This is a genomic window from Vibrio sp. MA40-2 (assembly GCF_047302445.1).
In the GTDB taxonomy this organism is placed as follows: domain Bacteria; phylum Pseudomonadota; class Gammaproteobacteria; order Enterobacterales; family Vibrionaceae; genus Vibrio.
Window position 1 is genome coordinate 1,211,098 of record NZ_CP178628.1, and the last position, 230,686, is coordinate 1,441,783.

177 protein-coding genes, 8 tRNA genes, 6 rRNA genes, 1 other RNA gene, 2 pseudogenes and 1 riboswitch (2 of these 195 running past the window's edge) are annotated in these 230,686 nt (G+C 39.7%); of the genes and pseudogenes, 118 read left to right on the forward strand and 76 right to left on the reverse strand.

Going from position 1 to position 230,686, the window contains the following annotated elements; genetic code table 11:
* The 11 genes from fusA to ACLKML_RS13290 all read left to right on the forward strand — a co-directional run.
* Positions 1-1,982, forward strand: partial view of an elongation factor G gene (gene fusA, locus ACLKML_RS13240; protein WP_413285701.1) — the 3' portion only. The gene continues 115 nt to the left of window position 1, outside the view; only the last 1,982 of its 2,097 coding nucleotides appear in the window; its start codon lies off the left edge, out of view; it ends in the stop codon at positions 1,980-1,982.
* A gap of 144 nt (positions 1,983-2,126) precedes the next feature.
* Positions 2,127-3,311, forward strand: a complete 1,185-nt coding sequence (gene tuf, locus ACLKML_RS13245) for an elongation factor Tu (protein WP_413285609.1) — start codon at positions 2,127-2,129, stop codon at positions 3,309-3,311.
* 214 nt (positions 3,312-3,525) lie between these two features.
* The gene (locus tag ACLKML_RS13250) at positions 3,526-4,824 is read left to right on the forward strand and encodes an adenylosuccinate synthase (protein WP_413285702.1); all 1,299 of its coding nucleotides are present in this window, start codon (positions 3,526-3,528) and stop codon (positions 4,822-4,824) included.
* A 293-nt stretch (positions 4,825-5,117) separates the two neighbouring features.
* Positions 5,118-5,756 (forward strand): flagellar protein MotX, encoded by a 639-nt coding sequence (gene motX / locus ACLKML_RS13255; protein ID WP_413285703.1) that lies wholly within the window; start codon positions 5,118-5,120, stop codon positions 5,754-5,756.
* A 145-nt stretch (positions 5,757-5,901) separates the two neighbouring features.
* On the forward strand, positions 5,902-8,361 hold the full coding sequence (rnr, locus tag ACLKML_RS13260) for a ribonuclease R (protein ID WP_413285704.1): 2,460 nt from the start codon (positions 5,902-5,904) through the stop codon (positions 8,359-8,361).
* A 41-nt stretch (positions 8,362-8,402) separates the two neighbouring features.
* On the forward strand, positions 8,403-9,140 hold the full coding sequence (gene rlmB / locus ACLKML_RS13265; RefSeq protein ID WP_413285705.1) for a 23S rRNA (guanosine(2251)-2'-O)-methyltransferase RlmB: 738 nt from the start codon (positions 8,403-8,405) through the stop codon (positions 9,138-9,140).
* Between the two features lie 159 nt (positions 9,141-9,299).
* Positions 9,300-9,686 carry a 30S ribosomal protein S6 gene (rpsF, locus tag ACLKML_RS13270; protein ID WP_413285706.1) on the forward strand — a complete coding sequence of 129 codons (387 nt, stop codon included), beginning with the start codon at positions 9,300-9,302 and terminating at the stop codon, positions 9,684-9,686.
* Between the two features lie 69 nt (positions 9,687-9,755).
* Entirely contained in the window at positions 9,756-9,983 is a 228-nt protein-coding gene (gene rpsR / locus ACLKML_RS13275) for a 30S ribosomal protein S18 (protein ID WP_000090471.1), read from the forward strand.
* Positions 9,984-10,016: 33 nt separating this feature from the next.
* Complete coding sequence (gene rplI / locus ACLKML_RS13280) at positions 10,017-10,469, forward strand: 50S ribosomal protein L9 (RefSeq protein WP_317718634.1); 453 nt, start codon at positions 10,017-10,019, stop codon at positions 10,467-10,469.
* A gap of 298 nt (positions 10,470-10,767) precedes the next feature.
* Positions 10,768-12,162, forward strand: a complete 1,395-nt coding sequence (locus ACLKML_RS13285) for a replicative DNA helicase (RefSeq protein WP_413285707.1) — start codon at positions 10,768-10,770, stop codon at positions 12,160-12,162.
* Between the two features lie 267 nt (positions 12,163-12,429).
* Complete coding sequence (locus ACLKML_RS13290) at positions 12,430-13,536, forward strand: CdaR family transcriptional regulator (RefSeq protein WP_413285708.1); 1,107 nt, start codon at positions 12,430-12,432, stop codon at positions 13,534-13,536.
* 101 nt (positions 13,537-13,637) lie between these two features.
* Here ACLKML_RS13290 and ACLKML_RS13295 read toward each other — a convergent pair whose 3' ends face one another.
* The 6 genes from ACLKML_RS13295 to ACLKML_RS13320 form a co-directional block, all read right to left on the reverse strand.
* Positions 13,638-15,893, reverse strand: a complete 2,256-nt coding sequence (locus tag ACLKML_RS13295; RefSeq protein ID WP_413285709.1) for a heparinase II/III family protein — start codon at positions 15,891-15,893, stop codon at positions 13,638-13,640.
* 278 nt (positions 15,894-16,171) lie between these two features.
* Positions 16,172-18,031: an ABC transporter substrate-binding protein gene (locus ACLKML_RS13300; RefSeq protein WP_413285710.1), complete on the reverse strand. Its 1,860-nt coding sequence runs from the start codon at positions 18,029-18,031 to the stop codon at positions 16,172-16,174.
* Between the two features lie 12 nt (positions 18,032-18,043).
* A complete protein-coding gene (locus ACLKML_RS13305) occupies positions 18,044-19,063 on the reverse strand; it encodes an ABC transporter ATP-binding protein (RefSeq protein ID WP_413285711.1) in 1,020 nt (339 codons plus the stop codon).
* Between the two features lie 3 nt (positions 19,064-19,066).
* The gene (locus tag ACLKML_RS13310) at positions 19,067-20,047 is read right to left on the reverse strand and encodes an ABC transporter ATP-binding protein (protein WP_413285712.1); all 981 of its coding nucleotides are present in this window, start codon (positions 20,045-20,047) and stop codon (positions 19,067-19,069) included.
* A 3-nt stretch (positions 20,048-20,050) separates the two neighbouring features.
* Positions 20,051-21,220: an ABC transporter permease gene (locus tag ACLKML_RS13315; protein ID WP_413285713.1), complete on the reverse strand. Its 1,170-nt coding sequence runs from the start codon at positions 21,218-21,220 to the stop codon at positions 20,051-20,053.
* Between the two features lie 8 nt (positions 21,221-21,228).
* The gene (locus ACLKML_RS13320) at positions 21,229-22,218 is read right to left on the reverse strand and encodes an ABC transporter permease (RefSeq protein ID WP_413285714.1); all 990 of its coding nucleotides are present in this window, start codon (positions 22,216-22,218) and stop codon (positions 21,229-21,231) included.
* A 774-nt stretch (positions 22,219-22,992) separates the two neighbouring features.
* Between ACLKML_RS13320 and pgi the strand changes: the two genes are divergently transcribed.
* Positions 22,993-24,645 (forward strand): glucose-6-phosphate isomerase, encoded by a 1,653-nt coding sequence (pgi, locus tag ACLKML_RS13325; RefSeq protein ID WP_413285715.1) that lies wholly within the window; start codon positions 22,993-22,995, stop codon positions 24,643-24,645.
* Between the two features lie 152 nt (positions 24,646-24,797).
* Here pgi and ACLKML_RS13330 read toward each other — a convergent pair whose 3' ends face one another.
* Positions 24,798-25,259 carry a chemotaxis protein CheX gene (locus ACLKML_RS13330; RefSeq protein ID WP_413285716.1) on the reverse strand — a complete coding sequence of 154 codons (462 nt, stop codon included), beginning with the start codon at positions 25,257-25,259 and terminating at the stop codon, positions 24,798-24,800.
* Positions 25,260-25,270: 11 nt separating this feature from the next.
* Positions 25,271-25,771, reverse strand: a complete 501-nt coding sequence (zur, locus tag ACLKML_RS13335; RefSeq protein WP_413285717.1) for a zinc uptake transcriptional repressor Zur — start codon at positions 25,769-25,771, stop codon at positions 25,271-25,273.
* Between the two features lie 575 nt (positions 25,772-26,346).
* Between zur and ACLKML_RS13340 the strand changes: the two genes are divergently transcribed.
* Positions 26,347-28,470, forward strand: coding sequence for a methyl-accepting chemotaxis protein (locus ACLKML_RS13340; protein WP_413285718.1), 2,124 nt, complete (start codon positions 26,347-26,349; stop codon positions 28,468-28,470).
* Positions 28,471-28,494: 24 nt separating this feature from the next.
* Here ACLKML_RS13340 and ACLKML_RS13345 read toward each other — a convergent pair.
* Positions 28,495-28,605, reverse strand: a pseudogene (locus tag ACLKML_RS13345) (site-specific integrase); the annotation flags it as partial.
* A gap of 105 nt (positions 28,606-28,710) precedes the next feature.
* Here ACLKML_RS13345 and dusA point away from each other — a divergent pair.
* The 20 genes from dusA to metA all read left to right on the forward strand — a co-directional run bounded on the left by dusA (position 28,711) and on the right by metA (position 48,736).
* Positions 28,711-29,715, forward strand: coding sequence for a tRNA dihydrouridine(20/20a) synthase DusA (gene dusA, locus ACLKML_RS13350; protein WP_413285719.1), 1,005 nt, complete (start codon positions 28,711-28,713; stop codon positions 29,713-29,715).
* A gap of 171 nt (positions 29,716-29,886) precedes the next feature.
* On the forward strand, positions 29,887-30,096 hold the full coding sequence (locus ACLKML_RS13355; RefSeq protein WP_317718623.1) for an envelope stress response protein PspG: 210 nt from the start codon (positions 29,887-29,889) through the stop codon (positions 30,094-30,096).
* Positions 30,097-30,339: 243 nt separating this feature from the next.
* Positions 30,340-30,570 carry a hypothetical protein gene (locus tag ACLKML_RS13360; RefSeq protein WP_413285720.1) on the forward strand — a complete coding sequence of 77 codons (231 nt, stop codon included), beginning with the start codon at positions 30,340-30,342 and terminating at the stop codon, positions 30,568-30,570.
* A 121-nt stretch (positions 30,571-30,691) separates the two neighbouring features.
* Positions 30,692-32,506 (forward strand): assimilatory sulfite reductase (NADPH) flavoprotein subunit, encoded by a 1,815-nt coding sequence (locus ACLKML_RS13365; protein ID WP_413285721.1) that lies wholly within the window; start codon positions 30,692-30,694, stop codon positions 32,504-32,506.
* Positions 32,506-34,221, forward strand: coding sequence for an assimilatory sulfite reductase (NADPH) hemoprotein subunit (cysI, locus tag ACLKML_RS13370; protein ID WP_413285722.1), 1,716 nt, complete (start codon positions 32,506-32,508; stop codon positions 34,219-34,221). The genes ACLKML_RS13365 and cysI overlap by 1 nt, the downstream gene beginning before the upstream one ends.
* Positions 34,214-34,993 carry a phosphoadenylyl-sulfate reductase gene (locus ACLKML_RS13375; RefSeq protein WP_413285723.1) on the forward strand — a complete coding sequence of 260 codons (780 nt, stop codon included), beginning with the start codon at positions 34,214-34,216 and terminating at the stop codon, positions 34,991-34,993. The genes cysI and ACLKML_RS13375 overlap by 8 nt, the downstream gene beginning before the upstream one ends.
* 643 nt (positions 34,994-35,636) lie before the next feature.
* Positions 35,637-37,177: ribosomal RNA gene (locus tag ACLKML_RS13380) — 16S ribosomal RNA — on the forward strand.
* Positions 37,178-37,280: 103 nt separating this feature from the next.
* Positions 37,281-37,357: transfer RNA gene (locus ACLKML_RS13385), tRNA-Ile, on the forward strand.
* Between the two features lie 119 nt (positions 37,358-37,476).
* A tRNA-Ala gene (locus tag ACLKML_RS13390) sits at positions 37,477-37,552 on the forward strand.
* Positions 37,553-37,910: 358 nt separating this feature from the next.
* A 23S ribosomal RNA gene (locus ACLKML_RS13395) occupies positions 37,911-40,800 on the forward strand.
* A 295-nt stretch (positions 40,801-41,095) separates the two neighbouring features.
* Positions 41,096-41,211, forward strand: a 5S ribosomal RNA gene (gene rrf, locus ACLKML_RS13400).
* Positions 41,212-41,753: 542 nt separating this feature from the next.
* Positions 41,754-43,294: ribosomal RNA gene (locus ACLKML_RS13405) — 16S ribosomal RNA — on the forward strand.
* A 156-nt stretch (positions 43,295-43,450) separates the two neighbouring features.
* Positions 43,451-43,526: transfer RNA gene (locus ACLKML_RS13410), tRNA-Glu, on the forward strand.
* Positions 43,527-43,547: 21 nt separating this feature from the next.
* A tRNA-Lys gene (locus tag ACLKML_RS13415) sits at positions 43,548-43,623 on the forward strand.
* A 35-nt stretch (positions 43,624-43,658) separates the two neighbouring features.
* Positions 43,659-43,734 (forward strand) — tRNA-Ala (locus tag ACLKML_RS13420).
* Between the two features lie 45 nt (positions 43,735-43,779).
* Positions 43,780-43,855: transfer RNA gene (locus tag ACLKML_RS13425), tRNA-Val, on the forward strand.
* A gap of 438 nt (positions 43,856-44,293) precedes the next feature.
* Positions 44,294-47,183, forward strand: a 23S ribosomal RNA gene (locus ACLKML_RS13430).
* 141 nt (positions 47,184-47,324) lie between these two features.
* A 5S ribosomal RNA gene (gene rrf, locus ACLKML_RS13435) occupies positions 47,325-47,440 on the forward strand.
* Together the 16S, 23S and 5S rRNA genes with 7 tRNA genes alongside form the textbook arrangement of a ribosomal RNA operon.
* Before the next feature lie 92 nt (positions 47,441-47,532).
* A tRNA-Asp gene (locus ACLKML_RS13440) sits at positions 47,533-47,609 on the forward strand.
* Between the two features lie 185 nt (positions 47,610-47,794).
* Entirely contained in the window at positions 47,795-48,736 is a 942-nt protein-coding gene (metA, locus tag ACLKML_RS13445; protein WP_413285724.1) for a homoserine O-succinyltransferase MetA, read from the forward strand.
* A gap of 35 nt (positions 48,737-48,771) precedes the next feature.
* Here metA and ACLKML_RS13450 read toward each other — a convergent pair whose 3' ends face one another.
* The gene (locus tag ACLKML_RS13450) at positions 48,772-50,052 is read right to left on the reverse strand and encodes a cation:proton antiporter (RefSeq protein WP_413285725.1); all 1,281 of its coding nucleotides are present in this window, start codon (positions 50,050-50,052) and stop codon (positions 48,772-48,774) included.
* A 193-nt stretch (positions 50,053-50,245) separates the two neighbouring features.
* Between ACLKML_RS13450 and metH the strand changes: the two genes are divergently transcribed.
* On the forward strand, positions 50,246-53,926 hold the full coding sequence (metH, locus tag ACLKML_RS13455; protein ID WP_413285726.1) for a methionine synthase: 3,681 nt from the start codon (positions 50,246-50,248) through the stop codon (positions 53,924-53,926).
* A 151-nt stretch (positions 53,927-54,077) separates the two neighbouring features.
* Here metH and lysC read toward each other — a convergent pair whose 3' ends face one another.
* The 5 genes from lysC to ACLKML_RS13480 form a co-directional block, all read right to left on the reverse strand.
* A complete protein-coding gene (lysC, locus tag ACLKML_RS13460; protein ID WP_413285727.1) occupies positions 54,078-55,430 on the reverse strand; it encodes a lysine-sensitive aspartokinase 3 in 1,353 nt (450 codons plus the stop codon).
* A 96-nt stretch (positions 55,431-55,526) separates the two neighbouring features.
* Positions 55,527-55,705, reverse strand: a riboswitch (Lysine riboswitch).
* Positions 55,706-55,885: 180 nt separating this feature from the next.
* On the reverse strand, positions 55,886-57,661 hold the full coding sequence (locus ACLKML_RS13465) for a Wzy polymerase domain-containing protein (protein ID WP_413285728.1): 1,776 nt from the start codon (positions 57,659-57,661) through the stop codon (positions 55,886-55,888).
* Positions 57,662-57,846: 185 nt separating this feature from the next.
* A complete protein-coding gene (uvrA, locus tag ACLKML_RS13470) occupies positions 57,847-60,684 on the reverse strand; it encodes an excinuclease ABC subunit UvrA (RefSeq protein WP_413285729.1) in 2,838 nt (945 codons plus the stop codon).
* A gap of 155 nt (positions 60,685-60,839) precedes the next feature.
* Positions 60,840-61,715: a UTP--glucose-1-phosphate uridylyltransferase GalU gene (gene galU / locus ACLKML_RS13475; RefSeq protein ID WP_413285730.1), complete on the reverse strand. Its 876-nt coding sequence runs from the start codon at positions 61,713-61,715 to the stop codon at positions 60,840-60,842.
* A 118-nt stretch (positions 61,716-61,833) separates the two neighbouring features.
* Positions 61,834-62,472: a response regulator transcription factor gene (locus ACLKML_RS13480; RefSeq protein WP_413285731.1), complete on the reverse strand. Its 639-nt coding sequence runs from the start codon at positions 62,470-62,472 to the stop codon at positions 61,834-61,836.
* Positions 62,473-62,768: 296 nt separating this feature from the next.
* On the opposite strand from ACLKML_RS13480, the gene ACLKML_RS13485 reads away from it, so the two are divergent.
* Positions 62,769-63,323 carry a single-stranded DNA-binding protein gene (locus ACLKML_RS13485; RefSeq protein ID WP_413285732.1) on the forward strand — a complete coding sequence of 185 codons (555 nt, stop codon included), beginning with the start codon at positions 62,769-62,771 and terminating at the stop codon, positions 63,321-63,323.
* Positions 63,324-63,516: 193 nt separating this feature from the next.
* Here ACLKML_RS13485 and ACLKML_RS13490 read toward each other — a convergent pair whose 3' ends face one another.
* Positions 63,517-63,783: a LysE family translocator gene (locus ACLKML_RS13490; RefSeq protein ID WP_413285733.1), complete on the reverse strand. Its 267-nt coding sequence runs from the start codon at positions 63,781-63,783 to the stop codon at positions 63,517-63,519.
* A gap of 498 nt (positions 63,784-64,281) precedes the next feature.
* Between ACLKML_RS13490 and csrD the strand changes: the two genes are divergently transcribed.
* The 9 genes from csrD to tldD all read left to right on the forward strand — a co-directional run bounded on the left by csrD (position 64,282) and on the right by tldD (position 77,278).
* On the forward strand, positions 64,282-66,270 hold the full coding sequence (gene csrD, locus ACLKML_RS13495; protein WP_413285734.1) for an RNase E specificity factor CsrD: 1,989 nt from the start codon (positions 64,282-64,284) through the stop codon (positions 66,268-66,270).
* A 222-nt stretch (positions 66,271-66,492) separates the two neighbouring features.
* The gene (locus ACLKML_RS13500) at positions 66,493-67,536 is read left to right on the forward strand and encodes a rod shape-determining protein (RefSeq protein ID WP_413285735.1); all 1,044 of its coding nucleotides are present in this window, start codon (positions 66,493-66,495) and stop codon (positions 67,534-67,536) included.
* Between the two features lie 33 nt (positions 67,537-67,569).
* Positions 67,570-68,478 carry a rod shape-determining protein MreC gene (gene mreC / locus ACLKML_RS13505; protein WP_413285736.1) on the forward strand — a complete coding sequence of 303 codons (909 nt, stop codon included), beginning with the start codon at positions 67,570-67,572 and terminating at the stop codon, positions 68,476-68,478.
* A gap of 7 nt (positions 68,479-68,485) precedes the next feature.
* On the forward strand, positions 68,486-68,956 hold the full coding sequence (gene mreD, locus ACLKML_RS13510; protein WP_413285882.1) for a rod shape-determining protein MreD: 471 nt from the start codon (positions 68,486-68,488) through the stop codon (positions 68,954-68,956).
* Between the two features lie 23 nt (positions 68,957-68,979).
* The gene (locus tag ACLKML_RS13515) at positions 68,980-69,546 is read left to right on the forward strand and encodes a Maf family protein (RefSeq protein WP_413285737.1); all 567 of its coding nucleotides are present in this window, start codon (positions 68,980-68,982) and stop codon (positions 69,544-69,546) included.
* Positions 69,547-69,564: 18 nt separating this feature from the next.
* Complete coding sequence (rng, locus tag ACLKML_RS13520; RefSeq protein WP_413285738.1) at positions 69,565-71,034, forward strand: ribonuclease G; 1,470 nt, start codon at positions 69,565-69,567, stop codon at positions 71,032-71,034.
* A 10-nt stretch (positions 71,035-71,044) separates the two neighbouring features.
* Entirely contained in the window at positions 71,045-74,905 is a 3,861-nt protein-coding gene (locus tag ACLKML_RS13525) for a YhdP family protein (RefSeq protein WP_413285739.1), read from the forward strand.
* Positions 74,906-74,999: 94 nt separating this feature from the next.
* On the forward strand, positions 75,000-75,836 hold the full coding sequence (locus ACLKML_RS13530; protein WP_413285740.1) for a carbon-nitrogen hydrolase family protein: 837 nt from the start codon (positions 75,000-75,002) through the stop codon (positions 75,834-75,836).
* The gene (tldD, locus tag ACLKML_RS13535) at positions 75,833-77,278 is read left to right on the forward strand and encodes a metalloprotease TldD (RefSeq protein ID WP_413285741.1); all 1,446 of its coding nucleotides are present in this window, start codon (positions 75,833-75,835) and stop codon (positions 77,276-77,278) included. Before ACLKML_RS13530 ends, tldD begins: the two co-directional genes overlap by 4 nt.
* 126 nt (positions 77,279-77,404) lie before the next feature.
* Here the strand turns inward: tldD and ACLKML_RS13540 are convergent.
* Positions 77,405-78,561, reverse strand: a protein-coding gene (locus ACLKML_RS13540) for an IS3 family transposase (protein WP_413282446.1) whose coding sequence is annotated in 2 segments (ribosomal slippage) — positions 77,405-78,300 and positions 78,300-78,561 — 1,158 coding nt in all. Because the reading frame shifts where the segments join, the coding sequence is not laid out codon by codon here.
* A gap of 79 nt (positions 78,562-78,640) precedes the next feature.
* Positions 78,641-79,165: a ribosome biogenesis factor YjgA gene (yjgA, locus tag ACLKML_RS13545; RefSeq protein ID WP_413285742.1), complete on the reverse strand. Its 525-nt coding sequence runs from the start codon at positions 79,163-79,165 to the stop codon at positions 78,641-78,643.
* A gap of 116 nt (positions 79,166-79,281) precedes the next feature.
* Here yjgA and pmbA point away from each other — a divergent pair, with 116 nt between their 5' ends.
* Positions 79,282-80,625: a metalloprotease PmbA gene (gene pmbA / locus ACLKML_RS13550; RefSeq protein WP_413285743.1), complete on the forward strand. Its 1,344-nt coding sequence runs from the start codon at positions 79,282-79,284 to the stop codon at positions 80,623-80,625.
* A gap of 164 nt (positions 80,626-80,789) precedes the next feature.
* Here the strand turns inward: pmbA and mgtE are convergent, their stop codons facing one another.
* From mgtE to ACLKML_RS13610, 12 genes are all read right to left on the reverse strand, one after another.
* Positions 80,790-82,157, reverse strand: coding sequence for a magnesium transporter (gene mgtE, locus ACLKML_RS13555; RefSeq protein ID WP_317718368.1), 1,368 nt, complete (start codon positions 82,155-82,157; stop codon positions 80,790-80,792).
* A gap of 166 nt (positions 82,158-82,323) precedes the next feature.
* On the reverse strand, positions 82,324-82,605 hold the full coding sequence (locus ACLKML_RS13560) for an HPr family phosphocarrier protein (RefSeq protein WP_317718367.1): 282 nt from the start codon (positions 82,603-82,605) through the stop codon (positions 82,324-82,326).
* Between the two features lie 3 nt (positions 82,606-82,608).
* On the reverse strand, positions 82,609-83,499 hold the full coding sequence (gene rapZ, locus ACLKML_RS13565; protein ID WP_413285744.1) for an RNase adapter RapZ: 891 nt from the start codon (positions 83,497-83,499) through the stop codon (positions 82,609-82,611).
* Positions 83,500-83,501: 2 nt separating this feature from the next.
* Entirely contained in the window at positions 83,502-83,954 is a 453-nt protein-coding gene (ptsN, locus tag ACLKML_RS13570; protein ID WP_413285745.1) for a PTS IIA-like nitrogen regulatory protein PtsN, read from the reverse strand.
* 2 nt (positions 83,955-83,956) lie between these two features.
* Positions 83,957-84,244 carry a ribosome hibernation promoting factor gene (hpf, locus tag ACLKML_RS13575; RefSeq protein ID WP_317718364.1) on the reverse strand — a complete coding sequence of 96 codons (288 nt, stop codon included), beginning with the start codon at positions 84,242-84,244 and terminating at the stop codon, positions 83,957-83,959.
* 63 nt (positions 84,245-84,307) lie between these two features.
* Positions 84,308-85,780, reverse strand: a complete 1,473-nt coding sequence (locus ACLKML_RS13580; RefSeq protein WP_413285746.1) for an RNA polymerase factor sigma-54 — start codon at positions 85,778-85,780, stop codon at positions 84,308-84,310.
* Positions 85,781-85,888: 108 nt separating this feature from the next.
* Positions 85,889-86,614, reverse strand: a complete 726-nt coding sequence (gene lptB, locus ACLKML_RS13585; protein ID WP_413285747.1) for an LPS export ABC transporter ATP-binding protein — start codon at positions 86,612-86,614, stop codon at positions 85,889-85,891.
* Between the two features lies 1 nt (position 86,615).
* Entirely contained in the window at positions 86,616-87,113 is a 498-nt protein-coding gene (lptA, locus tag ACLKML_RS13590; RefSeq protein WP_413285748.1) for a lipopolysaccharide transport periplasmic protein LptA, read from the reverse strand.
* The gene (gene lptC / locus ACLKML_RS13595) at positions 87,094-87,657 is read right to left on the reverse strand and encodes an LPS export ABC transporter periplasmic protein LptC (RefSeq protein ID WP_413285749.1); all 564 of its coding nucleotides are present in this window, start codon (positions 87,655-87,657) and stop codon (positions 87,094-87,096) included. Before lptC ends, lptA begins: the two co-directional genes overlap by 20 nt.
* Positions 87,654-88,226, reverse strand: a complete 573-nt coding sequence (kdsC, locus tag ACLKML_RS13600; RefSeq protein ID WP_413285750.1) for a 3-deoxy-manno-octulosonate-8-phosphatase KdsC — start codon at positions 88,224-88,226, stop codon at positions 87,654-87,656. Before kdsC ends, lptC begins: the two co-directional genes overlap by 4 nt.
* Positions 88,226-89,194: an arabinose-5-phosphate isomerase KdsD gene (gene kdsD, locus ACLKML_RS13605; protein ID WP_413285751.1), complete on the reverse strand. Its 969-nt coding sequence runs from the start codon at positions 89,192-89,194 to the stop codon at positions 88,226-88,228. Before kdsD ends, kdsC begins: the two co-directional genes overlap by 1 nt.
* 35 nt (positions 89,195-89,229) lie before the next feature.
* Entirely contained in the window at positions 89,230-90,195 is a 966-nt protein-coding gene (locus ACLKML_RS13610; protein WP_413285752.1) for a calcium/sodium antiporter, read from the reverse strand.
* A gap of 300 nt (positions 90,196-90,495) precedes the next feature.
* Here ACLKML_RS13610 and mlaF point away from each other — a divergent pair, with 300 nt between their 5' ends.
* The 8 genes from mlaF (at position 90,496) to ACLKML_RS13650 (ending at position 95,946) form a co-directional block, all read left to right on the forward strand.
* Positions 90,496-91,299, forward strand: a complete 804-nt coding sequence (mlaF, locus tag ACLKML_RS13615; protein ID WP_413285753.1) for a phospholipid ABC transporter ATP-binding protein MlaF — start codon at positions 90,496-90,498, stop codon at positions 91,297-91,299.
* Positions 91,292-92,083: a lipid asymmetry maintenance ABC transporter permease subunit MlaE gene (gene mlaE, locus ACLKML_RS13620; protein ID WP_413285754.1), complete on the forward strand. Its 792-nt coding sequence runs from the start codon at positions 91,292-91,294 to the stop codon at positions 92,081-92,083. The genes mlaF and mlaE overlap by 8 nt, the downstream gene beginning before the upstream one ends.
* A gap of 2 nt (positions 92,084-92,085) precedes the next feature.
* A complete protein-coding gene (gene mlaD / locus ACLKML_RS13625; RefSeq protein WP_413285883.1) occupies positions 92,086-92,565 on the forward strand; it encodes an outer membrane lipid asymmetry maintenance protein MlaD in 480 nt (159 codons plus the stop codon).
* A gap of 22 nt (positions 92,566-92,587) precedes the next feature.
* The gene (locus ACLKML_RS13630; protein WP_413285884.1) at positions 92,588-93,223 is read left to right on the forward strand and encodes an ABC transporter substrate-binding protein; all 636 of its coding nucleotides are present in this window, start codon (positions 92,588-92,590) and stop codon (positions 93,221-93,223) included.
* Positions 93,220-93,525, forward strand: a complete 306-nt coding sequence (locus tag ACLKML_RS13635) for a lipid asymmetry maintenance protein MlaB (protein ID WP_413285755.1) — start codon at positions 93,220-93,222, stop codon at positions 93,523-93,525. The genes ACLKML_RS13630 and ACLKML_RS13635 overlap by 4 nt, the downstream gene beginning before the upstream one ends.
* Positions 93,526-93,536: 11 nt before the next feature.
* A complete protein-coding gene (ibaG, locus tag ACLKML_RS13640; protein ID WP_413285756.1) occupies positions 93,537-93,791 on the forward strand; it encodes a BolA family iron metabolism protein IbaG in 255 nt (84 codons plus the stop codon).
* 7 nt (positions 93,792-93,798) lie between these two features.
* Positions 93,799-95,064: a UDP-N-acetylglucosamine 1-carboxyvinyltransferase gene (gene murA, locus ACLKML_RS13645; RefSeq protein ID WP_413285757.1), complete on the forward strand. Its 1,266-nt coding sequence runs from the start codon at positions 93,799-93,801 to the stop codon at positions 95,062-95,064.
* 150 nt (positions 95,065-95,214) lie between these two features.
* A complete protein-coding gene (locus ACLKML_RS13650; protein ID WP_413285758.1) occupies positions 95,215-95,946 on the forward strand; it encodes a 1-acylglycerol-3-phosphate O-acyltransferase in 732 nt (243 codons plus the stop codon).
* 171 nt (positions 95,947-96,117) lie between these two features.
* Here ACLKML_RS13650 and ACLKML_RS13655 read toward each other — a convergent pair whose 3' ends face one another.
* The 5 genes from ACLKML_RS13655 to arcA all read right to left on the reverse strand — a co-directional run bounded on the left by ACLKML_RS13655 (position 96,118) and on the right by arcA (position 101,063).
* Entirely contained in the window at positions 96,118-96,507 is a 390-nt protein-coding gene (locus ACLKML_RS13655) for a RidA family protein (protein ID WP_413285759.1), read from the reverse strand.
* A gap of 141 nt (positions 96,508-96,648) precedes the next feature.
* Positions 96,649-97,113, reverse strand: coding sequence for an aspartate carbamoyltransferase regulatory subunit (gene pyrI / locus ACLKML_RS13660; protein ID WP_317717860.1), 465 nt, complete (start codon positions 97,111-97,113; stop codon positions 96,649-96,651).
* 14 nt (positions 97,114-97,127) lie between these two features.
* Entirely contained in the window at positions 97,128-98,057 is a 930-nt protein-coding gene (pyrB, locus tag ACLKML_RS13665) for an aspartate carbamoyltransferase (protein ID WP_413285760.1), read from the reverse strand.
* A 386-nt stretch (positions 98,058-98,443) separates the two neighbouring features.
* The gene (argF, locus tag ACLKML_RS13670; RefSeq protein WP_413285761.1) at positions 98,444-99,448 is read right to left on the reverse strand and encodes an ornithine carbamoyltransferase; all 1,005 of its coding nucleotides are present in this window, start codon (positions 99,446-99,448) and stop codon (positions 98,444-98,446) included.
* Between the two features lie 394 nt (positions 99,449-99,842).
* Positions 99,843-101,063 carry an arginine deiminase gene (arcA, locus tag ACLKML_RS13675; RefSeq protein WP_413285762.1) on the reverse strand — a complete coding sequence of 407 codons (1,221 nt, stop codon included), beginning with the start codon at positions 101,061-101,063 and terminating at the stop codon, positions 99,843-99,845.
* Between the two features lie 524 nt (positions 101,064-101,587).
* Between arcA and rraB the strand changes: the two genes are divergently transcribed.
* From rraB to ACLKML_RS13690, 3 genes are all read left to right on the forward strand, one after another.
* Positions 101,588-102,001, forward strand: coding sequence for a ribonuclease E inhibitor RraB (rraB, locus tag ACLKML_RS13680; RefSeq protein ID WP_413285763.1), 414 nt, complete (start codon positions 101,588-101,590; stop codon positions 101,999-102,001).
* Between the two features lie 281 nt (positions 102,002-102,282).
* Positions 102,283-104,283: a methyl-accepting chemotaxis protein gene (locus ACLKML_RS13685; protein WP_413285764.1), complete on the forward strand. Its 2,001-nt coding sequence runs from the start codon at positions 102,283-102,285 to the stop codon at positions 104,281-104,283.
* A gap of 140 nt (positions 104,284-104,423) precedes the next feature.
* A complete protein-coding gene (locus ACLKML_RS13690; protein WP_413285765.1) occupies positions 104,424-105,218 on the forward strand; it encodes a glycosyl hydrolase 2 galactose-binding domain-containing protein in 795 nt (264 codons plus the stop codon).
* 5 nt (positions 105,219-105,223) lie between these two features.
* Here ACLKML_RS13690 and ACLKML_RS13695 read toward each other — a convergent pair whose 3' ends face one another.
* The 5 genes from ACLKML_RS13695 to pepA all read right to left on the reverse strand — a co-directional run bounded on the left by ACLKML_RS13695 (position 105,224) and on the right by pepA (position 112,019).
* Positions 105,224-106,129, reverse strand: coding sequence for a GNAT family N-acetyltransferase (locus tag ACLKML_RS13695; protein WP_413285766.1), 906 nt, complete (start codon positions 106,127-106,129; stop codon positions 105,224-105,226).
* 108 nt (positions 106,130-106,237) lie between these two features.
* The gene (locus ACLKML_RS13700) at positions 106,238-106,639 is read right to left on the reverse strand and encodes a DUF2061 domain-containing protein (protein WP_413285767.1); all 402 of its coding nucleotides are present in this window, start codon (positions 106,637-106,639) and stop codon (positions 106,238-106,240) included.
* Between the two features lie 261 nt (positions 106,640-106,900).
* Positions 106,901-109,771 (reverse strand): valine--tRNA ligase, encoded by a 2,871-nt coding sequence (locus ACLKML_RS13705; protein ID WP_413285768.1) that lies wholly within the window; start codon positions 109,769-109,771, stop codon positions 106,901-106,903.
* Positions 109,772-109,865: 94 nt separating this feature from the next.
* Complete coding sequence (locus ACLKML_RS13710) at positions 109,866-110,318, reverse strand: DNA polymerase III subunit chi (RefSeq protein WP_413285769.1); 453 nt, start codon at positions 110,316-110,318, stop codon at positions 109,866-109,868.
* 192 nt (positions 110,319-110,510) lie between these two features.
* Positions 110,511-112,019, reverse strand: a complete 1,509-nt coding sequence (pepA, locus tag ACLKML_RS13715) for a leucyl aminopeptidase (protein ID WP_413285770.1) — start codon at positions 112,017-112,019, stop codon at positions 110,511-110,513.
* A 190-nt stretch (positions 112,020-112,209) separates the two neighbouring features.
* Between pepA and lptF the strand changes: the two genes are divergently transcribed.
* From lptF to ilvN, 8 genes are all read left to right on the forward strand, one after another.
* Positions 112,210-113,319, forward strand: coding sequence for an LPS export ABC transporter permease LptF (lptF, locus tag ACLKML_RS13720; RefSeq protein WP_413285771.1), 1,110 nt, complete (start codon positions 112,210-112,212; stop codon positions 113,317-113,319).
* The gene (gene lptG / locus ACLKML_RS13725; RefSeq protein ID WP_413285772.1) at positions 113,312-114,382 is read left to right on the forward strand and encodes an LPS export ABC transporter permease LptG; all 1,071 of its coding nucleotides are present in this window, start codon (positions 113,312-113,314) and stop codon (positions 114,380-114,382) included. Before lptF ends, lptG begins: the two co-directional genes overlap by 8 nt.
* A 151-nt stretch (positions 114,383-114,533) precedes the next feature.
* Positions 114,534-115,061, forward strand: coding sequence for a phosphatase PAP2 family protein (locus ACLKML_RS13730; RefSeq protein WP_413285773.1), 528 nt, complete (start codon positions 114,534-114,536; stop codon positions 115,059-115,061).
* A gap of 3 nt (positions 115,062-115,064) precedes the next feature.
* Positions 115,065-116,111 carry an MJ1255/VC2487 family glycosyltransferase gene (locus tag ACLKML_RS13735; RefSeq protein ID WP_413285774.1) on the forward strand — a complete coding sequence of 349 codons (1,047 nt, stop codon included), beginning with the start codon at positions 115,065-115,067 and terminating at the stop codon, positions 116,109-116,111.
* 596 nt (positions 116,112-116,707) lie between these two features.
* Positions 116,708-117,670, forward strand: coding sequence for a transcriptional regulator LeuO (leuO, locus tag ACLKML_RS13740; RefSeq protein WP_413285775.1), 963 nt, complete (start codon positions 116,708-116,710; stop codon positions 117,668-117,670).
* A gap of 287 nt (positions 117,671-117,957) precedes the next feature.
* Entirely contained in the window at positions 117,958-119,775 is a 1,818-nt protein-coding gene (locus ACLKML_RS13745) for an AMP-dependent synthetase/ligase (RefSeq protein ID WP_413285776.1), read from the forward strand.
* Positions 119,776-120,206: 431 nt separating this feature from the next.
* A complete protein-coding gene (locus ACLKML_RS13750) occupies positions 120,207-121,925 on the forward strand; it encodes an acetolactate synthase 3 large subunit (RefSeq protein ID WP_413285777.1) in 1,719 nt (572 codons plus the stop codon).
* On the forward strand, positions 121,925-122,419 hold the full coding sequence (ilvN, locus tag ACLKML_RS13755) for an acetolactate synthase small subunit (RefSeq protein ID WP_413285778.1): 495 nt from the start codon (positions 121,925-121,927) through the stop codon (positions 122,417-122,419). The genes ACLKML_RS13750 and ilvN overlap by 1 nt, the downstream gene beginning before the upstream one ends.
* Positions 122,420-122,610: 191 nt before the next feature.
* Here the strand turns inward: ilvN and pykF are convergent, their stop codons facing one another.
* Entirely contained in the window at positions 122,611-124,023 is a 1,413-nt protein-coding gene (gene pykF, locus ACLKML_RS13760; RefSeq protein WP_413285779.1) for a pyruvate kinase PykF, read from the reverse strand.
* 445 nt (positions 124,024-124,468) lie between these two features.
* Here pykF and ACLKML_RS13765 point away from each other — a divergent pair, with 445 nt between their 5' ends.
* Positions 124,469-125,233: a DeoR/GlpR family DNA-binding transcription regulator gene (locus tag ACLKML_RS13765; protein WP_413285780.1), complete on the forward strand. Its 765-nt coding sequence runs from the start codon at positions 124,469-124,471 to the stop codon at positions 125,231-125,233.
* A 72-nt stretch (positions 125,234-125,305) separates the two neighbouring features.
* Complete coding sequence (gene glmS / locus ACLKML_RS13770; RefSeq protein WP_413285781.1) at positions 125,306-127,138, forward strand: glutamine--fructose-6-phosphate transaminase (isomerizing); 1,833 nt, start codon at positions 125,306-125,308, stop codon at positions 127,136-127,138.
* Positions 127,139-127,339: 201 nt separating this feature from the next.
* Here glmS and ACLKML_RS13775 read toward each other — a convergent pair whose 3' ends face one another.
* The 4 genes from ACLKML_RS13775 to ACLKML_RS13790 are packed head-to-tail and all read right to left on the reverse strand — an operon-like array spanning position 127,340 to position 132,099.
* Positions 127,340-128,863 carry a cryptochrome/photolyase family protein gene (locus tag ACLKML_RS13775; protein WP_413285782.1) on the reverse strand — a complete coding sequence of 508 codons (1,524 nt, stop codon included), beginning with the start codon at positions 128,861-128,863 and terminating at the stop codon, positions 127,340-127,342.
* Positions 128,860-129,675, reverse strand: coding sequence for an SDR family NAD(P)-dependent oxidoreductase (locus ACLKML_RS13780; protein WP_413285783.1), 816 nt, complete (start codon positions 129,673-129,675; stop codon positions 128,860-128,862). The genes ACLKML_RS13775 and ACLKML_RS13780 overlap by 4 nt, the downstream gene beginning before the upstream one ends.
* Before the next feature lie 25 nt (positions 129,676-129,700).
* Positions 129,701-130,699 carry a cytochrome d ubiquinol oxidase subunit II gene (cydB, locus tag ACLKML_RS13785; protein ID WP_413285784.1) on the reverse strand — a complete coding sequence of 333 codons (999 nt, stop codon included), beginning with the start codon at positions 130,697-130,699 and terminating at the stop codon, positions 129,701-129,703.
* Positions 130,700-130,710: 11 nt separating this feature from the next.
* Positions 130,711-132,099 carry a cytochrome ubiquinol oxidase subunit I gene (locus ACLKML_RS13790; protein ID WP_413285785.1) on the reverse strand — a complete coding sequence of 463 codons (1,389 nt, stop codon included), beginning with the start codon at positions 132,097-132,099 and terminating at the stop codon, positions 130,711-130,713.
* Positions 132,100-132,394: 295 nt separating this feature from the next.
* Here ACLKML_RS13790 and phrB point away from each other — a divergent pair, with 295 nt between their 5' ends.
* Positions 132,395-133,855 (forward strand): deoxyribodipyrimidine photo-lyase, encoded by a 1,461-nt coding sequence (phrB, locus tag ACLKML_RS13795; RefSeq protein WP_413285786.1) that lies wholly within the window; start codon positions 132,395-132,397, stop codon positions 133,853-133,855.
* Positions 133,856-133,928: 73 nt separating this feature from the next.
* On the opposite strand, the gene ACLKML_RS13800 is transcribed toward phrB, so the two are convergent.
* Both ACLKML_RS13800 and ACLKML_RS13805 read right to left on the reverse strand, forming a co-directional pair.
* Positions 133,929-135,710, reverse strand: a complete 1,782-nt coding sequence (locus ACLKML_RS13800) for a lysophospholipid acyltransferase family protein (RefSeq protein ID WP_413285787.1) — start codon at positions 135,708-135,710, stop codon at positions 133,929-133,931.
* Between the two features lie 272 nt (positions 135,711-135,982).
* Positions 135,983-136,372 (reverse strand): PilZ domain-containing protein, encoded by a 390-nt coding sequence (locus ACLKML_RS13805; RefSeq protein WP_413285788.1) that lies wholly within the window; start codon positions 136,370-136,372, stop codon positions 135,983-135,985.
* Between the two features lie 299 nt (positions 136,373-136,671).
* On the opposite strand from ACLKML_RS13805, the gene ACLKML_RS13810 reads away from it, so the two are divergent.
* Positions 136,672-137,679: a substrate-binding domain-containing protein gene (locus ACLKML_RS13810; protein WP_413285789.1), complete on the forward strand. Its 1,008-nt coding sequence runs from the start codon at positions 136,672-136,674 to the stop codon at positions 137,677-137,679.
* A 71-nt stretch (positions 137,680-137,750) separates the two neighbouring features.
* On the opposite strand, the gene ACLKML_RS13815 is transcribed toward ACLKML_RS13810, so the two are convergent.
* The 4 genes from ACLKML_RS13815 to ACLKML_RS13830 all read right to left on the reverse strand — a co-directional run bounded on the left by ACLKML_RS13815 (position 137,751) and on the right by ACLKML_RS13830 (position 143,809).
* Positions 137,751-139,502 carry a DUF2264 domain-containing protein gene (locus ACLKML_RS13815; RefSeq protein ID WP_413285790.1) on the reverse strand — a complete coding sequence of 584 codons (1,752 nt, stop codon included), beginning with the start codon at positions 139,500-139,502 and terminating at the stop codon, positions 137,751-137,753.
* Positions 139,503-139,513: 11 nt separating this feature from the next.
* Positions 139,514-141,436: a TRAP transporter large permease subunit gene (locus ACLKML_RS13820; protein ID WP_413285791.1), complete on the reverse strand. Its 1,923-nt coding sequence runs from the start codon at positions 141,434-141,436 to the stop codon at positions 139,514-139,516.
* A 188-nt stretch (positions 141,437-141,624) separates the two neighbouring features.
* On the reverse strand, positions 141,625-142,608 hold the full coding sequence (dctP, locus tag ACLKML_RS13825; RefSeq protein ID WP_413285792.1) for a TRAP transporter substrate-binding protein DctP: 984 nt from the start codon (positions 142,606-142,608) through the stop codon (positions 141,625-141,627).
* Positions 142,609-142,639: 31 nt separating this feature from the next.
* On the reverse strand, positions 142,640-143,809 hold the full coding sequence (locus tag ACLKML_RS13830) for a hypothetical protein (protein WP_413285793.1): 1,170 nt from the start codon (positions 143,807-143,809) through the stop codon (positions 142,640-142,642).
* Positions 143,810-144,120: 311 nt separating this feature from the next.
* On the opposite strand from ACLKML_RS13830, the gene ACLKML_RS13835 reads away from it, so the two are divergent.
* On the forward strand, positions 144,121-145,209 hold the full coding sequence (locus ACLKML_RS13835; protein ID WP_413285794.1) for a LacI family DNA-binding transcriptional regulator: 1,089 nt from the start codon (positions 144,121-144,123) through the stop codon (positions 145,207-145,209).
* A gap of 207 nt (positions 145,210-145,416) precedes the next feature.
* On the opposite strand, the gene ACLKML_RS13840 is transcribed toward ACLKML_RS13835, so the two are convergent.
* The 3 genes from ACLKML_RS13840 to ACLKML_RS13850 all read right to left on the reverse strand — a co-directional run bounded on the left by ACLKML_RS13840 (position 145,417) and on the right by ACLKML_RS13850 (position 148,470).
* Positions 145,417-146,943 (reverse strand): tripartite tricarboxylate transporter permease, encoded by a 1,527-nt coding sequence (locus ACLKML_RS13840; RefSeq protein WP_413285795.1) that lies wholly within the window; start codon positions 146,941-146,943, stop codon positions 145,417-145,419.
* Positions 146,944-146,945: 2 nt separating this feature from the next.
* Positions 146,946-147,428, reverse strand: coding sequence for a tripartite tricarboxylate transporter TctB family protein (locus tag ACLKML_RS13845; protein ID WP_413285796.1), 483 nt, complete (start codon positions 147,426-147,428; stop codon positions 146,946-146,948).
* 82 nt (positions 147,429-147,510) lie between these two features.
* Positions 147,511-148,470, reverse strand: coding sequence for a Bug family tripartite tricarboxylate transporter substrate binding protein (locus tag ACLKML_RS13850; protein WP_413285797.1), 960 nt, complete (start codon positions 148,468-148,470; stop codon positions 147,511-147,513).
* A gap of 406 nt (positions 148,471-148,876) precedes the next feature.
* On the opposite strand from ACLKML_RS13850, the gene garL reads away from it, so the two are divergent.
* From garL to ACLKML_RS13875, 5 genes are all read left to right on the forward strand, one after another.
* The gene (gene garL / locus ACLKML_RS13855) at positions 148,877-149,653 is read left to right on the forward strand and encodes a 2-dehydro-3-deoxyglucarate aldolase (protein ID WP_413285798.1); all 777 of its coding nucleotides are present in this window, start codon (positions 148,877-148,879) and stop codon (positions 149,651-149,653) included.
* 51 nt (positions 149,654-149,704) lie between these two features.
* On the forward strand, positions 149,705-150,595 hold the full coding sequence (gene garR, locus ACLKML_RS13860; protein ID WP_413285799.1) for a 2-hydroxy-3-oxopropionate reductase: 891 nt from the start codon (positions 149,705-149,707) through the stop codon (positions 150,593-150,595).
* A gap of 105 nt (positions 150,596-150,700) precedes the next feature.
* Positions 150,701-151,477, forward strand: coding sequence for a hydroxypyruvate isomerase (gene hyi, locus ACLKML_RS13865; RefSeq protein WP_413285800.1), 777 nt, complete (start codon positions 150,701-150,703; stop codon positions 151,475-151,477).
* Between the two features lie 178 nt (positions 151,478-151,655).
* Positions 151,656-152,354 carry a FadR/GntR family transcriptional regulator gene (locus ACLKML_RS13870; RefSeq protein ID WP_413285801.1) on the forward strand — a complete coding sequence of 233 codons (699 nt, stop codon included), beginning with the start codon at positions 151,656-151,658 and terminating at the stop codon, positions 152,352-152,354.
* A gap of 308 nt (positions 152,355-152,662) precedes the next feature.
* On the forward strand, positions 152,663-154,309 hold the full coding sequence (locus ACLKML_RS13875; protein ID WP_413285802.1) for a GGDEF domain-containing protein: 1,647 nt from the start codon (positions 152,663-152,665) through the stop codon (positions 154,307-154,309).
* A 128-nt stretch (positions 154,310-154,437) separates the two neighbouring features.
* Here ACLKML_RS13875 and ACLKML_RS13880 read toward each other — a convergent pair.
* The 5 genes from ACLKML_RS13880 to rpsU form a co-directional block, all read right to left on the reverse strand.
* Positions 154,438-154,513 (reverse strand) — tRNA-Ile (locus ACLKML_RS13880).
* A gap of 143 nt (positions 154,514-154,656) precedes the next feature.
* A complete protein-coding gene (gene rpoD, locus ACLKML_RS13885) occupies positions 154,657-156,510 on the reverse strand; it encodes an RNA polymerase sigma factor RpoD (RefSeq protein WP_413285885.1) in 1,854 nt (617 codons plus the stop codon).
* Between the two features lie 87 nt (positions 156,511-156,597).
* Positions 156,598-158,352 (reverse strand): DNA primase, encoded by a 1,755-nt coding sequence (gene dnaG, locus ACLKML_RS13890; protein ID WP_413285803.1) that lies wholly within the window; start codon positions 158,350-158,352, stop codon positions 156,598-156,600.
* A 140-nt stretch (positions 158,353-158,492) separates the two neighbouring features.
* The gene (locus ACLKML_RS13895; RefSeq protein WP_413285804.1) at positions 158,493-158,936 is read right to left on the reverse strand and encodes a GatB/YqeY domain-containing protein; all 444 of its coding nucleotides are present in this window, start codon (positions 158,934-158,936) and stop codon (positions 158,493-158,495) included.
* 28 nt (positions 158,937-158,964) lie between these two features.
* Positions 158,965-159,180, reverse strand: a complete 216-nt coding sequence (gene rpsU / locus ACLKML_RS13900; RefSeq protein ID WP_005421025.1) for a 30S ribosomal protein S21 — start codon at positions 159,178-159,180, stop codon at positions 158,965-158,967.
* 196 nt (positions 159,181-159,376) lie between these two features.
* Here rpsU and tsaD point away from each other — a divergent pair, with 196 nt between their 5' ends.
* Positions 159,377-160,396 carry a tRNA (adenosine(37)-N6)-threonylcarbamoyltransferase complex transferase subunit TsaD gene (gene tsaD, locus ACLKML_RS13905; RefSeq protein ID WP_413285805.1) on the forward strand — a complete coding sequence of 340 codons (1,020 nt, stop codon included), beginning with the start codon at positions 159,377-159,379 and terminating at the stop codon, positions 160,394-160,396.
* A gap of 14 nt (positions 160,397-160,410) precedes the next feature.
* Here the strand turns inward: tsaD and plsY are convergent, their stop codons facing one another.
* A complete protein-coding gene (gene plsY, locus ACLKML_RS13910) occupies positions 160,411-161,001 on the reverse strand; it encodes a glycerol-3-phosphate 1-O-acyltransferase PlsY (RefSeq protein ID WP_413285806.1) in 591 nt (196 codons plus the stop codon).
* A gap of 430 nt (positions 161,002-161,431) precedes the next feature.
* Between plsY and folB the strand changes: the two genes are divergently transcribed.
* Genes folB through ACLKML_RS13925 form a run of 3 tightly spaced genes read left to right on the forward strand, consistent with a single transcriptional unit; the run spans position 161,432 to position 163,096 of the window.
* Positions 161,432-161,794 carry a dihydroneopterin aldolase gene (gene folB, locus ACLKML_RS13915; protein ID WP_413285807.1) on the forward strand — a complete coding sequence of 121 codons (363 nt, stop codon included), beginning with the start codon at positions 161,432-161,434 and terminating at the stop codon, positions 161,792-161,794.
* Entirely contained in the window at positions 161,794-162,273 is a 480-nt protein-coding gene (folK, locus tag ACLKML_RS13920; protein WP_413285808.1) for a 2-amino-4-hydroxy-6-hydroxymethyldihydropteridine diphosphokinase, read from the forward strand. The genes folB and folK overlap by 1 nt, the downstream gene beginning before the upstream one ends.
* 13 nt (positions 162,274-162,286) lie before the next feature.
* Complete coding sequence (locus ACLKML_RS13925; protein WP_413285809.1) at positions 162,287-163,096, forward strand: undecaprenyl-diphosphate phosphatase; 810 nt, start codon at positions 162,287-162,289, stop codon at positions 163,094-163,096.
* A gap of 63 nt (positions 163,097-163,159) precedes the next feature.
* Here the strand turns inward: ACLKML_RS13925 and ACLKML_RS13930 are convergent, their stop codons facing one another.
* A complete protein-coding gene (locus ACLKML_RS13930; RefSeq protein WP_413285810.1) occupies positions 163,160-164,383 on the reverse strand; it encodes a multifunctional CCA addition/repair protein in 1,224 nt (407 codons plus the stop codon).
* Positions 164,384-164,535: 152 nt separating this feature from the next.
* On the opposite strand from ACLKML_RS13930, the gene ACLKML_RS13935 reads away from it, so the two are divergent.
* Entirely contained in the window at positions 164,536-166,227 is a 1,692-nt protein-coding gene (locus tag ACLKML_RS13935; protein WP_413285811.1) for an AAA family ATPase, read from the forward strand.
* Positions 166,227-167,039, forward strand: coding sequence for a general secretion pathway protein GspB (locus ACLKML_RS13940; protein WP_413285812.1), 813 nt, complete (start codon positions 166,227-166,229; stop codon positions 167,037-167,039). The genes ACLKML_RS13935 and ACLKML_RS13940 overlap by 1 nt, the downstream gene beginning before the upstream one ends.
* A 178-nt stretch (positions 167,040-167,217) precedes the next feature.
* On the opposite strand, the gene ACLKML_RS13945 is transcribed toward ACLKML_RS13940, so the two are convergent.
* From ACLKML_RS13945 to ACLKML_RS13955, 3 genes are all read right to left on the reverse strand, one after another.
* Positions 167,218-167,829: a TIGR04211 family SH3 domain-containing protein gene (locus ACLKML_RS13945; RefSeq protein ID WP_413285813.1), complete on the reverse strand. Its 612-nt coding sequence runs from the start codon at positions 167,827-167,829 to the stop codon at positions 167,218-167,220.
* A gap of 175 nt (positions 167,830-168,004) precedes the next feature.
* Positions 168,005-169,264, reverse strand: coding sequence for an inorganic phosphate transporter (locus ACLKML_RS13950; RefSeq protein ID WP_413285814.1), 1,260 nt, complete (start codon positions 169,262-169,264; stop codon positions 168,005-168,007).
* Between the two features lie 107 nt (positions 169,265-169,371).
* On the reverse strand, positions 169,372-170,052 hold the full coding sequence (locus ACLKML_RS13955) for a TIGR00153 family protein (RefSeq protein WP_413285815.1): 681 nt from the start codon (positions 170,050-170,052) through the stop codon (positions 169,372-169,374).
* Positions 170,053-170,258: 206 nt separating this feature from the next.
* Here ACLKML_RS13955 and ACLKML_RS13960 point away from each other — a divergent pair, with 206 nt between their 5' ends.
* On the forward strand, positions 170,259-171,776 hold the full coding sequence (locus tag ACLKML_RS13960; RefSeq protein ID WP_413285816.1) for a CYTH domain-containing protein: 1,518 nt from the start codon (positions 170,259-170,261) through the stop codon (positions 171,774-171,776).
* 201 nt (positions 171,777-171,977) lie between these two features.
* Here the strand turns inward: ACLKML_RS13960 and ACLKML_RS13965 are convergent, their stop codons facing one another.
* Positions 171,978-172,727 (reverse strand): potassium channel family protein, encoded by a 750-nt coding sequence (locus ACLKML_RS13965; RefSeq protein ID WP_413285817.1) that lies wholly within the window; start codon positions 172,725-172,727, stop codon positions 171,978-171,980.
* Positions 172,728-172,844: 117 nt separating this feature from the next.
* Between ACLKML_RS13965 and ACLKML_RS13970 the strand changes: the two genes are divergently transcribed.
* Both ACLKML_RS13970 and glnE read left to right on the forward strand, forming a co-directional pair.
* Entirely contained in the window at positions 172,845-174,440 is a 1,596-nt protein-coding gene (locus ACLKML_RS13970) for a methyl-accepting chemotaxis protein (protein WP_413285818.1), read from the forward strand.
* Between the two features lie 165 nt (positions 174,441-174,605).
* Positions 174,606-177,473, forward strand: coding sequence for a bifunctional [glutamate--ammonia ligase]-adenylyl-L-tyrosine phosphorylase/[glutamate--ammonia-ligase] adenylyltransferase (gene glnE / locus ACLKML_RS13975; protein ID WP_413285819.1), 2,868 nt, complete (start codon positions 174,606-174,608; stop codon positions 177,471-177,473).
* A gap of 91 nt (positions 177,474-177,564) precedes the next feature.
* On the opposite strand, the gene tolC is transcribed toward glnE, so the two are convergent.
* Positions 177,565-178,887, reverse strand: coding sequence for an outer membrane channel protein TolC (gene tolC / locus ACLKML_RS13980; RefSeq protein ID WP_413285820.1), 1,323 nt, complete (start codon positions 178,885-178,887; stop codon positions 177,565-177,567).
* A gap of 236 nt (positions 178,888-179,123) precedes the next feature.
* On the opposite strand from tolC, the gene nudF reads away from it, so the two are divergent.
* From nudF to parC, 6 genes are all read left to right on the forward strand, one after another.
* Entirely contained in the window at positions 179,124-179,732 is a 609-nt protein-coding gene (nudF, locus tag ACLKML_RS13985; protein ID WP_413285821.1) for an ADP-ribose diphosphatase, read from the forward strand.
* Positions 179,723-180,160: a DUF1249 family protein gene (locus ACLKML_RS13990; protein ID WP_413285822.1), complete on the forward strand. Its 438-nt coding sequence runs from the start codon at positions 179,723-179,725 to the stop codon at positions 180,158-180,160. Before nudF ends, ACLKML_RS13990 begins: the two co-directional genes overlap by 10 nt.
* Before the next feature lie 116 nt (positions 180,161-180,276).
* A complete protein-coding gene (cpdA, locus tag ACLKML_RS13995) occupies positions 180,277-181,095 on the forward strand; it encodes a 3',5'-cyclic-AMP phosphodiesterase (RefSeq protein WP_413285823.1) in 819 nt (272 codons plus the stop codon).
* A complete protein-coding gene (yqiA, locus tag ACLKML_RS14000) occupies positions 181,095-181,694 on the forward strand; it encodes an esterase YqiA (protein WP_413285824.1) in 600 nt (199 codons plus the stop codon). The genes cpdA and yqiA overlap by 1 nt, the downstream gene beginning before the upstream one ends.
* Before the next feature lie 262 nt (positions 181,695-181,956).
* Complete coding sequence (gene parE, locus ACLKML_RS14005; protein ID WP_413285825.1) at positions 181,957-183,837, forward strand: DNA topoisomerase IV subunit B; 1,881 nt, start codon at positions 181,957-181,959, stop codon at positions 183,835-183,837.
* A 3-nt stretch (positions 183,838-183,840) separates the two neighbouring features.
* Positions 183,841-186,123, forward strand: a complete 2,283-nt coding sequence (gene parC / locus ACLKML_RS14010) for a DNA topoisomerase IV subunit A (RefSeq protein WP_413285826.1) — start codon at positions 183,841-183,843, stop codon at positions 186,121-186,123.
* A 72-nt stretch (positions 186,124-186,195) separates the two neighbouring features.
* Here parC and degS read toward each other — a convergent pair whose 3' ends face one another.
* The 3 genes from degS to zapG all read right to left on the reverse strand — a co-directional run bounded on the left by degS (position 186,196) and on the right by zapG (position 189,304).
* Positions 186,196-187,263, reverse strand: a complete 1,068-nt coding sequence (gene degS / locus ACLKML_RS14015; RefSeq protein WP_413285827.1) for an outer membrane-stress sensor serine endopeptidase DegS — start codon at positions 187,261-187,263, stop codon at positions 186,196-186,198.
* A 145-nt stretch (positions 187,264-187,408) separates the two neighbouring features.
* Entirely contained in the window at positions 187,409-188,776 is a 1,368-nt protein-coding gene (locus ACLKML_RS14020) for a DegQ family serine endoprotease (RefSeq protein ID WP_413285886.1), read from the reverse strand.
* A 93-nt stretch (positions 188,777-188,869) separates the two neighbouring features.
* The gene (gene zapG, locus ACLKML_RS14025; protein ID WP_413285828.1) at positions 188,870-189,304 is read right to left on the reverse strand and encodes a Z-ring associated protein ZapG; all 435 of its coding nucleotides are present in this window, start codon (positions 189,302-189,304) and stop codon (positions 188,870-188,872) included.
* Between the two features lie 166 nt (positions 189,305-189,470).
* Here zapG and zapE point away from each other — a divergent pair, with 166 nt between their 5' ends.
* From zapE to sspB, 8 genes are all read left to right on the forward strand, one after another.
* Complete coding sequence (gene zapE / locus ACLKML_RS14030) at positions 189,471-190,574, forward strand: cell division protein ZapE (protein WP_413285887.1); 1,104 nt, start codon at positions 189,471-189,473, stop codon at positions 190,572-190,574.
* Between the two features lie 232 nt (positions 190,575-190,806).
* Positions 190,807-191,235, forward strand: a complete 429-nt coding sequence (gene rplM / locus ACLKML_RS14035; protein WP_171752644.1) for a 50S ribosomal protein L13 — start codon at positions 190,807-190,809, stop codon at positions 191,233-191,235.
* Between the two features lie 15 nt (positions 191,236-191,250).
* Entirely contained in the window at positions 191,251-191,643 is a 393-nt protein-coding gene (gene rpsI / locus ACLKML_RS14040) for a 30S ribosomal protein S9 (RefSeq protein ID WP_413285829.1), read from the forward strand.
* A gap of 447 nt (positions 191,644-192,090) precedes the next feature.
* Positions 192,091-192,684 carry a ubiquinol-cytochrome c reductase iron-sulfur subunit gene (petA, locus tag ACLKML_RS14045; RefSeq protein WP_413285888.1) on the forward strand — a complete coding sequence of 198 codons (594 nt, stop codon included), beginning with the start codon at positions 192,091-192,093 and terminating at the stop codon, positions 192,682-192,684.
* Positions 192,684-193,949 (forward strand): cytochrome b, encoded by a 1,266-nt coding sequence (locus ACLKML_RS14050; protein ID WP_413285830.1) that lies wholly within the window; start codon positions 192,684-192,686, stop codon positions 193,947-193,949. Before petA ends, ACLKML_RS14050 begins: the two co-directional genes overlap by 1 nt.
* Positions 193,946-194,683, forward strand: coding sequence for a cytochrome c1 (locus ACLKML_RS14055; RefSeq protein ID WP_413285831.1), 738 nt, complete (start codon positions 193,946-193,948; stop codon positions 194,681-194,683). Before ACLKML_RS14050 ends, ACLKML_RS14055 begins: the two co-directional genes overlap by 4 nt.
* An 85-nt stretch (positions 194,684-194,768) precedes the next feature.
* Positions 194,769-195,404 carry a stringent starvation protein SspA gene (gene sspA / locus ACLKML_RS14060; protein WP_413285832.1) on the forward strand — a complete coding sequence of 212 codons (636 nt, stop codon included), beginning with the start codon at positions 194,769-194,771 and terminating at the stop codon, positions 195,402-195,404.
* 31 nt (positions 195,405-195,435) lie between these two features.
* On the forward strand, positions 195,436-195,912 hold the full coding sequence (sspB, locus tag ACLKML_RS14065; RefSeq protein ID WP_413285889.1) for a ClpXP protease specificity-enhancing factor: 477 nt from the start codon (positions 195,436-195,438) through the stop codon (positions 195,910-195,912).
* 255 nt (positions 195,913-196,167) lie between these two features.
* Here the strand turns inward: sspB and ACLKML_RS14070 are convergent.
* The 4 genes and pseudogenes from ACLKML_RS14070 to ACLKML_RS14085 all read right to left on the reverse strand — a co-directional run.
* A pseudogene (locus tag ACLKML_RS14070) lies at positions 196,168-196,737 on the reverse strand (BON domain-containing protein); the annotation flags it as partial.
* An 8-nt stretch (positions 196,738-196,745) separates the two neighbouring features.
* On the reverse strand, positions 196,746-197,336 hold the full coding sequence (locus tag ACLKML_RS14075; RefSeq protein WP_413285833.1) for a phosphoheptose isomerase: 591 nt from the start codon (positions 197,334-197,336) through the stop codon (positions 196,746-196,748).
* Positions 197,337-197,343: 7 nt separating this feature from the next.
* Complete coding sequence (locus ACLKML_RS14080; RefSeq protein ID WP_413285890.1) at positions 197,344-197,712, reverse strand: YraN family protein; 369 nt, start codon at positions 197,710-197,712, stop codon at positions 197,344-197,346.
* Positions 197,699-199,513, reverse strand: coding sequence for a penicillin-binding protein activator (locus ACLKML_RS14085; protein WP_413285834.1), 1,815 nt, complete (start codon positions 199,511-199,513; stop codon positions 197,699-197,701). The genes ACLKML_RS14080 and ACLKML_RS14085 overlap by 14 nt, the downstream gene beginning before the upstream one ends.
* A gap of 62 nt (positions 199,514-199,575) precedes the next feature.
* On the opposite strand from ACLKML_RS14085, the gene rsmI reads away from it, so the two are divergent.
* Positions 199,576-200,442 carry a 16S rRNA (cytidine(1402)-2'-O)-methyltransferase gene (gene rsmI / locus ACLKML_RS14090; RefSeq protein WP_413285835.1) on the forward strand — a complete coding sequence of 289 codons (867 nt, stop codon included), beginning with the start codon at positions 199,576-199,578 and terminating at the stop codon, positions 200,440-200,442.
* Between the two features lie 97 nt (positions 200,443-200,539).
* An RNA gene (gene rnpB, locus ACLKML_RS14095) (RNase P RNA component class A) lies at positions 200,540-200,948 on the forward strand.
* Positions 200,949-201,031: 83 nt separating this feature from the next.
* Here rnpB and ACLKML_RS14100 read toward each other — a convergent pair.
* Positions 201,032-201,850 (reverse strand): hypothetical protein, encoded by an 819-nt coding sequence (locus ACLKML_RS14100; RefSeq protein WP_413285836.1) that lies wholly within the window; start codon positions 201,848-201,850, stop codon positions 201,032-201,034.
* 50 nt (positions 201,851-201,900) lie between these two features.
* The gene (locus tag ACLKML_RS14105; protein ID WP_413285837.1) at positions 201,901-202,833 is read right to left on the reverse strand and encodes a hypothetical protein; all 933 of its coding nucleotides are present in this window, start codon (positions 202,831-202,833) and stop codon (positions 201,901-201,903) included.
* A 293-nt stretch (positions 202,834-203,126) separates the two neighbouring features.
* On the opposite strand from ACLKML_RS14105, the gene rsmH reads away from it, so the two are divergent.
* The 19 genes from rsmH (at position 203,127) to carB (ending at position 229,579) form a co-directional block, all read left to right on the forward strand.
* Positions 203,127-204,074 (forward strand): 16S rRNA (cytosine(1402)-N(4))-methyltransferase RsmH, encoded by a 948-nt coding sequence (rsmH, locus tag ACLKML_RS14110; protein WP_413285838.1) that lies wholly within the window; start codon positions 203,127-203,129, stop codon positions 204,072-204,074.
* Complete coding sequence (gene ftsL, locus ACLKML_RS14115) at positions 204,074-204,388, forward strand: cell division protein FtsL (protein ID WP_413285839.1); 315 nt, start codon at positions 204,074-204,076, stop codon at positions 204,386-204,388. Before rsmH ends, ftsL begins: the two co-directional genes overlap by 1 nt.
* The gene (locus tag ACLKML_RS14120; protein ID WP_413285840.1) at positions 204,385-206,130 is read left to right on the forward strand and encodes a penicillin-binding transpeptidase domain-containing protein; all 1,746 of its coding nucleotides are present in this window, start codon (positions 204,385-204,387) and stop codon (positions 206,128-206,130) included. The genes ftsL and ACLKML_RS14120 overlap by 4 nt, the downstream gene beginning before the upstream one ends.
* A gap of 51 nt (positions 206,131-206,181) precedes the next feature.
* A complete protein-coding gene (gene murE, locus ACLKML_RS14125; protein WP_413285841.1) occupies positions 206,182-207,681 on the forward strand; it encodes a UDP-N-acetylmuramoyl-L-alanyl-D-glutamate--2,6-diaminopimelate ligase in 1,500 nt (499 codons plus the stop codon).
* Positions 207,678-209,039: a UDP-N-acetylmuramoyl-tripeptide--D-alanyl-D-alanine ligase gene (locus ACLKML_RS14130; protein WP_413285842.1), complete on the forward strand. Its 1,362-nt coding sequence runs from the start codon at positions 207,678-207,680 to the stop codon at positions 209,037-209,039. The genes murE and ACLKML_RS14130 overlap by 4 nt, the downstream gene beginning before the upstream one ends.
* Positions 209,036-210,118 carry a phospho-N-acetylmuramoyl-pentapeptide-transferase gene (mraY, locus tag ACLKML_RS14135; protein ID WP_413285843.1) on the forward strand — a complete coding sequence of 361 codons (1,083 nt, stop codon included), beginning with the start codon at positions 209,036-209,038 and terminating at the stop codon, positions 210,116-210,118. The genes ACLKML_RS14130 and mraY overlap by 4 nt, the downstream gene beginning before the upstream one ends.
* A gap of 2 nt (positions 210,119-210,120) precedes the next feature.
* Positions 210,121-211,443 (forward strand): UDP-N-acetylmuramoyl-L-alanine--D-glutamate ligase, encoded by a 1,323-nt coding sequence (gene murD / locus ACLKML_RS14140; protein WP_413285844.1) that lies wholly within the window; start codon positions 210,121-210,123, stop codon positions 211,441-211,443.
* A gap of 21 nt (positions 211,444-211,464) precedes the next feature.
* Entirely contained in the window at positions 211,465-212,688 is a 1,224-nt protein-coding gene (gene ftsW, locus ACLKML_RS14145) for a cell division protein FtsW (protein ID WP_413285845.1), read from the forward strand.
* Positions 212,689-212,754: 66 nt separating this feature from the next.
* Positions 212,755-213,819, forward strand: a complete 1,065-nt coding sequence (murG, locus tag ACLKML_RS14150) for an undecaprenyldiphospho-muramoylpentapeptide beta-N-acetylglucosaminyltransferase (protein ID WP_413285846.1) — start codon at positions 212,755-212,757, stop codon at positions 213,817-213,819.
* Between the two features lie 10 nt (positions 213,820-213,829).
* A complete protein-coding gene (murC, locus tag ACLKML_RS14155; RefSeq protein ID WP_413285847.1) occupies positions 213,830-215,293 on the forward strand; it encodes a UDP-N-acetylmuramate--L-alanine ligase in 1,464 nt (487 codons plus the stop codon).
* Positions 215,294-215,486: 193 nt separating this feature from the next.
* On the forward strand, positions 215,487-216,260 hold the full coding sequence (locus ACLKML_RS14160) for a cell division protein FtsQ/DivIB (RefSeq protein WP_413285891.1): 774 nt from the start codon (positions 215,487-215,489) through the stop codon (positions 216,258-216,260).
* On the forward strand, positions 216,253-217,518 hold the full coding sequence (gene ftsA / locus ACLKML_RS14165; RefSeq protein WP_413285848.1) for a cell division protein FtsA: 1,266 nt from the start codon (positions 216,253-216,255) through the stop codon (positions 217,516-217,518). The genes ACLKML_RS14160 and ftsA overlap by 8 nt, the downstream gene beginning before the upstream one ends.
* Before the next feature lie 29 nt (positions 217,519-217,547).
* On the forward strand, positions 217,548-218,819 hold the full coding sequence (ftsZ, locus tag ACLKML_RS14170) for a cell division protein FtsZ (protein WP_413285849.1): 1,272 nt from the start codon (positions 217,548-217,550) through the stop codon (positions 218,817-218,819).
* Between the two features lie 100 nt (positions 218,820-218,919).
* Positions 218,920-219,837 carry a UDP-3-O-acyl-N-acetylglucosamine deacetylase gene (gene lpxC, locus ACLKML_RS14175; protein ID WP_413285850.1) on the forward strand — a complete coding sequence of 306 codons (918 nt, stop codon included), beginning with the start codon at positions 218,920-218,922 and terminating at the stop codon, positions 219,835-219,837.
* A 629-nt stretch (positions 219,838-220,466) separates the two neighbouring features.
* Positions 220,467-223,187, forward strand: a complete 2,721-nt coding sequence (secA, locus tag ACLKML_RS14180) for a preprotein translocase subunit SecA (RefSeq protein WP_413285851.1) — start codon at positions 220,467-220,469, stop codon at positions 223,185-223,187.
* Between the two features lie 170 nt (positions 223,188-223,357).
* Positions 223,358-223,756, forward strand: coding sequence for an 8-oxo-dGTP diphosphatase MutT (gene mutT / locus ACLKML_RS14185; RefSeq protein WP_413285852.1), 399 nt, complete (start codon positions 223,358-223,360; stop codon positions 223,754-223,756).
* 144 nt (positions 223,757-223,900) lie between these two features.
* A complete protein-coding gene (gene dapB / locus ACLKML_RS14190; RefSeq protein WP_413283740.1) occupies positions 223,901-224,725 on the forward strand; it encodes a 4-hydroxy-tetrahydrodipicolinate reductase in 825 nt (274 codons plus the stop codon).
* A 480-nt stretch (positions 224,726-225,205) separates the two neighbouring features.
* On the forward strand, positions 225,206-226,345 hold the full coding sequence (gene carA, locus ACLKML_RS14195; protein ID WP_413283741.1) for a glutamine-hydrolyzing carbamoyl-phosphate synthase small subunit: 1,140 nt from the start codon (positions 225,206-225,208) through the stop codon (positions 226,343-226,345).
* A gap of 15 nt (positions 226,346-226,360) precedes the next feature.
* The gene (gene carB, locus ACLKML_RS14200) at positions 226,361-229,579 is read left to right on the forward strand and encodes a carbamoyl-phosphate synthase large subunit (RefSeq protein ID WP_413283742.1); all 3,219 of its coding nucleotides are present in this window, start codon (positions 226,361-226,363) and stop codon (positions 229,577-229,579) included.
* A gap of 111 nt (positions 229,580-229,690) precedes the next feature.
* Here carB and modF read toward each other — a convergent pair whose 3' ends face one another.
* Positions 229,691-230,686, reverse strand: partial view of a molybdate ABC transporter ATP-binding protein ModF gene (gene modF / locus ACLKML_RS14205; protein WP_413283743.1) — the 3' portion only. Its footprint extends 462 nt past the window's final position; only the last 996 of its 1,458 coding nucleotides appear in the window; its start codon lies off the right edge, out of view; its stop codon occupies positions 229,691-229,693.

Here is a 230,686-nt window from a genome sequence, read left to right on the forward strand (position 1 = left end):
AAATCGGTGAAGTGCACGATGGCGCTGCGACCATGGACTGGATGGAGCAAGAGCAGGAACGTGGAATTACCATTACCTCTGCTGCAACAACAACCTTCTGGCGTGGTATGGAAGGTCAGTATGATAATCATCGCATTAATATTATCGATACCCCAGGACACGTTGATTTTACTATTGAAGTAGAACGTTCATTGCGTGTACTTGACGGCGCTGTCGTGGTTTTTTGTGGCGCATCCGGTGTTGAACCTCAATCTGAAACCGTATGGCGTCAAGCAGATAAATACCAAGTTCCTCGTCTAGTTTTTGTTAACAAAATGGACCGAGCTGGTGCTGATTTTTTACGTGTTGTTGACCAGATAAAAGATCGCTTAGGTGCGAATCCGGTTCCTATTCAACTAAATATTGGCGCTGAAGAAAATTTTAAAGGGGTGATTGACCTCATTAAAATGAAAGCGATTAATTGGAGTGAAGCGGATCAAGGCACGAGCTTTACTTACGAAGATATTCCTGCTGATATGCAAGAGCTAGCAGAAGAATGGCGAAATAATTTAATAGAAGAAGCCGCTGAAGCGACTGATGAGCTGATGGAAAAATACCTTGAAGAAGGTGAGTTAACTGAAGCTGAAATTAAACAAGCGTTGCGAATTCGAACTCTTAAGAATGAGATTGTGCTTGCTACATGTGGTAGTGCCTTTAAAAATAAAGGGGTACAAGCTGTTCTTGATGCAGTTGTTGAGTATTTACCTGCTCCTATTGATGTTCCGGCTATTACCGGTATTGATGCAGATGAGAATGAAGTTGAACGTCATGCAGATGACAATGAACCGTTTGCTGCTTTGGCCTTTAAAATAGCAACTGACCCATTCGTAGGTACGCTCACCTTTATGCGTGTGTATTCTGGCGTAGTAAACTCTGGCGATGCCGTTTACAACTCCGTTAAGCAGAAGCGTGAACGTTTTGGACGTATTGTTCAGATGCATTCAAATAAACGTGAAGAAATTAAAGAAGTACGTGCTGGTGATATTGCTGCAGCTATAGGTCTGAAAGACGTGACCACGGGTGATACGCTATGTGATCAAAATGCCAAAGTCATTTTAGAGCGCATGGAGTTCCCTGAGCCGGTTATTCAAATTGTAGTAGAACCTCGTTCGCTTGCCGACCAGGATAAGATGGGTATTGCACTAGGTAAACTAGCAGCAGAAGATCCGTCTTTCCGAGTTGAAACCGATAATGAAACAGGCCAGACATTGATTTCTGGTATGGGTGAACTTCATCTAGATATTATCGTTGATCGAATGAAGCGCGAATTCAGTGTAGATTGCAACGTAGGTAAACCTCAAGTTGCCTACCGCGAAACCATCCGTGGTAAAACGGATGTGGAAGGTAAGTTCATTCGTCAATCTGGCGGTAAAGGTCAATATGGTCACGTGTGGCTTACGATCGAACCTGCAGAGAAAGGCGAAGGCTTTGTATTTGTGGACGAAATCGTTGGTGGTACTGTTCCTAAGGAATATATCAGCTCAGTATCGAAAGGTATTGAAGAGCAGATGAATAACGGTGTTCTTGCTGGCTATCCTGTATTGGATATTAAAGCTACATTGTTTGACGGCTCATACCACGATGTCGACTCAAGTGAGATGGCGTTTAAAATCGCTGGCTCAATGGCGTTTAAGAAGGGTGCGTTGGAAGCACAACCAGTACTTCTTGAACCTATGATGAAAGTTGAAATAACGACTCCTGAAGATTGGATGGGTGACGTTGTTGGCGATATAAATCGCCGTCGCGGCATCATTGAGGGGATGGATGATGGACCAGCTGGTTTAAAAATCCTTCGTGCTCAAGTACCATTATCACAGATGTTCGGTTATGCAACCGACCTTCGTTCTGCTACTCAAGGACGTGCTTCATACTCGATGGAATTTTTTGAGTATGCTGAAATTCCGAAAGCAGTAGCGAATGCAATTATTGCTGAACGTGGTTAATAAAGAGTGACTTGTTTTATAAATGAGTGACTGTTTAATAATGAATCTATTGCGTTGACGCGCGTTGACGCATAAAATAGCAAATTCTGGCGCGCCCTGTAAAAAACGATTGGGGCGAATCATAACTAGGTAAGGAACACAATCGTGTCTAAAGAAAAATTTGAACGTACGAAACCGCACGTAAACGTTGGTACTATTGGCCACGTTGACCACGGTAAAACAACTCTAACTGCTGCTATCTGTACTACACTTTCAAAAGTGTACGGCGGTGAAGCAAAAGACTTCGCATCAATCGATAACGCTCCAGAAGAGCGTGAGCGCGGTATCACAATCGCAACGTCTCACGTTGAGTACGATACTCCATCACGTCACTACGCACACGTAGATTGCCCAGGACACGCCGATTATGTTAAAAACATGATCACTGGTGCTGCGCAAATGGACGGCGGTATCCTAGTAGTTGCTGCGACAGATGGCCCTATGCCACAAACTCGTGAGCACATCCTACTTGGTCGTCAGGTTGGTATCCCTTACATCATCGTATTCATGAACAAATGTGACATGGTTGATGATGAAGAACTACTAGAATTAGTAGAGATGGAAGTTCGAGAACTTCTTTCTGAATACGAATTCCCAGGTGATGATCTACCAGTAATCCAAGGTTCTGCTCTAGGCGCACTTAACGGTGAGAAAGAGTGGGAAGATAAGATTGTTGAACTAGCAGAAGCTCTAGACTCATACATCCCTGAGCCAGAGCGTGCAGTAGACCAACCATTCCTACTACCAATTGAAGATGTATTCTCAATTCAAGGTCGTGGTACAGTGGTAACAGGTCGTATCGAACGTGGTATCCTAAACGTAGGTGACGAAGTTGCTATCGTAGGTATCAAAGATACAACGACTACAACATGTACTGGTGTAGAAATGTTCCGTAAACTTCTAGACGAAGGTCGTGCGGGTGAAAACGTTGGTGCACTACTACGTGGTACTAAGCGTGAAGACGTAGAGCGCGGTCAAGTACTAGCGGCTCCAGGTTCAATCACTCCTCACACGAAGTTCGAGTCAGAAGTGTATGTATTGTCTAAAGATGAAGGTGGCCGTCATACTCCATTCTTCAAAGGTTACCGTCCACAGTTCTACTTCCGTACAACAGACGTAACAGGCGACATCACTCTACCAGAAGGCGTAGAGATGGTAATGCCAGGTGACAACATCCAAATGACGGTTGAGCTAATTGCTCCAATCGCAATGGATGAAGGTCTACGCTTCGCGATCCGTGAAGGTGGCCGTACAGTTGGTGCTGGTGTTGTTGCTAAAATCTTCGAATAATTTCGGATTGATTTTTCAATAGTACTTGTTCGAAAGAACAAGCATTAGAAAAAAGGAAGCCTTGGCTTCCTTTTTTTGTGGCTGAAGGAAAGTGGATATTTGTTGTGTAATTAATCCCTTATCATTTTATGCACTCTATATGCTTAAAAAATGACTGCAAGAAGTTGAGTTAGGTGCTAGAATCCATTTTTAACTAGCTATCAGAACTGGAAAGATGGGAAATAACGTAGTCGTTCTAGGCACCCAATGGGGTGACGAAGGTAAAGGAAAAATTGTAGACCTATTAACGGAAGATGCAAAGTATACCGTGCGATATCAAGGCGGACACAATGCGGGTCACACTCTAGTCATTGACGGTGAGAAAACCGTTCTCCACTTAATACCATCAGGCATTCTTCGCGATAACGTAAAATGTGTTATCGGTAATGGAGTAGTACTCTCTCCTGATGCACTTCTTAATGAAATGAAACCTCTTGAAGAGCGCGGGATTCCAGTACGTGAACGCCTATTCATTTCTGAAGCTTGTCCACTAATATTGCCTTATCATATTGCTTTAGACCAAGCGCGTGAACTTGCACGTGGTAAAAAAGCAATTGGTACCACGGGACGCGGTATTGGACCAGCTTACGAAGATAAAGTTGCACGTCGTGGTCTTCGTGTTGGTGACTTATTCGATAAAGAAGCGTTTGCTGAAAAACTAAGAGAAGTAATGGATTTCCATAACTTCCAATTGGTGCATTTCTATAAAGCAGAAGCGGTTAGCTATGACGAAGTACTCGAGCAAGCGATGGGTTATGCCGATCTTTTAACATCAATGGTAATTGATGTGACCGATGAACTGGATGCCGCTCGTAAGCGTGGCGATAAAATTATGTTTGAAGGTGCCCAAGGTACACTTCTTGACATCGACCATGGTACTTACCCATACGTAACATCATCAAATACTACGGCTGGTGGCGTTGCTGCGGGTTCTGGTTTTGGGCCTCGTTATATCGGTTATATTCTAGGTATTGCTAAAGCGTATTGTACTCGTGTTGGTTCAGGTCCATTCCCAACAGAACTTGATGACGAAATTGGTAACCATCTAGGTACGAAAGGTCAGGAGTTTGGTGCAACAACGGGTCGTAAACGCCGTTGCGGTTGGTTTGATGCCGTTGCCATGCGCCGTGCTATTCAAATCAATTCATTGTCTGGATTTTGTCTAACTAAGTTGGATGTGCTAGACGGCCTGAAGGAACTAAAAATCTGTACTGGCTATAAAATGAAAGATGGTACAGTACTGAATGTTTCTCCAATGGCAGCTGAAGCTTTTGAACAAGCAACACCAATCTATGAAACTATGCCTGGTTGGGAAGAGAACACTTATGGTGCTAAATCACTAGAAGTACTTCCTCAAGCTGCGTTAGATTACATTAAGCGTATTGAAGAGTTAACAGGTGTTCCAATCGATATTGTTTCTACCGGCCCAGATCGTAATGAAACTATTATTAAGGTTCATCCTTTTAGCGTCTAATTGATAGAGATTAATGCTAACAGGATAAATTGAATTTAAGCCGACTACCTAGTGTAATCGGCTTTTTTGTATCTGTAGCGGCGTGTTTGGTTTTGGCTGTTAGCTAATTGCGCCAGTAACCCAGCAAAGCAATGTTGATTAAGTCTAGTCACGTGTTGTATTAATGCACGGAAAAATTTTAGCTAAAAAGATCAAATATAATAAAGAAAGATCATCATTTGCGCCTATATTTGATTAAAGTGAAACCGCAAAGTGCCGATAAGGTAAGCACGGTATGATTAAAGAGTGCAGGTATGAAGCTTAAATTGATGGCTGCGTTACTGTTGTTAGCGCTGTCCCCTTTATCTCAGGTGAAGGCTGAATTAGCGGATGTGGGTGAACCAGTCCCTATATATACAGAAGCAGAATTAATAAAACTGATCGAGAGCAATAAACACTTAGAACGAGTAAAAGCGGATAAGTGTCAGTTGGTAGAAGATATTGTTGCGCGTGCAACGAGGATCAACTTGCCCGCTTACGAATTGCTGTATGGCGATATGCTGACATGGGGCGTGTGTGTGGATAAAGATGTTGAATTAGGTCTTTACTACATCGAAAATTCCGCTCATCAAGGGTTTCCTTCTGCTTTAGAGCAGTTAGGGCGTTATTATTCAAGAGGAACGATTGTCCAACAAGATAAAGAGCGAGCTATTCCGTATTTAAGAGAAGCGGCTGCTATGGGCAACTTGAGAGCAAGAATTCATTTAGCGGAATTACTTCTTCGTGATTATGGTAGCCCATTAGATTATGAAGATGCCTATCGTTGGCTATACAACTCGGTTACCGGTGACAAAACACAACATAAAAGAATTAGTATATTACGCAGTGGTTTAGAACAGCGTATGCCACAAAATATTATTGCTAAAGCGAAAAGACGTGACGTTTTTTGGTAATGTGCTGATTATCGTCAAATTGTTTAATCATACTGTATTGATAGCGCTCCATTGCAAAAGTGGGGCGTTTTTGTTTTTAATTATTTATTTTTGCTACAAGTATATATACTTAAACTAACTCCTCTTTTTCTATAGCAGGTTACCTATGTCAGACAATACCCCCAAAGATAAATTCGCCGATCGAGAAGCGGAAAAATACGATAATCCTGTACCAAGTAGAGAATTTATTACTGAGTTTCTTAAACAGGCCAATGTACCAATGAATCGTAACGATGTTTTCGAAGCGTTAGGTTTATCTGGAGAAGAACAATACGAAGGATTACGTCGTCGACTAAGAGCCATGGAGCGAGATGGCCAACTCGTTTTTACTCGTCGTCAATGTTACGCCTTGCCTGAAAAACTAGAAATGATCAAAGGGACAGTTATTGGCCATAGAGATGGTTTTGGTTGGGTTAGGCCTGAAGGCAGTGCCGGAAAAGAAAATGATGTGTTATTACCGCACCACCAAATGCGCACGATTATTCACGGAGATTATGTTCTTGTTCAGCCCACAGGTACCGATAAACGCGGCAGAAAAGAAGGTCGTTTAATTCGTGTGCTAGAGGAGCGTAAGGTTCAAATTGTTGGGCGTTTCTTTTTAGAACAAGGTTACTCTTATGTAGTGCCAGATGATTCACGTATCCATCAGGATATTTTAATTCCTGATCATGAAAAAATGAACGCGCGAATGGGCAATGTTGTTGTCATTGAGATTACCAATCGTGGTAGCCGTTCTAAAGGTATGACAGGTCGAGTAGTTGACGTTCTTGGTGAAAATATGGCGCCAGGAATGGAGACTCAAATCGCGATTCGTACCCATCAAATTCCTAATGATTGGCCTGAAGCGGTCGAAAAGCAAATACAAGGCTTGGCTGAACACGTTCCTGATGAGGCTAAAGTGGGTCGAGTCGATCTTACTGATTTACCGTTAGTGACGATTGACGGTGAAGATGCTCGTGATTTCGATGATGCTGTTTTTTGTGAGAAAAAACCTAGTGGTGGATGGCGTTTATGGGTAGCCATTGCTGATGTTAGTCATTATGTTCGACCAGGCACCGCATTAGACAAAGAAGCGATTAATCGTGGCAATTCGGTCTATTTTCCATCTCAAGTGGTGCCAATGCTTCCTGAAGTACTTTCAAATGGGTTGTGCTCACTAAACCCGCAAGTTGATCGCTTATGCATGGTGTGTGAAATGACCGTTTCCGCCACAGGTAAATTGTCGGGTTACAAGCACTATGAGGCGGTAATGAATTCTCATGCTCGTTTAACCTATAACAAAGTTGCTGATATTTTAGATGGCGATGAAGAGTTACGTGATCGTTATAAGCCTTTGGTTCCACATCTTGAAGAGCTGCATAATATGTATCAAGTGCTGAAAAGAGCACGAGATCAACGTGGAGCGATAGAATTTGAAACACTAGAAACCAAATTTGTTTTCAATGCGGATCGTAAAATAGATCGCATTGAACCAGTGGTTCGAAATGATGCACATAAACTCATCGAAGAATGCATGATTTTAGCCAACATTGCCTCAGCATCATTGGTCGAAAAATTAAAAGAACCAGCGTTATATCGGATTCATGAAACCCCAGGAGAGCAGAGATTAACAGGCTTTAGAGATTTTCTTGGAGAATTAGGTTTAAATCTAACTGGTGGTCTAGAGCCCACTCCGACGGATTACGCCGCGTTAATGAAAGCTATTGTTGAGCGACCAGATAAAGAACTGATTCAAACCATGTTGTTACGCTCGATGAAACAGGCGATTTACAGCCCCGATAATGCAGGTCATTTTGGTTTGGCTTTAAAACGTTACGCTCACTTTACGTCACCAATTCGTCGTTATCCTGATTTGTTGCTGCACCGAGCAATTAAATTCCTGAATGCTAAGCAGCAAGGTCGTAATACCGACCGCTGGACACCGACTGGTGGATATCATTATTCGTTTGATGATATGGATGTGTACGGTGAACAATGCTCAATGACAGAACGAAGAGCAGATGATGCAACTCGAGAAGTTTCTGATTGGCTTAAATGCGAATATATGCAAGATCATGTCGGAGATGAACTCGAAGGCGTGATCGCCAATGTGACCGGTTTTGGCTTTTTTGTTCGATTAAGTGAATTGCATATTGATGGATTGGTGCATATCTCATCTTTAGCTAATGATTATTATATTTTTGACGCCGTCGGTCAGCGTTTGAAAGGGGAAAGCTTCGGTAATATTTATCGTTTAGGTGATAGCGTTAAAGTAAAAGTTCGTTCAGTTAACCTCGATGATAGACAAATTGACTTTGAATTAGTTGAAACAAGTCGTAAGCTACGCGGGAAAGGAAAAACAGCTAAAAAACGTGCTGCACAAGCTGACAAAAAACCGGCTTCAAAGTCTCGCCGTGGAGGCAAAGCCAAAGCATTAGTGGAGCCAACGAAAAGACCGGACGGTACGTCTGACAAAAATGCCGAAAACAGTTCGGTTAAGAAGAAAACAAAGTCTGAAAAAGCACGTAAAAGAAAGTCTCGAGCCAAAAATAACCAAGCCCAGAGCAAACGACGTGCTTCTAAATAAGACGGTTAACTTACAATACAGAATCAATTAAAGAGTAAAAAATGAGTAATGAATTTATCTATGGCATCCATGCTGTAAAAGCGGTTTTAGAGCATGATCCAGCTCGTTTTATTGAAGCATTTGTGCTCAAAGGGCGTCAAGATGACCGTTTGATGCCACTTATAACCCAATTACAACAATTTGGTGTATCGGTGCAACAAATGGGGCGAAAAGCTTTAGATGATAAAGCCAAAGGAGCGAATCATCAGGGAATTATTGGTCGAGTAAAAGCGGCTAAAACGCTCAATGAAAATGATTTAGACAATATTCTAGCCCAGCAAAAACAACCGCTGTTTCTTATTTTAGATGGCGTGACTGACCCACATAACTTAGGGGCTTGTTTACGGAATGCTGACGCAGCAGGCGTAGCAGCTGTTATTGTACCAAAAGACCGATCCGCACCATTAAGTGCTACTGTGAGTAAAGTAGCTTGTGGTGCTGCAGAAACGGTTCCTCTCATTCGAGTAACAAACCTTGCTCGTACTATGCGTGCGATGCAAGAACACAATGTATGGATTGTTGGTACAGCAGGTGAAGCAACACATGATATCTACCAAGCGAAACTCAATGGCCCTTTAGCTATTGTTATGGGCGCGGAAGGAGATGGTATGCGACGTTTAACTCGAGAAACTTGTGATGATTTAATCAAAATACCTATGGCTGGTACTGTATCGAGTTTGAATGTTTCAGTGGCCTCTGGCATCTGTTTATTCGAATCGGTTAGACAGCGTAGCGTATAGCTTTTTGTTTCTTGCTTAACAGTGAAAATACTGCTTGTTATTGGCCTGCTTTTTCTATACTATTTGCCGTCCTTAATTCTCGGTCATTTTATACAAGTTCCTTGCTTCCCTTGGACGACCGGGCCATACGTGGAAGCTACTAATCCGTAAGGAGCAAACATGCGTCATTACGAAATCGTATTCATGGTGCACCCTGATCAAAGCGAGCAAGTTGCTGGCATGATCGAGCGTTACACTGGTTCTATCACTGAAGCTGGCGGTACTGTACACCGTCTAGAAGACTGGGGTCGTCGTCAAATGGCTTACCCAATCAACAAGCTTCACAAAGCTCATTACGTTCTTATGAACGTAGAAGCTGGTCAAGAAGTGATTGACGAGCTAGAAACTGCTTTCCGTTTTAACGATGCAGTTCTACGTAACATGATCATGCGTACTAAAGCTGCAGTTACTGAGCAATCTATTATGCTAAAACAACGTGAAGAGCGTGCTGAACGTGCTCCACGTCGTGAAGAGCGTACAGAAGCTAAGTCAGAAGCAGCTGAGTAATTATGATGACTTCGGTCATTAATACTACTCAACATACTTAATCAAAAATTTAAGATCAGGAGATAGCCCATGGCTCGTTTCTTCCGTCGTCGTAAATTCTGCCGTTTTACTGCAGAAGGCGTACAAGAGATTGACTACAAAGATGTAGCAACTCTTAAAAACTACATCACTGAAGCTGGTAAAATTGTACCTAGTCGTATCACTGGTACTAGTGCTAAATATCAGCGTCAACTCGCTCGTGCTATTAAACGTGCACGCTACCTAGCATTGCTGCCTTATACTGATAAGCATCAGTAATAGACACGTTTTATTAAGAGAGAGGATTAAATAATGCAAGTTATTCTACTTGATAAAATCGGTAACTTAGGTGGCCTAGGCGATACAGTTAATGTTAAGTCTGGTTATGCTCGTAACTTCCTTATTCCACAAAATAAGGCAGTAATGGCAACTAAAGCTAACACAGAAATGTTTGAAGCTCGTCGTGCTGAATTAGAAGCGAAAGTTGCAGAGCAACTAGCTGCTTCAGAAGCTCGTGCTGAAACTGTGAACGCACTAGAAGCTGTTGTTATCGCATCTAAAGCGGGTGATGAAGGTAAACTATTTGGCTCTATCGGTACTCGTGACATCGCTGACGCAATTACTGCGGCAGGCGTTGAAGTATCTAAGAGTGAAGTACGTCTTCCTGAAGGCGCTTTACGTAACGTTGGTGAGTACGAAATTAGCATTCAACTTCATTCAGAAGTATTTGCTAAAGTTACTCTTCAAGTTGTTGCTGCTGAGTAATTTCAGTATCCGATGACAAAAAAACATCAGCTTCGGCTGGTGTTTTTTTATGCCTAAAATCTATCGTTAAAAAATCTAGCGCGACAAAAACAACCTGAAAATTCATTCGACTGATAATATTGAGAAGTAATCCTTTATTTTTGTCTCGTTTATATTCCCTTATTTACCTGAATAATATGGTGTTCTACCCTGTATTGATTGGCCAAGATGAGCTTAATTCTGGTTTTTTTTATTTGGGGATTACAAATGGTACAATCCCGTTATAATGTGCCGCTATAACTAGTTACAGAGTATCATCATGGTCGAAATCAGAAACAAAAATACTGCCGATTCTCAAGTAGACGCAATTAAAGTTCCCCCTCACTCATTAGAAGCCGAGCAATCCGTTATCGGAGGGTTACTTTTAGATAATGAACGGTGGGATACGGTTTCTGAACGTGTTGTAGCAAAAGATTTTTATAGCCGTCCACATCGCCTGATTTTTGAAAGTGTGAAGATCATATTAGAAGAGAGTAACCCTCTTGATTTGATCACTTTATCCGAATTTTTAGAGCAAAGAGAGCAATTAGAAGAAGTTGGTGGCTTTGCTTATCTGGCGGATCTCGCAAAAAATACGCCCAGTGCAGCAAACATCAATGCCTATGCAGATATTGTTGCAGAAAGAGCTTTGGTTCGTAATCTTATCGGTGTGGCAAATGAAATAGCCGATGCAGGTTATGATCCCCAAGGTCGAACATCAGAAGATTTGCTCGATCTTGCTGAAAGTAAAGTGTTTGCTATTGCGGAAGAAAGAACAGGAGAGAATGATGGCCCACAAAGCATCGATTCTATTCTGGAGAGCACATTAGAGCGGATAGAGATATTATATAAAAGCCCTCAAGATGGGGTGACTGGTCTTACTACTGGTTTTGTCGATTTGAATGAAAAAACAGCAGGGTTACAAGGGTCGGATTTAATTATTGTTGCTGCTCGTCCTTCTATGGGTAAAACCACTTTTGCCATGAATTTATGTGAAAATGCGGCATTAGCGCAAGATAAACCAGTGTTGATTTTTTCACTTGAGATGCCATCTGAGCAACTTATGATGCGTATGCTTGCTTCATTGTCACGTGTTGATCAAACTAAAATTCGGACCGGTCAATTGGACGATGAAGATTGGGCGCGAATTTCTTCTTCTATGGGCATACTGATGGAGAAGAACAATATTCTGATAGATGATAGCTCAGGGTTAACACCAACTGAACTCCGTTCACGAGCGCGTCGTGTCGCCCGTGAACATGGTGGTATCAGTATGATCATGATCGATTATCTTCAATTGATGCGTGTTCCTTCACTAACAGAGAATAGAACGTTAGAAATTGCAGAGATATCTCGTTCACTAAAAGCGTTAGCGAAAGAACTGAATGTGCCTGTTGTGGCGTTATCGCAGCTAAACCGATCGCTAGAGCAGCGAGCAGATAAACGACCGGTAAACTCCGACCTGCGTGAATCAGGTTCTATAGAGCAGGATGCGGATTTGATCATGTTTATTTATCGTGATGAAGTTTATCACCCTGATAGTACCATGAAGGGGATCGCAGAAATTATTTTGGGCAAGCAGCGTAATGGTCCAATCGGTTCAGTTCGTTTGACTTTCCAAGGTCAATTCTCGCGGTTTGATAATTATGCAGGTCCTGCATTTGATGATGAGTAAAGTGTCCTAAATAAAGAAAAAATTTGATTTATTTGTATGCTTTATTTAGTTTCGTCAATTAATTAGTATAAAATATACTATATGTATCTTTTTGTTTTAAAATGCTTTTTTATTGCATAATAAAGAAATTATAACGCACCGTTTGTCGGCGCTGATATTGACGGTTAATCTGCTTTATTTGTACTACAAATAGTTGAGATATTACTCGCAACAATATAAACGTGGTTGTTTAAAATTACTGCATGTTTTATCAGTGATACTATAAAAGTGCATATTGAGCTTAAAGAAAGTCTGGCCCAGCGTATCGTTGAACGGACAAATCGTATCACTAATTACCCTATTGTCGTTATGGACAAAAAGGGTTACATCATTGCTTCTACTAATCCTGCTCGAATGTATCAAAAGCATGGCGGTGCAATATTAGCCATGAGCCAACTTAAGACGATAGAAATTTCCTCTAGCATGCTCACAGAGTATCCTAACATCATGTCTGGTATTAACTTACCGATAATGTATAACGATGAACCTATTGGTGTTATCGGAATTGCCGGCCCATTAGAAGACGTTCGACCTTTAGGGGAAATGATAAAAATGGCTGCAGAGTTGGTGGTTGAATATATGTCTATGATAGAAATTATTCGTCATACTGAACGTAAAGGCGAAGAATTTTTATTAGAATGCATCGACTCGGAAACACCTGCTAAACATATTATAAATAGAGCCTCAATGCTCAAGGTTGATTTTGAACAATCCTTTGCCATGGTGATAATTGAAAGTTGCTCTGACTTTGATAACAAAGAAGTTATCATTGCATTAAAATCGTGGCCTGTTAAACACATTATGGCTGAGTATTCGAGTAATATTATCGTTGTTATGATTTATATTGTCGATTGCAACCAACGTGATTATTCTCTGATGCAAGATTGGCAGAATTTTAAAACCTATTTAGTCAAAAATTTATCTCCCAATACTTTCTGTGCTATTGGCTCGGTTTACAGTGATATTATTAACTTGCCGATGGCGTTTGAAAGTGCTCAATCGGTGTTGAAATCTGGGCAACGTCTATTTCCCAAACAGCGTTTTTTTCAATACTCAGACTTAGAAATTCCAGCATTATTTAATGGGGTTTTTTCAAATTGGCAATTGGAAAAAATACATCGTTATTTAAAGGCATTAGAGCATAAAGATCCGAGTTTTATTGAGGGACTTATCTGCTGGTTTGAAAATGACTGCGATATAAAAAAAGCCGCTGAAAAATTGTTTATTCATCCTAATACTCTTCGTTATAGAATTAAAAGGGCGGAAGAAATTTGTGGGCTAAATTTATCGGAGTATAAAGATAAATGTCGACTTTATTTCAGCCTAATTTTGTAATATCAATTCTTCTCTCATACTAATGTTAATAATAATGTCATGCTCATAAAAAAGCCCACTAATGCGCCGTGGGCAGAGAAAGGTGACGATTTATTTTGTGATTAAGTCTGTCCATATAAAGGGATTGAAATGATTTTTTTTGCGATTTCTAGTTGGATTGAAATCGCTTCAGATGATTCACGAGTGACATATTTAACTTTAGGGAACGGCACATTTTCTCTAATACAGCAAGCGATTACTTTGTGTTCTCTGCTCGCGGGTAATTGCCAATCGAGATGAACAACTCTTTCACTTGCATCGGTTTCTATTTCACGAGTAGGTATGGTGAGTTCTTCAGTATAACCATGTGCTAGTGTAGATTGAACATCAGAGTGGTTTAATAATCGGCATTTGTACTGTTCAATATCTGGTCGAGAATGTGTCAGTAAAATAGTACCGTTTCCGGAGTTTAATGTAGCGTTAAGCTGGCTATGTAAACGCCAGTTTAAGATGTGTTCTTGGTCTAACTGGATAGAATCAACGATGACTAATCCATAATCCTCTATCAAGATCAGGGTCCTATAAAAACACTGTAATGGCGTGTTATATGCTTGGCTCAAATCTAAAGTAACAAACTGATGGTCCGCTTCAACATGGTGTTGTGTTACTTTACCTATTGCACTTTGGTCATCCAGTTTTTGTCCCTGTGTCTCAACTAACGGTAAGTTATGAGCAATTGTTTGTCGAGTCCAAGCATTGTGATGAGTACTACCAAATCTATACCCATAACTTCCTGTTGGTATCAATACGCCAATATCTTTATCAAAAAAGGCAATATTACCTTGATCGCCATGTCGGTGAGAACTATTACCAAATGCACTGGCTCTATAATATAGAGACATATTTTGACGCATGAGTTTACCCAGACCGGCATACGAATAATAATGATTGATTATTTGTTGCTCCTGAATTTTTTTTGCTGTCGGCTTTTTGTTTTTAACCTCAATATCAAATGCTAACTGCTGAATGGTTGGTACTACATCAAGTAAATGTAATTGATAGTCGCTTATCGATTTTTCTAATTCTACGGAGTGTTGGTAATCTATTGCATCACCAAATCTCGATGCATAAATTCTTAAGGGATTCTGGGCGAAGAACCCAGGCCATTCTTTGCCGTCTCTTCGACACCAAAAACCATCGCCGAAAGGATAAATCGCTTGCTCGGGAATAATAAAGTCACGGGCAAAATTGTGAAAATTTCTGTAAAAAGGGTGTTGATAAAATGAAAAACCAGAAATTCGCTCAACACTGAGAAAAAACGGGTGATGCCACTTAGTATAGGATGACGCATAAAATGGGCCTTCTACCCAGCTTCCGTCTATTCCTCCATAAAATGGTAGAATGCCACGATAAATCATAATGGCGTAATTAAGCCACTCTTCACATTGTTTTTTATCGTGCTCTCGATACAAAGTTAATGCAGCAATACCAAGATATCCTGACAGTCGTGAAGTATGAGAATGCCCTGGAAATTGAGCAAATTTGTCTTGCTCTAAACGCTCTTTTAATTGTTGGCCAATTCTAATCAACATTGGTCTAATAAACGCTTTTTCACCATCATTTAAAATAGGAGTTAACCAATGGTAGACGAGAAATAAGTTTCGCGATAAAGATAGCCCTACCTCATCTCCCCATGTACAAGGACGCAAAAGAGATGCTGGTCCTTCTGGGCTCCACTCTGCTAGTTGTAGTAATCTTGCTCGAGCTTCGTCCCCGTGTTTTTCTTCTCCCCATACTCTGTACAGTAATGCATTAACTACCAGATCACGATCGATCCACTTTCTAACATTTGCAATGGCTTCGCGTTTGCCTTCTTCTTCACCTCGTTGATAATGGTTAGGGTAGCTGATTTTCGATAATGGGACTCCTTTAAGAGCGGTTTGTTTAAGTTTGGGATAAATATCAAACCCTTGTGCTCTTATTGACGATATGTCTTCGTTGAAGTACATCAACCATTGTTCATGCCCATCACATTGTTCGAATAATTGTTCGGCAGTAGGAGCAATGTAATTGATAAGATCTTGATTAATATGAAAGGAGATCCATGCGGAAACCTGGTCTGGTTGCTCATCATGGGTAGTGCTAAGTCGCCAACGGTATTCTCCCAATGGCAATTCAAAAGAGAGCTGTAACGGTGAACGGATTTTATCCCAACACCAATATTCATCGGATGTGATATTTTGTAATTCTAGAGTGTATTGCTGCTCAGTATCTATATTTTCTGGCCAATTAAAGCTTGGTGGGTTAACCGTAGCTGGTTCTGTTAAGCTAGGGGATAGATTGACTTGAAAGTCATGAGTTCTTGCCAAATTAAGCATTGCTCTTTTCCTTATTACACCAAAGGTAGTTGCCTGTTTTGGGGTCAATTAATAGATTCTTTCTTATTTGGGTATTTCAATGCACGTAGTTGTATAAATGCATTGAAATAATTGGGTTAATAAAAATAAGTTATCTAAATAGAAATATACGCACTATTTTCTATTTGACTTCCTTGTGCTAGAAAATCAGCCACAGAGTACTAATTTGACTGAAAATCTTTGCGCGTTTTATATCAATCGAGGCTTATCGAAATGACCAAGATAAGCCTCGACAAGTATTATTCTTCTATGAAAATTTGTTCCTTTTTATGGAAGAATGGGCTTTTATAAACAGAGTAGAATTTATCTGATACGTTTTTCATACGGTTATGAACAACAGCAGGAGAGCCGGTGTAGCGTAAAATACCAATGGCGTATAAATTTTCAGCATGAATTTCCATTACTTCATTAACCTTACGAGCAAACACGTCTTTGTCTGTTTCGTTGAGTAATTGTTCATAGTATTCACTCAGTACCCGCATTTCCGGTGTTGGTTCTACACCGCTAGTGCCATTAGACAAATAGTAGGCAGATTGAAGAGGCGCGAAGTTATTTTCAGACATGACAGGGAAGTAGTTATTGGCACCAAATAATGGATTCAAACCAGAGGTATTGTTATGTAAGACCATCTGATAATCGCCGCCACGACGAATCTGGTTGAAATAACTTTTTTCATCTGAACGCATTACAAAGCGTAAGCCGAGGTTATCCATATCCGATTTTACGAGAATGGCGCCCTCTTCACTTATTTTTCTGCCAGCTTGGAAGTGCACTAAGAAACTTAACTGTTTGCCGTCTTTTCCTAGTCGGTAGCCATCATTATCTCGTTTATCTAATCCCAGCTCATCCAATAGTTTATTGGCTGTTTTTGGATCGAGTTGAGTATAAGCTTCAGATGTTTTTTGACTGCCACCAGGAGAGGTTGTTAACAGCACTGATTGTGCAGGTTCAGATAAGCCTACGCCTAATATTTGGTTCTGAGTATCTCGGTCTATTCCTAAAGATATAGCATGACGAAACTTCTTAGAACGCAATAGACGCATGACTTCAGCATCCCCATCATAGTCTAGGTTAGAAAACAGAACGAGCATATTTCCGTGATCGCTCAAATCCATAAGACGGGTTTTGTAATTACCTGCTTTTTCACCTTTCTTTAGCGCGGTAAAGTCACTGGTCAGCTTAGAAATACGGTCAATATCAACTTCTCCCGCGAGCGCTTTTAAAATCATGACTTGCGGTTCGGCCGTTTGTGGCCAAGACATTGCATCTATATATGGTAACTGGTTTCCTTCAGTATCAACTTTCCAATAATATGGATTACGTACTGCTCGTTGCTGAAGTTCTTGTGGATCGGTGTCATATACCCAAGTGTAAAGTACCGGAAGTTCAGGGTTTGTATTTGAACGGGTATTCCAACGATTATGGAATAGCTGACGCCAATCAGTCATACCAGCTTGTTCGATTTTTTTCGCTAGTTCTTGTTCTGAAGTGAAGTCAGGCAAATAGTTTTTTAGGTAATGTTTTGGACTTTGTGGCAGACGGAATTCAATTGTAGAACGTAAATGCATTTCAATTAAATTTGGGTTAGGTTGCTTAAACTCAAACTCAAATGTTTGTTCATCAATAACATTTAATTTGGCTGGTTCACCACCTGATAAAAATAACGATTTAACACTTGGTGATAATTTAGAGTTGAGTTCTAGGTCATTGTACCAAAAATCGACATCAGCAGTGGTAAATGGGGCACCATCCGACCATTTCATGCCTTTGCGTAAAGTAAATCGATATATGCGTTGGTCATCAGAAATAGAATAGGACTCAGCTAAATTAGGTACACGGTTTTGATTATCATCTAGCATGACTAGAGGTTCGTTACTCCATTCGTGAAATTGATAGTTGGGTATAACACGACGCCAAGTTCCGCCATATTTACCAATTTCATTGACAGGAGTGACGACCAGTGGATTTTCAGGAAGACGCTTGTCTACCGCTGGAATGGCTCCATTATTGACCATGTTAGTTAGCATGGGGGCTTCTTGATATGCCCACGAATTAAATGCTGCTAGTACTAGGGTCAGAGCTGCAATTTTAAGTTTCACGTTGATCTCCTATTATTGTTGGTATATCTCTTCAACGAAGTGGCAAGCACTTTGTCGTAGGATTTCCTTACCTTCATGTAAGACTTTAAGTTCTCTTAATTCAGGAATTTCGCTCTTACATTTGTTTTTGGCATATTTACATCGGTTGTGAAATGTACAACCAGAGGGAGGGTTTGCTGCGTCCGGTATTTCACCGCCTAAAATATCAGTTCGAATACCTCTCTCATTGATATCTGGTATGGCGTGTAATAGTGCTTCGGTATAAGGATGTAATGGTTTTTGATACAGTTCGGCGGTTGGAGAAACTTCTACTATTCTGCCCAAATACATAACACCAACGCGATCGCATAGGTATTTAACTACGCTGAGGTCATGTGAAATGAATAAGTAAGATAAATTAAATTTATCTTTTAGATTCCCGAGTATTTCTAATATTTGCGCCTGAACAGAGACATCAAGAGCACTAACGGCTTCATCTGCAACAATAAAGCGTGGTCGAGTAATTAAAGAGCGGGCAATACCGATACGCTGTCTTTGCCCTCCAGAGAAGGCATGGGGGTAACGCATTAAATGCGAACTTCTTAACCCTACCTGTTCAATCATTTCTTTAGCTTGTTCATACAGATATTTTTTGTCTTTAATACCTGCAAGCCTTAACGGTTCTTCTAAAATTTCTTGAATTGTCATTCTTGGAGAAAGAGATGAATATGGGTCTTGGAAAATCATTTGTACTTCTTGTCTAAAGGGCCGAAGCTCTTTATTTGACATAGGAACAAGATCAATTTTTTTACCACTTTTACTGTGGAATATCACTTTGCCTGAAGTAGGTTCTATTGCTTTGAGTATGGCTCGACCAACGGTTGTTTTCCCACAACCTGACTCACCAACTAATCCAAAAGTTTCATTTGGATAAATTTTAAAATTTATATCGTCAACGGCTTTAATTAAACCTGTACGCCGACTAAATGCACCGCCTTTCATACTGAAATGCATTTTCAAATTTTCGACTTCAATTAATGGGGTAGAATCCATGAGCTATGCCTCGAAACATCTGACTTTATGGTCATTTTCTTGTGAAATAAAAGGGGGAACTTCCTGCTGACATTGTCGGGTCGCTTTGTCGCAGCGCATCCAAAACGGACAACCAGTAACTTTGGCGTATGGATCGGGCACACTTCCTTTTATTGGTTTTAGTGCCTCGTTGGTACTTAGTGTTGGTATCGATTCAATTAATGCTTTGGTGTAAGGGTGTTGAGGTTTTTTTAGAATGTCATCTGTTTTGCCATATTCGACAATGTATCCAAGGTAAAATACGGCAATTTCTTCAACCATATTGGCGACAACGGCAAGATCGTGAGTGATCAGCACTAGAGCCATATTTTGCTCTCGCTGTACATCTTTGATTAGGCTTAAAATTTGAGCTTGAACGGTTACGTCTAAAGCCGTTGTTGGTTCATCTGCAAATAGTAGACGCGGATTACAACTGATTGACATTGCAATCATGACTCGTTGACGCATACCTCCTGATAGCTGAAAGGTATAGTCATCATAAACTTCGTGAGCACGAGGTACTCGGGCACGTTCTAGCATGTGAATAGCGTGCTCTTTTGCTTGATGTTTATTCATATCAGTATGTTGCATGATCAGCTCACGCATTTGACTGCCAATGGTGTGAATGGGACTTAAACTACTCATTGGTTCTTGAAATATCATCGAAATCTCTTTGCCGCGAATGCTGTTTATTTCTTTACCATTGATTTTTGTATTGAGTACATTAAAAGGCTTACCACTTTTATAGTAAGTTACCTCGCCTTTTGATACTCGAAAGGAAGGTTCGGGTAGTAAGCGAATAGGCAAGCGAGAAGTGACACTTTTACCACATCCTGATTCGCCTACAATACCAAGGCTCATACCTTCATAAATGGTTAAATCTATGTCATTTAATGTGTTGGTTACGCCTTCAATAGTATGAAATTGAGCGGCCACATTTTTATATTCAAGTAATTTATTTCGCATAATTTAAGCTCTATTCATATATGGATCAGCTGCATCACGCAGGCCGTCGCCCAAAAAGTTAAAAAATAGTACGGTAGCAATGACAAATATTGCCGGATATAGGATCCAAGGATAATTGGCTATTACTTCAATGCTCTGTGCTTCTTGGAGTAATACTCCCCAACTTACGACAGGTGGACGCAGCCCTATTCCTAAAAAGCTTAAAGATGTCTCAGCTATAATCATTGAAGGAATGCTGAGTGTTGCAGAGGCGATAACGAAACTGGTTGAGCCTGGAAGTAAATGTTTACGAATGATATAGAAATTACTTGCTCCGGATAGCACGGCGGCTTCGGTGTACTTATCTTCTTTTAGCCGCATGACAATTCCGCGGACCACACGTGCTATTCCAGTCCAACCAATAACAGATAATATTAGGGTGATCATGAAGTAAACGAATATTGGTGACCAGTATGGTGGTAGTGATGCTGCTAATGCCATCCAAAGAGGAATCGATGGAAAAGACATCAGTACTTCGATTAGTCTTTGGATCATCGTGTCGACTTTTCCTCCATAAAAGCCTGAAATACCGCCTAAAACAACACCAAAAACTAAACTAAGAAAAACACCAATTAAACCAATGGATAACGATATTCTTGCACCATGAACAACCTTGCTAAATATATCTCGTCCAAGCTTATCTGAGCCCATTAAAAATAATGCGGCACCAGAGTCTACTCCGACTAAATGAATATTTGTTTTGAATAAACCCAAGAAACTATAGGAATAACCTTGATGAAAAAAATTAATTGGATACGCTTCTTCCCCTTGAGTGTATTCATATTCAAGAGTATCCATATTTATTTTTCTAGTTAAATTATAAATAAACGGTCTTGTAAAGCTTCCTTCTTTATCTACAAAATGAATCTCGGTAGGAGGGACATATTTAAATTTAGCATTGTAAGTGTTAATATCCATAACACTAATTAAATCTGCGAATATGGCGACGCAATAAAAAATAATAATCATAATTGCACTGAATAACGCCATTTTATGCTGCTTGAATCGTAGCCACATTAAACGAGATTTTGATGCATAAAAAATATCATTCCCTTTATCTTCATGCAGTTCATCTGGCTTGGTATTTATTTCTTTATCCGAATCATTCGGCTCAAGAATAGATTGCGATGTCATAATATCTCCTAAGATAGACGAATGCGTGGATCTAATAAGGCAAGTAAAATGTCAGATATGAGGGTACCAATAATGGTTAGTACGGCGAGCATCATCAAAAAAGTGCCAGCAAGGTACATATCTTGACTTCTCAACGCTTCTAATAAATATGGTCCAGTGGTTGGTAAGCTCAATACAATTGCTACAATGGCACTTCCTGAGACAAGTTCTGGTAACATCCATCCGATGGTGGACACTAAAGGATTGACTGCGTGTCTTACTGGGTATTTTAGGACCACTTTATAAGCTGGGAGCCCTTTGGAACGAGCGGTGTCGACGTAGGGTTTATGCAATTCATCCATCATAGTTGCGCGCATAATCCGAATTTTACTAGCGGTGCCTGCTGTTCCCACAACAATGACTGGGATCCAAATATGTTGCATTGCGTCCAGAACTTTGTCGATACTCCAGGGGGCATTGATATATTCTTGTGAAAACAAACCAGAGAAAGGTGTGCCAAACCAATTCAGTGATAAGTACATCAACAGCAAGGCAAGGAGGAAATTAGGGATGGCCAAACCTAGAAAACCAAAAAAACTGACGATGTAATCAAATAAAGTGTAGGGCTTTAATGCCGTCAATATTCCAGTGAAAAATGCAGTGACTAGAGTGAATATTAACGTGATAAATGTAATTAAAAATGTTAACCCTAATTTACCCCATATTAACTCTTGAACTGGTTTTTGATGTTGGAAAGAATAGCCAAAATCTCCACGAGGGAACCCACTGACCCAGTTGAAATAATTGACGATCATACTATCACTAATACCAAGCTCTGCTTGGATACTTTCTCTTAAAGCATCAACATCATTAATTGAACCATCAATGACCATTCTTTCTGAAATATAGGCATCAACAAAATCACCTGGTGGTATTTGAATGATAATAAAAGATACAATTGATATTATAATAAGTGTTGGTATAGCGATTAAACATCGTCGGAAAATATAAGATAACATAAATCCTCTTTAAATATTATTTAAGTGTTTTTTGTGCGTTTATGCTGGTATTTCATTTGAAGCTAATGATGTTTTTTATTTAATTTTTTATATGGTATGTTCCACACTTATTTGGTTTTAACTCACTTATATATATAATTTATTAAATAACAAAATTTAGTAATTAATAACTATAATGCACTATGACATCTTGTATAACATTGGACGAAAGTTAAAATATCGGAGTAAAAGGCGTTTGATTTTTGTTCCATGGAACAAATTCATATTCAATATGTCACAAACTGTTAGCGTTAAGTTAACTGGATCACATCGAGAAAAAGTGTGCGTTTTGTTGCAAACCAATTGGTCTGTCTTTTGGCTTTGAGTTTTACAGTAATCACGCAGAGTGCAGATAAAGTCGCTAGTTTTTGAGGTGAATAATAATGTTAGATGCTTATTTTTGTAGAAAGGACTTTTTTTGCAAAAAGTCCTTTTATTTGTAATGCAGAGCAGTTAAAACTAGTGATTCAATATGATCTGATGTAACTCAATACCACTAAGAAGACGTTGCGTCATAATCGCGTTATGATTACAACGATAAAAATTACAACGATAAAAATTATAGAGGCTTTTGTTTATAAGGCCATTTTTAACTTCCATGGAGATGAAAGTGGTCCTGGGCAAGCTGCTATTTTTTATAACGAACACATTTCATTTTAAATTTGGGATTCAGTTATTGCCGACATCTGTCTACGCGTAATTGAATTTAACCTACTGTAATATTGGGACTTACACATGTTAAAAAATATCAATCCAACCACAACTCAAGCTTGGAATGCTTTAACCACTCACTTTGAATCAGCACAAGATATGGAGCTGAAAACGTTATTTGCATTAGATGAAGAGCGTTTTTCAAAATTTTCGACCACGTTTGGCGAAAATATTTTGGTAGATTATTCCAAGAACTTAGTCACTCAAGAAACAATGGACAACCTGTTTGCTCTGGCAGAAGAAACCGAACTTAAAGCAGCAATGAATGCTATGTTTTCCGGAGAGAAAATAAACCAAACAGAAAATCGTGCTGTACTGCATACTGCACTTCGTAATCGTAGCAATAAACCTGTTATGGTGGACGGCGAAGATGTAATGCCAGCGGTTAACGCGGTTTTGGATAAAATTGAAGCGTTTACTGATAGAGTTATATCGGGTGATTGGAAAGGGTACACCGGTAAAGCGATTACTGATGTTGTTAACATTGGTATAGGCGGTTCAGATCTTGGTCCTTATATGGTAACAGAAGCACTAACACCTTATAAAAACCATTTGAACATGCATTTTGTTTCCAATGTCGATGGTACACATATTGTTGAAACTTTAAAAAAGGTCAATCCTGAAACCACGCTATTTTTGGTTGCATCGAAGACATTCACCACACAAGAAACCATGACCAATGCTCATTCTGCACGTAGTTGGTTCCTTGAAACTGCAGGTGATGAGACCCATGTCGCTAAACATTTTGCTGCTCTTTCAACAAACAGTCAGGCGGTATCAGAGTTCGGTATAGATACCGAAAACATGTTTGAATTCTGGGACTGGGTAGGTGGTCGTTACTCTTTATGGTCGGCTATTGGCTTATCTATTGCTTTATCCGTTGGTTATGACAATTACGTTGAGTTGTTAGCTGGTGCTCATGAAATGGATAACCATTTTGTTGATACACCATTCGAGGACAATGTCCCAGTTATTTTGGCCTTGATAGGCCTGTGGTATAACAATTTCTATGGGGCTGAATCAGAAGCTATTCTACCTTATGACCAATATATGCATCGCTTTGCTGCCTATTTCCAACAAGGTAACATGGAATCAAATGGCAAATTTACCGATCGAAATGGCGAACCTGTAGATTATCAAACAGGCCCAATAATTTGGGGTGAACCTGGTACTAATGGACAACATGCTTTTTATCAGTTGATACATCAAGGAACCAAACTTATACCTTGTGATTTTATTGCTCCAGCCATCAGTCATAATCCAGCAGGCGATCATCACCAGAAATTAATGTCGAATTTCTTTGCCCAAACTGAAGCATTGGCTTTTGGTAAGAATAAGCAACAAGTTGAATCTGAGTTTATTGCGTTAGGAAAAACAGCGGAAGATGTTGCGGCTTTAGTTCCCTTCAAAGTGTTTGAAGGAAACAGACCAACTAACTCTATTTTAGTTAAGGAAATTACCCCTCGTACACTAGGTAATTTAATTGCGATGTATGAGCATAAGATTTTTGTCCAAGGCGTTATTTGGAACATTTTCACTTTTGATCAATGGGGCGTAGAGCTTGGTAAGCAACTCGCTAATCAAATTCTTCCTGAATTAGCTGATGAATCACCAGTTGATACACATGATAGTTCAACTAATGGTTTGATTAACGCTTTTAAAGCTTATAAAGCTTAAGCTGTTATTTTGAACATAAGTGGCATTTTTATGTAAACGCAAAAAAGGTTGATCATAGGATCAACCTTTTCATCTCAATCTCTGGAAAATTTACTTTTTAATTAAAAACGTTCATTAGCTAAAAAATCTGTATTACTTAAAAACTAAACTCGTTATTCAAAGCAAATTTCAATAAATGCATTCCCCCACTCAGAAGTGAAAGGCATAATAATAATTGCTCCATCGCACTTATGACGAATGGTATGTCCTTTTCCTGAAACCACAATAGGTGTGGCCATATCGAATTCAAAACCGCTATCGGATAAAATTCGCTTCGCTCCACCAGTCACCATATTTGTGATCTCACCAACTAAGTCAGTGACCTCTTCGTTTATTCCGTTTGGTCGTTCACCGAGCATATTCTGCATTATTTCCAATGCAAGAGCTTCATCAAAAGTAATGGACATAGAGCCTTTACTTTTATCTCCAACCATACCGATTAGGCCAGATACATCACCACGAGCAATTTCATCTTTTTTTACTCTAGGTTTTAGAGGTTTCAACTCTAAAGAAGCCATTGTTTTTAAAACATTCATTAAAGAAGCTAAAAACGGGTTTACAAATTCAGCGCGCATAACATTCTTTCTTATTGGTCAATGCCTGAAGAACACGTATTACAAACTCCGTGCGTTTCAATGACATGATTTGTTATTTTGAAACCGTGCTTTTCGGCATTGCCTGTGAGCAAGGTCAGTAGATTATCATCTTGTAATTCAACAACATTACCGCAGTTGTCGCATATAAGAAGTTGTGAGTAGTGTTTATTTTCACCACATGAACAACAGGATATAAAGCTATTATTGGACTCAACTTTATGGATGAATCCTTGTTCTAGTAAAAAATCTAAAGCTCGATATATTGTTGGTGGTTTGGCTTGAGGCTCACTTTCTTTTAATTGTTCTAAAAGATCGTAAGCACTTGAAGCACTTTGATTTGTGCATATAAGCTCAAATACTCGTTTTCTCTGAGGTGTAAATCGAACACCGCGAGCTTCACAAATGCCAGATACATGCTCAAGTAACATATTGTCCAAATTACCCACCTTTAAAACTGGACTCTTATAATAATACACTAGTTTTCCAAACATAATACTTGGAAAGCAGACTCTACCCTAAGCGAAAAGACTACTAAGGATCAAGTTAATAGAATGCTATCTATGATTTTTGAGATGAAAGTGTTGTGATTCCTTATTAATGCGGCCTATTTTTCTAGATTGTTTAAGTTTGAAGTATCAATCACTGCTAGTTTTTATTCTAAAAAATCTAATGGTTGCTTCGTTATGAATTTGAATGTAGCACGATTGGTAATAACCAATCAGTATATCAATTATGTAATAAATGATTTATTTGGTGCTATTTATATTTGATCTAACAAATTAACCACCTAATTAATGATTGGTTAAGTAGTTATAAAAACTATTAAATAGAAAAAATCAAGTTCAATAACCTGCATTTATCTTTTGTGCCGTGATTTTTTATGTTTTGCGCCTTAATTGCACCATGTTGGACCTTTCTTTGGTGCGCGCACTAATTTGGTGATAAAAAAGTGTCAGTGTCAGATGTGATTTTGAATAAAAAAACTTTAAAATCAAAACGCTACTTATAAAGGTTTGGTTTGGTATGATTTTTGTGGCCGATGATTTCTAAAAATAATAGGCTTTGTATGAATCTTTCTAATAGTGAGCAACATTGGCTGCCATGGTTTGGTGATAGTGGTAAATTGGCAATGCGCAAAGCGTGTTTTTTGAATAGAAATAGAGTAGATGAGCTTGAGCAAACTTTTGAAAATATTGCTCAAACACGAGTAAACCTTTTGCAGGATTGGGCTAACAACCAGTGGTCTTTTTTAAATAATGCGGCTCTTTATCTCTCTAGTAAGTCTTCTGAAGAACGTAATCGCACTCTGACAATTTTAAAAGAAAGAAGCAAAGATTGTTCAGAATTATTTATTGTAGATCAGAATGGAAATACTACGCATTCTTCATATTCAAGTCATATTAATAGCAAGTTAGTTGACGATGCTGCTTTGCTGAAAGGGCTTAAAAGTCCATATCTTCATGGGCCGTTTGTTGATGATAGAACTCTTGCAATTGGGCCTTCAAGCTCTAAATTTCATGATGCAGTTACACTAATGTTTTATCAGCCAATTGGAGAGGAAGGTTCAGAACAAGGTTGTTTATGTGCTCGCGTACCTAATGATGTGATTGGCGATATTATCCAGCGTGAAGCAGGGCATATTTATAGTGAATCAGGTGATAACTATATATTTATGGTTGACTCTAAACACGATTTAACTGTTAGTCCTGGAACGGCGCTTTCACGCTCAAGGTTTGAAGATGATACTTTTTCTCACGGTGAGAATCTCAAGCAAGGTATTAGCACCGATTACGGGTTGGTTAGGATTAGTAAGCACACTGAGTTTGAGATTATCTTTACTGATCCTGCAACGAATGAGCTACACCCTGGAGTTAGAGAAACTATTCGCAATGGTCAAAACCTATTCATAGAGTATCCAGGTTATTCTGATTATCGACATATTCCAGTTATCGGTAAAGGAGTCACATTTCAATTACCTGGTTCTCCGGATCGTTGGGGAATGATGTGCGAATCAGATCTGGAAGAAGTGTATCGTCACCGAAGTTTGTCGTTTAGCCAAACGAATTACTTTGCGCTGGGTGTCTTTTTGCCCGCTTTGCTTCCGTCAATATTAGCCCATTATTTTTCTTTGGCTAATTCCGTTATGTTAGCAATATCAGCGATATTGTGTTTTGTGTCTGTGTTATTGTTTCGAAATTTCAGTGCAAAACCTTTATCACGACGTTTAGAGCAGATGACACATGTGATACGTACTTTAGCTGAAGGTGATGGAAATTTAACTCAAAGATTAGATCATAGCCACCTAAAGCCAGACGAAATTGGTGGGTTAGGGCGGTGGACAAATAGCTTTATTGATAATTTAGAAGGTGTTGTTACAGAGCTCGTTTTTGCTAGTAAAGAAGTTAACCGGGTGTCTGAATCCATGTTTAAACGCAGTCAAATTCTAACAGGTGCTAGTCAAGATACCTTTTCATCTATCGACGCCATGTTGATTTTAAGTAAAGGACAACAGCTAGAAATAGAAAGCGCTAATCAGTCGGCAATAGTCATGGATACTGCGATGCAAAAGACAATTAATAATGCAGCCCAAGATTACCAACGTGCAGTGGAATCGGCTAACAGTATAAAAGGGATAGTTGAAGCGTCGGCAAACAGTGTTAATGAAGTAAATAGTGAAATGGAGAAAATCACGGATATAGTGGACATTATTACTGAGATAACAGATCAAACCAATTTATTAGCATTAAACGCTGCAATAGAAGCAGCAAGAGCTGGTGAACATGGTAGAGGTTTTTCAGTTGTTGCCGATGAAGTGCGAACACTAGCGGATAAAACCTCTCAAGCTGCCAATAATATCGGCACTATGTTGCAAAAGTTACGCAAGCAATCACAGACCGCGGTGAGTTACATGAAGCAAGGAATAGAAAATGTTGAGAACAACGCAATTATAGTTAGCGGGAGTGACAGTAATAAAGGTTTACACGATGCAGTGACTGAGCTATTTCGTATCATTAATGGTATTGCTGAAAACAGTGTTGAACATAATCGCACGGTTGACCAAGCACAGACAACGTCAGAACAACTGATTGTTTCATCGCAACAACTTACTCGCAGAACCACTTTAATGCAGAATGCATTAAGTCGTTTAGATCAACTCGTTGGTCGATTTGAAATTGCACCTGGTCGTTAATAGATTTTTTATTAAGAGCATTTTTGTTTTGTTTTCTCTGTGTATAATTTCAGAATTTATTTTAAAAATAACATCAGTAGTAAAACGATATTCACCGCTTTTTAGTTTGCGCTTCTTGATATAAAATGACGCCATAATCCTACCCCAAACATACGTACTATATGCGTACTGTAGATGGATATTCATGTTAATTCAGAGTGGTTAGAAGAAATTTCGAGCAACCACAAATATAGGTAAACCATGACAATACAAAGCTCGACCAACAAATACGCCAGTTCACGCTTTTCAGTGGCACCCATGCTCGATTGGACGGATAGACATTGTCGTTACTTTCATCGTTTGATGACCAAGGAAGCGCTGCTTTACACAGAGATGGTCACAACAGGAGCGATAATTCATGGTAAAAGCGATTTTCTTGCTTACAACCAGGAAGAACATCCAGTAGTTTTACAATTGGGTGGGTCAAACGCAAACGATTTGGCTACTTGTGCAACATTGGCCCAAGAACGTGGATATGATGAAATAAATTTAAATGTTGGTTGTCCTTCAGATCGTGTTCAAAATGGTCGTTTTGGAGCTTGTTTAATGGCAGAACCTGACCTTGTTGCAGACTGTATTAAAGCGATGAAAGATGTGGTGGATATTCCGGTTACCGTAAAAACTCGTATCGGTATTGACGATTTGGATTCTTACGAATTTCTGTGTGATTTTATCACTAAGGTAAATCAACAGGGAGGATGTGTTGATTTTACTATTCACGCTCGTAAAGCGTGGCTTAGTGGGTTAAGTCCGAAAGAAAATCGAGAAATTCCTCCTCTAGATTACGATCGTGCTTATCAATTGAAACAAGATTTTCCGCATTTAAATATTAGCTTAAATGGTGGAATCAAAACGTTACAAGATAGTGTTGAACACTTACAACATCTTGATGGTGTAATGATAGGTCGGGAAGCGTATCAAAGTCCTTATATTTTAGCGCAGGTTGATCAGCTGATTTTTGGTAGTGATGAACCCGTCAAAAAGCGTACTGATATTGTTCGAGAAATGTACCCATATATAGAAAAGCAACTAGAACAAGGTGCTTACCTTGGTCACATGACCAGACATATGCTTGGATTATTTCAAAGTATGCCAGGTGCTCGTCAATGGCGTCGTTACATTAGTGAAAATGCCCATAAAAAGGGTGCAGGTCTCGAAGTTGTAGAGACAGCACTAGCTAAAATACCTCAAGAGCTTAATGTGTAAATATCACCACTAAGTTGGTCATATTTACCAGTTTGGGATTTTTCTATATTATGGGTTGTATTACCTATTGAAAGATAAGGATTATTTTTATTGAGAGTTTGGCTCGATTCCTGCGTAATATAATTTGTGAGTATGTTTACGCTTTAAATTAACATTGAATAGGATAGAGTTATGTTTGAGATATTATTTTTTTTGATTTTTGTTGGTATTTTATTTTTCACTGGCCTGAGCATGGTGACCGTTTTTATCGCTGTTATTGTGTCTCTATTGGCGATGTTCCTTATGGGGCTAGTTGGTTTGTTATTTAAGTTATTGCCTTGGTTGATCGCCGTTGGTATTGGTATTTGGTTATATAAAAACTATATTGCTTCTGCCCGCTAGCCGTTTGTTGGTGAAACGGTTTTCTTTTTATACTCTTCAATGTTCCCACTCTACACTATGTTTAAACATGGTGTAGAAGTTGATATAAAGCTTAGTTCATCGAAAAATAAGCCTATTTGTCTATCGATTCCTTACCTCTGAGGAATAAAATTACAAAAAATATTTAACTTATACCGCCTTATGAACCATGCTTATTACGTGCTAGAAATATCACATAGCTAACGAGTAATAGGGATGATTGCTATGACGCTGACAGAATTAAAAATTTTATATAAAGAAAAACAATTGGTTGAAGCTATTATTGAACCTTCATTACCTGATGGAAGTTGGATCGTTGAGTTTAGGCATACCAAAGGAGGATTAGTATTATTGACTGATTCTCAAGGCGAGGGATGTCAATATTTTGATTTAGACATTGCATCTAGGTCTGCAATGGCCGTCGGTTTTAATCAAGTTAGAGTAGAAGAAAAGTGATAAATTGATAGGTAACCTTTCTCTTATCTCTAAAAGTTATAAAACATAAATATCCATTCTTTCTTGTTATTACTAGGAATGGTTAATCTATTGTCACAAAATTAATAGGAATGATGTGACAATGGTATCAAAGCAACTCTCTGCATTAGCAAGCCCGTTGAATGATCAACAGTCTGATCAATTAACGCAAGCTATATCTGAACTCTCTCCTCAACAACTTGCTTGGGTAAGTGGGTATTTTTGGGGAATAAGCCAGAATCAATCTGTTGGTGCAGAAGCGCCATTGAATCAAATTACAACACAAAGTAATCCGCAACCCGCTGGAAAGCTATCTATTATCTATGCATCTCAAACTGGAAATGCAAAAGGTGTTGCTGAATCATTAAAAGACTCAGCTTTAGCACAAGGTATCGATGCTGAATTATTTGATGCCAGCGATTATAAAGGCAAAAATTTAGCTAAAGAAACGCACGTTATTATTGTGGCCTCCACCAATGGAGAAGGAGAGCCACCAGATAATGCCATTGAACTGCATGAGTTTTTACAATCTAAGAAAGCACCAAAGCTGGAAGGATTACAGTATGGTGTGATTGCATTAGGTGATTCCAGCTACGAATTTTATTGTCAAACAGGTAGAGATTTCGATAGTTTCCTAAGTAAGCTTGGCGCTACACCATTTGTAGAACGTCTCGATTGCGATGTTGACTATGAAGAGTCAGCTAGAGCTTGGGTTGTCGATGCGCTAAATAATGTAAAGCAAGTTTTTGCTTCTAGCGTACCGTCAGAAACTGACGTGTTACCTGTTACTCAGACCACTCATAGTGAATACAATAAGCAGAATCCATTTAGTGCATCACTTTTAACTAATCAAAAAATCACAGGACGTGATTCTGGTAAAGACGTGCGCCATATTGAAATTGATTTAGATGGTTCAGGTATCACTTATCAACCAGGTGATGCTCTAGGAATATGGTATGAAAATAGTACTGAATTAGTGGATGCAATCCTCAATCAAGTCGGACTATCTGGTATTGAAAGTGTAGAAGTTTCAGGAGAAAGTCTTTCAATTCGCAAAGCGCTAATCAATAAGTTTGAAATTACTGCAAGTAATCCACAACTCGTTACTAAATATGCGGAGTTATCGGGTAGTAAAAAACTACAAAAATTGGTTGAAGATAAAGACAAATTGAGAAGTTACTCAGCCGACACCCAAATTATTGATGTGCTTGCAGAGAAAAAAACCAAGCTTACTGCTGATGAGTTAATTGGATTGTTGCGTAAAATAACCCCACGTCTTTATTCAATCGCATCTAGCCAAGCCGAAGTTGAAGATGAAGTCCATTTAACTGTCGGTTTAGTTGAGTATCAAAAAGGTGATGAAGCACGTTATGGTGGTGCATCAGGCTTCCTCGCTCAGAGAGTAGAAGAGGGAGGTGAAGTTAAGATTTTTATCGAAAATAACAATAATTTTAAGCTTCCAAGTGATGACTCTACGCCGGTTATAATGATTGGTCCTGGAACCGGTATCGCTCCTTTCAGAAGTTTTATTCAAGAACGCGAAAATAGAGATGCAGAAGGTAAGAACTGGCTATTCTTTGGGGATAGAACATTTACACAAGATTTTCTTTATCAAGTTGAATGGCAAAAATACCTTAAGTCAGGCGTGCTTACAAAACTCGATGTGGCATTCAGTCGCGACCAACAACAAAAAGTCTATGTACAAGACCGATTATTAGAAAATGCCTCACAAGTTTGGCAGTGGATAGAGCAAGGTGCATATATTTACGTTTGCGGCGATGCAACACGTATGGCTAAAGATGTTAACGAAGCTCTCGTTACTATCGCACAAAATCAAGGTCAACTTAGCCAAGAAAAAGCAGAAGAATTTATTAACAATCTACGCAAAGATAAGCGTTATCAGAGGGATGTATACTAATGAGTGATCAAGTTGTGTTGGGCAAAGTATTAGGTCCTCTTTCTGATAATGAGCGACTAAAAGCCGAAAGCGATTTTCTGAGAGGAACAATCGAAGCCGATTTAAATGATCGTATTACTGGCGGATTTACTGCTGATAATTTTCAACTGATTCGTTTTCACGGCATGTACCAACAAGATGATAGAGACTTTAGAGCCGAGCGAGCGAAACAAAAACTAGAACCGTTACATAATGTAATGCTTCGAGCCCGTATGCCGGGCGGAATAATTAACCCCAAGCAATGGTTGGCAATAGATAAGTTTGCAGATGAGCATACTCACTATGGCAGTATTCGACTAACGACAAGACAAACATTTCAATTTCATGGTGTATTGAAACCAAATATTAAACTGATGCATCAAACACTTAATGCCATTGGCATTGATTCGATAGCAACAGCCGGTGATGTAAACCGTAATGTATTATGTACCAGTAACCCTATCGAATCTGAATTACACCAAGAAGCTTATGAATGGGCTAAAAAAATAAGTGAGCATCTATTACCTAAAACTCGAGCTTATGCCGAGATCTGGTTAGATGGTGAAAAAGTTGAAACGACAGATGAAGAACCAATACTAGGGAGCACGTATCTTCCACGTAAATTTAAAACTACGGTAGTTACTCCACCTAATAATGACATTGATGTTCATGCCAATGACCTTAACTTTGTTGCTATAGCGCATGAAGGGAAATTAGTAGGGTTTAATGTTCTTGTTGGTGGCGGTTTAGCCATGACGCACGGTGATACTTCAACCTACCCAAGAAGAGCGGACGATTTTGGTTATATTCCTCTAGAGCACACGTTAGAAGTAGCAGCTGCTGTTGTTACGACTCAGCGTGACTGGGGAAATCGTTCTAACCGTAAAAATGCAAAAACCAAATACACATTAGATCGTGTAGGAATTGATGTTTTTAAAGCTGAAGTAGAAAAAAGAGCAGGGATTCAATTTACAGAAAGTAAACCTTATGAATTTACTACTCGAGGTGATCGCATTGGATGGCTAAAAGGGGTGGATGGAAATTACCATTTATCACTCTTCATCGAGAATGGTCGACTACTAGATTTTCCAAACAAACCTCTAAAAACAGGTGTTGCCGAAATCGCGAAAATACACAAAGGTGATTTTCGAATGACGGCTAACCAGAATTTGATCGTTGCAGGTGTGTCTGCTGATCAAAAAGAACGCATTGATGAGATAGCTCGAGCACATGGTTTGATTGATGATACTGTTTCAGTACAAAGACAAAATTCAATGGCTTGCGTAGCATTCCCAACTTGTCCACTTGCAATGGCAGAAGCAGAACGATTTTTGCCTGAGTTTGTTACTGATATCGAAGGTATATTGAAAAAACACAATTTACCCGCAGATGACAATATCATTGTGAGAGTAACAGGCTGTCCTAATGGTTGTGGTCGAGCGATGTTGGCTGAAATAGGCTTAGTTGGCAAAGCTCCAGGTCGATACAATCTGCATTTAGGTGGAAACAGAGCCGGTACTCGAGTACCTAAAATGTACAAAGAGAATATTACTGACAAACAAATACTCGAAGAGATCGATTTGTTGGTAGGTCGATGGGCAACAGAACGTAATGATGATGAATGCTTTGGCGATTTCACGATAAGAACTGGAATTATAGAAGAAGTCATTATCTCTAAGAGAGATTTTTATGCTTGATACCTCCACAGCAGTTTTGGTTTTAGATGAGCTTACTAAGCTTAATAAAGTTGAACAAAGCTTAAAGCTTGCAGAAATTAATGTTGAGTTAGAAGCGATGTCTGCTCAACAAAGAGTAGAGTGGGCAATGAACAACTTAGCCGGAAATCATGCTGTTTCATCCAGTTTTGGTATACAGGCTGCTGTGATGTTGCATCTCTCTAATGAAATTAAACCTGATATTCCAGTAATACTAACGGACACAGGGTACTTATTTGCAGAGACTTACCGCTTTATTGATGAATTAAAAGAGAAGCTCAACCTAAACTTAAAAGTTTTCCGTGCAATTGAAGGTGCAAGTTGGCAAGAAGCGAAGTATGGAAAATTATGGGAACAGGGTGTCAGCGGAATTGAAAAATACAATAAGCTTAATAAAGTTGAACCAATGCGTAGAGCATTGCAAGAATTAGAAGTGAACGTTTGGTTATCTGGTTTAAGGAGAGACCAATCTAATTCGAGAGCAAATTTACCAATACTTTCTATCCAAAATGGTGTTTTCAAATTTTTACCTATTGCTGATTGGTCAAATAAAGAAGTACACGAATATTTAATTGAAAATAATCTGCCATATCACCCGTTAAGAGAAGAGGGGTACTTATCTTTAGGTGATGTTCACACAACCAAAAAATGGCAACCGGGCATGAGTGAAGAAGAAACTCGCTTCTTTGGATTAAAAAGAGAATGTGGTTTACATGAAGATGATGACCTTCAAGAAGGCGGGTTAGGTATCTAAATCGACCAATAATTGCTCGATACATAACAAATCTGTGGATAAGTTGTTATTAACTTATGTGTAAGATGGTAGCAAAGTGCGCTTAAAATTCTAATTGAATCGGAGCGCATTTTTTTATTAAAAAACATAAAAAAAGTATTGCTAAAGTAAATGGCTTCTCTATAATGCGCCTCACTGACACGGCAGAGCCCACAAGGGTTACCGCTAAAACCAGTAAGACGAGCTGCTTGAAAAAGCCTTTCGAAATTAAATTGAAAAAGTATTTGACTCTTCACTTTAAATCGCTAGAATGCACGTCCGCTTCAAGGCAAAGCCAAGAAGCAACGCTCTTTAACAATTTAAACCTATATCAATCTGTGTGGGCACTTGTTGATGATAATCGACACGATTTTGTATCTTAGGATATACAATCACAACGGTATCAATGAACCAGTGACCTAATTTGATGACAGATACTTTAGCTTTTTAAGTTAACGTGTCTTAAGTATCAAGCACAGTTATTTATCTATCATTCTGTTGGAATGATAGGAACTTTAAATAGCATTTACTGCTTGGTTATTACCAAGAAGTAAAGGCAATTTGAAGTCAGTATTCATTGAGACCCGTTTTTCTTTCTTAGGAAAGAGAAACACATCAAAATCTTAAATTGAAGAGTTTGATCATGGCTCAGATTGAACGCTGGCGGCAGGCTTAACACATGCAAGTCGAGCGGAAACGAAAATAGCTTGCTATTTGGCGTCGAGCGGCGGACGGGTGAGTAATGCTTAGGAATTTGCCCAGTTGAGGGGGATAACCATTGGAAACGATGGCTAATACCGCATACGCCCTACGGGGGAAAGGAGGGGACCTTCGGGCCTTCCGCGATTGGATAAGCCTAAGTGAGATTAGCTAGTTGGTGGGGTAATGGCTCACCAAGGCGACGATCTCTAGCTGGTCTGAGAGGATGATCAGCCACACTGGAACTGAGACACGGTCCAGACTCCTACGGGAGGCAGCAGTGGGGAATATTGCACAATGGGCGAAAGCCTGATGCAGCCATGCCGCGTGTATGAAGAAGGCCTTCGGGTTGTAAAGTACTTTCAGTCGTGAGGAAGGTGTTGTACTTAATACGTGCAACATTTGACGTTAGCGACAGAAGAAGCACCGGCTAACTCCGTGCCAGCAGCCGCGGTAATACGGAGGGTGCGAGCGTTAATCGGAATTACTGGGCGTAAAGCGCATGCAGGTGGTTTGTTAAGTCAGATGTGAAAGCCCGGGGCTCAACCCCGGAAGGTCATTTGAAACTGGCAAACTAGAGTACTGTAGAGGGGGGTAGAATTTCAGGTGTAGCGGTGAAATGCGTAGAGATCTGAAGGAATACCAGTGGCGAAGGCGGCCCCCTGGACAGATACTGACACTCAGATGCGAAAGCGTGGGGAGCAAACAGGATTAGATACCCTGGTAGTCCACGCCGTAAACGATGTCTACTTGGAGGTTGCGGTCTTGAACTGTGGCTTTCGGAGCTAACGCGTTAAGTAGACCGCCTGGGGAGTACGGTCGCAAGATTAAAACTCAAATGAATTGACGGGGGCCCGCACAAGCGGTGGAGCATGTGGTTTAATTCGATGCAACGCGAAGAACCTTACCTACTCTTGACATCCTCAGAAGAGAAAAGAGATTTTCTTGTGCCTTCGGGAACTGAGAGACAGGTGCTGCATGGCTGTCGTCAGCTCGTGTTGTGAAATGTTGGGTTAAGTCCCGCAACGAGCGCAACCCTTATCCTTAATTGCCAGCGAGTCATGTCGGGAACTTTGGGGAGACTGCCGGTGATAAACCGGAGGAAGGTGGGGACGACGTCAAGTCATCATGGCCCTTACGAGTAGGGCTACACACGTGCTACAATGGCGCATACAGAGGGCAGCTAACTAGCAATAGTGTGCGAATCCCAAAAAGTGCGTCGTAGTCCGGATTGGAGTCTGCAACTCGACTCCATGAAGTCGGAATCGCTAGTAATCGTAGATCAGAATGCTACGGTGAATACGTTCCCGGGCCTTGTACACACCGCCCGTCACACCATGGGAGTGGGCTGCAAAAGAAGTAGGTAGTTTAACCTTCGGGGGGACGCTTACCACTTTGTGGTTCATGACTGGGGTGAAGTCGTAACAAGGTAGCCCTAGGGGAACCTGGGGCTGGATCACCTCCTTAAACGATAAGATTGTGATTGATGAGTGTTCACACAGATTGATTAGGTTTAGAAAGTAAAGAGAGATAACTCAATCTCGGTTATTGAAAAGCCCAAAGCAAGTATGGGTCTGTAGCTCAGCTGGTTAGAGCGCTCGCCTGATAAGCGGGAGGTCGGTGGTTCAAGTCCACTCAGACCCACCAAATTGCCTTTATGCTGCGTTAAGTTGCGCGTTGTGTGCTTAAAGTACACAGCCTTACAACTTGCCTTGTCTAAAGAATATTTCATCCTAAATGAGTTATCACAAGCCACACCCACTGATGGGGTTATAGCTCAGCTGGGAGAGCGCCTGCCTTGCACGCAGGAGGTCTGCGGTTCGATCCCGCATAGCTCCACCATCTTTAAGTGTTTTTACTCTGTATCAGATGAGAATATTTAAAAATGGTTTTGGCTTATTTTAAATAAGTATAAAATCTTTGCTCTTTAACAATTTGGAAAGCTGACGAATAACAACTTTGATTGGTTGTTATTCAAATAAAAGTTCTCAAATCCTATGACTCATTATGAGTGATAGGTACCAACACACATTCAAGTGTTCTTGGAAACAGCGAAAGCTGTTTATATTTGAGTCCGGCAAAATCGAACGTTGTCTCGCTCATTCAAATAATGAGACAACAATAAACACCTTGGTTGTTTGCCATACGCTTATTTATCGTCACGTAAGTGACAGTAAAAAGAAACCTCTTGGGGTTGTATGGTTAAGTGACTAAGCGTACACGGTGGATGCCTTGGCAGTCAGAGGCGATGAAAGACGTAATAACTTGCGATAAGCCCAGATTAGGTAGTAATAACCGTTTGAGTCTGGGATTTCTGAATGGGGAAACCCACTAGCATAAGCTAGTATTATTAACTGAATACATAGGTTAATAAGGCAAACCCGGGGAACTGAAACATCTAAGTACCCGGAGGAGTAGAAATCAACCGAGATTCCGAAAGTAGCGGCGAGCGAAATTGGACTAGCCCTTAAGCTTTTAATGATGCAGGTGAAGATTCTGGAAAGTATCGCGATACAGGGTGATAGCCCCGTAACCGACACATCATTTTAAGTGAAAACGAGTAAGGCGGGACACGTGATATCCTGTTTGAATATGGGGGGACCATCCTCCAAGGCTAAATACTACTGACTGACCGATAGTGAACCAGTACCGTGAGGGAAAGGCGAAAAGAACCCCTGTGAGGGGAGTGAAATAGAACCTGAAACCGTGTACGTACAAGCAGTAGGAGCACCTTTTTGGTGTGACTGCGTACCTTTTGTATAATGGGTCAGCGACTTATATTTAGTAGCAAGGTTAACCGAATAGGGGAGCCGTAGGGAAACCGAGTCTTAACTGGGCGTCGAGTTGCTAGGTATAGACCCGAAACCAGGTGATCTAGCCATGGGCAGGTTGAAGGTTGAGTAACATCAACTGGAGGACCGAACCGACTAATGTTGAAAAATTAGCGGATGACTTGTGGCTAGGGGTGAAAGGCCAATCAAACCTGGAGATAGCTGGTTCTCCCCGAAAGCTATTTAGGTAGCGCCTCGGACGAATACTACTGGGGGTAGAGCACTGTTAAGGCTAGGGGGTCATCCCGACTTACCAACCCTTTGCAAACTCCGAATACCAGTAAGTACTATCCGGGAGACACACGGCGGGTGCTAACGTCCGTCGTGGAGAGGGAAACAACCCAGACCGCCAGCTAAGGTCCCAAAGTATAGCTAAGTGGGAAACGATGTGGGAAGGCTCAGACAGCCAGGATGTTGGCTTAGAAGCAGCCATCATTTAAAGAAAGCGTAATAGCTCACTGGTCGAGTCGGCCTGCGCGGAAGATGTAACGGGGCTAAGCTATACACCGAAGCTGCGGCAATGAAGTTTACTTCATTGGGTAGGGGAGCGTTCTGTAAGCCGTTGAAGGTGAACTGTAAGGTTTGCTGGAGGTATCAGAAGTGCGAATGCTGACATGAGTAACGATAATGGGGGTGAAAAACCCCCACGCCGGAAGACCAAGGGTTCCTGTCCAACGTTAATCGGGGCAGGGTAAGTCGACCCCTAAGGCGAGGCTGAAAAGCGTAGTCGATGGGAAACGGGTTAATATTCCCGTACTTCTTATAATTGCGATGGGGGGACGGAGAAGGCTAGGTGGGCCTGGCGATGGTAGTCCAGGTTCAAGGGTGTAGGCTAATTTCTTAGGTAAATCCGGGAAATTATTAGGCTGAGACCCGATGTCGAGTCACTACGGTGATGAAGTCATTGATGCCATACTTCCAGGAAAAGCCTCTAAGCTTCAGATTATAAGGAATCGTACCCCAAACCGACACAGGTGGTCGGGTAGAGAATACCAAGGCGCTTGAGAGAACTCGGGTGAAGGAACTAGGCAAAATGGTACCGTAACTTCGGGAGAAGGTACGCTCTTGACGGTGAAATCCCTAGCGGATGGAGCTATTGGGAGTCGCAGATACCAGGTGGCTGCAACTGTTTATTAAAAACACAGCACTGTGCAAAATCGTAAGATGACGTATACGGTGTGACGCCTGCCCGGTGCCGGAAGGTTAATTGATGGGGTTAGTCTTAGGACGAAGCTCTTGATCGAAGCCCCGGTAAACGGCGGCCGTAACTATAACGGTCCTAAGGTAGCGAAATTCCTTGTCGGGTAAGTTCCGACCTGCACGAATGGCGTAATGATGGCCACGCTGTCTCCACCCGAGACTCAGTGAAATTGAAATCGCTGTGAAGATGCAGTGTACCCGCGGCTAGACGGAAAGACCCCGTGAACCTTTACTACAGCTTGGCACTGAACATTGACCCTACATGTGTAGGATAGGTGGGAGACTATGAAACTTCGTCGCTAGATGGAGTGGAGTCAACCTTGAAATACCACCCTTGTATGCTTGATGTTCTAACTTAGTCCCCTAATCGGGGATGAGGACAGTGCCTGGTGGGTAGTTTGACTGGGGCGGTCTCCTCCCAAAGAGTAACGGAGGAGCACGAAGGTGGGCTAAACACGGTTGGACATCGTGTGGTTAGTGCAATGGCATAAGCCCGCTTGACTGCGAGAATGACAATTCGAGCAGGTGCGAAAGCAGGTCATAGTGATCCGGTGGTTCTGAATGGAAGGGCCATCGCTCAACGGATAAAAGGTACTCCGGGGATAACAGGCTGATACCGCCCAAGAGTTCATATCGACGGCGGTGTTTGGCACCTCGATGTCGGCTCATCACATCCTGGGGCTGAAGTCGGTCCCAAGGGTATGGCTGTTCGCCATTTAAAGTGGTACGCGAGCTGGGTTTAGAACGTCGTGAGACAGTTCGGTCCCTATCTGCCGTGGGCGTTGGAAGATTGAAGGGGGCTGCTCCTAGTACGAGAGGACCGGAGTGGACGAACCTCTGGTGTTCGGGTTGTCATGCCAATGGCATTGCCCGGTAGCTAAGTTCGGAATCGATAAGCGCTGAAAGCATCTAAGCGCGAAGCGAGCCCTGAGATGAGTCTTCCCTGGCACTTTACGTGTCCTAAAGGGTTGTTCAAGACTAGAACGTTGATAGGCAGGGTGTGTAAGTGCTGTGAGGCATTGAGCTAACCTGTACTAATTGCCCGTGAGGCTTAACCATACAACACCCAAGGGGTTTTGGCAGAAATTGTTCCAGACAATTTACTGCACTTCCTACATCCGTGTAGGTCGTGGACTCAGATAGAGAACATTGAATGTGTAGAGACTTTTATAATTAGCTTTCCAAGTTTTTTAGACTTTCCAAGTGCTCTAGGTAGCGCAGGGATAAAGTTTGCTGGCAAGGCAACTTGAGTAACGATTGAAGGCGCTTACATTGGTAAGTAACTGAAAGAGTGAACAAGTTAACGCAGTCCAGCGAGTTTTATCACAAGCGGGAGGTTTGATACCAAATTTTGCTTGGCGACCATAGCATTGTGGACCCACCTGAACCCATGCCGAACTCAGAAGTGAAACGCAATAGCGCCGATGGTAGTGTGGGGTTTCCCCATGTGAGAGTAGGACATCGCCAGGCTTTAATTCGCTTTTATCTTTTTTAGAGAAGATGAAGGTAACCACTGATTAAAGTATCTTGTTTGCAGTGAAAAATAAGACTTCAATCAGTACCGAATTCAATTTAATGAATTCAACATGCTGTTTTTAAAAGTAATTTGAAAATAGCATCTTGACTTTATTTTAAGGAAGCGTATAATACGCGTCCTTAACTAACGAATCTTAGTTGGATTCGTTAGTTAAAATGCTCTTTAACAATTTAAACCTATATCAATCTGTGTGGGCACTTGTTAATGATAATCGACACGATTTTGTATCTTAGGATATACAATCACAACGGTATCAATGAACCAGTGACCTAATTTGATGACAGATACTTTAGCTTTTTAAGTTAATGTGTCTTAAGTATCGAGCACAGTTATTTATCTATCATTCTGTTGGAATGATAGGAACTTTAAATACCATTTACTGCTTGGTTATTACCAAGAAGTAAAGGCAATTTGAAGTCAGTATTCATTGAGGCCCGTTTTTCTTTCTTAGGAAAGAGAAACACATCAAAATCTTAAATTGAAGAGTTTGATCATGGCTCAGATTGAACGCTGGCGGCAGGCTTAACACATGCAAGTCGAGCGGAAACGAAAATAGCTTGCTATTTGGCGTCGAGCGGCGGACGGGTGAGTAATGCTTAGGAATTTGCCCAGTTGAGGGGGATAACCATTGGAAACGATGGCTAATACCGCATACGCCCTACGGGGGAAAGGAGGGGACCTTCGGGCCTTCCGCGATTGGATAAGCCTAAGTGAGATTAGCTAGTTGGTGGGGTAATGGCTCACCAAGGCGACGATCTCTAGCTGGTCTGAGAGGATGATCAGCCACACTGGAACTGAGACACGGTCCAGACTCCTACGGGAGGCAGCAGTGGGGAATATTGCACAATGGGCGAAAGCCTGATGCAGCCATGCCGCGTGTATGAAGAAGGCCTTCGGGTTGTAAAGTACTTTCAGTCGTGAGGAAGGTGTTGTACTTAATACGTGCAACATTTGACGTTAGCGACAGAAGAAGCACCGGCTAACTCCGTGCCAGCAGCCGCGGTAATACGGAGGGTGCGAGCGTTAATCGGAATTACTGGGCGTAAAGCGCATGCAGGTGGTTTGTTAAGTCAGATGTGAAAGCCCGGGGCTCAACCCCGGAAGGTCATTTGAAACTGGCAAACTAGAGTACTGTAGAGGGGGGTAGAATTTCAGGTGTAGCGGTGAAATGCGTAGAGATCTGAAGGAATACCAGTGGCGAAGGCGGCCCCCTGGACAGATACTGACACTCAGATGCGAAAGCGTGGGGAGCAAACAGGATTAGATACCCTGGTAGTCCACGCCGTAAACGATGTCTACTTGGAGGTTGCGGTCTTGAACTGTGGCTTTCGGAGCTAACGCGTTAAGTAGACCGCCTGGGGAGTACGGTCGCAAGATTAAAACTCAAATGAATTGACGGGGGCCCGCACAAGCGGTGGAGCATGTGGTTTAATTCGATGCAACGCGAAGAACCTTACCTACTCTTGACATCCTCAGAAGAGAAAAGAGATTTTCTTGTGCCTTCGGGAACTGAGAGACAGGTGCTGCATGGCTGTCGTCAGCTCGTGTTGTGAAATGTTGGGTTAAGTCCCGCAACGAGCGCAACCCTTATCCTTAATTGCCAGCGAGTTATGTCGGGAACTTTGGGGAGACTGCCGGTGATAAACCGGAGGAAGGTGGGGACGACGTCAAGTCATCATGGCCCTTACGAGTAGGGCTACACACGTGCTACAATGGCGCATACAGAGGGCAGCTAACTAGCAATAGTGTGCGAATCCCAAAAAGTGCGTCGTAGTCCGGATTGGAGTCTGCAACTCGACTCCATGAAGTCGGAATCGCTAGTAATCGTAGATCAGAATGCTACGGTGAATACGTTCCCGGGCCTTGTACACACCGCCCGTCACACCATGGGAGTGGGCTGCAAAAGAAGTAGGTAGTTTAACCTTCGGGGGGACGCTTACCACTTTGTGGTTCATGACTGGGGTGAAGTCGTAACAAGGTAGCCCTAGGGGAACCTGGGGCTGGATCACCTCCTTAAACGATAAGATTATGATTGATGAGTGTTCACACAGATTGATTAGGTTTAGAAAATAAAGAGAGCGCTTTATGTTCATTTTTTAATGAAGATAAAGCAAAGCACCTGCTTAGTTGCGGGTGTTGTTGTGAAAGTGCCCAACACTTTTACAAGCCTGTGTCCCGTTCGTCTAGAGGCCTAGGACACCGCCCTTTCACGGCGGTAACAGGGGTTCGACTCCCCTACGGGATACCACTTCCTTTTGTGAAGTATTTAGGGTCGTTAGCTCAGCTGGTAGAGCAGTTGACTTTTAATCAATTGGTCGCAGGTTCGAATCCTGCACGACCCACCATTGTCTGATTTTAAAGCAGACTTGGTAATCAAGATGGGGTTATAGCTCAGCTGGGAGAGCGCCTGCCTTGCACGCAGGAGGTCTGCGGTTCGATCCCGCATAGCTCCACCATTCTTGAATTCTGCATATATTTTTCTTATTTAAGAAAAACAATGTGGGCGATTAGCTCAGTTGGGAGAGCACCTCCCTTACAAGGAGGGGGTCACTGGTTCGAGCCCGGTATCGCCCACCATTCTCTAAGTGTTTTTGGTCTGTCTGTTAAATCAATAATTATTCATTGTTGGTTTTTTTGTAGACTCTGAAAATCTTTAGAAAATGTATCAAGCTTATTTATAAGCTCACAACATTTTGCTCTTTAACAATTTGGAAAGCTGACGAATAATTTAGTCGTTTTTACTTTTAAAAAAGTAAAACAAAACAGCTCAACGCTGACGATTGAATTATTCAAATAAAAGTTCTCAAATCCTATGACTCATTATGAGTGATAGGTACCAACACACATTCAAGTGTTCTTGGAAACAGCGAAAGCTGTTTATATTTGAGTCCGGCAAAATCGAACGTTGTCTCGCTCATTCAAATAATGAGACAACAATAAACACCTTGGTTGTTTGCCATACGCTTATTTATCGTCACGTAAGTGACAATAAAAAGAAACCTCTTCGGGTTGTATGGTTAAGTGACTAAGCGTACACGGTGGATGCCTTGGCAGTCAGAGGCGATGAAAGACGTAATAACTTGCGATAAGCCCAGATTAGGTAGTAATAACCATTTGAGTCTGGGATTTCTGAATGGGGAAACCCACTAGCATAAGCTAGTATTATTAACTGAATACATAGGTTAATAAGGCAAACCCGGGGAACTGAAACATCTAAGTACCCGGAGGAGTAGAAATCAACCGAGATTCCGAAAGTAGCGGCGAGCGAAATTGGACTAGCCCTTAAGCTTTTAATGATGCAGGTGAAGATTCTGGAAAGTATCGCGATACAGGGTGATAGCCCCGTAACCGACACGTCATTTTAAGTGAAAACGAGTAAGGCGGGACACGTGATATCCTGTTTGAATATGGGGGGACCATCCTCCAAGGCTAAATACTACTGACTGACCGATAGTGAACCAGTACCGTGAGGGAAAGGCGAAAAGAACCCCTGTGAGGGGAGTGAAATAGAACCTGAAACCGTGTACGTACAAGCAGTAGGAGCACCTTTTTGGTGTGACTGCGTACCTTTTGTATAATGGGTCAGCGACTTATATTTAGTAGCAAGGTTAACCGAATAGGGGAGCCGTAGGGAAACCGAGTCTTAACTGGGCGTCGAGTTGCTAGGTATAGACCCGAAACCAGGTGATCTAGCCATGGGCAGGTTGAAGGTTGAGTAACATCAACTGGAGGACCGAACCGACTAATGTTGAAAAATTAGCGGATGACTTGTGGCTAGGGGTGAAAGGCCAATCAAACCTGGAGATAGCTGGTTCTCCCCGAAAGCTATTTAGGTAGCGCCTCGGACGAATACTACTGGGGGTAGAGCACTGTTAAGGCTAGGGGGTCATCCCGACTTACCAACCCTTTGCAAACTCCGAATACCAGTAAGTACTATCCGGGAGACACACGGCGGGTGCTAACGTCCGTCGTGGAGAGGGAAACAACCCAGACCGCCAGCTAAGGTCCCAAAGTATAGCTAAGTGGGAAACGATGTGGGAAGGCTCAGACAGCCAGGATGTTGGCTTAGAAGCAGCCATCATTTAAAGAAAGCGTAATAGCTCACTGGTCGAGTCGGCCTGCGCGGAAGATGTAACGGGGCTAAGCTATACACCGAAGCTGCGGCAATGAAGTTTACTTCATTGGGTAGGGGAGCGTTCTGTAAGCCGTTGAAGGTGAACTGTAAGGTTTGCTGGAGGTATCAGAAGTGCGAATGCTGACATGAGTAACGATAATGGGGGTGAAAAACCCCCACGCCGGAAGACCAAGGGTTCCTGTCCAACGTTAATCGGGGCAGGGTAAGTCGACCCCTAAGGCGAGGCTGAAAAGCGTAGTCGATGGGAAACGGGTTAATATTCCCGTACTTCTTATAATTGCGATGGGGGGACGGAGAAGGCTAGGTGGGCCTGGCGATGGTAGTCCAGGTTCAAGGGTGTAGGCTAATTTCTTAGGTAAATCCGGGAAATTGTTAGGCTGAGACCCGATGTCGAGTCACTACGGTGATGAAGTCATTGATGCCATACTTCCAGGAAAAGCCTCTAAGCTTCAGATTATAAGGAATCGTACCCCAAACCGACACAGGTGGTCGGGTAGAGAATACCAAGGCGCTTGAGAGAACTCGGGTGAAGGAACTAGGCAAAATGGTACCGTAACTTCGGGAGAAGGTACGCTCTTGACGGTGAAGTCCCTAGCGGATGGAGCTGTTGGGAGTCGCAGATACCAGGTGGCTGCAACTGTTTATTAAAAACACAGCACTGTGCAAAATCGTAAGATGACGTATACGGTGTGACGCCTGCCCGGTGCCGGAAGGTTAATTGATGGGGTTAGTCTTAGGACGAAGCTCTTGATCGAAGCCCCGGTAAACGGCGGCCGTAACTATAACGGTCCTAAGGTAGCGAAATTCCTTGTCGGGTAAGTTCCGACCTGCACGAATGGCGTAATGATGGCCACGCTGTCTCCACCCGAGACTCAGTGAAATTGAAATCGCTGTGAAGATGCAGTGTACCCGCGGCTAGACGGAAAGACCCCGTGAACCTTTACTACAGCTTGGCACTGAACATTGACCCTACATGTGTAGGATAGGTGGGAGACTATGAAACTTCGTCGCTAGATGGAGTGGAGTCAACCTTGAAATACCACCCTTGTATGCTTGATGTTCTAACTTAGTCCCCTAATCGGGGATGAGGACAGTGCCTGGTGGGTAGTTTGACTGGGGCGGTCTCCTCCCAAAGAGTAACGGAGGAGCACGAAGGTGGGCTAAACACGGTTGGACATCGTGTGGTTAGTGCAATGGCATAAGCCCGCTTGACTGCGAGAATGACAATTCGAGCAGGTGCGAAAGCAGGTCATAGTGATCCGGTGGTTCTGAATGGAAGGGCCATCGCTCAACGGATAAAAGGTACTCCGGGGATAACAGGCTGATACCGCCCAAGAGTTCATATCGACGGCGGTGTTTGGCACCTCGATGTCGGCTCATCACATCCTGGGGCTGAAGTCGGTCCCAAGGGTATGGCTGTTCGCCATTTAAAGTGGTACGCGAGCTGGGTTTAGAACGTCGTGAGACAGTTCGGTCCCTATCTGCCGTGGGCGTTGGAAGATTGAAGGGGGCTGCTCCTAGTACGAGAGGACCGGAGTGGACGAACCTCTGGTGTTCGGGTTGTCATGCCAATGGCATTGCCCGGTAGCTAAGTTCGGAATCGATAAGCGCTGAAAGCATCTAAGCGCGAAGCGAGCCCTGAGATGAGTCTTCCCTGGCACTTTACGTGTCCTAAAGGGTTGTTCGAGACTAGAACGTTGATAGGCAGGGTGTGTAAGTGCTGCGAGGCATTGAGCTAACCTGTACTAATTGCCCGTGAGGCTTAACCATACAACACCCAAGGGGTTTTGGCAGAAATTGTTCCAGACAATTTACTGCACTTCCTACATCCGTGTAGGTCGTGGACTCAAATAAAGAACATTGAATGTGTATGAGACTTTTATAATTAGCTTTCCGAATTTTAAAATTTTGCTTGGCGACCATAGCATTGTGGACCCACCTGAACCCATGCCGAACTCAGAAGTGAAACGCAATAGCGCCGATGGTAGTGTGGGGTTTCCCCATGTGAGAGTAGGACATCGCCAGGCTTTAATTCGCTTTTATCTTTTTTAGAGAAGATGAAGGCAAACATTAATAAAGCGTACCAATAAGACTTTATTAAGTGTCACCAATACCATGTGGAGTGGTAGTTCAGTTGGTTAGAATACCGGCCTGTCACGCCGGGGGTCGCGGGTTCGAGTCCCGTCCACTCCGCCATTTGGTATTGAAATCTAGTAAGAATTTTAAAAAGCCTCAACAGAAATGTTGAGGCTTTTTTGCGTTTTTATAATGTACTTAATTCCAAAATTCGTATGGATTTCTTTCTTTAGTAGTACTCGACAATAGTATCAAATTCGATTAATGTGGCTGTATAGACGTCTAGATAGCTTAAGGAGAAAGTAGTGCCAATTAGGATCCCAGATAGATTGCCCGCATCTGATGTACTGAAAAACGAGAATATTTTTGTGATGCCTATGTCTCGTGCTTCGACTCAGGAAATTCGTCCTTTAAAAGTGTTAATACTGAATCTAATGCCTAAGAAAATAGAAACTGAAACTCAGTTTTTACGTTTATTATCCAATAGCCCATTGCAGATAGACGTTGAGTTATTACGTATCGATGATAGGCCAAGTAAGAACACACCCAGTGAGCATTTAGATGATTTTTATCGTCAGTTTAATACTGTAAAAGAAAAAAATTATGATGGATTAATAATAACTGGTGCACCGCTTGGATTAGTACAATTTGAGGATGTTATTTATTGGGATCATTTAGAAACTATTATGACTTGGGCAGCCGAGCATGTCACCTCTACACTATTTGTTTGTTGGGCTGCACAGGCTGGGTTAAAGTTACTATATGACTTACCTAAAAAAACCCGCAAAGAGAAGCTTTCCGGTGTCTATACCCATCAAATACAACAGAAATATCACCCAGTTTTAAGGGGCTTTGATGATACTTTTTTAGCTCCTCATTCTCGTTATGCTGATTTTTCTCCTGAGTATTTAGATTCACATACAGATTTAGATATTCTTGCCACGTCAGATATTGCAGGTGTTTATCTTGCAGCGACGAAAGACAAGCGCAATGTGTTTGTAACCGGTCACCCTGAGTATGAATCTCATACGTTGCACAATGAATATATACGCGATTTAGCAGAAGGAATGGATCCAGCTATCCCCGTTAATTATTATCCAAACGATAATCCAGATAATGTACCGATAGCAAGTTGGCGAAGTCATGGCCATTTGTTGTTTTCAAATTGGTTGAATTATTGTGTTTATCAACAAACACCTTATGACCTCGAGCATTTTTCAGAAGAATACTTCACTAAAGATGATTGAAATTAAGGGATGCTAATTTAGCATCCCTTAATTGTTTAATCTTGAGGTTCACTCTTTTTTGCTTTATTGATCATAGAAGTAATAGTTGAACCCTGGATGAGTATTGAAAATACAACGACGGAGTAGGTCATTACCAAGATAATTTCACGGACATCAATATTCTTATCAGGCACAACCAGAATTCCAGCAGGAACCGCCATAGCCATAGCAAGCGCTAAACCTCCGCGTAATCCACCCCACGTCAAAATTCTAACTGACCAAGGATTATAACTTCTAAAACGATTAAATAGCGTGTAAGACAAAGCAACACTCGTGTAACGACAAGCGAGAACTAATGGGATAGATATAACCATTAAAATCCAATCTTCAGAATGAAATTCAAAGGTTACCATTGATAAACCAATTAACAAAAATAGTAGGCCATTTAAAAACTCGTCAATCAATTCCCAAAAATGGTCAAGGTGATGTTCACTTTCTTTTGAAAAACCTTTTAATCTGGTCCAGTTGCCTATCATTATTCCTGCTATCACCATAGCTAAAGGGCCTGAAACATGAATAACGTCAGAAAATACATAACCAGCAGTCGGTATTCCAAGAGTTAATAACAGCTCCATAGAATGGTCGTCAGTAGAACTAATCAAGTAATGGAAGAGTAAGCCAAGTGCGGCTCCATAAATAATTCCCCCAATTGCTTCATGTAAAAATAATAATGTAACCGAGCCTACAGTTGGGGTTTCGTTACCAAAAGCGATGGTAAAAAGTGTTACAAAGATAACCAAACCGAATCCGTCATTAAAGAGTGACTCTCCTTCTATTTGAGTCGAAATTCTTTTTGGCGCGTTAAGTTTTTTGACTATAGCAAGAACCGCAATTGGATCTGTTGGAGAAATAAGAGCACCAAATAATAGGCAGTAAACTAAGGCAAACTCTACACCAATTAGCCAGTTAATCACTGCAAATAATATGAAGCCGATCAAAAATGTAGAGACTAATGTTGCACCTAAAGCCAGTAGTGTAATTTCCCATTTTTGATCTCTCATATTACTCAGGTTTATGCCCAAGCCTCCGGCAAAAAGTAAAAAACCTAATACCCCTTTTAATAGAAAATCTTCAAAATTAATGCTATCGATGGTCTCTTTCGCTAAATCATTTAGATCAAACCAGCCATTTTGCCCTGCAATAATCATAAGTAATGATAGAACCAACGCGCCTGCGGTGATTGCTATCGTAGTTTGAAGTTTGCCAAATTTTGAGTTGATAAACGCAATCATCATTGCTGCAGCAGCTAAAAAGCACAGTGTATTGTAGACACTCATTAAATCGTTCCAATTTTTGTATTCGATAGATGGATTCTCGTTCTAAAAGACAACTTTATCAACATAGATAATAAAAAATTGTTTTAAAGACTGATGGTTAACCATAATCCTATTTTTGTTCTGTTTAGACGTCTAGATTTCTACTCGTTGTGTGATAGGATGTCTGCAAAGTTAAAAATATTGAGGCTTAAACGTGTCTGGAAGTAATTTACGAGAAACAATAGAACAACAATTAAAACAGCGAATATTACTCATTGATGGTGGCATGGGCACCATGATTCAAAACCATAAACTCGAGGAAAAAGACTATCGAGGAGAGCGTTTTGCAGATTGGCATTCAGATTTAAAAGGTAATAATGACCTTTTAGTTTTAACTCAGCCTGAATTGATCGCAGATATCCATCGTGAGTATCTAGAAGCGGGTGCAGATATCCTAGAGACCAATACGTTCAATGCGACCAGTATTGCGATGGCCGATTATGATATGCAAAGCTTGAGTGGAGAAATCAATTTCACCGCTGCTAAATTAGCAAAAGCAGCTGCGGATGAATGGAGTGCAAAAACGCCAGAGAAGCCTCGCTATGTTGCAGGGGTGTTAGGTCCGACTAACCGTACCTGTTCTATTTCTCCTGATGTTAATGATCCTGGTTTTCGTAATGTTGATTTTGACGAATTGGTTGAAGCGTATTCAGAATCAACCAAAGCACTTATCAAAGGTGGCGTTGATTTAATACTGATTGAAACTATTTTTGATACCCTAAATGCTAAAGCCTGTGCATTTGCTGTAGAAGGTGTATTTGAAGAATTAGGTATATCGCTACCCATAATGATATCTGGAACCATTACTGACGCATCAGGTAGAACATTATCAGGTCAAACGACCGAAGCGTTTTACAATTCTCTACGCCACGTAAAGCCTATTTCATTTGGCTTAAATTGTGCGTTAGGTCCAGATGAGCTACGGCAATATGTTGTCGAAATGTCGCGTATTTCAGAATCATTTGTTTCCGTTCATCCTAATGCAGGTTTACCCAATGCTTTTGGTGAATATGATCTCTCTCCTGAAGATATGGCTGAGCATATTTCAGAATGGGCACAAAGTGGTTACGTTAATTTAGTGGGTGGCTGTTGTGGTACAACGCCGGAACATATTCGTCAAATGTCACAAGCAGTACAAGGTGTTCAACCACGTATATTACCGGACATTCCTATAGCCTGTCGTCTTTCTGGTTTAGAGCCAGTAACTATTGATAAAAATTCACTATTTATTAACGTGGGTGAGCGAACTAATGTAACTGGTTCAGCACGATTTAAACGCTTGATCAGAGAAGAATTGTACGATGAAGCGTTAGAAGTAGCTCGGCAGCAAGTTGAAAACGGCGCTCAAATTATCGATATTAATATGGATGAGGGAATGCTTGATTCAGAATCGTGTATGGTGCGTTTTTTAAATCTGTGTGCAACTGAGCCTGAAATCTCCAAAGTACCAATTATGGTCGATTCTTCTAAATGGGAAGTGATAGAAGCTGGGCTGAAATGTATCCAAGGCAAAGGCATTGTAAACTCTATCTCGCTAAAAGAAGGTAAGGAAAAGTTTGTTCAGCAAGCAAAACTAGTTCGTCGTTATGGAGCAGCTGTCATTGTTATGGCTTTCGATGAAGTCGGACAAGCAGATACACGAGAGCGTAAACTCGAAATATGTACAGAAGCTTATCGAATTCTAGTTGATGAAGTTGGTTTCCCGCCTGAAGATATTATCTTTGATCCTAATATTTTTGCTGTTGCTACCGGTATAGATGAGCACAATAATTATGCCGTTGACTTTATCAATGCCGTTGCTGATATTAAACGTGACCTTCCTTATGCGATGATATCGGGTGGGGTGTCCAATGTATCGTTTTCATTCCGAGGCAATAACTATGTGCGTGAAGCTATACATGCCGTCTTTCTTTATCACTGTTTTAAGAATGGCATGGATATGGGTATTGTTAACGCGGGTCAGCTGGAAATATACGATAATGTTCCAGAGAAACTGCGTGAAGCAGTTGAAGACGTGGTATTAAATAGAACCGATAAAGGCACTGAAAATCTGTTAGAAATAGCAGATGAATATAGAGGGAATGCGGTCGGCAAAGAAGATGACGCTTCTGCATTAGAGTGGCGCAGTTGGCCTGTAGAAAAGAGATTAGAACACGCGCTAGTCAAAGGTATCACCGAATTTATTGTAGACGATACTGAAGAAGCAAGAGTGAATACTGAGAAACCTCTGCACGTTATTGAAGGTCCGTTGATGGACGGTATGAATGTAGTGGGTGACTTGTTTGGTGAAGGGAAGATGTTCTTACCTCAAGTCGTTAAGTCTGCTCGAGTTATGAAGCAAGCCGTTGCTCATCTTGAACCTTATATCAATGCGTCTAAACAAGTGGGCAGCACTAACGGAAAGATCTTACTTGCCACAGTAAAAGGTGATGTACACGATATAGGTAAAAATATTGTCGGGGTGGTTCTACAGTGTAATAACTACGAGATTATTGATTTAGGTGTAATGGTTTCTTGCGAGCAAATACTCAAAGTCGCTAAAGAAGAAAAGGTTGATATTATTGGTCTGTCAGGCTTGATCACGCCTTCACTTGATGAAATGGTGCATGTTGCCAAGGAAATGGAACGGCAAGGATTTAACCTTCCTCTTCTGATTGGTGGTGCAACTACATCGAAAGCTCATACAGCGGTTAAGATAGAGCAAAATTATAGTTGTCCTGTGGTTTACGTTAATAATGCTTCCCGTGCAGTTGGTGTGTGTTCTTCGTTATTATCTGATGAGCTTAGACCTGCCTTTGTTGAAAAACTTCAACAAGATTACGTGACCGTTCGTGAGCAACATGCCCGTAAAAAACCAAGAACGAAGCCAGTTTCTTTACAAAGAGCAAGAGATAACAAGGTTAATATTGATTGGCAAGCTTACACTCCACCTGTTCCAGCTAAATTAGGTGTTCATGTTTTTGAAGATTTTGATGTGGCGACTTTAAGAGATTATATTGATTGGACGCCTTTCTTTATGACTTGGACGCTTATGGGTAAATATCCTAAAATTTTCGAACATGAAGAGGTAGGCGAAGAAGCGAAACGGTTATTCAATGATGCCAATGCTTGGTTGGATAAAATTGAACATGAAGGTTTGCTTAAAGCCAGCGGTATTTGTGCGCTATTGCCTGCAGCCAGTATTGGAGATGATATTGAAGTTTATACCGATGAATCTCGGACTAAAGTAGCAAAAGTCCTTCATAATTTACGCCAACAGACAGAAAAACCGAAAGGCTTTAATTACTGTTTAAGTGATTACATTGCACCTAAATCCAGTGGTAAAAAAGATTGGATTGGTGGTTTTGCTGTTACCGGTGGTATAGGTGAAAGAGAGCTTGCCGATAAGTACAAAGCCGCAGGCGATGATTACAACGCTATCATGGTTCAAGCGGTCGCCGACCGTTTAGCTGAAGCATTTGCTGAATATTTACATCAAAAAGTGCGTACAGAAATTTGGGGTTATGCACTAGATGAAAATTTATCAAATGAAGATCTTATCCGAGAAAAATACCAAGGAATAAGGCCTGCGCCTGGATATCCTGCCTGTCCTGAGCATACCGAAAAAGGCTCACTGTGGGAGCTTCTTGACGTAGAAGAAAAAATTGGTATGTCGTTGACTTCAAGTTACGCCATGTGGCCAGGTGCGTCAGTTTCAGGTTGGTATTTTTCTCACCCTGATTCTAGATTCTTTGCTATTGCTCAGATACAACCGGACCAAGTAGAAGATTATGCAGAGAGAAAAGGCTGGGATCGGTTAGAAGCAGAAAAATGGTTAGGTCCAAATATAGATTAGGTTCTTACTTAAACTAGTGCAATGATAATGAAAAGGCTTAGTGTGAAAACTAAGCCTTTTGTTTTAAAGTTATCTCACTAGAAATAAAATTTTCACGAATCTAATTTCATAATAAGTTTCTATATGAGGCTATTATTTTAAAAGCTTAGCGCTAACATTCAAAAAGTTCTTGGTGTAATTTTTGGATGACTTTTCTAGAGTCATTTGAATGAACTAAAAAACATAAGTTGTGTGGGCTTGCACCATAGCAAATCATGCGCAAGTTAAACTCTTCTAACGTACCAAATACTTTTTTTGCATAGCCTTTACATTGGCTCATATTATTACCAATGAGAGCAACCAAGCATAAATTTTGCTCAACCTCTACCACACAAAGTTGTTCTAATTCTTTTCTTACTTCTGCTGGTAGTTCAGGTGCACCACCAGAGGTATTGGTTTGGTCAAGCGTTAGTGAAACACTTACTTCTGAGGTAGTAATGAGATCGACAGAGATTTTGTATTTGGCTAAAATTTTAAAGACCTCAGCCAAAAAACCATAAGCATGAAACATATTTGGGCTACGTAGCGTAACCATTGTTTGATTACTGCGTAATGCTAAAGCTCTAAATAGAGGGGAGCTCTCTACCTCTTGTCGTATCCAGGTTCCGCCTTTTTCTGGTACTTTTGATGAACCTACAAATACAGGGATTTCATGACGAAGCGCAGGCACCAAAGTGGAAGGGTGTAGAATTTTGGCACCAAAGTTGGCCATTTCAGAGGCTTCACTAAAACTAATTTCAGCAATAGGTGAGGCTTTTTCGGCAATTCTAGGATCGGTTGTATAAATTCCAGGAACATCGGTCCATATTTCGAGCCCTTCAGCTGCTACTGCTTCTGCTATAAGTGCAGCGCTATAGTCACTTCCACCTCGACCAAATGTTGTGGTGTTTCCTTCTTTATCTGCGCCAATAAAGCCTTGAGTGACGACAACATGATTTTGACACAAAGGGACGAGTTTTTCTTTAGCGAGCTCTGAAATAGTGCCTAGTTCTGGTTCTGCTTTACCAAAAAAACTATCGGTTCTCATTATTTCGCGAATGTTAAATCGAACAGCATTTACTCCTCGTTCAACTAATATTTGAGTGAGTATGTGGGTCGACATACGCTCACCATACGCGACCATGTGATCGGTAAGTTTATCGCTGCTTTGAAACGAGGCCGCTTCTGCTGCTGACGCGACACTTTTTAATAATGAGGCGACGGCTTGTTTGGTTTTATCTGGGTCAGCAAGTTGATCTGTAATGGCATAATGAATTACTTCAAGTTGTTTGATAATAGTTTGGCGACGTTGATCGTCTTGAACACCATTAGCAAGCTCTACTAATAAATTAGTTACACCAGAACAAGCACTACTAACGAGGAGTTTGGTTTTTGGATTATTCTCGATAATTTCGGCACAACGACTCATGGCTTCGAAGTTGGCAACACTTGTTCCACCAAATTTTGCTACATTGAATGCGCTCACGGCATTTCTCCCTGTATATGGTCAAATTAACAGTTTGTTTTTGTTATATTGAAGAGAGATTTCTAGAGCAGAGGAAAAGCATTAATTATCTATGCGGACCTCAGAAGCTCTTCACCAAACGAAATTTAGTGACAATTGGTAGGATTCAGCCTACTCAACCGACAAATATTCACACTCAATGAATGTTTATCTCGGCATTGCTCCCCCTGATTGCTTTGTATTGGAGTTGAGGCTCCACAAAGCAGCTGCCTGGGCAATGCTCCTCTTCTGTTATAAAGTATAATTTTAATTGCTAGATTGTTTTATATCGCTGTGAGGCGAATGTCTAAAATCTGACATCAGAAATTAGAAGGTTTTATTGAACGATTTTGTTATGAAAAAGTCAATTGTTAAAATAGATAATTATACTAGCAGTACACAGTTTCTAATATTTAAGGTGAAAAGAGCTTAAAACGTTATTGGTCGGTGACTTCTTCCGTATTGTTTTCTTCAGGTAATGAGTTATCTATCGGATCAATATTTATTGTTGAAAAATCGTCATTCGGAAAAAGGAAATTGGCTTCGGTTCGGATTTGCTCCGCTTTACTTATTTCACCTAATCCTAAATAGGCAAGGATTAAATGTCGATAATATTGTTCTCTAGGGGTATGTTTTATCGCAATGATAGACCAGTTAATATATTGAATTATTAGATCTCTATTTTTATTTACTAAACCTTGTTTGAGCAAGTTACTATGTAGTTGCCAGTCATATTCGATTTTTTGTGATACTGGGTAAATAGCTTGGGATAGTATTGTTATATCTTTTGGGTATGATTTTTCGAATCGGTACAGAGTAAAAGTAGTCTGCAACGCTAGCATCATGTAAGTTGTTACAATTAAAGGAATAATTAAGGCGATATTTTTAATAAATATTCGGCTGATCGTAGATAGCGAAAAAACGTGATATTTTGAGGTTCTTTGATCTACCCAGTAAAGTAAAATGATTAATACTAGCCAGTGGGCGGCAGATGAGTAGAAAGGCATTCCCGTTTGGCTATGAATGATAATAGGGATAAATAAACTGAATATGGCTAATCGAGTGCCTTTTCGAGCTGAATAGATTTTAAATAAGACCATTAATGCCGCAAAAATAAGGCCAATGATAGGGACAACTCCACCCTCGATACCCCAATAAAGAGATTCGTTTTGTGGATGTTTAACAGAGGTATACCCTGGTGGGTAATTGGGATTTAATTGATGTTGTCTTGCGGTATATAATGCGTATTCTGGTTCAGTTTGACCGTAACCATAACCAGTAAACGGTTTTTCAATCAACATATCAATAGCTTGTGGGAATAGAATTGTTTTCGATATTGTTGGCGTTTTCGAGTCGGGAATTTGATGCCCGATAGTAGATAATAGAATGAGACCTAATCCTACACCAGCAATGGATAGGGATACCCAACCACCTAATCTTTGTCGAGTGGAAAATCGGTACAGATAGATGGCAACGAAAACAAAACCGATAGCGGTTCCAATCCATTCCAATTCTTGACTTAGTAATATCAGTAATGGGATGGTAAAAATCGGCATCAAATAAAGAAAGAGCGTGCGGCTGATTCGTTGACCATACTTTCGTTGCTGTCTTGCTAGTAGGTAGCCAGAGAGTATGACACCAGTTGATAGGAAACTCACCATAACACTTAGCTGTTGGAAAATGCCAAATGGAAGCTGAGTAAAGTCGTTGTAGCCAATAATGTCTTTTGGAAGTAAACCAAATAACTGCATGTAACCTAATATCGCTTGCATTGCCGTTGCAATGACGATAAACCAAAGTAACCGTTGCTTATGTTGATTACTTAGACGAAATTGTTGAAGTATGAAGAAGAAAAACCATCCAGACCAAAGGCCGATTAATCGAGGTAGCGAGCTCATCCAATTATTAGCTAAAGGATAAAAAACAGGCAGTGTTAGAAAAATACAAGTTATAAAGAGAACCATCGATAGCTTTGAGTAACGTACTTGTCGAGTTTTTGCCATATGGTATAAACCTATAGCAATAACAAAACTCAGTGCTAACCAAGTGCTGATATTAAAAGGGAGAGCTAAGCCTGTTCCGCCTAAATTAGCAATATATAAGTGCATGGCTATGAGAAAGATAAAGCCAACTGAATACATAAATTTTCGGTTCAGTGGTGCTTTAGCTTTGTTTTGAGCTAATTTTGTACCACTAAGGTGAATGATCGCCATTATTACATCCCTAAGTATAAAAACGAGCGGTGCTCGTTTTTATACTTTACCTTTTTTTCTTATTACAACCTAGAGACGATTAGTTTTAACCATATACTTGTTAGAACAATTAACTATTTTACAACTTGGTTTTGGCTTGAGTAACTAAAACGAGATTGAAAAATTAAGATTAACTATCGCTGCAATTATTTCTTGTTGGCTTTGAGCATCGGTTTTAAAAATCTAGCAGTATGTGATCTTTTTACCTTAGCAACCTCTTCTGGTGTTCCTTCTGCTATTATTTCACCGCCGCCTTGTCCGCCTTCTGGTCCAAGATCTACGACCCAATCAGCCGTTTTTACTACGTCTAAATTGTGCTCAATAACAACGACGGTGTTACCATGATCTCTTAACCTATGTAATACCGTAAGCAATTGTTGGATATCATGGAAATGAAGCCCAGTGGTTGGTTCATCTAATATATAAAGAGTCTGACCGGTATCGCGTTTAGAGAGCTCTTTGGCCAGTTTCACCCTTTGAGCCTCGCCTCCAGAAAGTGTTGTAGCCGCTTGGCCTAAACGGATATAAGACAAACCTACATCTATTAACGTTTGCAGTTTTCTAGCGATGACAGGAACAGGTGAGAAGTACTCTCTTGCATCTTCAACGGTCATTTGTAAGACCTCATCAATAGATTTGCCTTTGTACCTGACTTCTAATGTTTCACGGTTATAACGTTTGCCTTTACAGACATCACAAGGTACATACACGTCTGGAAGAAAGTGCATTTCCACTTTAATCACGCCGTCACCTTGACATGCCTCACAACGTCCTCCGCGAACATTAAAGCTAAATCGACCAGGTTTATAACCTCTTGAGCGAGCTTCTTGTGTGCCAGCAAATAATTCTCGGATAGGTGTAAAAATCCCTGTATAAGTTGCTGGGTTTGAACGAGGTGTTCGTCCAATAGGGCTCTGATTAATATCGATAACTTTATCGAAGTGTTGCAAGCCATTAATTTTTTTATAAGCGGCAGGCTCTACGGTTGTAGCACCGTTGAGATAGGTTTGTGCTATTTTATAAAAAGTATCGTTAACTAGAGTGGATTTTCCTGATCCAGATACGCCTGTGACACAAGTAAATAAACCAACAGGCAGTGAAAGAGTCACATCTTTAAGGTTGTTGCCCGATGCGCCAATAAGCTCGACGGTTTTCTTTGGATCTTTAGGTGTTCTCTTCGGAGGAATACTTATCTCTTTTACGCCACTAAGATACTGGCCAGTAAGTGATTCTGGTGTATCAATAATTTGTTGCATGGTGCCTTCTGCTACTACATGACCACCATGGATGCCGGCGCCTGGACCTATATCAATAACATGGTCTGCGGATCGCATTGCATCTTCATCATGCTCTACCACTAGTACGGTGTTGCCCAAATCTCGTAAATGAGTCAAGGTTTTCAATAAGCGTTCATTGTCTCGCTGGTGGAGCCCAATAGAAGGCTCGTCGAGTACATACATTACTCCAACTAAGCCTGCGCCAATTTGGCTAGCCAATCTAATTCGCTGTGCTTCTCCACCTGAAAGTGTTTCTGCACTTCTAGAAAGATTGAGGTAGTTAAGGCCTACATTAACGAGAAAGTTTAGCCGGTCGCCTATCTCTTTCATTACCTTTTCTGCTATTTGAGCTTTTTGTCCGGTTAAAGAGAGGTTTTCAAAAAAAGCCATTGCGTCGCTAATACTCATTTCTACAATATCGGGCAGAGGTGTGTTTTCTATAAACACATTTCTAGCCTCGGTTCTTAATCGTGTACCATTACAGCTGGTACATGACTTAGTAGAAATATATTTGGCTAAATCTTCCCGTACCGAGTTCGATTCAGTCTCGCGATATCGTCTTTCTAATGTATTTAAGATCCCTTCAAATGGATGTCGTTTTACTCGTATATCACCTCGGTCATTAATGTATTTAAATTCAATCTCAGTTTTTCCCGATCCTTTTAAAATCGTATCTTGGATTTTTTTTGGTAAAGAATTAAAAGGTACAAATAAATCAAATTTGTAATGCTCAGCTAATGAATTCAACATTTGAAAGTAGTAATAATTCTTCTGATCCCATCCTTTGATTGCACCTTCTGCAATACTGATGGTGTCGTCTAAAATTACTCGACTAGGATCAAAATATTGTTGTATTCCCAGACCATCACAAGTAGGGCATGCGCCTGCTGGGTTATTAAAAGAAAATAGTCTCGGTTCTAACTCTTGCATGCTATAGCCACAATGTGGACAAGCAAAATTAGCCGAAAAAACAATATCTTGGTTATCTTTTTCATCCATCCAACACACGATGGCAATGCCACCCGATAATTCTAATGAGGTTTCAAAGGACTCTGCTAATCTTTGCTGAAGATCACTTCTAACCTTAAAGCGATCAACGACCACTTCAATCGTATGTTTTTTGTGTAACTCTAAAGGTGGTGGATCGGATAAGTCACAAGTTTCACCATCAATACGCGCACGAATAAAGCCTTGTGCTGCTAAATTCTCTAAGGTTTTAGTGTGCTCACCTTTGCGTTCTTTGACTACTGGTGCAAGTAACATAAGTTTAGAACCTTCTGGTAGTTCTAGAACTTTATCTACCATTTGGCTAACCGTTTGAGCCGTAAGTGGAACCTCATGAACAGGGCAGCGTGGTTCACCGACCCGAGCGTAAAGAAGACGCAAATAGTCATAAACTTCGGTAATTGTTCCGACTGTTGAACGGGGATTATGAGAAGTAGACTTTTGTTCGATAGATATTGCGGGTGATAACCCTTCAATATGATCGACATCCGGTTTTTCCATCAAAGACAGGAACTGTCTCGCATAGGCTGAAAGTGATTCGACATACCTTCTCTGGCCTTCCGCATAAAGAGTATCAAAAGCTAAAGAGGATTTCCCTGAACCAGACAAACCCGTGATGACGGTAAGTTTATCTCTAGGAATAATTAAATTGATGTTCTTAAGGTTATGGGTTCTCGCCCCGCGGACTTCTATCTGATCCATTATTCTGCTCATTTTACTTGCAATTTTTCAAGTATCGCACAGTCAAATTTATCTGCAATGATTACTGTATAAAAAAACAGTTAAGGTAAATAAAAAATGCTGCCTAATTGGCAGCATTTTTTATATTTTGGCGAGTTAGCTGGTTACTTAGTTCGCTATTTGGTTTTTTCTGTTGCGTGTTTATCCAACTCTACTTTTTGTTCATTTTTTTGATATTGATTTTCGTAACAATAATTGGTTGCTTCAATATAACCATCAACGCTTCCGCAATCGAATCGGCGACCTTTAAATTTGTAAGCTAGCACACATCCCGATTTAGCTTGTTGTAAAAGCGCATCGGTGATTTGTATTTCACCACCTTTACCTGGGTTAGTATTTTCAATAATATCAAAAATGTCTGGGGTTAAAATATAACGGCCGATAATCGCTAAGTTACTTGGCTCGGTTCCTGGTTCTGGTTTTTCAACCATATCGTCAACACGGAATATGTCATCTTTAATCATTTCACCAGAAATAACACCGTATTTATGAATGTCTTCCTTTGGTACTTCTTGTACAGCAACAATAGAACAACGGAATTGTTTATAGAGGGCAACCATTTGTGACAATACCCCTTGACCTTCTTCATTAACACAAAGGTCATCAGCAAGAACGACTGCGAATGGCGCATCACCAATCAATTCTTTACCGGTTAGTATTGCATGGCCAAGGCCTCTCATCTCTCGCTGTCTGATATAAGTAAAGTTAGCTGATTCCATTATTCTACGAATATCACCAAGCAACTCTTCTTTGTTGGTACCATTAATTTGTTGTTCAAGTTCGAAGTTTTTATCAAAATGGTCGATAAGGGTATTTTTTCCGCGGCCAGTGACAATACACATGCCATCTAATCCTGCTTCAATTGCTTCATCGACACCGTATTCAATCAATGGTTTATTGACGACAGGCATCATTTCTTTGGGCATAGATTTTGTAGCAGGTAAAAAACGTGTACCGTAGCCAGCTGCCGGAAAAAGACATTTCTTGATCATAGAGAATCCTTTGCAGAATGATTTTTCGTTATTATTGGGCATAGAATAACATAGCGATATGAAATTGCGTATTGTTGGGTTAACAAGTCTTAATTATGGGAGGAACGCTAAAGGAAGTTTAAGGTAGATACCTATGAGCCCATGCAATAGCTTGAGTTCGATTCGATACACTTAACTTTTTGAAAATCTTATATAGATGTGATTTGACAGTATGCTCACTGATGAAAAGTTCATCTGCTAATTTGTTATTTGATAAGCCTGACCGCAGATATTCCAAAACAACAATTTCTCGTTGAGTCAGTTCAGTACTATATGGCTGATTAAAGCGAACTATTAGAGATTGATAGTATTCAATTAACTGAGAGGAAATGTTTTTTGGTAGTTGATTTTTCCCTGACAAAATCGCCTCTACACCACTTAAAAAATTTCGGTTTGAGACACCTAAGAGAAAGTAACCTTTAAGGCGACCTAACCTTATTAATGTCGAGGTGCTAATATTAACTGGAGCGTCATAGACAACAATAAAACATTGCTTGCTTAGGCCTGTTAATTTTTCTATTTGCTTATGCAGTATGACGGCATTATTGAAACTAATGAAGTATAAACAGTTTTCTTTAGGAATTAATGAGTGTTCAATCTCGCAACTAGAAAGGACTTTATGATGAATGCCGTTGCATTGTTTTAAATATTTTAAAAGAAATGCTGAATAAGTACTCTCATCTTTAACACATATCACGTTGATATTATTTTGCATCATACTTTCTTAACCATATGGGATTTTTTTTACCTTATCTTGCTGGTTGTTCAGTGTCATGATGTATCCGGATTATCCGATCATTAATGCGTATCACATTGATTTATTGACAAAGAATAGCTCGCGATCTTTCATTAAAATGTAGGTTCACTCGAAGTATTTAAAGGGAATTATGTAGGTTAATTTGTCTTTATTCCATACTCTAGATTGGTTTTGAGAGTAAGAAAGGTTGAGACTATCAATGTTCATGGTATTCTTGTCGCCTTATATTTTGATTGAACATTTATACGGAGCAGATCATGGCGAGCCGTGGAATAAACAAAGTAATTTTGGTTGGCAACTTGGGTGGCGATCCAGAAGTTCGATATATGCCTAGTGGTAGTGCTGTGGCAAATATTACCATTGCTACCTCAGAAAGCTGGAGAGATAAAGCGACAGGCGAGCAAAGAGAGAAAACCGAGTGGCATAGAGTTGCTCTATTTGGCAAGTTAGCAGAAGTCGCTGGTGAGTATTTACGTAAAGGTTCACAAGTGTATATTGAAGGTCAGCTTCAAACGCGTAAATGGCAAGATCAGAGTGGCCAAGATCGCTATACGACTGAAGTTGTGGTTCAAGGCTTTAATGGTGTAATGCAAATGTTAGGCGGTCGTCAAGGAGGCACTCAAGCGATGGGTGGTGGACAACCAGCTCAACAGCAAGGTAATTGGGGACAACCTCAGCAACCTGTGCAACAAGCTCAAGCGCCACAACAACCTGCTGCTCCTGCTCAACGAGCACCTCAACAATCACCTCAGCAGTCTCAACCTCAATACAACGAACCACCAATGGATTTTGATGACGATATACCGTTCTAACGAAAGACAAAGACATAAATGTTGAAAGTACATTAGAAGCCGCTATTAGCGGCTTTCTTTTGTTTGTTAAGAAAAAATGTGTATTTTTAATCAATATTTGTATTATTTATGTACAAATTATGCGGTATGCCGAAGGACCGTTTAAAAAGCAAACAGATGGCTTTGAATACTTAAATAGAAATCTATAATGGGTTTAATTGGCGATATTGGTTACTGCTAGAGCTATACCGAAAATTAAAAATGTAATGCCACTTAACTTATCAAATATTTTCCTCCCTAAATCACTGCTCGATATTTGCGTAGCATTCTCAGTAAGAAGGGCATAACCAAAATAAATAGTAAAATGAATCGAAGCACTAACAATGCATAGTATTATGATCTGTGGTGTTAGTCTTTCTGAATCAGTTATAAATTGCGGCAACAATGCAACAACAAAGACAAGTGCTTTGGGGTTTAACAAGGGTAAAAGGCCTTTGTGTAAATCTTGTCTGGATTGGAGTGAAAGAAGGAGTCATCTAGCAGGACATTTGGGACAATGGGTATTGAATAATGCACTAAAAAGAGGATGGGCTAAACAGGACCTAGATTCCAGAGCTATTCAATTTACAACACAAGGACTAAAGAAGTTTAAAAAACAATACGAATTTTGATTCTTTAGCTTTACTGGGCTTTAAACTCGGACTAAAGCATCTCACTATATCGACTGAATGCAGATAAAGTGAACTTTCTATATGCGAGTTTTTTGCCTATTATCAAAAAGAAAACAGATCATTTATTTTCTATCTATTTGTAGCCTTACGTTGCATTATCTAATTTAGGCACAGTTATTGGTTGAGTTTAAGGGTATTATTTATCTCGGGTTGAAAATGGATTCAATCCTATCCAATAGAGGCTAGTTATCAAGGAATGGCCTGATACAAGGGACTAAAATTAAATAGTTAAAAGGATTTTACTATTCATGCGTTATACCCCAACTCTTAAGTTGAGTACACGACTTACTGCTTTTGTCACTATCATCGTTATTGGGGCAATGTTTATTCTGTTTGTTGGCGGCACTCTTACTTTTAAAAATATTGGACAAGAGTACTTTAATCAACAAGTTGAAGGGATCGTGTCAGTCATTGATCAATCGTTAGACACGGATAATAGCCTCGACAACATAGAACGTTGGTTACCATTATTAGCTACAGCAAATAATATAGTTGAATTAACGTTGTTTTCTTCTGATAGTGTTATTTATAACTATGTGGATGCTTCGATTGAAGTTGATAACTTGCGTTTGTATGAAAAATCTTATTTTTTACGTAGTCACCCCGACTTTTCTATTGCCATTAGAGCTCTTTCCCCTTATTTAGAAAAAAATCATTCTTTTAGTGCCTTATCTTCGGTCTCTTTGGCGATTGCTTTAGTTTTATTTTGTCTGTTTCAAGGTGTCAGTTGGTTGAAAAAACAACTTAAAGGATCGGAGCTTCTGGAAGAGCGTGGAAGAATGATCCTTGCCGGGAGATTGTCTCAATATGCTAAAGGTGACGAACAAGAATGGCCATATACAACAAGTGAAGCGTTGGATGTTCTCATTGCAGAGTTGCGAGATGCACGGTTGGAACGAAGCCGTTTCGACACATTTATTCGTAGTCACACGTTTTTAGACCATTTAACCGGAGCCGCTAATAGAGTGCTGTTTTTCTCGAAATTGGAATCGGTGTTACAAGAAAGTGGCGCTACAGGGGCAGTATTATTACTTCGTATTTATGATTGGGACAAGATTAACGAAAAGACAGATAAACAAAGATGCGATGAATTTATCGTTGAAGTTGCTCATGTTATTTCAACAGTCGTTCAGCGGTTTCCAGACATTGTGTTTTCTAGATATGATGAATATGAATTTTCCGCTTTAATTCCTCATCAAAACAGTAAAGATATTTCAGTTCTTGCCAATCAATGCATTCGACAGCTAGAAAAAATACAAACGATAGATTCAATGGAGCCGGACAATTGGTGCCATATTGGTATCACTATGTACTCAGAAGGTGAGCGAGTAGGTAAAATAATCAATGAAGCGGAAACCGCATTGAAAAGCGCTCAGCTGCAAAGTATTAATAATTGGAGTCGCTTTGATAAAAAGCAGGTATTAGGCGATCCGCGAGGTACGGTAAGGTGGCGTACATTATTTGATAAATCTTTTGCTAATGGTAGCGTGCTGATTTTTGAACAACCATGTTATCTGTTTGATCATTCAATTAATAAAACAACCCTTTTGCATAATGAGTTATTTGCCCGAATAAATGATGGTGTTAGTGTTCTCAAAGCCTCGAGATTTATGTCGGCGATTGAGCAAGTCGGCTATCAATCTCAAATGGATCAAATTGTAGTAAAAACGATTTTAACCTATCTTAAAAGCACGGCCTTTAGTTCTCATTATTCTATTAATTTACATACTCAACCTTTTAAAGATAAGGGCAATCTTACATGGATGAGAGATGAATTATTGCAGTTGACGGCTGCGACTCGACGCAAACTAAGCTTTGAATTTGTTGAAGGTCAGTTAGTTGATAATTTAGAGTACATTCGCCCATTGATTCGAATGCTTTCGGCTTTAGAATGTGTGGTTATCGTTGAGCAAGTTGGTCGTACGATAACCAGTACACATTATATTGAAGAGCTAGAGGTCAATTACCTAAAGTTGCATCGAAGTTTAGTGAAAAATATCGACAAAAGACAAGAAAATCAGTTGTTCATAAGGAGTTTAATTGGTGCTTGTGAAGGAACCAAAACTCAGGTTATTGCTGTTGGCGTCGAACAGGTAAAAGATTGGAATTGTTTGTTAGAGTTGGGTGTTGACGGTGGACAAGGCCGAATGTTTCAGGCTGAAAAGCAGTTTATTCCTAAACCTGAAGTTCCGAAAGTGCAAATAGGTGGTAGGAACCGTTGGCGTAAGAAATATTAAAGGTTAAGACGGGAAATGGCTGAGAAGCCGTTGAGCTATTTTTAATAGTGAAAATCATTTTCTTTGCCAATTAATCTGATGAAAGTAGGGTTTAGACTCAGTGTTTGCAAGAAAAATAGATATTAATCCCATGTTTATGTCGCAATGCCTTGCTGTAATGTCAATGCATTGGTACATTTAGTGCAATTTTGTCTTCTAATGTTACGCAAATGAGCGAAGAATATGTTTAAGAAACTTCGTGGTATGTTTTCAAATGATTTATCAATTGATCTGGGTACCGCAAACACGTTAATTTATGTCAAAGGACAAGGAATTGTTCTTGATGAACCTTCAGTCGTCGCTATCAGTCAGAAACGCGCTGGTACGGCAAAAAGTGTGGCAGCCGTAGGGCATGAAGCTAAGCAAATGCTAGGGCGTACTCCTGGTTCTATTTCTGCTATTCGTCCTATGAAAGATGGTGTGATCGCCGATTTTTATGTAACAGAAAAAATGTTACAACACTTCATTAAACAAGTGCATGACAATAGCGTCCTCAAACCTAGCCCACGCGTATTGGTGTGTGTACCTTGTGGTTCAACCCAAGTTGAACGTCGAGCGATTAGAGAATCTGCTTTGGGTGCAGGGGCTCGTGAGGTTTATCTTATTGATGAACCGATGGCTGCGGCTATTGGTGCTGGTTTACGAGTATCAGAACCAACTGGTTCTATGGTTATTGATATTGGTGGTGGTACAACAGAAGTTGCGGTTATCTCGCTGAACGATGTGGTTTACTCTTCATCGGTACGTATCGGTGGTGACCGATTTGATGAGGCTATTATTAATTACGTACGTCGTAATTACGGCAGCTTGATTGGTGAAGCGACCGCAGAAAAAATTAAACATGTCATTGGCTCAGCGTATCCGGGTGATGATGTGGCGGAGATTGAAGTTCGTGGACGTAATTTAGCTGAAGGTGTGCCTCGTAGTTTTACGCTTAATTCGAATGAAATCCTAGAAGCGCTTCAAGAGCCATTGACTGGTATTGTATCCGCTGTCATGGTTGCACTTGAACAATGTCCTCCTGAGCTTGCATCTGATATCTCCGAAAATGGGATGGTATTAACAGGTGGTGGGGCATTATTAAAAGATATTGATCGATTATTGATGGAAGAAACGGGTATTCCGGTTGTTATTGCTGAAGATCCTCTCACGTGTGTTGCTCGTGGTGGTGGTAAAGCGCTTGAAATGATTGATATGCATGGCGGTGATCTGTTCAGTGAAGAATAAATCCATTTGTCCGGTACGAATGGGTGAACTGTAATGAAACCAATATTTGGCAGAGGACCTTCTCTGCAATTGCGCCTATTCTTCGCAATAATACTATCAGCCAGCTTAATGTTGGCCGATAGTCGTCTCGATACCTTTGCTCCTATTCGATACATACTCAACAGTGCTGTTGCTCCTATTCAGTATGCAGCTGATTTACCAAGATCAATGTTTGATGGACTTTACGAAAGATTCAATTCAAGGCAGCAACTTATTGTCAGTAATACTTCTTTAAAACGCGAAGTGTTACATTTAAAGAGTGATTTAGGTTTATTGAGTCAATATCAAGAAGAAAATAAGCGCTTACGTAAGTTACTTGGTTCTCCTTTTATAAGAGATGAAAAAAAAGTCGTGACTGAAGTAATGGCGGTTGATTCTTCTCATTATCGTCATCAAGTCGTGATAGATAAAGGACACACTGACGGTGTTTACGTTGGTCAGCCTGTTATCAATGAAAATGGCATTGTTGGTCAAGTAACTTTTGTTGCTGCGCACAACTCTAGAGTGCTGCTTCTTGTCGATTCTAGTAATTCAATCCCAGTACAAGTGGTTCGCAATGATATTCGAGTTATTGCCTCTGGAAGCGGAGATCTGAATGCCATTTATTTAGAACATATTTCGTTAAGTACCGATATTCAAGTCGGTGATTTATTAGTGAGTTCTGGTTTAGGTGGGTTATATCCAGAAGGTTATCCCGTGGCCTATGTCTCTTCGGTTGATAATGATAACAGCCGCCAGTTTGCCAAAATTGAAGCAAGTCCAGTTGTAGCATTTGATCGTTTACGCTACTTATTACTGGTATGGCCTAATGAAAACAGGCAGCAACAAGTCCTTTCTTCCGGCAATGATATAACGTCAAACGGTGGCCAAGAGTTTGATGGAGAAACCACCAGTGGCGAGTAATTTTTTTATGGGCAAGTCGGTTATTTGGTTCACGTTTCTTGTTGCTTTGATATTGCAGACCATTCCTTGGCCGGGTGGGTTGGATTTATTTCGACCATCTTGGTTATTGTTGGTAACGTGTTATTGGGTTCTTGCGCTTCCTCATCGAGTTAACGTTGGTACTGGATTGATCCTTGGGTTGATATGGGACCTTCTATTGGGTTCAACCTTAGGCATTCGTGGTATCGTAATGTCGTGTACTATTTTTGTCGTGGCTGCTAATTTTTTAGTTCTTCGCAATATGGCATTGTGGCAACAAGCAATTGTTATAGGTGCGGTAAGTATTTTTGCTAAATTTTTGGAGTTTGGTGGAGAATATCTTATTCAAGATGTGACGTTTAATCCTATGGTTCTTTGGGCGGGTTTAATTAATTGTATTTTGTGGCCTTGGTTGTTTTTACTGTTAAGACGAGTGCGCCGACATTGGTATATTAAATAAATGATGGATTGGATAAAAAGACAATGAAGCTTTATCTAGCATCTGGCTCTCCTCGCAGACAAGAATTATTGCAGCAAGCGGGCTATACATTTGATGTGGTTTTACCCGATATAGAAGAATGCCAGCAAAAAAATGAATCGCCGACTGATTATGTTTTAAGGTTGTCTTTCCAAAAAGCTAAAGCGGGTGCAGAGTTAACGTCTGATACAAACGGTAATGCAATCGTTTTAGGTTCAGACACGGTAGTGGTATTGGACGGTCAAGTACTAGAAAAACCGACTGATTTACAAGATTCAAAAAGAATGCTTTTAGCATTATCAGGTAAAAAGCATCAAGTTTTAACGGCTGTTACCGTATTAAATAAAAATAAAATCAGATCGAATGTAGTCGTAACGGATGTGTGGTTTAAAACATTAACCGAAGAAGAAATAAATCAATATTGGCAAACAGGTGAACCGTGCGATAAAGCTGGCAGTTATGGGATTCAAGGTTTAGGTGGGCGATTTGTCTCGCGTATAGAAGGAAGCTACTACGCTGTAGTAGGTTTACCTCTTTTTGAAACTGATCAGCTCTTGCAAGAATTTTTTTAGCTTAATAAGGGTACTCTCATGAGTGCAGAGTTGTTAATAAACGTTACACCAAGTGAAACAAGAGTAGCAATGATCGAAGGCGGTATCCTTCAAGAAGTTCATATTGAACGCGAATCTTGCCGTGGCATTGTAGGAAATATTTATAAAGGGCGTGTATCTCGTGTACTACCTGGAATGCAGGCGGCGTTTGTTGATATAGGCTTAGATAAAGCGGCGTTTTTACATGCATCAGATATTGTTCCTCATACCGAATGTGTCGCCGAAAACGAAAAACAACAATTTCAAGTCAGAGATATCTCTGAATTAGTTCGTCAAGGGCAAGATATTGTTGTCCAAGTTGTTAAAGACCCTTTAGGTACTAAAGGCGCTAGGTTAACCACCGATATTACACTTCCTTCGCGTTATCTTGTCTTTATGCCGGGGGCAAGCCATGTTGGTGTTTCTCAGCGTATTGATAGCGAAGATGAGCGAGATAGGCTTAAAAAAACCGTTATGGAATATTGTGATGAAGATGGCGGTTTTATTATTCGCACTGCAGCGGAAGGGGCGGATGAAAAAGAGCTCGCCCAAGACGCGATTTTCTTAAAGCGGTTGTGGAAAAAAGTCGGTGAACGACGGATAAAATATAAAACTCGTTCTACCTTATATGGTGAACTTGGCCTTTCGCAACGGATTTTACGTGATTTCGTTGGTACAGAGTTAACTCGAATTCAAATAGACTCCAGATTAGTATTTGAAACGCTTAAGGAATTTACCTCTGAATTTGTCCCAGAATTGACCGAGAAACTGGCTCTTTATGAAGGTGATAAACCGATTTTTGATATGTTTGACGCTGAGAACGAAATTCAACGGTCTCTTGATCGTAAAGTTGAATTAAAATCAGGTGGATACTTAATCATAGATCAGACAGAAGCGATGACCACGGTTGACATTAATACTGGTGCATTTGTCGGTCGTAGAAACTTAGAAGAAACAATATTTAATACTAATATTGAAGCGACCCAAGCAATTGCTAGGCAATTAAGGTTAAGAAACCTTGGTGGTATTATTATTATTGATTTCATCGATATGATGTCTGAAGATCACCGTTCTCGAGTTGTTGCTTCACTAGAACAAGCCCTTTCCGTTGATAGAGTTAAAACGAATATCAATGGTTTTACGAATTTGGGCTTGGTAGAAATGACAAGAAAAAGAACTCGAGAAAGTATTGAACATATTCTCTGTTCAAAATGCCCAACTTGTGAAGGACGAGGTTCGGTTAAAACTGTTGATACAGTTTGTTATGAAGTGTTGCGTGAAGTGACGAGAGTTAATCGTGCATATGAAGCAGATAAATTTGTTGTTTATGCTTCTCCTGCTGTAGCCGAAACGCTAGAGGGTGAAGAATCGCATGCTCTTGCAGAGTTAGAGGTATTTATTGGTAAGCAAGTGAAAATACAAGCCGAACCTCTCTATGTTCAAGAACAGTTTGATGTTGTCATGATGTAATGGAGTATATGTGGCTTCATTAGCAGCGAAAAGCAGTAGATTAGTATTATGGCTAATAGTGATAGTAACGGTTTTTTTTGCCGTTGCGGTCACTACGCTGCGCATTGCCCTTCCTAAGCTAGATTATTTTCAAGCGGAAATAAGCAGTTTTGTTGAAGAGGTTTCTGGATTACCATTTGAGATAGGTGAGGTGAAAGGTTATTGGCGAAATACTCATCCTTCAATATCATTAAAAAAATTGAACGTTTCGAGTGTTTTTGATCAAAATGTCACCTTTGATATTAATGAGGTCGAGTTAGAGTTTGATTTAATTAAAACTATTATCACACTCGAACCGCAAGTTGCCTCGTTAAATCTGAAAGGTCTACAACTCGATATCAGTGATATTAATTTATTTAAATCAGACCAGTCTTCTCTCCATACCCCGACAGAAAACAATTCAAATATTGCCCAAATTGAGAAATTATTTTTTCGTCAGTTGAAAGATTTCAACTTATTAGAGTCGACGATTACTTACCAAACTTATGATGGTGATATCAGGTCGTTAGATATCGAGCAATTAAAGTGGAGAAATAGAGACCAGAATCATAAATTAGAAGGTTCGATCAGTGTAGTCGGAAGCCATATTAATAGCTTAGCGGTTAAAGCGGATTTTTCGGATAATGGTTCAATTAGTAATGTATCGGGGGACTTTTTTCTTCAGGCTCGTAACATTAGAGTGACTCCTTGGTTAACCAATGACTGGATACAAGAGACGGGTATAACCAGTGGTCATATCTCTTTTAATAGCTGGTTTAGTGTAGAAAATAATAATCCTACCGATGCTTATGTAGCACTGTTGCCGTCTGAATTAAGCTGGAAAGACCAAAGTGAACACTTACTTATTGCTGAAGAGGGAATATTTAAGCTGACGCCTTCATTAAGTGATGAGGGTTGGAAAGTAAGTGGACATTCACTTCGTATTCGAACCGATGAGTATGAATGGCCTAATATGGATCTTGTGTTTGAATCGGTACCCAATCAATGGACATTTAATGCCTCTCAACTTGAGTTAGCTGCGTTGAAGCCATTGGTCACTCTGATCCCTAACTCCGATGAATTGCAACAATGGCTCACAAGACTGAAACCTAGTGCCTTAGTTGAAAATTTAAGAATATCACAGGATAAAGTTACAAAGTCTCTCTCTTATTCCGCTTCTATTGCTAATGGAGAGATACAGAATTGGGAGTTGTTACCAGAAGTTCATGATTTACAAGCAACCATTGCTGGTAATGAATCTGGATTATCAGCACATGTTACCCTTATTGACGATATTCTTCCTTATGGTGATGTTTTTCAGGCTCCCCTCAGAATTAAAAATGGTGAATTACGTATTCATTTAGCAAAAGACCAGCAAGAAGGTTGGCGTCTTTGGTCTGATAAAATATCCGTTGCGACGCCCGATATTCAAGCTCAAGGTGCATTCAGACTCGATTTTCCCCATAACTCTGCTGCTTTTCTTTCATTATACGCCGAAGCTGATGTTTATAATGCAGGTGAGACTTGGCGTTATTTACCGACTCGAGCATTGGGGCAAGATTTAACTAATTATTTATCGACGGCCATTCAAGGCGGAAAAGCGAATAACGCGAAAATAATTTGGTATGGACCGCTTAACGAATTTCCCTACCAAAAAAATGATGGCATTTTTCAGGTACATGTAGGATTAAAAGAGGCTAAATTTAGCTTTGATACTCATTGGCCAACGATTACAGATATGCAGTTGGATTTGCTGTTTGAAAATGATTCTATGTATTTATCTTCTCAATCGGCAAAACTGAACGATGTAAAAGCACAACAAATCACAGGTCAAATACAACACCTTGGCCCAAGCGGGGCGGTTGAAATAAAAGCGAAAGCTTCTGGTAAAGGCCAGGCTGTACGTAATTATATGATGGCAACACCTTTGGTTAATTCAGTTGGTGCGGCATTAACCACCATTAAAATTTCTGGTGATGTCGCTTCTGAATTTCAACTAAAAATTCCATTTGATACCAATATTCCTGCTAGAGCGTGGGGGTTCGCTGATCTCAATAAAAATTATATCCATATTGAATCTCCACCAATGGAGTTAGAGCAGGCGACAGGCAGAATTACATTTGATAACGATATTGTAAGTGCATCAGGTTTATCTGCTTACTTACTCGATCAACCTATATCATTGGACTTTAAAGGTGAGAATTTACAAGCATCATACGCTGTTGGCATTGACATAGTTGGTCACTGGGATGTAGAACCATTAACACCTTATTTAGGTTCATGGACCCAAAAAGTGCAAGGTTATGCCCCGTGGAATATGGGGGTAGATCTACAACTCAACGACGTGGGATTTACTTATCAACTCGATAGTTCGGCGAATTTAGAATTTATTTCTAGTCAGTACCCTGTTCCTTTAGAAAAAGCACTAGGTCAAAAGAGTACACTGCAATTACAAGCATCAGGTAACCAACAGAGTGTTTCTGCTCGATTACAGTTACCCGATATGAAATATCAAGCGCAGATAGACATCACCGGTAAAACACCAGTATTAGAAGCAACAAGTTTACTGATTGGTAAAGGAGGATTCAAAGTCAGTCCTATTGTAGGTCATGATATAAATATTAGGACACCTGCTTTTGATCTTGATAGTTGGCTATCTCTTATCAGCCAACACAGCTCTAGTAATCAAGAATCGCATTTAAGTAAAATGAATACACCGGAAATTCCCATTGCTCAAAGAGTTGATATTTCTACTGACAAATTAACTTTCGCTACTCTCGATTGGAACCACGTTGAATTTAGTGCAAGAAAAAAGAATTTATCTTGGTCAATTGATATAGAAAGCGCTGAAGTAAAAGGTCAAGCAAAATATTTAGCGCCTTATGACCTAACCGTAGCATTAGATACTTTGCATGTGTTTATACCTTCTCTTGATAGTGAATCACCAGAAAAATTGGTATTTCAAGCGGATGAACAAGCCCCACTTATCAGCGAATTTGATAGGAGCTTTCACCAATTGATTCCTAATTTAACATTGAATATTCAAGATTTTTGGTTGCAAGGTTATAAGGTAGGAAAGGTTGATATCGATTTGCAGCGCAAAGGAAAACGTATCAATTGGAATAACATCGCTATCAATAGCGGTAAAAGTCAGATTAACGCCAAAGGTTGGTGGGAGTTGAATGAAAACATCAGTCAATCTTCAATTGATATGTCCATGAAAGGGGAAAATAATACCGAACTATTAGAACGGTTTGGTATTCGTTCTGGTATACAGAAAGCACCTTTTGAAATGACATCTCACTTAGCATGGAATGGCGCGCCATGGTCAATGCAAATTGATACGTTAAATGGAGATATGACGGCTAAATTTGGCAAAGGTATTATTTCAGGAGCAGGAAACGCAGCTAAGTTTCTTGGTATGTTTAGCTTAGATTCTATCATAAGAAAGATGCAACTTGATTTTACCGACGTGTTTGATAAAGGTTTGGCATTTAGTCATATTACGGGCTCTGGTAAAATGGAAAAAGGCGTTTTTGTCACTAACAATTTAGAAATGGATGCCACTGCGGGTGAGATGCTTATCCGTGGTATGGCTGACTTGAATAACAATATAGTGGATGCTGAGGTTGAATTTACGCCTGATCTCACATCAGGTATTCCGGTACTCACGGCTTTTGCCGTCGCTCCACAAACTGCTATTGTTGTGTTTGCTATTTCTACTGTTATTTCTCCTGTGGTTGATGTGTTTACGAAAATTCGCTACCAAATAGTAGGAACACTGGATTCACCCGAAGTCAAAGAGCTTTCTAGAAGTAAAGGTGAATATAAATTACCTAGCGGTAGCCGTTAATTATATCATTAGTAATATACTGTGATAGTTAATAGAAATAGCAGGTAGTAAAGTCGTCATTAGTTAATCATGTTGAATAAAAACAGGAAGTACTATGAATAGTATTGGTATCATTCAGATGACATCGGGCTCTGAACCAGAAAAAAACGTGGCGTTTATTGATGTTCAACTGAAACAGCTGGCTAAAGAAGGGGCTCAGCTCGTTCTTATGCCGGAAAACTGTCTTGTTTTTGGTTCTAAGGCTGACTATAGGCTTCATGCTGAACCATTAGATACTGGAATTATTCAGCAACAATTATCGGCAATGGCGAAGCGATATAATCTTTGGTTGATCATTGGTAGTATGCCTATTATTCGAGGTAATCAAATTAGCGCAACTTGCTTAGTGATTAATAGTAACGGTGAGCGGACGGCGTATTACGATAAACTGCATATGTTTGATGCCGATGTTGAAGATAAACAAGGTCGTTATCGGGAATCAGAAATATTTCAAGCGGGCAATGACGTGGTAGTGGTGGACACACCAGTAGGAAAAGTCGGACTGGCTATTTGTTATGATATTCGCTTTCCTCAATTATTTTTAGAATTAGCAGCAAAAGGTGCACAAATTATTTCTCTGCCTGCAGCGTTTACTGTTCCTACCGGTGAAGCGCACTGGTCTGTTTTAATGAGAGCGCGAGCGATAGAGTCCCAATGTTGGATTATTGCGAGTGCGCAAACGGGCCAACACCCATGTGGAAGAGAAACGTGGGGACACTCTATGATTGTTTCCCCTTGGGGAAAAGTGACGCAGCAACTTGGTCGTGAAGTGGGCGTTTTACAAGGTCATATTGATCATCGAATTACTAATTCCGTTAGAAATAATATGCCCCTGTCTAAACATGCTCGATTTCACTCAGAATTAAAAAAACTAAATAAAGGCAACGAATGACCATTAATCGTGTTGAAAATGATTTACTCGCCCCATCTGGCTTAACAGAACAGCATATAGCCGACACCTTAGCTAGTATTGTTACTCGCCAAGTGGATTATGCTGATATTTATTTCCAATCCAGTTGGCATGAATCTTTAGTACTGGAAGACAGTATTATTAAAGATGGATCATTTAATATCGATCGTGGTGTTGGAGTGCGAGCCATTACAGGTGAAAAAACTGGGTTTGCTTATTCAGATCAAGTTCAGTTAGACAGCTTACAGCAGAGTGCCATTGCGGCTAAAGGCATTGCTCAACAAGGGCAAGCTGGTAGTGTAAAAACGTTCAGTAAATCGGCGAATAGCAATAGTTATTCGAGCGTAAACCCGTTAGAAAGCTTGGAAAAACAGCAAAAAATAGATCTTCTCAAAGAGTTAGATGCTTATATTCGCACTAAAGAGCCCTTGATTAAAGAAGTGTCGGTTAGTTTAAGTGGTGTTTATGAACAAGTGTTAGTTGCCGCGACAGATGGGACTTATGCTGCAGATATTCGACCGCTTGTGCGTCTATCTATTAGTGTTTTAGCGATGAAAGGCGATAGAAGGGAACGAGGTAGTGCTGGTGGTGGTGGCCGATATGGGTACGATCATTTTTTGACTAATGAAGGTGGCCGAAAAGTCGCGTTTTCATTCGCTGATGAAGCGATAAGACAAGCATTAGTCAATCTAGAAGCAGACGCTGCACCCGCGGGTGCGATGCCGGTTGTACTAGGTGGTGGTTGGCCAGGGGTATTATTACATGAAGCGGTTGGGCATGGCTTAGAAGGTGATTTTAATCGAAAAGGGTCATCGGTCTTCTCTGGTAAGGTTGGCGATAAAGTGACCTCCAGTCTTTGTACTATTGTCGATGATGGAACAATGCTCGATCGTCGAGGTTCATTGAATATTGACGATGAAGGTGTACAAGGGCAATACAATACTTTGATTGAAAATGGAGTATTGAAAGGTTATATCCAGGATAAGCATAATGCTCATCTAATGGGGGTTAAGCCAACAGGTAATGGACGCAGAGAATCGTACGCTCACTTACCTATGCCTCGGATGACTAATACGTATATGTTACCGGGAGAGCATAGCCCAGAAGAGATCATTTCAACGGTTAAAAAAGGACTTTACGCTCCTAATTTTGGAGGTGGTCAAGTTGATATTACCTCAGGTAAGTTTGTTTTTTCGACCTCAGAAGCTTATTTGATTGAAAATGGTAAAGTGACTCGCCCTGTAAAAGGAGCAACACTTATTGGTTCTGGTATTGAAGCAATGCAGCAAGTGTCCATGGTAGGAAATGATTTATCACTCGATAAAGGAGTAGGTGTTTGCGGCAAAGCAGGACAAAGTGTCCCTGTAGGCGTCGGCCAACCGACCTTGAAGTTAGATTCGATTACTGTTGGTGGCACAGAGTAACAAGGTAAAATAAGATAAATTTATCTTATTACTTAGGCTCTGTGATATCCGCTTATCTTACAAGCTCAGCATAATGCCGAGCTTGTAAGAACAATGTTGTAATGATCCACTAATACTGGAGAGTTCTTAAGCCGCTTTTTTCATCTGAACATATTGTTCATGCGGAGTAATATAGTTTAATCCGCTGTGTCGCCGTTTGTAATTGTAAAAAGCAATATAACTCTCTACTTCAGATATCACCGCTTGGTGATTGATAAAGCTCAGCATATTTAAATGCTCCGACTTTAATGTTCTAAAGAATCGCTCCATGATTGAATTATCCCAACAATTGCCTCTTCGACTCATACTTTGCGTTATATTTAAAGCACTTAGACGATTCCTATAAGCATGGGAACTGTAGTGGCATCCTTGATCTGAATGAGCCATTAATTGAGTTGTATTTGGCTTTTTCCTGATAATCGCCTGATCCAATGCCGCAAGAGTTAGTTTAGTATCAGGTGAGCGAGACAGCGCATGCCCCACGACTTCTTTTGTTGCTAGATCGACTACGCACGCTAGATAGCTCCATCCTTGGTGTGAGCGGATAAAAGTCACATCAGTGACCCAATGGGTATTGTAAGTATCTGGATTAAATTGACGATTTAACAGGTTTGGTGCATATCTTTTTTCTACTCCTGCATCAGGATAATAGTGTTTCTTTTTCGGATAACGAACATAAATGTTTTGCTCTTTCATTAACTTAGCAACCTTATACAGGCTTACTGTGATCCCTTTGTCTACAAGTTCTTCCCTAATTCTACGTTTACCATAGGTGTGATTTGATTCACTTGATATTACTCGGATTTGATGACGAAGTTGAATATCACTCCGTTTATTTATCTTTCTGTAATAAAAATTGCTCAATGACACCTTAAGTACTCGACACAACTCAGAGACAGTATAATTAGGATACGCTTTCTTCATTTGCCTAACGGCATCTTGTTTTAGTTGTCTCGTATGAACAAAGCGCTGGCTTTTTTTAATATATCGATGTCTCTATTCGCTCTATCTAATTGTTTTTCCAGCTCTTGTATTTTTTGTTGCTCAGGCGTTATGGCTTTCTGGTTTTGAGGGGTAATGCCTTGCTTTTCCGCTTTATATTGTCTTTTCCATCTAACCACGGCAGAAGAACATGCCCCCGATATTTCTTGTATTTGTTGATTAGAATATCCATCTTCAACCATCATTTTTGCATATTCTAGTTTTTGTTGGTCGGAAATAATTACTCGTTCTTTTCGTTTCATAATTTGGCCTCATTTATCATATGATTATAAGGCTTAATTAGTCTCCAGGATAATCGTACCATTACAATGTAGATTACTTTTAATTTAATTCGTTAAGCTCTTTGAGTATCTGAAAAATTTCACGATAAGCTTTTGGTGGTTTATTGGCTTTCTTCTCTCTATTGGCTTGTAAGTAAAGTTGACGTAAACGCTGTCTATCTGCATCAGGATACGTCGTTAAAATTTCATTTAATACAGAATCACCTTTCTCAACTAAATCATCCCGTAATTGTTCAAGTTTGTGCAGTTCAGCGGTAGCTTGTGAATGTTTATTTCGATATTTATCTAGAGCCGCTTGAATTGGTTCAATTTCAACGCTTTTCATCAATTTACCAATATATTGTAACTGACGTCGTTTGGCCTCATTTTTAAAACGTTGTGCATCGGTTATCGCGATTCTTAGTGAGTCTGGAAGTGGAAACTTCTCCAAAATAGAAGGTTTAAGCCCAACAAGCTCAACGCCTAAATCTTGCAGAGCTTGCATATCTTGTTTCATCTCAGTTTTACTTACCCAGATGATCTCTTCTTCTTCTTCCCATGGTGCTTTTTGGTTTTTTCTTGCCATTTTATTAAGTTCTCGTAGTTATCTAGAGAGATTTGACACTATTTTAGCAAGATTTATGGGGAGAAAGCGAAAACCTTGTTATTCTAAGTAAAGATATTCTCAAAAGAACTGAAATTATGGATGTTAAACAACAAATTGCCCAACAAAAAATAGATCTTGAACTTGCTGTTGAGAAAGCACTAACACTTGCTACTGGTGTTGCTGACGCAGCGGAGGTCGCTATTAATAAAACTACTGGCATTAGTGTGTCGACTCGGATGTGTGAAGTAGAGAATGTTGAGTTTAATAGTGATGGAGCGTTAGGCATCACTGTTTATCGCGGCCAATGTAAAGGTAGTGCTTCTACATCAGACTTAAGTGAAAGAGCGATTCAACAAACGGTGGAAGCGGCGTTAGATATTGCAAAATATACTTCTGAAGATCCGTTTGCAGGTCCGGCGGCAAAAGAATTAATGGTAAAAAAAATACCAGATTTAGATCTTTTTCACCCTGATGAACCTAATCCTGACCATGCAGCTAGTATCGCCATTGCTGCAGAAACAGCAGCGTTAGACTACAGTGATAAAATTAAGCAAAGTGATGGTGCTAGCTATGATAGCCATTATGGTGTAAGAGTTTATGGTAACAGTCATGGTTTACTTGCTAGCTATGCTTCTAGTCGACACAGTATGAGCTGCGTAATGATTGGTGAGGGTAGCGATGGCGGAATGGAAAGAGATTATAGCTACAGTGTCGCTCGTTGTATCGATGATTTATGGACGCCTGAAAAGGTGGGAATCAGTGCTGCAGAAAAAACCTTAGCAAGGTTAGATGCGCGAAAAATAGCAACGGGGCAATGCCCAGTATTGTTTGCCGCTGATGCAGCGACTGGCCTGATTGGCCATTTGATTATGGCGATTAGTGGTGGCAATCTTTATCGAAAATCGTCTTTCTTGCTGGATGGTTTGAATACTCAAGTTTTTCCTGATTGGTTTAATATTGAAGAAAAGCCTCATGTACTGAGAGGGCTCGCATCAAGTCCGTTTGATAGTGAAGGGGTTTATACTCAAGATAGAACCATTATCACAGATGGTATTTTATCAACCTATCTTCTTACCAGTTATTCGGCACGTAAGCTTAATATGACGCCAACAGGTCATGCAGGAGGGATCCATAACTGGTTTGTGAAACCTACGGGAGAAACGTTTGAACAGATGGTGAAAACGCTGGGTACAGGATTACTTGTTACCGAGTTGATGGGACAAGGCGTAAATATTGTCACAGGTGATTATTCTCGTGGTGCGTCTGGTTTTTGGGTTGAAAATGGTGAAGTTCAGTATCCAGTATCAGAAATCACTATTGCTGGTAACTTAAAAGAAATGTTTAAGCAAATTGTAGCAGTGGGTAGCGACATTGAAACTCGTTCACAAATTCAAACCGGTTCTATTTTAATTGAATCAATGAAAGTGGCGGGTGAGTAATCATCGCTAGTTGGTATAAACGCTAGAGAGTATTAAAGGGTTAGCGTAATGGTTAGTTAGCACCTCTTGTAGAGGTGCTTGGATTATAGAACGCCTTCTATAAGGTATTGGAGGAGATGAGGCGTATTATTAGGTTAAGAGGACTGATACCTAGAGTAATAAGATTATATTAACAAGCTTGCTAGCCCTAAAAATACAGATAGACCGATGACATCGGTAATGGTGGTTAATGCCATTCCGCCAGCTAAAGCAGGGTCAACGTTGATTTTTTTCAATAAAATTGGAATGGTCACACCTGCTATACCAGCAACGATCAAATTGGTGAGCATGGCCGCAGATATAATACCGCCTAATAACCAATCGTCTTTCCATAAAACAACGATTCCACCAATAATGCAGGCCCACAAAATACCGTTTAATAGACCAATAGCGGCTTCTTTTAGAAGTAATTCTTTCTTGTTACTGTCACCTATGTGTCCTAATGCTAACCCTCTTATCACTAGTGCGACGGTTTGATTTCCGGCTACACCTCCCATTGAAGGTACAATAGTCATTAGTACCGCAATTGCGGCCATTTGTTCGAGTGTGGCTTCAAACATGTTAGATACAGAGGCAGCGGCTAAAGCAGCAAGCACATTGGCTCCAAGCCAAACACTTCTTCTTCTGGTTGATTTAAAGACTGGAGCAAAGGTATCTTCGTCATCGTCCATACCCGCTAAGCTCATCATAGAGTGTTCTGCATCTTCGCGTATTATATCGACCACATCATCGATGGTAATACGACCAACTAAGTGTTGATTTTCATCGACGACGGGAGCTGATACCCAATTTCGACGTTCAAACAGGCTGGCAACATCAGAGTCACTGGTTTCAACTAAAATCGCTTCATCGGCGTCGTCCATGACTTCACTAACTTGAATATCAGGTTGAGTGGTGATTAATGTTGTTAATGAAAGATGGCCTATAAGCCGGCTTTCTTTATCTATGACATACAAAGCATCGGTAACATCAGGAAGTTCGCCTTTCATCCGCAAGTAACGTAATACAACATCTAGATCGACGTCACCACGAATTGTGGTAACGTCGGTATTCATCATGCCGCCAGCGGTGTCTTCGGGATAAGAGAGCGCCGTTTCGACTCGCAGTCGATCGGCAATATCCATTTGGTCGAGAATTTCTTTAGAGACATCATTTGGTAAACTACGTAAAACGTAGGCCAAATCATCGGTATCCATGCCTTCGGTCGCTTCAACGAATTTCTCAGGGGCCATTTGTGAAACAAGTGCATCTTTGACATCTTCATTCAGTTCATCAAGAATTTCACCGTAGTCTTCAGGATCGGTCAGTTGCCACAGTACATCACGAGATTTCCTAGGGGATGATTCCAGTAGATGGGCGATATCTTCAGGTTCCATATCCTGAAGTTGACGTCGGACATGAACAAAGCGACCACTATCTAGTGCGTCGCTAACTTCTTGGAGGGTTTGATGAGCTTGTTGAGCTTGATCGAGTTCTTGTTGCTGCTCTGCCATTGCCCCTCCTAGAGGATAAAATACGGAAATTTTTTAGAATAGTAACGCAATTCTACTTCTTGTTTAATAAGTTCTTATTACTAAAGCGGAATTTTTTGTTTATTACGGCTGAATTTATGGCGTTTTTTGCTCATGAATTGAGTATAGCGTCAGTCACTGGCAAGCTTTATTCGTCTTCTTCGAATTTAGCTTCTATTAATTGGCAAACGGCGGTTAAAGCTTGGTCGGCTTGTTCGCCTTCTGCGTTAACGGTGACATATTGTCCTTGAGCCGATTCTAACATTATCAAGCCCATTACACTGTCGGCGGACATTTCTTTGTTTTCTTCATTACTGACGGTAACTGTAGCGTTATAACTTTGAGATAATTCCACTAATTTTACGGCTGCTCGTGCATGTAACCCTAATCGATTTTGGATTAATACTTTTTTACTGCGTCTTAATGTCATGGTTTATAACCGCCGTTTTTCTATGCTCGTATGTCGAATCTGTACCTGTTTACCGAGAGATTTAAAATACTCACCCAATTGTTGCGTTATGTAAACAGAGCGATGTTTTCCTCCGGTGCAACCAATAGCAATAGTAAGGTAACTGCGGTTATTTTTTTCCAGATCGGGAAGCCACTTTTCCACAAATTTTTTGATGTCACTCTCTAATTCTACTACACAGGCTTGTTGTCCAAGAAAATCAGTAACGGGTTTATCTAATCCTGTGTAAGCTCTGAGATTCGGTTCCCAGTGCGGATTAGGTAAAAAGCGTACATCGAATATGTAGTCAGCATCATGAGGTAAGCCATATTTAAAACCGAATGATTCAAATACCATAACTAATTCGTTTCTTTCTCTGCCTAAGATCCTTAAACGAACTAATTCACTCAGATCATGCAGCGATTGATCACTGCTATCAATGACTAAGTCAGCTTGTTCTTTTACGTATTCTAATAAGCGTTTTTCTTTTTTAATGGCTTGTTCAAGTGATAATTTTTCACTGCCTAAAGAGAGAGGATGAATACGTCGAGTTTCACTGTATCTTTTTAGTAATGATTCTTGGCTGGCACCTAAAAAGAACACGGTAACATCGGTTGATTCTCTTAATTGCGCAATTTTTTCTACGATATCTTGAGGGTTTGTCGGTAGGTTTCGAATATCGATACTTACTGCGATATTTTGTTGGCTATGTTTTGTGGACTCTACAAATTGGTCTAACAAAGCAACGGGTAGGTTATCTACAGTGTAGTAACTGAGGTCTTCAAGTACTCGAAGAGCAACGCTTTTTCCTGCGCCAGATTGGCCACTTATGATAACAAAATGATTTTTCTTCTCACTTGAAATAGCTTCAATCATATCTATGGTTTATCTATCATTATATCAAACAGTTCTTGGTCACTTTGCGCGGCTCTAAGCTGTTTCAGAATTTGTTTATTACTCAAGCGCTCAGCCATAGAAGAGAGTGTTTTTAAATGCTCTTTACATTGTGCATCTGGAACCAATAAAGCGAATAATAGATCAACAGGACGATTATCAATTGAATCGAATTCGATTGGGTCTTTACACTGAACGAGTACAGCAACGGCTTTATCCGTTGATGTCAGCATTCTTGCATGAGGAATAGCAATACCATTACCGATACCTGTACTGCCCATTTTTTCTCTATTCAGCATACATTGGAATAGTTCGGTTGAGTTCTCTCCAGTATGTTCAGCCGCTATTTGGCTTATTAGCTCTAGCGCTCTTTTTTTACTGGTACATTGGACTGCACTTTTAGTGCAATCCAATGTAAGGACTTGATTAATTTGCATAGTTAATGGTTACTAAGTTTCTCTTTGTGTTTGTTTAACTGACGTACAAGTTTATCGACTAGAGAATCTATAGCAGCATACATGTTCTCTTCATCTGCAGTAGCATGGATATCACCTTGGCTAACATGCAGTGTCGCTTCGGCGATATGGTGCACTTTTTCTAAGCGTAATACCACATGAACATTGGTAATATTTTCAAAAAAACGCTCTAATTTCTGAAATTTTGTGTGAACGTAGTCTTGCATTGAATCGGTTAGATCAACGTGATGGCCTGTAATATTGATTTGCATAGACTTTCCTTCTTCGTTGTTTACTAGAGTAATAAACTGTTAACTAGAATAATACATCATTTACTAAAGTAGGCGTTTACGCTGACTGGAAGGGGCTATACCTAAAGATTCTCGGTATTTTGCAATTGTACGTCTTGCAACCTTAATTCCTTGGTCAGCTAACAGTGCGGCAATCTTACTATCACTTAATGGCTTAGCCGTATTTTCTGCGGCAACCAATTTCTTTATAAGCGCGCGAATTGCCGTTGATGAACATTCTCCACCATTATCAGTACTAACATGGCTAGAGAAGAAATATTTCAACTCAAATATGCCTCTTGGGGTATGCATAAATTTTTGCGTAGTTACCCTCGATATGGTTGATTCATGCATTTCTACGGCTAATGCAATATCATTAAGTACCATAGGTTTCATTGCTTCTTCTCCGAAATCGAAGAAGCCTTGTTGGTGTTCCACAATACAACGAGCGACTTTTAATAACGTCTCATTTCGGCTTTCCAGGCTTTTAATCAACCATTTTGCTTCTTGAAGATTACTACGGATAAATTGGCCGTCTGGGCTATTTCCTTTCCCGAGTGCAGCATATTGTTGATTGACTTTCAATCTTGGTACGCTGTCAGGGTTAATGGTGACAGACCACTTTCCTTTGTCTTTGAACACACTCACATCAGGAATCACGTATTCCGTTTCATCCGGTGTAATTGAACTTCCGGGTCTAGGGTCTAGTTGTTGAATAAGCAGCATAACTTCGCGAAGCTGAGTTTCTTTCAGTTTGCTTTCTTTAGAGATGAGTTTGTAATCCCTATTGCCTAATTGGTCAATATGATTGGTTAATACCAATTTTGTTTCATTTAACCATGGAGTATCAGGCGGGTATGTCGCTAATTGGAGTAACAGGCACTCTTGTAGATTTCTAGAGGCAACACCAAGCGGATCAAATTGTTGAATGCGTTTGAGTACGGCTTCTACTTCATCCAGTTCAACTTCTTCATTGTTTACACTGTCTAAAATATCTTCAACAGAGATAGTGAGGTAGCCGTATTGATCGATAGCATCGACGATTGCAGTCGCTATTGTTCTATCGGTATCAGAAAATGGCGTTAAATCAAGTTGCCATAATAAATAGTCTTGAAGGCTTTGAGTGGTCTCACCTTGATAGACAGGCATATCGTCATCGAGTGCAATTCCTGTATTTCCTGTATTAGCACTGTATACGTCATCCCAAGAGGCATCGATCTCTAAATCATCTGAAATTTCAGATTTCTCAATCGCATCAGAGCTATCTGGCATTTCAGGCTCAGCTGTTATTTCAGCTGAAGTTTCGGTCACGTTTTCTTCCTTGGTTTTTTCATTGTTGTCGGAAGAGACTGGATCATCTTGACCTTCATCGACATCGAGCAGCGGGTTTGATTCCAGCGCTTCTTGGATCTCTTGTTGGAGATCTAACGTCGATAATTGCAGCAAACGAATGGCTTGTTGCAATTGAGGTGTCATTGCCAGTTGTTGACCTAGCTTTAGTTGTAATGATGGTTTCATCCAGTATTTAAAACCTTGTTCCGTTGTCAGCGTTGCAAAATTAGCGTTCCAAATTAAACGCTAAGTAAATCCATTTATATCTAATCTATTATCCAGTATATCTATTAATCATAGACGGAATTGTTCGCCTAAATAAACTTGTTTTACTTGTTCGTTGTTCAGAACTTGTTCTGGTGTTCCTTCTGCAATGAGATGTCCTTGACTAACAATGTAAGCTTTTTCACAAACATCCAGTGTTTCTCGTACATTATGGTCGGTAATTAATACCCCTAAACCACGATCTCTTAAATGTTCAATGATTTTTTTTATATCAATAACAGATATAGGATCAACACCAGCAAAAGGTTCATCTAATAGTATGAATTCAGGGTTAGCGGCTAAAGCTCGTGCTATCTCAACCCGTCTACGTTCTCCACCAGATAAAGCCATACCTGCACTTTTTCTAATGTGTTGGATATTAAATTCATCTAACAAGTCTTCCATTCTATCTTGTTTTTCTTCACGGCTTAAATTTTTGCGAGTTTCAAGAACTGCCATTATGTTGTCTTCAACGGATAACTTTCGGAAGATAGAAGCTTCTTGAGGTAGATAACCTATACCAAGTCTTGAGCGACTGTGCATAGGTAAAATACTGATATCGTTGTCGTCAATCATTATCCTACCTTCATCACGAGCAACTAGCCCCACAATCATATAAAAGGAGGTTGTTTTGCCTGCGCCATTAGGGCCAAGTAACCCTACTATTTGACCAGATTCAACCGTTAGACTGACATCGGCAACGACTTTTCTATTTTTATAGCTCTTGGCTAAGTGTTCAGCTTTTAATATCGCCATATTATTGTTTTGTTGCTTGCGCTGGTTGAAGAACGGTTTTCACTCGCTCACCTGCACCGCTATTTGCGGTTAGTTTTTGCGACCCAATTTTATAAGTTATCTTATTTCCCTGAATGGTGCTTTCATCTTGTGAAAGGATAGCATCAGAAATCATGGTTAACTGATCTGAACTGACATTATAGTAGAGCTCTTTGGCTTGACCATTTAATGTGTTGCCATCGTCAGTCAGTTGAGAAAAAGTCGTGGGTTCACCATAACCTTCTATTTCTCTTAATGCTCCATTCTCAGGATTTCGTATAACAACCAGTTTATCGGCATTGATACTAATACTACCTTGTTTTAGTTTCACATCACCAGTAAAAGTAACGGTATTACTTTTCATATCCAAATTCTGTGTATCTGAATCTATATAGATAGGCTGATCAGAATCAGATTTAAGTGCGTATGCACTGCTTGTAGCAAATAAACAAGCAAGAAGGCTAAGGTGTAAGAGTTTCATATCTACCTTGTACGTTATTAAATAGTGTGGCGATGTTTTGTCCAAAGTTACCTTTCATCGCTTGCCCTTTATTCTCAAAAGTAGGACCGATCAATAACACAGTATTATCAGCCCAAAAATCCCTATTATCCAACTGAATGGAAAGCGTGTCAGTGGACATGGTATCAAAACTCGCCTCTGGTAATAAGTTTTTCGCTAAAACATTGTCGTATAAAGTCAGCACATGGTTTTTGTCCAATATGCCACGATCTGCGGTTACTTCCCATTCTTTCGTTTCACCTTCTTTATAAATATAAAGAATAGGGTATTCAAATTTAGTTTCACCACTAACAGCGAAATGGTCTAAACGGGACGAGGTAATATGATAACTCCTTACGCCACTATCATTGTAGTTGGTGTTATCGACGTTTTTGCCACTTAAAGCTGGTAGCTCTACATTGGGATTGGTTTGTAGTACATCGGTATCTTTGCTACCAAACAAGTAATAAGCTGATGATGCAGCGATCAGTACTAGGATGGCGTAAAAAATACGATGAATGCTCATATACTTAAACCTTTGTGTACGTCTAGTTCTGACCTTGCTTCTAGAATTAAATCACACACTTCACGTACTGCGCCATAACCCCCTTTGATATGAGTTACGTAGTTGGCTCGTTTGGCCAGTAAAGGGTGTCCATCTGCAACACATACTTTTAGACCGACTTTCTCCATTACGGGCCAATCAATGAGATCGTCACCGATATAGGCAGTCTGTTCTGCAGAAACACTAAGTTTCGAGCAGATATCATTGTAGGCTTGGACTTTATTGTCTTGCCCTTGATAAATCAGTGTTATGCCCAAGGCTTTCATGCGGTTTTCTACTATTTGGGATTTTCGACCAGTGATTATCGCGACCTCAATGCCAGCGTTCATTAGTGATTTGACACCATATCCGTCGCGAGTATGGAAGGTTTTTAGTTCTTCTCCTTGATTGCCCATATAGATTAAGCCGTCAGAGAAAACACCATCAACATCACAAATAAGCAGTTTTATGTCTTTTGCTAGTGCAAATATTTCCTGCTCAACTTGCCCATATAGGGTGTTGATAAGGTTATTTGAATCGGTATTTGGCACTACATTACTCCTGCTTTTAATAAGTCATGCATATTAAGAGCGCCGACGAGTTGATCATCTTCACATAATAATAAGCTAGTAATTTGTCGCTCTTGCATCATATTAACCCCTTCAACAGCAAGCATATTGGGGTTAGCCATTGTTGGGTGTTTAGTCATGACTTCACCAATAACAGTGGTGTAAACATCGACTTTTTGATCTAATAAACGGCGTAAATCACCGTCGGTAAAAATACCGAGTACTTGATTAGATGAGTCGATAATCGCTGTCATCCCCAATCCTTTTTGGGATATTTCAATCAAAGCATCTTTAATTAAAGCGTTTTCCATTACTTTAGGCAAACTGTCACCAGTACGCATAATATCTTTTAATTTTAGCAGTAATTTTCGACCTAATGCGCCACCAGGATGAGACAAAGCAAAATCTTCTGAGGTAAATCCTCTCGCTTGTAATAGGGAAACCGCCAGAGCATCACCCATCACTAATGTTGCGGTTGTACTGCTTGTAGGGGCTTGACCTAATGGGCAAGCCTCTTTGGCAACCGTTATTTGTAAATGAATATCAGCCAGTTTGGCCATAGTTGATGATGGGTTGCCGGTCATACTGATCAGTTTGATATTTAATCTTTTTAATACAGGAAATAAAGAGAGTATTTCCGATGACTCACCCGAATTGGATATAGCAATAACAATATCTTTCGGTTCTATCATTCCGAGGTCACCGTGTGCCGCTTCTCCGGGATGAACAAAAAAAGCAGACGTGCCGGTGCTTGCCAAGGTTGCGGCTATCTTATTGCCTATGTGCCCCGATTTACCCATTCCCATCACTACAACTTTTCCCTTATTATTCAGGATTAAGTCGCATGCAGAGCAGAAATCATCATTGAAGTATTGAGCTAATTGAATTAATCCTGCAATTTCTGTATCTAAGACCTGTTTAGCTGAACTTTTATAGTCAAAAAAAGACATAAACAATAATTCCTATGATGGTTTCAGGGGGGTGACTAAGCGGTCATATTAGCAAATAAGTAGACTTGATAACCAATGAAGAACATGAATAGAATCGAACCTTCTATTCGGTTAATTGAGCGTGACTTGCCTAAGGCAAAAAGAACCAATAGTAAAGAGACTGTCAGCATGACCCAAAAATCACGTCCCATCGCATGTTGGCTTAAAACGGAAGGATTAAGAAGACCAGGAATCCCCATAACTGCCAATATATTGAATACATTGGAGCCGATAATATTACCGACCGCCATATCGTCTTCCCCTTTCAATACACCCGCTAAAGATGCGGCTAATTCAGGTAAACTTGTTCCGATAGCAATGATAGTTAAGCCAATAACTAAATCACTCATACCAAAATATTTTGCGATAATGACGGCATTATCTACTAGGGTATCGGCAGACAGAGGCAAAATAACCAGACCGATAACAACCCACATAGTAGCTTTGAGATTACTTACACCTTCTGGAATTTCAGATTCTTGTTCCTCTATAAAAGAATCGCCATTGCTTTTTTCTTTTTGGCTTATGCGTAACATTGCGAGAATGAATACAGCAAAAAGAACAAATAACAACACACCTTCATAGAAGCCTAAATGGCTATCCCAAAGAATCACTCCGGATAATAAAGTCACAACAATCATAAGGGGTAGTTCACGGCGAATAACTCCGGAACTAATAGACAGTGGTTTTATTAGTGCTGTTATTCCTATGATTAAAGCAATATTAGCAATGTTAGATCCTAAAACATTGCCTACTGCTGTATCGGACTTTCCAGCAAGAGAAGCACTAGCAGATACCATCATTTCAGGTGCAGAGGACCCCATGGCTAGAATGGTCATCCCTATGATCAGAGGTGAAATACCAATATTTTTTGCTAGTGCAGCGGCCCCATACACTAACCTATCAGCACTCCAAACTAAAAAAACCAAACCTACTATAAGAAAAGCTACCGCTTCAAACATGATTATTCCTAACAAAATTTACTATTTAACAAGGTGGCCGCTTATTCTATATCCAGCGTTATAAAAGAGAAGTTCAATTTTGAAGAAATTTATACGGGAATATGTCCGTTTTCTTAGTTACAAGGTTAAATTTGTACATTCTTTAATTTAACTTTGAAATTATACTATTAGAAACAGTACTATTTCTAGTCGAAATAAGGTTAGAATCTGAATCTTATGTATCTTCGCTAAGTTTGTCGATAATATAGCATTTTAATTGATAGCTTTAATAGTGTTTAGCACAGTAGAAAAAGTGACCCTATGCCAGTAACGGATTTTGTAACCATAAATAATCTCACTTTTTGTCGAGGTGATCGAACCATATTTAATAAGGTGAGTTTAGTTGTACCCGAAGGTAAGATTACTGCAATTATGGGGCCTTCAGGAATCGGAAAAACAACCTTATTACGCTTAATTGGAGGGCAAATTCCTCCGGATTCTGGTGATATTTGGTTTGATAAGCAGAATATTCCCAAACTGAGTAGAAGCCAGTTGTATCATGCCCGAAAAAAAATGAGTATGTTGTTTCAGTCTGGAGCGTTGTTCACTGATTTAAATGTCTTCGACAATGTTGCTTTTCCGCTTAGAGAGCACACCCAGTTAACCGATGACTTAATACAAACGCTAGTTAAGTTAAAACTTGAAGCTGTTGGTTTACGCGGTGCTGGGCATTTAATGCCTAGTGAGCTTTCCGGAGGAATGGCTCGCAGAGCGGCGTTAGCGCGCGCAATCGCTCTAGATCCTGAGCTTATCATGTATGATGAACCCTTTGTTGGGCAAGATCCTATTACAATGGGCGTGTTGGTTGAATTAATAAAAAATTTGAACCATGCGCTAGGATTAACCTCTATTGTTGTATCTCATGATGTTCCAGAAGTGATGAGTATTGCCGATTTGGTTTATTTATTAGCCGACGGGCGAATTATTGCTTCAGGCTCGCCTGAACAACTCAGAGCGAATTCTGATCCTATGGTACAACAGTTTTTATTGGGGCATGCCGATGGGCCAGTGCCGTTTCGTTTTCCTGCAAAACCAATCGAAGAGGATCTAATCGATCATGTCTAATCCATTGGTTAATTATTTAGAAAATTTAGGGGCTGCTGGCATTAACAGCTGTCGTTCAGCAGGACGTGCGACATTAATGTTGACTGGAGCCTTGTTTAATAAACCACAGCCACTGAAAAATTTTCCGTTACTAGTAAAACAACTTTACAGTATTGGTGTCCAATCATTAGCTATTATTGTTGTTTCTGGCTTATTTATTGGCATGGTGCTGAGCTTACAAGGCTTTGTTGTCTTGGTTGATTATGGCGCTGAAGGAAGTTTGGGTCAGATGGTGACTCTTTCTCTGTTAAGGGAATTGGGCCCAGTGGTTACGGCTCTGTTGTTTGCTGGTAGAGCTGGCTCTGCTCTTACTGCTGAAATTGGCTTAATGAAAGCTACAGAGCAGCTTTCTAGTTTAGAAATGATGGCAGTCGATCCATTAAAAAGAGTTATTGCACCAAGGTTTTGGGCAGGGTTGATCTCCATGCCATTGCTTGCAATGATTTTTATTACCGTTGGTATATGGGGTGGCCAAATTGTTGGTGTTGATTGGAAAGGAGTTGACCATGGTAGCTTTTGGTCTGCAATTCAATCCTCAGTTCAACTCGGTAGAGACGTTGGAAATAGTTTAATCAAATGTATGGCATTTGCTATTACAGTTACTTGGATCGCTTTATTTAATGGTTACGATGCAATACCAACGTCAGAAGGTATTAGCAAAGCAACAACACGCACAGTAGTGCATTCTTCTTTAGCTGTATTGGGAATTGATTTTGTTCTTACAGCATTGATGTTCGGGAATTAATGATGCAACAAACACGTAAATTGGAACTATGGGTCGGTGCTTTTTTATTCGCAGGGCTAATCGCGGTACTCATTATGGTCTTTAAAGTTGCGAATGTTACCGGGTTGAGTTCTAGTAATTCATATAACCTTAAAGCCTATTTTGATAATATTGGCAGCTTAAAGGTTCGCTCACCCGTGAAAATTGGCGGTGTAGTGGTTGGACGGGTAAGCAGTATCGATTTGGATAAAGACAATTTTACACCAGTGGTGACGATGTCTATTGATGAAAAATATGGCAAATTTCCGGAATCATCTAGTGCAGAAATATTAACGTCGGGCCTCATTGGAGAACAATATATCGGCTTGGTTCCTGGGTTTGTTTTCGATGATATCGAGATGTTAGGAAATGGTGATTATATTGAAGATACTAAATCAGCTATCGTGCTAGAAGATCTTATCGGCCAAGTGTTATATAGCGTAAATGATTCAGATAAGGAGTAGTAGAATGAATTTTTTAAAGAAGATGTTTCATGTGTTCCTTTTCAGCGTCATTCTTTCAGGTGTGAGCTACGCTCAAGAAGTCGATAAGTCCGAACCTTATGACATGATAAAAGCCGTTTCTGAAAATTTGTTTGCTCGTTTAAAAGCCGAAAATAGTGCGATTAGAGAAAATCCAGAGCGATTAAAAATTGTCGTAGAAGAAGAGCTCATGCCTTATATTGATTACCGTTATGCAGCTCTGAAAGTATTAGGTTCTCATCTTAAAAAAGAAAAAAACCGAGATAATGTGATGGAATTTATTGATGCTTTTAGAGGCTATCTTGTCACCTCTTATGCTCAGGTCTTAACACTTTATTCTGATCAATTAGTTCAATTTGAACCGAAAAAACCACTCAATCCAAGTGGCAGAACCACAAGTGTAAAAGTGGATGTTATTGACAACCCAAGGCCTGATATTAAACTCGAATTTAAATTAAGGCTTAATAAAAAAACACAACAATGGTCAGCATTTGACATGGTGGCCGAAGGGATTAGTTTATTATCCACTAAACAGTCTGAATGGAGCTCTACGCTTAGAAAAGACGGTATTCCTGCTGTATCTGAAGAGCTTATTCGACTATCTGCTCAACCTATTCGTTTCGAAGGTGAAGACAAATGAGTAAAAACCAGTGGCAACAAAGTGCCGATGGTTATGCTCTTACCGGAGAACTTACAAGAGAAACAGTGCCTGAGTTGTGGGCACTTCTGCAGCATTGGATACCTAGTCAAACCGAATTAGATGTTTCGCTTCAACAAGTGAAACGAGTTGATTCTGCCGGAATGGTGATGTTGATTCATTTAATTCAACATGCAAAAAAATCAAATTGTCATATAATGCTCTGTTTTGTGCCAGATCAGCTAAAAACATTATTCCAATTAAGCAACATCGAAAGTATGTTGCTTGAACATATTAAAAGATAAGTGGATCTATTGTGGAAAGTATAGAAGTAAAAAAAATCTTAGATGACGCGCTTGAAATTCAAGAGATTCATGTCAAAGGTGATGGTAGTCAATTTGAAGTCATTGCTATTGATTCGTGTTTTGAAACTCTGAATCGAGTAAAAAAACAACAATTAATTTACACGCCTCTGATGGAATATATTCAGAGAAATGATATTCATGCTGTTACGATTAAAACGTTTACTCCAGAAGAATGGGAACGTGATAAGAAATTGATGTCGCTATAAGGTTACTATGGAAAAGTTTAGAGTTACTGGCTCTCATCAACCGCTTTGCGGTGAAGTTGAAATTAGCGGAGCTAAAAATGCGGCATTGCCTATTTTATTTGCAGCCATTTTGGCCGAAGATCCAGTTGAAGTAACCAATGTTCCTAAATTGAAGGACATTGATACAACGATGGAGCTTCTTACTCGTTTAGGGGCAAAAGTTACAAGAAATGGTTCTGTTCATGTTGATAGCAGTTCAATCGATGAATTCTGTGCGCCATACGATTTAGTAAAAACAATGCGAGCCTCTATTTGGGCGTTAGGGCCGTTAGTTGCTCGTTTTGGTCAAGGTCAAGTTTCGCTTCCGGGTGGGTGTGCAATTGGTGCTCGACCTGTTGATTTGCATATTCATGGCCTAGAGCAACTTGGCGCGACGATTACGCTTGATGAAGGTTATGTCAAAGCGGAAGTTGATGGTCGCTTAAAAGGCGCTCATATTGTCATGGACAAAGTGAGTGTTGGAGCAACCATTACCATCATGTGTGCTGCCACGCTTGCGGAAGGTAAAACCATCTTAGACAACGCTGCGCGTGAGCCTGAAATAGAAGATACCGCCAATTTTCTGAATACTTTAGGTGCTAAAATTTCAGGTGCTGGAACAGATACTATTATCATTGAAGGTGTTGAACGCTTAAGTGGTGGTAAACATTCGGTTGTTCCGGATCGTATTGAAACAGGAACTTTTTTAGTTGCCGCAGCGGTTTCTGGTGGCAAAGTATTATGTAAAAAAACCAAATCATCTCTTCTTGAAGCGGTGTTAGCAAAGCTTGAAGAAGCTGGCGCTGACATTAAAACAGGAGAGGATTGGATTAGTCTTGATATGACAGGACGTGAATTAAACGCTGTTTCTATTCGAACGGCTCCGCATCCTGGTTTTCCAACCGATATGCAAGCACAGTTTACATTGCTCAATATGATGGCAAAAGGTGGTGGTGTTATCACTGAAACTATCTTTGAAAATCGTTTTATGCATGTTCCAGAGTTACAACGTATGGGAGCAAAAGCGGAAGTTGAAGGTAACACGGTTATTTGTGGCGACGTAGAAGAATTGAGTGCCGCTCAAGTTATGGCGACAGATTTACGTGCGTCAGCCAGCTTGGTTATTGCAGGATGTATTGCCAAAGGCGAGACGATTGTTGATCGTATTTATCATATCGATCGTGGTTATGAAAAAATAGAAAATAAGTTAAAAAAACTAGGGGCCAACATAGAACGCTTTAGTGGCTCTAGCTAACAATAATCTATGAACAACCGAAATCTGTAAGGTTTCGGTTGTTCATTGGTTACAACTTGATTTTATCGTCAGTTCTATCATGGACTGATTTTTTATACTTACTGATTTTTATAAATAGATAGATACTTCTATTTATAACGGAGAAGCTTAATGGTGGCGTTATTACGTGTTATTGCCGTGCTGATATTTGCAATAGTCATGTTTGTGTTTGGTTGTGGTTATAGTTTACTTACGCCACGAGATCCTAAGCTGGTTTACATTATTGGTGGTAAATTTTGTAAGATGGCAAGGTTTTTTGGATTCAAATTAGAATTAAGATTTCCTGATGATGCCTATAATAGAGGCCAACATCTCTACATCGCTAATCACCAAAATAATTGGGACCTCTTTACGGTTTCTTCAGCTGTTACACCAAAAGTTGTCACAGTTGGTAAAAAAAGTTTAGTTTGGATCCCACTTTTTGGACAGCTATATTGGATCACTGGTAATATTCTTATCGATCGTTTTAATCGTTCGAGAGCCAAAGGCACTATTGATCAAGTGGTAGATAAATTGAAGTCGAGTGATATTTCTGTTTGGATGTTTCCCGAAGGAACACGTTCGCGCGGCCGTGGGTTACTTCCCTTTAAAACTGGCGCTTTTCATGCTGCTATAGGAGCAGGAATACCTGTTATTCCTATTGTATGCAGTACAACTCAGGATAAAATTAAATTTAACCGTTGGAATAATGGCCACGTTATTGTTGAGATGTTGCCACCCATCAGTACCGAAGGGTATAAAAAAGAAAACGTGCGTGAGTTAGCTAATTTATGTCGTGAACAGATGAAAGCGAAGCTAGAAGAGCTTGATGCAGAAGTCGAACGTCGGAATGCACAAAAATAGCACTAGACTGCTTCTTAACTTGGGGTATTAAATTAACTTAAGATATTAAATAGTCAATTAACGAATAAATTAAGTAAAAAATAAAGAGTGCATTTAGCACTCTTTATTTTTTATTGGCACTTTAATTCTATCCAAGCGTTATGTTTTAGCGAGCCATTACAGTGTTGGATCTTAACGTACCGCAATAGCTTCGATTTCGATTTTGACATCTTTAGGCAGACGAGCGACTTCCACACAAGAGCGAGCAGGATAGTTGGCCACTTTATGTTCATCAAAAAACTGCCCATAAACTTCATTAACTGCAGCAAAATCATTGAGATCTTTAACAAAAACGGTCATTTTAACAATGTTAGAGACCGATAAACCAGAAGACTCAACAACGGCTTTCACATTATCTAAGGATTGGCGAGCTTGCTTGGCAATATCATCTGAAACGATCTCTCCGGTAGCCGGTATCACTGGAATTTGCCCTGAAGTCATTACCATATTACCGAGATCGACACCTTGAACATAAGGACCAATAGCGGCAGGTGCTTGTTCAGTATGAAGTACTTTAGTCATTTTATATCCTTTATATTTCTTATATTGTTGTTCTATGTGAAGGCATTAGTCTGCAATAATCGGTTAGGCTTCGTCAAAGCTTTTGTTGCTAGGAATAATTCTATAGCGTTACTGTGCCCTATTTTAAACCATTCTTAGTTGTTAGCTTCTCTCTGTGACGATTTCACGAGAGAATACTTTCTCGCAATATTTGCATCTCAACTGAATTTTTTCGGCTTTCTTAATGACATTAAAGCTACTGTCAACGGGTTCGCCATGACTGATACAGTTACTGTTTGGACAAGAGAATATAGCTTCTATTTTATCAGGAAGAGAGAGGGTTAATTTTTTAATGACCTCGTAGTCTTCAATTTGATTTACCGTTGCTTGCGGTGCGTACAATGCGAGTTGATTTGCTTGCTCTTCCGAAATATAAACATTTTCAACTTTAATCAGATCTTTGGCGCCTAATGCCGATGATGGTAGGTTTAGTCCCATAGTAATGCGTTGTTCGCTTTTATGCATCTGAAATAATTTGAGAACTTTAATGCCTACATGAGCAGGAATATGGTCGATAACGGAACCATTTTTAATTGCTTCTACTTGCAGTTGTGCTTTGTTTACCATTTTTTATGCCTCGCTTAAAGATCGTTATTCAGAACTAATGCTAGTAGGGCTTGACGCGCATAAACACCATTTTCAGCTTGTTGAAAATAGTAAGCGTGTTTGGTTGCGTCAACGTCGGTGGTTATTTCATCTACTCGTGGTAATGGGTGCAGAACTTTCATATTGTCTCGTGCTGTAGAAAGTTGGTTAGCTGAAAGAATAAATGCTGATTTTATATGTACGTATTCAGATTCATCAAATCGCTCTTTTTGAACTCGAGTCATGTAAAGAATGTCGAGTTCCGGTATGACTTGATCCATCTCGATATGCAAGCTATAGGGTATTTTGGCTTCGTCCAACTCTTCACAGATATAATCTGGCATAGCGAGTGCGTCGGGAGCGATAAAAAAGAATCGATTATTATCAAACTTAGCCAATGCTTGAGTAAGCGAATGTACAGTACGACCATATTTTAAGTCACCGACAAAGGCGACATTAAGGTTGTCTAATCTACCTTGAGTCTCATAGATTGAGAATAGGTCAAGTAGGGTTTGTGTGGGGTGTTGGTTAGCGCCATCGCCGCCATTGATAACTGGAATATCGTTGGAGAACTCAGAAGCGAGTCTAGCCGCACCTTCTTGAGGGTGGCGCATAACAAAGGCATCAACATAAGATGAAATGACTTGTACAGAATCAGCCAATGTTTCGCCTTTTTTTGCCAATGATGTATTACCTGCATTATCAAAACCAACAACGGTTCCACCTAAACGTTGAACCGCAGTTTCAAATGAAAGGCGAGTACGGGTAGAGGGTTCAAAAAAACAGCTTGCGACGATCTTATTTTTTAGTAACTCTGGATTCGGTTGAGATTTTAATTGGCCTGCTGTTTTTACAATGAGTTCAAGTTCATTCCGTTCAAGCTCTGGGATGGAAATAATGTGTTTATTAAACAGCGAATTCGCCATGATGCTCTTCCCTCTAAAGTTGGTATAAATCTTTTTTGACTTTTTTTATGCAAAAAAAAGCCCCCTTAATTAAGGAGGCTAATTCAAAAATAGTAGAAATAGAAAAAAATATAGCACCGAAACAAGTCGGTTTATTACCTGATATTTAGCAGCAATAGTGGCCATTTTCTATCTCTATTTTGATAAATTGCGGCAATTATACTCGGCTTTTATGTGAACGCAAGCGATTACGTAGAATGTTTGTGAAATGCATTACATTGGTGTTTTGGATGGGTTTTATGCTTGTTATTTCTTTTAATATCATAAGGTTGAAGTTATTTGTTTGCTACTCAATAAGCGTGAGCTGATGGCTTTCGGCTTATTGAGCAGGAATACAACAGGGCTGTTTATTGGCCGAGAGTCGCTACCATTACTGCCTTGATTGTATGCATACGGTTTTCTGCTTCATCAAAGACAATAGAGTAGTCGGATTCAAATACATCTTCAGTGACTTCTAGTCCTGACATACCATACTTTTCAGCAATTTCTTTACCAACAGTGGTTTCGTCATTATGGAAGGCAGGGAGGCAATGCATAAATTTAACCTGTGGATTACCCGTTGCTTTGATTGTGTCCATATTGATTTGATAAGGTGTCATTAACTTTACACGATCTTCCCAAGCTTGTTCTGATTCTCCCATCGAAACCCAAACATCGGTATATAGATAATCACAATCTTTAACACCTTGTTGAACATTTTCGGTTAAGGTTATTGATGCTCCGGTTTGGAGAGCGATCTCTTTACATTGTTCTACAAGTAGCTGTTCAGGCCAGAATTGTTTTGGTGCTACCAGTCTAATATCCATACCCATTTTTGCCGCACCAACTAAAAGAGAGTTACCCATATTATTACGAGCATCGCCTAGGTAGGCAAAAGTCATTTCATGCAATTTTTTACCACGGCCATGTTCTAACATCGTTAAAAAATCGGCAAGAATCTGAGTTGGGTGGAACTCGTCAGTCAGTCCGTTCCAAACCGGTACGCCAGCATATTCACCAAGTACTTCAACAATTTCTTGACCAAAACCACGGTATTCAATGCCATCGTACATGCGACCCAATACCCGAGCCGTATCTTTCATGGATTCTTTGTGGCCAATTTGTGAGCCAGATGGACCAATATAGGAGACTTGTGCGCCTTGATCATAAGCGGCTACTTCAAATGCACATCGAGTACGAGTAGATGATTTCTCAAAAATTAGCGCAATATTTTTACCAGTTAAGCGGGGTTGTTCGTAGCCACTATATTTAGCTTTCTTTAGATCGGCAGACAATTCTAAAAGATATTGAATTTCTCTTGGTGTAAAGTCCAATAATTTTAGAAAGTTACGGTTGCGAAGATTAAAAGCCATTATAGTTCCCCCTTAAAAATTTGAATGGAAGTGGCTTAGCTAAGATGATTGTAGATAGGTAGACCACTTCAATTGCTTATATGTAACGTATTACGAAGCAAAAGTGAATAAATATTCTTAAATTTTGCAATAATATATGCTTTTGACGAGGTTTTTAGCGTTGAAATACAAGTAAGGAATAGTGTACATAAAAAATTGTGTGTATCGCGATGGTATGAATTACTCTTACAGAGGCGCTCTCTATTAAGCAAGAGGGTGATGCGAAATACCACCCTTTTGATTAATAGATAGCGATAGAGAGTTTCATAAGTAACAGTCTATTGCTTGATGGGTAGAACAAATCACTTCGTGGGTAGAAACCAATTGCTTAATAGTGAGAAATGATTATAAACAGTTAAATACTGTCTCTTTCTATTGGGCAACTCATACAGCGAGCGCCTCCACGACCTCGGCCTAACTCATTGCCAGGGATACTCAGTACGTTGATACCCGCTTTGTCATATTTTTCATTGGTATAAACATTTCGCTCATAGCCAATGACCACGCCTGGTTTAACGGTAAGCACATTGTTAGCGTCATTCCATTGCTCTCGCTCTGCTTCGTAATTATCGCCACCTGTTGTGATTAGTTTGAGTTGATCAACCTCTAACGCCGATTCTAGTGCGGTAATATAATTAGGTAGCTGACGAACATGCATTTCATCATCATTTTTGGCTGTGAGTGACCATGTTTCTAAACTCTCATTAATAATTTCTGGATAAACGGAAAATGTATCCACATCTATATGAGTCATTACCGTATCTAGATGCATACACGATCGATGTTTGGGTAAATTTAGTGCAATAACCTGCTTAGCTTGACCTGATTTAAACAGATTGGCCGCTAAATTTTCTACCCCTTGTACCGTGGTTCGCTCTGACATGCCGATAAGTACTGAGCCTTTGCCTATAACCAGTACATCACCCCCTTCTATATTGGCGTTATCGTAATGTAGATCCTGGTCGCCAAAATAGTTAATAAAATCACTGCCAGCAAAAGTGGGATGCCAACGATATATTGCTCTTAAATGGTTCGTCTCTCTTTGACGAGCGGCTTTCATCATTGGGTTGAGTGAGACACCACCGTAGATCCAACAGGATGTATCACGAGTAAATAAATGGTTCGGTAAAGGTTCAATAACAAAATCAAGTGCCTTGTTCATCTTGGGTAAAATGGAAGAGGACTGAATCGGTAATTCAGAATAAGCCAACCCACCTAGCAGAATGGTAGCCAAGTGCTCATTATCCATTTCCGCTAGATAGTTTCTTAGATCTCTGGCGAATGTTGGTCCATATCTGAAATCAGAAATTTGATTAAGTAAAAGCCAAGTTTTGGCTTGCTCAATTGCGAGAGTGTCGACTAAAAGATCATGCAGAAGCAGCACTTCAACATCTTGATCTCGTAGTGTTTTTGCAAAAACATCATGTTCTTCGCCTGCTGCCTCAACAGCAAGAACATCATCGAATAGTAGATCCTGACAGTTCGATGGCGTTAGGTGGGTAAGTGCTCTTTCTGGTCGGTTTAATAGCACTCTACGTAGCTGACCTACTTCTGATCCCACGTATAATTGGTTCATTTTGTGTCCTTACAACAATTATTATCCCGCCTTTATGACAAGCTTCTACACAAGTTGCAAATTAAATTGCCACCAATAACAATATAAAAAACTAATTTATTTTTATTTTTTGAATTTATATTTTATTTAATAAATATATATCGATGTATTATTCTTTTTGATGTTGCGATTTAATTTGATTTATTATGCTAAATAAAAACAAGACTCACGGAGTTTTTATCGATTAATTTAACTTTAACAAGTTGATTTTAAATGAAAAAAATCAATATTCTTCAAAAGGAAGGTATTATAGAGAGCTGTTTTTCTTAACCATATTAACGCAGTTTTTTTTCATTAGTATTAAATAGCATAAACATGATTTTGTTCTGAATATTGATACCAGAAGTGAAAATTGCTTTTATCTAGTAAACAGATCATCATCAAGCTACGATTCAAGGTGGCATTTAACCTCGATCCATGACATATTTCACCGCAACTTAACGACCTCATTTTTAACTAGCTCATTTACTATCTGGAGTACACATATGTCTCACGAAGATGAATACCTATCTGTTGAAGCACTCATTGACATTCAAAAAGAAGATACAAGGCAGATTATTGATGCTCTTTTGCAAGATGGAAGTGATCCGGATGCACTATATGATATCGAACATCATCTATTTGCTGAGAATTTCGAAACATTAGAAAAAGCCGTTGTTGAAGCTTTTAAAATGGGGTTTGAAGTTTTAGAAGCAGAAGAAACAGAAGACGAAGATGGCAATCGCTTACTTTGTTGTGATGCTACGATGGAGTCAGCGCTAAACGCTGAAGCAATAGATGAACAAGTTGCTAAATTAGTCGAACTAGCTGAAAAATATGACATTATTTATGATGGCTGGGGTACCTTCTATGAAGGCGACGATGCCGAATATGATGATGAAGAAGAAGAAGAGCAGTAATAATTAATTTTCCTGTTTTTTAAAGGGTGCTTTAGCGCCCTTTTTTATTGCTTACTTTTAATGCATTTACAGCTGATCTCCGTATATTTACTGCTTTTTTAATGCATTTATGGTTGTTTTCAATGTATTTAGTGTTATAAATAATTAGGAGTATTATCTTGGTTTACAAATAACCTTTAATTTGTAAACTTTATTAAACTATCTTTCATGTATGCCGATATAAGTTATCAGATAACAATGGATTGTTATTGTTTACTGCTTTTATCGCGACGAGGTTTTTCATGCACTTATCTTTAATCCAGCGAATCAGGCTGGGATTCATCACTATCACACTTTTTGCGCTAGCAATCAGTACGTCTGCCTATTTCTCCCAAGTAAACATGTCACAACAGTTGAAACTAACGGCTTCGACATTAACTGGATTGCTTGATCGTTCAAATGTTCTTGGCCAGCATCTGCAAAACGTCAATCGTTCCATGCTTGTGCATGCGAATAATGATCAAGAAGAGCAAAGAGCAGTATTGCGAACGGAATTAGATGCGGCAAAACAGTCTTATTTTGAAACCGCGACACTGTTTGAATCTGAACTTAGTGGTTACCCAAATCTAGTTAATCAGCTAACGGAGTTAAATAATAAGGTAAATACATTCCTAAATGACGCTTCTGAGCATTTAAGTTTGCATGATAGAAGAGTCTTATCTCGAACTGTTTCTACTAATGAGCTTGCAAAATTTAGCGATGAGTGGTTATTTTTTGAATCGGATATCAATGATCTGATCAGTAGTGCAAAATCAGACGAAAATCAACAAACTGCTTGGGATCTTGAGTACTTATTTATTCAAGGAAAAGGTGCAGCGGATTATTTGCAAAAAGTATTAACAGTTGACAGTGAAGAAGATATCCAAGGACCTAAAACTGAGTTAACTGCTTACTTGAAAGGCTTCAATTCTAAAGTGGAGCCGATTGTAAAAGAACTTCCAAATTCTGAAAGTACGATTTTGTTGTATCGCGATTTACTCGAATACAATATCGCGAACGAAAATGGCCTATTACAGCAGCACATTAAATATATCGAGCTAAATGAAACCAGCATTGCGTTATTGGCCAAAATTGCTCAAGAAGTAGATGAATTGGTTTATGAGTCTAGTGATATGAGTGCCAAGATTCGTTCCATATCGGAAGCCGCACTGAAAAATGCCCAACAGGAATCATCAGACTTATTTATTTTTAATATCGCGCTCACTATTATTTCAATTATTTTAGCCGTCGTGATTACGATTACGGTTGTCCGTTCAATTAAAAAACCTTTGTCAGATATTATGCTAGCGATTGATAAGCTAGCGAATGGAGATTTAACTCATAAAATAACCCAAAACTATCAGTCTGAATTGGGACTGATTGCCGAAAATGTCAATAGTTTAGGAGACAGATTGAGTGGTTTGATTTCACAGATTCAATCTTCAGCAAAAACAGTAAGTGGTGTTGCTGATGAAAGCCATGCTATGAGTCAAAAGACCAATCAAAGAGTGTCGGAGCAGAGCAAACAAACCGATTCAATAGCCGCTGCTGTAACAGAAATGGAGCAAGCCATTAATGAAGTTGCTTCTCATGCGGCACAGTCGAGTAATGAAGTTGATCAAGTAACCTTACAAGCGCATTCCAATATGGATAACATGCAGAAAAATTTGCGTTTTGTCGGCCGTCTACAAGATTCACTTGACGAAGCTACTCAGGTTATAGGGCAGTTATCTAGTCAAAGTCAGCAAATAGGCGCAATACTAACGGTTATACAGTCTATTTCTGAACAAACTAACCTGTTGGCTTTAAATGCGGCGATCGAAGCTGCTCGTGCCGGAGAACATGGACGAGGATTCGCTGTCGTTGCAGATGAAGTACGTTCGCTCGCAACCAGAACTCAACAGTCAGCCAATGAAATTGGTGTAATGATTGATAGCTTGCAAGAGAAAGCGAATCAAGCTGTTGGTATTGTAGAAAATAACTTAGTACATGCAGAGCAATCGGTGAAGCAAACCAATGAAACCAACGAGTCTTTAGAGAGTATGCTTGCTCGACTGACCCACATTAATGAGATGAGTCGCTCTATTGCCACCGCATCTGAACAACAGACTGCAGTTGCACAAGACGTGGCAAAAAATATCGTACAGATCTCTGATATGACACTGAGTATTGCAGATGATGCAAAAGAAGCGGCGCATAATAGTGAGTCACTTAATCAGTTGTCTTCTGCACAAAGCAAGTTAATTGCTCAGTTTAAGTTATAATCTTAGTCTAACGGTTTAACGGAGTTTTGGAATAGAGATCAAAGTTTTAGAGGTGTCTATTCCAGGATTCTAAACAGAAAATATGTTGTTTGATAATTTATTACGTATACTGTAATAAATTGATCTAGCGCAAGTATATTATGCAATTACCTCTTTCAGGACATTGGCAATTATCACCTTTAACCGATCTTGCTTTACCGCAAGATGATCTTTCTTTTCCTGCTCCTTTTAGTCAAATTTTACCTAGCCACTTGACCGAATCTCAGATCCTGCAACAAGAGTGGCATTTAATGCATGATATTGAAGTTACTGAAAATATGCTTATATTTCCTGTGGTTGACCTCGTTATTGGAGGGATAGACTATTATGCGGAGGTAAGGGTTAATGGCGAGGCAGTGTTTGATTGTGACGGCAGTGAGATGTGTTACCGCAAAGATATTCAGCAACATTTACGTTTAGGTCGAAATCGGATTGAAATCTTATTTTTAGATCAAGATGATGACTGGTTACTAGAGGGGGATGAGGTATGCACCTTGGGTGGGAAGTTACCACGTAAACGTGATAATCGACTAGGCATTTGGGAAACACCTTATTTAGATTTTATCAGTAATGTTCGCTTAGATTATGTTACTACAGAGCAGATTTGGCACCATGGTGGTGGCTGTGAATTTAAGGTGATACTTTTTTATAAGGTGTATGCGGTTGGTTTGGTTTCTGCGTCAGTCAAGTTTGCTGGTGTTACTTATCAAATTCCACTTGATGTTCGGGTTAATCATGTCACTGCATTGTTCCAGATTGATGCTCCCAAACTGGTTAAAGAGAATTTTTGGTATTTATTAGAAGTTGAACTTGATGAGCAAAAGCATACTCATCAAGTAGGATTACATCCTAGTCGCAATGCAGAGCACTTTCCTATTTATAGTGAAAAAATTTGAATGACCTACAAGGTTTTTAGCATTCTAATTTCACAATCGGTGTGACCGGTATTCCCTATTGGCTCATCTATAACCTTAAAACCAAGTGATTGGTATAAAGCAACGGCTTCTACTAAGGTATTTGTGGTTTCGAGGTAGATCTTCGAATATCCCATTTTTCTTGCTTGTTTAAAACATGTCACAGCGATCGTTCTTGCTAGCCCTTTACCTCTTGCTTCGGGAAGAAAGTACATCTTTTGTAATTCGCAAATATCACTTTCACCAGTAACTGGTGCGATACCTGCTCCGCCATAGATTTCACCTTGTTTTTCTAACACCCAATACTGGCTTTTTTCCGCTTCATATACCTGAGAAAGAGAATCAAGAGTCGGATCGGCGACACTAAATCCTTTGTCTTCAGATAGACCATATTCAGAAGATACTTCTCGTATAATTGTCGCAATTTTAGCGTTATCGCTTGGTGTAATAGGACGAATATTGTAATTACATTGAATATTTGAAAGGGAGAGGGCTTTAATGTACTTGGCTAAACTCGATTCAATCAGTTTGAGTTCATCTTCGTCAAATTGATCGATAACTGCTTGAACTTGTTTGTTTCTAGAGCTTTCTATGCTGTCTAAAATCTGCTGACCTTTTTCCGTTAAGCGATACAATTGACATTGTGCATTATCCGGATTGGTAATAGATTCAATGAGCAACTGTTTGGCTAAAGAAGTAAGGGTACGCTGAGCATTAGAACGGTCTATTTTAAGCTTAGTGGCGATTTGGCTGATGGTTAATCTTTCTTGGCCTAACTCTACCAGAGTATGAACTTGAACAGGTGGTAAACTAAAATTTCCATAGTGTGTTTCTAAAGCCCCTAAGCTACGAACAAGATCTCTTGAAGCTTTTCTAAGTTGTAATTTTTTCATTGTAATTATTAAACTTTTATAGGATATAAAGCCAATATGATTTCATATCCTAATAAAGTCAATAGAGAGGAAAGCGAATCATGAGTGGTAGTATCAGTAATGACTAATCTACGCTGTTTTTGCCGTTATTGTTCCACTAGCCGCTAGTAATGTATGTCTACGAAGCCAGATTTTTTCATGGAAATAGTAGGCTACTGTATTGATACTTGGCTCAATTGTTGCCATTACTCCTCCAATAAATGCATCGCCTGTTAGAAGGTAAGTCACAAGAAAGGCAACGTTAAAGTGGATAAATGCAAAACTAGCTGTTTTAACTCGAGTTTGGTTTTCATTTCTTTTTAAGAAAGGCAGAGTCGCCCATAATTTTTCATGAAAATAGAAAGCGACCGTATTTACGCTTGGTTCTATCATTGCGATCAAGCTACCAAGTAGAAAGTCGCCAGTTAAAATATAAGCAACCGTTAAGGCGATAGTGAAATGTAAGCTGGCAAATGTCATTGTTTTAATCATGGTTGTATCCTCTCAAATAGATTAATTCTTAGCTCCTAAATAGTATTGATAATTATTATCATTTAGGCAAGATAAATATAATAATTAATTTGATAGGTTTTAACGATGAATAAGGTTTATTGATTAGTTAAAACAACAACGCTCGATGAATTTCATCGAGCGTTGTTGTTTTTGCTTGCTAGTGACGTTTAAATACTACTTTCTAAACGATAGCGAATGATTAAAAGGTCACTATTGTTGTTTAAAATTCAGCAATTGTGTTTAAAGTGCCGCTATTGTTGTTTTTTGTTCTTCCAATTTCACTAACGTCTCTTTATAGCCTTCGAGTTTTTCACGCTCTTTAGCCACAACGGCTTCGGGTGCTTTGGCAACAAAACCTTGGTTACTAAGTTTACCGCTGATACGTTTTATTTCACCTTCAATTTTCTTCACTTCAGCATCTAATCGAGCCAGTTCTGCATCCTTATCGATAAGGCCTGCCATTGGTATAAGTAGCTCAGATTTAGCTACAAGTGCAGTTGCACAAGCAGGTGTTTCCTCATCTTGGCTAAGAACGTGAACGCTCTCTAATTTTGCCAGTGATAGGATAACGGTGAGGTTATCTTGTAAACGATTCGTATCGATATCATCTGCTGGCTTAAGCATGACCTCTAATGGCTTACTTGGCGCAATATCATATTCTGCACGTAGATTACGGATAGAAGAAATAAAGCTTTTAACCCATTCAATATCAGTAACAGTTTTTTCATCATAACTATTGGCGTCAAATTGAGGTAGAGCTTGAGTCATGATAGTTTCACCATCAACATTGGCAATAGGTTTAACGCTCTGCCAAATAGACTCGGTAATATATGGAATAATAGGGTGAGCAAGACGCAACGTTTTCTCAAGTACAGTAATTAACGTATAGCGAGTCGCCATTTGTTGCGCTTCAGAACCTTTCCATAGAACAGGTTTAGTTAATTCTAAATACCAATCACAGAACTGATTCCAAATAAATTCATAGATGGTGTTCGCTGCCATATCTAAACGGTAGTTTTCGATATGAGTATTAAAATCTTTGGCAGCAAGTTGGAATTGAGATTCAATCCATTTATCAGCCAGTGAGAAATCAAGATTAGTGATTTCTTGTTCCGATAATTGCGTCGCACAATTTTGTTGCTCGGTATTCATTAATACGTAACGACTTGCATTCCATAATTTATTACAGAAGTTACGATAACCCTCTAGACGTTTCATATCCCAGTTGATATCACGTCCAGTCGATGCCATTGCAGCAAGAGTGAAACGAAGTGCATCGGTTCCGTATGGTTCGATACCGCCTTCAAAGGTCTTACGAGTATTTTTTTCTATTTTAGCCGCAAGCTTTGGTTGCATCATATTGCCACAACGCTTTTCTACTAACTCTTCAAGGCCAATACCATCAATCATATCGATGGGATCAAGTACGTTACCTTTAGACTTTGACATCTTATCGCCATTTTCATCGCGGATAAGGCCAGTCATGTAAACCGTTTTGAATGGAACTTGTGGCTGTCCGTTATCATCTTTGACAAAGTGCATGGTCATCATGATCATACGAGCAACCCAGAAGAAGATAATATCGAAACCCGATACCAATACTTCTGATGGATGGAAAGTTTTCAGTGCCTCAGTGTTTTCAGGCCAACCCTGAGTACCGAAGGTCCAAAGAGCGGATGAAAACCAAGTATCTAAGACGTCATCATCTTGACGAAGCACAACGACTGGAGCAAGGTTATGTTTTTCGCGAACCTCTTCTTCCGTTCGGCCTACGTACACTTTCCCTTCATTGTCATACCAAGCAGGGATTCTGTGTCCCCACCAAAGCTGACGAGAAATACACCAATCTTGTACATCTCGCATCCAAGCAAAATACATATTTTCGTACTGTTTTGGTACGAATTGGATTTGACCATCTTCAACCGCTTTTACGGCCGGTTCGGCAAGTGGTGCGGTGCGAACATACCATTGATCAGTAAGCATTGGTTCTATAACGACACCACCGCGATCACCATAAGGTATAGTGAGATCATGATCTTTAATTTCGCCTAGCAGCCCAAGTTGCTCAAATTCGGCAACGATGGCTTTACGTGCAGCAAAACGTTCCATACCGTGGTATTTTTCAGGGAGCTCACTGCTGAATAGGTCACTTTCTTCACCGTTAGCGGTGAAAACTTCTGCTTGATCGCGAATTTCAGCATTAAAGGTGAAAATGTTGATCATAGCTAGATTGTTGCGCTTACCAACTTCGTAATCGTTAAAGTCATGAGCTGGGGTAATTTTTACACAACCTGTGCCTTTTTCCATATCGGCATGTTCGTCACCTACAATTGGAATTAAGCGCCCGACGATAGGAAGCTCAACAAATTGGCCAATGAGATCTTTATAACGAGGATCTTCAGGGTTAACGGCAACACCAGTATCACCAAGCATGGTTTCAGGACGAGTAGTCGCTACAACAATATAATCTTTACCATCCGCAGTTTTGGCTCCGTTGGCGAGTGGATAACGAAAATGCCACATGAAGCCTTTTTTATCTTTGTTTTCTACTTCAAGATCAGAAATTGCGGTGTGCAATTTCGGGTCCCAGTTCACTAGACGTTTACCACGATAGATTAGATCTTCTTGGTATAAACGCACAAAGACTTCTTGAGTGGCTGCAGACAAACCATCATCCATAGTGAAACGTTCACGTTCCCAATCTACAGAAGCACCTAAGCGGCGCAATTGTTGAGTTATTGTGCCACCAGATTCTGCTTTCCATTGCCAAATTTTATCGATAAACGCATCGCGACCGTAGTCGTGTTTGGTTTTGTCTTCTTCGGCGGCAATCTTACGTTCTACAACCATCTGGGTTGCAATACCAGCATGGTCGGTACCAACTTGCCATAACGTATTTTTACCTTTCATACGTTCACAACGGATTAAGGTATCCATGATAGTATCTTGGAAGGCGTGTCCCATGTGCAGGCTACCGGTTACATTCGGCGGCGGGATCATAATGCTATAAGCTTCTTTAGATGTATCACCGTGTGGCTTGAAATAGCCTTTCTCTTCCCAAGTTTGGTATAGAGACTGCTCAATTGATTGTGGGTTGTATGTCTTTTCCATAGCGTCGTTAACTGGGTACTTTTGGTTGATTCTGAAAAATAAAGATTTTTATGAGGTTATTATTGTAAAAATAACAACCTCATAAAATCATAAATTAGTGTTGATAGTTGATATCAATAGTCTGCATTTGATATCCAGCTTGGCGATAAATTTTATACCTTTCACGGGCATTTTGCTTCGCTTTTTCATCATAAGGAACAAAGTCTATCACCTGAGCAAAGGTTCCGGCAAAGTTTGTCTGATCTTTCGCCAAATTAATCACCAGTTGGCGATTCCAACTTGGTTTTAATTCTGTGTAGCCGATTTCGATTAACGTACCATTTTTTGGTCCTTCACCGACTAAATTGTGTGCCAAGAATTGGCTAGGTTGTTGTTGCCATAATCGATCATCCCAATGTAAGGAATCTTCTTTATTTTCTGCATTAAGGTACAGTTTGACACCTTGTTCACTAAAATGCTTTAGAAGAAATAAAACATAGGATTGAAATCCTTGTTCATCACATTGTGGTGAATCAGGTTGAACGATATAAAAAGTAGCCGTTTTCATGCACAGTAAACCTGAAAAATAGTATTGCCTAAATAAACCTGTACTCTCGAAACAAGGCGATATTTTGAAATAAACAATAATTATCGAATTTTAACAAAAAACAGTGCTGGTATCTAAACTCATGCAATGATTGAGTGTGGGCTAGCATATGAGATCTAAAAAAAGGCCTTTCGGCCTTTTTAGATTAAATGCTTACTCTTCAATTTCTTGGCCGCTACGATTCAGTAAAAACTGAACAAGTAACGAAACTGGTCGACCAGTTGAACCTTTAGCCGAGCCTGATTTCCAAGCTGTACCGGCAATATCAAGGTGAGCCCAATTATATTTTTTGGCAAAACGAGACAAGAAACAACCCGCCGTTATTGTACCCGCAGGACGTCCACCTATATTTTGCATATCTGCAAATGGACTTTGTAACTGTTCGTGATACTCATCTGTCATCGGCAAGCGCCACGCTCTATCACCCGCTTGTTCTGATGCATTAATTAATTCATGAGCAAGTGGGTTGTGGTTAGACATTAAGCCGCTAATATGATGACCAAGAGCCATAACACATGCACCTGTTAATGTTGCGATATCGACAACACATTCTGGCTCGAATCGTTCCACATAAGTTAGAGCATCACAAAGCACTAAACGTCCCTCGGCATCGGTATTTAAAACTTCTACCGTTTGACCTGACATTGTGGTGAGGATGTCTCCTGGACGATAGGCATTACTACCTGGCATATTTTCGCAGCCAGCGAGAATAGCAACAACATTGATTGGTAATGACAGTTGTGCAAGAGCTTTCATGGTACCAAAAACCGATGCAGCACCGCACATGTCGTATTTCATCTCATCCATGCCTGCACCTGGTTTAAGTGAAATACCACCTGAATCGAACGTTAATCCCTTGCCGACTAAAACAATCGGTTTGGCATCAGGGTCAGGATTACCTTTGTACTCCATCACTGACATCATTGATTCATTACGAGATCCTCGACCGACGGCTAAGTACGATGTCATACCTAGCTTTTCCATTTCTTCTTCGCCAATGATCTTGGATGTTATTGACTCATAATCATCCGCTAAGCGACGAGCTTGTGACGCTAAATAAGCTGGGTTAGCAACATTTGGTGGCATATTACCCAGATCTTTTGAGGCTTTGACGCCAGAGGCGATAGCTAAACCATGGTTGATCGCTTTTTCACCTAAGTTTAGCTCGCGACGCGTTGGCACATTGAAAACTAGCTTACGTAATGGTCGACGTGTTTCAGGCTTATTGCTCTTAAACTGGTCAAAAATGTATAAACTATCTTTGGTAGACTCAACGGCTTGACGCACTTTCCAATAAGTATCTCTTCCCTTAACGTGAAGTTCAGTTAGGAAACACACCGCTTCCATTGAGCCAGTTTCATTCAAGGTACTAATTGTTTTTTGAATGATCTCTTTATATTGACGCTCACCTAATTCACGCTCTTTTCCGCAACCAACCAATAAAACTCGCTCTGATAAAACACCGGGAACATGATGTAGAAGAAGTACTTGACCTGGTTTCCCTTCAAGATCCCCACGACGAAGTAAAGCACTAATATACCCGTCACTTATCTTATCAAGCTGTTCAGCCACAGGGGAAAGGCGGCGAGGTTCGAATACGCCCACAACAATACATGCACTACGTTGTTTCTCTGGACTGCCACTTTTTACACTGAACTCCATGTAAACTCCTACAAGTTAAAGACAAACAGAACTAAATGTTAGATAATCGTTACTTACTTTGTTCTAATTTGAACTAAAATAAAATGAATTAACCTAAGTAACATTTGGTCTAAATTTGAAAAATAAAAGGTTCATCGAGAAATTATAGTGATTAAAGCAAAAAAACAAGTTTTCTATAGGGTCTTTTAACGTGATTATTGTCAGATATTTGATCAGAGAGACAATCAAAAGCCAAATCGCGATTTTTTTCGTACTTTTTTTGGTCTTTCTTAGTCAGAAATTTATCAGTATTCTTGCTCAAGCTTCTGATGGAGATATTCCTGCGAGCTTGATTATTACTTTAGTGGCTTTGAATATGCCTTCAATGGCAGGAATGATCTTGCCATTAAGTATTTTTGTCGGAATTTTGATTACTTTTGGCCGGTTATACGCCGAGAGTGAAATTACGGTCATGAATGCAACTGGAATAGGTAATAAATTTCTGGTTCAAGCAGCACTTTACTTGGCACTCATTACCTCCGGATTAGCCGCATTTAATAGTTTATGGTTAACGCCTTGGGCGCTAGATAAACGCGCAGAAACGATGGAGCAATTGTCAGCAGATAATAGTGTTGATCTTCTGCAAAAAGGCCAATTTCAACGAACGCCAGATGGTTCGGCAGTGGTGTTTATTGGCGATTTGAAGGATAAAAAACTGAGTAATGTTTTTGTGGCTCAAACTGTATCTAAAGATTCGCTGCGACCGAGTGTGATGATTGCTGAGTCTGGCTTGGCCAAAGAGCTTGATGATGGCAGGCAGATCCTCTCTCTTTATGATGGTGCTCGATATGAAGGAATACCAAGTCGACTCGATTATATGATAACGGATTATGAAGAGTACGATGCACTTATTGGCCAACGAGAAGTTCAAGAAAAAGGCCGAGACTGGGATGATTTACCTACATTGAGTTTAATCAATAATTCTGAGCGAAAAGCCCAAGCAGAGTTGCAATGGCGTATCTCATTATTTGCCTGTATCCCTTTATTAACCCTTATTGTCATTCCTCTTTCTGCTGTTAACCCTCGTCAAGGTCGGTTTGCTAAGATGGGGCCAGCAATACTGATTTATATGACTTATTTTCTTGCGCTTAGTGCCAGTAAGTCGGGCATTGAAAGCGGTGGTTTATCGGTGTCGATTGGGATGTGGCCGGTGAATATTTCTTTGCTGTTTGCCGGGTTTATACTGAACTACATGGACAGTATTCCTGTTAGGCGTGTTATAGATAATTTTAAACAAAGAAGGCTGGCTAAACGTGTTTAAAATCCTAGATCTCTACATAGGTCGGACTATTATTGCTACCACCTTCCTTACTTTATCTACACTCGTAGGGTTGTCTGGCATTATTAAGTATGTAGAACAGCTTAGAAAAGTTGGTCGCGGTACTTACGATCTTATTCAAGCCCTTTATTTTGTATTACTTGGTGTACCAAGAGATATAGAAATGTTCTTTCCGATGGCAACGTTACTAGGCGCATTGATTGCATTAGGGATGCTTGCTTCTAGCTCAGAATTGACTGTGATGCAAGCCTCTGGGTTTTCAAAACTAGATGTCGGACTATCGGTTTTAAAAACAGCGATTCCATTGATGGTGATGGTGATGGCATTGGGTGAATGGGGTTCACCGCAAACCATTAAAATGGCCAGAGAGTTACGTGCATTCTCTATCTCAGGAGGAACGATAGTATCGGTTCGCAGTAGTGTTTGGGCTAAAGATTCCAACAACTACATTTATATTGGACGTATTAACGATGAATCGTTGCAAGCATTGACCGTTTGGCAGTTTGATCAAGATAACAGCCTGAATACCATTATTCATGCCAAAAGAGCGAACTATGTTGGTGACAATATATGGCAAATGAAAAATGTTGAATTAACTTATATGCAAGACAATGTGCAATTGTCGAAAGAAAAGCTCAAAACTTATGATTGGAAGTCAACAATAGAACCAGACAAACTAGATATAGTGACAGTGAAACCTGAAGAATTATCATTATCCGGCATTTATGATTATGTTAATTATCTTAAAGCGTCCGAACAAGATGCATCGAGATACGAGTTGGCATTTTGGCGAAAAGTCACGCAACCTCTTTCCATAGCGGTAATGATGTTGATGGCATTGTCGTTCGTTTTTGGTCCTCTTCGGACGGTGACAATGGGGGCGAGAATTATTTCCGGCATTATTGCTGGTTTCACCTTCTATATATCCAGTGAATTTTTTGGGCCTTTAAGTTTGGTTTATCAAATTCCACCTGTGGTTGGCGCTGTTGCACCTAGTTTATTGTTTTTGGTCTTCGCTGTTATGTTGTTGCGGCGAAAATTATAATATAGCTATTGGCCGAATGAGGGTTGGAATGTATTAATGCGTGGTCATAGAATTAATACAATATTGTCATCATTTGTATAAATTATCGTCACCTGATTGTCATTTTTATCTCATAAATTAGTCTCATGACGTTATTTATGAGGACAATGGAATGCGTACTATACAACCGATTGCTAGATTTGATTTGGCCGTTTCATTACTTTTTCTGCAGCATAGATTTAATCAAGATGTTGCACGAGTCAGCAAAGCCATCTCTCATACTGGAGATGGCCATTTATATGGGGTAATTGGCCTCATTTCTTGGTGGGTAGATAAAGATTTAGGTACGGTATTTCTTGCGGTAGGTTTATTAGCTTTTGCCATTGAACTACCTATTTATTGGTTTGCTAAAAATAGCTTTAAGCGTAAGCGTCCTGAAGAACTTTCTAGTCAATTAACTTCATTTATTACACCGTCGGATAAATACAGCTTACCTTCTGGTCATACCGCTGCTGCTTTTGTTATGGCAACTCTTTTAGGTCATTTTTATCCACAATTTTATGTTATCTATTTTCTTTGGGCTAGCCTAATTGGTATTTCTCGAATATTGCTTGGCGTACATTTTTTGACAGATGTTTTGGTAGGAGTTGTTCTTGGTATTGGCAGTACCACTCTTGCTATTCAACTCGCTGGGGTATAAATAGTGAAAATATTATATGGTGTTCAGGGTACCGGAAATGGACATATTGCAAGAGCGAGAGCAATGGCATGTGCGCTAAAAAAAAGAGACGTTGATGTTGATTTTCTTTTTTCTGGTCGAGATGAGAATAAGTATTTTTCTATGGAAGAGTTTGGCTCTTATCAGACGAGAAAAGGTGTTACTTTTGTTACTAACAAAGGAAAAATCGATTATTTTAAAACGGGACTAGCGGCTATGCCATTAGAGGTTATAAAAGAGATTAGAAATATTGATCTTTCAGACTATGACTTAGTTCTTAATGATTTTGAACCGATAACAGCTTGGGCAGCAAAGCGGCAAAAAATACCGTGTATTGGTATTAGTCACCAAAACGCATTTCGATATACCGTACCTAAAAAAAGTAATCGTTGGTTAGACGGTAAAATTATTCAGCATTTCGCCCCTTCAGATTTTCATATTGGACTACATTGGTATCATTTTGGACAACCGATATTACCTCCAATTGTGCATAGGAATAATGGTAATACGATAGAAAAGGGGCTCGATGTTTTAGTTTACCTACCATTTGAAAACGTAAAGGATATTACTGACGTTCTACTCGGTTTTACCGGTACTAAATTTATTTGTTATCACCCAGATATTTCTGATGAGAGCACTGTCGAAAATATTCAATTCAAAAAAACATCGCACACTGAATTTCAAAAAGATTTGCATCAGTGCCAAGGTGTCATCGCTAATGGCGGTTTTGAGTTACCTTCAGAAGCACTATCTATTGGGAAAAAATTGCTTCTAAAGCCTTTAACGGGACAATTCGAACAAGAAAGCAATGTGGCGACATTAGAGCATCTTGGCTTGGCTCATTCGATGGAGTATTTAGATCCTACAGCGATAAGAGATTGGCTAGATGTAGCTGATGCAGAAAGTATTACTTATCCTGATGTAGCTCAAGCGATAGTCGATTGGGTTCTTGAAGGGTGTTGGACTTCAAGTGAAACACTTGGCACTGAGCTTTGGCAACAAGTCGACTTTCCTAGTTATACGCTGATTTAAGATTAGCCGTATAACACGCTATTAAGTAACATAATATCGTAATTTCTTCTAATTAAGAGGGCTTTTCCTGTATGGAAATTGCCCTAACTTACTACATTGTTGTTATTTTTATTTCGCAATAATCGCTATATCATCCAAGTTTCGCTATATCATCCAAGCTTCATTATTTCCTCTATATTGCTAACATTTTTATCTTTTATTTACATTTGATGTTCAGAATAGGCATTTAACAAATATTAATTTTGCTTAACGCCATTACTAACTATATATAATTTCAATTAATCTATTCTCGTGCCGCTGTTTAATATGCATGAATTAAATACATGCTGTTAAACTTATTTACTTGGGTTATTTATATATTTTTATAACCACTGATGATTTTATATAATGCATTGTTTTATATGCTTCATTTTTAATTAAAAGTAAATCAAAGTAATTATTTATAAAGATTATTGAAAAGGTAAGAACTATTGGTAGATAGTTGCCTAAAACGACTGATAGCTATCTATTAATACTTACATCTTAATTACATTCTAGCGCTCTATTGTGGTGGCGACCGTTACCCTTTGGCTATAGAAACCTTATAGGGTAAACATATGCAAGATAAATATGAATCAAACAATGTTGGGGCTAGCCATCGAATGGAGTCGACGTTACGTAGTGTCGATTTGAATCTTTTAACTGTGTTTGACGCTGTTATGCAAGAACAAAATATTACCCGAGCAGCTCATAATCTTAATATGTCTCAACCAGCGGTCAGTAATGCCGTCGCTCGATTAAAAGTCATGTTCAATGATGAATTATTTATGCGTCACGGTCGAGGTATTCAGCCCACTCAACGCGCTCGTCAACTCTTTGGACCAGTACGTCAAGCACTCCAACTCGTTAGAAATGAATTGCCATGTTCTGTATTTTCTCCTGAATCTTCAAATCGTCTATTCAAACTTGCTATTTGTAGTCCAAGTGATATGCGTTTTGCTCCTGAAATTCTGTCAGGTATTGCGGCAGTTGCCCCCAATATTCAATTACATGTAGACGCTGAGTTTGATGCTAATGTGAATGAAAAAATGCGCTTTCAAGAAATTGACTTCGTTATTGACTATGTCAATTTTGAGGAACAAGGTTTTTGTAGTACTGAAATTTTTAGTGACGAACTGGTTGTTGTTGCGGCTTCTACTCATCCACGCATAAATGATTTTATTTCAGAACAATCGTTACTGTTAGAAAAACACGCTAAGTTATCGATATTAAATGGAATGAGTAGTTTTTCCGGACAAGCGTATAAACATATTAAGTGTAAAGCTTGTTATGAAGGTACGAGTTTGAGCAATGTTCTATATGTGGTGAGTCAGTCAGAGTTGATTACTGTTGCACCTCGTTGGCTGGTTAAAAGGTTATCGACAAGGCTTGATTTAAAAATCATTGATTTACCATTAGAAAATAAACAAATTTCAGGTTTTTTAAGTTGGCATGATTCCAGTGAAAAGGATAGAGGGCATATATGGATGCGTGATCAATTGATGCTTATATGCGGTGAAACAATGGCCAATTGTTCTTAAGTGAAAATTGTTCTTAAGTAAAAATAGGTTGTGAGTAGAGAGTTGCTTGTAAAATCCTATAGTTAACGATTAGATAAAACCTTGGTGAGCTGAAAAGCGGCCAAGGTTTTTCTATTGGCCTAAAATAAAAGCCGATTAAATCCTATCAAAACAATCTGAGATCAAACTTAATACACAAATTTACTAATTTGCTTACATTTGAATACCATCAATTGTTGCCTTTTCTAATGCTGAATGTAAACTTGTGCGCAGATTAAGCTTACATGTGTAAGCCAAAGGTAAAGACAATGGCTAATAAAGATTTTCACCTCATAAAAAACATTCGACAGCAAATTGCAAAAGGTGGGGATCGAATCGCTCTTCGCCACAAGGTCGCAGACATATGGCAAGGAATTAGCTGGAAGCAATTTGGTGAGCAGCTCGATTCACTTTCGTTGGCGTTATTAGCACAAGGATTAAACGTTCAAGATAAAGTTGGTATATATTCCAATAATATGCCTCGATGGAGTATTGCTGATATTGCCGCGCTACAAATAAGAGCAATAACCGTCCCTATTTATCCAACAAACACAGTAGAACAATCGGCCTATATTTTACAAAATGCTGACGTTAAAGTTCTGTTTGTCGGTGAACAAGCCCAGTATGATTCTGCGCTAGATTTATTTGATCAGTGCGATAAATTAGAGCTTATTGTTGTGATGTGCGATGACGTTGACTTAAAACAACACCCTTGTGCATTAAATTGGAATGATTTTATATCTCAAGGGTCCGAGTCGTTTCAGGATCCGTTGAAATCACGATTAGATGATGCCAGCAATGATGACTTATTTACTCTAATTTATACCTCTGGTACAACGGGACAGCCAAAAGGCGTAATGTTGGACTACGCAAATATTGGTGCATCTTTTGATGCTCACAACAAAAAAATGGAACTAACAGAGCAGGATGTCTCTATCTGCTTTTTGCCTCTTTCACACGTTTTTGAGCGCGCTTGGACTTTTTATGTTCTTTATAAAGGGGCAACTAACTGTTATCTGCAAGATACCATGCAAGTGCGTGACGCATTAAGCGATATTCGTCCCACGGTTATGTGTGCTGTTCCTCGATTTTATGAAAAGATTTTTTCAGCAATACATGAAAAAGTGGCGCGAGCACCTTTTCATCGTAAACTGGTCTTTACTTGGGCGGTAAATATGGGTGCCCGAGTTTCTGTTTGTAAGCAAGAAGGGCGTAAACCTTCATACTTACTGGCTAAAAGCTATCAATTAGCAGATAAAGTGGTTCTGGCCAAACTGCGATCTTTACTTGGTGGCAATATTAAGTTTATGCCATGTGGTGGAGCAAAATTAGATGCAACTATCGGTCGTTTTTTTCATGCAATTGGGCTTAATGTAAAGCTTGGTTATGGTATGACCGAAACAACTGCAACGGTTTCATGCTGGGATGACGATATATTCAATCCAGATTCAATTGGTGTAACCATGCCGGGTACTCAGGTTAAAATTGGCGAGAACAATGAAATTTTAGTTCGAGGCCCAACTGTCATGCGAGGTTATTATAAAATGCCTGAAGAAACCGCCAATACGTTTGATGAGCATGGCTTTCTTAAGACAGGTGATGCCGGTGAGTTCGATGAAAGTGGTAACTTATTTATCACTGACAGGATTAAAGAATTAATGAAAACCTCGGGAGGAAAATATATTGCTCCGCAAGTGGTAGAAGGCGCGATTGGTAAAGACCATTTCATTGAACAAATTGCCGTTATTGCCGATACTAGAAAATTTGTTTCAGCGTTAATTGTCCCGAGCTTTGAGTCTCTCGAAGAGTACGCAAATGAACTGAACATTAAATACAAAGATAGGCTGGAGTTACTAAAACACCATCATATTGTAGAGATGCTTGAACAACGAGTCGCAATGCTGCAAAAAGATCTCGCTAAATTTGAACAAGTGAAAAAATTCACTTTGTTGCCAAAAGCTTTTTCTATGGATAAAGGTGAATTAACACCAACACAAAAATTACGTAGAAAAGTTATCCATGAAAGGTATGAAGTCGAAATTGAAGATATGTATACCGAAAAGAAAAAAGATAGCAGTGGTTCGTAGCCAATAATCTGATTAATAAGTTTTGTGATTAAAGCCCATTGATTTAGCAAAATCAATGGGCTTTTTAATTGTCCTACAAAATATAAAATCCTTTATTTTATTGATAAGTTCATTATATGCGGAATTTACTGCTGATTTACTTGCATTGGCCTACTTTATGTTTTTTTTTCTCTTTTACTCTTGATTTCCTCTCCGATAAGTCCGAAATTAGACTCACAGTAGAAGAGAATTTCTTGTACTAATTCATGGATTATTGCACTTTTAAACGAAACTACTAGAGTTCAGCTCTAACGTTAAAAGCGCAGTATTTTAGGCTACGAATAAGCCCTAACTATGTAATACGACAATCAGTAGGTCTTTGGTTACACGCCACAGACGACGACTTTGGGCTTATCGGCAAAGGTTGATTGGACGTATTAGGAGGCAATAGAATGGAAATGTTATCCGGCGCGGATATGGTTGTTCGCTCACTACTTGACCAAGGCGTTGAGCATATCTTTGGCTACCCAGGTGGCTCAGTTCTCGATATATATGATGCACTACACGAAAAAAGTGACATAGAACACGTACTTGTTAGGCATGAGCAAGCTGCTGTGCATATGGCAGATGGTTATGCTCGAGCAACAGGTAAAACAGGTGTAGTGCTTGTGACTTCTGGCCCTGGTGCAACTAATGCGATTACTGGTATAGCTACAGCGTATATGGATTCTGCGCCAATGGTGGTTCTTTCTGGACAAGTACCAGGTACTTTGATCGGTAATGATGCATTCCAAGAATGCGATATGGTCGGAATATCTCGCCCTGTCGTTAAACACAGTTTTCTAGTGAATGACCCGAAGAAGATTCCTGAAATTATCAAAAAAGCTTTTTATCTAGCCTCAACTGGTCGACCTGGCCCTGTCGTTGTCGATCTACCGAAAGATATGCTTAATCCTTTATTAAAATTCCCTTATGAATATCCAGAATCGATTAAAATGCGATCATATAACCCAACCACATCAGGACATAAAGGGCAGATAAAGAAAGGTTTAAAAACCTTGTTAGCGGCTAAAAAACCAGTTCTATACGTTGGTGGTGGTTCAATTATTTCTGAATGTCACGATCAATTGTTACAGCTTGCAGAAAAACTGAATTTACCGGTAGTTAGTACACTTATGGGATTAGGTGCTTTTCCGGGAACTCATAAAAACTCGTTAGGTATGCTTGGAATGCATGGTTCTTATGAAGCCAATATGGCCATGCATAACGCAGATTTGATTTTTGGTGTAGGGGTTCGTTTTGATGATAGAACCACCAATAATGTTGAAAAATACTGCCCGAACGCCAAAATTATGCATATTGATATTGATCCATCTTCGATCTCTAAAACAATAAGAGCTGACTTACCTATTGTTGGTTCTGCCGATGTTGTGCTGAATGCCATGTTGAAATTACTAGATGAGCAAGAAAGTAACAATGATGTTGAAGTAATTGATAAGTGGTGGAATGAGATATCAACATGGCAAGACCGTAAATGTTTAGAATATCAAACATCACCCGATAAAATTAAGCCACAGCAAGTTATTGAAGCGCTCTATAAACTAACCAATGGTGATGCTTATGTTGCTTCTGATGTTGGCCAGCATCAAATGTTTGCTGCATTATATTACCCATTTGATAAACCGCGTCGTTGGATAAACTCTGGTGGCCTTGGCACTATGGGGTTCGGCTTGCCTGCAGGAATGGGGGTTAAATTCGCCATGCCAGAGGAAGAAGTTGTAATTGTTACTGGCGATGGCAGTATCCAGATGAACATTCAAGAGTTGTCTACTGCTTTACAATACGGCATCCCAGTAAAAATTATTAATCTAAATAACCGATTCTTGGGTATGGTTAAGCAGTGGCAAGATATGATTTATCAAGGCCGACATTCATCATCTTATATGGATTCTGTTCCCGATTTTGCTGCGATTGCCGAGGCTTACGGTCACGTTGGAATTCGAATTTCTTCACCAGATGAGTTGGAGTCTGAATTAAAACGTGCCTTGGATATGAAAGATAAGCTGGTATTTGTTGATATTACGGTAGATGAAACCGAGCACGTATATCCAATGCAAATTAAAGGTGAAGCGATGGATAAAATGTGGTTAAGCAAAACGGAGAGAACATAATGAAACATATAATTTCACTATTACTTGAGAATGAACCAGGATCTCTTTCTCGTGTTGTTGGCCTATTCTCTCAGCGTGGATATAACATTGAATCACTGACGGTATCTCCAACCGATGACGAAACTTTGTCTCGTTTAAATATCACCACGATCAGTGATGATTTGGAGCTTGAACAAATTGAAAAGCATCTACATAAACTTATCGATGTACTTAAAGTACAAGAAGTGACTAAGCGTGAGCATATTGAGCGTGAACTTATGCTAGTTAAAGTGAAAGCCAGCGGTTTTGCTAGAACAGAAGTGAAAAGAACATCGGATATTTTCCGTGGTCAAATTGTGGATGTGACTCCAACTCAATATACGGTTCAATTAACAGGGAACAGTGAGAAGCTAGATGCTTTTGTTAACGCGATTTCAGATGTCACGGAAGTGGTTGAAGTAGCTAGAAGCGGAATTGTCGGTATCGCTCGTGGCGAACGTGCTTTGAAGGCTTAGTTTCGTCGCTATTCAATTGGTTTATTGCTTTGGCAAAGCATTTAACTTTCAAATAAAAAAGAGAGCTTAATTAAGCTCTCTTTTTATATCTAGCGATAAAATAAAACGTAAGTTTTAACTATAGTTAGTAACAAATTATGATTAGTAATAACTGATAGTTAGTAAAGTAACGATTTATAATTAGTCACGACTTACAGTACGTGTACAGAAGCGGTGTTGGTTGTGCCTGAAGCAACAAGTGCTCCTGAAACCATAATGACGATATCGCCCTTTTTACCAAGACCCGTACTTAGTGCAATCTCTTTACCATTTACATAAAAATCATCGGTATTTGAGATAGAATCAACAACGATTGGACGAACACCTTTAGTTAATACTAATTGTGCAGCGGTTTTCTTGTTAGTAGTTAATGCAAGAATGTTTGCTGTAGGGAAGTATTTACGAACTGAACGTGCCGATTTACCACCGTCAGTAGCAACAACGATAAGAGGCGCTGCTAGTTTCTCAGCTGTATCTACTGCACCTTTACATACTGCTTCTGTAATACGTAGACGTGGGCTGTCTAGGCGATCACCAAGCTCTGCTTTTAATGCGCCATCAGTACGGTTACAAATTTGAGCCATGATAGTTACCGCTTCAACAGGGTATTTACCTTTCGCTGTTTCGCCAGAAAGCATCACCGCATCGGTACCATCCATTACTGCGTTAGCAACGTCACCCGCTTCGGCACGAGTCGGACGTGGGTTTTGGATCATTGAATCAAGCATTTGAGTTGCAGTGATAACCATTTTACGAGCACGGTTACATTTTTCGATCATCATTTTTTGTGCAAAGATAACTTCTTCTGCTGGGATCTCAACACCAAGATCGCCACGAGCAACCATGATACCGTCAGAAGCAGCAAGGATAGAATCAAAGTTATCTACGCCTTCTTGGTTTTCAATTTTAGAGATAATGTGGATACTTTCACCACCATTAGCTTTTAGAAGCTCACGGATCTCTTTAACATCTTCTTCTTTACGAATGAAAGAAGCAGCAACAAAGTCAACGCCTTGCTCACAACCAAACTTAAGGTCTGCTTTATCTTTTTCAGAAAGTGCAGGAAGCTTAACTGAAACACCAGGAAGGTTAACCCCTTTGTTTTCACCTAGAGCACCGTTGTTAAGAACTTTACACTTAACTTCAGTATCAGTGATTGCGATAACTTCCATTTCGATTAAGCCATCGTCAACTAGGATAGTGTTACCAACGGTAAGGTCGTTAGCAAAACCAGAGTAAGTTACAGCAACAACGTCTTTGTTACCCACAACGCTAGTATCGGTTGTGAATGTGAATTCTTGACCAGCTACTAGATCAACGTCATTTCCGCCTTCTAGTTTAATGGTACGGATTTCTGGTCCTTTAGTATCTAGAAGGATAGCCAATTGCTTACCTTTAGCTTCCATTACAGAACGGAAGTTTTTGATACGTGTACCGTGTTCTTCAAAATCACCGTGAGAGAAGTTAAGGCGCATTACATTCATGCCTGCTTCAACAAGTTGCGTTAATTTCTCTACAGATTCAGTTTTAGGGCCAATCGTACATACGATTTTGGTCTTTTTCATGGAAGATACTCTCCGGTAAGTATGTTTACATTCTAAATATTGGGTTACGGTTTTAAGTACATAAGAAAGAAAATGACAACATTTTGTTGTAAATTACATCTCTCTCTATTTCTAACTTATGCTCTTTTAATGTGTGTTAAATCTATCACTCAGTGCAGTCACAAGCTGACTACCTGCTGTCGTTATTGCTATGGCTTTAGCTCGATATTTATTTGACTATCTCTATATTAAAGGAGAAAAGTTGCAAAAAAATAACGGTAATTTTTGTAATTAACTTTCTTTAGGGCGCGAATTCTAACAAATAATCGGATCAAGATCACTCTGCAGAGTTGTTCTAGGACAAACTTTCAGTGCAAAATTTTTAATTTTTGGCTCAAAATAAATGGACAAATAACTTTCAATTGAAATATAATCCTTTCGGTTTGTAATTATAAGCTTTCATTTTATGACAAAAAGAAACACGCAATTGAGACGTCACACAATATCTAAGCTAGTTGATGAGCTTGGTGAAGTCAGTGTTGAAACCCTCGCTCAAAAGTTTGATACATCAGAAGTAACGATCCGCAAAGATTTAGCCTCTCTAGAGGTTAATGGTCTTTTATTACGACGTTATGGTGGTGCTATCTCGTTACCTAAAGAAGTTATAAATGAGACAACTATCAATAAACTTTCAAGTCGAAAGATTAAGCTTGCGAAAGTTGCTGCGAAATTAATCAATGACCACAATCGAATTGTGATCGATAGCGGTAGTACAACCAGTGCACTCATCCCAGAATTAAATTACAAACAAGGATTAGTTGTGATGACTAATTCTATTCAGGTCGCGAATACTCTCAATGCTCTCGAAAATGAACCTACTCTGCTAATGACAGGCGGAACGTGGGATGTTCGTTCTGAATCTTTTCAAGGTAAAGTTGCAGAATCAGTATTGCGTTCCTATGATTTTGATCAACTGTTTATTGGTGCCGATGGTGTCGATTTATCTCGCGGAACGACAACGTTTAATGAGCTAATAGACCTAAGCCAAGTGATGGCGGATGTGTCTAGAGAAGTGATCGTTATGATCGAATCGGACAAAGTAGGGCGAAAAATCCCTAACTTAGAGTTGGCTTGGTCGCGAATTGATATAGTTGTAACCGATGAAAACTTAACCGATGAACAAATGGCGACAATTGAATCTAAAGATGTGCGAGTTATTCGGGCATCTTAAAAAGTAATAATATTGTGAGCAAGCAGAAAGCTGCACGCAAATACAAATAATTGTAAAATTTGGAGAATTCAAATGTGTGGAATAGTGGGTGCAGTAGCACAACGTGATGTGGTTGAAATATTGGTTGAAGGTTTACGTCGCTTAGAATACCGAGGATACGATTCAGCCGGTGTTGCTGTGGTCGATGCAGACAAAAATTTAACTCGTGTTCGTCGTTTAGGTAAAGTTCAAGAACTTTCCGATGCAGTTGCACAACAAGCGGTTATTGGCGGAACTGGTATTGCGCATACTCGTTGGGCAACGCATGGTGAACCGTCTGAAATCAATGCGCACCCACATATCTCTGGTGATATTACTGTTGTTCACAACGGTATTATCGAAAACCATGAGCCGTTGCGTGAAATGCTACAAGCGCGAGGTTATGTATTTGAATCTCAAACCGACACTGAAGTCATCGCTCATTTAGTTGAATGGGAACGTCGTACATCTGACACTTTAGTTGAAGCATTGCATAAAACCGCCGCACAGCTAGAAGGTGCTTATGGAACGGTTATCGTTGATCGTAACGATCCTGAACGTCTTGTCGTCGCTCGTTCTGGTAGCCCAATCGTGATTGGTTTGGGTATTGGTGAAAACTTCCTTGCTTCAGATCAGCTTGCTCTTTTAAGTGTTACACGTCGTTTTATGTACCTTGAAGAAGGAGATGTGGCCGAAATCACTCGTCGTGATGTGAGTATTATTGATGCTAACGGCCAAGCGGTTGAGCGCGAAGTTATTGAATCTAATGTAGAACATGATGCTGGCGACAAAGGTCAGTATCGTCACTTCATGCAAAAAGAAATCTTCGAACAACCCAATGCACTTAAAAACACAATGGAAGGGCGTGTCACTCAAGATTCAGTAGTAATAGAAAGCATTGGCGTGAATGCATTAGAAATTTTATCTAAAGTTGAACATGTTCAAATTATTGCGTGTGGAACGTCATATAACTCAGGAATGGCTGCACGATATTGGTTTGAAGGCTTAGCTGGAGTGAGTTGTGATGTAGAGATCGCGTCGGAGTTCCGCTATCGTAAATTTGTTACTCGCCCTAATAGTCTATTAATTACGCTTTCACAATCAGGTGAAACAGCCGACACATTAGCAGCGTTGCGATTGGCAAAAGAGAAAGGTTACATGTCCGCAATGACCATTTGTAATGTTTCTGGTTCGTCATTAGTACGTGAATCAGATTTTGCCTTTATGACTCGTGCAGGAACCGAAATTGGTGTGGCATCAACCAAAGCGTTCACCACTCAACTTGCAGCAATGTTAATGTTGGTAACGGCTATTGGTAAACAGAATAAAAATATTGACGCTAAAAAAGAGAAAGAAATTGTACAAGCAATTCATGCTCTTCCTGTTCAAATTGAAGCTGCGTTAGCATTCGATAAAGAAATTGAAGCTCTAGCCCCAGATTTTGCCGATAAAGAACACACCCTATTTTTAGGGCGTGGAGAGTACTACCCAATTGCAATGGAAGCCGCGCTTAAATTAAAAGAAATTTCATATATTCATGCAGAAGCTTATGCCGCAGGTGAACTTAAGCATGGTCCATTAGCATTGATCGATGCAGATATGCCCGTGGTTGTCGTTGCTCCAAATAACGATCTTCTTGAAAAGCTCAAATCTAATGTTGAAGAAGTTCGTGCCCGTGGTGGTCTGTTGTACGTGTTTGCCGATGAAAAAGCCGGTTTTGAAGCCGTTGAAGGAATGAAGATTATTTCGTTGCCGCATGTGAACGAAATTGTTGCGCCAATTTTCTACACCGTTCCTATGCAATTGCTCTCTTATCATATTGCTATCATCAAAGGAACCGATGTTGACCAACCTCGCAACCTTGCAAAAGCAGTCACGGTTGAATAAGTGCTAATTTAGCATTTATTGACATTGTCGGTAGACAATAATGCAGTCGATAATCCGCTTTATTTAATTATTAACCTCTTGCGAAGTTCAACTTTCGCAAGAGGTTTTTTTACAATTAACGTAAGAGCTTCAGTAACAGGCTTGATTAAAACAGATAAAAGTCATCAACCTTACTTACTTCAAGCATAGTGCTGAAAAGCGCTAATCTAGCGCCAGCAAAAACTGTTCGCTGCTGATTTTTATTGCTGTTTTTTGCTCGTCTTTCATTCGATCATAGGTTTTGTACATCATGCTTAACCTAGGGTTGTTAGCTAGCTTTTGCTGATTTCTTTGCAAAAAATCCCAGTATAAATAGTTAAAAGGGCAGGCATCTGAACCGGTTTTTTGGCTTATTTTGTAATGACAGTTTTTGCAGTAATTAGACATTTTATTGATGTACCCACCACCTGCTGCATATGGTTTGCTAGCAAGATATCCGCCATCAGCAAATAATATCATTCCAGATACATTCGGTAATTCAACCCACTCAAAAGCATCGGCGTAAACAATTAAAAACCATTCGTTGACTTTTTTAGGGTCGATACCACAGAGCAAAGCAAAATTGCCTAACACCATTAAACGCTGTATGTGATGAGCATAAGCGTTTTGACGAGTTTCTTGTACGCATTGTTGGAGACAATTCATTTTGGTTTGTTCTGTCCAATACAATTCAGGTAAATTTCGATGTGCTTCAAGATAATTTTGTTGTGCATATTCAGGCATGGTCAACCAATATATTCCTCTGGTGTATTCTCTCCAACCAATGATTTGACGAACAAACCCTTCCACTGCATTTAAAGGTGCTTTTCCTTGATTGTAAGCCTGTTGTGCTGCTTGTATGCATTCTAGTGGCAGCAGTAATCCGGTATTTAAATAGAAACTAATGTGAGAGTGATACATCCATGGTTCACCTTCGATCATTGCATCTTGGTAGTCCCCGAATAATGGCAGTCTTAGTTCGATAAACTGGTCGAGAACCTCTAATGCTTCAGTGCGGTTAGTAGCAAAATAAAAGGGCTCCAAATCACCAAAATGATCGGCAAAACGTTTTTTAACAAGGTTAATAACATCTTTTGTTATGCTGTCCGGTTCGAAGCGAGTATTAACAGGTATGTGTAATTTTTCTTTTGGCACTTTCCTGTTTTCTGCGTCTAGGTTCCATTTTCCACCAATGGGTTGGTTGCCATCCATCAATACCGACAGTTTTTTGCGCATTTCTCGATAGAAAAACTCCATTCGGAGTTGTTTACGATTAGTTGCCCAGTCAGAAAATTCTTCGGTTGAGCATAAGAAACGCTGGTCAGATCGAATATCAACTTCAATACCTAATTCTGACTGCCATCGTTTCATGTCTTGTAAAACTCTGTATTCCCCAGGTTGAGTTACAACGATACGTCTAGGTCGATATTGGCTAGAAAAACGCTTAATTTCATCAAGAAAACTGCCGGTGTTTTCCTCATCATCTAGCGTGACATACTTAACTCGGTAACCTTGTTTGGATAGTTCCTTGGCAAAGTGGCGCATGGCGGAAAAAATAAAGGCGATTTTCTTTTTATGATGCTTTACATAGGTGGCTTCATCCCATACTTCACAAAGCATGATTACATCATTTTTGGGGTCACAATCTTGTAAACTACTTATTGAATAAGAAAGTTGGTCGCCCAAAATTATACGTAATGTATTCAAGGTTGAATCTCCTTTCCATCCCAATCGATACATTGACCACTGTGCTCTGGTGTCAGATTGTTCATTACATTGAGGAGTTGCTTGGCAGAATATTCGGCACTAAACAGATTGGCCTTTTTGATGTTATTTTGAAAAGGTTGCGACAGAGGGCTGTCGACCGTCCCTGGATGCAACCCAACAATGATGGCTTGTTTGTTTACTCGTTGAGTTTCAATAGCCGCGGTTTTTATGATCATATTCAATGCAGCTTTCGATGCTCGATAGGAATACCATCCACCAAGTCGATTATCAGAAATACTGCCTATTCGGGCTGATAATGCAGCAAAAATAGAGTGTTGCTGTTTATTCAAACAAGGTATGAAATGTTTTGTTAGCAGAGCGGGAAAGACACAATTAGCGCTGAAAAGCGTCATTAACTTTTCAGCGGATAAGTCCTTTAATGATTTTTCTGGTGATACTGAGTCAGTGTGCAAAATACCGGTTGCCACAAATACCATATCAATAGGACCAGTAGAGGCGGCTAGGTTTGCACAGTTGGCGATGCTTTTTTCACACGAATAGTCCATGTTATATGCGGTCATATTTTCATGTGTGTAAGTTTCACCGTGACGAGAAAATACTGTTATATGTGCAGCTGGATAGTGCATTTTTATACGTTTAATAAACGCCGCTCCTATCTCACCTTGACTGCCAATTACCACTATATTATTGAAAATCATCATAGCCTCATTAATTAGCTGATGAAGAAGCGTAAACAATACGCAAATATCGATAGAACAGAGACACCAGCGAACCAAATCGCCACCAACCATAAGATCTGTTTCATTCGTCTAGTCATTAGTGATAACCCTCACCGTGCTTTAGTCTGCCTCTGAAAATCCAGTATGCATATGCACTGTAGCCAATAATGGTAGGCAGCAATACAACCGTACCTACTAATAAGAATAGTAGACTACTTTCTGGTGCTGCGGCTTCTGTATAAGTTAGCGAGAAAGGTACGATGTAAGGATAAGTGCTTATTGCAAAACCTAAAGATGAGACTAAAAATAATCCGACACCAAATAAGTAGGCGTGTAATGCTCGATGTTGTAATAAAGCTCTAAACAATTGCCAAATTAGTACCGCAGCGATAATCGGCACCGATAAGTACAGTAATGAATTAGGGAAACTGAACCAACGGTTGAAAATCATTTGGTTAGAAAGAGGAAGCCAAACACTCACTACCGCGATACAAAATACCAAACCTAATCCCCAACGTTTAGTGACACCATAATAACGAGATGCTAACTCTTTTGGCAGCTTCATTATTAACCAACATCCGCCAAGTAGCGCATAAGCACACGTTGTCGCTAAACCACAAAATAGGCTAAAAGGTGTAAACCAATCAAACCAACCGCCAGCGTAAGAACGTCCTTCAACTTCAATCCCTTGCAGTAATGCACCTAGCATTATGCCCTGCATAAAGGTTGCGCTCAGAGAACCGATGAAAAAGGCTGCATCCCAAAGAAATTGTCCTCGCTTAGTCTTAAAGCGATACTCAAAAGATACCCCTCTAAATACTAATCCGAGCAGCATGATTATCACGGGAACATAAAGTGCAGGCATAACAACAGAGTAAGCCAATGGGAAAACGGCGAACAGTCCTCCGCCTCCCAACACTAGCCAGGTTTCGTTGCCGTCCCATACTGGGGCTATGCTGTTCATCATCATATCTCGTTCTGCTTCGCTTGAAGCAAAAGGGAACAAGATACCGATACCTAAATCGAAGCCGTCCAATATAACGTAAATCAGAACCGCCAAACCGATGATGCCGTACCAAATTAATGCAATATCCATTCATTTGTCCTTTAGTTTAATCTGTTTGAATGAGAAATCGGTGATACTTCTGTGCCGTCAGGTAGTCGAGCATCTGCAGATTCTTCATAGCGAGTTGGTGATTTACGCATTAGGCGAATAAGATAAAAGAAGCCCGCACCAAAGACGCAGAAATACACAATGATAAAGGCGACTAATGAGGCTCCAACCGCAGATGCATCAACTGGCGAAGCAGAGTCTACCGTGCGAAGTAGGCCGTAAACGGTATAAGGCTGGCGGCCGACTTCTGTTGTTATCCAACCCGCTAACACGGCAATAAAACCAGAAGGGCCAAAAGCTATACAGATACGATGGAATAAGCTGGCTTCATACAGACGGTCTTTTTTACGCAACCATAAACTGGTTAAGCCGATGGCGAGCATCCCCATGCCGATACCAACCATTACTCTAAAGCTCCAAAATACAATCGATACTGGTGGACGATCTTCTTCTGGAAATGCATCTAACCCCTGAATAGAGCCATTTAAATCGTGAGTCAGAATCAAGCTGCCCAATTTTGGTATAGCTATTTCGTATTTCATTTCTTGTGCTTCATCGTCTGGAAGGCCAAATAAAATTAAAGGAGCACCTTGATGAGATTGGTAATGACCTTCCATCGCTGCAACCTTGGCTGGCTGGTGTTCTAGCGTATTTAACCCATGAAAGTCACCTGCGATGATTTGCAAAGGCGTAACAATTGCCGCCATCCACATAGCCATTGAAAACATGGTTTTTGCCAACGGATTGTGAGGTGATTTAATTAAATGATAAGCGCCAACAGCCGCCACGACAAAAGCGGTAGTCAGGTAAGCAGCGAGCAACATATGCACTAAACGATACGGAAAAGAGGGGTTAAAAATAATCTCTAACCAGTTTTCAGGAACAAATTGCCCTACCTCATTGATAGAGTAACCGGCAGGAGTTTGCATCCAACTATTAACTGATAATATCCAAAACGCTGACAAAAAAGTGCCAAAAGCTACAATGCAGCTAGAAGCAAAGTGCAGTTTTTTGCCGACTTTATCCATACCAAACAGCATTACGCCTAAAAAGCCAGCCTCTAAGAAGAAAGCGGTAAACACCTCGTAACCCATCAAAGGCCCTAAAATTGGCCCTGTTTTGTCTGAGAAAACACTCCAGTTGGTGCCAAATTGATAACTTAGAACGATGCCACTTACTACGCCCATACCAAAACTCACCGCAAATATTTTGCTCCAATACTTGTAGAGTTGAATGTATTTATCCTGATTAGTTTTAAGCCAAAGACCTTCTAATACGGCGAGATATGAAGCTAAACCGATAGTGAAAGCCGGAAAAATAATGTGGAATGAAACGGTAAATGCGAACTGGAATCGCGCTAAATCGATTGCTAACGTATCCATTTTATATCCTGTTTATGCTTTGTAATTACTGTTACGTTGGTACGGTATTAAACGATCACTTATTGATTGTTTTTTTGCTGAAAAAAATCGATATAAAACGGGTTGGGTAGGAGGATGAGGGTCTATCGACGAAAGATAAAACAAGAGATTTATTTGATTAAAATCTCGCGAGTTATTGGCAAATTGTTTTTAGCAAAGCTAGAATCCATTAGCATGTGGTGTTTTAGAATTGAGTGAATTCTTTTTCTCTGAACGATTTATAATCACAAATTAATTAATATTTAAGGTGGAACGGTTGACAGCATTAGTGTGGTTTAGACGTGATTTGCGAGTGCATGATAACCCTGCGCTACAAGAGGCAATTCAATTAGGTGCGACAAAAGCATTGTATATATCCACGCCAAAACAATGGAAAAAACATAACGTTGCTCCCATTCAAGTGGATTTAATTCGTCGTCACCTTGGTCTTATCGATCAACAGTTGAGTGAGCTTGGTATTCAGTTGTACCATTTACAGGCCACCGATTTTGATAATCAAAATCAGCTACTGACCGATTTTTGTCATGAACACAATATTGAAGTGGTTTGTGCCAATCGTGAACCTGAAATTAATGAGATTAATCGAGACAAAGCTTTTGCAACGTCAGACATTGAACTTAAACTACATCGCAGTGACACCATATTACCGGTAGGAAGTGTGCTTAATAAGCAAGGGCTGATGTTTAAGGTCTTTACTCCTTTTAAAAAAACATGGTTTAAGCAGTTACAACTTAGCGGTGTCGAGTGTATTCCCACTCCATTGATGGATAAGTCACCCTCACTAGAGGTGGATGTTGCTGCCGAGTTTGAGGCAAACTCTCTTGAGGTTGCTCCCTTTAAGGTTAATAACTTCAAGGTTAATAACTTTGATATTGATTACCCCATCGTTGATTCGTCTCAATGGCCCTTAAGTGATGTGGTTATGGGCTCTGTCGTGAGTACCTTTTTTCAAACAAAGCTTAATAATTACCATCAGAATCGTGATTTTCCTTTTATTAAAGGCACCTCAGGTCTGTCTCCTTATCTTGCTATTGGTGCAATTAGTCCTCGCTGGCTTATTACGCAACTGCTGCAACATGAACCGGAGCTTATTGATGATGTAAGTGTAGCTGGATTTGCTTGGTTGAATGAACTGATTTGGCGTGATTTTTATAAGCACCTTTTGTTCCATTATCCTGATTTAGTTAAAGGCACTAGTTTTCAGGCTAAATATCAAAACATGATGTGGCCGGGTAATCCGCAACATTTTGCCGCTTGGTGTGAAGGTAGAACAGGGTATCCCATTGTGGATGCGGCAATGAAACAGCTTGTCAAAACTGGTTGGATGCATAATAGATTACGTATGATCGTTGCGAGTTTTTTGACCAAACATCTATTAATTGACTGGAGATTAGGCGAACAATTTTTCATGTCAAAACTAATAGACGGGGACTTTAGTGCTAATAACGGTGGTTGGCAATGGTCGGCAAGCACTGGTTGCGATGCTCAGCCGTATTTTCGAATATTTAATCCAATAACTCAAAGCCAACGTTTTGATGCTAAAGGCGATTTTATCCGTAAGTATCTACCCGAACTTGCTAATGTTCCAGATAAGTATATCCATTTCCCACATGATTATCTCAAATTAAGTGGGAAAGCCGATGAATATTGTGGCCCCATTGTCGATCACAAAGAGGCCAGACTAAAAGCATTGGAGCTGTTTAAGCCGTATCAGTAGAAGATAGCGCGTCGTATATTGCGATAAATATCTAACTAAAAAGTGAGCGGCATTTGGTTTTATTTGAGGTTTATCAACCCAGCACCTCATGAGAACGTAAATACTGTTCACTTTCTTTTGAGCCCATATACCGAGCTAAAGTCTTGCTTGGTACATTTCTTAGATCGACCACAATTAACCCATCTAACGCATCATTAAAAGCAGGATCAACGTTAAAACAGACCAATTTGCCTTTCAAACCTAAATATTGCCTCAATAAAACAGGAACACTTTTGCCTATATCTAAGCGCGCAATTACCCTTGAAAGAAGTTGAAGGTCGCCTAAGGCGGTAAGCAAACTGGTATTCCATGTTGCCCCTTTAGTTTGTAAAGGGTTTGACGCTTTAACACAGGCGGCACTTTCAATGTCATAATGATGAAGTGTCATGGTTTCGGCTAACAGTTGACGAGCTTCGTGGCTGTAATCATTACTTATACTCACAGGGCCAAATAAGTGAGTATATTGAGGGTTGCGAGAAACATAAGTGGCAATGCCTTTCCAAAGCAACAGCAGCGCACTCATGCTTTTTTGGTACTCTTGTGCAATGACAGAACGGCCCATTTCAATTGCATTACTGTTATTCATTTTGTTAAGGAATTGTTGGTCATAGTGAAATAATGTGGTGGAATAAAGCCCTTCAATACCGCTATTTTCTATAACCTTATCCACCAAACCTAACCGATATGCACCAACAAGTCGTTGCTTTTCTTTATCCCAAACAAAAAGTTGCAGGTACGTTTGGTCAAACTTATCCAGATCAAGCTCTAAGCCTGTACCTTCTCCTGCTTGGCGAAAATTTAGTTCTCTAACTCGGCCAATTTCATGCATTAACGAGGGAATGTTTTGAGATTGAGTACAATAGACATCAAACTCGTTGCTAGTGAGTAAGTGGTCTTCCTCACTGAGATTATCGAGGTCGTGTTGAATAGTCCGATAAGGTAAAGGAAGAGCGACATCTGTAGGGAAAGCTTGATTTTTAGTGGTAATATTATCGTTTGATAATCCATTTTTATTTAGCAAATAGGTATTAAGTCGAAGATAGTTAACCAGCTTTTTATCATCTAACTTGGTCACTTCTTTGTATCTTATAGCATCGCCTATTGCTATCGATATTACTTCTTGTTTTTTATTAAGCAGTTCACGACCAAGCATTAATGTTCTTAACAATGGATGAATTTTTCCTGCCATATAAAAGCGTTGAGAATTTTGTCCGTTAATAAAAATTGGAACCGTGACGGCTTTATTTTTACGAATAAGTGAGCTAACTGAGCGACTCCACTCTTTATCTTCTAATTTTTTCTCTTTTCTATCGACAAGCTGTGATACTTCTCCAGCAGGAAACATCAGTAATAATCCACCGTTAGCGAGATGTTTATTGGCGGTACGAAGTGCTCGCATATTTGCCCGCGCAGCGTCTTGTGTTTCAAAAACGTCCACACCGATAAATAGCTCATCTAATTCTGGAACCGTTTTTAAATATTGATTAGCAAGTATCTGGATGTCATCGCGAATCGTTAATAGAAGTTCCGCTAAGATAACCCCTTCAACACAACCGAGAGGGTGATTGGAAACAATAACAGTCGCACCTGAAGATGGGATGTTGTTGAGCGACCCTTTCATCACTTGGTAATCAATACCGAGTACATCAAGGGTAAAGCGTAAAAATTCTTGAGTTGTACACCCTGCAGGTCGTTGTGAATAAAATTTATCTAGCTGACTTAGCCCTGTCGCCCATTCAGTAAAAGACTCGCCTAAACCGAAAGGCGTTTTTCGTGGTAAACGGAAAGGGCTAGTTGATGGTTTTACTGATTGCATAATTACCTCGGGATATTGGTTCACTGACCGAGATTTTATGAAATCTAAATTTCAATAATGGGTATGTAAAGTTAGAGTTTGATGAACAATCGATGACACTAAGCGACCAATATGCTTCAGTTTAAAAAATAGTTTTTAAACTATGAAGTGCCCAGTCGGCAACGTTTGTTCAGTTACATAACTATAAATACAATCTCGTTAAGCTACTAATCACATTTAATTATGACAATAGACCTTTTGAGAATAGGTTTTATTACACAAATAATAAAATTTTATAGTTTAGAAAAAATACCCGGGTATTTTTTACGGAGATAGATTTGCTCTGTTGTCATACGTTTTAAATCGGGGCCTTTAGTTAATTGAGCCACTAACTCATTATCGTCTAGCCTGATTACATGACCTTCGATTTCTATTTCAATGCCATCATGAAAACGTATCGAGCCTCTAATTGTCACGCCTCGTGATACAGGGTGTGAATTGGTAAATAAGATCCGAGTACCTTGTTCGGATATTTCGCAGACTCGAAAATCTCTATCAAGAATTATGGCTCTTGGGCGTTCATTTTTAGGATAGCGAAGACGGAAGTATTCTCTTCTTTGTGCTTGATGGCGGTTATCCATAACGTCTCTAATTACTTTAATATAGTAAATTGATGCTATCATATTTGTTCGAATTATAACTAAATGAAATCGTTACACTTGTGAGATTTGAACGTTTATCGTGACTAAGCAAAATATGAGTTAATTACTGATTTCTAGCTAAGCTGAATAGTAATCATTCTTAAATAAAAAAATAAGTCAAGTTTTTCTTACCAATATGCGTTATTGATGATAATGTTACCGTAACATTTTGGCTGGTAAATAATTTTAATTGATAAACTATTTAAGCGCATTTTTAATAAAACAATAAATGTTTTAATTAAATAACTCCCCCTCCCAACACCAATAGCAGAACATAAAAAATGCAACAGAAAAGACCAACATTGCAAGATATTGCCGATAAAATTGGTATTACTAAAATGACCGTTTCGCGCTATTTGCGAGATCCTAATTCGGTTGCAGCACAAACAAGAAGCAAGATTGCTTTGGTTATTGAGGAAATTGGATACATTGAAAATAAAGCACCAGCGATGCTGTCAAAAGCTTCGAGTAAAGCGATTGGTATTTTAGTTCCATCTCTTTCAAACCAAGTTTTTGCCAAATTTATCAAAGGGATTGAAAAAGTAACCAAAGAAAATGGTTACGAAACCTTAATTGCACATTTTGGCTATGATGAAAAAGAAGAAGAGGCCAAGGTTGCCTCTTTACTTTCGTATCACGTGGATGGATTAATACTGACAGAGAGCACTCATACCGTCCGCACACTACAGATGATAAAGACAACCGGTATACCTGTGATTGAAGCGATGGAGTTGCCGGAAAAACCGATTGATATGGCGGTTGGACTTGACCATGAAGCGGCAGCGTATTTTGCTACACAATCAATACTCGACTCTGGGAAATCGAATGTCGCTTATTTTGGTGCACGTCTGGATACTCGGACGCAATTACGTATGGCAGGTTATGATAGAGCGATGAGTGAAAGAGGAGCGGAGTCTATACATATTTTAACTGAAGCTCATTCAAGTTTTACGCTGGGAGGCGAATTGCTTGAGAAAGCATTGAATGAACACCCTAATATCGATGGGGTTTTATGTACCAATGATGATATTGCGGTTGGCGTAACAATGGCAGCGCAACAAAGAGGAATACAGGTTCCGGAACAGCTCGGTATTGTTGGTTATAACGCGCTAAATATTGGTAAAGCGATTTCTCCGCAATTGAATAGTATTGATATACCAATTTATAAAATTGGCGAAAAAAGTGCTGAATTGTTACTGGGCGTTTTGCGTGGAGAAGAAGTGCAACAAAAAATTTATGATTTGGGCTTCTCTATGCGCGAAGGACAAAGTCTGACAAAAACGAAGTGATTGGTTTGTTGTCGATAGGGTTAATTCGTTAGGCTATAGTATCCGATCTACAACCTAACGATGAACCTTAATCAATGGTGTGTTTTACTGAGACTAAATCGACTCGATAATAGGATTGTTCCTGCTTTATGTTTTGATAATAAATAGGGTACAGCGCTTCTAGGGAAACTCACATCACTATGTACTCGGGTTGTGCAGTGAGCTGTTTTCATATGGTTGTCGCAATTACTAATGGTTGAAATACCGTTACTGCCCTTTATAGACAGTAGTGCTTTTCTCGTTGGTTGTTCATTACCTAATTGATCCAATAATTGTTCCTCTTGGTACCACTTTCCTACTGCAAAACCTGATTCAACAATCCATACTTCTCGGTCCGATTCCAGTTCATGGCTTCGTATACACTGTCCATTGTCGAGTATATCAATGGTGGTGGTGACTTTTTGTAAACCACTTTGCCACTGGATAATGATTTTATTCTCTAATAGCTCTACGTGATTATTCTTTTGTCGCATTTGCCAGTTTGCTCCACCATCGAAACTTAGTGCGAGAATGTTGTCGCCGAAGCTCAGTTTTTCTGAATAAAGCAATGCGTTAATATCCATACCACCAAAGGTGCTATACGCAAACTTGTTGTATTTATCCAGTTGGAAGCCTGGATGTACGTTTGAGGCATAGTGAACGATACTGTGTCCATCAACCCGCTGTACAATGGTTTTATTGTGTGGCATTGGCATGATTTTTTTTAACTTTGGACAAGGTTGTTCTTCATTTGTCCAGAAAGAGCTGTCGTCTGCCAAAAGCAATGGAATAAAAGCTTTCATAGCCCAATATGGTGAAGTAGGAGAGTTGTATACTTCACACATCGCGGTATTTGGGTAGTCAAAGCCTCGCGTTAATATGCCTGTTTGGGTAAAAATAGGTTGGTGCTTCCAACGTCTAATTTGTCGTGCCCAGAGCCCTTTAATCTCTCCCATTGGTATGGATGTTTGTGGGCAAAGAGCATATGCGCCCCAAAAACCTGCACTAGCAAAGCGATAAGTTAACGAGCGGCCTTGAACAAGTGTTTCTCCAGTTTCTGCAAACCAATATTGAAATGGAATACTGAAAGCGTCAGCGTTATCTTTAAACAAAGCCGCGAATTCTGGATTAGCGTGCTCGAATAACTGCGAATAAATTAAGCCGTAATAGTGCATTGCATAGCCACAGTAGTGATCGATGCTTTCTATATCACCATCACCGTACCAACCATCACCAAGATACCAGTTGCGTATTCTTTGCAAAAATTGCTGTTCTAGCTCTTTATTGACTAATGTTTCCCAACCAACACTGCGTAGGCTTTGTTGAACAAAAATAGTGAAAAACAGCCAGTTGTTTTGCGAAGTGGGTTTATCTTGAATGCTGGCTAACCAATGTACTAAGTTATGTTGCTGTTGTTTAGTAAGAGGTTGCCATGCTATCTCTGGTAATAAAATTAACCATAAAGCAATTGGCGCCATCTCTACACTACGTTGATCTATTTCGCCTAATTCTCCCCAATATTGATCAGATTCGGGATCTGTGCCGTTAATAATTAATTGTCGAACCAAAGGCCAATGTTCAAATTGACCACCACCTAGTTGCAAAGGTATTAAACCCCAAAGCGGGCGAGCCACCCCTTCAACTGAACTTGCGACCATATCAAAACACGCACCGCCTTCGTCTAAGTCAATTCGAGCCCCTTGTTGTTGATAAAAAGGGATCAATGGTTCAAAAAGGTCGCAAACTAATTGTTGAAAGTCTTGCTTAGTTTGCATTGGGTTATTGAAAAAAAAATGTTGTTTCATTGTTCGTCCCCTTACATGAGACCAAAGAAGCGTGGCATGGCCAAGCTAATAACAGGGAAATACGTAACCAGCAATAAGCCAATAAACTGCACCAAGAAAATAGGAAGTAATGGTTTGATTACATTGGTTATTTTCTCTCCAGTAATACCACAAGAAACAAACAATACCGTGCCGACAGGTGGGGTAACGATGCCCATAGATAGGTTATAGATCATGATAACCCCAAAGTGTACCGGATCCACTCCCATAGAAGTCACCACTGGATAGAGGATAGGTGTAAAGATTAGCTGTGCCGGTGCCATATCCATAAATACGCCAACAAACAGTAGCGTTAGGTTAATCACTAGTAGGATAATGTATTTGTTGTCACTAACCGCAACCAGCATTTCACCAACAGTATCGGGGATACTAGCAAAGGTCATCGACCAACTCATTAAACCAGAACAAGCGATTAAGAATAGAATGACAGCAGAACTAATCGCAGAGTCATACAAAGTTTTTAACAAAGATTGTACAGTGAGCGTTCGATAACATAGCGCCAGCAATAAACTGTAGATTACTGCTATACCAGAGGCTTCTATGGCGGTAAACATCCCACCTATAATTCCGCCGATAATCACGACAATCAAGAACATACTCGGCACGGCTCGCCAAGCTATCGCGGCAACCTCTTTAAACGGATAGTGAACAGAGTCAATAGGGTAATTATGTTTGCGTGCATAATAATAGGCCACTAACATCACGCTCAAACCTACAATAAGCCCAGGAATGTAGCCGGCTAAAAATAATGCCGCGATGGATGCATTACCACCAGTAATCATTGAGTAAACAATAAATGCCCCAGCTGGTGGAATGAGCATACCTGCAATAGAGGAAGAGGCGTTGACTGCGGTAGTAAATGGCATGTCGTATTGTTTTTCTTTCGCCATAGGGGTAATTATCCCCCCGATAGCAGTAGATGCGGCAATAGCCGAGCCTGATAGTGAGCCGAACATCATATTGGCAACAATATTGGTTTGCCATAGGCTACCCGGTATACGTTTGCCAATTAACATGGCGAATACAATAAGACGTTTTGCTATTCCGCCTTGGTTCATGATGTTCCCTGCCAGAATAAAAAATGGCAAAGCGAGAAAACCAAAGCTATCAAGTCCGCTGAATAATTTTTCACTACTGGTTCCGAGTAGATTAATAAAATCTATTTGTAGCGATAGCGTTAATATGCCAGAAAAAGCCAAGCCGACAGCAATGGACGTGCCCATTAATAGAAAAAAGATGAAGGAGCTAAAGAGAGCAAAGAAAGAAATTATCTCCATGTTGGAATAGAGAAAATCGTCAAAACTTTCTAATTCTTTAAGTTCGCTATAACCTAAAAGTAACACTAGTGATAAGCCAACATAAGTTAAAATTATGTAAGCTTGACTAGGTTGCTTTTTGATTGTTTTAGCCAGCTCAACTAACTGACTTAAGGTGATTATCGCGCCACTGATTGCCAATACTGCTTGAACTGCTCCTAGCGGTATTTGCATGGTAGGACTGAGTAAGTTAAAGTTTTTCGCTGCTGCAACGTATCCTCCCCACATCATAATTAAGCCGAGAACGATATAGATGAAACGGTTAAACAATTCCATTTTAATTCGAGTTGTTTCGCTAACTTTATCTAAAACCAATGGCAGGTTTAAATGGGTAGATTTTATAAAGCATAAAGCTGCGCCTAATATCCCGAGCCAAATTAGCATAAAGCGTAATAATTCTTCTGACATAGCACTCGGAGAGCTGAATACATAGCGTGCAGCAACTTGATAGATAATAATTACACTCATTAATGCGAGTAAGGTAATTAAAAAATATTTTAATGCCTTCTCCAAAGTGCTCATAAAAGAGTCAATCATACTATAAGTAACGGTTGCTGGTTGCTGTTCTAATGGCTTCATAAACCTCTCCTTGAAGCAAAGCGTAATGGGGATAATTCTTCTTCAGTGTTATTACATTATTTATTAACAACGTCATGAATGATTATGTGGTGAACATAATTGTTAAATAGAGAAAATAATAATTATATGGATTTGATTTAAGCGGCAGCAAACTTTTTGCTGCCGCTTTAGTTGCTTAGTTAGTCGTTCTATCTACCTTGAATTTTAAAAATAGTTTCCAACAGTGGCGCTTTTACTGAATCAGCTAGTGCTTCGTCATACATTGGTTGCATACGGCTGATAAGTGGCGCTTTGTCGATGTCGATATATTTTACGCCCAGTTCAGATGCTGCTAATGCTTCTGACTTTTCGATCTGTTTTGCAACTGCTGAGAACGATTTTTGGGTTGTTTTGTTCATTTCTTCTTGAACAACTTTCAAATCTTCTTCAGATAATCTATCGCGGAAACGTTCACTGGTTACTAAGAAATCGGTTAAGCGTGTATGTTCAGTGCGAATAGCGTATTTCGCTACTTCACCAAATTTAACTTCCCATAATCCAGCCAACCCGCCTTCAGCGCCGTCGATAATACCTTGTTGTAGTGCTGGGTAGACTTCACCAAAGTCCATTGGTGTTGGTACACCACCAAGAGCACGGATAAGTTTCATATAGGTATCACTCGGTGAAGTTCTTAATTTTAAACCCTCTAAGTCTTCAAGCGTCGATACAGGTTGAGTTGTATACATACTTCTAAAACCATTACTTAAAAAGCCCATAGGGTACACATTTTTACTAGCGACGGAATCAAAGATAGTTTGACTCACTTCAGGGTTCAACATAGTTTGTTCGTATTCGTCTAAGCTTCTGAAAATATAAGGAAGATTGACTCCAGTAATTTCTGGTGCAAGGTTTTCTAGTGTCGCGCTATTAACCAAGCCCAAATCGATAACGCCACTTTGAATTTGTTGTAGGTACTGAGCTTGTCCACCTAAAGTGCCGTTCCAAAAAAAGCGAATATTAACGCGACCATCAGTACGTTCGTTTATATTTTGTCCCATTTCTGTCAGCAAAGTACCTGCAGCATCTTGACTAGGAATGTTTGCAGCAAATTTATAGGTTTTTGCTTGTGCCGCGCCGACACTGAGTGCTAAAGCCGTTCCTAATAGTGCTAGTTTAGTCGTTATACTTTTCATTATATTTACCTCTTGTTCACGTTATTTAGTGTTACCAAAAAAGTTTGTTGTGTCCTAATGCTCGTGCAACAGCTTCAAAATAATAATAATCACCGTACGGTAGCATTGAGTTTGCTAAATGTTCTTGGTTGTGAGTTTTAGCATTGGGTATGTGAGATGCAGCATTAGATAGTAACCCTTGAGCTGATTCTGTGCTCGTCAGGTCATAGTTTTCTCGTAGTGCCAATAGCATTGTTTTAGCCAAATCATAGTAATACTCAGCTAAAGATGAATTGTTAGTTTTGGTAAAATATTCTGCCAATATAAATAGGCCAGCAGACGTAATGGAACCAGCGGAAGTATCTTTATAACGAGTTTCGCCCTCTGTTAATAAATAGTCCCATTCAGGCACCATATCTGGAGTGATTTTACTCAACATATATTCAGTTAACTTGACGCTTTCTTGAGCGTAACGGTCATCACCAGTCATTAGTGCCATTTGTGCAAAACCGTGAATAGCCCATGCTTGTCCGCGACTCCAACATGATTCATCAGCAAAACCTTGATGCGTACAACCTTTTATAGGCTGATTAGTACGAGTATCAAAGTCAAACGTATGATAAGTACTATAATCATCACGTATTAAGTATTTCATCGAGGTTTCTGCTTGGCCAATTGCAACTTGTTTAAAGGATTCAACGTTGGTTTCTGCATAAGCCCACATTAGTAAAGACAAGTTTTGCATACAATCGATAATTATTTTGCCTTGCACACTTTCTGCGTGTGCTTTGTCTTCTGCTCCTGCGGTCCAGGCTACTAAGTAATTTCCGTTCCAGTTGTAACGATTTCTCAATGCTTCTGCTGCTCTTAAAGCCAGATTTTTAGCATCTTGATTACCGGTTAACTTATAATCAGCCACGGCAGATAAACTGTATTCAAATCCAAGATCATGATTTAACCACAGTGGGTTATTTAGAATATTTTGGAAATGTGCGTTACGCATACGAGCGTTGTTTTTCAGTTCTTGTTTACCGGTAAACAAATACGCTAGCCAAAGCTGACCTGTCCAAAATGAGTCAGTCCAAAAATAATCTTCAGGGTAGAGCCATGTAAAATCATTAGGACCCGCACCCACCATCGGATTACGTATCCCGATCACCGACATATTTCGCTCTACGCTTGCGATAATGTCTTGTTTGATCGTTTCTAACGTCTGGTTCATAAATAAAGCCTCAACAAAATAATTATGTAGAAAATATGAAACGTTTCATAAAATGGATTTCTTATGGAGCGTTTGTACAATACAAGTACATTCTCACATCGAACTGTTACTAGGATTACCTAGATTTAATCTATTTTCCGTGATCTTGTTCATATTATGAAACATCTCATTTTTATGAAACGTTTCATCTTTTAAGGTAAAATGACTTGAATTAACTAAGAAGATGCATTACAACTAGTCAGGTCGAAACATAAGAAGACAGATTGCTGACCACATTGTTTATTTAAATCTTGCTCGAGTAGGAAAACCTTTTGAAAGCATTAGACAAATCACGTAAAAAACCCACGTTAGATCAGATAGCTGCACTTGCTGGCGTGTCCAAAACAACTGTGTCTCGAGTCTTAAATGGGAGTGATTTAGTAAAGCGTGATGTTGCTCAGAAAGTTGAAACTATTATCACTGAAATTGGTTATGTAAAGCGTAAAACCTCTCTTGAGATACCGATGAATCTGGACAAAATTACGGTGTTTTGTGATGACTCTGCTTTTGCTCCTCATACCTTTTACGGGACGTTACTGAATCAACTTAAAGTCGAGGCAAGTAAACTGTCCATCGTGCTGGAAATGTCGGTATTAAATCCAATTAACAACTCTCATTCACTCAAAGATAAGCTCGCTAAAACCCAATCTCTGCTCATCTTGGGTAACCCTAACGAAGAATTGCTCCACTTAACCCAACAAGAGAAAGTCCCAGCAGTTATCATTAATGGTGTCGACCCTAAAATGCAAACGCCAAGTATTTCACCTGATTATGAATTTGGCGCGTTTATGGCAACGGAATACCTATTGGCGAAAGGACATAAAAAAATCAAGTTAGTCACAGCCAATGATCGACACTCTACTTATCAAAGAACCAGTGGTTTTTTACGTGCGTTAAGCATGGCTGGCGTAGAGCATGATCCTAAAGAATCAGTTATAGATTTTGTGCATTATGCAGATAGAGTAAAACCGTTAAGAGGATTACAAGGTAAGGATTTGATCCGTAATTCTATGGGCGATTTTGGCGCTAGAGAAATCATTCCTTTATTGCTAGAGGAAAACCGCTTTGATGACTGTACCGCGATACTGTGTCTTTGTGATATGGTCGCTTTATCTATTATTGAAGCGTTATCCAGTATAAATAAACGAGTCCCAGAAGACATTTCGGTAGTAGGGTTTGATAACCTTAGCGTGAGTGCTATTTCAACTCCCCCATTAACAACATTGACTACTGACTACAATAGAATTGCTCAATCGGCTATCTATAAATTGATCACGGCAATTAGCTCTCCCAATATAGTTGCGACACGTTCATCGGTAATGTTTGAAATGATTGAGCGAGAGTCTGTTGCCATTCGATAGGCTCTGATATTTCGAAATAAAATTCAAGATAAGGTTTTAGCTATAATATGAGTTCACTAGAAATCTCATATTAAAAAATTAAAGTTAAAACAGCCCAAACCAGTGAAATTAATTGTTTAAAAATTAAAAGCAACCTGGATTTGGGCGTTGTTAGTTCATTGTATATCCGTCTAGCGATATTAACTAGTTGTAGTAATTAATGACGAATTAGGCTTTCGCTGACACAGGACTAGTTATTGGCTTTTTAATCGCTAAGAAATAGATAAAAAATCCAGTTAATACAATGAAGAATAAGCTATCCAAATTGGTAAGAAATGTCATTGGATTACCGTTAGATAAAGCCAGAGATGTTCTAAAAAATTCTTCAAGATCTGGGCCTAAAATAAATCCTAAGAGCATTGTTACAATTGGAAAGTCGTTTTTTCTCATGTAATAAGCAATAACACCTATAAGTAACGTTACTCCCATTTGAAATGGAGAATATGTTGCAACATAGCTTCCTACAACAGATAAAAGAGCAATAGAACCATAAAGTACGTCTTTTCTGATGGATACTATTTTAATAAAGTATGGACCGATTAAAAATAGTGTTAAAGGGACCATTACTACTGCACTAAAGAGTAGCGATGCAAGCATTGGCGCAATTAAAGTAGCTTGTTCAGCCATTAATTGTGGTCCGGGTTGGATGCCGTTAATAATCAATACCCCAAGAACAATCGCGGTAATTGGATCTCCGGGAATACCAAAAGTTAACATAGGTACCATAGCACCACCACATACTGCGTTGTTTGCCGCTTCTGCTGCAGCTATTCCTTTAGGGTTTCCTTTACCGAAAGAATCTGGATCTTTAGACGTTCTCACTGCTTCAACATAGGATAAGAAGCTTCCCATTGAACCACCAGCCCCAGGTAATGTGCCAACTAAAAAACCGATGAGTGCGGATTTCACATAACACAGTACCCCTATTTTTTTGATATCAGATAAAGGAGGTAAGAAGTCACGACGACGTACACTACTTACATTTTTTAATGCCTCTTTAATTTGATCTTTTTGATTTAATTTACTTGCCTGACTTAGAATTTCACTAATAGCAAATGCACCTATTATAATGGGCATTAGTTCTATACCAGCGGTTAATTCTGGTACACCATATGTGAATCGAGTCATAGGTACCATTGAGTCTAAACCAATTGTTGCAGTCATTAATCCTAGACAGAGTGCCACAGAGGCTTTCAGTATTTTTCCACGTTGAGATATAACGATAACTACCACTGCGAAAGCAATGAGTGAAAATTTCCCGGTGGTTTTTACCAGTAATGCAACCTGTGCTATGTATGGTGCTAAGGCAATAAGTAAAAGGGCACCTAATGCTCCACCAATCATAGAGCCAAGAGAAGCATGCCCTAATGCTAATGCACCTTTCCCTTGCTGTTGAAGCGGGTAACCATCTAATGCAGTCATCATGGATGATGGAGCACCAGGTATATTTATTGTTGTTGCGGTAATACTACCACCACACATTCCAGCCATATATATACTTGCACATGCCATCAGTGAAGTAGTTACATCAAGGCTATACGTCAACGGAAGAAGTAATGCTAGTGCTAACGTTGCAGTTAACCCAGGTATTGCAGAAAATATGGTTCCAATAAAAAAACCTAAGACTACATATATCAAGGTAACTGGTTGAAATAATAGTGAAAAACTGCTAAATACCATTAATATAAAATCCATGACTATACCTCTAGTGTTGGTAGTCGAATGCTAAATAGTTGTTCAAAAATCAAATAGCCTATAACAACTATAACAATAGAAATTAATAGCTTAGAAAGTAAAGCGTCTTTATTTCCTGAAAAAAGAGCAATGATTGAGAACACATATAAGATCGATGATAAGAAGTAGCCAATAATACTAAACAGTGTAATGTAAATTGCGGTAATGAATACGACTAACCATACTTTGCGATCTCCAATATCGGTTAACGTTTTTCTTGGCGAAGTTTGTTGTGTCAGGGTGTTTTTTTTGATGTTGTTTCGTAGAACTAATCCACTAAATATGGTTGCGCACGCTCCTAAGACTAGAGGAAAAAAAGATGGCTCAATACTTCCGTTGTCGATAGGAGGTCCAAGTGAAAATGCGGTACCAAAATAAAATAAAGAAACAAAAAATGTAATAATATAAAAACCAGAGCTTTTTATATGCTCAATTTTACAAGACATATATATTCCCTCAGATGAGTCCTTTCAAAAGAAAGGACTATAAATTTAACATGTTCAATATCTAATAAATGCAGGCAATATTTTAGAGATCGAATTCGTCCATAACAGAAAATGTGGTGGTTTGTAGATCTGTTATCCATTCTGAGGTTTGTTTAGAATCTAGCCAGCTTGGTGTTACACCCACTTTAGCTACCCACTCCTGAAATTCTTTACTTTCATAAGCTTTTTTGTAGGCAGATTCTAATATAGCGATTACGTCGTCTGGTGTTCTATTGGGAGCAGAAATTAGAATGAAACTTCCGGTTTCGATTTTGTAACCTAACGAACTGATTGGTGGAACGGAAGGGAACGATGGGTTTTGCTCTGAAGATAATTCAACCAAACCTTTTGCATCACCAGATGAGATAATTCCGTTGAAATCTCCCAGACTCGAAATAGCCGCATCTAATTCACCTGATAATAATGCTTCGGCTTCAGCAGTAGACGAACCTGGATATGAAATGACGTTAAAATCAACGTTGAGCATTTTCTCTAAACGCTTAATTGCAAGGTATGGACCAGAACCTTTGGGTGCAACACCTACCCGTACTGTATTAGGGTTTTTCTTAGCAGCTGCGATAACTTCAGTTAACGAATTGAAACCTGATTTCTTCGAAACGACAAAAGCATCGGCTTCTTTAGTTATACGGGCAATTGGTTTCATTTTATCTAGCGAATATCCAGGCACCATATTACCGCGCGGTAAGGTAATAATACTGTCATAAGTTAGTACACCTATTGTATGGCCATCCGGACGTGATTTCGTCATCTGCATTAAGCCGGTAGCTGTGATGGCTCCTCCAATATTTTCTACGTAAATTGAATTCGGGAGTTCTTTTTCCGCGATATTACTTATTTTTCTAGATATTGCATCCGCACCTCCGCCTGCTGGCCAAGGCACAATCATTCTTATATCCCTGGTTGGAAAGACCGCAGCACTGACGGAAGAGGCTAAAAGTATTCCTGATAGCAAGAAGCTCAATCTCATTTTCATCGATTTCATTACAGTTTCACCTTATGGCTAGTTGATATTTATATTTATATTTTTAATTAGGACGTACTTGATGTTCTAAATGCATGCTACCACTGTAAAGTTGTATAAATAAATATAGATTTGGTTGTTTTGTGATCAGAAGGTAATTCAAAAAAATACTTAAAGTGTGATTCTCATTGCATAAATTTGTGTTTTAAATTCAATTACAATACCATTAATGTTTTAAGTTATTGATTTAAAATATTAGTTTTTAGTTTCTTTGTTGGGTTAGGGAAATTTTATTTCTTACATATCATATTATGAATATATGAACCACTTCACAAATTAGTATTTATTAGTATTTATTAGTATATAAGAATGTGAGTAATCAGATAATATTGCTGTGAATAAAACTGATATCTAAATAGGAACAACTATGAACAAAACTCAATATCCAAATAACTTTCGTCAAAAGCTTCGTAATTGTGAGCAACTTATTGGTTGTTGGAGCAGTATAGGATCTCCAATTACAGCGGAAATGTTGGGGTTAGCAGGTTTTGATTGGTTATTGCTTGATGCTGAACATGCACCTAACGATGAGCTTTCACTAATCCCACAATTAATGGCATTGAAAGAAAGTACATCAGCACCAATTGTACGTATCCACTCAATTGATCCAGTTATGATTAAGCGAGTACTCGACTTAGGTTTTTACAATATATTAGTCCCATTTGTAGAAACTAAGGAAGATGCAATTAAGGCTGTCTCTGCTACCCGCTATCCTCCAGAAGGAATTCGTGGAGTGTCGCTATCACATCGCGGTAATGCCTATGCCACCATCAAAGATTATTTTAAATCTGCTAATGACAATATTGCCGTCATTGTTCAAATAGAAAATCAATATGGCTTGGATAATCTCATTAACATCCTTGCTGTTGATGGAATTGATGCGGTATTTGTTGGACCGAGTGACCTTGCTGCCTCTTTAGGTCATTTAGGCGATATTAATCATCCAGATGTTCAGTCAGCAATTAAACAAGTATTTAAGACAGCGAAAGAATTTGGAAAACCGTCTGGAATTCTTACTGGTTCAGAAGAAGACGCAAGGCGCTATATGTCTTGGGGAGCAACTTTGGTTGCTGTAGGCGCAGACGTAGGTTTGTTTAGATCTGCGACGCAAAACTTGGCAGAAAAATTCATTAACAAAAGTTAATTTTGCTCAATGAAAGCTAATAAGTACTTAATAAATTAAAAAGGAAATATTATGAAAGTGGGTTTTATCGGTTTAGGAATAATGGGTAAACCAATGAGCAAGAATTTGCTCAAAGCTGGTTATGATGTGATTGTTTATGATTTTAACAAAGAAGCAGTAGAAGAGTTGAATAATGCAGGTGCAGAAACAGGCTTAAACGCCAAGAATGTAGCTGAACGATGTGAAGTCATTGTCACTATGTTACCTAACTCACCACATGTTGAATCTGCAGCACTTGGTGAAAATGGCATTATTAAGGGAGCAAAACCAGGCACAACAGTTATTGATATGAGCTCAATTAATCCTATAGCAAGCCAAAAAATAGGTAATGCGCTCGCTGAAAAGAATATTAATTTGATAGATGCTCCAGTGAGTGGCGGTGAACCTAAAGCTATTGATGGAACGTTATCGGTTATGGTTGGTGGTGATAAAGCATTATTTGACAAATATTTCGATGTAATGAAAGCGATGGCTGGTTCTGTTGTGCATACAGGTAAATTGGGTGCAGGTAATGTAACCAAACTAGCGAATCAAGTCATTGTTGCTGTAAATATAGCGGCTATGTCAGAAGCGTTTTCACTTGCTACAAAAGCAGGTGTTGATCCTGAATTAGTATTCGAAGCGATTCGAGGTGGGTTAGCTGGTAGTACAGTGCTCGAAGCAAAAGCTCCAATGGTACTAAGTCGTAATTTTGAACCAGGATTTCGTATTGACTTGCATATTAAAGACCTGACAAATGCTTTAGATACTTCACATGAATTGGGAGCTCAGTTGCCGTTAACCGCAGCAGTTATGGAAATGATGCAGGCACTACGAAATGACGATAAAGGGGTATGTGATCACGCTGCACTTGCTCTTCATTATGAAAAACTAGCTCACGTAACAATTGAAAGTTTTCAATAAGCATGTTTTTCAATGGACATAATTGATTATAAACATAACCTGCAATTGCCATTGAGATGATCAAATTTTTGATCATCTCAATTCAAATGTTATTAGGAGTAAAGAATGTATAAATTTGCAGCTAACTTATCTATGTTATTCACTGAATACGATTTCATGTTACGTTTTGAAGCCGCAGCTAAATCTGGTTTTGAAGGCGTCGAATATCTATTTCCTTATGATTACCCTTCCAGCGATATTGCAAATGAGTTAAAAAAACACAAATTAACTCAAGTGCTTTTCAATCTTCCTTCTGGTAACTGGAGCGCAGGTGAACGTGGTATTGCTTGTCATCCAGATCGAATTGATGAGTTCCGCTCTGGGGTAGCCCAAGCGATAGAATACGCACATGCATTGGATTGTAAAAAAGTAAATTGTTTAGCAGGGAAAAAACCAGCAACAGTATCGGATGAAGATGCCCATATAACATTGGTCGAAAATTTACGTTTTGCAGCAGAAGAACTGAAAGCAGCTGGTATTGAGTTAGTTTTTGAAGCAATAAATACTATTGATATTCCAGGCTTTTTTGTCAACAGTACAGAGCAAGCGAAAAAAATTCAGATTGATGTCGATAGCAGTAATTTAACACTTCAATATGATATTTATCATATGCAGATAATGGAAGGTGACTTGGCTCGGACTATTGAAAATAACTTACCTATTATTGGTCACTTGCAACTTGCAGATAACCCTGGTCGAAATGAACCTGGAACTGGTGAAATAAATTATAGTTTTCTATTGAAATATCTTGAATCGATTGGTTATCAAGGGTGGATTGGATGTGAATACAATCCTAAAACAAACACCTTAGATGGTTTAGATTGGATAAAAAAATACGTTTAGCTTGGAGTTGCGTTAATCTTGTTTATTCAGTCTTTCATAATTATGCGGTAAACAACCTATTAGTTTGCCGCATATTGTCAATTGACAATATCTTGTTTACTTCTCCAGATTCAATTCTCAAACAACCTATGCTACATTGACGCCATTACTACATTGACGCAGTATTTTCGGTATTAGTATGTCTAATAACAATTCAAAACCAATAAAATCAATGGCTTCTATTATTTATGAAAAAATATTGAGTTGTATCATTGATGATTATGAAATTAACAGTAAATTGCCGACTGAAGCGAGATTAAGTGAAACTTATGGTGTATCTCGCACGATAATAAGAGAAGCACTTACGCGCTTAAAAGAAGACGGCTTAGTGGTCTCTCGTCGAGGGTCTGGAAATTTTGTGGTTCAAAAACCAGAAAGTACAGTATTAAAATTTGCTGCTGTTTCGAGTATTTTAGATATTCAGAGATGCTTCGAGTTTCGAATTCATTTGGAAAGTGGTGCTGCTAGATTGGCGGCAGGTCGTCGAACAGAGCAGCAATTAAAAAACTTAATTGATGCCTCAGAAGCGATTTATCTGGCAAATAAAAATAATAATTTGGCGACAGATGATGATTATCGTTTTCACTATTCTGTTGCGATGGCTTCTAATAATGAATATTACAGTAAGGTATTTTCTTCACTGCAGGACAACATAAGACAAGGAATGAATTTAACTCGTACACTTTCGTTACACTCTTCAAATAAACGTTTTGAAATAGCTCAAAAAGAACATGAAGATATTGTTCAAGCGATCGTAGATCAAGATGAAGATGCTGCTGAACTCGCTATGAGGACTCATCTCAGAAATGCTCGTATAAGGATGTTTGAAGGCTTGTAAGTTCAGGGTTTAACATTATTCCTCTACTATATTGCTAATTTTTCAAGATATTAGCTCTCCCAATATAGTTGCGACACGTTCATCGGTAATGTTTGAAATGATTGAGCGAGAGTCTGTTGCTCGCTGCTTTCCAGATTAGTTTAAACATGTGTACATCAATTTGAGCAAATTAAGGATTAGTTTGTTAGGTAGAAACTAACGCAAACCCGGAAGTGAGTTGTTTCTATTAGATATGAAAATTGTTTCCAGATTGTTATAAAGTCGTCTATGCTATCCTTTATACCAATTTTAGGAATCATTCTAACTCTATGCGGATTTTGGTTTTGCTTGTTAGCCTGTTAGCCATAGGTGTGCAATCTGGTTTTGCCTCTTCTGTACAAATTAATCGGGACCAGATGGTATTAGCCGATGACTTTGCATCATGGTATCGCATGCCTCAGCTTACTCAACCTGTCGATTTTCTTACTTTAAAAAATCATATCAAATCAGCTCAAAAAGTAGAGTCAACATTTGGCGAAGAAGGCGCGTTTGCTCTGCGCCTTGAGGTAGAAAACTCTAATTCACTACCATTAGCTCAAGTTGTTACTATTAACGCAAATTACCTGGATCAAGGGTGGGGATATTGGCAGTCGGGTGATAGCCAAGTTAACAAAGTGTTTAATTTTGATCAATTAAGTGGTGAAGGTATTCGGCAGTTACATAAACAAAGTTTTCCCTTGTCGTTGGTCGCAGAAGAGAAAGGAATACTTTGGCTTTATGTTGAAGCGAAGAAATTTCCAACGGAAATACATATCACTTTGCAATCCGAACATCAATTTTATAATCGGCTGTTCCGAGATAATACGCTTACGTTGAGCTCTATAGCCGTTATGCTGACATTAGGTATGATTTCCTTGTTTGGCTACCTTCGTACACAACACCCTATTACGTTGGCTTGTGCTGGTTATGTTGGATTACATGGTTTAGGTTGGTTTGCGGCATCTGGGGCTTGGGGGTATCTACTGCCAACTGGTGGTCTGAATCCAGTGTATTTTGGAATTATTTTATTCCCATTTGCCATCGCATTTGCAAGTTATTACACTCGATTACTATTTAATTTCCCACAACATTTTGTATCTCTCAATAAATTCTTTAAAGGAATGAGTTGGCTGTGTGTGGCTATTGGTACGCTTACCATTTTTGTCCCGTTTTCTCTTGCTTTTCTGTTAGCACATTTAATCGCAGTGGTTTGGGTGCCAACAATGATTTTTACCGGTGTCCTAATGGTGCAAAAAAAAGATTTCGTTGCAAAATATTATTTGATAGGCAGTTGTTGTTACGGTGTTTCTCTAACGTATTATGTTTTAGTCCATTTTAAACAATTGCCTTTTCAATCTTCAATGGAAACTTTAGTAGTCATTGCTCTGGCAATTGATTGTTTTTGTATTTTACTTTCTTTAACTGAATGGTTAAGGCTTCAACAAAGACAATACCAGGAAACTTATGCTCAATCTCGGGTCGATAGTTTGACGGGACTTGGTAACAGATTAGGGTTCAATGACGCGATTAAACAATTAAAGCATCGCCCTTATTGTTTGGTGTTTATTGATTGCGATGGTTTAAAAAGTATTAATGATACTTATGGGCATGATGGTGGAGACCGCTTTTTAAAAAAAGCGAGTTACCTTATGCAGACACATCTTGAAGATTTGGGGCCAGTTTACCGTACTGGTGGGGATGAATTTGTTTGGTTAGTTAAAGTGCATAAACCTCAACATGTTGAAATTCTATATTCCAAAGTGACGCAGCGAATAATTGATGTCGAAGCTGGAATAAAAGGCTCTGACTGGCCTATGGCAGGCCTTAGCTTTGGTATAGCAACCAGTTTTGAATGCAGAAGTTTTTCTGATTGTTTGAACTTAGCTGATAAAAGAATGTATCAACATAAACGAGGTAAGCAGGTTGTCAAAGCTTGAGGGCAAGGTCTCTCGTTTCTGTTTACCCGAAGAGCTTTATTACTTGGCAATAAAAAACTACTTGGCAATAAAAATTACTTGGTAATAAAAAAGGCCTGAGAACGAAAACGCTCTCAGGCCTTTAAATTTGGTGGCCCCTCGCAGATTTGAACTGCGGACCGATCGATTATGAGTCGAGCGCTCTAACCACTGAGCTAAGGGGCCAAATTAGGTTGACGATTATAGGGGATGTTATCCAAGCTGTCTAGATGCTTTATAGGTCAATTGCGCTTAGTTTTTATCCACTTAAACCAAATTTAATAAAAAAGGTGAGCAACTGCTCACCTTTTAATCAAAAATTATCTTTTCTATTCGTCTAGGAAGCTACGCAGAGTTTCTGAGCGGCTTGGGTGGCGAAGCTTACGTAGTGCTTTGGCTTCTATTTGACGAATACGTTCACGAGTAACGTCGAATTGCTTACCTACCTCTTCAAGAGTGTGGTCGGTATTCATGTCAATACCAAAACGCATACGCAATACTTTTGCTTCACGAGGCGTTAGCCCTGCTAGAACGTCTTTTGTCGCGACTTTTAAGCTACCAGAGGTGGCGGAGTCGAGAGGTAGTTCTAACGTGGTATCCTCAATAAAGTCACCTAAATGCGAATCTTCGTCATCACCAATTGGTGTTTCCATCGAGATTGGCTCTTTGGCAATTTTAAGTACTTTGCGAATTTTGTCTTCTGGCATTTGCATGCGTTCAGCAAGTTCTTCTGGTAGTGGTTCACGTCCCATCTCTTGCAACATTTGGCGAGAGATCCTGTTCAATTTATTGATTGTTTCTATCATATGAACAGGAATACGTATGGTACGAGCTTGGTCAGCAATCGAGCGAGTGATTGCCTGACGGATCCACCATGTTGCGTAGGTCGAGAATTTATAACCACGACGATATTCGAACTTGTCTACCGCTTTCATTAGACCGATGTTACCTTCTTGGATTAAATCCAAGAATTGCAGACCACGGTTGGTATATTTCTTAGCGATAGAAATAACCAAACGTAAGTTAGCTTCAACCATTTCTTTCTTCGCACGGCGAGCTTTCGCTTCACCAATAGACATGCGACGACTGATATCTTTAATGGTTTGAACCGGTAATGATGTCTCTTTTTCGATAGTTCGCAGTTTAAGAATACTACGTCGAATATCTTCTTCGTTGCGTTTTATCTTTTCCGCATAAGGTTTATCTGAGGCAAGAGCTTGATCTAGCCATGCATCAGAGGATTCGTTACCAGTAAAGGCCTGAACAAAAGTCTTCTTCGGCATTTTTCCGTATTCTACACATTGACGAATAATTAATCGTTCTTGTGTACGAACACGTTCCATTGAAGTACGCAGTTCATTAACTAGGTAATCAAATTGTTTTGGGATCAGACGAAACTCTCTAAATACTTCCAGTAATGCTTCTTTTGCATCAGCCGTTTGGTTGCTTTCGCGACCATATTCGTTGATAGCAAGTTGCATATCTTGATAAGTATTCCGAAGTGAAGTGAACTTTTCTAAAGCAAGTTCAGGATCGATGCCTGTATCTTCTTCTTCATCGTCTTCATCACTATCTGCGTCTTCATCATCGGCATCTTCTAGATCTGATGTAGCAAGTTCTGAACCAATGTGAGTGGCAGTTGGTGCGGCAGAACCATCATCATTCGGATCAACAAATCCAGAGATAATATCGGTCAAGCGTAACTCTTCTGCTTGAACTTTATCAAACTGTTCAAGAACATAAGAGATAGTACCTGGATATTCAGCGACAGAGCATTGAACTTGGTTGATACCATCTTCAATACGCTTAGCTATATCAATTTCGCCTTCGCGAGTTAGTAGTTCCACTGTCCCCATTTCACGCATATACATGCGAACAGGGTCTGTAGTACGACCAATTTCGCTCTCTACACTCGAAAGTGCAGCAGCGGCTGCTTCAGCAGCATCTTCATCAGTGATGTTGTTATCTTCATTGATGGACATTTCATCTGCATCTGGTGCAGTTTCAACGACTTTAATACCCATGTCGTTGATCATTTGAATGATATCTTCAACCTGTTCAGAATCTACGATTTCTGCAGGTAAGTGGTCATTTACTTCGGCGTAGGTCAGATAGCCTTGTTCCTTACCCTTAATGACAAGTAACTTTAGCTGTGACTGCGGATTTTGATCCATAGACGATATCCAACTTGAGGTCTGTGTGATGGTGAAAGGTTGCGAATTGCGAACCGCCAATTATAACAAATATAAACAGTGCTGACTACTACAGGGTTACGCTTTTAAGTCTAGCATTAACGCTAGTAGCTCCCTTTTCTCTTCGGTTGATAAACCGACACTTCTTTCTCGTGCCTGCAAAGCTTCAATTTGTTTCTCGATACACTGGTAAATTATTTTGTCCAATGAATCTAAAAATATATCTCTTTCGTTATCTTCATCCTTATTTAAAGGGATAGTCCAACTTGCTAGACGAGACAACATTCTTTCATTTTTGTCGTTGCGCCAATTCTCTAAAAGTTGACCTGTGGTTATATGGGGATCTGATAAGCATTTATCAAGCACTTCTATCAATAAACTTAATCCAGGAATGGCTATATCTTGAACACTTGTGAGATCAGGCACTTCTACACTATAGTTCGGATTTTGAACTAAGAGAGCAATAACTACACGCATTGGTGTTTTTGCTATCTTTTGTGGGGCCTTATTCTGGTTAGCCTTAACTTTTTTTGAGCTATTTTGATGCTCTAAGAATATCCCTGTTTTTTGACCTAATATTTTAAACAGCTGACCTTGTAAGTGTTCATCTGGGATTTTTTCAATAAGTGGAACCGATAATGCAGAAAGGGCAGCTTTACCTTCATCACTTCCAACTTGTACTTGATCAGTTAGGTTATTAAAAAAATACTCAGAAAGCGGAGTTGCCTCTTTGACTTTTTTCTCAAACGCCTCTTTGCCATGAGTTCTAATAAAGCTATCTGGATCATCGCCATCAGGTAGAAAAAGAAACTTAAGAATATTGCCACTTTTTAGATAACCGAGTGCATTTTCTAATGCTCGCCATGCTGCTTCTCTTCCTGCGCGATCTCCGTCGTAACAGCAAACAACGGTGTTTGTTTGTCTAAACAAAAGTTGTAAGTGATCACCAGTGGTCGATGTACCTAATGAAGCGACAGAATAATCGACACCATATTGAGCTAATGCGACAACATCCATGTAACCTTCAACCACTAATACTTGAGGCGGTTCTCGGTAGGCTTGCAGCACTTCATATAATCCATAAAGTTCTTTTCCTTTATGGAATATTGGTGTTTCTGGCGAGTTGAGATACTTTGGCGTTCCATCACCTATAACTCGACCACCAAAGCCGATAACACGTCCACGACGGTCGTGTATGGGAAACATGATCCTACCACGGAAGCGATCATAACGATTGCCTTTGTCGTTTTCTATTAACATACCACCGCTGACTAGCATATCTTGAGCGGTTTTGTGCTGGCCAAAGTTCTTACGAACGGCGTCCCATTCATCTGGTACAAATCCGATACCAAATTTTTGTACTACTTCACCGGAAAGTCCACGATCTTTTAAGTAATCGATAGCATGTTTGTTTGCTGATATTTTTAATTGTGAACGGTAAAACTGAGCAATACTTCCCATTAAATCATATAGATTACGTTTTTCCTCAGAATTGGCACGAGGAGCATTGCTAAATTGTCCGCTGTTTCTTTGTTCTCTTGGGACTTCTAAGCCTAATCCTGAGGCGATTTCTTCGATGGCCTCAACGAAATCTAATCGATCAAACTCCATAACAAAGTCGATAGAGTTTCCGTGTACACCACAACCAAAGCAGTGATAAAACTGTTTTTCTTGGCTTACAGAGAAGGAAGGCGTTTTTTCGTTATGAAAAGGACAACAAGCACCGTAATTTTTGCCCTTTTTCTTTAATTTTACGCGGGAATCAACAATATCGACGATATCAACTCTTGCAAGCAAATCGTCTATGAAATGTCGTGGGATATGTCCAGCCATAAAACCTTACTGTGTTAAATAACTTATTATACCAATTTTTAGAGCTAATTTATTTACGGTGTTAACTCATTAGTATACAGAGACAAAACAAGCCGTGTATTCAAAAAGAATAGCACGGCTTGTTCAATTGATTTGGGACGTTAAGCTAGTTTAGAACGAACTAAACCACTTACTTTACCCATGTCTGCTCGCCCTTGAATTTGCGGCTTAAGCACACCCATTACTTTACCCATGTCTTGCATGCCCGCAGCACCAGATTCAGATATTGCACTTTCAACTAGTGCGCTCACTTCTTGTTCTGATAGCGGTTGAGGCATAAATTCCTCAAGTACAGTAATTTCTGCTTTCTCAGCATCAGCTAAATCTTGACGATTTGCTGTTTCAAATTGCGAGACAGAATCACGACGTTGCTTAACCATTTTCGTTAATATTGCTACGATGTCATCGTCGGTCAGAGTGATCCGCTCGTCAACTTCTCGTTGCTTAATTGCTGAAAGGGCTAAACGAATAGTGCCAAGGCGTAATTTATCCTTGGCTTTCATCGAAACTTTCTGCTCTTCTTTGAGTTGGTCAATAAGAGCCATAACTAATTCCTTTCGTGGGACTCAGTTATTAGTACAAACGTACGCGACGAGCGTTTTCGCGAGATAGCTTCTTAGCGTGACGCTTTTGAGCTGCTGCTTTAGCGCGTTTGCGTACTGTAGTAGGTTTTTCATAATGCTCACGACGGCGAACTTCTGAAAGGATACCTGCTTTTTCGCAAGAGCGTTTGAAACGACGTAATGCAACGTCGAACGGTTCGTTTTCACGTACTTTAACTACTGGCATATGCCTTTCACCTCAGGGGTTATTCGTTAATGCTAATTTTTAGGACTCAAATCGCTATTGATTGGTCGTTAATCAGCTAAATCAAAAATGGTGCGGAATTTTAATCCGATCAGTGTGCCTTTGTAAAGTATTATCGTGGTCAAATTTTGTTAGATTAGGTAATATTGGCCTAATTTCCGATTTCAATGAGAAAACGATGCGTATTTTAGGTATTGAAACGTCATGTGATGAAACAGGCGTTGCCATTTATGATGATGAGAAAGGGTTGCTTTCTCATCAATTATACAGCCAAGTAAAGTTACACGCTGATTATGGTGGCGTGGTTCCCGAATTAGCGTCAAGAGATCACGTAAAAAAAACGATCCCTTTGATTAAAGAAGCTTTAAAACAAGCGAATTTAAGCCAAAAGGATATTGATGGGATAGCTTATACTGCTGGCCCAGGCTTGGTTGGTGCACTTTTAGTTGGAGCGACAATTGGTCGAAGTATCGCGTATGCGTGGGATGTTCCTGCTATTGCGGTACATCACATGGAAGGTCATTTATTAGCCCCTATGCTCGAAGATAACCCGCCACCTTTTCCGTTTGTCGCGTTGTTGGTTTCTGGTGGGCATACCATGATAGTGGAAGTGAAAGGCATCGGTGACTATAAAATTTTAGGCGAATCTATTGATGATGCAGCCGGTGAAGCCTTTGATAAAACAGCCAAATTAATGGGACTCGATTACCCTGGTGGGCCGTTGCTTTCTAGGTTGGCGGAAAAAGGGACTCAAGGTCGATTTAAATTCCCGCGGCCAATGACAGATCGGCCAGGGTTAGATATGAGCTTTTCTGGCTTAAAAACGTTTGCCGCCAATACGATTCGAGCGAATGATGATGATGAGCAAACTCGAGCAGATATAGCTTATGCGTTTCAAGAAGCCGTTTGTGCGACTTTGGCAATTAAATGTAAGCGAGCGTTAGAACTCACTGGAATGAAACGAATCGTAATTGCTGGCGGTGTGAGTGCAAATAAGCAATTGCGAGTGGAATTAGAAGGTTTAGCCAAAAAAGTAGGTGGTGAAGTCTTCTATCCAAGAACCGAATTTTGTACTGATAATGGTGCAATGATTGCTTATGCAGGAATGCAACGCTTAAAGAATAATGAATCTTCAGATTTGTCTGTTAAGGCTCAGCCTCGTTGGCCAATCGATCAGTTATCGCCTATCAATAATTGATTCGTTCTTAAAGCTTAAGAAGCTGAGCCAATTTTTGGCTCAGTTCCATCGATTAAACGACGAATGTTATCTTGGTGCCGGAGTAAAATTAAGCAGCACAACATTGCAACAGGAAGTGTATAAAGAGGTTTAAACATCCAAGCGTAAAATGGAGCTAATAGCGCTGTAATGATAGCGGCAAGCGATGAGTATCGAGTAACTAAGGCTGCGATAAGCCAAGTAATTCCAAGTAAGCCTGTTAACCCCCAACCGATAGGTGCAATTGCTCCTATTGCTGTTGCAACCCCTTTACCTCCCCTAAAATGGAAAAAAATAGGATAGATATGGCCTAAACAGGCTGAAATACCAATTAAGCCTAAATAAAGTGGCTCAACAGTAAAGTAATAACTTATCCATACGGGAATGGTACCTTTGAGCATATCAACGAGTAAAACAGCAGTAGCTGCGGACTTTCCTCCAATGCGTAATACGTTGGTGGCACCTGGATTATTAGAACCATTTTCTCTTGGATCGGGAAGTTTCAGAAAGCGACAAATTAATACCGCACTCGATATCGAACCTAATAGATAGGCAAAGATGATCATACCAAGTGACAGTGGTGTCATATATATCCTTAATGGTTAAAACAAAAGTATCTAATTAATAGTTTCTTTCGAGCATAAAGTATAGCTCGTTTGAAAATAATACGTTTTTTTATCTTCATATGTTATCCGACCTGTATAACAAAACTAGAAATTTTATTTTTTATGGGAATAATTTAGTGAAATTTCTTCAAATTCATATTCGTTACTTCGCGAGATACTTTTACTCATGTAAACTGACAATTCTCGTAAACTAAATAACGAACTTATATTGGCTTAATTTGCTCATGCCATTGTGTGGCTTAAACGGTAGTTGAGTGTTGGTATTTTTCGTTGCTAGATTAGCTGGAATAGAGCAATCGGTCGAACATCACCGTTAGTTGAATATCACAGTGATAGCGAAGATCTTGCAATATAAAACTCAGTATTTTACCTAGAATGAATAGGAACAAAAATGTCATTTGATAAAGTGTTTATTGAAAAATTAGAAGTAATAACGACTATTGGTGTTTATGACTGGGAACAGGAAATAAAACAGAAGTTAGTACTTGATATCGAGATGGCTCATAATAATAAACCAGCTGGAAAAAGTGATGATGTTAAAGATGCTCTTGATTACGCACAAGTAAGCCAAGCGGTTATCTCTCACATAGAAAATGGTCGATTTTTATTAGTAGAACGTGTAGCAGAAGAGGTTGCTGAATTAATTATGATGCAGTTTTCGGTACCTTGGATACATATTCGCTTAACCAAACCAGGGGCTGTACCACAAGCATCAGGGGTTGGAGTAGTAATAGAACGTGGCGCTAAAGACTGATGACAACAGTTTATATTGGTGTTGGGACAAATATTGAGAGAGAAAAACATGCAAACGCCGCTATTGAAGCGCTTTCTTCAATGACGAAGCAATGTCGTGTTTCACCTATCTATGAATGTGAGTCGCTAGGGTTTGATAGCACGCCATTTTATAACTTTGTTGTTGAGCTAAAAACAACTGAAAGTTTGGCTGATTTTTCGCAATTAATGCGCAGTCTCGAAATGAAGTGGGGAAGAAGCCCCGTGGCTAAAAAGTTTCAAGATAGAAGCTTAGATTTAGACATTTTATTATTTGGCAATGAAGTGTCATTATCGTCACCAATCGTACCGCGAGAAGATATATTTAAGTACCCATTTGTCATTCAGCCTTTGTATGATCTTGCGCCTGATTTGATTATTCCGCTAGATGGTCGAAAAGTGAAAGATATTTGGCAGAATATGAATAACCTTAACGCTTTGAGAAAAATAGAATTAATTTAATAATGGAATTGTAATGACATATTTTGAAGCATTTATACTTGCCTTAGTACAAGGCTTTACAGAGTTTCTTCCTATTTCTAGTTCTGCCCATTTAATATTGCCATCGGTAATACTAGGTTGGGAAGATCAAGGACTTGCGTTCGATGTTGCTGTGCATGTGGGGACGTTGGCTGCGGTGGTGATTTATTTTAGAAGTGAAGTTGTAACGCTTTTAAGTGCTCTGTTTTCTTCTATATTTAAACGCCAGCATTCAAAAGAAAGCAAGTTAGCGTGGATGTTAGTTTTAGCTACTATTCCAGCCTGTGTGTTTGGGTTGTTTATGAAGGATATTATAGAAATTTATCTTAGAAGTGCATGGGTTATTGCTACTACCACAGTAGTATTTGCGCTGCTTCTTTGGTGGGTAGATAATCGCGCTAAAATGAACAGTGATGAGTATCAAGTGGATAGTAAAAAATCGCTTATTATCGGTATTGCTCAAGCACTGGCGATGATTCCTGGTACATCTCGTTCAGGTGCGACTATTACCGCTGCTCTTTATTTAGGCTTTACTCGAGAAGCGGCTGCGCGTTTTTCTTTTTTAATGTCTATTCCTATTATTATTCTTGCTGGTGGTTACCTTGGGTTAAAGTTAGTGAGTAGCGCTGAACCAGTGCACTTAGGTTTTTTATTGACTGGCATAGTGACATCGTTTGTTAGTGCATATATTTGTATTTTCTTTTTCTTAAAACTTATTTCTAAAATGGGTATGTTACCGTTTGTCATTTATAGATTGATATTAGGTTTTGGTCTGTTTGGCTTTTTGTTATTTGGTGGACACTAATAGAATAAAGCGTAATAGAGAATAAAGAGAGCAATGGCTTCTTTATTTTCTATTACTGTCTAATTATTTAGGCGGAAGAATGTTCGTAATAGCAGTAACTCGTCTCTTGTCTAATTCTTCACGGATACCTTGCCCCTTAAACCCGTCTTTAATCACATCTTGCACGTTCACACTTAATGCTGCTTTATACGCGTTTTCAAAGCGTTTTTTTTGAGGGTAATCTGACTGTTGGTGGCCAGTGCGCCCTTGGCTATCAGCCACACAAGCAATAAGTACCTGTTCAAGCTTTTCTGGTTTTCGCCATACATCGAGTTTATTTAATATCTTAAGATAGGTTGCCGGTTTGAGTTCTTCTGCCCTGTGTATATTGGTATGTTGAGCACAAACCGCGAGAGCTATCTCTTTATAATCATTGGGCACTCTAACCCTATCGCAGAGCGATTTAATAATTGCAAGGCCTGTATGAGCATGCATTTTGTGACTTGGCCATTCTGATTGCGGTGTTACGCCTTTACCCAGATCATGTACTTGCGCAGCAAAGCGAACTATTGGTGAGTTTGTTAGTTGCGCTGCTTGCTGAGTAACCAGTAGAGTATGAATACCTGTATCAATTTCTGGATGCCATTTTTCTGGTTGAGGCACACCAAATAGACAATCTAATTCTGGTAAAATAACCGCTAGTGCACCGCATTCTTTGAGCACTGAGAGGAAAACATCAGGTCGTTCAGTTTTTAAGGATTTATGCCATTCTTGCCACACTCTTTCTTGGGTAAGGTGTGCCAGTTCTCCTGATGTTACCATTGCTTTCATTAATTCCATTGTTTCTGGGGCAATAGTAAAGCCTAAAGTAAAAAACCTTGCGGCGAAGCGAGCGACACGTAATATCCGCAATGGATCTTCGGCAAAGGCTGTAGAAACATGACGAAGTAGGCGATGATTAAGATCTTTTTGACCATCAAATGGGTCAATTATTATACCGTGATTATCTTGTGCCATTGCGTTAATAGTAAGATCGCGACGCATCAGATCATCTTCTAATGAAACATCGCTAGAAAAATGACATTGAAAACCCTTATAGCCAACACCAGATTTACGTTCTGTTCTGGCTAAAGCGTATTCTTGCTTGGTTTTGGGGTGTAGAAAGACAGGGAAATCTTTGCCAACGGTATGGAAGCCACGAGACAGCATTTCATCAACTGTGGAGCCAACAACAACCCAGTCATGATCGTCACAGGGTAAATTCAGTAATTTGTCTCGGACAGCGCCGCCAACAAGATAGGTTTGCACGCAAGGCTCCTTAGTAAAAACGGTGAGTTAGGCTTTACATTCTATCAGCCAGTGGTACTTTGCATAACAACAATTGGTCTATTTAGCTGTTCGTTTATTAAGTAATGGGTTTATTGAACATAAATGAACTATGACTCAACAGAGGGCCGTTAATGTATAAAGATTTTTTCGGATTTATTGAAGCTCCATTTTCGATAGTTCCAAGCTCACGATATCTATTTTTAAGTCGGCGGCATAGAGAAGCGATGGGGCATCTTCAAGCCGGACTGGGCGATGGTGGCGGTTTTGCTATGTTGACAGGAGAGGTTGGAACTGGAAAAACCACGGTATCTAAGGCATTACTCGCTTCATTTGATGAGAATGTGAAAGCTGGATTGATTCTTACACCTACGTTTTCTGAGCAGGATTTTCTAGAAGCAATTTGTGATGAATTTGCGATTGACTATTCACAACCGTCATCATTTAAACAGTTAACTCAAGGTATTCATCGATATTTACTGGATAATCACGCTAAAGGATATCAATCCTTGTTACTAATCGATGAAGCTCAACACCTTTCTACACAAGTACTAGAGCAGTTGCGTTTATTGACTAACTTAGAAACTGACACACAAAAATTATTGAAAGTATTGTTGATAGGTCAACCTGAACTGCAGATGAAACTGCAAACCAGTGAACTGAGACAGTTAGCACAACGTATTACTGGACGTTATCATTTATTGCCTTTATCAGAACAAGAGATTTCACAATATATTGAATTTCGTTTACGTATTGCAGGAAGTCAGCAAACTCTGTTTCATCGTAACGCCTTGAAAGTGATTGCTCAGTATTCTCAAGGTGTGCCTCGATTGATTAATTTAATTTGTGATAAAGCTTTGTTATATGCTTTTTATAGTGGGGAAAAACAGATTAGTGTTAATCAAGCTGAAAAGGCTTGCCAAGATGTGATGTCTTTCCAAGCACCGATAACCTTTGCTGAAAATGTACCTTCTAAAACTACAGTTGATACAGCTCAAGCGAGTAAAGTAACACCAAATGGCGTTACAACGGCCAATATTTCGAATAATACCAGAGCGAGCAATAACGTTACTTTTCCATTTCGTATTAGTGCGATGATATTTTCAGCCATTTTGCTTGGTTTGGTATTCAATTTCGAAGGAATAATTAGAGAGGTAATACGTTCTTATTATCCGCCTATTGCTGTTGTCGAGCAAAGTATGCCAAAGCGTATCTATGATATTGACCATGAATTAGAATCCTTTATAGAAAACAGTCAAAATCCAATTGATGCAATGATGGTTTTATATCGCATGTGGGGTATAAAAGCATCGATTCTAGATGCTGAATGTAAAGATAATTCTCCTTTTTTTTGTGAACGTCATGATGGTGATTTGCAAAGTATCGTCGCTCAATCAAGACCAGCCGTTTTAACATTACAAAGTTCGAACGGCCCTTTTTTTGCGGTATTATATGGCGTTTATCAAGATAAGATTGAATTACTCAATGCCAAACAACGGGTGTCGCTGCCAATAGAATGGTTGAACAATCATTGGTCGGGTGAGTATCAGACATTATGGTACAGCGAAATAGATCAAGTATTAAAAGTCGATAGTAATGGGAGATCGGTACAAAGATTGGATGCTTTACTTGCGAAAGCCTTGCAGACAAACAAAACAGATAGCTCAATTTTTAATACACAATTAGAAAACCGAGTAAAAGCCTTTCAGGTTTGGCAAGGGATAACTTCAGATGGCATTGTTGGCCGAAATACTTTAAAGCTACTCGATTTGATAACAACGGACTTTGCACCTAAATTAGTTTTTGTTAATGAGGCAGCCAACTAATGCCTGAGTCAATAAAAGAAAATTTGTCATCCGAAGTAAAATTGAATGGGCAGGTTAGGAGTTATACGTTTCCTAGGTTAGTGTTATTCGGCTGTGTGTGTGTGCTACCAGCTTGCCTTGCCGTTACGTATTTGGGCTTTCAGGTTCATCAATCATGGCAGCAAGATATTGCACAAGCCAATCAGACTCTTCGTAAGCAAAAAGAGCTACAAAGTAAACCTAAAGTTTCACCTGTCGAGTATTTAAATTATCCAGAATTTGAATCTTTGAAGTTATTGTCTGAGTATAAATTGGCGCAACAGTTAGTGGCTACAGAACAAGATTCTTCAATTTTACAACCTGAGAACGTTAGTAGCCGATTAACAGAATCGAATGAACATACCCCGACTTCAACGGAACAACAACCTTCAATTTATGATGATTTACCAATGGACAATTGGGATTTGAATTCGTTAGATTTGAGCGGCCTCTCTCCTGAATTAGCTTCAAAAGTTCAAGGTATTTTGGACGAAGAGACATTACTTGATCAAGGCCAGCTACCTGAGGTCGACAAAAATAATGAAGGAAGAACGTTTGAGTTGGTTAATTATTCGGATAAGTTTAAAGGCCAATTACCAGCCATGAATTTGCAAACGCATATGTACTCCAGCCGTGAACAAGGGCGCTGGGTGAAAATTAACGGTGTGGAACTCCATGAAGGGGATTGGCTGAATAAAAGTATTCAACTGCTAACTATTACACCAAGGTACATTACGATAGGGTTTGAAGGCGACATTATAGAAATTCCAGCACTCTATGAATGGCAAGGGTAAACGGTTGGTATTTGACCGCTAGTGAACAGGTAAAGTCGTTCAGATTAAAAATAATAATAGTGAAGGGATGAGTAACAAAGGTGACAGATAAAAAGTAAAAGGTCTCGATACGGTTTATCGAGACCTTTTATTTAGTATGTAATGAGCTTAAATTAAAATAGATTTAATTAAAATAGGTTTACGCCCAACCATTTGGTGCTTTTTTACGACGTGGAATAATGTGAGGAAGAATTAATCCAAGCAGTAAACCAACACCAGCTACACCACCGCCATACATAAAATATTTCAGCAATAAATCTTCTTTTTGAGTATCTAATTTGGCTCTCAGCTCTCTGATTTCTGCTTGAGAACTGGTGAGCTGTTGGTCCATATCGTTGTAACTAAGCTCAAGTTCAGCAATACGTTTATTACGTAAATCTAAGGACTGAACCAATTCAGATTTCTGTTCATCTGAGCTTTTTTGAGCATTAGCCAATTTTGTTTTTACGCTTGCAAGTTCTTTTTCCAATATAGGTAGACGCTCGGCCATACTTGCTTGGCTTGTGATAAAACGACTTTCCACCCAACCTTTACGACCTTTTGTATCGACAATTTGGCTGTATTTATTTTTTGAGTTGACATCTATTAACTCTACTTTGTCGCCTGCATTGACGCTCCCTATAATACGAAACTCATTACTTGGACCTGAATGCATATAGGTGAACAAGTTGTCTGCTATGTATCTCGATGCAGCGAATGCATTTGGTATAGAGAGGCAAACAAATAAAACAACATAAAGCAATTTTTTCACAGTGTATCCCTTACAAAACGATGAGGAATGTCTACCTCTTATTTCGTTGAGCCATTATTCGAATATTCCAATGAGAGAATAGTAAGAATTTTAGACCGTTCATGCAACTAACAAGGCACGTCTATGCGTGCCTTTTATTAGTTTTGAATCAAATATGACCTAACTCTAACATGAGTTAGATAAATATTGCTTCCAGAATATAGAAAAATATAATCGCTAAAATAGCGCCGGCTGGCAATGTCACTACCCAAGATACGACAATATTTCTAACCACGCCTAAATTTAGTGCAGCAATGCCACGCGCAAAGCCGACACCTAAAACCGCACCGACTAAAGTTTGTGTGGTTGAAATCGGTAAACCTGTACCCGAGGCTAATACAACAGTGGATGCGGTGGCTAATTGAGCGGCAAAGCCACGACTTGGAGTTAATTCTGTAATCCCGGTTCCTACAGTCGCCATAACTTTATGTCCCATAGTGGCTAAACCAACCACAATGCCAACTCCACCAAGTGGTAATATCCACCAAGCAATGGCACTTTTTGACGTGATTTCCCCCATATTTTCTATGGTAGAAGCGATAGCAGACAGTGGACCAATAGCATTGGCTACATCATTCGAACCATGCGCGAATGCCATTGCACAGGCTGTAATAACCATTAATGTACTAAATATTTTTTCTACACCAGCAAAACTGTGGTCATCTTTATTGGCTTCGAATTTTTTGCCAATATAAATATAACCACTAATCATTACTAAAGCGGATACCGCTATTGCCCATCCCCAAGCTTCAAACCCAGTTAGGTGTAATCCGATATGTTTTAAGCCTTTTTTAATCGTAACTAAAGCGATAACTAACGTGGTGATAAACATGTAGACAGGAACAAAACGTTTGGCATTTAAAAGAGGTGTTTCGGTATCAAAAATGAGCTTCTGCGCGGTGACAAAAATATAATAAGCAATGACACCAGAAATTAAAGGCGTAACAATCCAACTGCCGACGATCCCTTGTACTGATTTCCAATCAACCGCTTCAGAACCGACAGAAACAACAGCAAAACCAATAATAGCACCAATGATGGAATGCGTTGTTGAAACAGGCCAACCTCTAAATGAAGCAAGTAATAACCAAGTGCCAGCAGCTAGGAGAGCTGACATCATACCAAAAACGAGAATATCAGGTTGGCTTTCAAATAAAGACGTATCTATAACGCCTTTTCTAATCGTGTCCGTTACTTCTCCACCAGCAAGATAAGCACCAGCGAATTCAAATATCATAGCGATAAATATCGCTTGTTTTACCGTAAGTGCTTTTGAGCCGACAGATGTGCCCATTGCATTGGCCACATCATTTGCACCAATACCGATGGCCATTAAAAATCCGAAAAATGCCGCGATAATAATAAGGACAGTGCCGTAATTAGCGAGGATATCCATGGTTATACCTTAGTTTATTAGTAAGTCAGAGATTAAGTGAAGCACAGGCTTTCTATGCCAACTTTATTGCACTTAATAGAATCTGCTTTTACAAAGTGACTGAAAAATTATGAACGAGAAAGCATAAGCTCTAAACGATTACCGACTCGCTGAGCTTGGTCTGCTATTTCACCGACCCATTCAAGAATTTTGTACATAAACATGATGTCAATTGGATTGTAATCATGTTCAATGGCCATTAATTGTTGGCGCAATTGAACTTGCATTAAATCCGTATCGTCTTCGATAACATCTAATTGATTGATCATCTCAGCCACTAAATTGACTTCTCGACCTTTGAATCCTGTTTCCAAAAGTTCATCGAACTCTTGAACAACTTTATATGCAAGGTTTGCAGCATCGATGCAACGTTTCACATAAGAGATAAAATTATCGTTGATGGTCTGTGGAATGTTCAGTTTGCGTCCAATAACGCGCCCTGAAATATCTTTGGCTAGGTTAGCCAGTTTGTCTTGTTGAGTAATAAGGTCCAACATGTCGGTACGATCGACAGGCATAAACAAACCGCTAGGAAGTTTTAGGCGAATTTCTCGCTTTAAAACATCGGCTTCTTTCTCTAGTTCAGAAATGCGTGTACGAATCGTCTGTGCTTTTTCCCAGTCACCTTGATGACAGGTTTCAAAAAACTCGACAAGATAAGAACAACATTCATCTACAACCGCTACATGTTGTTGTAGTGGTTTTATTGGGGATTTTGCGAACAACCCCATAATTGTATTTACTGGCATAGTGATTAAACCTAAAAATAGAACCTATATAAACCATAGACTAAAATAATATATGATTGCTTAGGGCTATAAAGTGGCGCATGTTAACCTAATAAATTGACCAATAAAACTGATTTAGATCATCTAGACGGTTAAATTTCGATCTTGCGGTCAACAATAATAGGCAATATCCTGTGTAAGTCTACTTTGAAAGGTATAAATAGCGAATGGAAACCGAGATAGAACTGAAGTTTTTTGTAGCACCTGATTTTTCTGAAAAGCTACAACGAAAACTAGCTGAAATAAAAATTCTTCAGAGCAGTCGTAGGGAGTTAGGCAATATTTATTTTGATACTCAAGACAACTGGTTACGTCAGCATGATATCGGCTTGCGTATTCGACGCTTTGATGAAGTTTATGTGCAAACGGTAAAAACAGCAGGAAGAGTGGTTGCCGGGTTACATCAAAGACCGGAATATAATGCCGAACACAGCAGTAATGAACCTGATTTATCGTTACATCCTCAAGATATTTGGCCAGATAATAAAACTGTCGAACTGCTTCAAAAAGAAATTGCGCCGATTTTCTCAACCAATTTCACCCGTGAGCAGTGGTTAGTTGGAATGGTTGATGGCAGTCAAATTGAAGTGGCCTTCGATCAAGGTGTTGTGGTTGCAGGTGAGCATGAATCTCCTATTTGCGAAGTAGAATTAGAGCTTAAATCAGGACAAGCTGACTCGCTATTTACGCTTGCGCGCAGCTTGGTTGATGAAGGTGGAATGCGACTAGGTAATTTAAGTAAAGCCGCTAGAGGATATCGTCTCGCTCACGGTTATGAGGGCGATGAAGTGAAAACACTAGCTCTTGTTAATACCAAATTAGAAGATAGTGTTGAAACTTGTTTTATCAATTCAATTGAACATGCTTTGTCTCATTGGCATTACCATGAACAAATTTATTTTGAACATCCCTCTCATCAAGCTCTGTCGGAAATTAGCAATGCAATCTCTTTTATTCGACAGATATTATCCGTGTATGGTGAAATTGTGCCGCGTCGAGCTAGTGCGATTTTACGTCAAGAACTCAAATGGCTAGATGAAGAGTTATCTTGGTTAAAAGTAGCAGACTATGTTGAAGGGTTGTGTGACGATAAAGGCCATGTGTTACGCAAACTTGATGCGCAAAAATTGTTGTTAAGTAAATTGAAACAACGTGAAGAGCAGTTTCCTAATCAAGATGAAATGACAGCGTTATTTACATCCTCTCGTTATACTGGGCTTTTGCTGGATTTAAGCCGTTGGTTGATGGCAAGAGGCTGGCATCCTTTTCTCGATGAAAAAGCAAAAGAAAAAATGTCGGAAAAGATTAAATTATTCTCTCAGCATCAACTTGATCGTATTTGGACCGAGCTAATTGAATCGTTCCCTCCTAATAAGCCTCTTACTAGAGATGAATACATAGGTGAACGTTATAAGTTAATGCGAAGCCTCTATTCGGGGATCTGTTTTGCATCAATCTATAACATTGAACAAAGAAATAACTTTAGAATGCCATGGAATGATTTGTTACACGGCATAGATGATTTGTTAATGTTACAACCACTGCAATCATTACTGAATGAATTAGAACAAGCCGATAAAAATCAATTAGAGAGATGGATTGATCGACAAGAATCATCCATTTTGCATGCGATGGAGCAAACTAGAGCGATGGGGATAGAAGTACAACCGTATTGGAGGAACTAAAATAGGGTTATTCTATTACTAAACAGAAATTATTCCGTTACTAAACCAAAATTAATACTCAGCTTTGCTCTTTTTATGTCATTAAATAAAGAGGACAACACCAAAAATAATTAAAGCTGAGTATCGGTATTGTCTTATTGTCCTATTTAATTGCCAAGACTATTAATATTTTTAACATGCAGTAATGTTACATCGTATTTTTTATTTTTTTTCCAGGTTTTTGATTTTTTCTGTTAGTAATTTTTGCTCTTTAATGAGCTGTATGAGCAATTTGTTGTTTTCGTCTAGCTGTGCGTGTGGCGGCGTTCCATACTTTGGACTGGTGATTAGTGACGTGATCAAACCTGAGATCATACCGAATATACCAATGCCACATATTAGAATAACAGAAGCAATTATTCGTCCTAAATCGGTGGTAGGGTAATGGTCGCCATAGCCAACTGTTGAAACCGTTACGATAGCCCACCAAAGTGCATCTCCCATACTGTTGATATTTGTGCCTATTTTTCCTTGCTCAGCAAAAAGTATGGCTCCTGAACCTACCGTCAATAACAACATCAACAATAACAAGATTGAAGCTACTGTCGCTTCCTTTCGATTTTTATTTATCTGCGAAAAGATGTTTTTTCCTGAACGAATGACTCGTATAACCCGCAGTATTTGAAAGATACGCGCATATCGAAGAGGCTCAATTAGAGGGATGCTAGCTAAGTAATCTATCCAATGTTGCTTAAGAAATTGTTGGCGATCATTTGACCTAAATAGATCAATACTGAGCTGTAATAAAAAAAGACTACAGATAATAGTGTCAATGCCGATAAGCAATGAATAGGTCTCTGGGTTATGATTGAAAAATAGCAGACCTGAGATCACAAATAATGATAAAAAAGACAGAACTAAGGACATTAATCCCATAGGTTTTATTTCATTTTTGTTATTATGTTTTTTCATTCGATGCTCAAATTAAATATAAATTACGTGGATTTCGTTATCGCTTTATGGCAACGAAGCTACACTAAAAGCTAGGTTAGTGGATCGAGTCTTATAAGAATACGTGGAGAATATAGAATGGCAAGTATCACCTTCAGGCCGTGGGAAAGAGTAATAACAGATATTAGATTAGTACCTAAATTATTTATACTGATGATTTTTAGTACAATTTTGATTATCTCTAAACAATTATGGGATGCTCGCACGTTCTACCATTCTGCTACATCTATTCAAATAGAACAAATTGCAATTAGAGCGGAATCTATCGCTAGCTTAATTGATTCTATTTTATCAAACTCAGATAAAAAGGAGTTGGAAGCAACGATAAAAACCAGTAATAAGCAAATTAATAATGAATACTTTACTTATTTTGTCGATTTAGATAGCGGAGACGTGACTGGTCATCCCGATTTTTCTTCTACCAATTTAATGACTTCATCGCTAAGTGACGGACGTCCTTTAAAGCAATTTTTTGCCCAATTATCAACTTCAGAGAGCTTTGAGTTGGCTGATGGGGAAAGGTTTGAACATGCTATTAAGTTAAATAATGCCAATTCAGTATTAGTGGTATCTCAAAATTCTGATGTTGCACAAAGACACTATGATGCATACATGAAGAGTGTTGCACTTCAAACGACATTCATGATTATTATCTTTTTGACTATCTTACTCGGTGCAGCAAAAATCATGCTACGTCAGACTAACTACATTACTGATGTTATTAAAGGAATGGCTAAAAAAGACCTTTCAACACCTATCATGATGGATTGCAAAGATGAATATGGAGATTTGGCGAGAGAGTTAGAAAAAACGAGAGTTCAACTGCAAGATGTTATTAAAACTCAAGTACAAAGTTCGGAAGAATTGTCTAGTTTGACTGAAGTGATGGCCATTAGTATGGCAGAAACAAAAGAGTCAGCAAAAGAAGAATTTAATGAGATAGACCAACTTGCTACCGCCATGAGTGAAATGACAAGTACGGTCCAAACTGTTGCCGACCATGCTAAGAGTGCTTCACTAGTGACAGAACAAGCGCAAGGGCAAGCGAAAACAGGCCAACAGTTTGTATTAGATAGTATTCACAAAATGAAAGAGCTATCGGCTGATATAAGTAAATCTGCTGAAGCGGTTAATCAAGTAGAAATCCGAGTTGATTCAATAAGTAGCGTTGTAGGCACAATTCAAAATATATCGGAACAGACTAATTTGTTGGCTTTAAATGCCGCGATAGAGGCAGCGAGAGCCGGTGATGCTGGGAGAGGGTTTGCTGTTGTTGCTGACGAAGTTAGAAACCTGGCACAAAGCACTCAAAAAGCGACGGTAGAAATTCAAGATATGATCACGCAATTGCAAAATAGCGCCAATTCAGCTGTAAATATGATGGAAAAGAGTGTCGTGGAGGCGGCAGATGGTGCTGATTTAGTCAGTAGTGCTGGGGATGAACTGAGTGGAATTGTTGATCAAGTGACTAATATTAATGATATGAACTTTCAAATAGCCAGTGCTGCTGAGCAGCAAAGTAGTGTTGCTGGTGAGATGAGTCAGAATTTAACCAATGTTAGAGAATTAGTGGAAGCTTCCGTGTTAGTTGTTTCAGAATTACTCGAAATGTCAGAAGAAATGCAGCGTAATGCTGAGGAGTTAGGCGGGAAAATTCAGTCGTTTGAAATATAATATATTCATAGAAAGTGGACTGATAAGACTCGATATTTAAAACAGACTTGCCAGTAAGGTCACTTATCCTCACTTTAAAAGACTCGCTCAGTTTTAGCGGGTCTTTTTTATTGTTAGAGTATAGCTAAATATTTCGTTGCTTATTAGTCACCACAAGGAAATCAGATGCAATTGCCCGATCATTTACTTTCAGAATTTGAAACATCGTTTGCACAGATTAGTGAAGAAGGACAGTGTGTCATACAGTCCTGGTCTGCTTCTATGAGAGAGAACCTGAAAAGCGTGGTGATTCTGAGCCAGTTTGTTTGTGAGTCACTTAGCCAAGATGTTGAACTTGTTCACCAACTCCCTGAGATGCTAGCGGAAGAATCTCGGGCGGAATTGTATCGAGAACGATTGGCTACCTTACTTGAACATTGCCACGATGAAAATAGTGGGCTCAGAGTGTTGCGTCAATTTAGGCGTCGAGAAATGGTCTATATTGCTTGGCGAGATTTTTCTAATAGTTGGCCGCTTGATGATAGTTTAAATCATATTTCTATGCTTGCGGAAGCGATGATTTTTGAAACCTACCGCTGGCAATATCAGTTATGTTGCAAAGAATGGGGGACACCTTGTAACCAAGCTGGCGAAGCTCAACCTATGCTTATTATAGGAATGGGTAAGCTTGGTGGTGGCGAACTGAATTTTTCATCTGATATCGATCTTATCTTTACTTATCCTGAAAACGGAGAAACTCAAGGTGGAAGAAGAAGCCTTGCTAATGCACAATTTTTTACTCGCTTAGGACAAAGGATCATAAAATCACTAGATCAACCGACCTTCGATGGGTTTTGTTATCGGGTTGATATGCGTTTGCGTCCTTTTGGTGAAAGTGGTCCTTTAGTCATGAGTTATGCAGCCATTGAAGATTACTACCAAGAGCAAGGGCGAGACTGGGAACGCTACGCAATGGTTAAAGCCCGAGTTATGGGCAGTGAAATGTATCCGCAATATCAAGAATTAAGACAGATGTTACGTCCATTTGTCTTTAGGCGTTATATTGACTTTAGTGCGATTCAATCACTTAGAAGAATGAAATCGATGATATCGAGTGAAGTTCGACGTCGAGGTTTAAGTAACAATATTAAACTTGGGGCAGGAGGGATTCGAGAGATCGAGTTTATCGCTCAAGTATTTCAATTGGTCCGAGGGGGGCGAGAACCAAGTTTACGTGGTAGAGGGTTACTCGAAACGCTTACTGCCATAAAAGAGTTGGATTTGTTAGAAATTGCAGAAGTAGAACAGCTCGAAAATGCTTACTGTTTTTTAAGAAGGCAAGAAAATTTGTTGCAGGCCATGGCTGATAAGCAGACTCAAACCTTACCTGAAAATGAAGTGGATCAACTTAAACTGGCATTAGCAATGGGCTTTGAGTCTTGGAATGAAATGTTGCTGCAGACCCAACAACATATGCAATCAGTGCATGTAATCTTTGAGCAATTGATAGGAGAAGAGGAAGAAGAATCTTGCGCGGTTGCTAAATACTTCTGTGAGCTCTGGGATATGGCTCATGAAACAGAGGTAATAGAACATGTTCTAACGCATGATTTGGCGAGAAAACAACCGAGCCATGAAGCAAGAATAATAATCGGTTTTAAAAATGATCTCGTGAAAAAGACATTAGGGCCAAGAGGACGTGAAGTTTTAAATAGACTGATGCCTAAAGTATTTCATGCGATATTTGAACATAAAGATGCGGAGTTTGGATTACCTCGTGTACTTCACCTGTTAAAAAATATTGTTACTCGAACCACTTACTTAGAATTATTTGATGAACACAATGCGGCATTAACTCAGTTAGTTCGGCTTTGCACTGCCAGTCCAATGATATCTGAGCAGCTTAGTCGATACCCAATATTGCTTGATGAATTATTAGATCCTAACCATCTATATAACCCGGTGCCTCCTGAATCTTATCGTGCTGAATTACGTGATTATTTAGCTCGGATTCCTGAAGATGATATGGAACAACAGATGGAAGCATTGCGCCAGTTTAAACAAATATGCATTTTAAAAATTGCCGCTGCAGATATTGCAGGCGTACTACCGGTTATGAAGGTAAGTGATCACCTGACTTTTCTGGCCGAAGCCATTGTAGAAGCCGTAATCAATCAGGCTTGGCTGCAATTATCAGAAAAGTATGGCGAACCGACACATTTACGCAATCGAGAAGGTAAAGGCTTTGCCGTTGTCGGTTATGGTAAAGTTGGAGGTTGGGAGCTGGGCTATAACTCTGATTTGGATATTGTTTTTTTACATGACAGCCCTGCAGATGTGTACACCGATGGTAAAAAAGAAATCGATGCAAGACAGTTTTATTTACGCCTCGCACAGAGAATAGTGCATATCTTTTCAATCCGAACTCCATCGGGTATTTTGTATGAAATAGATACTCGATTAAGGCCATCTGGCGTTTCTGGTTTATTGGTTAGCCCGACAATGGCTTTTGATGAATACCAACAAAATGACGCATGGACATGGGAGCATCAAGCTTTAGTGCGAACTCGATTAATTTATGGTGACACTGAATTAGAACAAACGTTTAGTGATATTCGTCATCGAGTTATGTGCAAGGAAAGAAATGCAGCAACCTTAAAGCGAGAAGTGGTTGAGATGAGAAGTAAAATGCGTAACCACTTAGGTAACAAAAAACCGGGACGCTTTATGCTAAAACAGGATAAAGGCGGTATTACTGACATTGAATTTCTAGCTCAATACTTAGTGTTAAACTTCAGTGATAAATACCCAGAGCTCACTCGTTGGTCAGACAATGTTCGAATCTTCGAGTCTTTAGCAAGTGAAGGTTTAATCAGTAAAGACGAAGCGATAAGGTTAAATCATGCCTATACCTCGTTGAGAGATGAGATCCATCATAGGAATTTACTTAATCAAGACGCGGATGTTGATGAAACACGATTTATTGAGGAGCGTGCCTGTGTGCAAGAACAGTGGGATAAGTGGTTAAGTGAGTCATCTATGAGTGAAGGTTAGGCCTAAGATAGTGACATTTTAGACGATGAAAATAAAAAGATTGGCGTAGGCCAATCTTTTTATTTATCGCATTTTATTTTTCTTTACTATCTTATTTCTTCGCTGTGTTTGCTACTTTCAATGCAGAGTTTATATTGATGATCTCTTGTTCGCTGAGGGAGCCTGTCGCATCACGTAAATTTAAAACGCTAATGATATAGTTGTATCTAGCGTCAGATAAATTTCGATTTGCATCGTATAAACGACGAGTTGAATCCAATACATCTACAATAGTACGTGTACCTACATCAAACCCTGCTTCTGTTGCTTCTAATGCCGATTTAGCAGAAACCACAGATTGTTCGTAAGCACGAATAGTACCAATGGTGGCATTAATATTATTGTTTGAACTACGAACGGTAGTAACGATGCTACGGTAAGTGGCTTCTAAATCTTCACTGGCAGCAACATAATTATATTCCGCTTGTTTCACCTGAGAAGTAATATCTCCACCGGTGTAAAGTGGAACCGACAAATTTAAGCCAATATTAAAAGTGTCGGAATTGTAATCACTACTTGATGATGCACTGTTATGGCGATCAGTTAATGAATACCCACCATCTAATGTTAGTGAAGGTAAGTGGCCAGAACTAGCTAATGATATGTTATCTCTAGCAATATCTTGAGAAATTCTAGCAGTTAATAAAGTTAAATTTTTAGTTTGCGCCATCTCTAAAAGTTCTTGTGGAGACTCTAGCGTTTTGGTCGCTGAGAACGTCTCGGTATTAAGAACGTTTAAATTTGTGTGTTCACGGCCTGTGATCTCACGAAGTAATTCATAGCTGTTTATCAGATCGTTTTCACTAACTACTTCATTGGCTAATACACTATCGTATTCAGCCTGAGCGTCATGTACATCAGTAATAGCTGACAAACCTACTTCAAAACGTTGTTTAGTTTGTTCTAATTGTCTTGCTACCGCTGCTTTTTCTGCGCGAACAAATTCTAAGCTGTCTTGTGCTCGTAGTACTTCGAAGTAAGCAGTAGAAACTCTAAGGATCAAATTCTGCTGTTGAGCAGCGTAAGCCGCATCAGATTGTCTGGCTAATTTCTCAGCAGTATCTAAAGTGATCCAGCTTGAGCGTTGATAAAGCTCTTGAGAAAATCCTATCCCTGCTGCGAAGACATTATATTGTGAACTGTCATAGTCACTACGATTAATATCATAACTTGCGGTAAGATCAATTTGCGGTAAAAGTGTTGCGCGGCTAGAATTAATCGCTTCAAAAGCTGCGTCACGTTGGGCAGCAGAACGAAGCAGGGTTGGATCATTATCTTTAGCTAAATTATAAATTTCAGCAAGATCATCAGCAAACGCTAATGTTGACGTGGTACCTAGTGCGACGCTGATAAATAGAGGAAGCAGCTTATTCATTTTATGTATTCCTGCCTTAATTAAGGATCGATTCTTCAAGAGTTTAACCTAAGTTGGGACTATTTTGTGCTAATCTTTATGCTTTTTTACACTTTATTGTACGCTCGTGCAATAAATTAGATGTAAATTAAAATAAAAATTTAAATTTTATTAGAAATTTTGAGACATATCATTGGTGTCAAAGTTGCTCTATGATTAAATACTCAGTTTAACGTCTTTATTAAGAGAGACACGTGATGAGACAGCAGTTTAAATCAGAAGATGTACAAATTATGTCGAAAGAAACGCTATTTAAAGGCTTTTTTCAGATGATTAAGTACACCTTTAAATACAAGTTGTTCAATGGTGGTTGGAGTCAACCAGTAGAACGTGAGCTTTTTGACCGTAGCCATGCTGCTGCAGTGTTACCTTACGATGCTACTAGAGACGAAGTGGTTTTGATTGAACAGATTCGTGTTGGTGCGTTGGAACACGCTCATCCTTGGCAGTTTGAAATCGTTGCTGGGATCATCGATACAGACGAAGATGCAGAAGGCTTGATTCGACGTGAAGCAATGGAAGAAGCCGGTTTAGACGTTAAAAAAGTACAATCAGTGGTGAGTTATTATCCTTCTGCTGGTGGTTGTTCTGAAAAATTAGACGTGTTTGTTGGACAGGTTAGTACTTTAGGCGCTGGTGGTATTTACGGTTTAGAGTATGAAAATGAAGATATAAAAGCGCATGTTGTCAGCCGTAGTGAGGCTTATTCAATGATCGAAACCGGTAAAATAGAAAATGGTGCCTCTATTATTGCTTTGCAATGGTTAGAGCTAAATTATCAGAGGTTACAACAACAATGGCAGTAATTGTTTCAGGTAAGCCGTATCACGTCGATCTTGCGGGATTAATGCGAATTTACGAAACCAATTATGCCAAGTTGAATGCGCTATTACCTTCTCAACCAGTAGTTGGTGATATTCGTTCATATCAGGTTGCTAAGATTGCCTATCAATTGGAAGTCAGTGAAATAACTAAATATACGACAGTGATTGATGTCAGCCAATGTGATGTTGAGCCTATATTTCCTTTACCAAAAATGAAAGTTAGGTTGTATCACGACGCTAGGGTTGCGGAAGTGTGTGCAAGTGAACAGATTTCTAGAGTACAACCCCGTTATGATTACCCCAACACTAAAATGATGCAGAAAGACGAAAAGTTCCAGTTAAATCAATTCTTAAGCGACTGGCTTTCTTTCTGTTTAAAACATGGTATTAGTCGTGCACCTCTTTTTTGAGTTCACTCTTAATTCATGTTTGAATATAACAAGTAAAAACTATAATAAATAACTATAAGTAAAGTGATGCATGAGAATACGGTTTAAATTAGGCAAGAGAAGTTAGGTTTAATATTTTGAAGATATCAGCAGCCGTAAAAAATGACAGCATAAGCGTTTTGCAGATTACTGACCCTCATTTGTTTTCAGAAGCAGATGGGTGTTTGTTAGGTGTTAATACTCTGGATAGTTTTCATGCTGTTATAGAAGAGATCAAGGCTCAAGATATCGAGTTTGATGCAGTGTTTGCAACAGGTGATATATCTCAAGATCACTCTATTCGTTCATATCAGAGGTTTGAACAAGGTATTACCCAGTTAGGTAAACCTTGTTTTTGGCTACCTGGTAATCATGATTTTAGACTCAGCATGGATAGCATCATTCCATCCGAGCATGTTTATGACAATACTCACTTATTAGCAGGGGAATATTGGCAAATTATCTTGTTAGATAGCCAAGTTAGTGGTGTCCCTCATGGGCGTCTTTCAGAGAGTCAACTCAAGTTTCTAGACAGCCAGTTAGCTCAAAATGAAAACCTGCACACATTAGTTCTAATCCACCATCATCCAGTTTTAGTCGGTAGTGAATGGTTAGATCAGCATACTCTGCATGACGCAGACATGTTATGGGGTGTGATTGAAAAACATAATAATGTCAAAGCGATATTGGGTGGTCATGTACATCAAGATTTTAATCAGCTGGTTGGGGAAGTAAGAGTGATGACCACGCCGTCTACTTGTGTCCAGTTTAAACCGAATTCTAAAGACTTTGCGTTAGATACCGTTTCACCTGGCTGGCGAATTCTACAATTATTTTCTGATGGCAGAATAGAAACCCAAGTACAACGCTTAGCAAATGGCAAATTTACGCCAGATTTTAGTGCAGGAGGTTATTAGTGAAACCCTCTTTACTTCTTTATCTGCATGGTTTTAATAGCTCTCCACAGTCGTTAAAAGCTAATCAAATGAGAGCCTATTGCGCAAAAAATCGTCCCGATATTAAAGTACTTACTCCACAACTACCCTGTTTGCCTGAGCAAGCAGAAGCCTATCTTGTTGAACTGGTAGAGCAACATAAAGGGTCTTACCAGATTGGTTTAGTTGGTAGCTCTTTGGGTGGGTATATGGCAATTTGGTTAAATAGTTTGTATCGGTTTCCTGCGGTATTAATTAATCCAGCGATTAGACCTTATGAACTGCTGCAAGATTATTTAGGCGAGCAAATTAATCCTTATACTAATGAGCGATATGTTTTGCAACAAGAACATGTAGAGCAACTTAAATCCTTGGATGTGCAAACGGTACATGAACCGTCCAAATTTTGGTTATTGCAGCAAAAAGGTGATGAAGTATTAGATTATCATCAAGCCGTAAATAAGTTTTCTGAAGCCAATGTATCTTCTAGCGCAAAACTAACGGTTGAAGAGGGCGGTAACCATAGCTTTATTGGCTTTGAACGTTATCCACAACGGATAGTAGAGTTTTTAAAACTTTAATCTTTTTTGTCGTTCAAACATCGCCATTTCATAATTAAAACACCATTATTTCATGGGGCAAGCATCATAAATTTTGCATCCTATGAGTAATGGACTTGACATCTGGGCCCTTGTTCCAGACTATGTTCTATTGAATTTACTCTGTATGAAACAATCGGTTTTATAGCAAAATGTCAATTTCATCGGCTTGTAGCCAAATAAATGTAAAACCTGATTCTTTTATAGCAAAGTACTCCTAAACTTATAAGACTATTTCCGTATTATGACTGAACAATATAATGCTGGAGCCATTGAGGTTCTTAATGGCCTAGAGCCGGTACGTCGTAGACCTGGGATGTATACGGATACCGTTCGCCCTAATCACTTAGGGCAAGAAGTTATCGATAACAGTGTGGACGAAGCACTGGCTGGTCATGCATCCAAAGTGCAAGTTATTCTTCACGCTGATCAATCTTTAGAAGTGATTGATGATGGGCGTGGTATGCCTGTTGATATTCACCCAGAAGAGAAAGTTTCTGGTGTCGAACTTATCCTCTGTAAATTACATGCTGGAGGCAAATTTTCCAATAAAAGCTACCAATTCTCAGGTGGTTTGCATGGCGTTGGTATTTCGGTTGTTAATGCCCTTTCTAAAAGAGTTGAAGTCACCGTTAGACGTGATGGTCAAGTCTTTGATATTGCATTTGAACACGGAGATAAAGTTTCCGACTTAACGGTTACAGGTACCTGTGGTAAACGCAATAGCGGAACCAGTGTTCATTTTTGGCCTGAGCCAAAATATTTTGATTCGAGCAATTTTTCTGTCAGTAAACTGATTAATAATTTAAGAGCTAAAGCGGTACTTTGTCCTGGATTAGAAATTGTTTTTACTGACAAAGTAAATGGTGATGTACACAAATGGTATTATGAAGATGGTCTTAAAGATTATCTTTCTGAAGGGGTGAAAGGTTATACCCTATTACCTGAAGAGCCATTTACGGGGGAGTTTTCCTCAGAAATTGAAGGTGCTAGCTGGGCAATTATTTGGCAACCAGAAGGTGGCGAACAGATAACCGAAAGTTATGTGAATTTGATCCCGACAGCCCTCGGTGGTACGCATGTGAATGGTTTGCGTCAAGGATTATTGGATGCCATGCGTGAGTTTTGTGAGTTTCGAAACCTACTTCCTCGTGGTGTTAAATTGACTGGCGATGATATTTTTGATCGTTGTTCCTACGTACTTTCTATTAAAATGCAAGATCCTCAATTTGCGGGTCAAACCAAAGAGCGTTTATCTTCAAGACAATGCGCTGCTTTTGTTTCTGGTGTTGTGAAAGATGCATTTAGTCTCTGGTTAAACGAGCGTCCTCAAGTTGCGGAGCTGATGGCAGAAATGTGTATTTCGAATGCACATAGACGTATGCGAGCTAGCAAGAAAGTAGTCCGTAAAAAAGTGGCATCAGGTCCCGCTTTACCCGGAAAATTAACCGATTGCTCGGTCCAAGACTTAAGTCGAACAGAAATATTTTTTGTCGAAGGGGATTCAGCTGGAGGCTCGGCCAAACAAGCACGAGATCGTGAATTTCAAGCGATAATGCCGCTGCGAGGCAAAATACTGAATACGTGGGAAGTGTCTGCTGATCAAGTTTTAGCGTCTCAAGAAGTACATGATATTTCAGTTGCGTTAGGTATTGACCCTGATTCCGATAATCTTGATACACTTCGCTACGGTAAAGTGTGTATCTTGGCTGATGCGGATTCAGATGGTTTGCATATTGCAACGTTACTCTGTGCTTTGTTTACTCGCCACTTTAGGTCGCTTGTTGCCAATGGGCATGTATATGTCGCGATGCCGCCACTATTTAGAATCGATTGTGGTAAAGAAGTTTTTTATGCACTCGATGAAGATGAAAAAGAGGCAATACTAGAACGGCTGAGTAAGAAAAAAGCCAAGATTAATGTTCAGCGATTTAAAGGGTTAGGTGAAATGAACCCGTTACAACTTCGTGAAACAACCATGGATCCAAATACTCGTCGCTTAGTACAGCTTACAATCGATGATGATGAACTTACCAATCAAATGTTAGATATGTTACTAGGTAAAAAGAGAGCGGATGACCGCCGTACTTGGTTGCAAAGTAATGGCGATTTAGCTGAGGTTTAATGAATGTCGACTGAAATAACTTATGAAGGCATTGAACAAATGCCGATGCGCAAGTTTACCGAAGACGCGTATCTGAATTATTCTATGTACGTTATTATGGACCGCGCATTACCTTATATTGGTGATGGCTTAAAACCGGTTCAAAGACGTATTATTTATGCGATGTCCGAATTGGGACTGTCTGCTTCTGCAAAATACAAAAAATCTGCGCGAACCGTTGGTGATGTATTAGGTAAATACCATCCTCATGGTGATTCTGCTTGTTATGAAGCAATGGTTATTATGGCGCAGCCTTTTACTTATCGATATCCTTTAGTGGATGGACAAGGCAACTGGGGTGCACCCGATGATCCTAAATCATTTGCCGCAATGCGCTATACCGAATCGAAATTATCTAAGTTTGCAGAAATATTATTAGGCGAGCTTGGTCAAGGGACGGTGGATTGGCAACCAAACTTTGACGGCACAATGAAAGAGCCGTTAATGTTACCAGCACGACTGCCTCATATTCTACTCAATGGTATTACCGGAATTGCGGTAGGAATGGCAACCGATATTCCGCCGCATAATGTTCGTGAAGTTGCCAATGCTGCTATCCATGTTTTAGAGAATCCTAAAGCGGATTTACCCGCTATTATGGAACATATTAAAGGGCCAGATTATCCAACAGAAGCCGAGATAATATCTCCAGCTAGTGATATTGAAAAGATTTACAAGACGGGTCGCGGCAGTATTAAAATGCGAGCGGTTTGGCATAAAGAAAGTTCAGATATTGTTATCACTTCGCTTCCTCACCAAGTCTCTGGGGCGAAACTTCTCGAACAGATAGCGGCTCAAATGCGAGCCAAAAAGCTACCAATGGTCGATGACTTGAGAGATGAGTCAGATCATGAAAACCCAACTCGAATTGTTATTGTTCCACGTTCAAATCGTATTGATTGCGATCAATTAATGAATCACCTGTTTGCTTCAACCGATTTAGAGAAAAACTTCCGTGTTAACTTGAATATGATCGGTTTAGATAATCGTCCTCAAGTTAAAAGTTTACTGCAAATTTTATCTGAATGGGTTGAATTTCGTCGTTCGACGGTACGCCGTCGTTTGCAGTATCGATTAGATAAAATTCTTGCTCGTCTACATATTTTGGAAGGTTTGTTGATAGCCTATCTTAATTTGGATGAAGTCATCGAAATCATTCGTACCGAGGATCACCCTAAAGCGGTATTAATGGAGCGCTTTGCTCTCTCAGAGATTCAGGCTGATGCTATTTTAGATACGAGGTTACGTAACCTTGCGAAGCTTGAAGAGTTAAAGATTCGAGGAGAGCAGTCTGAATTAGAAAAAGAGCGCGATAAATTGCAGTTGTTGCTTGGCTCTGAGCGTAGAATGAATACGCTGTTGAAAAAAGAGATTCAAGCTGATGCTGATAAATACGGCGATAATAGACGTTCACCATTAATTGAGCGAGGTGAGGCGAAAGCGTTGACCGAGCGCGATTTGATTCCGAGTGAGCCTATTACGGTTGTTTTATCAGATAAAGGTTGGATACGACACGCAAAAGGCCATGATGTTGATGCGAGCAGCTTGAATTATAAATCGGGTGATAGCTATCTCGCGCATGCTTGTGGTAAGAGTAATCAACAAGCCGTTTTTCTTGGAAATGATGGCCGAAGTTATTCGTTAGAATCTCATTCGTTACCTTCTGCTAGAAGCCAAGGTGAGCCAATTACTGGCCGTTTGAATATTGCTGAAGGTACGTCTATTCGTCAAGTAGTTATGGGCGAAAATGAGCAGTTGTGGTTAGTGGGTTCTGATGCAGGTTATGGTTTTGTTTGCAAAGGGTCGGATCTTTTATCTAAGAACCGCAGTGGTAAGGCTTTAGTTAATTTACCTGCTAATTCAGAAGTGTTAACACCAAAACCGGTAGAAAATATCGATCTAGATCAAATCTTAGTCATCACTAATCAAGGTCGAATGTTGATATTCCCAATTAAAGATCTTCCACAATTAGGTAAAGGTAAAGGGAATAAAATTATTAATATTCCTGCAGCTAAAGCTAAAGCAAGAGAAGAGATAGTGTCTCATTTAATATCACTACCTCAAGGTGCTTCCGTTACTCTTTATGCAGGGAAGCGAAAAATGGGCTTAAAACCAGCCGATTTGGAGAATTTTAAAGGGGAAAGAGGGCGCAGAGGAAGTATCTTACCGCGTGGTCTGCAACGGGTAACTAACATTGAAATTGATGCAGTGGGATCTGACGCTCAATTATCGGATACTTCTGAGTAACCGTTAACTAATATTACAGCAAAGGGTAATATACCCTTTGCTCGTTCCGCAAGCTTGACTCTGATTGAGCGATTATTCTTGATCGACCACTTCACCCACAATAACCGGTACAGACATGGTTTCCCCATCTCTAAGTAAAATAACCTCTACTGTACTACCGGGTCTCAGATCGGCAACAATATCCATCACACTTTGGCGACCAATTATTTTTCTATCATCAATACTTAACAATACATCATTCTTTTTCAGTCCAGCTAAGGCCGCTGGGCCTCCGGGATCGATACCCAATACAATGATAGCACCAACATAATCACCGCCTAATAATCGAGATGTCATAGTATTGACATCTTGGCCATCAACACCAATATAACCGCGTATAACTCGTCCATCAGCGATGATCTTTTGCATGATTTTATTGGCTAAGGTGTAGGGGATAGCAAAAGAGATACCATAGGTTTCTAGGTCTGTTGCTTGTTGAAATGATGCGGTATTAATACCGACAAGTTCACCATGTGTATTGACCAGTGCTCCTCCAGAGTTACCTCTATTGATAGCGGCATCGGTTTGAATAAACGCTTGCCTGCGATCGGCGCTAATAGAAGAACGTCCTGTTGCGGAAATAATACCGAATGTTGTCGTTTGGCCGAGATTATAAGGATTACCAATAGCCAGAACGATATCGCCTACTTTAGCTTGGTAATCTGGATTAAGTGGAATAGTGGGTAAATCAGACATTTCTATGCGTAAAATAGCCAAGTCTGTGCGTTGATCTTTACCAACAAGTTGCGCGTCTGCAATGCGTCCATCTTGCAGGGCTACAATGATTTGATCGGCTTTCGCGATTACGTGAAAATTAGTAATGATATAGCCTTTATCACTAACAATGACACCTGAGCCTAATCCTTGTGTTTTTAGTGTGGTGCGATCTTCTGCTGTATATTTTCGGCTATAAATATTGACTACAGCGGGCGCTGCTCTTTGAACCGCGTCACTAAAAGAGACTCGGATATCTTGTATATCGGTCACTTTCTCTACGATATCTTCTGGAATAATATTGGAACGTAAAGAAGGAACTGCGAGTAATATGATTAGTGCAGTTACCAAACCTAAGCCGATAGAACGTAATAGAAAATTCAGCATGTATCCCCTAATGCTGTAAAGCAAAACGTGAAACCAATTACAAAAAATCAACGAGTAAAGGGCTAAGGATACAGAGAGGTGTTTACAAAAGATAGAGAAGATTACAATGTAACCTTCTCTAATAGAGTTATTTATAGGGGTTTAATTATCTCACAACAAGATAAAGAGTACGGTCTCCACGCTGAATATTAAGGGCTAGAACGCTTGGGTTTTCTTCCAAAATGGTCCTAAATTCACCTAGGTTATGTACCCTCTGACGATTTATACCAACAATAATATCGCCTTCTTTTAGTTGAAAGGAGTCAGCTTTAGAGCCTTTTTCAATTGCGGTTACTTTTACGCCTTCAACAGTATCGGCTGAACTTGTATTCGCCAATTCTGCACCTTTAAGACCTTCATGTAGAGAGTCTGCTTTAGTTTTACTGTCAGAGGCCTCACCAAGGGTTACATCAAAAGTTTTCTCTTTTCCATCCCTGATAACGCCTAAAGTGATCTCTTTTCCGGCACCAAGTGTGGCAACTTTTGCTCTTAATTCGCTAAATGTACGTATTTCTTTGTCATTGATTTTGATGATGATATCACCAGCTTCAATCCCTGCCTTATCTGCTGCACTATCTTGAACAACTTGGCTAACGAATGCCCCTTTACTATTTTCATAACCAAGTGCTTCGGCTAGTTCGGATGTCACTTCCCCACCTTGTACACCTAACATTCCGCGCTTAACTTCACCAAATTCTAAGATCTGTTCTGTCAGGTTCGCGACCATATTGGATGGAATAGCAAAACCAATACCAATATTACCGCCATTTGGTCCCAGAATGGCAGTATTGATACCAATTAGTTCCCCTTTTAAATTGACTAGAGCGCCACCAGAGTTACCGCTATTAATAGCAGCATCGGTTTGGATGAAGTTTTCAAAATTTTCAATATTTAAGCCACTTCGGCCCAGTGCTGAGACAATACCGGAAGTGACGGTTTGGCCTAAGCCAAACGGATTTCCTATTGCCACGCTGAAATCACCTACTCGTAATTTGTCAGAGTCAGCGACTTTAATTTGCGTAAGATTTTTGGTCGACTCCAACTTAAGTAAGGCAATATCAGACATTTCATCACCGCCGATAAGTTCTGCGTCGTATTCTCTACCATCATGGAGTTTGACTCGAATTTTATCGGCGCCTTTTATCACATGATAATTGGTTACGATATGGCCTTTTTTCGAATCAATAATCACACCAGAGCCTAAGCCTCTAAAAGGCCTCTCTTGAAGTTGTTCTGATGGAAAGTCGGGGCCAAAGAAAAATCGAAACGATTCAGGGATTTGCTGCCGTGAAACTTGTTTTCCTTCTACTGCTATACTGACTACAGCAGGGGTCACTTGCTCTAACATTGGAGCAAGACTTGGCAATTGTTCACTACCTATAGTGAGGGGAAGTGCTGCGGTTGCAGATATCGGTGTGACGATAGTGCCTAAACTTAGAGCCAATACACTTAACGAAAGTATGTGCTTTTTCATCATTTACTCCTCTTTCTTGTTATGAAGTGTATGACTCAAAAACTTGACTCTAGTTCAAAATAACCTAAAAAATATTTATTAATTTTTTACATTCTATTGCGGTGCTTTAACCGCTTCAGGTGCTTCAATAATTTCTTTCTTCTCCGGAGTTAATAATCCTGTTGCCCCTTTTGCATAATCTTTGGGTTGAGATTCTTCCGTTGTGTCTGTTGTATTTTCTTCCATTTGAGTCAGTTTTTTATCGAAGGGTTGATCTTGAACGGGTAAGTTTGCTAATAGTTCAGAAGAGGTATTGGCTATATGTTGATATAGCTTGGTGTAATCTTTACCTAATACATCAAGTAATTCAGCGGTCGTTGAAAAGTGATCGGTTAGTTCTTGTCGTTGTTGTTCTAACTCGAATTTAGTCGATGCCAGTTCTGTTTTTATCTGTTGATGTTTTTTGTATTGAGGGGTTTTTATACGCGATATAATAATACCTAAAATCGCACCTACTAAAAGGCCTACAACTGCATATATCCACGGCATAACAGCTCCTTTAAAATGGTCTAAGTTAACATGTTGTTTACATACAAATTACACATATCCTTTCCCCATGTTACTATGAGTACGCCATAGGATAAAGTAGATACGTAGTAGAATGGTGTTTGTCGTAGCAAATAAGTTTAGGTAGCCAAGGAAGTTAATGAAGTTAATGACGCCGTTAGAGAAATATGAAAAGGATATTCAAGAATTTGGTTTTCAAGTTGATGAGGCACAACAGATAGCGATACGTCACCTTGAGCAGTTATACCAAAATTATACTCTGTACTTGAATACACCTTTACCTAAAATCAGCCATTTTCAAAAATTATTAAGAAAAAAGGTTGAGAAACCCAAATTACCTAAAGGGCTTTATTTATGGGGGGGAGTAGGTAGAGGAAAAACCTATTTAATGGATACGTTTTGTGAGTCCGTTAACAGTGAGCGGGTTATGAGAGTGCATTTTCATCGATTTATGCTTCGAGTACATGATGAATTGAAAGGGGTAGTTGATACTAGTGATCCTTTAGAGGCTGTCGCTGATATTTTTAAAGCTGAAACCGATATTATTTGCTTTGATGAGTTTTTTGTTTCTGATATCACTGATGCGATGATTCTGGGTACATTATTTAAAGCCCTTTTTGAAAAAGACATTGTGCTGGTCGCGACATCAAATATCCCACCTAAAGATCTGTATAAAAATGGTTTACAACGTGCCCGTTTTTTACCAGCTATCGATTTGATTGAAACTCATTGCCATATTCTTAATGTAGACAGTGGTATTGATTACCGATTGAGAACATTGCAGCAGGCCGAAATTTACCATTCGCCACTTGATGATACAGCTGAATATAACTTAAATACGTATTATGGGCAGTTAACTTCGGATGGTAAAAGTACTCAGTCAACGATTGAAATTAACCACAGAAGTGTGCCTATCAGAAAAGCCTGTGACGGGGTTATTTTTGCGAGTTTTGAACAATTGTGTCAAACAAATCGCAGCCAAAATGATTATATAGAAATATCTCGTTTGTATCATACGGTGTTGTTGTCTGGGGTTATTCAAATGGATGCTCAGAATGATGATGCAGCTAGACGTTTTATTGCATTAGTAGACGAATTTTATGAGCGACATGTCAAACTAATTATTTCTGCTGAAGTGAAAATGGAATTGCTTTATGTCTCTGGTCGATTGGAGTTTGAGTTTAAACGTTGTTTGTCTCGTTTAATAGAAATGCAAAGTCATGAATATTTAGCGAGGGAGCATTTAGCATAACGCCTGTATTGAAGTGAAATAATATAAAAAAACTTGGCGGATTTTTCAAATAATAGATGATTTTTTCTTCGCACTTCTCTATAATCCTGCGACCCACCGTTACTGCAGGTCTATTTATTCCAAAATATGGCCGAGAGTGCCAACACTCGAAGGGGTGATGATATGGGCTCTTAGACAGTGGGAGTATAACTACTCCTTGTGTGTAAAACTAAATTAATGGGTTATTATTAGCATGAAAACTTTCGTTGCTAAACCAGCTACTGTAAAACGTGACTGGTATGTTGTAGACGCTGAAGGTAAAACTCTTGGCCGTCTTGCAAGTGAAATTGCATCTCGCCTTCGTGGCAAGCATAAAGCTGAATACACACCTCACGTAGATACTGGTGATTATATTATCGTTATCAACGCTGAGAAAGTTGCTGTAACAGGTAACAAAGCTAAAGGTAAAGTGTATTACCGTCACTCTGAGTTCCCTGGTGGTCTAAAATCAATCACTTTTGAAAAACTGATTGATAAGAAACCAGAGATGGTTCTTGAACTTGCTGTTAAAGGTATGTTGCCACGTGGTCCTCTTGGCCGTGCTATGTACCGTAAGCTTAAAGTTTACGCTGGTGCTGAGCATAACCATATCGCTCAACAACCAACAGTATTAGACATCTAATCGGGGATTATGACAATGGCAGAGAATCAATACTACGGCACTGGTCGTCGCAAAAGCTCAGCTGCTCGTGTTTTCATTAAACCAGGCAGTGGTAACATCGTAATCAACAAGCGTAGCCTTGATGTTTACTTTGGTCGTGAAACTTCTCGTATGGTTGTTCGTCAACCACTTGAGTTAGTTGAAATGTTAGAAAAACTGGATCTATACATTACTGTTAAAGGTGGTGGTATTTCTGGTCAAGCTGGTGCGATCCGTCACGGTATCACTCGTGCTCTTATGGAGTATGACGAAACACTACGTCCAGCGTTACGTGCTGCGGGTTATGTAACTCGTGATGCTCGTAAAGTTGAGCGTAAGAAAGTCGGTCTACGTAAAGCACGTCGTCGCCCACAATTTTCAAAGCGTTAATATTCTTTCAGAATATGACGTTCTGGCTTATGCTAGATTGTGGAATAAAAAGCTCGGTTTATACCGAGCTTTTTTGTACTTAAAATATACTCTTGTACTTAAGATATAGGTTTGAATTAAAATATAGGTTTGCATAATGTTTTCTAAGGTCAATGTTATCTGAGCACCATGCTTTCTGGCATTAGCCTCAAGATATTCATTGTTTTTTCTCAATAGAAAATATTGTTGAAGCACTGTATTTTCCTGAGAACGTAATGATGGGTAGCTAGATCTTGAATCTATTCACTTTTTTGTGAAGTAATAAGCGAATTTTTGTTATAGATATTAACAAAAGGAGCGAATTTACTTATCATGTACTGTTATAAATACAATAATCTTAATTTCTGTTAGCCGTGCTCTTCTCAATACCTTAAAAATAAGGAAGGGCAAATGGGAGATATGCTGGATATGAGCAATGCGCCTTTAAACAGTGGACGTAGGCGCTTCTTAACTGCAACAACAGCCGTTGTTGGTGGTTTTGGAGCTGCAGCCGTAGCTGTTCCTTTTATTAAATCTTGGAACCCAAGTGAAAAAGCAAAAGCAGCGGGAGCTCCCGTTGAAGTCGATATTAGTAAACTTGAAGAAGGACAAATGGTCCGCGTTGAATGGCGTGGTAAACCTGTCTGGGTAGTTCGACGTGCTGAATCTATTGTTAATGCGTTGAAAGATGCTGACAATCAACTAGTGGATCCTTCATCAACTGAAGAACAACAGCCAGCTTATGCTCAAAATGAGTATCGCTCAATTAAACCAGAGTATTTTATTGCGGTAGGGATATGTACTCACCTTGGTTGTTCACCCACCTATTTACCTGACAGTTTTAGTGAGCAAGTTAAGGGAGTGAGTTCGGGCTTCTTTTGTCCGTGTCATGGTTCTAAATTTGATATGGCTGGACGTGTATTTCAAGGCGTACCTGCGCCATATAATTTGGTGATACCAAAGCACATGTATCTGAGTGATAGCAGAGTGATTATTGGTGTCGATGAAGAAGGAGAAGCCTAATGCAAGCTTTAGCAGAATGGTTTGAAAAGCGTCTGCCTTCTATAAATGCGTATAAAAAGCATTTATCAGAATATCCGATGCCTAAAAACTTTAATTTTTGGTACTTGTTTGGTTCGTTAGCCATGTTGGTGTTGGTGAATCAATTAGTCACAGGTATCTGGTTAACAATGAGTTACGAACCGTCGGGAGATGGTGCATTTGCTTCTGTTGAATACATCATGCGTGATGTAGATTACGGTTGGTTACTACGCTATATGCACTCGACGGGGGCATCGGCATTCTTTATTGTTATCTATATGCATATGTTCCGTGGCTTTATTTACGGTTCATATCAAAAACCACGCGAGCTAGTGTGGGTTTTCGGCATGTTGATTTTCCTTGTATTAATGGCTGAAGCATTCATGGGGTACTTACTTCCTTGGGGGCAAATGTCCTATTGGGGAGCTCAGGTTATTATCTCTTTGTTCGGTGCTATTCCGGTTATAGGTGATGACTTAACGCTTTGGATCCGTGGTGACTATGTTATCTCTGGCGCAACATTGAATCGTTTCTTCGCGCTTCATGTTATTGCTTTACCAATCGTCTTACTTCTACTAGTTGTTTTGCACCTTCTAGCTTTACATGAAGTGGGTTCGAATAACCCGGATGGTATTGACACGAAATTACCGAAAGGCAGCATGGGAGAAGATTATGAAAGTTCGTTTAAATTCCATGAATATTACACCAAGAAATACGACATCATTGATTCAATACCATTCCATCCTTATGGTACGGTAAAAGATTTTATTGGTATTGCTGGTTTCTTATTCTTATTCTGTTATGTGTTGTTTTTCAATCCAGAGATGGGTGGTTACTTCCTTGAGCCACCAAACTTCGAAGCCGCTAACCCTCTTAAAACACCAGAGCATATTGCCCCGGTATGGTATTTCACACCATTTTACGCAATTCTCCGCGCGGTACCTGATAAGCTATTAGGTGTTGTCGCGATGGGTGGAGCTATAGTGGTATTGTTCCTTTTACCGTGGTTAGATCGTTGTAAAGTTCGTTCATACCGTTATCGCAGTAAGTTACATCTGCTTAATATCGTTCAGTTTACGATAAGCTTTATTGCCCTTGGTATTCTGGGAGCCTTGCCTGTAACCGAATTGTATACATTACTGGCGCGTATTTTCTCTCTCGGATATTTCATGTTTTTCGTATTACTGTTTGTGTACAGTAAAAATGAAGCAACTAAACCATTACCAGAAAGGGTGACATTCAAATGAAGAAGTGGATTGTAGTACTTTTTGCATTGTTACCATCTCTAGCTTTTGCGAGTGGTAGCAGTGTTCATTTAGATCAAGCAAATAACGACATCAGCGATAAGGCCTCATTGCAAAATGGTGCTAAGTTATTCATGAATTACTGCTTTGCGTGCCACTCGACGCAGTATCAACGCTATCAACGTGTTGCGAATGACTTAGATATTCCATTGGACTTGATGAAAGAGCACTTGATTTTTAACCCTGATACCAAGGTCGGTGAGCTGATGGAAAATGCCATTCCTGATGACTCTGCGGCTAAATGGTTTGGTGCTCCACCACCAGATTTAACACTGGTTGCTCGCGTACGTGGTGCTGATTGGTTATATACTTACTTGCGCTCATTTTATGCAGACCCATCAAGACCATTTGGTGTAAACAATATTGTTTTCCCAAGTGTTGGTATGCCACATGTTCTAGAAGAGTTACAAGGTATCCCTACACCAATTTTTGAGACACATATGATTGATGGTGTTGAAAAACAAGTTGTGGTTGGAACATCAACTGATGGGAGTGGTGAGTTAAGCACATCTGAATATGATAATGCGGTGCGTGATATCGTTAACTTCTTAGCCTATTCGGGCGACCCTGTTAAACTAGAGCGTCAAGCATTAGGTTGGTGGGTAATGGGATTCTTAGTAATATTCACTATCGTGGTAATTTTCTTGAAGAAAGAGTATTGGCGCGACGTGCACTAAATATGCTATAATGTCATGCTAATTTTATGTAATGGAGGCGGTTAGCCTCCATTTTTTTCTGTTTGTAAGTGCACTGGAGGGCTCGATGGCTGTAGCTGCCAATAAACGTTCTGTTATGACTCTTTTTTCAAGCGCATCTGATTTATATAGTCATCAGGTCCGTATCGTTTTAGCTGAAAAAGGGGTAAGTGTTGAAGTTGAGTTGGTCGATGATGCCAATTTACCTAATGAACTAATCGAACTAAACCCGTATAAATCAGTACCCACTTTGATTGATCGCGAGCTTGCTCTTTATGACTCGAAGATCATTATGGAATACTTGGATGAGCGTTTCCCTCACCCGCCATTGATGCCGGTTTACCCTGTTGCTCGTGGTAATACTCGTTTGATGATTTATCGTATTGAGCGTAATTGGTATTCATTAGCTAAGAAAATTATTGAAGGTAACCCTGAACAAGCTGAATCAGCTCGTCAAAAGTTACGCAATGATCTTCTTACATTAGGACCTGTATTCGCTGAATATGAATATTTTATGAGCGAAGAGTTTAGCTTAATTGATTGCTATTTAGCCCCTCTTTTATGGCGTTTACCTACTTACGGTATTGAACTTACTGGTCCAGGTTCTAAAGAGCTTAAAATTTATATGAGCCGTGTTTTTGAGCGCGATTCGTTTTTAGCTTCTTTAACTGAAGCTGAACGTGAGATGCGTTTAGTACGTTAATTGGGCCAGAGTTGATATGGATAGTAGCAAAATGACTCCACGTCGCCCCTATGTGCTAAGAGCATTTTATGAATGGCTGGTGGATAATGAACTAACCCCTCATTTGGTAGTTGAAGCCGATTTACCTGGTGTACGAGTACCAGAGCAGTTTGTTCAAGATGGACAAATTATTCTCAACGTCGCACCAAGAGCGGTAGGCAATCTGGAATTGGGTAACGAAGCGGTAACATTTAGTGCTCGTTTCAGTGGTAAGCCACATTCAGTTATCGTCCCTATTTATGCTGTACAAGCTATTTATGCTAGAGAAAATGGTGCTGGTACAATGTTTGAACCTGAAGAAGGTTACGACAGTGAGTTTGATCAAAGCATAGAAATAGAAGATGAAGATCCGGATTTAGAGGCGACTCCTATTATAGGGTTAGCCGAAAGTTATGACGGTGATATAGAACCGGATGATGAGCCTCCAACTCCTCCAAAAGGTCGTCCAAGTCTGAAGGTTGTTAAATAATATAACTTTTAATAATCAAGAAAAAAGCCGCTGTAGACGCGGCTTTTTTTATCTGAAAATTTAGATTCACTCACGCATCGAACCTTATTCTTCAATAGGAACAATATAAGGTATGTCTTCCTCTATTACATCATTACTATCCGTTTTGTCAGCTTGAATACTACTTGAAGTTGGCAGTGTGGTTTTGTTTTCAGAAGATGTGTTATTCGATAATATTTCACCTTGCTGCTGTTGTTGTATTCTTTGCGCTTTAGGATCATCACCATAATAGAAAGCTCTAATAACGCGAGTCACTCCAGAGATATTACGGGCTATCTCTACCGCTTTATCGGCATGATAAGGTGATAAAGCCCCCACAAGAAACACCTCTGTATCTTCCGTATAAACGGTAATTTTAATTTCTCTTAATTCGTTATCGGCAAGCAAGGCTGATTTTACCTTAGTTGTTATCCATGTATCTTTGCTTATTGCACCGATAGAGAGAAGAGGTTTCACTTTCATTTGGTTATAAACTACTTTTACGCCAGTAATTTTACGAACATCGGTTTCCACTTGATCTAAATAGTCTTGTGAAACTGCTTGTCCCATAAGTAGTACATTCCCTCTAAAGGTATTGGCTGTTACCCTAACATTAAATTGATAAGGCGATTTGTTACCTAATGCACCCACTTGCAAAGATACATTTTGATCGTTGGCAAGTTCTGAGCTACTTCTAGGATCGGTAACGACGTAAACAGCGGTGGCCGCTCCAGCAATAAAAAGACCAGCACAACCAGACATTGAACTAACGAGTACACAAATAATTAAAATGCGTAGTTTTTTCATATATACAACTACTCCTCATGAGCTGGAAACAGAACTTGATCAATTAGATCACATAAGCAGTGCAACGTAACCATATGTACTTCGTGAATACGAGCGGTACGATGAGATGGAATACGAATTTCGACATCGTGTTCTCCTAGTAAACCCGCCATTTCGCCACCATCTTTTCCTGTTAGCGCGATAATGGTCATATCTCTTGTTACCGCTGCCTCCATTGCTTTAACTATGTTTTGACTGTTACCACTGGTTGAAATAGCCAGTAATATATCGCCAGCTTGCCCAAAGGCTTTGACTTGCTTAGCAAATATTTGTCTATAATCATAATCATTGGCAACTGCAGTCAGTGTCGTATTATCAGCCGTTAAAGCCATCGCGGGTAAGCTTGGGCGTTCGGTCTCAAAGTGATTGAGAAGGCAGGATACGAATTGTTGTGCGTTAGCTGCTGAGCCTCCGTTACCACAACACAAAATTTTATTACCGTTGAGCAAAGTGGATACCATGGCTTGAGCCGCATGAGTTATACTATCGGGTAACGCCTCGGCCGCGGCTATTTGAATTTGAATACTTTCGGTAAAGCTTGCTTTAATACTTTCATGCATGGTGACGTTAATCCTGGGTAATCGCGTTTTTAATCCAATTAATACCGTTACCAGTTTGGTTAATGGCAACAACATCAAATCTAAAACAGGTTAATTGGGCCGGATAGCCTTTTTTATTAAGCCATATAAAGGCTGTTTTGATAAGTTTTTGGCGCTTGCTATGTGTAACAAATTCTTCAGCGTAGCCAAACTGGTTTTTTTTTCGGTATTTAACTTCAACAAAAACAATGGCTTCTTTATCTTGCATAATCAAGTCTATTTCGCCAAATTTAGTCGTAAAATTACGCTCAATTAAAGACAATCCTTGACGAATAAGGTACTTATTCGCCAAGGATTCGTATTGATTGCCAACGGCTCTTTTACTAAAGAGCATTATGCTCCGCCCAGCTTAATTCCCTTTGAACGACACAGTTTTCATCAATACTAAGTTCACCAGTTTGTCCTGCCACTTTGTGGCCTTGAATCACTTTCATTTGTGGTAATTCGTTGATCAGCTTATAAGCATCCATACCTAGAGCTTGTAAACGTTTTTGAGCGTTATTTTGATTAGGCCAAATTTCATCAACTTGTTGATTTGATTTGTTATCGCTATCAATCAGCATCGGAATATCACTGAAGACCACGCCTGATAAATCTTCAAATTGTCGTTGACTGCCATTATTACTTCGCGAACTTGCAAACAGTTTAGGCGGTTTTACTTCTGGATTAATTGCCACTTCTATAAAAGGCTTTATCAGGGTTAGTTCCGAGCTTTTCGATATGATATACATAGAATCAATATCTCTACGGCTTCTAGCTTGATGCTCTAGCTGCATTCCAACTAAATTTTCCATTTGTGCGATTCGACTTTGACTCTCTTTTATACCTAAAACAGTGTTGATATCTTGCTGTAGTTGAGCTGTGGTTCCAAAGTAACTCACTACTGCTTGAGTATTGCTATATTTTTTCCATTCATTTTGGAAGGCAGTGGCGACACGTCCACCTAATGAACCTTTGGGTGCTAAAATTAATGGAAACTTAAACCCTTGAGCAAATAGGTATTTTGCGGCTTGCTCAACTTCTTGCTCTGGAGATAATGTTAAATAACAAATGTCTGAATTAGTATTAATCTCGTTAGGGAAATTAAGTGCAAGTATTGGAATAGGGTCAACTTTGCTTGCTTGTAGTGCGATTATGGCTTCAATTTTATCTTTTATCAGTGGTCCAACAATAAAATCAATTTGTTTGCTGTTCAGAATTTGGTCAATTTCTGCATTGGTTGTCTTGTTGGTGTCAATAATAGAAAGAGTGGCATCTTCATTGCGTTCAGGATCATTCATTAATGACATTAAAAAACCATCACGAACCAATTTTGCTTGTGTTTCATATCTACCCGATATCGGCAGCAACAAAGCAGTGTTTTGGGGTTGAATAATATCCAGATCGAGAATAGCTTGAATCTCACTAGGTAAATACGTGGCAGCTAAATGTGTTGGGTTATCGACTAACCATGTTTCTAATGCACTTTTTAACTGTGGGATATTAGTATTAAGCGTCTTCATGTAGATAGCGAGTTGCAGCCATCCTTGCAAATCGACTTCGCTATCCAAGGGAGAGAAGCTATTTATCTCATATTGTGAGTATTGAGATAAATTCTGCCAAATATTTTCAGCCAATTTGGCAGGTTGATCTTGAGGATCTAATTGGTTGATAACGATATATTCGCGACTAGCATCAAGATGATTTTTTTGTTGAGTAAGCAGCACAGCACGCAGTTGATGATAATCTTTCCACTGCGGTACAGGCAGTTTCCACCATTGAGGGAAGTTAAGCTGCTCCAGAGCGATTGTTGGCTGACCTTGAGCAATAAAATATTTGGCTTTGGCCAATATTAGCTCAGCCTGTTGCTGTTCGGATAGTTGCTGCTTTTCTAGACGCATAATTAAAAGATTGCTACGCTCTAAATCACCTTCTTGGATCGCTGCTTTTAGCGCCATAATAAGCCAGTCGTTTTGAATACTGCCTTGTAGTGAATCCGCTTTGACGGTATAAGCTTGTGCCGACAAAGTAGGATCAGTCGTGATATCAACATTATTAGAAACGTTAGGTTGAGAAGAACACGCTGCAAGAGTAATTGCTAGTGCAATTGAAGTTACAAGGCGTGTTACACTTATCTGCTGCTGGTTCTTTCTAGCCATAAATTTTATTCAACTATGTGTAAAATTATCTCTATATTAATCGCTGAAGTGATGGTAAACAAATGACAGATAACAAAACTTTTCCGTCAGAGATCCCAACTCTCTACATTGTACCCACCCCAATTGGAAATTTGGGGGATATAACTCAGCGAGCCATCGAGGTTTTATCCTGTGTGGATGTCATTGCTGCTGAAGACACTCGACATACAGGAAAGTTACTCGCTCACTTTAATATTTCAACTAAAACTATTGCATTACATGACCATAATGAACAACAAAAAGCTCAAATGCTAGTTGAAAGATTACTGAAAGGACAAACAATAGCACTTGTTTCGGATGCAGGAACCCCCCTTATTAGCGATCCAGGATATCATTTAGTTAATCAATGTCGTCAAGCGGGTGTAAAAGTTGTGCCTCTTCCTGGTGCTTGTGCTTTCGTTACTGCATTGAGTGCATCTGGTTTACCGTCTGATCGTTTTAGTTTTGAAGGTTTTCTTCCTGCTAAAAGCAAAGGGCGTCAAGATAAGTTTAAAGAAATTGAACGAGCAGAACGTACTTGTATTTTTTATGAATCACCTCACCGCATCATGGATTCATTGCAAGATATGTTGATAGTATTAGGCCCCGATCGACAAGTCGTATTAGCTCGTGAGTTGACGAAAACATTTGAAACCATACAAGGTATGCCTTTGGCCGATCTTATCCCATGGATAGAAGAAGACTCTAATCGCAAAAGAGGCGAAATGGTTTTGTTGATCCATGGTTATAGAGAGCAGGTTAAGGATGAAGTCCCGCTTGAGGCAATTCGTCTGATTAAAGCACTGGTTGCAGAATTACCGTTAAAAAAAGCAGCCGCAATAGCGGCTCAGCTACATGGGTTAAAAAAGAATGATCTCTATAAATGGGGTTTAGAGAATTTAAATTCATAGTGAATATTTTTACCGAGTATAGAGTTAAGTGTACGCTTAGAGTAAATAGATACGCTATTGCTCGACATCTCTAATGGCTTCCGCTACAATCCGCGCCGGAGTTGACTGGGTAGTCGCTGCTTCGTTGATGTCCTACGGTTTATCCTGTGGAGACTGACGAAGGGGAGGAAAGTCCGGGCTCCATAGAGCAGGGTGCCAGGTAACGCCTGGGGGGCGCAAGCCCACGACAAGTGCAGCAGAGAGAAGACCGCCGATGACAATACTTTTCGCAAGAAGAGGTTGAACAGGTAAGGGTGAAAGGGTGTGGTAAGAGCGCACCGTGCGTCTGGCAACAGTTCGTAGCAAGGTAAACTCCACCCGGAGCAAGACCAAATAGGCTTCCACATAGCGCGGCTCGTGTTAGGGAGCGGGTAGGTTGCTTGAGCCAGTGAGCGATTGCTGGCCTAGACGAATGGCTATCACCGCGCAAGCGGATACAGAACCCGGCTTACAAGTCGACTCCACCTATTGGTAAATAAAAAAGCCTCGCATTATGCGAGGCTTTTTTATGATTTTTATCATTGCTCAACTAGCAAAATTGAATGATTCTTTACTCAGTATTTTTTTTGCTGTCTATAATTTGTTGGATGCGTGGGTTGATCTTGTTGCCATGAGCTTGTTGGTATTCCTCTAACTTTAGGTCATTTAAATTTTTGACAGAATGCGGAGCAAGTGCTTTTGGCATCTCTGTTCTGAGTTTACCTTTTTCTTGCAACTTGGTGGCTTCAAGATAAAACTCTTTAAAGCGTCTGGCTAACTGAGATTGAGGTAATCGGCGTAATTCGAAACCTTTATTTTGTATAATCCATTTTTCTAACGGATTTTGTGGTTCTTTATTAATGACTCTCATTTGCGCATCCATTAGTTCAGAACCTGTTGGCTGACTTTTTAAAATTGTCAGCTCTCCCATTATAGGCGGCCAAGTTTCTCCTGCTTGCAAACGTTCACGACAATGTTGAATAATTCGCATCAGCTCTTCTTCTGTCAGGCTGTCAGCAAAGTCCAAAAATCGGCCAGTAGGACGACCACCATAGGATTTTATCCAAGTAGATTCATATATACTGAGTAACGTACCAAATACATAGTTACACCAATCACTAGGAAGGCGCTCAGCGTCATCTTTTATGGCCAATTTTTGTGGTACTTGGCGTGCTTGTTCTGCTATTTTTTTAGAGCGAGCAACAGAAGTTGTTCGAGGCGCTGGAGTTGTTCGAGAAGCCGACGTTGATCTCGGCGTAGAAGTTACCGGCGTATTTCTTGTGGTTTGATTTTCACTAAGGTGCTCAATGCCATTATCAATACCAAGTTCTCGTAATTTTCTTTCCATAGCGGAAAAATCAATATTTTTTGGTTTTTGGGGCTTTTTCATATTCTGATCCATAAACGGTATTGAGTGGCTTGGATATCGCTATCTTATGATTAAAAGTTAGGCTTTTTACCTTGTGCTCGCAAGTATTCTCTGAATTCTTCAGAAGGACTAAGCGCTTTCTTTTGCGTACTATTGCTTTGATAAGTCTGTTGCCTGCGTTCTTCTGCTTGCTTTCTGTTTGCGGCAGATTGTTTCTCATTGACGATCCAGTAGCGCAATTTATTGAGTAACTGAGTTTTGGAAATATATTCGTTTGCTCTGGATTTATAGTAAACCACAAATTTTTCCCAAAACAATACCGGATCGGTTTGTAATCCACCATGTAAAAGAGTTTGCTGTGCCCAATCGGGGAGAGCATTTTCATCAAGATCATGGGTTGATAAATAGCCTCCGCCATTGGCAGCTTTAGGTTGACTTGCATTACTGCGCTTAAAGGTAGTCGGTTTATCGCCAATAAACTCACTTAGACCACCTGCTTGTTTAGCATGATCTAACCAATTATCAAAATCGCGTTCAAGTCGAGTTAAGTTAGTGGTTTGAATATTATTTTCTCGAGCGAATTTTTGCCAAATAATTTCTCTACTTGCTGCTGGTATGTTGTAAAGTCCAAAAGAGCGGCTTGTCCAATGCGGTGCTGGAGATTGGTCGATTGGTTTTATTGTCGCAGGGGTGTTTTGTACCATCTCAGTTGGAGTGAATACTTGTAATTCAACCGTGCCAGAAAGTAACAGTTTGAAGTGATGAATTTCTTTTCCTGCTCGTCTTTCTACATGTGTTTTTTCAATCAAGCCTTGGTTAGCAATAGACATTAGTGCATTAGCTAGTCCAAACTCATTCGATAAACATTCCTCAGCGATACTGTTTAATTCAAATGAGACCATACCTTCATTATCAGCCATATCGGCTAACTTGAGTAATACCAACTTTTCATCGGCTGATTTTAGGGACTTTTCCCATGCGTAAAATGTGAATTTTGAACTCAAAAAATATCTCCTTTGCAACGTGCTGATTCTACCCTCTGAACCGAATATAAACAAACCAACATCTCTGCTTTTATTACTTGATAGTCTCACCGTTATGGTTGGATAACTAATCGACTTAATGAACTGCACGCTATGCTTATTTAATTATCGAGCAAGTATTGAAATGACATTATTTGAAGGTTTTTTCTAAGATTACACCAGAATTGAAAGATTGTTGCTGGCGAGAAGGCTGCAATTCGGTACACTATAGCGTTAACACTTCAAATTGAAGCCTAAGGATAAGAGCACTTAACATGACTGAACCATTCCAACATATTTCTGTATTGCTTAATGAATCTATTGATGGGCTTGCCATTAAGCCAAATGGGGTCTACATCGATGGAACATTTGGCCGAGGAGGGCACAGTCGAAATATTCTCTCTAAGCTGGGAGAAAACGGTCGCCTATACAGCATTGATAGAGATCCGACTGCAATAGCTGAAGCAAAAAAGATTGATGATTCTCGATTTACTATTATTCATGGTCCTTTTTCTGGCATTGCGGATTACGCCGCACAATTTGATCTGGTTGGCAAAGTAGATGGTGTTCTTCTTGATCTGGGCGTCTCCTCGCCTCAACTTGATGATGCGGAACGTGGCTTTAGTTTTATGAAAGATGGGCCATTAGATATGAGAATGGACCCTACAAGTGGAATATCGGCTGCTCAATGGTTACTTGAAGCGGAACTTGATGATATTACTTGGGTATTAAGAGAGTTTGGAGAAGAAAAATTTGCCCGACGTATTGCTCGAGCGATTGTCACTCATCGAGAAGATGAGCAAAAAGAACCTCTAACTCGTACTAGTCATTTAGCTAAACTGATTTCTGATGTATCTCCCTCTCGAGAAAAAAAGAAACATCCAGCGACACGAAGTTTTCAAGCTATCCGAATTTATATTAATAGTGAACTTGAAGAGATCGATTTAGCTTTAAAAGGTGCGTTGAGTGTTTTAGCTCCTAAAGGTCGATTATCAGTGATTAGTTTCCACTCACTAGAAGATCGTATGGTGAAGCGTTTTATGCGCAAAGAGAGCCGAGGACCAGAAGTACCGCACGGCATTCCCTTAACTGAACAACAAATTAGTGCATTAGGTAGCGCTGCGTTAAAAACCGTCAGTAAAGCAATAAAACCATCGAGCGATGAAGTTGAAGTTAACAACCGTTCACGTAGCTCAATGCTAAGGATTGCTGAAAAATTATAATGGAGCACAAGCCAAGCCTAACCAAGCTCATTGGAAAAGATATTATTACAGTGGGCCCCATTCCTTTTATATTGCTAATAATCATATTTGCGATGGCAATGGGTATTGTTTTCAATACTCATCAAACTCGTCAGTCTATTTCAGCCAAAGATCAAGCTTATGAAGAGCGTGAACGTCTTGATAATGAGTGGCGAAATTTAATATTGGAAGAAAATGCATTGGCTGAACATAGTCGAGTTCAAGAAATGGCGATTGATGACCTTGAAATGAAACGTCCAGATGCGGATAAAGAAGTGGTGATTTCTTCCCAATGAATACTAAGAAAGTGGTAAAGCGGGCGAAAAGTCCGATAAAAAAGAAAGTCGCTAATAAAAGAGTTGAGAAAAAAGAAGAGATTCTGCTTATTCCTTGGCGGTTTTATCTTGTTATTGCTTTTGTGTTCATTATTTTTTCTGCTCTTATCGCACGTGTGGCTTATATCCAAGTAATCGAGCCGGATGATCTTGTTAAGCAAGGTGATATGCGTTCCGTTCGTGTTAAATCTATCCCTTCTGCCCGGGGTATTATTTCAGATAGAAATGATGAACAGCTCGCCGTTAGTGTGCCAGTTCAAGCTGTCTGGGCTGATCCTGTTGCCATTTTTAAAGCGGGTGGGTTTGCAGAGCGAGATCGTTGGTACGCTTTGGCCGATGTTCTTGGAATCAAGCGAGAAGCACTCCTTCAAAAAATAGAGAAAAACAAGAAACGTCGCTTTATCTACTTACAGCGGCAGGTTAGCTCTGCGATGGCAAATTATATTGGTGAATTGAAACTTGCTGGCGTTGGCTTGAATAGCGAATCTCGACGATATTACCCTACCGGAGAAGTGAGCGCTCATGTTATAGGGGTGACAGGTATTGATGATCATGGTTTAGAAGGTGTAGAAAGAAGCTACGATTCATACTTGACTGGAGAAGCCGGTAAAAAAACCATTCGTAAAGATCGTTATGGCCGAGTGGTCGAAAATATTGCTCTGAATGAAAGAAAAGAAGGCAACCCTATTCAGTTAACGATAGATCAGCGTTTACAAGCCATTGCTTATCAAGCGATCAAGCAAGCGGTTGCCGATTATCGAGCCACTTCTGGTTCCGTAATTATATTAGATGTGGATACTGGAGGGGTACTAGCGATGGTTAATGCCCCTTCTTACAATCCAAACAATAAAGAGCAATTGCAAAGCTTCAAAATGAGGAATCGGACCATTACCGATTCATTAGAACCCGGTTCAACCATGAAACCTTTTGTAGTCTTAGCTGCCTTAGAAAATGGCACTGCAGATATTGATACGGTAATAGATACCGGCACGGGCATAATGCAAATTGGTGGTAGCCGAGTTCGAGATAGTTCCAAAATTGGCAAAGCTGATCTCGCGACTATTTTAAAAAAATCGAGCAATATTGGTGTCGCTAAGCTTGCTTTAGATATGCCACTAAATGCTTTGCTAGGTATGTACAGCTCGGTTGGTTTTGGCTCATTGAGTGGTATTGATTTAGTGGGTGAAACTCAAGGTTTATTCCCTGATCGCCGTCGTTGGTCTAAGTTTGAAATTGCCACATTGGCATTCGGTTATGGAATAGCGGTTACGCCTATTCAACTGGCTCATGCTTATGCAACGTTAGGTAGTCATGGTTTGTATCGTTCATTACATATAATTAATGACAATCAATTTGAACGTTCGCAAAGAGTAATTAGCGAAAAAAACGCCAAATATGTTCTAGAAATGCTGGAAGGCGTGACTCAACAAGGTGGTACAGCAACTAGAGCGGCGGTTCCAGGTTATCGTATTGCCGCTAAAACAGGTACATCACGTAAAGCGATTGCTGGAGGGTACAGTGACGAATATGTAGCAATCGTCGCGGGAGTTGCCCCAATTAGTCATCCTAAAGTGGCGATGGTTGTCGTGGTTAATGAACCACAAGGTGACCAATATTACGGTGGTACAGTAGCCGGACCGGTTTTTTCTGACGTGATGAGATCAACATTACAAATTTTAAATGTCCCACCAGATGCAAACTAGTCTAATTGGTTGGTCATCGTACTAAAAATAATAAATTGAAAGGTAAACTTTATGCTTAACAAGCAAAGTTTAATGTCGTTGTTGTCTCCTTGGTTTGAATCGTCAATGTTCGACAATCAGCAAGCTATCTTACGCAAGATAGCAGTGAGTAATCTTGAACTAGATAGTAGAAAAGTGGCCTCAGGTGATATTTTTGTTGCCATTAAAGGGCACGCCATTGATGGACGGTTGTTTATTGATAATGCTATCGAAAATGGAGCTATTGCGGTTATTGCTCAAGCCGATGATGTTCACACACACGGTTTTATTGATATCGACTCTAGCTGTCCTATTATTTACATTGAGCAATTAAATTATATTTTGTCTGAATTGTCTGCTCGCCTTTACCACAGTGACGCTAAACTTGTTGGGGTGACAGGAACCAATGGCAAAACGACCATTACGCAGATAATGACTCAGTGGATTGAATTACTTGATCAACGAGCAGCCGTGATGGGGACAACAGGCAACGGTTTTTTAAATGATTTACGTTCTTCGAGTAACACAACGGGCAGTGCGATTGATATTCATCGAACAGTAGCTGAGTTATCAGATTTAGGTGCTCGTTATGCCATGTTAGAAATATCTTCTCACGGATTGGTTCAAGGACGGGTAAAAGCCTTGCCATTTTCTGCAGCAATTTTTACCAATTTGAGCCGAGATCATCTGGATTATCATGGCACGATGGAAGCCTATGCACAGGCAAAGTTAACTTTATTCACTGAGCATGATTGTAAACGAGTGATTATTAATGCAGATGATGAGGTTGGATCAACATGGTTAACTTTATTACCGAACGCTGTTGCAGTTTCTCTCAAAGGAAAAATAGAACGCAAACTAAGTTTATGGGCAGATAAGCTCGAATATACAGAGAAAGGCATTACTGTCTCGTTTGACGGTTATTGGGGGAAAGGGCACTTTACAGCGCCATTAATTGGTGATTTTAATGCGTCAAATTTGCTGCTGAGTTTGGCCACCTTATTATCACTCGGCTTTGATAAAGATGAATTATTGAGTTTGTCATCAAATTTAAAGCCCGTAATTGGCAGAATGGAGCTATTTCAAGCACCGTATAAAGCGAAAATTGTTGTCGACTATGCACATACACCTGATGCGTTAGAAAAAGCGCTTGCAGCACTGCGTGTACATTGTTCTGGGCAACTTTGGGTGATTTTTGGTTGCGGTGGCGAAAGAGATACGGGTAAGCGACCTATGATGGCCAAGATTGCAGAAAGATTAGCCGATAAAGTGATTTTGACTGATGACAACCCTCGCAGTGATGATCCGTCAGCGATAGTGAATGATCTATTGGCTGGCATGGAAAAACCAGACAAGGCTTTGGTTATACATAATAGATATCAAGCCTTACAAGCAGCCAGTCAGCAAGCCAGTCAGAATGATATTATTCTGCTGGCAGGCAAAGGGCATGAAGATTACCAAGTTCTAAACGGTGAAACGATCCATTACTCAGATAGAGAATCTGCTTTGAAGGTATTAGGAATAAAATCATGATTTCTACTTCTTTATCGACTATTGCTCAAGCTCTTGATGCCGAGATAATAGGGAAAAATGTAACCATTGATACGGTTTCTACCGACACTAGAAGCATAAATCATGGTGCGTTGTTTATCGCATTAGTTGGAGATAATTTCGATGCGCATGACTTTTGTCATGTTGCGCAAAAAAATGGTGCCGGTGCGCTATTAGTTGAAAAAAAGCTGGATATTGAATTACCGCAAATTATTGTTAAAGACACTAAACAGGCACTTGGTTTGTTAGCGGCTTGGGTACATAAGCAATGTGATGTTAAAACCCTCGCTATAACAGGGAGTTGCGGTAAAACAACAGTTAAAGAAATGGTTTGTTCTATTTTAAGCTTAACTGGCAAAGTACTCGCCACGGCTGGTAACTTTAATAATGAAATAGGGGTTCCGTTAACGTTATTACGTAGTCAGCCTGATGATGACTACGCAGTGATAGAGTTAGGCGCTAATCATATTGGTGAGATTAGCTATACAACTCAATTGGTGAAACCAAGCGTTGCATTAGTCAATAATGTTGCAGCGGCCCACTTAGAAGGCTTTGGCTCTATCGAAGGTGTTAAACAAGCCAAAGGAGAAATATTTGAAGGTCTTCCTTCTACTGGAACGGCTATTTTGAATTTAGACAGCCAAGGTGGCAGTTTATGGCAAAGCGTCCTAGAGAATAAAGAAGTTAAATCATTTTCTGAATTGAATTCTCAAGCGGATTATTACGCAAAAGGTATTCAATTAGATCATTTGGGCTATGCCCATTTCATAATGCACACTCCTATTGGAGAATGTAAAATTCGGCTATCTGTTATTGGTCGACATAATGTTGCTAATGCATTAGCAGCGGCTGCGTTAGCGATTGAATTTGGCGCAACCTTACAAAGTGTTGTTAATGGGTTAGGTACGGTTGTTAATGTTCAAGGTCGTGTTGAAGTTAAGCAGCTACACGATAAGTTGACGCTCATTGATGACAGTTACAACGCCAGTGTTCCTGCGATGAACGCTGCAGTAGATTTACTCTCTACTTTCAACGGTACGCGGTGGTTAGTTCTTGGCTACATGGCTGAGTTAGGTCAAGAAAGTCTTGAACTTCATCGTCAACTCGGGGAATATGCAGCTCAATTTAATTTTGAACATGTTGTTACCTTCGGTGAAGACGCGAAGGTGATTAGCAAATTGTGCCATGGCCTACATTTTTCAACACACGATGAATTAATCGAGTATCTAAATCAACAATTGCAAGATACAACGGAACAAGTTCATACGGTGTTAATTAAAGGTGCGAACGGTGCTCGAATGAGTATTGTGGCTGAAGCTTTAAAGGAGAAGCATAAATGATCATCTGGCTAGCCGATTTATTACAGCCATATTTCTCGTTTTTTCGACTATTCGAGTACCTATCTTTTCGCTCTATATTAAGTGTTATTACTGCGTTAAGTTTATCTTTATGGATGGGACCTAAGTTGATTGAGCGATTGCAATTATTGCAAATTGGTCAAGTTGTTAGAAATGACGGTCCTGAATCTCATTTTAGTAAACGCGGAACCCCAACTATGGGAGGGGTTATGATTTTAGCCTCAATCTTAGTAACGGTGTTACTTTGGGCTGATCTTACCAATATTTATGTTTGGGCCGTTATTTCGGTTTTACTTGGTTATGGTGCTGTTGGTTTTGTGGATGATTATCGCAAAGTGGTGAGAAAAGATCCTGCTGGATTAATTGCAAGATGGAAGTACTTCTGGCAATCGGTGATCGCTTTGGTAGTGGCATTTGCGTTATATGCACACGGTAAAGATACGGTAGCGACACAACTTGTGGTGCCGTTTTTTAAAGATGTTATGCCACAATTAGGTCTGTTTTATATTGTATTAACCTACTTTGTGATTGTTGGAACCAGCAACGCTGTTAATTTAACTGATGGGCTTGATGGGTTGGCTATTATGCCTACCGTGTTAGTGTCAGCCGGTTTTGCCGCGATTGCATGGGCGACAGGTAACGCAAACTTTTCACAGTACTTGCATATTCCTCATGTTCCTTTAGCCAGTGAATTAGTGGTTGTTTGCACTGCGATGGTCGGGGCTGGATTAGGCTTTTTATGGTTTAATACCTATCCTGCGCAAGTCTTTATGGGCGATGTTGGCTCGCTTGCTTTAGGTGGTGCATTAGGCACTATTGCTGTATTAGTTCGACAAGAATTTGTTCTTGTTATTATGGGCGGGGTTTTTGTAATGGAAACCTTATCGGTCATATTACAAGTTGGCTCGTATAAAATTCGTGGTCAAAGAGTATTTAGAATGGCCCCCATTCATCATCACTATGAATTAAAAGGTTGGCCAGAACCGAGAGTTATTGTTCGGTTTTGGATTATCTCTATCGTACTGGTGTTAATTGGGTTGGCAACACTGAAGGTTCGATAAAAATGGATCGTTGGAACGATATTAACAATGTTGTTGTAGTTGGGCTTGGTGTCACAGGTCTATCGGTTGTTAATTACCTTATTAGATTAAATAAATCGTTAAATATTAAGGTGATTGATACACGAGAAGAACCACCAGGCCGTGGAGAACTGGATAAGAGCATTCCGTTACATACAGGTGATTGGAACTCCGAATGGTTACTAGCTGCTGACTTGGTGGTGGTAAATCCTGGAATTGCACTAGCAACAGCTGAAATTCAACAAGTTTTGCAAGCCAATATACCAGTTGTTGGCGATATTGAACTTTTCGCTTGGGCTGTAAAGGCCCCAGTTCTTGCCATTACTGGCTCGAATGGTAAAAGTACCGTAACGGATCTTACTGGAGTGTTAGCGGCTGCCGCCGGAATTAATGTTGCTATTGGTGGTAATATTGGTGTCCCTGCTCTAGATTTACTTTTAGAGCCTCGTGATCTTTATGTGTTAGAGCTTTCCAGTTTTCAGCTAGAAACCACATCTAGTTTGTCTTTGATTGCAGCCGCATTTCTTAACCTTTCTGAAGATCATATGGATCGCTACCAAAGTATGCGGTCTTACCAACAGGCTAAACTTAGAATTTTTGATAATGCTAAAAACCTTATCGTAAATAATGAAGATAAAGAAACCTATCCTGTCGAAATTACACAGCAACAAAATGTAATCAGTTTTGGGTTACAATCCGGCCAGTTTAGTATTATGTCTATTGATGGATCGGAATGGTTGTCTAATTCTGGTGAACCCATTTTAGCCGTGAATGATTTGGCATTAGTTGGTCAACATAATATGGCTAATGTATTGACGGTGTTGGCTTTACTCTCATGTCTCGATGTAAACAACCAGAATATTCTTGAAGCACTCAAATCTTACACAGGGTTGACACATAGATGCCAAGTAGTAGTAGATAATCGTGGTATTAAGTGGGTCAATGATTCAAAGGCAACCAATGTTGCAAGTACATTAGCTGCACTTTCAGGATTAGAGCTGCAAGGCACGTTGCATTTATTTGTGGGCGGTGTTGGCAAAGGCGCTGATTTTTCAGAGTTAGCTCCTGCATTAGCGAAATTGAATGTGAAGTTATACTGTTTTGGTAGAGACGGCGACCAGTTTACGTCGTTGCATCCTTCTGCTAGTCGTTGGGATGGTATTGATGATATCGTTCAGGCTATTGCGCCTGTTCTAAAATCTGGTGATATGGTTATGCTTTCACCTGCTTGCGCTAGTTTTGATCAATACAAAAATTTTATGGCTAGAGGGGATGCGTTTACCCAGTTAGCTAAACAGAATGCTTAGGATGAGTGATTAGTGTCAAAATTGGCCAGGATTAAGGAAAGTATTAGACAACTCAGTCGCTCCAATGCTCCTGATGCATTGTTTGATCGTCAGTTAGTCTGGATATCCCTGTGTCTTATGCTGACAGGGCTAGTCATGGTGACATCTGCATCATTTCCAATTAGCTCTCGTTTAACTGACCAGCCTTTTCATTTCATGTTTCGGCATGGTTTTTTTGTTTTTCTCGCGATTTGTGCGTCTGCGGTTGTCTTGTATATTCCGATAGAAAAATGGCTCAAATACAGTTATCACTTACTCGCATTCTCTATCGTTTTATTGATCGTCGTTTTGATTTTTGGTAAGTCAGTTAATGGAGCATCTCGTTGGATCCCACTGGGATTATTCAACTTTCAGCCCGCAGAGTTAGCAAAACTATCGTTATTTATATTTATGGCTGGCTATTTCGTACGAAAAGGCGAAGCCGTTAGAGAAACTTTTTTTAATGGCTTCACTAAGCCGTTAATTATTTTTGCTATTTTAGCCGTGTTGTTGTTAAAGCAACCCGATTTAGGCACCGTCGTTGTTATGCTAGTAACTCTATTCGCGATGCTGTTTATTGCAGGCGCTAAATTATGGCAATTTATTGCATTAATGATGGTGGGGATCGCAGGGGTTGCACTACTCATAGTCATTGAACCTTATCGAATGAGACGTATAACGTCGTTTTTGGACCCTTGGGATGATCCATTTGGCAGCGGCTATCAACTTACTCAGTCTTTAATGGCATTTGGTCGTGGCAATTGGTTTGGACAAGGGTTAGGTAATTCAATTCAAAAACTGGAATATTTACCAGAAGCACATACAGATTTTGTTTTTGCTGTGATTGCTGAAGAGTTGGGGTTTGTCGGTGTTACATTAGTTCTGATACTTATCTTTTCGCTCGTTGTAAAAGCGATTTTAATTGGTAAAAAAGCGTTAGAATCAAGAGAGCAGTTCGGTGGCTATTTAGCGTTTGGTATTGGCGTCTGGTTTGCTTTCCAGTCAATGGTTAATGTAGGCGCAGCGGCTGGAATTGTACCAACAAAAGGGTTAACCCTTCCTTTAATTAGTTATGGTGGCTCGAGTTTAATTACAATGTCTATTGCGGTTTCTATTTTATTGCGTATTGATCATGAGCGTCGGCTCGGTTTACTCAATAATAACCAGCAAGACATTGAACAGAAAAATAGTGAAGATCACGAGCAAGTTACTGCACAGCACGGGTAAAGCTGACAGGCAAGAATACCGCGAAATAAAGCCGACAATAATCGATTAAGGACCAAGAATAATATAATGAAAAATAGAAAAAAATTATTGGTTATGGCTGGTGGTACAGGTGGTCATGTCTTTCCAGGCTTAGCCGTTGCGAAACAACTGCAGCTTGAAGGTTGGGATATTCGCTGGTTAGGTACCGCAGATAGAATGGAAGCGGACTTAGTTCCTAAGCATGGTATTGAAATAGACTTTATTAAAGTTAAAGGCTTGCGAGGCCAGGGAATAATAAAACTTATTATGGCGCCCTTTCAGATTATTAATGCCATTATACAGGCAAAACGACATATTAATCATTGGCAGCCGGATGTGGTGTTAGGAATGGGAGGCTATGTTAGTGGCCCAGGAGGCATTGCTGCTTGGTTAAGTGGTATTCCGGTTGTACTGCATGAACAAAATGCAGTGGCAGGTTTAACTAATCAATGGTTATCAAAAATAGCTAAAAAAGTATTCCAAGCATTTCCCGGTGCCTTTAAAGATGCGCAAGTGGTGGGCAATCCAGTTAGGCAAGATGTGGTACAACTTGAATCTCCACAACTAAGGTGGTCACAAAGAACAGGACCAATACGAATTTTGGTCATGGGTGGCAGTCAAGGAGCAAGGATCCTCAATACAACAATGCCGGAAGTAATGAAAAATTTGGGCAATGATTATATCGTTTGCCACCAAGTCGGAAGTAATAATCAGCAAACAGTACAAGCTGCGTACGATCAAGCAGAAGTTAGCCATGCTGAAGTAACAGAATTTATCAGTGATGTGGCGGCGGCTTATCAATGGGCCGATATTTTAGTTTGTCGTTCCGGTGCGCTTACGGTATCGGAAGTGTCTGCAGCTGGAGTCGGGGCGATTTTTATCCCCTTTATGCATAAAGATCGACAACAAGCACTTAATGCCGATCATTTGGTTGAATGCGGTGCTGCAAAAATGATAGAGCAACCCGATTTAAGTGTAGAAAAGTTGACTAATATGCTGTCATCTTTAGACCGGGCTCAATTGTTAGCGATGGCAAAGAGTGCAAGAACAGCCGCACAACTAGACGCGGATAAAATTGTTGCTAAGGCAATTGTCGCCTTAACAGAAAAATGAGAACAACGTAATGACCTTAGACCCTACTCAAGATTTACTAAAAATTCGCGCAGTTGTCCCTGAAATGCGGCGCGTAAAATGTATCCACTTTGTGGGTATTGGCGGTGCAGGTATGAGCGGCATTGCAGAAGTATTGCTTAATGAAGGTTATCAAATTTCAGGTTCTGATCTGGCTTCTAATGCGGTTACCGATAATCTAAGTAGCAAAGGGGCAGATATTTACTTTGGTCATTCAGAGAAAAATATTGAAAAGGCTAGTGTTGTTGTCGTATCAACCGCAATCAAAGCTGATAACCCAGAACTTGTCGCAGCGAAAAATAAGCGAATACCGGTTGTGCAACGAGCGGAAATGTTGGCTGAGCTGATGCGTTTTCGTCATGGTATCGCTGTCGCAGGGACTCATGGTAAAACCACTACAACCGCATTAGTGACCCAAATATATTTTGAAGCCGGAATGGACCCCACATTTGTTAATGGTGGCTTGGTTAAAAGCGCAGGCACGAATGCTCGTTTAGGATCTAGCCGCATTTTGATCGCAGAAGCAGATGAAAGTGATGCTTCCTTTCTGCATCTTCAACCTATGGTCAGCATAGTAACTAATATTGAAGCTGATCATATGGATACTTATGGTGGTGACTTTGCTGTTCTTAAACAGACTTTTATCGATTTTCTGCATAATTTGCCTTTTTACGGTCAAGCGATTGTCTGTATTGATGATCCTGTTGTGCGAGAACTGATCCCACAAATTAGCCGTCAAGTCATTACTTATGGATTCTCTAAAGATGCCGATGTTCGTTTAGAAAATTATTCACAGCAAGGTCAGCAAGGCACATTTACTGTTATTCGAGCGGGTAAAGAACCGCTAAATATTACCTTGAATATTCCAGGACGTCATAATGCTCTAAATGCCACAGCGGCAATAGCTGTCGCCACCGAAGATGACATTTCTGATTCAGCAATCATGGAAGCAATGGCAGGTACCGAAGGGACAGGTCGTCGTTTTGATCATTTAGGTGAATTTGAAACAGGCAATGGTAACGTTATGCTGGTGGATGATTATGGACACCACCCTAGTGAAGTTGATGTAACGATTCAAGCCGCAAGAGCAGGGTGGGGAGACAAGAGGCTTGTGATGATTTTTCAGCCTCATCGATACAGCCGTACTCGAGATTTATATGATGATTTTGCCAACGTTTTAGAAAATGTTGACCTGCTAATCATGTTGGATGTTTATTCTGCTGGAGAAAAACCAATACAGGGAGCAGACAGTCGATCACTATGTCGGACGATACGCACTCGAGGTCAAATTGACCCTGTGTTTGTTGCCAATCAAGCAGCTTTACCGTCGGTACTGGCGAATTTGATAAAGGATGGGGATCTCGTGTTAACTCAAGGTGCTGGTGACGTTGGAAAAGTCGCTAAGCAGCTTGCTAGTTTGAAACTCGATATAAATGCCATGCGAAATATTAAGTAATCTTATTTCTGATTAAAATGGTATGATTTATGGTTTTTTAGTCGAATATTATTCGGCAGGGGTAGATACTTTGCTGAGGCTAAGTATAATTTAATGGCTAGAATGGATGCATTAATAAGCTGACTCTTTATAAAAAGAGGTTAACTTATTAGTGTGAATAACGTTATATACTATGAATAGAGCAGTAAGCGAAATGACTTCTGAATATATAGACGATCAGAAGCATGTAACAAAAATTAAAAAGCATGCTATTGGAAGCATGTTCTTACTGCTAGTATTATTCTCCATCGGCTTTTTATTACATCTCACTTTTAGTTGGATGCTAGATGAACAACGTCTTCCCCTTTCAAAATTGATATTGCAGGGTGAGCTCGAATATATTTCAGGCAAAGATATACAACTTGCACTGAGTAATATGGATAGTATTGGTACATTCATGTCACAAAATGTGGATGAGTTACAACAAACTATTACTGAGTTACCTTGGGTAGCACAGGTTTCTATTCGTAAACAGTGGCCTGATTTAATTAAGGTTTATTTAGTGGAACATAAAGCATCTGCTATTTGGAATGGAAATGCATTATTGAACCTATCTGGTGATGTGTTTAAAGCCGACGTGGCAGAGTTGAAAGAAGATAAAGTTAAACTTTATGGACCTTCAGGCAGTAATAGAGAAGTACTTGCTACATGGAGTAAGATTAGTCCATTATTTGGGCCACTAGGGTTACATATATCATCGCTAGTACTTAATGATCGCCATGCTTGGCAAATTATACTAGATAATGGTATTCGACTAGAATTAGGTAAAGATTCACTTGATGAAAGGCTTGAGCGATTTTTGTCGTTGTACCACCGTTTAGGCAATGATACTCAACGAGTGAGTTATATCGATCTTAGGTATGATACAGGAGCTGCAGTGGGTTGGTTTCCTGAAGATGATTTAGAGCAAGAGAGAATAAATGACTAGAAATGCAGACGACAATATTATCGTTGGCCTAGATATTGGCACTGCAAGTGTATCTGCATTGGTTGGGGAAGTGCTTCCCGATGGTCAAGTTAACATAATCGGCGCAGGAAGTAGCCCTTCCAGAGGTATGGACAAAGGTGGCGTTAACGATCTTGAGTCAGTAGTTAAGTCGGTGCAAAGAGCAATCGACCAAGCTGAATTGATGGCTGAGTGTAATATCAGTAGTGTGTTTTTATCGATATCAGGTAAACATATTGCTAGCCGTATAGAAAAAGGCATGGGTACTATCGCCGATGAAGAAGTCTCTCAAGATGATATGGACAGAGCGATTCATACTGCTAAATCGATAAAAATTGGTGAAGAACAGCGAATTTTGCATGTTATCCCACAAGAGTTTACGATTGATTATCAAGAAGGCATAAAAAACCCATTAGGTTTATCGGGTGTTCGGATGGAAGTCAGCGTTCATCTTATTTCTTGCCACAACGATATGGCGAGAAATATTATAAAAGCGGTTGAACGATGCAACTTAAAAGTAGAACAACTGGTTTTTTCTGGTTTGGCATCAAGCAATGCAGTTATAACCGAAGATGAAAGAGAGCTCGGTGTTTGCGTAGTTGATATCGGAGCAGGCACTATGGACGTTTCAATCTGGACAGGTGGCGCACTACGACATACAGAAGTTTTTTCCTATGCAGGAAACTCCGTTACTAGTGATATTGCTTTCGCCTTTGGTACACCGGTTGGTGATGCAGAAGAAATAAAAGTTAGGTATGGGTGTGCTCTTGGTGAATTAGTCAGCAAAGATGATACAGTAAACGTACCAAGCGTTGGTGGTCGACCTTCTAGAATTCTAAAGCGTCAAGAGTTGTCTGGCGTTATTGAAGCACGATACGCTGAATTAATGGGCTTTATTAATCAGTCAATGAATACCGTGCAAGCGAAATTAAGAGATGATGGTATTAAACATCACCTCGCTGCTGGTGTGGTCTTAACCGGTGGTGCTTCACAAATGGAAGGAATGGTTGAATGTGCCGAACGTGTTTTTGGTGCTAACCGGGTTCGAGTAGGTAAGCCTTTAGAAGTCAGTGGGCTTACTGATTACGTTAAAGAGCCGTATAATTCTACGGCAGTTGGATTACTTCATTACGCAAAGGATAGTCAAATTAATGATGATGGTGAATATAGTGAACCAAAACGGTCCTCATTTACCTCAGTTTTTAGTAGAATGCGTAATTGGATACAAAATGAGTTTTAACCTGAGAGCAGGAAAAGCGGAGATAACACATGTTTGAGCCGATGATGGAAATGTCTGACGATGCAGTAATTAAGGTCGTTGGTGTTGGTGGTGGTGGCGGTAACGCGTTAGAGCATATGGTTCGTGAATCTATTGAGGGCGTTGAGTTTATTAGTGTCAACACTGATGCTCAAGCATTGCGTAAAGCCAGTGTTAGTAGTGTTATCCAAATCGGTGGTGATATTACCAAAGGGTTGGGTGCTGGTGCTAATCCTCAAGTTGGTCGTGATTCCGCTCTGGAAGATAAAGAAAAACTTAAAGAAGTACTTAATGGTGCCGATATGGTATTCATCGCCGCTGGTATGGGTGGTGGTACTGGTACAGGTGCTGCTCCAGTTATTGCTGAGGTAGCGAAGGAACTAAATATCCTAACTGTTGCCGTAGTAACAAAGCCATTTGGTTTTGAAGGTAAAAAGCGTCTTGCTTTTGCAGAACAAGGAATTGAAGAGCTTTCTAAACATGTTGACTCTTTGATAACAATTCCTAACGAAAAATTACTTAAAGTATATGGTAGAAGCGTAACATTGCTCGAAGCGTTTGGTTACGCGAACGATGTGCTAAAAAATGCAGTTCAAGGTATTGCGGAACTCATCACTCGACCAGGTATGATTAACGTCGACTTTGCAGATGTTAGAACAGTGATGTCTGAAATGGGTCATGCAATGATGGGTAGCGGAGTTGGTAGCGGTGAAGAGCGTGCAGAACTTGCTGCTGAAGCGGCAATATCTTCGCCTTTATTAGAAGATATAGACTTATCAGGTGCTCGTGGCGTATTAGTCAATATTACTGCTGGGCTAGATATGCGTTTAGATGAGTTTGAAACCGTTGGTAATACAGTAAAAGCCTTTGCATCGGATAACGCAACTGTAGTAATCGGTACTTCTCTTGACCCTGATATGAGTGAAGAATTCCGTGTGACTGTTGTTGCAACTGGTATCGGCGCAGAAAGAAAACCTGAGATGACATTAGTTGCTGGCTCGGCAGCAAAACCTAAGCCTGCAATGTCACCATCAAATGCTCAACCTATTGCCGCTAAAACTGAAGATAAAGCGGCACAGGTTTTGCATCGAAAAGAAGAGATAAAGCCACAACATTCAACAACGTCAAATAGTAGTCAGTCGCATGCACAAGCTAGCAGTCACTCAGAGACAAATAGCGCATCACCAGCAAGCGGTAATGCAAGTCAAAGCGCAGCTCCTAAGACGGATAAAGAAAGTGGTTACTTGGATATTCCTGCATTTCTTCGTCGCCAAGCTGACTAAGAAATAGACTATAAATTTGACATAGGTCTAGTTTGTGGTAGTATCCGCGGTCAGTTTTATCGCTGGCAGTGATAAATAACACTAACTAGAGGCAAGGTAGATGATCAGACAACGTACTCTGAAAGAAATCGTAAAAACAACTGGGGTGGGTTTACACTCCGGACGTAAAGTTACGCTTACCTTGCGTCCAGCAGCAGCCAATACTGGTGTTATTTATCGCCGTACCGACCTTAACCCAGCGGTTGATTTTCCTGCAGACCCTTCGTCTGTGCGTGATACCATGCTGTGTACCGCTCTTGTTAATGACGAAGGCGTACGAATTTCGACAGTTGAACATTTAAATGCTGCACTGGCGGGTATGGGTATCGACAACGTTATCGTTGAAGTGAATGCACCTGAAATTCCTATTATGGATGGCAGTGCAAGCCCATTTGTGTATTTATTGCAATCTGCTGGTATAGAAACATTGAATGCACCAAAAAGGTTCATTCGAATAAAGAAACCAGTGCGCTTTACTGATGGTGATAAATGGGCTGAACTTGTGCCTTATAACGGATTCCGTATGGATTTCGAAATAGAGTTTGAGCACCCAGCTATCGATGCAGACGAACAGCATCTTCTATTCGACTTTTCGACTAACGCTTTTATTAAAGATATATCGCGTGCACGTACATTCGGTTTTATGCATGATATTGAGTACCTGCAATCTCAAAATCTGTGTTTAGGTGGTAGCTTCGATTGTGCAATCGTTCTTGATGAATATCGTATCCTTAATGAAGAAGGCCTTCGTTTCGATAATGAATTTGTGACACATAAAGTATTGGATGCCATTGGTGACTTATACATGTGTGGTCATAGTATTGTTGGTGAGCTTCGTGCCTATAAATCAGGCCATGCATTAAATAACCAACTATTACGAGCGGTTCTTGCCGATCAAGAAGCATGGGAATGGGCAACCTTTGAAGAAGAAGCAGGCTCTCCTGTTGCTTTTGCAGAACCTAACCTGGTGTTAGCATAAATAGACAGCGTTAATAAATGATTTATTAAAAACCAGGCTTTTAGTCTGGTTTTTTTTCATCTAAATCTTATCAATTACCTTTCTAGCCATGAATTGATATTCGCTATATCAGTGATAAGGTCAGAATAAATGACGCCTGGTTGAATGCTTCAAGTCACCTGGTACTCTTATACATAGGCAGTCTGGTCTATTATAAGTAGAAGGAAGCCAACCAAAATTAGGCAAGCGGCAACTATTGTCGCTTATTGATTATAATGACACTTAATTGCCATATTTGATGATCTACCACATTATCATTAGCTATAAATATTGAGTAAACTTGTTTGTTTACTGAGCATTGTGAACAAAAAAACTCTATCTGAGTCAAAATAATCTAAATGCTGATGGAATAAATCAATTTATCCCTTAATATGATGAGATCTTTTTAAACATAACTTGAATTTCATCAGGCTAGCCACAATATCTGGTTCATAGAATAGTATCTGGTCCACAGAATAATATTTGATCAATAGAAAAAGTATCTGACCAATAGAATATTTTTCAGAGTTCTTGTTTTAAATGAGACTAATCGGTCTAAACGAGAAAGCATTGAGAAGGCTTAAAGCCAAACAACATGAGATAGGCACAAAATGATAAGTAAGCTACTGACGAAAGTTGTTGGCAGTCGTAATGATCGAACACTGCGTCGATTACGAAAGATTGTAAAACAAATTAATAATTTTGAACCTGAATTTACCGCTTATTCAGATGAGGAACTGCAAGCCAAAACGGTTGAATTCCGCCAACGCATAGAAAAAGGTGAGGAACTCGATAAAATTTTACCGGAAGCATTTGCAACCGTACGAGAAGCTTCTAAACGTATCTATGGTATGCGTCATTTCGATGTTCAGCTTATAGGCGGTATGGTACTGAACTCAGGCGAAATCGCAGAAATGCGTACTGGTGAAGGTAAAACGTTAACCGCGACATTGGCGGCTTACCTAAATGCCTTGCCAGGTAAGGGTGTACATATTGTTACTGTAAATGATTACCTAGCTACTCGTGATGCAGAAACTAACCGAGCTCTATTCGAATTCTTAGGTATGACCGTAGGTATTAACGTACCTAACATGTCTCCACCGGAAAAACAGCAAGCCTACCAATGTGACATTCTTTACGGTACCAACAATGAATTTGGTTTTGATTATCTTCGAGATAACATGGCATTCCGTAAAGAAGATCGTGTGCAGAGAGATCGTTATTTTGCTGTTGTCGATGAAGTTGACTCCATTCTTATTGACGAAGCAAGAACACCATTAATTATATCCGGCCCTGCTGAAGACAGTTCAGAACTTTATACCAAAATTAATACGCTTATTCCTTCACTTCAATTGCAAGAAGAAGAAGATACTGAGGAATATCGAGGAGATGGGCACTACACGTTAGATGAAAAATCTAAACAAGTTCATCTGACTGAAACTGGTCAAGAGTTTGTTGAACAGCTGCTTATTACTAATGGCATGATGGAAGAGGGAGATACTCTTTATTCTCCAACTAATATTAGTTTACTTCATCATGTGAATGCGGCACTTAGAGCTCATGTATTGTTTGAAAGAGACGTTGATTATATCGTTAAAGATGATGAAGTAATCATTGTTGATGAACATACTGGGCGAACTATGCCAGGGCGTCGTTGGTCTGAAGGACTACACCAAGCAGTAGAAGCTAAAGAAGGCGTGAAAATTCAGAATGAAAACCAGACGTTAGCATCTATTACCTTCCAGAATTATTTCCGACTATACGAAAAACTTTCTGGCATGACGGGCACAGCAGATACTGAAGCGTTTGAATTTCAGTCGATTTATTACTTAGATACCGTAGTTATCCCAACCAACAAACCTATGGTTCGAGACGACATGCCCGATGTGGTTTATCGTACAGAATCGGAGAAATTTGCGGCAATTATTGAAGATATAAAAGAACGTGTTGCTAAAGGGCAGCCTATTCTGGTCGGTACAGTTTCAATTGAAAAATCAGAATTACTTTCGAACGCTTTAAAGAAAGCTAAAATTAAGCACAATGTACTGAATGCTAAATTTCACGAACAAGAAGCAGACATTGTTGCTTTTGCAGGTGCTCCGGGTGCGGTAACCATTGCCACCAACATGGCAGGTCGTGGTACCGATATTGTACTTGGTGGCAGTTGGCAAGCTCAAGTCAGCAAAATAGAGTCGCCTAGTGAAGCTCAAATTGAAGAAATTAAAGCAAAATGGCAAGTGGAACACGATAAAGTGCTTGCATCAGGTGGCCTACATATTATTGGTACCGAGCGCCATGATTCACGACGTATAGATAACCAGTTACGTGGTCGTTCAGGCCGTCAAGGTGATGCTGGTTCATCAAGATTCTATTTATCGATGGAAGACTCATTATTACGTATCTTCACTTCAGACCGCATGGCAGGTCTAATTCAAAGTGGTATGGATGAAGGGGAAGCGATTGAAAGTCGCATGCTTTCACGTTCTATCGAAAAAGCCCAACGTAAAGTTGAAGGAAGAAACTTTGATATTCGTAAACAGCTTCTTGATTATGATGATGTAGCGAATGATCAACGTAAAGTTGTATATGAACTCCGTGATGAATTAATGGAAGTTGATGATATCAGCGAAATGGTTGATCACAACAGAGAAGATGTATTCGATGCGGTAATGAATGAATATATTCCACCTCAATCACTTGAAGACATGTGGGATATTGAAGGGTTACAAGCACGTTTGAAAAACGATTTCGATCTTGAACTGCCGATTCAAACTTGGTTAGATGAAGACGATAAACTGTATGAAGAAGCGTTACGTGAACGTATTTTAGCTACTGCTGTTGAAGTTTATAAGGCAAAAGAAGAGACCGTTGGGGCTCAAGTTTTACGTAATTTCGAAAAATCGGTAATGCTACAAACGCTTGATAACCTGTGGAAAGAGCACCTTGCTGCGATGGACCATTTACGTCAAGGTATCCATTTACGTGGTTATGCTCAGAAAAACCCTAAACAAGAATACAAGCGCGAATCTTTTGAGTTATTTGAAAACTTACTTGAGATGCTTAAAACCGATGTGATTATGATTTTGAGTAAAGTAAGAGTTCAGCAGCCAGAAGAAGTGGATAAAATGGAGGCAGAGCGTCAAGTACAGGCTGAAGAGGCTGCTCGTCGCCAACAATTCCAACACAGCACGACTGAAAATCAGTTAGAAGAAGAACAATCAAGTGACGGTTCAAAACCTATGGTTCGTGACGAACGTAAAGTTGGTCGAAATGAACCTTGTCCATGTGGTTCTGGTAAAAAATACAAACAGTGCCATGGTAAAATAGGCTAGGGCAGTGAGTTGAGTAGCTGATAATAAAAGGTCGCGTAAAGCGGCCTTTTTAATGCGTGAAATATAAAATTGGTTGGTTGAAATGTAAAGGATGTCCATTTATGCTGTCAGTCAATTTAGGATATCCAAAGTTCAGATTAGTTAGCTAACAATCAGTATATGGACTGAATATGAAACGTTTACACATTGTCGCGGCTATTATTTTTAATGCCGAAAAAGATAAGATTTTTATCACTAAAAGAGCGAAAGAAGCACATCAAGGTGGCCTGTGGGAATTTCCAGGAGGTAAAGTTGAGAACAATGAAAGCGCTCAACAAGGCTTGATTCGAGAGTTATATGAAGAAGTAGGGATCGTGGTAACCGAATTGAGCCTATTTGAACATCTTAATTATGATTACCCTGATAAATCACTAGAATTTGATTTTTTTACTGTTAGCCAGTTTCAACACGAGCCTTTTGGTAAAGAAGGCCAGCTAGGGGAATGGGTAAAAGTAGAATCACTGATGGATTACGAGTTTCCTAAAGCAAATGTTCCTATTGTGAGTAAAATAATTGAGTTGAGTGTTTAACTTCCTCATTCTACAAGTTACTCTCAAGTTACAATTAATATTCAAGCTATGTCAAAGCGATAAGCCATGTTTAAGAGACAAGCAATATTCAAGAAGTCTTGAAGCACATAGTTAATTCAGTTAAATTGGATTTCACTCAAACGTATGGAGATAGACGCAATGGTTCGAATTGCGATTGCAGGAGCCGCGGGTCGTATGGGCCGCAATTTAGTAAAAGCTACCCACCACACCTCAAATGCATCTGTTGGGGCAGCATCAGAACGACCAGAGTCATCACTTGTTGGTGTTGATGTTGGCGAACTATGTGGTGAAGGGCACTTTAATATTGCTCTGGTCGATAACCTAGAAAAAGCGATTGCCGAGTTTGATGTCATCATTGATTTTACTGTTCCCCAAAGCACTCTAGCTAATATCGAATTGTGTAAAAAACATAATAAGAAATTAGTCATCGGTACAACAGGATTTTCTACTGATGAGCAGCAGCTGATTAATGAAGCTGCTAAACAAATACCTATTGTTATGGCTCCAAATTACAGTGTCGGCGTCAATTTAGTGTTTAAATTATTAGAAAAAGCAGCAAAAGTGATGGGTGATTATTGTGATATTGAAATTGTTGAAGCGCACCATCGTTTTAAGGTAGATGCACCTTCTGGCACTGCAATCGGTATGGGAGAAGCCATTGCTGGAGCAATGGATAACAATTTAAATGATGTAGCGGTTTATGCTCGTGAAGGTATTACAGGCGAACGTAGCAAAAATGAAATTGGTTTTGCTACTATTAGAGCCGGTGATATTGTTGGTGAACATACTGCGATGTTTGCAGATATTGGTGAAAGAGTTGAGATCACCCACAAAGCAACGGACAGAATGACATTTGCAAATGGTGCAGTAAAAGCTGCTGTTTGGTTAAATCAAAAGCAAGCCGGTTTCTATACTATGACAGATGTATTACAACTGAACGATTTATAATTACATATTTATGCGTCAATCAAGGTTGGCGCTTATACAGCTAATTACTTTTTTCTTTAACTATTAAAGCGTAATTATTGAGCTATTCTCGGTTTTTATCTATTCTTTTTCTCTTTTCTATCCTATTTGTAGTCTATTTCCTTTAAAAGTGTTACTTAACTTACATGCGTTATCGTTTGCTATTGTTACTGTGTGTTATTTTTTGTATTTTTTTATAATATCGTTTTATTTTGACTGATTTGTTGTGCTTCGGTGCATTTATCGGTAGTTAAGTTCATATTTCAAGGCTTCTGAAGAAGATGAGCTTATTAGCCCTTAAAAAATAAACAAAACAAAACGGTATGTTGTTGACACTCATCACACGGATCACTAGAATACCGCCAATTTGTCTAATTTCCATTAAGCTGTTGTATTCAGCGGTAAGGAAGGTAGAATTGCAAATTAATACAAAATTTATGCATTTTTATTCTGGAGGTTGTCTTGAGTAAGTCAGCAATGCTTGTCCTAGAAGATGGGACAGTTTTTAACGGGGTTTCCATTGGGGCACTAGGTTCTGCAGTCGGAGAAGTCGTTTTTAATACCTCGATGACGGGGTATCAAGAAATCCTCACTGATCCTTCCTATTCTCAACAAATCGTTACCCTTACCTATCCTCATATTGGCAATACCGGTACAAACACTGAAGATGAAGAGTCTAACGCAATTCATGCTCAAGGTTTAGTTATCCGAGACCTACCTCTTATTGCTTCAAATTTTCGTAATGAACAATCTTTGTCTGATTACTTAAAATCGCAAAATATTGTTGGTATCGCTGATATTGATACACGAAAACTGACGCGAATCCTACGAGAGAAAGGCGCTCAGAATGGTTGTATTGTTGCAGGTGATAGCTTAGATCAAACAGTAGCACTCGCAAAAACCAAAGAGTTCCCTGGTCTAAAGGGGATGGACTTAGCGAAAGAAGTGACCACTAACGAATCTTTTGCTTGGAAGCAAGGTTCATGGACGTTGATTGGCGGCTTGCCGGAAGCAAAAGCGGACAGCGAATTGCCTTACCATGTGGTTGCTTACGATTTTGGAGCCAAAAGAAATATCTTACGTATGTTAGTTGATAGAGGCTGCCGATTAACGGTTGTGCCTGCCCAAACTCCAGCTGAAGACGTTCTAGCGATGAATCCTGACGGCATTTTCTTATCTAATGGCCCTGGCGATCCTGAACCTTGTACGTATGCGATAGAAGCAACCAAAGTTTTTCTGGACAAAGGACTGCCTATTTTCGGTATTTGCTTAGGGCATCAAATTTTGGCTTTAGCATCGGGTGCAAAAACCAAAAAAATGAAGTTTGGTCATCATGGAGCTAACCATCCGGTAAAAGATTTGGATAGAGATGTGGTTATGATTACTTCTCAAAACCATGGCTTTGCAGCGGATGAGACTACGTTACCTGAAAACCTAAGAGCAACTCATGTTTCTCTTTTTGATGGGTCATTACAAGGTATTCATCGTACCGATAAACCAGCGTTTAGCTTCCAAGGTCACCCAGAAGCAAGCCCTGGTCCTCACGATGCAGCCCCATTGTTTGACCATTTTATCGAACTTATTCAACAGCACAGCGCATAAACGGAGTCGAAAAGAATGCCAAAACGTAATGACATCAAAAGTGTTCTAATCCTTGGTGCTGGCCCGATTGTAATCGGTCAGGCGTGCGAATTTGATTACTCTGGTGCACAAGCATGTAAAGCACTAAGAGAAGAAGGCTATCGAGTTATTCTGGTTAACTCGAATCCAGCGACTATTATGACCGACCCTGAAATGGCCGATGCAACCTACATTGAGCCGATTCATTGGGAAGTAGTTCGCAATATTATAGAGAAAGAACGTCCAGATGCTGTTTTGCCGACAATGGGCGGACAAACGGCTCTTAACTGTGCATTAGATTTAGAAAAATACGGAGTTCTAGAAGAATTCGGTGTTGAAATGATCGGTGCTACCGCAGACGCTATCGATAAAGCAGAAGACCGTTCTCGCTTCGACAAAGCAATGAAATCCATTGGTTTAGAGTGCCCAAGAGCTGATACAGCTAAAACCATGGAAGAAGCGTACAAAGTTCAAGAAATGGTTGGCTATCCATGTATCATTCGCCCTTCATTTACTATGGGTGGTACTGGTGGCGGTATTGCTTATAACAAAGAAGAATTTGAAGAGATCTGCCGACGTGGTTTAGATCTTTCACCAACCAATGAATTATTGATCGATGAATCGCTTATTGGTTGGAAAGAGTATGAAATGGAAGTGGTTCGCGACAAAAATGATAATTGCATCATTGTCTGTGCGATAGAAAACTTCGACCCAATGGGGATTCATACTGGTGATTCTATTACTGTTGCACCTGCTCAAACATTAACGGATAAAGAATATCAGTTAATGCGTAATGCTTCATTAGCAGTATTGCGTGAAATTGGCGTAGAAACAGGTGGTTCTAACGTTCAGTTTGGTATCAATCCAAAAGATGGCCGCATGGTTATCATTGAGATGAATCCACGTGTATCCCGTTCTTCTGCGTTAGCTTCAAAAGCCACAGGTTTCCCTATCGCAAAAGTCGCGGCAAAATTAGCGATTGGTTATACGCTCGATGAGTTAATGAATGATATTACTGGTGGCGCGACTCCAGCTTCTTTCGAACCAACCATCGATTATGTTGTTACTAAGATCCCTCGTTTTAACTTCGAAAAATTTGCGGGTTCTAATGACCGACTAACCACTCAAATGAAGTCGGTTGGTGAAGTTATGGCTATTGGGCGTAACTTTCAAGAATCTATGCATAAAGCGTTACGTGGCCTAGAAGTAGGCGCGTCTGGCTTCGATGAGATGGTTGATCTTGATACTCCAGATGCGTTGACTAAAATTCGTCATGAGTTAAAAGAAGCAGGTGCTGAGCGTATTTGGTATATCGCCGATGCATTTCGTGCAGGTTTATCTGTCGATGGCGTATTTAATCTTACCTCTATTGATCGTTGGTTCTTAGTGCAAATTGAAGAACTGGTTCAGATTGAAGAACAACTTAAAGTTGGTGGATTTGCTGGTTTAAATAAAGACATCTTACGCAAAGTGAAACGTAAAGGTTTTGCTGATGAACGTTTATCAACACTTTTAGGTATAGCGGAAAGTGAGATTCGTCGTTTACGTGACCAGTATGATATTCACCCTGTTTATAAGCGTGTAGATACTTGTGCGGCTGAGTTTTCGTCTGATACCGCTTATATGTATTCATCGTATGATGAAGAGTGTGAGTCGCAACCTACCGATAAAGAAAAAATTATGGTTATCGGCGGCGGTCCAAATCGTATCGGCCAGGGTATTGAATTTGATTATTGCTGTGTGCACGCCTCTCTTGCTTTGAGAGAAGATGGTTATGAAACCATTATGGTCAATTGTAATCCTGAGACGGTATCGACCGATTACGACACATCAGACCGACTGTATTTTGAGCCGATCACGTTAGAAGATGTGTTATCTATTGTTCGAGTTGAAAAACCTAAAGGTGTCATTGTTCAATATGGTGGTCAAACGCCTCTTAAACTTGCACGAGCTTTAGAAGCAGCAGGCGTTCCTATTATTGGTACTAGCCCTGATGCTATTGACCGTGCAGAAGACCGCGAACGTTTCCAAGCTGCAGTTGAGCGTCTTGGTCTTAAACAGCCAGAGAATGCAACAGTAACTGCAATGGAACACGCGATTGAAAAATCGAAAGAAATCGGTTTCCCATTAGTGGTTCGTCCGTCGTATGTTCTTGGTGGTCGTGCAATGGAAATTGTCTACGATGAAGCCGATTTAAAGCGTTACTTTAATGAGGCGGTAAGTGTTTCAAATGAATCGCCAGTGCTTTTAGACCGCTTTTTAGATGATGCGGTTGAAGTGGATGTTGATGCGATTTGTGACGGCGAGCGTGTGGTCATTGGCGGTATTATGGAACATATTGAACAAGCCGGTGTTCACTCTGGCGATTCAGCTTGTTCTTTACCTGCTTATACGCTAAGTAAAGAAATTCAAGACGTAATGCGCGAGCAAGTTGAGAAGTTAGCATTTGAACTTGGCGTTCGTGGTCTAATGAATACTCAGTTTGCGGTTAAAGATAACGAGGTCTATCTCATTGAGGTGAACCCACGTGCTGCGCGTACCGTACCATTTGTTTCTAAGGCGACTGGTGCGCCGTTAGCTAAAATCGCCGCGCGAGTAATGGCTGGGCAGTCTTTACAATCTCAAGGCTTTACTCAAGAAATTATTCCGCCTTATTATTCGGTGAAAGAAGTAGTATTACCGTTTGATAAATTCCCGGGTGTTGATCCATTGCTTGGTCCAGAAATGCGTTCAACTGGTGAAGTTATGGGGATTGGTGCTTCTTTCGCTGAAGCGTTTGCCAAAGCTGAACTTGGTTGTAATAAAGAATACCCAGAAGGTGGACGGGCACTGTTATCAGTTCGTAATAACGATAAACAACGTGTGGTAGATTTAGCCTCTAAGTTAACCAAGCTTGGTTATCAATTAGATGCGACTCATGGAACCGCGGTTATTCTAGGTGAAGCGGGTATTAACCCACGCTTGGTAAACAAAGTACATGAAGGTCGACCTCACATTCTTGATCGCATCAAAAATAATGAGTACACCTACATTATTAACACTGCCGCTGGACGTCAGGCAATTGAAGATTCTAAAGTCTTACGTCGTGGTGCACTGCAAGAAAAAGTGAATTATACCACTACATTGAATGCCGCATTTGCCACTTGTATGGCACATACTGCAGACAATCGTAAATCGGTAACGTCGATTCAAGAGTTACATGCAAAAATCAAATAATAAGCTTTTTTGCTGATTAAATAACAATAAAGCCGTAATAACCTGATTAGTTATTACGGCTTTTTTATATCCGAACATGTCCAGTTTATTTATAATTTTGCTACCTTGTTATTATTGGGTAGAGTGAATGATGACTTTATAACCATTACTATTTTCATTGGTAACAAAATCGACAAAGTTCTTAACGTTATCTAATGTATCTTGTTCATAATGAGATACGTATAGTAGCTGGCTCAAATTTTCTTTTGCGATCATGTCTAACGTTTTCATTACTAAGCGCCGGCCAAGATTATCTAACCCTTGATAGGGTTCATCTAAAATAAGCAGAGCAGGTTGTTTTACTAAGGCTCTGGCAACCAACAGTAATCTTTGTTGGCCATATTCTAATTGTTTAAATGGTGTCTTTATAAATTTTTCCATGTGCAGAATATCGAGCCACTCTTTAGCAATATCAATTTCTTTTTTTGCTGGTTGAGTATACAAACCAATTGAATCATAAAATCCGGATAATACGACATCTAATGCGCTACAACTTGCTCTATATTGTAAATGGAGTGATGATGACACCATTCCAATATTTTTCTTTATATCCCAAATCGTTTCTCCACTGCCTCTTTGTTTACCAAAAATTTGAATGTTATTGCTATAACATTGTGGATGATCGCCAAAAATCAGCCCTAATAAAGTGCTTTTTCCGCATCCATTTGGGCCACGGATTTGCCAGTGTTCGCCATTATTAATTCGCCAATTGGCCTGGGAAAATATGATTGTGTCAGTGTAAGCTACTTTGCCATCGGTCAATTCAAACAGTGGATTGTCGAACTTAAAAATATGCTTGTGTTTGTGGATTAGATCCATCATCTTTTCACTTTGCACTTCGGATTGAGCGGCAAGTTGAGCGATAATTGGATGATTATTCCAACTGGATCGCGGCATCGTATCGATTAGTTTTCCGTTATCAAATAAGGCGATGTTATCCACCCATTCTGGCATTTCATCTTCGCGTGATACAACAACGATCAACTGAATGGATTGTGCAAGGTTAGCAAGATACCTAGCTAAATTATTTCTATGTAATGCATCTAAGCCAGCGTAGGGTTCGTCTAA

Excerpts from the sequence above, each read along its gene's own strand:
- ACLKML_RS13710 (WP_413285769.1), bottom strand. The coding sequence starts at position 110,318 with ATGAAAACGGCTACTTTTTATATCGTTCAACCTGATTCACCACAATGT.
- motX (WP_413285703.1), top strand. The coding sequence starts at position 5,118 with ATGAAGCTTAAATTGATGGCTGCGTTACTGTTGTTAGCGCTGTCCCCT.
- ACLKML_RS13815 (WP_413285790.1), bottom strand. The coding sequence starts at position 139,502 with ATGAAACAACATTTTTTTTTCAATAACCCAATGCAAACTAAGCAAGAC.
- ACLKML_RS13850 (WP_413285797.1), bottom strand. The coding sequence starts at position 148,470 with ATGAAATCGATGAAAATGAGATTGAGCTTCTTGCTATCAGGAATACTT.
- murE (WP_413285841.1), top strand. The coding sequence starts at position 206,182 with ATGCTTAACAAGCAAAGTTTAATGTCGTTGTTGTCTCCTTGGTTTGAA.
- mreC (WP_413285736.1), top strand. The coding sequence starts at position 67,570 with ATGAAACCAATATTTGGCAGAGGACCTTCTCTGCAATTGCGCCTATTC.
- petA (WP_413285888.1), top strand. The coding sequence starts at position 192,091 with ATGAGCAATGCGCCTTTAAACAGTGGACGTAGGCGCTTCTTAACTGCA.
- sspB (WP_413285889.1), top strand. The coding sequence starts at position 195,436 with ATGACTCCACGTCGCCCCTATGTGCTAAGAGCATTTTATGAATGGCTG.
- rlmB (WP_413285705.1), top strand. The coding sequence starts at position 8,403 with ATGAGTAATGAATTTATCTATGGCATCCATGCTGTAAAAGCGGTTTTA.
- mraY (WP_413285843.1), top strand. The coding sequence starts at position 209,036 with ATGATCATCTGGCTAGCCGATTTATTACAGCCATATTTCTCGTTTTTT.
- ACLKML_RS13870 (WP_413285801.1), top strand. The coding sequence starts at position 151,656 with ATGTCTAATAACAATTCAAAACCAATAAAATCAATGGCTTCTATTATT.
- ACLKML_RS13790 (WP_413285785.1), bottom strand. The coding sequence starts at position 132,099 with ATGGATACGTTAGCAATCGATTTAGCGCGATTCCAGTTCGCATTTACC.
- ACLKML_RS13560 (WP_317718367.1), bottom strand. The coding sequence starts at position 82,605 with ATGACATTAAGACGCAGTAAAAAAGTATTAATCCAAAATCGATTAGGG.
- ilvN (WP_413285778.1), top strand. The coding sequence starts at position 121,925 with ATGAAACATATAATTTCACTATTACTTGAGAATGAACCAGGATCTCTT.
- ACLKML_RS14075 (WP_413285833.1), bottom strand. The coding sequence starts at position 197,336 with ATGCATGAAAGTATTAAAGCAAGCTTTACCGAAAGTATTCAAATTCAA.
- mreD (WP_413285882.1), top strand. The coding sequence starts at position 68,486 with ATGGGCAAGTCGGTTATTTGGTTCACGTTTCTTGTTGCTTTGATATTG.
- ACLKML_RS13450 (WP_413285725.1), bottom strand. The coding sequence starts at position 50,052 with ATGAGTGTCTACAATACACTGTGCTTTTTAGCTGCTGCAGCAATGATG.
- ACLKML_RS13360 (WP_413285720.1), top strand. The coding sequence starts at position 30,340 with ATGACGCTGACAGAATTAAAAATTTTATATAAAGAAAAACAATTGGTT.
- ACLKML_RS13480 (WP_413285731.1), bottom strand. The coding sequence starts at position 62,472 with ATGATGCAAAATAATATCAACGTGATATGTGTTAAAGATGAGAGTACT.
- hyi (WP_413285800.1), top strand. The coding sequence starts at position 150,701 with ATGTATAAATTTGCAGCTAACTTATCTATGTTATTCACTGAATACGAT.
- ACLKML_RS13285 (WP_413285707.1), top strand. The coding sequence starts at position 10,768 with ATGGTCGAAATCAGAAACAAAAATACTGCCGATTCTCAAGTAGACGCA.
- ACLKML_RS14020 (WP_413285886.1), bottom strand. The coding sequence starts at position 188,776 with ATGAAAAAGCACATACTTTCGTTAAGTGTATTGGCTCTAAGTTTAGGC.
- garR (WP_413285799.1), top strand. The coding sequence starts at position 149,705 with ATGAAAGTGGGTTTTATCGGTTTAGGAATAATGGGTAAACCAATGAGC.
- ftsL (WP_413285839.1), top strand. The coding sequence starts at position 204,074 with ATGGAGCACAAGCCAAGCCTAACCAAGCTCATTGGAAAAGATATTATT.
- dnaG (WP_413285803.1), bottom strand. The coding sequence starts at position 158,352 with ATGGCTGGACATATCCCACGACATTTCATAGACGATTTGCTTGCAAGA.
- lptA (WP_413285748.1), bottom strand. The coding sequence starts at position 87,113 with ATGAAACTCTTACACCTTAGCCTTCTTGCTTGTTTATTTGCTACAAGC.
- murC (WP_413285847.1), top strand. The coding sequence starts at position 213,830 with ATGACCTTAGACCCTACTCAAGATTTACTAAAAATTCGCGCAGTTGTC.
- rpsU (WP_005421025.1), bottom strand. The coding sequence starts at position 159,180 with ATGCCAGTAGTTAAAGTACGTGAAAACGAACCGTTCGACGTTGCATTA.
- murD (WP_413285844.1), top strand. The coding sequence starts at position 210,121 with ATGGATCGTTGGAACGATATTAACAATGTTGTTGTAGTTGGGCTTGGT.
- ACLKML_RS13700 (WP_413285767.1), bottom strand. The coding sequence starts at position 106,639 with ATGATTAAAACAATGACATTTGCCAGCTTACATTTCACTATCGCCTTA.
- pykF (WP_413285779.1), bottom strand. The coding sequence starts at position 124,023 with ATGAAAAAGACCAAAATCGTATGTACGATTGGCCCTAAAACTGAATCT.
- ACLKML_RS13315 (WP_413285713.1), bottom strand. The coding sequence starts at position 21,220 with ATGACATCGCAATCTATTCTTGAGCCGAATGATTCGGATAAAGAAATA.
- ACLKML_RS13340 (WP_413285718.1), top strand. The coding sequence starts at position 26,347 with ATGAATCTTTCTAATAGTGAGCAACATTGGCTGCCATGGTTTGGTGAT.
- ACLKML_RS13895 (WP_413285804.1), bottom strand. The coding sequence starts at position 158,936 with ATGGCTCTTATTGACCAACTCAAAGAAGAGCAGAAAGTTTCGATGAAA.
- cydB (WP_413285784.1), bottom strand. The coding sequence starts at position 130,699 with ATGGATATTGCATTAATTTGGTACGGCATCATCGGTTTGGCGGTTCTG.
- ACLKML_RS13820 (WP_413285791.1), bottom strand. The coding sequence starts at position 141,436 with ATGAAGCCATTAGAACAGCAACCAGCAACCGTTACTTATAGTATGATT.
- ACLKML_RS13745 (WP_413285776.1), top strand. The coding sequence starts at position 117,958 with ATGGCTAATAAAGATTTTCACCTCATAAAAAACATTCGACAGCAAATT.
- pgi (WP_413285715.1), top strand. The coding sequence starts at position 22,993 with ATGTTAAAAAATATCAATCCAACCACAACTCAAGCTTGGAATGCTTTA.
- ACLKML_RS13655 (WP_413285759.1), bottom strand. The coding sequence starts at position 96,507 with ATGACTAAAGTACTTCATACTGAACAAGCACCTGCCGCTATTGGTCCT.
- parC (WP_413285826.1), top strand. The coding sequence starts at position 183,841 with ATGTCGACTGAAATAACTTATGAAGGCATTGAACAAATGCCGATGCGC.
- ACLKML_RS13630 (WP_413285884.1), top strand. The coding sequence starts at position 92,588 with ATGTTTCATGTGTTCCTTTTCAGCGTCATTCTTTCAGGTGTGAGCTAC.
- ACLKML_RS13305 (WP_413285711.1), bottom strand. The coding sequence starts at position 19,063 with ATGGATTCTACCCCATTAATTGAAGTCGAAAATTTGAAAATGCATTTC.
- glnE (WP_413285819.1), top strand. The coding sequence starts at position 174,606 with ATGCAATTGCCCGATCATTTACTTTCAGAATTTGAAACATCGTTTGCA.
- pepA (WP_413285770.1), bottom strand. The coding sequence starts at position 112,019 with ATGGAGTTCAGTGTAAAAAGTGGCAGTCCAGAGAAACAACGTAGTGCA.
- ACLKML_RS13925 (WP_413285809.1), top strand. The coding sequence starts at position 162,287 with ATGACATATTTTGAAGCATTTATACTTGCCTTAGTACAAGGCTTTACA.
- murG (WP_413285846.1), top strand. The coding sequence starts at position 212,755 with ATGAAAAATAGAAAAAAATTATTGGTTATGGCTGGTGGTACAGGTGGT.
- ftsA (WP_413285848.1), top strand. The coding sequence starts at position 216,253 with ATGACTAGAAATGCAGACGACAATATTATCGTTGGCCTAGATATTGGC.
- ACLKML_RS14100 (WP_413285836.1), bottom strand. The coding sequence starts at position 201,850 with ATGAAAAAGCCCCAAAAACCAAAAAATATTGATTTTTCCGCTATGGAA.
- ACLKML_RS13365 (WP_413285721.1), top strand. The coding sequence starts at position 30,692 with ATGGTATCAAAGCAACTCTCTGCATTAGCAAGCCCGTTGAATGATCAA.
- dctP (WP_413285792.1), bottom strand. The coding sequence starts at position 142,608 with ATGAAAAGTATAACGACTAAACTAGCACTATTAGGAACGGCTTTAGCA.
- lptC (WP_413285749.1), bottom strand. The coding sequence starts at position 87,657 with ATGAGCATTCATCGTATTTTTTACGCCATCCTAGTACTGATCGCTGCA.
- kdsD (WP_413285751.1), bottom strand. The coding sequence starts at position 89,194 with ATGTCTTTTTTTGACTATAAAAGTTCAGCTAAACAGGTCTTAGATACA.
- ACLKML_RS13705 (WP_413285768.1), bottom strand. The coding sequence starts at position 109,771 with ATGGAAAAGACATACAACCCACAATCAATTGAGCAGTCTCTATACCAA.
- folK (WP_413285808.1), top strand. The coding sequence starts at position 161,794 with ATGACAACAGTTTATATTGGTGTTGGGACAAATATTGAGAGAGAAAAA.
- ACLKML_RS13500 (WP_413285735.1), top strand. The coding sequence starts at position 66,493 with ATGTTTAAGAAACTTCGTGGTATGTTTTCAAATGATTTATCAATTGAT.
- rng (WP_413285738.1), top strand. The coding sequence starts at position 69,565 with ATGAGTGCAGAGTTGTTAATAAACGTTACACCAAGTGAAACAAGAGTA.
- ACLKML_RS14160 (WP_413285891.1), top strand. The coding sequence starts at position 215,487 with ATGACTTCTGAATATATAGACGATCAGAAGCATGTAACAAAAATTAAA.
- ACLKML_RS13330 (WP_413285716.1), bottom strand. The coding sequence starts at position 25,259 with ATGCGCGCTGAATTTGTAAACCCGTTTTTAGCTTCTTTAATGAATGTT.
- parE (WP_413285825.1), top strand. The coding sequence starts at position 181,957 with ATGACTGAACAATATAATGCTGGAGCCATTGAGGTTCTTAATGGCCTA.
- ACLKML_RS13875 (WP_413285802.1), top strand. The coding sequence starts at position 152,663 with ATGCGGATTTTGGTTTTGCTTGTTAGCCTGTTAGCCATAGGTGTGCAA.
- ACLKML_RS13935 (WP_413285811.1), top strand. The coding sequence starts at position 164,536 with ATGTATAAAGATTTTTTCGGATTTATTGAAGCTCCATTTTCGATAGTT.
- ACLKML_RS13960 (WP_413285816.1), top strand. The coding sequence starts at position 170,259 with ATGGAAACCGAGATAGAACTGAAGTTTTTTGTAGCACCTGATTTTTCT.
- ACLKML_RS13635 (WP_413285755.1), top strand. The coding sequence starts at position 93,220 with ATGAGTAAAAACCAGTGGCAACAAAGTGCCGATGGTTATGCTCTTACC.
- ACLKML_RS13950 (WP_413285814.1), bottom strand. The coding sequence starts at position 169,264 with ATGGATATCCTCGCTAATTACGGCACTGTCCTTATTATTATCGCGGCA.
- ACLKML_RS13765 (WP_413285780.1), top strand. The coding sequence starts at position 124,469 with ATGACAAAAAGAAACACGCAATTGAGACGTCACACAATATCTAAGCTA.
- csrD (WP_413285734.1), top strand. The coding sequence starts at position 64,282 with ATGCGTTATACCCCAACTCTTAAGTTGAGTACACGACTTACTGCTTTT.
- rpsF (WP_413285706.1), top strand. The coding sequence starts at position 9,300 with ATGCGTCATTACGAAATCGTATTCATGGTGCACCCTGATCAAAGCGAG.
- ACLKML_RS14120 (WP_413285840.1), top strand. The coding sequence starts at position 204,385 with ATGAATACTAAGAAAGTGGTAAAGCGGGCGAAAAGTCCGATAAAAAAG.
- ACLKML_RS13465 (WP_413285728.1), bottom strand. The coding sequence starts at position 57,661 with ATGGCGATCATTCACCTTAGTGGTACAAAATTAGCTCAAAACAAAGCT.
- dusA (WP_413285719.1), top strand. The coding sequence starts at position 28,711 with ATGACAATACAAAGCTCGACCAACAAATACGCCAGTTCACGCTTTTCA.
- ACLKML_RS13530 (WP_413285740.1), top strand. The coding sequence starts at position 75,000 with ATGAATAGTATTGGTATCATTCAGATGACATCGGGCTCTGAACCAGAA.
- ACLKML_RS13485 (WP_413285732.1), top strand. The coding sequence starts at position 62,769 with ATGGCGAGCCGTGGAATAAACAAAGTAATTTTGGTTGGCAACTTGGGT.
- ACLKML_RS13310 (WP_413285712.1), bottom strand. The coding sequence starts at position 20,047 with ATGCGAAATAAATTACTTGAATATAAAAATGTGGCCGCTCAATTTCAT.
- zur (WP_413285717.1), bottom strand. The coding sequence starts at position 25,771 with ATGTTTGGAAAACTAGTGTATTATTATAAGAGTCCAGTTTTAAAGGTG.
- garL (WP_413285798.1), top strand. The coding sequence starts at position 148,877 with ATGAACAAAACTCAATATCCAAATAACTTTCGTCAAAAGCTTCGTAAT.
- rnr (WP_413285704.1), top strand. The coding sequence starts at position 5,902 with ATGTCAGACAATACCCCCAAAGATAAATTCGCCGATCGAGAAGCGGAA.
- tldD (WP_413285741.1), top strand. The coding sequence starts at position 75,833 with ATGACCATTAATCGTGTTGAAAATGATTTACTCGCCCCATCTGGCTTA.
- ACLKML_RS13610 (WP_413285752.1), bottom strand. The coding sequence starts at position 90,195 with ATGTTTGAAGCGGTAGCTTTTCTTATAGTAGGTTTGGTTTTTTTAGTT.
- ACLKML_RS13845 (WP_413285796.1), bottom strand. The coding sequence starts at position 147,428 with ATGTCTTGTAAAATTGAGCATATAAAAAGCTCTGGTTTTTATATTATT.
- ACLKML_RS14085 (WP_413285834.1), bottom strand. The coding sequence starts at position 199,513 with ATGGCTAGAAAGAACCAGCAGCAGATAAGTGTAACACGCCTTGTAACT.
- mlaF (WP_413285753.1), top strand. The coding sequence starts at position 90,496 with ATGCCAGTAACGGATTTTGTAACCATAAATAATCTCACTTTTTGTCGA.
- ACLKML_RS13805 (WP_413285788.1), bottom strand. The coding sequence starts at position 136,372 with ATGATAGCATCAATTTACTATATTAAAGTAATTAGAGACGTTATGGAT.
- ACLKML_RS13750 (WP_413285777.1), top strand. The coding sequence starts at position 120,207 with ATGGAAATGTTATCCGGCGCGGATATGGTTGTTCGCTCACTACTTGAC.
- yjgA (WP_413285742.1), bottom strand. The coding sequence starts at position 79,165 with ATGGCAAGAAAAAACCAAAAAGCACCATGGGAAGAAGAAGAAGAGATC.
- lpxC (WP_413285850.1), top strand. The coding sequence starts at position 218,920 with ATGATCAGACAACGTACTCTGAAAGAAATCGTAAAAACAACTGGGGTG.
- ACLKML_RS13840 (WP_413285795.1), bottom strand. The coding sequence starts at position 146,943 with ATGGATTTTATATTAATGGTATTTAGCAGTTTTTCACTATTATTTCAA.
- dapB (WP_413283740.1), top strand. The coding sequence starts at position 223,901 with ATGGAGATAGACGCAATGGTTCGAATTGCGATTGCAGGAGCCGCGGGT.
- ACLKML_RS13970 (WP_413285818.1), top strand. The coding sequence starts at position 172,845 with ATGGCAAGTATCACCTTCAGGCCGTGGGAAAGAGTAATAACAGATATT.
- ftsZ (WP_413285849.1), top strand. The coding sequence starts at position 217,548 with ATGTTTGAGCCGATGATGGAAATGTCTGACGATGCAGTAATTAAGGTC.
- plsY (WP_413285806.1), bottom strand. The coding sequence starts at position 161,001 with ATGACACCACTGTCACTTGGTATGATCATCTTTGCCTATCTATTAGGT.
- pmbA (WP_413285743.1), top strand. The coding sequence starts at position 79,282 with ATGGATGTTAAACAACAAATTGCCCAACAAAAAATAGATCTTGAACTT.
- rplI (WP_317718634.1), top strand. The coding sequence starts at position 10,017 with ATGCAAGTTATTCTACTTGATAAAATCGGTAACTTAGGTGGCCTAGGC.
- mlaE (WP_413285754.1), top strand. The coding sequence starts at position 91,292 with ATGTCTAATCCATTGGTTAATTATTTAGAAAATTTAGGGGCTGCTGGC.
- ACLKML_RS13295 (WP_413285709.1), bottom strand. The coding sequence starts at position 15,893 with ATGCTTAATTTGGCAAGAACTCATGACTTTCAAGTCAATCTATCCCCT.
- ACLKML_RS13955 (WP_413285815.1), bottom strand. The coding sequence starts at position 170,052 with ATGCCAGTAAATACAATTATGGGGTTGTTCGCAAAATCCCCAATAAAA.
- mlaD (WP_413285883.1), top strand. The coding sequence starts at position 92,086 with ATGCAACAAACACGTAAATTGGAACTATGGGTCGGTGCTTTTTTATTC.
- ACLKML_RS13990 (WP_413285822.1), top strand. The coding sequence starts at position 179,723 with ATGGCAGTAATTGTTTCAGGTAAGCCGTATCACGTCGATCTTGCGGGA.
- ACLKML_RS13730 (WP_413285773.1), top strand. The coding sequence starts at position 114,534 with ATGCGTACTATACAACCGATTGCTAGATTTGATTTGGCCGTTTCATTA.
- glmS (WP_413285781.1), top strand. The coding sequence starts at position 125,306 with ATGTGTGGAATAGTGGGTGCAGTAGCACAACGTGATGTGGTTGAAATA.
- ACLKML_RS13355 (WP_317718623.1), top strand. The coding sequence starts at position 29,887 with ATGTTTGAGATATTATTTTTTTTGATTTTTGTTGGTATTTTATTTTTC.
- sspA (WP_413285832.1), top strand. The coding sequence starts at position 194,769 with ATGGCTGTAGCTGCCAATAAACGTTCTGTTATGACTCTTTTTTCAAGC.
- ACLKML_RS13940 (WP_413285812.1), top strand. The coding sequence starts at position 166,227 with ATGCCTGAGTCAATAAAAGAAAATTTGTCATCCGAAGTAAAATTGAAT.
- tolC (WP_413285820.1), bottom strand. The coding sequence starts at position 178,887 with ATGAATAAGCTGCTTCCTCTATTTATCAGCGTCGCACTAGGTACCACG.
- ACLKML_RS13320 (WP_413285714.1), bottom strand. The coding sequence starts at position 22,218 with ATGTTATCTTATATTTTCCGACGATGTTTAATCGCTATACCAACACTT.
- zapE (WP_413285887.1), top strand. The coding sequence starts at position 189,471 with ATGACGCCGTTAGAGAAATATGAAAAGGATATTCAAGAATTTGGTTTT.
- rplM (WP_171752644.1), top strand. The coding sequence starts at position 190,807 with ATGAAAACTTTCGTTGCTAAACCAGCTACTGTAAAACGTGACTGGTAT.
- argF (WP_413285761.1), bottom strand. The coding sequence starts at position 99,448 with ATGGCTTTTAATCTTCGCAACCGTAACTTTCTAAAATTATTGGACTTT.
- rraB (WP_413285763.1), top strand. The coding sequence starts at position 101,588 with ATGTCTCACGAAGATGAATACCTATCTGTTGAAGCACTCATTGACATT.
- hpf (WP_317718364.1), bottom strand. The coding sequence starts at position 84,244 with ATGCAAATCAATATTACAGGCCATCACGTTGATCTAACCGATTCAATG.
- degS (WP_413285827.1), bottom strand. The coding sequence starts at position 187,263 with ATGCTGAATTTTCTATTACGTTCTATCGGCTTAGGTTTGGTAACTGCA.
- ACLKML_RS13780 (WP_413285783.1), bottom strand. The coding sequence starts at position 129,675 with ATGGTTGGTGGCGATTTGGTTCGCTGGTGTCTCTGTTCTATCGATATT.
- ACLKML_RS13250 (WP_413285702.1), top strand. The coding sequence starts at position 3,526 with ATGGGAAATAACGTAGTCGTTCTAGGCACCCAATGGGGTGACGAAGGT.
- ACLKML_RS13800 (WP_413285787.1), bottom strand. The coding sequence starts at position 135,710 with ATGCAATCAGTAAAACCATCAACTAGCCCTTTCCGTTTACCACGAAAA.
- murA (WP_413285757.1), top strand. The coding sequence starts at position 93,799 with ATGGAAAAGTTTAGAGTTACTGGCTCTCATCAACCGCTTTGCGGTGAA.
- rapZ (WP_413285744.1), bottom strand. The coding sequence starts at position 83,499 with ATGATTGAAGCTATTTCAAGTGAGAAGAAAAATCATTTTGTTATCATA.
- ACLKML_RS13685 (WP_413285764.1), top strand. The coding sequence starts at position 102,283 with ATGCACTTATCTTTAATCCAGCGAATCAGGCTGGGATTCATCACTATC.
- ptsN (WP_413285745.1), bottom strand. The coding sequence starts at position 83,954 with ATGCAAATTAATCAAGTCCTTACATTGGATTGCACTAAAAGTGCAGTC.
- pyrB (WP_413285760.1), bottom strand. The coding sequence starts at position 98,057 with ATGGCGAATTCGCTGTTTAATAAACACATTATTTCCATCCCAGAGCTT.
- mutT (WP_413285852.1), top strand. The coding sequence starts at position 223,358 with ATGAAACGTTTACACATTGTCGCGGCTATTATTTTTAATGCCGAAAAA.
- uvrA (WP_413285729.1), bottom strand. The coding sequence starts at position 60,684 with ATGGATCAGATAGAAGTCCGCGGGGCGAGAACCCATAACCTTAAGAAC.
- ACLKML_RS14050 (WP_413285830.1), top strand. The coding sequence starts at position 192,684 with ATGCAAGCTTTAGCAGAATGGTTTGAAAAGCGTCTGCCTTCTATAAAT.
- carB (WP_413283742.1), top strand. The coding sequence starts at position 226,361 with ATGCCAAAACGTAATGACATCAAAAGTGTTCTAATCCTTGGTGCTGGC.
- tsaD (WP_413285805.1), top strand. The coding sequence starts at position 159,377 with ATGCGTATTTTAGGTATTGAAACGTCATGTGATGAAACAGGCGTTGCC.
- galU (WP_413285730.1), bottom strand. The coding sequence starts at position 61,715 with ATGATCAAGAAATGTCTTTTTCCGGCAGCTGGCTACGGTACACGTTTT.
- arcA (WP_413285762.1), bottom strand. The coding sequence starts at position 101,063 with ATGAACCAATTATACGTGGGATCAGAAGTAGGTCAGCTACGTAGAGTG.
- zapG (WP_413285828.1), bottom strand. The coding sequence starts at position 189,304 with ATGCCGTGGATATATGCAGTTGTAGGCCTTTTAGTAGGTGCGATTTTA.
- ACLKML_RS13965 (WP_413285817.1), bottom strand. The coding sequence starts at position 172,727 with ATGAAAAAACATAATAACAAAAATGAAATAAAACCTATGGGATTAATG.
- ACLKML_RS14055 (WP_413285831.1), top strand. The coding sequence starts at position 193,946 with ATGAAGAAGTGGATTGTAGTACTTTTTGCATTGTTACCATCTCTAGCT.
- rpsI (WP_413285829.1), top strand. The coding sequence starts at position 191,251 with ATGGCAGAGAATCAATACTACGGCACTGGTCGTCGCAAAAGCTCAGCT.
- ACLKML_RS13515 (WP_413285737.1), top strand. The coding sequence starts at position 68,980 with ATGAAGCTTTATCTAGCATCTGGCTCTCCTCGCAGACAAGAATTATTG.
- lptB (WP_413285747.1), bottom strand. The coding sequence starts at position 86,614 with ATGGCGATATTAAAAGCTGAACACTTAGCCAAGAGCTATAAAAATAGA.
- folB (WP_413285807.1), top strand. The coding sequence starts at position 161,432 with ATGTCATTTGATAAAGTGTTTATTGAAAAATTAGAAGTAATAACGACT.
- rpsR (WP_000090471.1), top strand. The coding sequence starts at position 9,756 with ATGGCTCGTTTCTTCCGTCGTCGTAAATTCTGCCGTTTTACTGCAGAA.
- mgtE (WP_317718368.1), bottom strand. The coding sequence starts at position 82,157 with ATGGCAGAGCAGCAACAAGAACTCGATCAAGCTCAACAAGCTCATCAA.
- ACLKML_RS13830 (WP_413285793.1), bottom strand. The coding sequence starts at position 143,809 with ATGAACCAGACGTTAGAAACGATCAAACAAGACATTATCGCAAGCGTA.
- nudF (WP_413285821.1), top strand. The coding sequence starts at position 179,124 with ATGAGACAGCAGTTTAAATCAGAAGATGTACAAATTATGTCGAAAGAA.
- ACLKML_RS13650 (WP_413285758.1), top strand. The coding sequence starts at position 95,215 with ATGGTGGCGTTATTACGTGTTATTGCCGTGCTGATATTTGCAATAGTC.
- rsmI (WP_413285835.1), top strand. The coding sequence starts at position 199,576 with ATGACAGATAACAAAACTTTTCCGTCAGAGATCCCAACTCTCTACATT.
- secA (WP_413285851.1), top strand. The coding sequence starts at position 220,467 with ATGATAAGTAAGCTACTGACGAAAGTTGTTGGCAGTCGTAATGATCGA.
- ACLKML_RS13580 (WP_413285746.1), bottom strand. The coding sequence starts at position 85,780 with ATGAAACCATCATTACAACTAAAGCTAGGTCAACAACTGGCAATGACA.
- rsmH (WP_413285838.1), top strand. The coding sequence starts at position 203,127 with ATGACTGAACCATTCCAACATATTTCTGTATTGCTTAATGAATCTATT.
- ACLKML_RS13690 (WP_413285765.1), top strand. The coding sequence starts at position 104,424 with ATGCAATTACCTCTTTCAGGACATTGGCAATTATCACCTTTAACCGAT.
- ACLKML_RS13375 (WP_413285723.1), top strand. The coding sequence starts at position 34,214 with ATGCTTGATACCTCCACAGCAGTTTTGGTTTTAGATGAGCTTACTAAG.
- ACLKML_RS14130 (WP_413285842.1), top strand. The coding sequence starts at position 207,678 with ATGATTTCTACTTCTTTATCGACTATTGCTCAAGCTCTTGATGCCGAG.
- ACLKML_RS13695 (WP_413285766.1), bottom strand. The coding sequence starts at position 106,129 with ATGAAAAAATTACAACTTAGAAAAGCTTCAAGAGATCTTGTTCGTAGC.
- cysI (WP_413285722.1), top strand. The coding sequence starts at position 32,506 with ATGAGTGATCAAGTTGTGTTGGGCAAAGTATTAGGTCCTCTTTCTGAT.
- ACLKML_RS13810 (WP_413285789.1), top strand. The coding sequence starts at position 136,672 with ATGCAACAGAAAAGACCAACATTGCAAGATATTGCCGATAAAATTGGT.
- leuO (WP_413285775.1), top strand. The coding sequence starts at position 116,708 with ATGCAAGATAAATATGAATCAAACAATGTTGGGGCTAGCCATCGAATG.
- pyrI (WP_317717860.1), bottom strand. The coding sequence starts at position 97,113 with ATGGTAAACAAAGCACAACTGCAAGTAGAAGCAATTAAAAATGGTTCC.